Source organism: Acinetobacter sp. 24-47-39 (assembly GCF_056783825.1).
Genome location: NZ_JBWYIP010000008.1, coordinates 1 through 168,031, shown reverse-complemented (window position 1 = coordinate 168,031; position 168,031 = coordinate 1). Strand labels below are relative to the sequence as shown.

The 168,031-nt window shown below is 39.6% G+C and carries 153 protein-coding genes and 7 tRNA genes; 93 read left to right on the top strand and 67 right to left on the bottom strand.

The annotated features are described in order from the left end of the window. The 11 genes from AC1M9C_RS09195 to AC1M9C_RS09145 all read left to right on the top strand — a co-directional run. Positions 1 to 836 (top strand): elongation factor Tu (locus tag AC1M9C_RS09195; protein WP_481611912.1); only part of this gene is annotated, 836 nt, incomplete at its 5' end. A 47-nt stretch (positions 837 to 883) separates the two neighbouring features. Next, positions 884 to 959, top strand: a tRNA-Trp gene (locus tag AC1M9C_RS09190). 77 nt (positions 960 to 1,036) lie between these two features. Then, positions 1,037 to 1,477 carry a preprotein translocase subunit SecE gene (gene secE / locus AC1M9C_RS09185; protein WP_035265936.1) on the top strand — a complete coding sequence of 147 codons (441 nt, stop codon included), beginning with the start codon at positions 1,037 to 1,039 and terminating at the stop codon, positions 1,475 to 1,477. 7 nt (positions 1,478 to 1,484) lie between these two features. Then, entirely contained in the window at positions 1,485 to 2,018 is a 534-nt protein-coding gene (nusG, locus tag AC1M9C_RS09180; RefSeq protein ID WP_035265938.1) for a transcription termination/antitermination protein NusG, read from the top strand. Between the two features lie 115 nt (positions 2,019 to 2,133). Then, positions 2,134 to 2,562: a 50S ribosomal protein L11 gene (gene rplK / locus AC1M9C_RS09175; RefSeq protein WP_004813566.1), complete on the top strand. Its 429-nt coding sequence runs from the start codon at positions 2,134 to 2,136 to the stop codon at positions 2,560 to 2,562. Positions 2,563 to 2,565: 3 nt separating this feature from the next. Further along, positions 2,566 to 3,261, top strand: a complete 696-nt coding sequence (gene rplA / locus AC1M9C_RS09170) for a 50S ribosomal protein L1 (protein ID WP_035265940.1) — start codon at positions 2,566 to 2,568, stop codon at positions 3,259 to 3,261. 301 nt (positions 3,262 to 3,562) lie between these two features. After that, on the top strand, positions 3,563 to 4,069 hold the full coding sequence (gene rplJ, locus AC1M9C_RS09165; RefSeq protein WP_035265941.1) for a 50S ribosomal protein L10: 507 nt from the start codon (positions 3,563 to 3,565) through the stop codon (positions 4,067 to 4,069). A gap of 51 nt (positions 4,070 to 4,120) precedes the next feature. Continuing rightward, positions 4,121 to 4,492, top strand: a complete 372-nt coding sequence (rplL, locus tag AC1M9C_RS09160; RefSeq protein WP_035265942.1) for a 50S ribosomal protein L7/L12 — start codon at positions 4,121 to 4,123, stop codon at positions 4,490 to 4,492. 305 nt (positions 4,493 to 4,797) lie between these two features. Next, entirely contained in the window at positions 4,798 to 8,886 is a 4,089-nt protein-coding gene (rpoB, locus tag AC1M9C_RS09155) for a DNA-directed RNA polymerase subunit beta (RefSeq protein ID WP_481587409.1), read from the top strand. 145 nt (positions 8,887 to 9,031) lie between these two features. Next, the gene (rpoC, locus tag AC1M9C_RS09150; protein ID WP_035265945.1) at positions 9,032 to 13,225 is read left to right on the top strand and encodes a DNA-directed RNA polymerase subunit beta'; all 4,194 of its coding nucleotides are present in this window, start codon (positions 9,032 to 9,034) and stop codon (positions 13,223 to 13,225) included. A gap of 197 nt (positions 13,226 to 13,422) precedes the next feature. Next, on the top strand, positions 13,423 to 13,779 hold the full coding sequence (locus AC1M9C_RS09145; protein WP_035265949.1) for a hypothetical protein: 357 nt from the start codon (positions 13,423 to 13,425) through the stop codon (positions 13,777 to 13,779). 61 nt (positions 13,780 to 13,840) lie between these two features. On the opposite strand, the gene AC1M9C_RS09140 is transcribed toward AC1M9C_RS09145, so the two are convergent. Next, positions 13,841 to 14,329 carry a DUF4442 domain-containing protein gene (locus tag AC1M9C_RS09140; RefSeq protein ID WP_481953573.1) on the bottom strand — a complete coding sequence of 163 codons (489 nt, stop codon included), beginning with the start codon at positions 14,327 to 14,329 and terminating at the stop codon, positions 13,841 to 13,843. A gap of 124 nt (positions 14,330 to 14,453) precedes the next feature. Between AC1M9C_RS09140 and AC1M9C_RS09135 the strand changes: the two genes are divergently transcribed. From AC1M9C_RS09135 to AC1M9C_RS09110, 6 genes are all read left to right on the top strand, one after another. Then, positions 14,454 to 15,332 carry an alpha/beta fold hydrolase gene (locus AC1M9C_RS09135; protein WP_481953572.1) on the top strand — a complete coding sequence of 293 codons (879 nt, stop codon included), beginning with the start codon at positions 14,454 to 14,456 and terminating at the stop codon, positions 15,330 to 15,332. Positions 15,333 to 15,424: 92 nt separating this feature from the next. Continuing rightward, positions 15,425 to 16,795 (top strand): Na+/H+ antiporter family protein, encoded by a 1,371-nt coding sequence (locus AC1M9C_RS09130; RefSeq protein ID WP_481953571.1) that lies wholly within the window; start codon positions 15,425 to 15,427, stop codon positions 16,793 to 16,795. A 309-nt stretch (positions 16,796 to 17,104) separates the two neighbouring features. Then, the gene (locus AC1M9C_RS09125) at positions 17,105 to 17,689 is read left to right on the top strand and encodes an OmpW/AlkL family protein (protein ID WP_035265961.1); all 585 of its coding nucleotides are present in this window, start codon (positions 17,105 to 17,107) and stop codon (positions 17,687 to 17,689) included. Between the two features lie 131 nt (positions 17,690 to 17,820). Further along, positions 17,821 to 18,168, top strand: coding sequence for a lysozyme inhibitor LprI family protein (locus tag AC1M9C_RS09120; protein ID WP_035265964.1), 348 nt, complete (start codon positions 17,821 to 17,823; stop codon positions 18,166 to 18,168). Positions 18,169 to 18,260: 92 nt separating this feature from the next. Further along, positions 18,261 to 20,180, top strand: coding sequence for a molecular chaperone HtpG (gene htpG / locus AC1M9C_RS09115; protein WP_092766631.1), 1,920 nt, complete (start codon positions 18,261 to 18,263; stop codon positions 20,178 to 20,180). A gap of 220 nt (positions 20,181 to 20,400) precedes the next feature. After that, on the top strand, positions 20,401 to 20,682 hold the full coding sequence (locus AC1M9C_RS09110; RefSeq protein ID WP_092766632.1) for a hypothetical protein: 282 nt from the start codon (positions 20,401 to 20,403) through the stop codon (positions 20,680 to 20,682). Positions 20,683 to 20,744: 62 nt separating this feature from the next. Here AC1M9C_RS09110 and AC1M9C_RS09105 read toward each other — a convergent pair whose 3' ends face one another. Both AC1M9C_RS09105 and AC1M9C_RS09100 read right to left on the bottom strand, forming a co-directional pair. Next, positions 20,745 to 21,941 (bottom strand): hypothetical protein, encoded by a 1,197-nt coding sequence (locus AC1M9C_RS09105; RefSeq protein ID WP_481953570.1) that lies wholly within the window; start codon positions 21,939 to 21,941, stop codon positions 20,745 to 20,747. 430 nt (positions 21,942 to 22,371) lie between these two features. Continuing rightward, complete coding sequence (locus AC1M9C_RS09100; protein WP_481953569.1) at positions 22,372 to 23,085, bottom strand: DsbA family oxidoreductase; 714 nt, start codon at positions 23,083 to 23,085, stop codon at positions 22,372 to 22,374. A 298-nt stretch (positions 23,086 to 23,383) separates the two neighbouring features. Between AC1M9C_RS09100 and AC1M9C_RS09095 the strand changes: the two genes are divergently transcribed. Further along, positions 23,384 to 24,178 carry a hypothetical protein gene (locus tag AC1M9C_RS09095; RefSeq protein WP_481952165.1) on the top strand — a complete coding sequence of 265 codons (795 nt, stop codon included), beginning with the start codon at positions 23,384 to 23,386 and terminating at the stop codon, positions 24,176 to 24,178. Positions 24,179 to 24,232: 54 nt separating this feature from the next. Here AC1M9C_RS09095 and AC1M9C_RS09090 read toward each other — a convergent pair whose 3' ends face one another. Continuing rightward, positions 24,233 to 25,228, bottom strand: coding sequence for an Lnb N-terminal periplasmic domain-containing protein (locus AC1M9C_RS09090; RefSeq protein WP_481953568.1), 996 nt, complete (start codon positions 25,226 to 25,228; stop codon positions 24,233 to 24,235). A gap of 257 nt (positions 25,229 to 25,485) precedes the next feature. On the opposite strand from AC1M9C_RS09090, the gene AC1M9C_RS09085 reads away from it, so the two are divergent. Next, the gene (locus AC1M9C_RS09085) at positions 25,486 to 25,995 is read left to right on the top strand and encodes a hypothetical protein (protein WP_481953567.1); all 510 of its coding nucleotides are present in this window, start codon (positions 25,486 to 25,488) and stop codon (positions 25,993 to 25,995) included. Positions 25,996 to 26,090: 95 nt separating this feature from the next. Here AC1M9C_RS09085 and AC1M9C_RS09080 read toward each other — a convergent pair whose 3' ends face one another. The 3 genes from AC1M9C_RS09080 to fadB all read right to left on the bottom strand — a co-directional run bounded on the left by AC1M9C_RS09080 (position 26,091) and on the right by fadB (position 30,255). Then, on the bottom strand, positions 26,091 to 26,834 hold the full coding sequence (locus tag AC1M9C_RS09080; RefSeq protein ID WP_481953566.1) for a hypothetical protein: 744 nt from the start codon (positions 26,832 to 26,834) through the stop codon (positions 26,091 to 26,093). An 82-nt stretch (positions 26,835 to 26,916) separates the two neighbouring features. Beyond that, a complete protein-coding gene (fadA, locus tag AC1M9C_RS09075; RefSeq protein ID WP_035265978.1) occupies positions 26,917 to 28,089 on the bottom strand; it encodes an acetyl-CoA C-acyltransferase FadA in 1,173 nt (390 codons plus the stop codon). A gap of 12 nt (positions 28,090 to 28,101) precedes the next feature. Beyond that, a complete protein-coding gene (gene fadB, locus AC1M9C_RS09070; RefSeq protein WP_481953575.1) occupies positions 28,102 to 30,255 on the bottom strand; it encodes a fatty acid oxidation complex subunit alpha FadB in 2,154 nt (717 codons plus the stop codon). A gap of 505 nt (positions 30,256 to 30,760) precedes the next feature. Here fadB and lpxO point away from each other — a divergent pair. Together lpxO and AC1M9C_RS09060 are read left to right on the top strand one after the other, a co-directional pair. Continuing rightward, on the top strand, positions 30,761 to 31,675 hold the full coding sequence (gene lpxO / locus AC1M9C_RS09065; protein WP_035265982.1) for a lipid A hydroxylase LpxO: 915 nt from the start codon (positions 30,761 to 30,763) through the stop codon (positions 31,673 to 31,675). A 129-nt stretch (positions 31,676 to 31,804) separates the two neighbouring features. Beyond that, positions 31,805 to 32,758: a hypothetical protein gene (locus tag AC1M9C_RS09060; protein WP_035265985.1), complete on the top strand. Its 954-nt coding sequence runs from the start codon at positions 31,805 to 31,807 to the stop codon at positions 32,756 to 32,758. Positions 32,759 to 32,793: 35 nt separating this feature from the next. Here AC1M9C_RS09060 and AC1M9C_RS09055 read toward each other — a convergent pair whose 3' ends face one another. After that, complete coding sequence (locus AC1M9C_RS09055; protein WP_481953565.1) at positions 32,794 to 33,840, bottom strand: AAA family ATPase; 1,047 nt, start codon at positions 33,838 to 33,840, stop codon at positions 32,794 to 32,796. A 228-nt stretch (positions 33,841 to 34,068) separates the two neighbouring features. On the opposite strand from AC1M9C_RS09055, the gene uvrC reads away from it, so the two are divergent. The 5 genes from uvrC (at position 34,069) to AC1M9C_RS09030 (ending at position 38,525) form a co-directional block, all read left to right on the top strand. Next, positions 34,069 to 35,868, top strand: a complete 1,800-nt coding sequence (gene uvrC, locus AC1M9C_RS09050) for an excinuclease ABC subunit UvrC (RefSeq protein WP_481953564.1) — start codon at positions 34,069 to 34,071, stop codon at positions 35,866 to 35,868. A 115-nt stretch (positions 35,869 to 35,983) separates the two neighbouring features. After that, positions 35,984 to 36,778, top strand: a complete 795-nt coding sequence (locus AC1M9C_RS09045; protein WP_481587394.1) for an acyl-CoA thioesterase — start codon at positions 35,984 to 35,986, stop codon at positions 36,776 to 36,778. A gap of 103 nt (positions 36,779 to 36,881) precedes the next feature. Further along, a complete protein-coding gene (gene pgsA / locus AC1M9C_RS09040; protein WP_035265993.1) occupies positions 36,882 to 37,469 on the top strand; it encodes a CDP-diacylglycerol--glycerol-3-phosphate 3-phosphatidyltransferase in 588 nt (195 codons plus the stop codon). Between the two features lie 55 nt (positions 37,470 to 37,524). Next, entirely contained in the window at positions 37,525 to 37,893 is a 369-nt protein-coding gene (locus AC1M9C_RS09035) for a hypothetical protein (protein ID WP_481587393.1), read from the top strand. A 98-nt stretch (positions 37,894 to 37,991) separates the two neighbouring features. Beyond that, positions 37,992 to 38,525: a DUF4269 domain-containing protein gene (locus tag AC1M9C_RS09030; RefSeq protein WP_481587392.1), complete on the top strand. Its 534-nt coding sequence runs from the start codon at positions 37,992 to 37,994 to the stop codon at positions 38,523 to 38,525. Between the two features lie 3 nt (positions 38,526 to 38,528). On the opposite strand, the gene AC1M9C_RS09025 is transcribed toward AC1M9C_RS09030, so the two are convergent. Next, positions 38,529 to 40,331, bottom strand: a complete 1,803-nt coding sequence (locus AC1M9C_RS09025; protein WP_481953563.1) for an ABC transporter ATP-binding protein — start codon at positions 40,329 to 40,331, stop codon at positions 38,529 to 38,531. 135 nt (positions 40,332 to 40,466) lie between these two features. Here AC1M9C_RS09025 and AC1M9C_RS09020 point away from each other — a divergent pair, with 135 nt between their 5' ends. Then, positions 40,467 to 41,090 carry an alpha-ketoglutarate-dependent dioxygenase AlkB family protein gene (locus AC1M9C_RS09020; RefSeq protein ID WP_481587390.1) on the top strand — a complete coding sequence of 208 codons (624 nt, stop codon included), beginning with the start codon at positions 40,467 to 40,469 and terminating at the stop codon, positions 41,088 to 41,090. Between the two features lie 16 nt (positions 41,091 to 41,106). Here the strand turns inward: AC1M9C_RS09020 and ruvX are convergent, their stop codons facing one another. The 3 genes from ruvX to recN form a co-directional block, all read right to left on the bottom strand. Then, complete coding sequence (gene ruvX, locus AC1M9C_RS09015) at positions 41,107 to 41,550, bottom strand: Holliday junction resolvase RuvX (RefSeq protein ID WP_035266001.1); 444 nt, start codon at positions 41,548 to 41,550, stop codon at positions 41,107 to 41,109. After that, a complete protein-coding gene (locus AC1M9C_RS09010; RefSeq protein ID WP_035266003.1) occupies positions 41,543 to 42,097 on the bottom strand; it encodes a YqgE/AlgH family protein in 555 nt (184 codons plus the stop codon). The genes ruvX and AC1M9C_RS09010 overlap by 8 nt, the downstream gene beginning before the upstream one ends. Positions 42,098 to 42,178: 81 nt before the next feature. Then, a complete protein-coding gene (gene recN, locus AC1M9C_RS09005) occupies positions 42,179 to 43,846 on the bottom strand; it encodes a DNA repair protein RecN (protein ID WP_481587389.1) in 1,668 nt (555 codons plus the stop codon). Positions 43,847 to 44,162: 316 nt separating this feature from the next. On the opposite strand from recN, the gene ppnP reads away from it, so the two are divergent. The 3 genes from ppnP (at position 44,163) to AC1M9C_RS08990 (ending at position 46,302) form a co-directional block, all read left to right on the top strand. After that, positions 44,163 to 44,486, top strand: coding sequence for a pyrimidine/purine nucleoside phosphorylase (gene ppnP / locus AC1M9C_RS09000; RefSeq protein WP_092766653.1), 324 nt, complete (start codon positions 44,163 to 44,165; stop codon positions 44,484 to 44,486). Positions 44,487 to 44,622: 136 nt separating this feature from the next. Further along, complete coding sequence (gene rlmB, locus AC1M9C_RS08995; RefSeq protein ID WP_035266007.1) at positions 44,623 to 45,369, top strand: 23S rRNA (guanosine(2251)-2'-O)-methyltransferase RlmB; 747 nt, start codon at positions 44,623 to 44,625, stop codon at positions 45,367 to 45,369. A gap of 6 nt (positions 45,370 to 45,375) precedes the next feature. After that, complete coding sequence (locus tag AC1M9C_RS08990) at positions 45,376 to 46,302, top strand: DMT family transporter (protein ID WP_481597507.1); 927 nt, start codon at positions 45,376 to 45,378, stop codon at positions 46,300 to 46,302. A 16-nt stretch (positions 46,303 to 46,318) separates the two neighbouring features. Here the strand turns inward: AC1M9C_RS08990 and coaE are convergent, their stop codons facing one another. From coaE to pilB, 4 genes are read right to left on the bottom strand one after another with little or no spacing between them, the layout of a single operon-like run. Next, on the bottom strand, positions 46,319 to 46,921 hold the full coding sequence (gene coaE / locus AC1M9C_RS08985) for a dephospho-CoA kinase (RefSeq protein ID WP_481953562.1): 603 nt from the start codon (positions 46,919 to 46,921) through the stop codon (positions 46,319 to 46,321). 41 nt (positions 46,922 to 46,962) lie between these two features. Further along, positions 46,963 to 47,823, bottom strand: a complete 861-nt coding sequence (locus tag AC1M9C_RS08980) for a prepilin peptidase (protein ID WP_035266012.1) — start codon at positions 47,821 to 47,823, stop codon at positions 46,963 to 46,965. After that, positions 47,823 to 49,049 carry a type II secretion system F family protein gene (locus AC1M9C_RS08975; RefSeq protein ID WP_092766657.1) on the bottom strand — a complete coding sequence of 409 codons (1,227 nt, stop codon included), beginning with the start codon at positions 49,047 to 49,049 and terminating at the stop codon, positions 47,823 to 47,825. Before AC1M9C_RS08975 ends, AC1M9C_RS08980 begins: the two co-directional genes overlap by 1 nt. Before the next feature lie 20 nt (positions 49,050 to 49,069). Further along, positions 49,070 to 50,779, bottom strand: coding sequence for a type IV-A pilus assembly ATPase PilB (gene pilB / locus AC1M9C_RS08970; RefSeq protein WP_092766658.1), 1,710 nt, complete (start codon positions 50,777 to 50,779; stop codon positions 49,070 to 49,072). Positions 50,780 to 51,040: 261 nt separating this feature from the next. On the opposite strand from pilB, the gene tpiA reads away from it, so the two are divergent. From tpiA to AC1M9C_RS08890, 16 genes are all read left to right on the top strand, one after another. Further along, the gene (gene tpiA, locus AC1M9C_RS08965; protein ID WP_481953561.1) at positions 51,041 to 51,832 is read left to right on the top strand and encodes a triose-phosphate isomerase; all 792 of its coding nucleotides are present in this window, start codon (positions 51,041 to 51,043) and stop codon (positions 51,830 to 51,832) included. A 13-nt stretch (positions 51,833 to 51,845) separates the two neighbouring features. Beyond that, positions 51,846 to 52,175, top strand: a complete 330-nt coding sequence (gene secG, locus AC1M9C_RS08960) for a preprotein translocase subunit SecG (RefSeq protein WP_035266018.1) — start codon at positions 51,846 to 51,848, stop codon at positions 52,173 to 52,175. A gap of 53 nt (positions 52,176 to 52,228) precedes the next feature. After that, positions 52,229 to 52,313: transfer RNA gene (locus AC1M9C_RS08955), tRNA-Leu, on the top strand. 48 nt (positions 52,314 to 52,361) lie between these two features. Continuing rightward, a tRNA-Met gene (locus AC1M9C_RS08950) sits at positions 52,362 to 52,438 on the top strand. Between the two features lie 81 nt (positions 52,439 to 52,519). Then, a tRNA-Met gene (locus tag AC1M9C_RS08945) sits at positions 52,520 to 52,596 on the top strand. Between the two features lie 91 nt (positions 52,597 to 52,687). Continuing rightward, positions 52,688 to 52,764, top strand: a tRNA-Met gene (locus AC1M9C_RS08940). A gap of 202 nt (positions 52,765 to 52,966) precedes the next feature. Beyond that, on the top strand, positions 52,967 to 53,491 hold the full coding sequence (rimP, locus tag AC1M9C_RS08935; protein ID WP_035266019.1) for a ribosome maturation factor RimP: 525 nt from the start codon (positions 52,967 to 52,969) through the stop codon (positions 53,489 to 53,491). Positions 53,492 to 53,530: 39 nt separating this feature from the next. Continuing rightward, a complete protein-coding gene (gene nusA / locus AC1M9C_RS08930) occupies positions 53,531 to 55,015 on the top strand; it encodes a transcription termination factor NusA (RefSeq protein ID WP_035266021.1) in 1,485 nt (494 codons plus the stop codon). A gap of 14 nt (positions 55,016 to 55,029) precedes the next feature. Further along, positions 55,030 to 57,744, top strand: a complete 2,715-nt coding sequence (infB, locus tag AC1M9C_RS08925; protein ID WP_035266024.1) for a translation initiation factor IF-2 — start codon at positions 55,030 to 55,032, stop codon at positions 57,742 to 57,744. Then, on the top strand, positions 57,744 to 58,148 hold the full coding sequence (locus AC1M9C_RS08920; protein WP_035266025.1) for a ribosome-binding factor A: 405 nt from the start codon (positions 57,744 to 57,746) through the stop codon (positions 58,146 to 58,148). Before infB ends, AC1M9C_RS08920 begins: the two co-directional genes overlap by 1 nt. Before the next feature lie 151 nt (positions 58,149 to 58,299). After that, on the top strand, positions 58,300 to 58,890 hold the full coding sequence (locus AC1M9C_RS08915) for a LemA family protein (protein ID WP_035266027.1): 591 nt from the start codon (positions 58,300 to 58,302) through the stop codon (positions 58,888 to 58,890). A 30-nt stretch (positions 58,891 to 58,920) separates the two neighbouring features. Then, positions 58,921 to 59,985 carry a TPM domain-containing protein gene (locus AC1M9C_RS08910; protein ID WP_481953560.1) on the top strand — a complete coding sequence of 355 codons (1,065 nt, stop codon included), beginning with the start codon at positions 58,921 to 58,923 and terminating at the stop codon, positions 59,983 to 59,985. Next, positions 59,979 to 60,539 (top strand): TPM domain-containing protein, encoded by a 561-nt coding sequence (locus AC1M9C_RS08905; protein ID WP_481953559.1) that lies wholly within the window; start codon positions 59,979 to 59,981, stop codon positions 60,537 to 60,539. Before AC1M9C_RS08910 ends, AC1M9C_RS08905 begins: the two co-directional genes overlap by 7 nt. Before the next feature lie 183 nt (positions 60,540 to 60,722). Beyond that, positions 60,723 to 61,181, top strand: a complete 459-nt coding sequence (locus tag AC1M9C_RS08900) for a pilin (RefSeq protein WP_481953558.1) — start codon at positions 60,723 to 60,725, stop codon at positions 61,179 to 61,181. 57 nt (positions 61,182 to 61,238) lie between these two features. Continuing rightward, positions 61,239 to 62,540 carry an O-antigen ligase family protein gene (locus AC1M9C_RS08895; protein ID WP_481953557.1) on the top strand — a complete coding sequence of 434 codons (1,302 nt, stop codon included), beginning with the start codon at positions 61,239 to 61,241 and terminating at the stop codon, positions 62,538 to 62,540. Between the two features lie 69 nt (positions 62,541 to 62,609). Next, entirely contained in the window at positions 62,610 to 64,238 is a 1,629-nt protein-coding gene (locus AC1M9C_RS08890; RefSeq protein WP_481953556.1) for a PglL family O-oligosaccharyltransferase, read from the top strand. A 36-nt stretch (positions 64,239 to 64,274) separates the two neighbouring features. On the opposite strand, the gene bfr is transcribed toward AC1M9C_RS08890, so the two are convergent. From bfr to gmk, 6 genes are all read right to left on the bottom strand, one after another. Further along, entirely contained in the window at positions 64,275 to 64,739 is a 465-nt protein-coding gene (gene bfr / locus AC1M9C_RS08885; RefSeq protein ID WP_035264352.1) for a heteropolymeric bacterioferritin subunit Bfr, read from the bottom strand. Between the two features lie 229 nt (positions 64,740 to 64,968). Then, positions 64,969 to 65,163 (bottom strand): bacterioferritin-associated ferredoxin, encoded by a 195-nt coding sequence (locus AC1M9C_RS08880; protein WP_035264349.1) that lies wholly within the window; start codon positions 65,161 to 65,163, stop codon positions 64,969 to 64,971. A gap of 153 nt (positions 65,164 to 65,316) precedes the next feature. Continuing rightward, positions 65,317 to 65,700 carry a RidA family protein gene (locus AC1M9C_RS08875; RefSeq protein ID WP_035264336.1) on the bottom strand — a complete coding sequence of 128 codons (384 nt, stop codon included), beginning with the start codon at positions 65,698 to 65,700 and terminating at the stop codon, positions 65,317 to 65,319. Positions 65,701 to 65,776: 76 nt separating this feature from the next. After that, complete coding sequence (locus AC1M9C_RS08870) at positions 65,777 to 67,879, bottom strand: RelA/SpoT family protein (RefSeq protein WP_481953555.1); 2,103 nt, start codon at positions 67,877 to 67,879, stop codon at positions 65,777 to 65,779. Positions 67,880 to 68,083: 204 nt separating this feature from the next. Next, positions 68,084 to 68,365: a DNA-directed RNA polymerase subunit omega gene (gene rpoZ, locus AC1M9C_RS08865; protein WP_035264331.1), complete on the bottom strand. Its 282-nt coding sequence runs from the start codon at positions 68,363 to 68,365 to the stop codon at positions 68,084 to 68,086. A gap of 75 nt (positions 68,366 to 68,440) precedes the next feature. Continuing rightward, positions 68,441 to 69,061 carry a guanylate kinase gene (gene gmk, locus AC1M9C_RS08860; protein WP_035264330.1) on the bottom strand — a complete coding sequence of 207 codons (621 nt, stop codon included), beginning with the start codon at positions 69,059 to 69,061 and terminating at the stop codon, positions 68,441 to 68,443. Between the two features lie 134 nt (positions 69,062 to 69,195). On the opposite strand from gmk, the gene ispH reads away from it, so the two are divergent. From ispH to rplS, 12 genes are all read left to right on the top strand, one after another. Continuing rightward, complete coding sequence (gene ispH / locus AC1M9C_RS08855; RefSeq protein ID WP_481953554.1) at positions 69,196 to 70,146, top strand: 4-hydroxy-3-methylbut-2-enyl diphosphate reductase; 951 nt, start codon at positions 69,196 to 69,198, stop codon at positions 70,144 to 70,146. 153 nt (positions 70,147 to 70,299) lie between these two features. Beyond that, positions 70,300 to 70,731, top strand: coding sequence for a pilus assembly FimT family protein (locus tag AC1M9C_RS08850; RefSeq protein WP_481596168.1), 432 nt, complete (start codon positions 70,300 to 70,302; stop codon positions 70,729 to 70,731). Then, positions 70,731 to 71,249 (top strand): type IV pilus modification protein PilV, encoded by a 519-nt coding sequence (gene pilV / locus AC1M9C_RS08845; protein WP_228143086.1) that lies wholly within the window; start codon positions 70,731 to 70,733, stop codon positions 71,247 to 71,249. The genes AC1M9C_RS08850 and pilV overlap by 1 nt, the downstream gene beginning before the upstream one ends. Then, a complete protein-coding gene (locus tag AC1M9C_RS08840) occupies positions 71,249 to 72,286 on the top strand; it encodes a PilW family protein (protein ID WP_035264319.1) in 1,038 nt (345 codons plus the stop codon). The genes pilV and AC1M9C_RS08840 overlap by 1 nt, the downstream gene beginning before the upstream one ends. Beyond that, the gene (locus AC1M9C_RS08835; protein ID WP_481953553.1) at positions 72,283 to 73,026 is read left to right on the top strand and encodes a pilus assembly PilX family protein; all 744 of its coding nucleotides are present in this window, start codon (positions 72,283 to 72,285) and stop codon (positions 73,024 to 73,026) included. Before AC1M9C_RS08840 ends, AC1M9C_RS08835 begins: the two co-directional genes overlap by 4 nt. Positions 73,027 to 73,038: 12 nt before the next feature. Next, positions 73,039 to 76,710 carry a PilC/PilY family type IV pilus protein gene (locus tag AC1M9C_RS08830; protein WP_481953552.1) on the top strand — a complete coding sequence of 1,224 codons (3,672 nt, stop codon included), beginning with the start codon at positions 73,039 to 73,041 and terminating at the stop codon, positions 76,708 to 76,710. A gap of 9 nt (positions 76,711 to 76,719) precedes the next feature. Continuing rightward, complete coding sequence (locus AC1M9C_RS08825; RefSeq protein WP_481613150.1) at positions 76,720 to 77,217, top strand: type IV pilin protein; 498 nt, start codon at positions 76,720 to 76,722, stop codon at positions 77,215 to 77,217. Continuing rightward, positions 77,201 to 77,665, top strand: a complete 465-nt coding sequence (locus AC1M9C_RS08820; protein ID WP_481596170.1) for a type IV pilin protein — start codon at positions 77,201 to 77,203, stop codon at positions 77,663 to 77,665. The genes AC1M9C_RS08825 and AC1M9C_RS08820 overlap by 17 nt, the downstream gene beginning before the upstream one ends. 144 nt (positions 77,666 to 77,809) lie before the next feature. Further along, a complete protein-coding gene (rpsP, locus tag AC1M9C_RS08815) occupies positions 77,810 to 78,067 on the top strand; it encodes a 30S ribosomal protein S16 (protein WP_035264308.1) in 258 nt (85 codons plus the stop codon). 18 nt (positions 78,068 to 78,085) lie between these two features. Beyond that, entirely contained in the window at positions 78,086 to 78,634 is a 549-nt protein-coding gene (gene rimM / locus AC1M9C_RS08810; RefSeq protein WP_035264305.1) for a ribosome maturation factor RimM, read from the top strand. Between the two features lie 26 nt (positions 78,635 to 78,660). Next, complete coding sequence (gene trmD, locus AC1M9C_RS08805; protein WP_092766672.1) at positions 78,661 to 79,401, top strand: tRNA (guanosine(37)-N1)-methyltransferase TrmD; 741 nt, start codon at positions 78,661 to 78,663, stop codon at positions 79,399 to 79,401. A 179-nt stretch (positions 79,402 to 79,580) separates the two neighbouring features. Continuing rightward, complete coding sequence (gene rplS, locus AC1M9C_RS08800) at positions 79,581 to 79,952, top strand: 50S ribosomal protein L19 (RefSeq protein WP_004787066.1); 372 nt, start codon at positions 79,581 to 79,583, stop codon at positions 79,950 to 79,952. 61 nt (positions 79,953 to 80,013) lie between these two features. On the opposite strand, the gene AC1M9C_RS08795 is transcribed toward rplS, so the two are convergent. From AC1M9C_RS08795 to AC1M9C_RS08765, 7 genes are all read right to left on the bottom strand, one after another. After that, positions 80,014 to 80,994, bottom strand: coding sequence for a lipase family alpha/beta hydrolase (locus tag AC1M9C_RS08795; protein ID WP_481953551.1), 981 nt, complete (start codon positions 80,992 to 80,994; stop codon positions 80,014 to 80,016). A 142-nt stretch (positions 80,995 to 81,136) separates the two neighbouring features. Next, a complete protein-coding gene (locus AC1M9C_RS08790; protein ID WP_481953550.1) occupies positions 81,137 to 82,114 on the bottom strand; it encodes a lipase family alpha/beta hydrolase in 978 nt (325 codons plus the stop codon). Between the two features lie 227 nt (positions 82,115 to 82,341). Then, positions 82,342 to 83,316 carry an esterase/lipase family protein gene (locus tag AC1M9C_RS08785; RefSeq protein ID WP_481953549.1) on the bottom strand — a complete coding sequence of 325 codons (975 nt, stop codon included), beginning with the start codon at positions 83,314 to 83,316 and terminating at the stop codon, positions 82,342 to 82,344. 158 nt (positions 83,317 to 83,474) lie between these two features. Next, complete coding sequence (locus AC1M9C_RS08780; RefSeq protein ID WP_481587369.1) at positions 83,475 to 84,464, bottom strand: lipase family alpha/beta hydrolase; 990 nt, start codon at positions 84,462 to 84,464, stop codon at positions 83,475 to 83,477. 221 nt (positions 84,465 to 84,685) lie between these two features. Further along, positions 84,686 to 85,669 (bottom strand): esterase/lipase family protein, encoded by a 984-nt coding sequence (locus tag AC1M9C_RS08775; RefSeq protein ID WP_180028914.1) that lies wholly within the window; start codon positions 85,667 to 85,669, stop codon positions 84,686 to 84,688. Between the two features lie 283 nt (positions 85,670 to 85,952). After that, positions 85,953 to 86,939, bottom strand: a complete 987-nt coding sequence (locus AC1M9C_RS08770; protein WP_481596173.1) for a lipase family alpha/beta hydrolase — start codon at positions 86,937 to 86,939, stop codon at positions 85,953 to 85,955. A gap of 37 nt (positions 86,940 to 86,976) precedes the next feature. After that, the gene (locus tag AC1M9C_RS08765) at positions 86,977 to 88,017 is read right to left on the bottom strand and encodes a lipase secretion chaperone (protein WP_481587367.1); all 1,041 of its coding nucleotides are present in this window, start codon (positions 88,015 to 88,017) and stop codon (positions 86,977 to 86,979) included. Positions 88,018 to 88,163: 146 nt separating this feature from the next. On the opposite strand from AC1M9C_RS08765, the gene truB reads away from it, so the two are divergent. The 3 genes from truB to AC1M9C_RS08750 all read left to right on the top strand — a co-directional run bounded on the left by truB (position 88,164) and on the right by AC1M9C_RS08750 (position 90,456). Then, the gene (gene truB / locus AC1M9C_RS08760; RefSeq protein WP_481587366.1) at positions 88,164 to 89,069 is read left to right on the top strand and encodes a tRNA pseudouridine(55) synthase TruB; all 906 of its coding nucleotides are present in this window, start codon (positions 88,164 to 88,166) and stop codon (positions 89,067 to 89,069) included. Positions 89,070 to 89,081: 12 nt separating this feature from the next. Next, positions 89,082 to 89,849 carry a sulfite exporter TauE/SafE family protein gene (locus AC1M9C_RS08755; protein WP_035264281.1) on the top strand — a complete coding sequence of 256 codons (768 nt, stop codon included), beginning with the start codon at positions 89,082 to 89,084 and terminating at the stop codon, positions 89,847 to 89,849. 148 nt (positions 89,850 to 89,997) lie between these two features. Further along, positions 89,998 to 90,456 (top strand): hemerythrin domain-containing protein, encoded by a 459-nt coding sequence (locus tag AC1M9C_RS08750; protein ID WP_035264279.1) that lies wholly within the window; start codon positions 89,998 to 90,000, stop codon positions 90,454 to 90,456. A 38-nt stretch (positions 90,457 to 90,494) separates the two neighbouring features. On the opposite strand, the gene AC1M9C_RS08745 is transcribed toward AC1M9C_RS08750, so the two are convergent. From AC1M9C_RS08745 to serA, 3 genes are all read right to left on the bottom strand, one after another. After that, positions 90,495 to 91,373 (bottom strand): EamA family transporter, encoded by an 879-nt coding sequence (locus tag AC1M9C_RS08745; RefSeq protein ID WP_481587365.1) that lies wholly within the window; start codon positions 91,371 to 91,373, stop codon positions 90,495 to 90,497. A gap of 113 nt (positions 91,374 to 91,486) precedes the next feature. Then, a complete protein-coding gene (locus AC1M9C_RS08740) occupies positions 91,487 to 92,356 on the bottom strand; it encodes an EamA family transporter (protein ID WP_481953548.1) in 870 nt (289 codons plus the stop codon). 135 nt (positions 92,357 to 92,491) lie between these two features. Continuing rightward, positions 92,492 to 93,724 (bottom strand): phosphoglycerate dehydrogenase, encoded by a 1,233-nt coding sequence (gene serA / locus AC1M9C_RS08735; protein WP_035264273.1) that lies wholly within the window; start codon positions 93,722 to 93,724, stop codon positions 92,492 to 92,494. 352 nt (positions 93,725 to 94,076) lie between these two features. Here serA and AC1M9C_RS08730 point away from each other — a divergent pair, with 352 nt between their 5' ends. Beyond that, on the top strand, positions 94,077 to 95,489 hold the full coding sequence (locus AC1M9C_RS08730; protein ID WP_481587363.1) for an FAD-binding oxidoreductase: 1,413 nt from the start codon (positions 94,077 to 94,079) through the stop codon (positions 95,487 to 95,489). A gap of 179 nt (positions 95,490 to 95,668) precedes the next feature. Beyond that, positions 95,669 to 96,028, top strand: a complete 360-nt coding sequence (locus AC1M9C_RS08725; RefSeq protein ID WP_481587362.1) for a hypothetical protein — start codon at positions 95,669 to 95,671, stop codon at positions 96,026 to 96,028. A 61-nt stretch (positions 96,029 to 96,089) separates the two neighbouring features. Here AC1M9C_RS08725 and AC1M9C_RS08720 read toward each other — a convergent pair whose 3' ends face one another. Next, entirely contained in the window at positions 96,090 to 96,818 is a 729-nt protein-coding gene (locus tag AC1M9C_RS08720) for a YoaK family protein (protein ID WP_481587361.1), read from the bottom strand. A gap of 305 nt (positions 96,819 to 97,123) precedes the next feature. On the opposite strand from AC1M9C_RS08720, the gene AC1M9C_RS08715 reads away from it, so the two are divergent. Together AC1M9C_RS08715 and craA are read left to right on the top strand one after the other, a co-directional pair. Continuing rightward, the gene (locus AC1M9C_RS08715) at positions 97,124 to 98,005 is read left to right on the top strand and encodes a pirin family protein (RefSeq protein WP_481587360.1); all 882 of its coding nucleotides are present in this window, start codon (positions 97,124 to 97,126) and stop codon (positions 98,003 to 98,005) included. 171 nt (positions 98,006 to 98,176) lie between these two features. Further along, positions 98,177 to 99,400, top strand: coding sequence for a chloramphenicol efflux MFS transporter CraA (gene craA / locus AC1M9C_RS08710; protein WP_481587359.1), 1,224 nt, complete (start codon positions 98,177 to 98,179; stop codon positions 99,398 to 99,400). A gap of 30 nt (positions 99,401 to 99,430) precedes the next feature. On the opposite strand, the gene AC1M9C_RS08705 is transcribed toward craA, so the two are convergent. The 4 genes from AC1M9C_RS08705 to AC1M9C_RS08690 form a co-directional block, all read right to left on the bottom strand. Beyond that, on the bottom strand, positions 99,431 to 99,721 hold the full coding sequence (locus AC1M9C_RS08705; protein ID WP_179998758.1) for a DUF3817 domain-containing protein: 291 nt from the start codon (positions 99,719 to 99,721) through the stop codon (positions 99,431 to 99,433). A 268-nt stretch (positions 99,722 to 99,989) separates the two neighbouring features. Continuing rightward, complete coding sequence (gene sodC / locus AC1M9C_RS08700) at positions 99,990 to 100,568, bottom strand: superoxide dismutase [Cu-Zn] SodC (RefSeq protein WP_373687194.1); 579 nt, start codon at positions 100,566 to 100,568, stop codon at positions 99,990 to 99,992. Positions 100,569 to 100,688: 120 nt separating this feature from the next. Then, positions 100,689 to 101,798 carry an AI-2E family transporter gene (locus tag AC1M9C_RS08695; RefSeq protein ID WP_481587358.1) on the bottom strand — a complete coding sequence of 370 codons (1,110 nt, stop codon included), beginning with the start codon at positions 101,796 to 101,798 and terminating at the stop codon, positions 100,689 to 100,691. A gap of 126 nt (positions 101,799 to 101,924) precedes the next feature. Beyond that, complete coding sequence (locus AC1M9C_RS08690) at positions 101,925 to 102,569, bottom strand: ParA family protein (RefSeq protein WP_481953547.1); 645 nt, start codon at positions 102,567 to 102,569, stop codon at positions 101,925 to 101,927. 132 nt (positions 102,570 to 102,701) lie between these two features. Between AC1M9C_RS08690 and AC1M9C_RS08685 the strand changes: the two genes are divergently transcribed. Beyond that, positions 102,702 to 103,169: a Holliday junction resolvase-like protein gene (locus AC1M9C_RS08685; RefSeq protein ID WP_481587357.1), complete on the top strand. Its 468-nt coding sequence runs from the start codon at positions 102,702 to 102,704 to the stop codon at positions 103,167 to 103,169. Between the two features lie 30 nt (positions 103,170 to 103,199). Here the strand turns inward: AC1M9C_RS08685 and AC1M9C_RS08680 are convergent, their stop codons facing one another. Beyond that, positions 103,200 to 103,832, bottom strand: coding sequence for a class I SAM-dependent methyltransferase (locus AC1M9C_RS08680; protein WP_481953546.1), 633 nt, complete (start codon positions 103,830 to 103,832; stop codon positions 103,200 to 103,202). 244 nt (positions 103,833 to 104,076) lie between these two features. Here AC1M9C_RS08680 and AC1M9C_RS08675 point away from each other — a divergent pair, with 244 nt between their 5' ends. Together AC1M9C_RS08675 and AC1M9C_RS08670 are read left to right on the top strand one after the other, a co-directional pair. Further along, a complete protein-coding gene (locus tag AC1M9C_RS08675) occupies positions 104,077 to 104,643 on the top strand; it encodes a hypothetical protein (protein ID WP_171076732.1) in 567 nt (188 codons plus the stop codon). A gap of 79 nt (positions 104,644 to 104,722) precedes the next feature. Continuing rightward, positions 104,723 to 105,160: a protease inhibitor I42 family protein gene (locus AC1M9C_RS08670; RefSeq protein WP_179998756.1), complete on the top strand. Its 438-nt coding sequence runs from the start codon at positions 104,723 to 104,725 to the stop codon at positions 105,158 to 105,160. 49 nt (positions 105,161 to 105,209) lie between these two features. Here AC1M9C_RS08670 and AC1M9C_RS08665 read toward each other — a convergent pair whose 3' ends face one another. Together AC1M9C_RS08665 and AC1M9C_RS08660 are read right to left on the bottom strand one after the other, a co-directional pair. After that, entirely contained in the window at positions 105,210 to 105,785 is a 576-nt protein-coding gene (locus tag AC1M9C_RS08665) for a hypothetical protein (RefSeq protein ID WP_481587355.1), read from the bottom strand. Positions 105,786 to 105,838: 53 nt separating this feature from the next. Next, positions 105,839 to 106,612 (bottom strand): class I SAM-dependent methyltransferase, encoded by a 774-nt coding sequence (locus AC1M9C_RS08660; RefSeq protein WP_481953545.1) that lies wholly within the window; start codon positions 106,610 to 106,612, stop codon positions 105,839 to 105,841. 121 nt (positions 106,613 to 106,733) lie between these two features. On the opposite strand from AC1M9C_RS08660, the gene AC1M9C_RS08655 reads away from it, so the two are divergent. The 3 genes from AC1M9C_RS08655 (at position 106,734) to AC1M9C_RS08645 (ending at position 110,066) form a co-directional block, all read left to right on the top strand. Further along, entirely contained in the window at positions 106,734 to 107,996 is a 1,263-nt protein-coding gene (locus tag AC1M9C_RS08655) for a hypothetical protein (RefSeq protein ID WP_481953544.1), read from the top strand. A gap of 305 nt (positions 107,997 to 108,301) precedes the next feature. Continuing rightward, the gene (locus tag AC1M9C_RS08650) at positions 108,302 to 109,042 is read left to right on the top strand and encodes a TetR/AcrR family transcriptional regulator (RefSeq protein WP_481953543.1); all 741 of its coding nucleotides are present in this window, start codon (positions 108,302 to 108,304) and stop codon (positions 109,040 to 109,042) included. A gap of 70 nt (positions 109,043 to 109,112) precedes the next feature. Next, positions 109,113 to 110,066, top strand: coding sequence for a 2-hydroxyacid dehydrogenase (locus tag AC1M9C_RS08645; protein WP_481953542.1), 954 nt, complete (start codon positions 109,113 to 109,115; stop codon positions 110,064 to 110,066). Positions 110,067 to 110,176: 110 nt separating this feature from the next. Here AC1M9C_RS08645 and AC1M9C_RS08640 read toward each other — a convergent pair whose 3' ends face one another. The 3 genes from AC1M9C_RS08640 to AC1M9C_RS08630 all read right to left on the bottom strand — a co-directional run bounded on the left by AC1M9C_RS08640 (position 110,177) and on the right by AC1M9C_RS08630 (position 114,241). Further along, the gene (locus AC1M9C_RS08640; protein WP_481953541.1) at positions 110,177 to 110,809 is read right to left on the bottom strand and encodes a hypothetical protein; all 633 of its coding nucleotides are present in this window, start codon (positions 110,807 to 110,809) and stop codon (positions 110,177 to 110,179) included. Between the two features lie 374 nt (positions 110,810 to 111,183). After that, positions 111,184 to 113,202, bottom strand: coding sequence for a CocE/NonD family hydrolase (locus AC1M9C_RS08635; RefSeq protein ID WP_481953540.1), 2,019 nt, complete (start codon positions 113,200 to 113,202; stop codon positions 111,184 to 111,186). A gap of 499 nt (positions 113,203 to 113,701) precedes the next feature. Next, entirely contained in the window at positions 113,702 to 114,241 is a 540-nt protein-coding gene (locus tag AC1M9C_RS08630; protein WP_481953539.1) for a TetR/AcrR family transcriptional regulator, read from the bottom strand. 96 nt (positions 114,242 to 114,337) lie between these two features. Here AC1M9C_RS08630 and AC1M9C_RS08625 point away from each other — a divergent pair, with 96 nt between their 5' ends. Beyond that, the gene (locus tag AC1M9C_RS08625) at positions 114,338 to 114,871 is read left to right on the top strand and encodes an HPP family protein (RefSeq protein WP_481953538.1); all 534 of its coding nucleotides are present in this window, start codon (positions 114,338 to 114,340) and stop codon (positions 114,869 to 114,871) included. Between the two features lie 195 nt (positions 114,872 to 115,066). Here AC1M9C_RS08625 and AC1M9C_RS08620 read toward each other — a convergent pair whose 3' ends face one another. From AC1M9C_RS08620 to glyQ, 4 genes are all read right to left on the bottom strand, one after another. Further along, a complete protein-coding gene (locus AC1M9C_RS08620; RefSeq protein ID WP_481953537.1) occupies positions 115,067 to 115,456 on the bottom strand; it encodes a hypothetical protein in 390 nt (129 codons plus the stop codon). 9 nt (positions 115,457 to 115,465) lie between these two features. Beyond that, positions 115,466 to 116,677: a hypothetical protein gene (locus AC1M9C_RS08615; protein ID WP_481953536.1), complete on the bottom strand. Its 1,212-nt coding sequence runs from the start codon at positions 116,675 to 116,677 to the stop codon at positions 115,466 to 115,468. 158 nt (positions 116,678 to 116,835) lie between these two features. Then, positions 116,836 to 118,905 carry a glycine--tRNA ligase subunit beta gene (gene glyS / locus AC1M9C_RS08610; RefSeq protein WP_481953535.1) on the bottom strand — a complete coding sequence of 690 codons (2,070 nt, stop codon included), beginning with the start codon at positions 118,903 to 118,905 and terminating at the stop codon, positions 116,836 to 116,838. After that, positions 118,905 to 119,882, bottom strand: coding sequence for a glycine--tRNA ligase subunit alpha (gene glyQ, locus AC1M9C_RS08605; RefSeq protein ID WP_481953534.1), 978 nt, complete (start codon positions 119,880 to 119,882; stop codon positions 118,905 to 118,907). Before glyQ ends, glyS begins: the two co-directional genes overlap by 1 nt. Positions 119,883 to 120,230: 348 nt before the next feature. Between glyQ and AC1M9C_RS08600 the strand changes: the two genes are divergently transcribed. Further along, entirely contained in the window at positions 120,231 to 121,457 is a 1,227-nt protein-coding gene (locus tag AC1M9C_RS08600) for a hypothetical protein (RefSeq protein WP_481953533.1), read from the top strand. A gap of 73 nt (positions 121,458 to 121,530) precedes the next feature. Here AC1M9C_RS08600 and AC1M9C_RS08595 read toward each other — a convergent pair whose 3' ends face one another. The 3 genes from AC1M9C_RS08595 to AC1M9C_RS08585 all read right to left on the bottom strand — a co-directional run bounded on the left by AC1M9C_RS08595 (position 121,531) and on the right by AC1M9C_RS08585 (position 124,231). Next, complete coding sequence (locus tag AC1M9C_RS08595) at positions 121,531 to 122,940, bottom strand: SLC13 family permease (protein ID WP_481953532.1); 1,410 nt, start codon at positions 122,938 to 122,940, stop codon at positions 121,531 to 121,533. Positions 122,941 to 123,037: 97 nt separating this feature from the next. Next, positions 123,038 to 123,820 carry a sulfite exporter TauE/SafE family protein gene (locus AC1M9C_RS08590; protein WP_481587341.1) on the bottom strand — a complete coding sequence of 261 codons (783 nt, stop codon included), beginning with the start codon at positions 123,818 to 123,820 and terminating at the stop codon, positions 123,038 to 123,040. 147 nt (positions 123,821 to 123,967) lie between these two features. After that, positions 123,968 to 124,231 carry a PspC domain-containing protein gene (locus AC1M9C_RS08585; protein ID WP_179998741.1) on the bottom strand — a complete coding sequence of 88 codons (264 nt, stop codon included), beginning with the start codon at positions 124,229 to 124,231 and terminating at the stop codon, positions 123,968 to 123,970. Positions 124,232 to 124,501: 270 nt separating this feature from the next. On the opposite strand from AC1M9C_RS08585, the gene AC1M9C_RS08580 reads away from it, so the two are divergent. Then, a complete protein-coding gene (locus AC1M9C_RS08580; protein WP_051586498.1) occupies positions 124,502 to 125,113 on the top strand; it encodes a hypothetical protein in 612 nt (203 codons plus the stop codon). 91 nt (positions 125,114 to 125,204) lie between these two features. Here the strand turns inward: AC1M9C_RS08580 and AC1M9C_RS08575 are convergent. From AC1M9C_RS08575 to AC1M9C_RS08560, 4 genes are all read right to left on the bottom strand, one after another. Then, positions 125,205 to 125,280: transfer RNA gene (locus AC1M9C_RS08575), tRNA-Lys, on the bottom strand. A gap of 19 nt (positions 125,281 to 125,299) precedes the next feature. Beyond that, positions 125,300 to 125,375: transfer RNA gene (locus tag AC1M9C_RS08570), tRNA-Lys, on the bottom strand. 130 nt (positions 125,376 to 125,505) lie between these two features. Further along, positions 125,506 to 127,347, bottom strand: a complete 1,842-nt coding sequence (locus AC1M9C_RS08565; protein WP_481587340.1) for a long-chain-acyl-CoA synthetase — start codon at positions 127,345 to 127,347, stop codon at positions 125,506 to 125,508. A gap of 205 nt (positions 127,348 to 127,552) precedes the next feature. Beyond that, the gene (locus AC1M9C_RS08560) at positions 127,553 to 130,930 is read right to left on the bottom strand and encodes an Rne/Rng family ribonuclease (RefSeq protein ID WP_481587411.1); all 3,378 of its coding nucleotides are present in this window, start codon (positions 130,928 to 130,930) and stop codon (positions 127,553 to 127,555) included. A 66-nt stretch (positions 130,931 to 130,996) separates the two neighbouring features. On the opposite strand from AC1M9C_RS08560, the gene AC1M9C_RS08555 reads away from it, so the two are divergent. From AC1M9C_RS08555 to AC1M9C_RS08545, 3 genes are all read left to right on the top strand, one after another. Next, positions 130,997 to 131,134, top strand: coding sequence for a hypothetical protein (locus tag AC1M9C_RS08555; RefSeq protein ID WP_179998737.1), 138 nt, complete (start codon positions 130,997 to 130,999; stop codon positions 131,132 to 131,134). Between the two features lie 553 nt (positions 131,135 to 131,687). Continuing rightward, entirely contained in the window at positions 131,688 to 132,653 is a 966-nt protein-coding gene (locus AC1M9C_RS08550; protein WP_481953574.1) for an RluA family pseudouridine synthase, read from the top strand. A gap of 126 nt (positions 132,654 to 132,779) precedes the next feature. Continuing rightward, positions 132,780 to 133,448, top strand: a complete 669-nt coding sequence (locus tag AC1M9C_RS08545) for an HAD family hydrolase (protein WP_481953531.1) — start codon at positions 132,780 to 132,782, stop codon at positions 133,446 to 133,448. Between the two features lie 46 nt (positions 133,449 to 133,494). On the opposite strand, the gene hcaR is transcribed toward AC1M9C_RS08545, so the two are convergent. Next, positions 133,495 to 134,400 carry a DNA-binding transcriptional regulator HcaR gene (gene hcaR, locus AC1M9C_RS08540; protein WP_481953530.1) on the bottom strand — a complete coding sequence of 302 codons (906 nt, stop codon included), beginning with the start codon at positions 134,398 to 134,400 and terminating at the stop codon, positions 133,495 to 133,497. Positions 134,401 to 135,081: 681 nt separating this feature from the next. Here hcaR and AC1M9C_RS08535 point away from each other — a divergent pair. Beyond that, positions 135,082 to 136,203 carry an MBL fold metallo-hydrolase gene (locus AC1M9C_RS08535; RefSeq protein ID WP_092766704.1) on the top strand — a complete coding sequence of 374 codons (1,122 nt, stop codon included), beginning with the start codon at positions 135,082 to 135,084 and terminating at the stop codon, positions 136,201 to 136,203. A 47-nt stretch (positions 136,204 to 136,250) separates the two neighbouring features. Here the strand turns inward: AC1M9C_RS08535 and AC1M9C_RS08530 are convergent, their stop codons facing one another. Together AC1M9C_RS08530 and AC1M9C_RS08525 are read right to left on the bottom strand one after the other, a co-directional pair. Then, complete coding sequence (locus AC1M9C_RS08530; protein WP_035264193.1) at positions 136,251 to 137,771, bottom strand: catalase; 1,521 nt, start codon at positions 137,769 to 137,771, stop codon at positions 136,251 to 136,253. A 426-nt stretch (positions 137,772 to 138,197) separates the two neighbouring features. Then, a complete protein-coding gene (locus AC1M9C_RS08525) occupies positions 138,198 to 140,435 on the bottom strand; it encodes a fatty acid desaturase (RefSeq protein ID WP_481953529.1) in 2,238 nt (745 codons plus the stop codon). Positions 140,436 to 140,544: 109 nt separating this feature from the next. Here AC1M9C_RS08525 and AC1M9C_RS08520 point away from each other — a divergent pair, with 109 nt between their 5' ends. The 6 genes from AC1M9C_RS08520 to AC1M9C_RS08495 all read left to right on the top strand — a co-directional run bounded on the left by AC1M9C_RS08520 (position 140,545) and on the right by AC1M9C_RS08495 (position 148,928). After that, entirely contained in the window at positions 140,545 to 141,561 is a 1,017-nt protein-coding gene (locus AC1M9C_RS08520) for an AraC family transcriptional regulator (protein ID WP_481953528.1), read from the top strand. A 151-nt stretch (positions 141,562 to 141,712) separates the two neighbouring features. Next, complete coding sequence (locus tag AC1M9C_RS08515; protein WP_481953527.1) at positions 141,713 to 143,362, top strand: acyl-CoA dehydrogenase family protein; 1,650 nt, start codon at positions 141,713 to 141,715, stop codon at positions 143,360 to 143,362. 213 nt (positions 143,363 to 143,575) lie between these two features. Continuing rightward, positions 143,576 to 144,742: an efflux RND transporter periplasmic adaptor subunit gene (locus AC1M9C_RS08510; RefSeq protein ID WP_481594846.1), complete on the top strand. Its 1,167-nt coding sequence runs from the start codon at positions 143,576 to 143,578 to the stop codon at positions 144,740 to 144,742. After that, complete coding sequence (locus AC1M9C_RS08505; RefSeq protein ID WP_481953526.1) at positions 144,739 to 146,652, top strand: ABC transporter permease; 1,914 nt, start codon at positions 144,739 to 144,741, stop codon at positions 146,650 to 146,652. The genes AC1M9C_RS08510 and AC1M9C_RS08505 overlap by 4 nt, the downstream gene beginning before the upstream one ends. Positions 146,653 to 146,973: 321 nt before the next feature. Further along, positions 146,974 to 148,533, top strand: a complete 1,560-nt coding sequence (locus AC1M9C_RS08500) for an MBL fold metallo-hydrolase (protein WP_180028637.1) — start codon at positions 146,974 to 146,976, stop codon at positions 148,531 to 148,533. A gap of 218 nt (positions 148,534 to 148,751) precedes the next feature. Then, on the top strand, positions 148,752 to 148,928 hold the full coding sequence (locus AC1M9C_RS08495) for a DUF7230 family protein (protein ID WP_180028638.1): 177 nt from the start codon (positions 148,752 to 148,754) through the stop codon (positions 148,926 to 148,928). A gap of 11 nt (positions 148,929 to 148,939) precedes the next feature. Here AC1M9C_RS08495 and AC1M9C_RS08490 read toward each other — a convergent pair whose 3' ends face one another. The 3 genes from AC1M9C_RS08490 to AC1M9C_RS08480 form a co-directional block, all read right to left on the bottom strand. Further along, positions 148,940 to 149,134: a hypothetical protein gene (locus tag AC1M9C_RS08490; RefSeq protein ID WP_481953525.1), complete on the bottom strand. Its 195-nt coding sequence runs from the start codon at positions 149,132 to 149,134 to the stop codon at positions 148,940 to 148,942. 67 nt (positions 149,135 to 149,201) lie between these two features. Then, the gene (ptsP, locus tag AC1M9C_RS08485) at positions 149,202 to 151,496 is read right to left on the bottom strand and encodes a phosphoenolpyruvate--protein phosphotransferase (RefSeq protein ID WP_035264179.1); all 2,295 of its coding nucleotides are present in this window, start codon (positions 151,494 to 151,496) and stop codon (positions 149,202 to 149,204) included. 98 nt (positions 151,497 to 151,594) lie between these two features. Next, positions 151,595 to 152,065: an RNA pyrophosphohydrolase gene (locus AC1M9C_RS08480; protein WP_035264177.1), complete on the bottom strand. Its 471-nt coding sequence runs from the start codon at positions 152,063 to 152,065 to the stop codon at positions 151,595 to 151,597. Between the two features lie 183 nt (positions 152,066 to 152,248). Here AC1M9C_RS08480 and AC1M9C_RS08475 point away from each other — a divergent pair, with 183 nt between their 5' ends. Then, positions 152,249 to 152,899, top strand: coding sequence for an HAD family hydrolase (locus AC1M9C_RS08475; protein ID WP_481587332.1), 651 nt, complete (start codon positions 152,249 to 152,251; stop codon positions 152,897 to 152,899). 184 nt (positions 152,900 to 153,083) lie between these two features. After that, on the top strand, positions 153,084 to 153,335 hold the full coding sequence (locus AC1M9C_RS08470) for a DUF2789 family protein (protein WP_481953524.1): 252 nt from the start codon (positions 153,084 to 153,086) through the stop codon (positions 153,333 to 153,335). A 70-nt stretch (positions 153,336 to 153,405) separates the two neighbouring features. Here AC1M9C_RS08470 and AC1M9C_RS08465 read toward each other — a convergent pair whose 3' ends face one another. Together AC1M9C_RS08465 and AC1M9C_RS08460 are read right to left on the bottom strand one after the other, a co-directional pair. After that, positions 153,406 to 154,263 carry a LysR family transcriptional regulator gene (locus tag AC1M9C_RS08465; RefSeq protein WP_035264171.1) on the bottom strand — a complete coding sequence of 286 codons (858 nt, stop codon included), beginning with the start codon at positions 154,261 to 154,263 and terminating at the stop codon, positions 153,406 to 153,408. 131 nt (positions 154,264 to 154,394) lie between these two features. Next, positions 154,395 to 154,631, bottom strand: a complete 237-nt coding sequence (locus AC1M9C_RS08460) for a DUF2061 domain-containing protein (RefSeq protein ID WP_035264169.1) — start codon at positions 154,629 to 154,631, stop codon at positions 154,395 to 154,397. Between the two features lie 235 nt (positions 154,632 to 154,866). Here AC1M9C_RS08460 and leuC point away from each other — a divergent pair, with 235 nt between their 5' ends. From leuC to leuB, 4 genes are all read left to right on the top strand, one after another. Continuing rightward, positions 154,867 to 156,315: a 3-isopropylmalate dehydratase large subunit gene (leuC, locus tag AC1M9C_RS08455; RefSeq protein ID WP_092766712.1), complete on the top strand. Its 1,449-nt coding sequence runs from the start codon at positions 154,867 to 154,869 to the stop codon at positions 156,313 to 156,315. A 14-nt stretch (positions 156,316 to 156,329) separates the two neighbouring features. Further along, positions 156,330 to 156,980: a 3-isopropylmalate dehydratase small subunit gene (gene leuD, locus AC1M9C_RS08450; RefSeq protein ID WP_179998723.1), complete on the top strand. Its 651-nt coding sequence runs from the start codon at positions 156,330 to 156,332 to the stop codon at positions 156,978 to 156,980. A gap of 97 nt (positions 156,981 to 157,077) precedes the next feature. Further along, the gene (locus AC1M9C_RS08445) at positions 157,078 to 157,656 is read left to right on the top strand and encodes a hypothetical protein (protein WP_179998722.1); all 579 of its coding nucleotides are present in this window, start codon (positions 157,078 to 157,080) and stop codon (positions 157,654 to 157,656) included. A gap of 30 nt (positions 157,657 to 157,686) precedes the next feature. Continuing rightward, positions 157,687 to 158,766, top strand: a complete 1,080-nt coding sequence (leuB, locus tag AC1M9C_RS08440; protein WP_179998721.1) for a 3-isopropylmalate dehydrogenase — start codon at positions 157,687 to 157,689, stop codon at positions 158,764 to 158,766. A gap of 672 nt (positions 158,767 to 159,438) precedes the next feature. Here the strand turns inward: leuB and infA are convergent. Beyond that, positions 159,439 to 159,660, bottom strand: coding sequence for a translation initiation factor IF-1 (gene infA / locus AC1M9C_RS08435; protein ID WP_004692529.1), 222 nt, complete (start codon positions 159,658 to 159,660; stop codon positions 159,439 to 159,441). Positions 159,661 to 159,888: 228 nt separating this feature from the next. On the opposite strand from infA, the gene AC1M9C_RS08430 reads away from it, so the two are divergent. Beyond that, positions 159,889 to 160,896, top strand: coding sequence for an AraC family transcriptional regulator (locus AC1M9C_RS08430; RefSeq protein WP_035264130.1), 1,008 nt, complete (start codon positions 159,889 to 159,891; stop codon positions 160,894 to 160,896). A gap of 52 nt (positions 160,897 to 160,948) precedes the next feature. Here the strand turns inward: AC1M9C_RS08430 and truA are convergent, their stop codons facing one another. The 4 genes from truA to asd all read right to left on the bottom strand — a co-directional run bounded on the left by truA (position 160,949) and on the right by asd (position 166,099). Beyond that, positions 160,949 to 161,746 carry a tRNA pseudouridine(38-40) synthase TruA gene (truA, locus tag AC1M9C_RS08425; RefSeq protein WP_481587331.1) on the bottom strand — a complete coding sequence of 266 codons (798 nt, stop codon included), beginning with the start codon at positions 161,744 to 161,746 and terminating at the stop codon, positions 160,949 to 160,951. An 8-nt stretch (positions 161,747 to 161,754) separates the two neighbouring features. After that, positions 161,755 to 162,732: an asparaginase domain-containing protein gene (locus AC1M9C_RS08420; protein ID WP_481953523.1), complete on the bottom strand. Its 978-nt coding sequence runs from the start codon at positions 162,730 to 162,732 to the stop codon at positions 161,755 to 161,757. A gap of 37 nt (positions 162,733 to 162,769) precedes the next feature. Beyond that, complete coding sequence (locus AC1M9C_RS08415; protein ID WP_481953522.1) at positions 162,770 to 164,695, bottom strand: hypothetical protein; 1,926 nt, start codon at positions 164,693 to 164,695, stop codon at positions 162,770 to 162,772. Positions 164,696 to 164,980: 285 nt separating this feature from the next. Then, on the bottom strand, positions 164,981 to 166,099 hold the full coding sequence (gene asd, locus AC1M9C_RS08410) for an aspartate-semialdehyde dehydrogenase (RefSeq protein ID WP_035264122.1): 1,119 nt from the start codon (positions 166,097 to 166,099) through the stop codon (positions 164,981 to 164,983). A 186-nt stretch (positions 166,100 to 166,285) separates the two neighbouring features. On the opposite strand from asd, the gene AC1M9C_RS08405 reads away from it, so the two are divergent. Next, positions 166,286 to 167,410: an endonuclease/exonuclease/phosphatase family protein gene (locus tag AC1M9C_RS08405; RefSeq protein WP_035264120.1), complete on the top strand. Its 1,125-nt coding sequence runs from the start codon at positions 166,286 to 166,288 to the stop codon at positions 167,408 to 167,410. A 371-nt stretch (positions 167,411 to 167,781) separates the two neighbouring features. After that, positions 167,782 to 168,031: hypothetical protein (locus AC1M9C_RS08400; RefSeq protein ID WP_481587328.1), on the top strand; the 250-nt coding region annotated here is incomplete at its 3' end.

The window sequence follows — 168,031 nt, the reverse complement described above, 5'->3', positions numbered from 1 at the left end:
ACATCCTTCTTTCTCGCCAAGTAGGTGTTCCATACATCGTTGTATTCTTAAACAAATGTGACCTTGTAGACGACGAAGAGCTTCTTGAGCTAGTTGAAATGGAAGTTCGTGAACTTCTTTCTACTTATGACTTCCCAGGTGATGACACTCCAGTTATCCGTGGTTCTGCTCTTGCTGCACTTAACGGTGAAGCTGGTCAGTTCGGTGAAGATGCAGTTGTTGCTCTTGTTGAAGCGCTTGACACTTACATCCCAGAGCCAGAGCGTGCTATTGATAAAGCATTCTTAATGCCAATCGAAGACGTATTCTCTATTTCTGGTCGTGGTACAGTAGTAACTGGCCGTGTAGAAGCTGGTATCGTGAAAGTAGGCGAAGAAGTTGAAATCGTAGGTATCAAAGACACAGTTAAAACTACAGTTACTGGCGTTGAAATGTTCCGTAAACTTCTAGACGAAGGTCGTGCGGGCGAGAACTGTGGTATCTTATTACGTGGTACTAAGCGTGAAGACGTACAACGTGGTCAAGTACTTTCTAAACCAGGTGCGATCAAGCCACACACTAAATTCGATGCAGAAGTATACGTACTTTCTAAAGAAGAAGGTGGTCGTCACACTCCATTCCTTAACGGTTACCGTCCACAGTTCTACTTCCGTACAACTGACGTAACTGGCGCGATTCAATTGCAAGAAGGCGTTGAAATGGTTATGCCTGGTGACAACGTAGAAATGTCAGTAGAATTGATCCACCCAATCGCAATGGACCCAGGTCTACGTTTTGCGATCCGTGAAGGTGGTCGTACAGTTGGTGCTGGTGTTGTTGCTAAAGTAACTGCATAATAGAAGTATAAACGAAAACCGAGGGTTTCGATTCTCGGTTTTGTTATAGGTCAGTAGTTCAATTGGTAGAGCGTCGGTCTCCAAAACCGAATGTTGGGGGTTCGAGTCCCTCCTGGCCTGCCAAATTATTTTTGATAAAAAGCTTGATGCTGGCTAAACTGGTCATATAATAAGTCGCGAATTCAACGACGAGTACAAAAATGTCGAATGATAAATCGCGTGACGCATTAAGCGACGCGCCAATTCCTCAAAGAAACAATTCCGCTGAAGTCGTTAAATCTGGTTCACCAGTTGACGTGATTTTATGGATTATTGCATTGGCATTACTTGCTGGTGCACTTATGGTAAATCAACATCTTCCAGCATATTGGGTTCCCGCAAACAATATTTGGGTGCGTGTTGGGGTAATTTTGGCTTGTATCGTTGTGGCTTTAGGTTTATTATACGCCACCCATCAAGGCAAAGGCTTTGTTCGTTTGTTGAAAGACTCACGCATTGAACTGCGTCGAGTGATTTGGCCAACAAAGCAAGAAACAGTAACTGCATCATGGCAAGTGTTACTTGTTGTTGTAATCACCGCTATTGGTTTATGGTGTTTTGATTACATTATTAGTTGGTTGATGAAGTTTATTATCGGGTAAAAGAGCTATGAAACGTTGGTACATTATTCATGCCTATTCAGGTTATGAAAAACAAGTGATGCGTTCGCTTAATGATCGAATCCAGCGTAGCGCTGTTGCCGATAGCTTTGGTGAAGTCCTTGTTCCTACCGAAGAAGTGGTAGAGATGAAGGATGGTAAGAAACGTAAGTCAGAGCGTAAATTCTTTCCAGGCTATGTGTTAGTTGAAATGGAAATGAATGACGATACTTGGCACATTGTTAAAGAATGTCCAAAAGTACTCGGATTTATTGGTGGTACGGCAGAAAAGCCTGCTCCAATTACGCAAAAAGAAGCTGACGCGATTCTTGCACGTGTACGCAATACTGGCGAAGCACCTCGTCCTAAGACAATGTTCGAGCCAGGCGAAGAATTATTGGTTACTGATGGTCCATTCACAGACTTTAAAGGTGTGGTGGAAGAAGTTCAGTACGAAAAGTCACGCTTAACGTTGACGATTAATGTATTCAATCGACCAACTCAAGTTGAATTGGAATTTCGCCAAGTCGAAAAAACAATTTAATCTGAATTGGTTGAAAACGCCCGATTTTATTAATCGGGCATTGTTGTTGTAACGGTATCGTTACTTGTAAATATTGGGGAGCCTTAATCGGCGTTTGTACCCAGAGGTAATTGAAATGGCTAAGAAGATTGACGGCTATATCAAGCTGCAAGTTCCAGCTGGTAAAGCGAATCCATCTCCACCAATCGGTCCTGCACTAGGTCAACGTGGTGTAAACATCATGGCATTCTGTAAAGAATTCAATGCTGCTACACAAAAACTTGAAGCTGGTCTTCCGATTCCTGTAGTGATCACTGTGTACAACGACAAGTCGTTCACATTTATCATGAAAACTCCGCCTGCTGCTATTCTGCTTAAGAAAGCTGCTGGTATCCAAAAGGGTTCAGCTGTACCTAACAAAACTAAAGTTGGTAAGTTGACTCGTGCTCAATTAGAAGAGATCGCGACTACTAAAGAACCAGATTTAACTGGTGCTGACTTAGACGCGCGTGTACGTACCATTGCTGGTTCTGCACGTTCTATGGGCTTGGAAGTGGAGCTTTAAGACATGGCTAAATTAACTAAACGTCAAAAAGCTATTGCAGCTGCTGTAGAAGCGAACAAAGTTTATACTTTGGAAGAAGCTGTAGCAGTACTTTCTAGCCTTCCAGCTGCTAAATTCAAAGAATCTTTGGATGTAGCTGTAAATCTAGGTGTTGATCCTCGTAAATCTGACCAAGTTGTTCGTGGCGCGACTACACTTCCTGCAGGTACTGGTAAAACTGTACGTGTAGCTGTGTTTGCTCAAGGTGCTGCTGCTGAAGCTGCTAAAGCTGAAGGCGCGGACGTAGTTGGTTTTGATGACCTTGCTGAAAGCATTCAAGCGGGTAACCTTGACTTTGACGTAGTGATTGCTGCTCCAGATGCAATGCGCGTTGTAGGTAAGTTGGGTACAATCCTTGGTCCACGTGGCTTAATGCCAAACCCTAAAGTGGGTACTGTAACTCCTGACGTAGCGACTGCAGTTAAAAATGCAAAAGCTGGTCAAGCACGTTACCGTGTAGACAAAGCGGGTATCATCCATGCTGCGATCGGTCAAGTAGGTTTCACTGCTGAAGCTGTTCGTCAAAACGTTGAAGCTCTTGTAGCTGACCTTAAGAAAGCAAAACCTGCAACTTCTAAAGGTGTTTATATCAAAAAGATCACTTTAAGCTCAACTATGGGTCCTGGTCTTACTATTGATGTAACTAACGTTTCTAACTAAGTTTAACTTAGACAGAATTTTAAAGCCCTGAGTAAGATTTGAAGCGTTGCTTCAAATCTTACGCAAGATACCGGTTTTGGATTTCTTGCGAACTTAGGCAAACTTTGAATTGGTAAATGAGAATTTATCAGCGTCAAAGACCTCAGGCGAGGGGAGTTTTATGCTTCGCTCTTAATATTCCAGCCTGCGTAGACGCGGTGGTGTGATTTAGTTCATCCTCCGCGTGTTGACTCAGTGATGAGTTAACGAACTGGGAGTGTACTTCGCGTGAGTACATGAATCACCGTTAGGAGGTTTTACAATGGCTCTTCTTATCGAAGACAAAAAACAGATCGTAGCTGAAGTTAACGCTGTTGCTTCTACTGCTTTCACTGCTGTTGTTGCTGACTACCAAGGTTTAACTGTTGAGCAATTAACTGCTCTTCGTGTTGAAGCTCGTAAACTAGGTGTTACTACACGTATCGTGCGTAATACTTTAGCTAAACGTGCTCTTCAAGATACTCAGTTCGATATCTTGAACGACAACCTTGTTGGCCCAACAATTTTAGCTTTCTCGACTTCTGAAGACGACATGGGCGCAGCTGCTCGTTTGTTTGAAGAATTCGCTAAAACTAATAAAGCATTTGAACTTAAAGCTGCTGCATTCGATGGCAAGGTTTATCAAGGTGCTGAAGTTAGCGTAATCGCGAACCTTCCGAACCAAGAAAAAGCGCTTACTATGCTTGCAAACGTTCTTCAAGCTCCTATTTCGAAATTGGGTCGCCTTATTACTGCGCTCAAAGAGAAAAACGAGTCTGAAGCTGCTTAAGCTTAATAAATCAATTTCCACACCATTCAATATCCATTTGGAGTTATTCTCATGGCTTTAACTAACGAAGAAATCTTAAACGCAGTTGCTGAAAAAACTGTTCTTGAACTTGTTGAACTTATCTCTGCTTTTGAAGAGAAATTCAATGTATCTGCTGCTGCTGTAGCTGTTGCTGCTGCTCCAGGTGCTGGCGCTGCTGCTGCTGAAGAACAAACTGAATTCAACGTAGAGTTGACTTCTTTCGGTGCTAACAAAGTTGCTGTAATTAAAGCAGTTCGTGAAGCTACTGGTCTTGGTCTTAAAGAAGCTAAAGATTTAGTTGAAGGCGCTCCAGCTCTTCTTAAAGAAGGTGTTTCTAAAGAAGAAGCTGAAGAACTTAAGAAGAAACTTGAAGAAGCTGGTGCTCAAGTTACTGTTAAGTAATTTCGCCATGGGGCCAATATTAATTTGACCCCAAAAATTGGCTGATGGCTCTTGGGTCATCAGCCTTTTTGCGTTACAATTATCGGCTCGATTTTTGTTAACTTGATGTAAAAATCATCAATACTAACTATAATTGAATAAAATCAAACGCTTACCAATATTTTTCCATGTTTAAAAATATTGTTAAGCGTTTTAATACCACTGAACATTGCAGCATTTGAACAAAGTGGTGGTCATATCGACCTGCGTAATTCCTTCTAGACCCGTTCTGCAGGCGGGTTTAGTTTACTTTCCGAGGACTCCAGATGGCATACTCATATACCGAAAAGAAACGGATCCGTAAGAATTTTGGTAAATTGCCCCAAGTGATGGATGCTCCGTACCTGCTCGCGATTCAAGTCGACTCGTACAGAACGTTCCTTCAAGATGGCAAAACACCAAAAAACCGCGAAGATATCGGTCTCCAAGCCGCATTTCGTTCAGTTTTTCCAATTGAAAGTTATTCTGGGAATGCTGCTTTAGAATTCGTTGAGTATAGCCTTGGTAAACCAGAGTTTGACGTTCGCGAATGTATTCTTCGTGGCTCAACTTATGCGGCACCAATGCGCGTAAAAATTCGTTTGATCATTAAAGATCGCGAAACGAAATCAATTAAAGACGTACGTGAACAAGAAGTGTACATGGGTGAAATGCCACTTATGACACAGAACGGTACGTTCGTGATCAATGGTACTGAGCGTGTAATCGTATCTCAATTACATCGTTCACCTGGTGTGTTCTTTGATCATGACAAAGGTAAGACGCATTCAAGTGGTAAGGTGCTTTATTCTGCACGTATCATTCCTTACCGTGGCTCATGGTTGGACTTTGAATTTGATGCTAAAGATTTAGTATACGTACGTATTGACCGTCGTCGTAAGTTACTTGCGACTGTGATTCTTCGTGCCTTGAACTATACAAACGAACAAATTCTAGACATGTTCTATGAAAAAGTTCCTGTATATCTAGACATGGGCAGCTATCAAATTGACTTGGTTCCAGAGCGTCTGCGTGGTGAAATGGCACAATTTGATATCACAGATAATGACGGTAAGACAATCGTTGAGCAAGGTAAACGTATCAATGCGCGTCATGTTCGTCAAATGGAAGCTGCAGGCTTAACTAAACTTCCAGTACCTGATGAATATTTGTATGAGCGTATTACTGCTGAAGACATTACATTACACAATGGTGATGTGATTGCTGCAAACACAGTTCTTAGTCATGAAGTAATGGTTAAAATCGCTGAAGGCGGCGTTAAGCAATTTAACCTACTTTATACCAATGACATCGATCGCGGTTCATTCGTAGCTGATTCATTACGTGCTGATACGACTTCTGGTCGTGAAGAAGCGCTTGTAGAAATTTACAAGGTAATGCGTCCAGGTGAGCCACCAACGAAAGAAGCTGCAGAAAACTTATTTAACAACTTGTTCTTCTCTTCTGAACGTTATGACTTATCACCAGTTGGTCGTATGAAGTTCAACCGTCGTTTGGGCCGTCCTTACGAAGTGGGTACGGATCAGAAGTCACGTGAAGTTGAAGGTATTCTTTCAAACGATGACATCATTGACGTATTAAAAACACTGGTTGAAATCCGTAACGGTAAAGGTGAAGTCGATGATATCGACCACTTAGGTAACCGTCGCGTACGTTCTGTTGGTGAAATGACAGAAAACCAATTCCGTGTTGGTCTAGTTCGTGTTGAACGTGCTGTGAAAGAGCGTTTATCACAAGCAGAGACAGATAACTTGTCTCCACAAGACTTGATTAATGCAAAACCAGTAGCGGCTGCAATCAAAGAATTCTTTGGTTCAAGCCAGTTATCTCAGTTCATGGATCAAAACAACCCATTGTCTGAAATTACACACAAACGTCGTGTATCAGCATTAGGTCCAGGTGGTTTAACACGTGAACGTGCGGGCTTCGAAGTACGTGACGTACATCAGACTCACTACGGTCGTGTTTGTCCAATTGAAACGCCTGAAGGTCCAAACATTGGTTTGATCAACTCATTATCTGTATATGCGAAAGCGAATAGCTTTGGTTTCTTAGAAACTCCATATCGTAAAGTTGTTGATGGTCGTGTAACGGATGAAGTTGAATATTTATCAGCAATTGAAGAAGTAGGTACTGTGATTGCACAGGCCGATTCTCAATTGGATAAAGATGGTAACTTAACAGAAGAATTCGTATCTGTTCGTCACCAAGGTGACTTCGTACGTATGCCGCCAGAAAAAGTAACGCACATGGACGTATCTGCTCAGCAGGTTGTTTCTGTGGCTGCGTCACTGATTCCATTCCTTGAACACGATGATGCGAACCGTGCATTGATGGGTTCAAACATGCAACGTCAGGCTGTTCCTACGCTGATTGCTGACAAGCCTCTTGTTGGTACAGGTATGGAAGCGAACGTGGCGCATGACTCAGGCGTGTGTGTGATCGCGAAACGTGGCGGGCGTATTGAATACGTAGATGCATCTCGTGTCGTTATTCGTGTGAATGAAGATGAAATGGTTGCGGGTGAAGCAGGTGTAGATATTTACAACTTGATTAAATACACACGTTCAAACCAAAACACATGTATTAACCAAAAAGTGCTTGTGAACCTAGGCGACAAAGTTGGTCGTGGTGATGTACTTGCTGATGGTCCATCAACTGATGGCGGTGAATTGGCACTTGGTCAAAACATGCGTGTCGCGTTCATGACTTGGAACGGTTACAACTACGAAGACTCGATCTTATTATCTGAGCGTGTTCTTCAAGAAGATCGTTTGACGTCTATTCACATTCAAGAACTCTCTTGTGTCGCGCGTGATACTAAACTTGGTTCAGAAGAAATTACTGCTGATATCCCTAACGTAGGTGAGGCTGCTCTTTCTAAGCTTGATGAATCAGGTATTGTCTATATCGGTGCTGAAGTAACTGCTGGCGACATCTTAGTTGGTAAAGTAACACCTAAGGGCGAAACGCAGTTGACTCCTGAAGAAAAATTGCTTCGTGCAATCTTTGGTGAAAAAGCAGCTGATGTGAAAGACTCTTCACTTCGTGTTCCATCTGGTACGAAGGGTACAGTTATCGACGTTCAAGTGTTTACTCGTGATGGTATCGAGAAAGACGAACGTGCTCAAGCGATTGAGAAAGCTCAACTTGATGCATACCGTAAAGACTTGAAAGAAGAATACAAAATCTTCGAAGAAGCTGCACGTGAGCGCGTTGTACGTTTGTTGAATGGTCAAGAGTCTAATGGCGGCGGTACAACAAAACGTGGCGACAAGTTAACTGATGAAATTCTTTCAAATCTAGAACTTGTTGATCTACTTGATATCCAACCAGTAGATGAAGGCATCGCGGAGCGTTTAACTCAAATTCAAGTATTCTTGAAAGAAAAGAGTCTTGAAATCGATGAGAAATTCGCTGAGAAAAAACGTAAGCTTTCTACTGGTGATGAGTTAACAACTGGCGTATTGAAAGTTGTTAAAGTTTACCTAGCAGTAAAACGTCGTATTCAGCCTGGTGATAAGATGGCGGGTCGTCACGGTAACAAAGGTGTTGTATCAAACATCTTGCCAGTTGAAGACATGCCACATGATGCGAATGGTGTTCCAGTAGATATCGTATTGAACCCACTAGGTGTACCTTCACGTATGAACGTGGGTCAGATTCTTGAAACTCACTTGGGTATGGCTGCGAAAGGTCTTGGTGACAAGATCGATCAAATGTTGAAAGAACAACGTACTGTACTTGAACTTCGTGAATTCTTAGACAAGATTTACAACAAAGTTGGTGGCGAGCAAGAAGATCTTGATAGCTTAACTGATGATGAAATCTTGGCACTTTCAGGCAACCTCCGTAAAGGTGTTCCACTTGCAACACCAGTATTTGACGGTGCCGAAGAAGGTCAAATCAAAGAGTTATTAGAACTATCTGGTCTTTCACGTACTGGTCAGACAGTACTGTATGATGGCCGTACTGGTGAACGTTTTGACCGTCCTGTAACTGTAGGTTACATGTACATGTTGAAATTGAACCACTTGGTTGATGACAAGATGCATGCGCGTTCTACAGGTTCTTACTCGCTTGTAACGCAACAGCCGCTTGGTGGTAAAGCACAATTCGGTGGTCAGCGTTTCGGTGAGATGGAGGTCTGGGCACTCGAAGCATATGGCGCAGCTTATACGCTTCAAGAAATGCTGACTGTGAAGTCGGATGACGTTGAGGGTCGTACCCGTATCTATAAGAACATTGTAGATGGTAACCATTATATGGACCCAGGTATGCCTGAATCGTTCAACGTATTGACCAAAGAGATCCGTTCTTTAGGTATCAACATTGAACTGAAAAATGGTGACTAAATCCCCCTCAATCCCCCCTTTGATAAAGGGGAGACTTTCCCCTCTTTAAAAAAGAGGGGTTAGGGGAGATTACCAATTCAGTTAAAAAACAATATTTGTGACCCAGTTGTGAAGTGAAAATCTCCACAACACACGGAGAAAAAAATTGAAAGACTTGCTCGATATCATGCGCAAAAAGACGGATTCAGACGGTCATGCTCCTGTAGAGTTTGATCGCATCCGTATTGGTCTTGCGTCACCAGAAATGATTAAGTCATGGTCTCATGGTGAAGTTAAAAAGCCAGAGACAATTAACTATCGTACGTTCAAACCTGAACGTGATGGTTTATTCTGTGCCAAAATTTTTGGTCCAGTAAAAGATTACGAATGCTTGTGTGGTAAATACAAGCGTATGAAATACAAAGGCGTCATTTGTGAAAAATGTGGCGTTGAAGTAACAACTGCGAAAGTTCGTCGTGAACGTATGGGTCACATTGAGCTTGCTTCACCAGTTGCACACATTTGGTTCTTAAAATCACTGCCTAGCCGTATCGGTCTTCTTTTAGACATGACGCTACGTGATATCGAACGTGTATTGTATTTCGAATCTTACGTTGTAACAGATCCTGGTATGACTCCGTTCGAAAAATACCAACTTCTGAATGACGAAGAATACTTCACAGCATTAGAAGAGCACGGTGATGAATTCACTGCGAAAATGGGTGCTGAAGCAGTTCAAGATTTGTTGAAAGACATTGATCTTGAGGCTGAGATTTCTCGTTTACGTGAAGAAATTCCGAATACAACTTCTGAAACGAAGCTTAAGAAAGCATCTAAGCGTTTGAAGTTAATGGAAGCGTTCAAAGAGTCGAATAACAAACCAGAATGGATGGTGTTGACTGTACTTCCTGTACTTCCACCAGATCTTCGTCCGCTTGTACCACTTGAAGGTGGTCGTTTCGCGACATCTGATTTGAACGATCTTTATCGTCGTGTGATCAACCGTAACAACCGTTTAAAGCGTCTTCTTGATCTAGCTGCTCCAGATATCATCGTACGTAACGAAAAACGTATGTTGCAAGAATCTGTAGATGCATTGTTAGATAACGGTCGTCGTGGTCGTGCAATTACTGGTTCGAACAAACGTCCTCTTAAATCTTTGGCAGACATGATCAAAGGTAAACAAGGTCGTTTCCGTCAGAACTTACTTGGTAAGCGTGTTGACTATTCTGGTCGTTCAGTAATTACTGTAGGTCCTACTTTACGTCTTCACCAATGTGGTCTTCCTAAGAAAATGGCACTTGAGTTATTCAAGCCGTTTATTTTCGCGAAATTACAAGCGTCTGGCCAAGCAACTACCATTAAAGCTGCGAAGAAAATGGTTGAGCGTGAGACTCCAGAAGTTTGGGACGTTCTTGCATCTGTGATTCGTCAACATCCAGTGATGTTGAACCGTGCGCCAACACTTCACCGTTTAGGTCTTCAAGCATTTGAGCCTGTACTGATTGAAGGTAAAGCGATCCGTCTACACCCACTCGTATGTGCTGCGTTCAACGCCGACTTCGATGGTGACCAAATGGCGGTACACGTTCCATTAACACTTGAAGCTCAATTAGAAGCTCGTGCGTTAATGATGTCAACGAACAACATCTTGTCTCCAGCAAACGGTGAACCAATCATCGTTCCATCGCAAGACGTTGTCTTAGGCTTGTATTACATCACCCGTGATGCAATCAATGCCAAAGGTGAAGGCATGGTGTTCGCGGATACTCACGAAGTAAACCGTGCGCTTGCAACAGGTCAAGTTGATTTACATGCTCGTGTTAAAGCTCGTGTACATCAAACTGTGATTAATGAAAATGGTGAGCGTGAGCAACAAACCATTATCGTTGATACAACACCAGGCCGTTGCTTACTTTGGGAAGTTGTGCCAGAAGGTTTAAGCTTCGAGCAAATCAACGTTGAGATGACCAAAAAGAACATCTCTAAATTGATCAACTCTTGCTACCGTAAGCTTGGTTTGAAAGATACTGTTATTTTTGCTGATCAATTGATGTACCTCGGTTTCCGTCAAGCAACACGTTCAGGCGTGTCTGTTGGTATGGAAGACATGGTGATTCCACCTGCGAAGTATTCAATTATCGAGAAAGCTGAAGTTGAAGTTCGTGAAATTGAGCAACAGTTCGAACAAGGTTTCGTAACTGCCGGCGAACGTTATAACAAAGTTGTCGATATTTGGGCGCGTACAAACGACCAAGTAGCGAAAGCGATGATGGATAACTTGTCTTACACGACTGTTAAGAACAAACAGGGTGAAGACGAGAAACAAAAATCATTCAACTCGATCTACATGATGTCTGACTCGGGTGCCCGTGGTTCGGCAGCTCAGATTCGTCAGCTTGCAGGTATGCGTGGTTTGATGGCAAAACCGGATGGCTCAATTATTGAGACACCAATTAAAGCGAACTTCCGTGAAGGTTTGACGGTACTTCAGTACTTCATTTCAACACACGGTGCGCGTAAAGGTTTGGCCGATACAGCATTGAAGACAGCGAACTCGGGTTACTTGACACGTCGTCTTGTAGACGTAGCGCAAGACTTAGTGATTACTGAGCCAGATTGCGGTACTTTTGACGGTCTAGTAATGACGCCATTCATTCAAGGTGGTGATGTTATCGAGAACTTAGGTACTCGTGTACTCGGTCGTGTATTAGCTGAAGATGCGAAGCGACCAGGTTCTGATGAAGTGGTACTACCACGTAATACACTCATCGATGAGAAACTTGCAAACTACCTAGAAGAGCAAGGTGTCGATGAAGTTAAAGTGCGTTCAGTTGTAAACTGTGCATCTACTTTTGGTGTATGTGCGAAATGTTATGGTCGTGACCTTGCACGTGGTCACTTGGTGAATCCAGGTGAATCAGTGGGTGTAATGGCTGCTCAATCAATTGGTGAGCCAGGTACACAGTTAACGATGCGTACATTCCACGTGGGTGGTGCTGCGAGCCGAACTTCTGCTGCGAACAGTGTTCAAGTACGTAATGCAGGCTTTGTCCGATTCCATAATGTGAAGACAGTTCAACACGCTAAAGGTCACTTGGTGTCTGTCTCTCGTTCTGGTGAGATTGGTATCACTGATGACATCGGTCGTGAGCGTGAGCGTTATAAACTTCCTTACGGTGCCTCAATCTTGATTAAAGATGGTGGTGCGGTAGAAGCTGGCGGTATTGTAGCGACTTGGGATCCGCATACGCATCCATTGGTAACAGAAGTTGCTGGTAAAGCACGTTTCAGCCAAATCGCTGATGGTGTAACTGCAACATCTAAAACAGATGATGCAACTGGTATGACGACAGTTGAAATTTTACCTGTAACGTCTCGTCCAGCTTCTGGTAAAGACTTACGTCCAGCGATTGTATTAGATACAGTTGATGGTGGTGAACAGTTCTACTTCTTACCACAAAATACAATTGTGACTGTCCGTGATGGCGAAACAATTGGTGTGGGTGATGTAATTGGTCGTGTACCTCAAGAAACTTCACGTACTCGTGATATTACCGGTGGTCTTCCACGCGTAGCTGACTTGTTTGAAGCACGTAAGCCGAAAGAACATGCGATCCTTGCAGAAGTTTCAGGTGTTGTAAGCTTTGGTAAAGAAACTAAAGGTAAGAATCGTCTTGTGATCACACCGGATGATGGCTCAGAGATTTACGAAGAGTTAATTCCTAAGTGGCGTACGATTAACGTGTTCGAAGGTGAGCATGTGAACCGTGGTGAAACGATTTCTGATGGTCCGCAAAACCCACATGACATCTTACGTTTGAAAGGTGAAGTGGCGTTGACAAACTACATCGTGAATGAAGTTCAAGACGTATATCGTCTCCAAGGTGTAAAAATTAACGATAAGCACATTGAAGTCATCGTACGTCAAATGTTGCGTAAAGTTGAGATCATCGATGGTGGTGATACAAGCTTCATCAAAGGCGAGCAAGTGGATTACATCCGTGTTGTCCAAGAAAACCAAGCAGTACTTGCTCAGAACAAGTTCCCTGCGAAGTTTGAACGTCAATTGATGGGTATCACGAAAGCTTCACTTTCTACTGACTCGTTCATTTCTGCTGCATCGTTCCAGGAAACAACACGTGTGTTAACTGAAGCTGCTGTAACAGGTAAAGAAGATGATTTACGCGGTCTAAAAGAAAACGTGGTTGTTGGTCGCTTGATCCCAGCGGGTACAGGTTTGGCTTACCACTTAGAGCGTCGTCGACAAGAAGCAGAAGCTGCTGAACACGAATTGGTTAATGACTTCTCTGAAGTTGACCAAGCGTTCTCACAAGCATTAAATGAAGATCAGTTTTAATCTAAACTGAATTAAGAAGGCACCTACGGGTGCCTTTTTTTATTGAGTTTGATAATGTGAATTTGAGGCTAAATATCTATTTTGAAAAAAACTCTTTACAAATAGCATCATTTTCGCGTTGTCTTGTAACAGAAATTGAAAATTTTATTCTCTAGATCGCGATATGCTTATATAAATAGACAAAGAGGGACATCAAGATGAAAAAGTTAACAGCTGTCATGGCGATGGCAACCGTATCTACAATGCTACTTGCAGGTTGTGAAAGCATGACGCCGAATCAACAGCGTATTGGTGCAGCTGCTGCAGGCGGTGCACTTGGTGGTGGTGTTGGTAATAATGTTGGTGGTGGTGTTGGTGCAACGCTTGGTGGTGGTGCAGGTGCCGCTGTAGGTAGTAAAGCTCAAGGGGGCTCAGATCGTAATGCCACTTATAGTGGTGTAGGCGGTGCAATCGGGTCTGCAGTAGGTAAAAGTATTTTTGGTGGTAACTCTGGCGCTGCAATTGGTGGTGCAATTGGCGGTGGTGCAGGAGCAGCGATAGAGCAAAAGCGATAGAACAAAATAATCGTTAATTTGCTAAAGTGATAAAAAAAGCGCTCATAGAGCGCTTTTTTTATTAACGGAAACGTGTGGCTTTTGCCTTCTTGCGACGGATATACACAGTTTTGTGAACTTCTGCGATCCGTAAGCCTGATTCATCCATAATATTCACAGTATAGTTACGGTAAACAGGAGCATGATTGCTAGCGAGCTCTTTAATGAGTTGTATTTCACTGGAATCGATGCGGATATCTGCATAAACAGTGCTACGACCAGGAGTTAAAAAATCGATGCTTGCAGCCTTATCCCAAACAATATATTTATCACCTAAGTGATACATGAGTAATGTCATATAGAATGGGTCAACCATAGAATAAAGGCTACCGCCAAAATGGACACCCACAATATTTTTATTTTTTCGTGTAAGTGGCATTTTCACACGTATATGATGATTTTTTAAGTCGATTTTATCGATAGAAATGCCTGCACCTTGGAAGGGTGCAAAGCTATTAAACATATACTTGGAGATCAACGGAATTGTCGTTAGCTTTTTCAAAATACTCATTTAGGTCAATTATTTTTATTTCATTAGTTAGCATACTAAAGTACAAAAAATATTCTGGCATTGATCGAAAATCATCGTAGACCAAGAAAACGGTCAATCAATAACAAAAAAGGTTGAGCATATTATGCAATTTGAGTCACATTGGATTAACACGACAGATCAACAAAAACTCTATGCTAAAACATGGGGAGATCGGAATAAGCAGGCATTGGTGCTTGTGCATGGTTATCCTGACAATCAAGAAGTATGGGAACCAATCATTTCGAATTTAATCGAAGATTATTTTGTTGTGACTTATGATGTGCGTGGCGCTGGTCAATCGAGCATACCGAAAAAGATTCGCGCTTATGCATTAGCTCAACTGTCTTTAGATTTGGAAAGTGTGGTAAATCATCTGTTGCCAAATCGTAACTTTCACGTTGCAGCACACGATTGGGGCTCAATTCAAACATGGGAATCCGTAACAGAATCTAAATTTAAAGGCCGTATTCTTTCCTATACTACCATTTCTGGACCATGCTTGGACCATGCTGCTTTTTGGATGCGTGAACAATTCAAACATCAAAAACCAAAGTTCTTTAAGCAATTGATTAAGTCTTGGTACATCGTACTATTTCAGCTACCCGTAGTTGCACCGACGATGTGGAATTTTCTCAATCCAGATCGCTGGGGCAAAATATTTGAAATTCTTGAAGATACAAAAGGCTTACCTGTAAACCAAAATATCTCTAAGGATGGTGAGTATGGTGTGGCGCTATATCGCGCGAACTTTATTCCACGTCTAACGATGCCTCGTCAACGTCATGCGATTTGTCCCATTCAAGCGGTGGTCTTAAAACGTGATAAATATGTGAGTCCTGAGTTGATTGATGAAATTCCAAAATGGGCGACAGTTTTTGAACGTGTTGAGGTAGATGCGAATCACTGGGCAGTTTTAAGTCGTGCACAAGAGATCGCATCGTATATTAAACAATTTGCAAAAAAAAATGCGCAAGGCGAATAGAATTTGACGAGTGAAGGTTTCAACCCCTGATGAGCAGATTTATTACAAACAAATTCTGATAAAATAGTTTTTTTGTCTGATTCCTATTTCTTATGTTTGCAATTCTTGCTGCCATTGGGGTCATGTTTGGCCTCTCTTTGGCTCGTGTGCCTGTGGTATTTGCACTGATCATTGGTGCTGTAACAGGAGGCCTATTGGCTGGTCTTGGTTTACAAGGCACTATGGAAGCGTTTAATGGTGGTTTGGGCAAGGGTGCCCAGATTGCTTTAGCTTATGGTGTACTTGGTGCATTTGCCTTAACTTTGGCTCGTTCAGGTTTGCCAGATTTGTTGGCCTACAAAATGGTGACTATGCTTAAAGGAAGCAGCAATCAGAAATCACAGAATATTGTGAAATACATGATTTTTGCAACTTTGGCATTTGCTGCAATTTGTTCTCAAAATCTAGTTCCAGTTCATATCGCATTTATTCCAGTATTGATTCCACCATTACTTGGGGTATTTAATCATCTACGTTTAGATCGTCGTTTGGTGGCATGTATCCTGACATTTGGTTTGGTGGGTACATACATGTTGGTGCCGTTTGGTTTTGGTGCGATCTTCTTAAACGATATCTTGGGTCAAAACATCAATACGTTTGGTAAAGCTTTGGGTTTTGAGATTTCATATACTGATATCCCATCAGCGATGGCAATTCCTGTTTTTGGTATGTTTATTGGTTTGCTCATCGCCATGTTTTATACATATCGTAAGCCACGTGACTATGAAACGGTAAGATCAGAGATTAAATCTCAAAGAATCTCTGACACATTGGCTGAAGAATCTTTGGATGAAAGACCACAAATTGCAACATTTACCATCTTTATGGCCATTGTGTCTGTATTTGTGACCCTTGGTGTGCAATGGTACTCAGACTCCATGATTTTAGCTGGTTTAGTCGGTGTGGCGATCCTAAGCTGTGCGGGTATTTTCAAGTGGAAAGAAGCTGACGATGTCATCATTACCGGTATGCGTATGATGGCGCTCGTGGGTTTTATTATGATCGCGGCACAAGGGTTTGCAGCGGTGATCGGTGCTACTGGTCAGGTTCCAACGCTAGTTGAGGCTTCAGTCGCGTGGATTGGTGATAGCCAAGGTTGGGCGGCGTTCTGGATGTTGCTGATCGGATTATTGATTACTTTAGGTATTGGTTCTTCTTTTTCAACAATTCCTATTCTTGCAATCATTTATGTCCCATTATGTATTCAGTTTGGTTTTAGTCCAGCAGCAACAATTGCGCTCATAGGTACTGCTGCAGCTCTAGGTGATGCAGGCTCTCCAGCTTCAGACTCGACTTTAGGTCCAACATCAGGTTTGAATATGGATGGTCAACATGACCATATGAAAGACAGTGTGATTCCGACATTTATTCATTTCAATATTCCATTGATGATTTTTGGTTGGATCGCGGCAATGGTGCTATAACTATATTTAAAAATAATTGAATAAAAGGCGATTAATATAATCGCCTTTTTTTATTTTAAATCAGATTAAAATAGTAGGATTAAATAAAAAAATTCCGAGTAAAATAATATGATTAATAGGTTATTTAAAATAACTGGTGGATTTATAATTGACTAAATTGGTATGATTTAAAATAAATTATTTTTATAATCAATTGTTTATAAATGTAATGTATTTTATTTAATTTTTAAGAGTTGCATATTAATTTTTGGCATGTTTATTATATTTAAATAGTGTTTTATTTAGATCAATCTTCCAGAGGTTATAATAATGTTAAATAAAATTGCACTGATTGTTTTGCTTGGAATGTCTGCAAATGCACTGGCAGGAGAATGGCAACTTAAGTTAGGTGCATCTGCAATTTCTCCAACGCAAGATACCACTGTGGCCGCTCTAGGAGGAGCTAAAGTGGAAGCCGATGATGAATTTGCTTTTACCCCTTCGGTGGAATATTTCTTTAATGATCAAATTTCTGCTGAATTATTATTAGCCACACCAGTTCGCCATGATGTTTTGATTAATGGCGCTGATGCAGTGACGATTAAACATTTACCACCAACACTGACTGCGAAATATCATTTTAAAAATACCTCGGGATTTACACCTTATGTTGGTCTTGGTGCAACAGCATTTATTGCTTGGGATGAGCAAGGCGTTCAAAGTGTAAAAGAAGATTTTGGTTATGCAGCGCAGTTAGGTTTCAATTTCCAACCAGCTGATGCAAAAAACTGGGGTGTATTCGCTGACGTACGTTATGCAGATTTGAACCCTGAAGTGAATGTAGATGGAACAACAAAGTTCAAGCTAGATATAGATCCAGTCATCTATAGCATTGGTTACAGCTACAAATTCTAAAAATAAAGTTGCGCCTAGCCCTATTATTCAATAGGGCTTTTTTTATTTGTTGTACTATAACAGGTAGAAAATACCATATAAAAAAACAATTTTTTTCAATAATCTAGAAAGCTCATAACCGAGTAGTATGCATGAAGAACCAATTCATAAAGCTCATCATTGTGCTGGCTGCATGTGGAAGTGTTCCAGTATTTGCAGCGAGTTTTGATTGCAAAAAGGCGCAGTCCGAAACTGAGAAAGCTGTTTGTGAACATCGTATCCTGAATGATGCTGATGTTAAAATGGCTGCGACTTATCAAATTCTACGTCGTTTAGTACCGATGGGAATGCGATCAATCATTCAGAATGAACAAGTCAAATGGCTGGAATTACGTGATCAATGCCAAGCAAATTTGCAATGCTTAAATCATGTCTATCAAATGCGTCAGCAAAAACTAGAAATACATCTTGATCGAATTTACAAACAAGGTCCTTTTTAAAAAAATTTAATTTTGACCATTGAAAAAATTAGAAGCTACACCATTCATTAAGCATTCAAAAAAATTGTTTTGATGTGTTTAAGGAGTAGTTTATGAGCGAGCAGAATACACAAAAACATAGTTTCCAAGCGGAAGTTGCTCAGCTTTTACATTTAGTGACGCATTCACTTTATTCAAATCCAGAAATTTTCCTTCGTGAGCTAATTTCAAACGCTTCAGACGCATGTGATAAATTACGTTTTGAAGGGATTAATCATCCTGAATACTATGAAAATGATCCAGATTTACGTGTACGCGTACAATTGGATAAAGATAATAAAACCATCACCATTTCCGACAACGGTATTGGTTTAAGTCAACAAGAAGCAATTGATAATTTGGGTACGATTGCTAAATCTGGTACTAAAGACTTTATGTCTAAATTAACCGGTGATCAAAAGTCAGATGCACAGTTAATTGGTCAGTTTGGTGTCGGTTTTTATTCTGGCTTCATTGTTGCTGATAAAATCACAGTTGAATCACGTCGTGCAGGGGCTGAAGCTTCAGAAGGTGTACGTTGGATCAGTGGTGGTACAGGCGAGTTCGAAGTTGAGCAAATTACAAAAGAAGGTCGCGGTACAGATATTATTCTACACTTGCGTGAAGACGCATTAGATTATTTGCAAAGTTATAAAGTAAAGCAAATTATCAATAAATATTCAGACCATATTAGTTTACCAATTCAAATGGAAAAAGAGGTATGGCAACAAGAAGAAGCAGCTGAGGGCGAAGAAGCGAAACCAGGCCAGTATGTCAAAACGGGTGAATGGGAGGCGATCAATTCTGCCAGCGCATTGTGGACACGTAGTAAGAATGACATTACTGAAGAACAGTATATTGAGTTTTATAAAAACTTAAGTCACGACTTTGAAGCACCGATTACTTGGGCGCATAACCGTGTAGAAGGGAGCACTGAATATACGCAATTACTGTATATCCCAAGTAAAGCACCGCACAACATTTTCTCACGTGAAGCAAAAGCAGGTATCAAGCTCTATGTGAAACGTGTCTTCATCATGGACGATGCAGATAATCTCATCCCGAACTATTTACGTTTCGTACAAGGTGTTGTGGATAGCGCAGACTTACCGTTGAATGTGAGTCGTGAATTACTTCAAGAAAGTCGAGATGTTAAAACCATCCGTGAAGGCAACACACGTCGAATCTTAACAACTTTAGATACTTTAGCTAAATCTGAAGATGAAGCAGATCAAGAGAAATTTAAGAAGTTTTATGCTGAGTTTGGGTCTGTCTTAAAAGAAGGCTTGGGTGAAGATTTCACCAATCGTGACCGAATTTTGAAGCTTCTACGCTTTGCAACTTCAAACAATGATGAGGTCACCACTTCATTGGCTGACTACAAAGCCGCAATGAAAGAAGGTCAAAAGGCGATTTATTATGTAACGGCGGAAAGCTTAGCCGCTGCTAAAAACTCGCCACAACTTGAGTTATTCAAGAAAAAAGGCATCGATGTTCTGCTAATGACTGAACGTGTAGATGAATGGGCAATGGAATTTGTTCATGAGTTTGACGGGACACCAATGCAGAATGTCGCAAAAGGTGCTGTCGATTTAGGTGATTTACAGGATGCTGAAGAGAAAAAAGCATTAGAAGCGGCGGCTGAGCAGTTTAAACCTGTGGTTGAAAAGCTCTCTGAGTCATTAAAAGACAAAACCAAAGAAGTGCGCGTAACCACTCGTTTGGTTGATTCTCCAGCGTGTCTGGTAACTGGTGAAGGCGAATTGTCTCCACAGTTGATTCGCATGTTAAAACAAGCAGGTCAAGCAGTCCCAGAAAGCAAGCCAATTTTAGAGATTAACCCTGAGCATCCATTAGTGAAAAAATTGGAAGGTTCAGCACAATTTGACGATCTTGCAAATGTGATTTTTGATCAAGCGATGATTGCGGAAGGTGGTTTACCAGAAGATCCAGCTGCATATTTAAAACGCATTAACAGCTTATTATTGAAATAAGCGCATATTTTAAATTGTGATCGAAAGCCTATCTTCGGATAGGCTTTTTTAATGCAGCGCCGTCGTAGAATGCAAAAGGAACTATTTAAGCTTTGAGTTAAACTAGATAAATTTTTTCGATGTTGATGATAAAAAAATACGTCCAAGTTTCGATTTGTAAAACATATCAAAAAATAATAATTAATCTATAATAACGATCATTAAATATTGGGAATATTCTATGAAAACTTCAATGATGCTCGCATTTAGCATGTTTTGTTTGAGCTTAACCAATGTCACTTATGCAGAACAAGATGTGAAGAAAATTGTTCGAAATGATCGTGTAACCGTAGTGAAGCACCAAATTCCACAATTTGATATTAATCCTTTTGTGGATAGTAAACGTATCGCACGCACAGATCGCGTCGGTTATGTTTTACCTAAAACTGAAGCTGAAGCGTCTCCTAAAAAAACACGTATTACACGTAATGATCGTATCGTGATTCAAAAGCCTGTCATTTGAGAATCTAAGATCCAAAAAAAGCCCATCAGTGATGGGCTTTTTTTTATGACTATTATCGAGCGCTAAAATCTAGCTTCAAGACGAACTAATGCACGAGGATAGTGTGATCGATCTTCACGCTTGTCATTAAAATAGTTAAGATCACCTTGAACAAAGAACCATTCGCGGAATAAGGGTTGGCGCCAAGAAACAAAAGGTCCCCAACTGTTCATACGTAAATCATCTTCGTTGTAATAACCACCCACATACATACCGTAGTTAAAGCGGTTATCATGGAAAAACTGATGTTGGCGATAGGTACGATTATCCCAAGTCCAATCATCATCCTGCTCATCCGCATAAGTTAGATAAAGCTGATTTGAAATAAATGCTTCATTTGGACGTGCGTGGGTGAGTTCCAAATTGGTTCTTAGATAATTTTCACTATCTATACCATAACGATAGATTTGTTCAGCGTGAAAGGAAAAATCATTCCCGAGAGTCCAATCTTTTGTTGCCTTTAAGCGGGCATAAATGTCATCTCCAGATCGAATACCTAAATCAGCATCTAAATCGTAAGGTAACTTATCAGACAGTTGTGACCAACGTAATGCGATCGAACTGTTATCTTCACGGATTCGCTTAGTGTCGACATTTTTGTCGGGATCACCAGCGGGATTTTCATTGGTAATGGCAATGTTGTTGTCAATTTCATTATCTAGTGAATCATCACCAAAGACTAAACTTAATTTACGCTCTAAGGTTGGTAAGTCGATTTTACCGCGTATACGTGGCTTGAATTCGTAATCATCATACTTATTCCATTTATTATCAAAGATTACACGTAGCGTTGCTTTGGCAGTTTCATCTTCATAGCCTTCACCAAACCAACCATCGATTCGCTGTGCCGTTCGGTCTGCCCAGTGACGAATCGATTTTTGACGTCGGTCAATCCATGATAAATCTTCAGTCGCTTGGGTCGGGGCATATATTTTTTTATTGGATTGTTCTGGGAATAGTGTCGGCGTTGCATCAACCATGCGAGGAACGTAGTTAATCCAACCTAAGCTATTTTCATCCGATGTTGGCCAGTCTTTTTGTTGAAATTCTAAAGGATAGTCTAAAGTAGGGAATTCGCTACTGACACTAATTTCATCTGTTTGATAAGGATCAGTCAAGTGATCTATCTGATCTTGGCTATACACGAAAGTACTTAAAAAGCTACAACTTAAGACAAGACTTAAGGTTGACGGTTTGAATTGCTGCATGATTCTTTTCATATTCGCTCTAAGTCATTTTCATTGTTAAGCCACTGAATTTATTTATAAAATTAAAAAAATGGGCTTAAGCATCGTGATATTATTAAAAATCAATATTTGATCTATTCTAATGAATTGTTCAACAAAATTCACAATAAACAACAATGAATTTAAAGTGATTTAAAATTGGAACAGATAATGAGAAGACTTGAAACTGAAATAATTTTATTAAATGATTGTTTTATAGATAAAAAAAGACCTCCTTGGGGAAAGAGGTCTATAAAAATTTACCATGTATAGAGTCATGCAGTGAATCTATACATGAAGTATATTCAGTTCCAATTCACTTGAATAGGCTTGTTTATGCAACGCTGAATTCTATTTTTATAACAGTCTAAATATTGATTAAGTCATGCAATCTTAAGCCAGTATTTAGGTTCTCGAAGATGTTTTATGATTTGCTTGGTGGTACTTCACAATGTTCATCAGTACAAGTTTCTGCATCTTCAACAGTGGGTTGATCTGCTTGTTCATTGGCAGTCGTTAATACTTTGTTGATCACATCTTGGAAGACTTGAGTCGGTTGAGCACCAGCTAAAGCCACACGCTGATCGAATACAAAGAATGGTACGCCAGTCACTTTCAATTGATCACGTGCAAGTTCTTCATCAAATTGGACAAAATCGGCATATTGATCAGAATCCAAAATATCATCCACTTCAACTGGATTTAAACCAATGCGCGAAGCAACATCTTCGAGGGTTTCACGCTCGCCAATGGCTAAACCTTGGGTCATATAGCTATAGAAAAAGGCTTCTTTTGCTTCCGAACCCAATCCTAAGCTTTGTGCATGATGAATAATTCGATGGGCGTTGAATGTATTTCCTGAGTTGGCATTTTCCCAATTGAACTCGATGCCTTCTGCTTTTGCCATTTCCGCAATATTGCATTGCATTTCTTCAACTTCAGCGACAGTACGCCCATATTTCAATGCCAAACGTTCGCTATTTGAGACTTCTTGACGTGGCGGTGCATCAGGATCTAGCTGAAAACTGTGCCAATGGACTTCAAGTTCTACACCAGTTGCAGCAGCTGCTGCTTCTAAACGTTTTTTTCCGATATAGCAAAAAGGGCATACTACATCTGACCACACATCTACACGCATAAAAAATCTCTAATCATCATTTATGAATCTATAGTGTGGGCAATGACAACAAAATTAAAGGTCTAAATCTGAAACGCAGAGTTTCAACCCGATATATTTCTGTCAAAAATATGAATTTTGCGTAATAAATTATTGAAACTTGATCACAGAATCACGAATAAATCGACAAAATCACAGCAATATCCACTAAATTCATTCCTATTTCTGCTTAAAAAATATGCTATACAATACACATCATGTGCTTGTCATTGTTCGCAAGTGATTCATTACTCAAACAAAAAAAGGATAGGAGTTTGAGATGCGCGGAATTTTAGCGGTGGTTATCGTCATGGTGACCTTATTATTTGGTTATTGTGCCTACGCGCAAAATGAAAAAAATGATGAAGTGCAACGTCAACAATTTGATTTGGTGATGACGGAAAAAATTGAGCAGCTTTATGTTCAAGCGAAGGATTGGAAAACCCCTCTGAATTTTAAAGTTGAAGATGAGCGTTTGGATGGTGACTATAAGGTACTTTCTGAATTTATTTTGAAGTATTGGGTAGACAATATTGAATCAAGAAATATGTATTTACGTGAGTTAGATCAAGCCAAGTGGGATGAGTTTCTGAACGTTCGTCGCCTAGAATTAGATAAAAAGAATAAATATCAAGACACCGAAAAGATGTTTGTCCAAGTGAAAAAAATTCAATCTGAATATCAAACGCGTGACCAACAAATTTATGCGACAGCTTTACAAGCGCTTGATGCTTTGGAGATGAAAGCAGACTTGCGTGAGCCAATGAAAGAAAAGTTAAAATTTAGCCGACAGCATAATAATGATCAAGCTTTGTTTGCTTTAGAACTTAAAATCACAAAAAAAGCTGAAGAAATGTTTGAGTTTTTGAAGAATCATGACTGGCAACGCCGTAATGAAATGATCCTATTTAAAAGTGATCTTAGTGTGAATCGTTTTAACGAGTTATATCGTGAATTAAATCAATTACAACGTGAAATTGATCAGTTAAAAAATCAAAATGCCGAAGTGATTGAAGCACAAACAGTGAATCAAAGTCCAAGTTCAGAGCCTGCTGTTCAGGAAGAAACGCAATAAACATTCTTTCTTGGTTGTTTCTTTCAGCGTGGTTATAAACAATGGACGCCTGCTTTACTCACGGAGTGAGGCAGAAAAGGCTTTACTTGAAAGTAAATGTACATCATGAACATGCTCAATTTTAGGATTAATATGCGCTTTTTCTTTCCATTGATCTAAGGTGATACCATTATCGAGGACTTTTTTGTCATATAGATAGTTTGGAATTAAGCCTGGTAAGGTAACTCGATAGTCTCGTGGAATTTGTCCTACTGCATGTTCTAATAAATCAAACAAGATGGTCGTACAATTACTGATATAGGTGTTATACCAAACTGGGGTATGATTCAGCCGATTGGCTTTGTTCAGGAATTCTAAAAACAACATCTGAATTTCGGTTTGATTCATTTGAATTGGATAAATATAGACATCTTCTTCGCGAATATTTGAGCGTGTATAAATCAAATCATTTTCATCACCTACGACCAGTGCTAATTCATACTGCCGAAAAAAACCGCCAATGGTGGAGAAACCTTCATCCTTTTCCTGACGAACCTCTAAAGAAAATGCGAGATGTTCGCCATCATCAAAACCAAATGTAATAAAAACATGCGCAATAGGACCTTGCATAAAATGAGATACCACTAAATCTATACGATCTAACTTTTCTAAATCGTATTGTCGTGTTTCCCATCGCGTCACGTAGTCTTTATCACTGTGCCAAATAAAATTTCTGACATTCTGTAATTCCACTTTGCCATCTTTGAATTGGAATTGAATAATTTTGTCGGTTTCATCCTGCCAAACGCGATCATTGCGTGGTTCTAAGGAAAAAAAGCTAATCATGGCAATCAAAAAAATAATCAAATACGCCCATGTGAAATAGGGCTTAGAGCTGTGTTGCTTGAAATGGAATATCCCTGTAATGATGGTAAGTCCAACCCAAAACAAGATCAGTGCATAAGTGAAAATGGCATTAACAGGCTGATGTGTCCAAATGAATAAGATTGCCCAGAGTGATGTGAGACATAAAAATATAACGACTAGGCTGTTTTTTATTTTAGTTTTCATGGCTGATGGATATGTATGAGTTTTCTATTTTTATAATGAATTGAAGTTAAGCTTTGAAGTCCATATTTGTAAAATCAGACCGAGTCTTGAAATTCAGTTGCTTAGCAAAACTTTTAAAAAACACTTGAAACCATTTATCTGAGTACTGATGAATACGTAAATAAATTGGTGTAGTTTAATTAAAGAATGGTTCTATTTGTTTAGTTATTCTTCTTTCTTGGTGCTCGATTTGAACGATGCATGTCAGAGTCTTGCTTATGACTAATTCTAAATTATGTTTGATGTTCGGTGTGATCTCAGCTTTGCTGATGAGTTTGACTCATGCCGAAAATATTGCGAGCTTGCCTTCAATTCAATTGTTGGCGGACGATGACTTACGTGATGAAGTTGTGACGACTGTTACACCTTTTCAAGAAGATCAAAAGGTGCGTCAATCTTTGCAACATCAAGTGATCAAAAAAGAACAGGATATTCAAAATGCTGCTTTAGAGCAAAGTTCACCTGCACTGAATATTCAACCAAAAACCCCAGTGCCTGATATGAGTCATCTATCACCTTTACAGCAGCAGTATGTTTTGTCTGTTGCAGCAGGTTTACAGTCGAATGATCCGAGTTCAGGCATTTTTAGAATGTTGGAGCCTTTAGGGATTGATCGGGACAAAGCATTGACTCATATACAACAGGGTGGAGGCGCGATTCCAATGACCTTTGATGAGCAACGTTTAAATCAGTTGTTGGGTGATGGATGGCGGAGTAATCTAAAATAAAATTTGATTTCTAAAGTATAAAAATCCCGCAAACAGCGGGATTTCTTCTAGTCACGTATCTAAACTTAAACACGTTTGATAATTTGCAAATTATCTTAAAGCCTAGGTAAATTATAGTAGATTAATTCACATGAATTTAAAGTGTTAAGATCTAAATTGATATTTTGTTGAGCAGATACATGGTTGCTCAAGTGTTGATTTTGTTGAGCACTAAAGCCCAAAAAAGAATTATAACCTTCAATTTGAATTTTATATTTCTGAATATTAAGGTTCAAATTTTGAGTTAAGCAATACTGCTTTAATGAGTATTCTCTCTTATTATCAGATAGCGTAAAATTTATCTTGTGAGTAACAGTATCAATAACATAAATAGAATGTTTGTGTGAGCCAATATTAATTTTTTGTTGATGAGTTGGATTAGCTTGTACCGTACCGTTAAATAGAAATTCTTTGATAACTGGCTTGCCAATGACTTCATTTATTTTGATCAGAGCGAAGTTTGAAAGCGTGATAAATTGCGGGGAGAATAACCTCCAAACAAAAAATAACACAAACCCTGTAAGAAGTATAAATATAAAATAATTCATGAATTTATTAATTTTTTTATAACGGAATTTTTTGCGATTCTCCTCAATTTCTCGGACATAAAACTGATTGATAATAACAAGAAAAATGGGAGTTAAAAAAGTAATAGCCAATCCATAAGCAATACTAGAAACTAATAGAGGATTAAAGAAAGGCAATTCATATTGATTTTCTAACTTCCATCCAAAATAGAAAATTATAAGACTGAGAATGATATAAAATACTGGATAGAAATATGTCTTTTTTTTCTTCATATTTATAAATTTTTTAACAAGATTTTTTTAAGAGAAAAAACCCCGCATTAAGCGGGGTTTCTTTTGGTCACGTATTTAAAACTTAAACACGTTCGATCACAGTTGCGATACCTTGACCAAGACCGATACACATCGTCGCAAGACCGATTTGTGTATCTTGTTGTTCCATCACGTTTAACAACGTCGTTGTGATACGCGCACCAGAACAGCCCAATGGGTGACCAAGCGCAATCGCACCACCGTTTAAGTTCACGATGTCTTGTTTGTCATGTAAACCTAGACCTTTCAATACTGAAAGACCTTGAGCAGCAAATGCTTCGTTTAACTCAACAGTTTGAATGTCACCAATACTCAAGCCAGCACGTTTAAGCGCTTTTTGAGTTGCTGGAACTGGACCATAACCCATGATCGCAGCATCACAACCTGCAACCGCCATAGAGCGAATTACAGCACGTGGCTTAAGACCTAATGCTTGTGCACGCTCAGCAGACATCAATAACATTGCAGATGCACCGTCAGACAATGCTGATGATGTAGCAGCAGTCACTGTACCGCCTTTAGGGTCAAACACAGGACGTAACGCTTTAAATGCTTCAAGGTTCGCATCTGGACGAATCACTTCGTCTACATCACATAGGATTTTGAAGCCATTTGCATCATGACCTTCAACACCAATGATTTCGTTTTTGAAACGACCTTCTTGAGTAGCAGCCCAAGCACGACGGTGAGATTCAACACCAAAAGCGTCTTGCTCTTCACGGCTAATGCCATTCATACGACCTAACATTTCAGCAGTTAAGCCCATCATGTTAGATGCTTTCGCATAATGTTTAGATGCTTGTGGATTCAAGTCGATACCATGCATCATGCCAACGTGGCCCATGTGCTCAACACCACCGATGATGAAGATATCGCCTTGGTTAGTCGCAATTTGAGCAGCTGCGGTATGAATTGCTTGCATTGAAGAACCGCAAAGACGGTTAACAGTTTGACCTGCAACAGTTTTTGGTAAGTCTGCCAATAACACGATGTTACGACCGATGTTCATGCCTTGCTCTAGAGTTTGGTTCACACAACCCCAGATCACATCTTCAACTTCGTTCACATCAAACTGGTTACGAGCAACCAATGCACGAACTAATTCAGCAGATAAGTTATCGGCACGTACATTGCGGAACATACCATTTTTGGTTTTACCCATTGCTGAACGTACGCCATCAACGATGACAACGTCACGTGGATTTAAAGTAGCCATTCACGTTGCTCCTTAACCGTAGAATTTTTTGTTGTTAGCAGCCATGTCACGCAACATTTGTGGCGCTTCATAAGCCTTACCTAAATGCGCATACTTGTCGCAAAGCGAAACATACTCAGCTACACCAGTTTGATCGATGTAACGGCATGGACCACCACGGAATGGAGGGAAGCCTACACCCATGATCATTGCCATATCTGCTTCGTTTGGTGTTGCAACGATGTTGTCTTCTAAGCAACGAACAGTTTCGTTACAGAAAGCAATCATCATACGGTCAATGATCTCTTGAGGATCAAATTCACGTTTTTCACCAGTCACGACAGAAGCAATTACGTCATACGCTGTTGGATCAACAGTTTTTGCTTTCTTGCCTTTCTTGTCCAATTCATATTTGTAGAAACCAACATCGTTCTTTTGACCAAGACGTTGTGCTTCATACATTGTTTGGATTGAACCTTTGAAATCAGGCTTCATACGGTCAGGGAAACCTTCAGCCATCACTTCTGCACCGTGAACGCCAGTATCAATACCGACAACGTCCATTAAGTATGCAGGACCCATTGGCCAGCCAAATTTTTCCATCACTTTGTCGACTTGTTGGAAGTCAGCGCCGTCTTTAAGAAGAAGGTCAAACGCACCAAAGTAAGGGAACAATACGCGGTTTACAAGGAAGCCCGGGCAGTCATTGACAACGATAGGAGTTTTACCCATTTTTTGAGCGAGTACGACAGTCGTTGCAATCGCCTCAGGTGAAGTTTTTTCACCGCGGATCACTTCAACCAAAGGCATCATATGCACTGGGTTAAAGAAGTGCATCCCTACAAAGTTCTCAGGACGTTCAAGGTTCTCAGCCAAACGCGTGATTGAGATCGTAGAGGTATTTGATGCAATGATCGTGTTTTCACGTACTTTAGATTCAGTTTCTTTGAGTACGATGCCTTTCACTTTCGGATTTTCTGTTACCGCTTCGATCACGATATCGACTTCTTTAAACTCATCATAGCTTAATGTCGGACGGATACGTGCAAGCGTTTCACCCATTTGAGCAGGCTTGATTTTCTTACGTTCAACTTGTTTAGTCAGAAGACCGTTTGCTTCTTTCATTCCTAAAGCAAGTTGTGGGTTACCAATATCTTTCATGATAATTGGTGTGCCTTTGCTTGCCGCTTGATAAGCAATACCACCACCCATGATACCTGCACCAAGTACTGCAGCTTGATTTACAGGGTGAGCGCCTTGTTCATATTTTTTCGAAGTTTTCTTCACAACTTGGTCGTTGATGAATAGACCAATCAACGCGCCTGCTTGTGGCGTTACCGCTGCTTTTGCAAAGTGTTCAGCTTCTTGGCGAAGTGCACCAGCACGATCTAAGCTTGAACCTGCTTGCATAGAATCAAGCAATAATTTTGGCGCAGGGTATTGTGCAGGATTAGCTTTCGCAAGCACCACACCTTTAGACGAGTTGAAAGCCATCATTTGTTCTAATGGATTCAACTTAATTGGATCTAATTTTTCTTGACGCTTTGCTTTCCAGTCTAAACGACCTTCGATTGCTTGTTTAACGATAGAGATCGCAGCATCTTGTAGTTTATCAGCAGCGACTACAGCATCGACCGCACCATCTTTAAGTGCAGCAGGTGCTTTTTTCGGGTTCGCCATTGCCATCCATTCAACAGCGTTATCGATACCGATTAAACGGCTTAGACGAACGGTACCACCGAAACCAGGAATGATCCCAAGTTTAATTTCTGGAAGACCAACTTGTGCTGATTCTGACATCACGCGATAGTCACACACCAAGCACATTTCGAAACCGCCGCCCAATGCCATACCATTGATTGCAGCAACTTTAGGAATATTTAAATCTTCGAATGAGTTGAAGATTTCATGAACAGGCATTGCCCAATCTACAATGACTTGTTCGCCTTGCGCAAAGTTTTCACCAAACTCAGTGATGTCTGCACCAACAATAAATGTAGATTTACCAGATGTAACGATAAGACCTTTGATCTCAGCGTTTGATTGAACAGCAGCAATTGCAGCTTTAAAGTCGTCAATTGTTGCGCGGTTGAATTTATTAACCGACTCACCTTGTAAGTCAAAGCGGAATTCTGCAATTCCGTCCGAAAGCATTTGGACGGTAATGGCATTGCCAGCGTGGATCATGCCCTGATCTCCTTTTTTTTGGAGGACTTCTAAGTTGATGTTGTGAAGCAAGTGCGTATTTCCTGCGCACATTAAAGCTTCGCTAATCTTACGATAACTATATCGAAAAAGAACATAACAAGTTGTATCAAGCCGTGACGCAATGGTCATCTATTTATTGCACCAGCATGCGTTATAAAACAGCAGATGCGAATGTAGAGTTTGTTCTTCTTACAATAAAGCGATTGTTTCAATTGGCATTTTATTTAAAAACACTTCAACTTATATCTGGGGTAGGTAGGTAATTTCAAGTTATTTTGCACTTTAAATTTCGTCATAAAAGTCAATAAACTGAAATATAAAGCCATCAAAAGTCTATTTGTAGAACACAATGTTTCGTTGTTTGGGGTAGTCGTTATACAATTTACGTGATTATCTATACACCTAAATTGGAACAATTCACTTCCAATTTAGGTGCAGCATCTCCTCATTTAACCCGCTAACCAAAGATAAACCGAGTCAATCAATGATCAAGTGGATTATTCTCGCGATATTCATCATATCGGCACTGTATATTCAACGTCGTGGAAAAGTACGACATTCGTTCTATCGTCAATTCTTTGATCATTCGACCATTTTGGCACCTATTAATTTTTTGATGTATATGTTCTCTAAGGTGCCAAACCAGCCTTATATCGACACACAGCATTTTAAAGATTTAAAAGTGTTAGATGAAAATTGGGAAATGATTCGTGATGAAGCCAAAGCTTTATATGAGCAGGGTGGGATCAAAGCCTCTGAAAAATATGATGACCTAGGCTTTAACTCATTTTTTAAAACTGGTTGGAAGCGTTTTTATTTAAAATGGTATGACTCTGCACATCCTTCAGCAGCAGAACTGTGCCCTAAAACGACAGCATTGCTTAAAACATTGCCAACCATTAAAGCGGCGATGTTTACTGAGCTTGCTCCTGATAGTCGATTGGTTCGTCATCGTGATCCTTATGCGGGATCTTTACGCTATCATTTAGGGTTGTTGACGCCAAATGATGATCGTTGCTTTATTGATGTAGATGGTCAGCGATATTCATGGAGAGATGGTGAAAGCGTTGTGTTTGATGAAACCTACATTCATTATGCAGAAAACACGACGGATCAAAATCGTATTATTTTCTTTGCTGATGTAGAGCGCCCTTTAAAGACACGTTGGATGGAACGGTTTAATCATTGGTTTGGTAAAAATGTAATGACTGCGGCAAGTTCACCGAATGAAGCAGGGGATCAAACGGGTGGTCTGAACAAAGCATTTGGTTATATTTATCGCTTGCGTGTGAAAGCAAAAGCACTGAAAGCGAAGAACCGTCAGTTATATTACTTTTTAAAATGGTTCTTGATGTTAGGGATATTCTTCCTGATTTTTATTCGACCTTATGTGTTTTAAGACCATTTAGATCAAAATGCGCCTCAGGGCGCATTTTTTAATTTTACTTAAAATGATGTAAATTAAAATTGAGAAGTTGTTCAATAAAAGCTATTCTTTTGTGTGTAAAATATACAAAAGAAAATTCAAATGAATCTCAAAAAAACAATATTAGTACTAAGTGTTTTACCGTTTTTTTTAAGTGCCTGTGGCGGCGGTGGGTCGGGAGATTCGTATGAATCATCACCGAGTACACAATTTCGAAACGGTGATCAACTCTATTCAATTTACTATAATTCCAATGATCGATTCGGCTTAAATTATATTGAATTTCAAAATGGACAATTTACTTATACGGATAGTTTTAAACCGTTGAATAGTGTGATTGTGACGCGAAATCGTATCTATCAAACCTATGATCAAGCCCAAAATACGCTCAGTGTGAATAGTCCTAGTCATTGGACGATGAATATCATTGGTGACATCCAAACGGATATCGAAATGGAGCGTGTAAACCTATCGGGTAAAAATGTTTTTGATACAGTTTTACCAGGTTATCGCAACATTGATCGAAATGATTTGAGCCCTAATGTGAGATTGTTTATCGCCAAAGATGGTCTTAAAAATTTTTCTTCAGGTAGCTATTGTTATAGAAAGAAAGCAGAACAAAACAGAGTAGATTATTTACAACTCTATCCAAACACGAGTGAACCATTGGAAGAGAGTTTTAACCAATTTTATGAAGATAACTTGCTGTATCTTGATCTTTTAAATGACAAAAATCCAATTGTTAAATTTCAACTCGCTAAAGATCGTTGGATGGGTATGAATTTTAGCAGTATTTTTGACACCAGTATGAAGATTAGTTTAGATGATTCAACAGCCATTGAATTTGAAAGCAAACTATATCCTGCTGAATATCATCAAACTTTGAAGCGTACGACTGATGATGAATATAAACTCTATGAAAAATTGTTAATGAACGATGATGTTGCAGAAAATAGACAGCGTTATCAGTTGTTAATGGCAAATATTGAAAAAGGGTGTACGTATTATAATAAAACGGCAGCAGAATCCTTTGTCACGATTCCTGGTTTAAGATGATTTGTTTAAAAAAAGCCCATAATGGGCTTTTTTTATTAATTGATGATCGTGAGCTGACCGTCTTTGCAATCCAGCTTGAGATGAAGTTGATCTGGATGCTTTAGAAAGTAGATCGCAATAATGGGTTCTAGTTCAGTTCTTATTTTACGTGCTAAATGACGTGCCCCAAAGCGGATATCATGACCCTGATAGAAATATACTTTGGCAAGGTCTGATAAATGAACCTGACGTTTTTGATGTTGCAAACGAATGTTGAGTTTTTCCAGTTCAATATCAACCAACTTAGGGAGTGCATCATCTTGAACAGGTTGATAATGAAGGACACGATCAATTCGATTCAGAAATTCGGGATCAAAACTGCGATGCAGTATTTTTTCAATAATGGCTTTCGTGGGTAGGCGTTTTAAACATAGATTTTGAAGTTTTTGCGGTAAAACATTTAATTTATCTAAATATTGTTGTGCTGCGCGTGCTCCTGCATTACTGGTCATAAAGATCATACAATTACGAAAATCAATCGTTTTTGTTCCAGCAGTAAGGGTTAGACGACCTGTATCCAACACATTCATTAAGCCACGAATCACTTCGGGAGAGGCTTTTTCAAGTTCATCAAACAGCATAATGCCAGGACGGGTATGAGAGCCATTAATCGCAGTTTCATCGAATAAACTGTGACCTTCTTTCGAACCGACATATCCGGGCGGAGCGCCTGTTAAAGCGGCTGCATAATGTTCTTGAGCCAGTGTATTCATATCGATACGACAAAACGCATCAGGACGACCATAAATCGCTTCAGCAATCAAACGAACAGTCTCTGTTTTACCAACACCTGTTGGTCCAAGCATTAAGGTGACGGACAAGGGGCGTTCAGGACTTGAAAAGTCAGCTTTGACCACGTGAAGCATTTTTTCGATTTCATCTAAGGCTGGATTTTGCCCAATGATACGATCACGCAATAACTGCATCACTTTGGCTGGTTCAAAATGAAAGCGAGACTTTCCAATGAGTCGATCTTTTTCTGAAGGACTATGGGATGAGAGTGCAGGTTGTATGGCGTGAAAAGCACGATCGGTCGCAGTCATGTTGGCGCATCCATGAATGAATCAGTTGAAAAGCATATCAAACTTGAATTTAACAACTCAGACTTTTTAACAATCAGCTGATTATAAAATCTGCGATCATTGCCCTGAACTGTTGGATCAACAAGGTTTTAAAATCGTCTACCGAAATGCACTTGAAATAGAGCGCGTTACCATCACAATAAGCTCATGCTGTTGCATGAATGTCTGACTCTACATTAAAGGCTGCTTGTGAACGAAAACGCACGTGAACACATTGAAAAAATCTTAGCCAATCTTACGACTTTGCCTGGTGTCTATCGCATGTTAGGTAAAGATGGAGAGTTGTTGTATGTGGGAAAAGCGAAGAATTTAAAAAATCGTGTTTCTAGCTATTTTGTTAAAACCATTGAGCATCCCAAAACACAGGCTTTAGTTGCCCGCATTCATGATATTGAAACCATGGTGGTCCGCTCAGAAACGGAAGCATTACTTCTTGAACAAAACTTAATTAAGCTTCATCGACCGCCGTATAACATCATGCTGCGAGATGATAAATCTTACGTCTATATTTTTGTGTCCAGTGATAAGCCTTATCCACGTATTGCAGCAGGTCGTGGTAAGGGGAAACATCAAGCAGGTAAATTTTTTGGACCTTATCCAAGTGCTTTTAATGCACGTGATACATTGGTGGTCTTACAAAAATTATTCAATGTCCGCCAATGTGAAAATAGTTATTTTGCGCAACGTAAAAGACCGTGTTTGCAGTATCAAATTAAACGTTGCTCAGCTCCATGTGTGGGCATGATATCACCTGAAGATTATAAAGATGATGTCGATAACTCAATTCGTTTTTTACAAGGGGATACACGTGAGCTTAATCAAGAATTAATTGCCAAAATGGAAGCGGCAGCAGAAGCTCTCGAATTTGAAAAAGCCGTTTTTTATCGTGATCGGATGGCATTATTGCGTGATGTACAAACGCAACAAGCGATTTATAAAGTCAAAGGTGAAGCAGATATATTGGCGATCGCATACCAAGCGGGGGTAACGTGCGTTCAGATTATGCATGTGCGTAATGGCAAGATGTTGGGAGGAAAAAGTTATTTCCCAGATATGTTGGGCGATGATTTGGGACAAATGCTGGCAGATTTTATCGCGAACTTTTATTTCCAAGTTGCCGATGAGATTCCAACAGAATTAATCGTCAACGTGGAGCTGCCAGACAAAAAAGACATAGAAGAGGCACTACAACAAAATTTTGGCAAAAAAATTCTGATTAAATCAAAAGTTCGAGAAACCCGTGCAGAATGGCTCGAGCTTGCGACCATGAATGTACAGCATGCCATTAAAGGACAACTTGCTAACCATTATGAATTGAATGAACGTTTTCATCAGTTAGAAGAGGTGGTCGGACGTCCAATTGATCGTATCGAATGTTTTGATATATCCCATACGATGGGCGAAGCAACGATCGCTTCTTGTGTTGTCTTTGATAGTGGAGGGGCTCGTAAGCGTGATTACCGTCAGTTTGCTATCGAAGATATCACTGGCGGTGATGATTATGCTGCCATGCGTCAGGCTTTAACACGACGTTATAAGAAGGCAATGTTACCAGACTTGCTTCTCATCGATGGTGGTAAAGGGCAATTACATATGGCAATGCAGGTCATGCAAGATCTTGGATTGGATGCATTCATGGTGGGGGTTTCAAAAGGGGAAGGGCGTAAGCCTGGTTTGGAAACCTTACATTTCACTGATGGTACAAAGATTCAACTGCCTGAAGACCATAAAGCGCTACATTTAATTCAACAGGTTCGTGATGAGGCGCATCGATTTGCCATTACTAAACATCGTGCCAAGCGCGATAAACGTCGTGGGCAGTCAGTTTTAGAAGCCATTCCAGGGCTAGGACCAAAACGCCGCCGTGATTTATTAACACATTTTGGTGGGATTCAAGGGGTATTAAAAGCCTCTGAAAAGGATCTGAATTTAGTCCCTGGTTTTGGTGCAAATCTCGCTCGGACTGTGTACAAAATCTTGCATGAGTAATCATGCATATCAATTTGCCAAAATGATCATTGACCTGTGAGTCATTGATCATTTACCTCAATCTGAAAATTCAGCATGCTAGCGCGATAAGAAATTTAAAATAAAAGGGTTGCGCATGTCATTTGGACAGGTATTTCAAGAAATTGATCAACAAGAATGGGTGGAGATCCCTGAGGGTTGGTTGCAAGGTCGTACCATTTTTGGTGGTTTAACCACGGCGATGATGCTACACAAAGCAACACAAATGATTCATGACCCTCAAAAAAGATTATTGAGCACCAGTGTGGTATTTGTGGGTCCTGTTCAGGAAAAGCCAGTCAAAGTGACAGTGGAAATTTTAAGGCAAGGTAAATCTGTGACCAATATTGAGGCTCGGATTTGGCAGGATGATGCTGTACAGGGAATTCTGCTGGCAAGTTTTGGTTCAGACCGTGAATCAGTCGTGAATATGGATCAAACTCGCTCAGCACCACAGTATGATTCACCTGAAAGTTTAGTTAAGTTGCCTTATCATCCTCTTATGCCGCAATGCTATCAGAACTATGATCTGATTTGGGCTGAAGGGAAATACCCTTGTACGGCTGCTGAAAAGCCAGATTTTGGTGGATGGTTTCGATATGCAGAATCTAAATTTGAAGCAGGTCCGCTGAGCATGCCTGAATTTATAGCAATGTTAGATATTTGGCCTGCAGGAATTTTTCCTATATTAAAAAAACCAGCACCGGGAAGTTCAATTTCTTGGTATGTGACGCTGTTAGAACCTATTCAAGCTGACCGACGAGATTGGTTTAAATATAAAGTATTTACAGATCATTCTGCGCATGGTTATTCTACTGAATATGCCCATATTTGGGACCATAATGACCGTCTCGTTGCAATTTGTAGACAGACTGTCGCGATTTTTGCCTAGTCGACAGCGGGTAGTGAATCGTTTAAAGTAAGCGGATTAAAGAATCAAAGCTCAAGTTTTTATTGCAAATTTTAGCTGTAATTGGGGCAAACTGGCGGTGTCTATGTCTACAGGTCGCATCCTGAATATACCAAATATCTTGACGCTAGCACGTATTGCGTTAATACCTGTTTTTTTAATTATTGCCTATTGGCCTCCTGCGATTGGTGTGGGTGGGCATGAAGGGGGTATGACGCGTCATATCATTCTGACTGCAATTTTTGTGATTGCTGCTGTCACAGATTGGTTTGATGGTTATTTGGCAAGAACATTGAATCAGACTTCTGCATTCGGACGTTTTTTAGATCCTGTTGCGGATAAATTAATGGTCGCAGCAGCATTGATTGTTTTGGTGCAATGGCAACCTACAATTTCGATGGCTTTTGCTGCGATTGTGATTATTTCACGCGAGATTACGGTTTCTGCTTTGCGTGAGTGGATGGCTGAGCTCGGTGCACGTACCAATGTGGCTGTATCTACGGTTGGCAAATATAAAACAGCTTTTCAGATGATCGCTATTTCGGTGTTCTTACTCAATTGGAAACCACTTGAATTAGTTGCATATGGTTTGTTGTATACCGCTGTAATTTTAACACTGTGGTCCATGTTTATTTATTTAAGAGCGGCATGGCCATATCTAAAACAACCCTAATATATTTAAAGCGCCAAAAGGCGCTTTTTTATTGTGTTGAGAAAGTGATCTAAAAATGAAAATTAAATTTGCTATTGGTTTAAGTATCTTGTTGAGTTCAAACATTTATGCGGATGATTTATCAAGGGCACAAGAGTATTTGCATAATTACGGAATCGCGTATTGTCTATCTCATTCTGAGATTTATGCAAATGAAGCAAATATTGCGAGAGGTGGATATTTTCAACTCGGTGAGCATAGCCATGAGGCGGCAAAACAAGTGCAAAATTATATTGATCAAGCGCTCAAAGAAGCGTTAGGCAGCTATCAATATTCAAAAGAGAAAGCATACCTTATGCGTTGTTTGGAAATCTCTTATTCAACGCAGTATCGAAATTATATTAAAACTGTTTATGCGTTAGATGTTATCGAAAATCAAAAATAACTTTAATTGCTTAAGCTTTTCTGCTGAGGGTTAAAGTAATTCATATTGGGGGATTCAACCGCTTTAAAGTTGAATCATCTTAGAGATTAAAAATAACAATGAAAAAAATACACTTTCAAAAAGTCATTGATGACTTAAACCTTATGGAAATACTCAAGCGGTATCAAGTTACAGTGGTCGGTACGCCACCTTTAGAAATTGCAACAGCACAAAGTGATATCGACCTCATTTGTAGTTATCCGATTGAGCAAGAGAATCATTTGATTGAAACACTAAAATTATTTCAAACATATAAGGCATGGTGCATTGAGCGAAGTTATTTTGAACGTGATACTTGGATTTGCCGATTTGAATATTATGCTTGGTCAATTGAGATATTTTGTTCTACAACACCAATTCATCAGCAGGCGGGATTCCAGCACTTCTATGTTGAACGTAAAATATTAGATTTGGCAAATGACCAATTTAAACAGGAAATCATTCGCCTTAAGCGAAAAGGTATAAAAACTGAACCTGCATTTGCACAGATGTTAGCGCTCGATGGTGATCCTTACACGAAGTTAGGTCAGCTCTATGAAGCAGATGGCTGTGTGTTGATTCAACTGCTTCAATGCCAAGGTTACCTAGATTAAACTTTAACTATGGGTTTCCTCATCCCCATCGTCTTCAAAAGTTTTTGCAATTTTTTCGATATTCAAACTTTTAGCCATCGCATCAAAAATTTGTTTATATACACCGTCTTGATGGTAAAGAGCATCATGTTCTCCATGCTCGGCAATTTCGCCTTCTTTCATGACATAGGTGTAATCCGCATCAATAATTTGCGACAGGCTGTGCGAGATAATAATGACAGTACGTCCTTGTTTAATCTCATCAAGGCTTTGTTTAATTTGTTCCGAAGCAATGGCATCCAAACTCGCTGTCGGTTCATCTAAAAAGATAATCGGTGGATTTTTCAAGAACATACGAGCAATCGCAATACGCTGTTGTTGTCCTCCAGAGAGTTGCAATGCATCGGAATGATAGCCATCTGGAAGTTGTAAAATTTGCTCATGAATGGATGCTTTTTTAGCAGCAATGATCACGTCTTCTTCAGTAGCATCTGTTTTACCATAGCGAATATTTTCAAAAATAGTCCCTTGGAAAATATGATTTTTTTGTAGGACTAATCCAATATGATCTCTCAAATATTGTGTATCAATTTGATTGAGATCGATTCCATCGAGTTCGATACACCCCTGATTAGGTTCATAAAATTTATCTAAAAGACTGATTAAGGTTGATTTTCCCGCACCTGATAAGCCAACTAATGCAGTAATTTTATTGGGTCGAATCTCCATATTGATATTCTTTAGTGCGTGGTGACCGTTTGGATAAAAGAATTCAACATTTTTCAGCGTAAATTTTCCTTGAATTTGCGGTTTGAGTTGACCTGTAGGTTCAATTTGATCATCTGCTTCTAAAATTTTAAAGAAGCTTTCTGAATAGATCATGGCATCATTCACTTCATCATATATACGATGTAAGGAGCGAATTGGCGCGGATACATTATTGAACAACAGTACATGAAACATGATCATACCGATGCTCATCTGACCATCAAGCACAAAATACGCAGTTAGGATGATGATTAAAACAATACCTATTTGTTCAATAAAGGTTTTTAACCCATCAAATAAAAAGCTGACCTGACGGGTTTGCATTTGATTATCTGTGAGTTTTTTTTGTAGTTTGAGTTGTTTGGTTGATTCTATTGACTCGCGGTTGAAAGATTTGATAACCGTAATTGAATTAATAATTCCGAGGATACCTTGGCTTTTCTTTTCTCGACCATCACGTAAATTTCGACGCCAGCCTCCGAGTTTTTGTGCTTGTTTATAAGTTAACCAGAAGTAGATTGGAACGATAGTGGTCGCCACCAAGCCAACATAAAAGTTGGCGTAGTACATTAATCCTAAAGCCACGATCGCACTGGTAAATAACGGCAAAATGTCAATAAAGAATATTTGAACTAGACGAGTCAGAGAGCCAATACCACGATCGATTCTTGTTTGTAATTTTCCCGCCTGATTATCCTCTTCATTGAAAAAAGCTAATCTATAGGTCAGAAATTTTTCAATGATGCCTTGTGCTAGATCTTGTGAAATAAAAATTCTAAGTTTTTCACCATAAAACTTTTGTCCGAATTGGACAAAAGCATTAATTACTTCTTTACCCAATAATATCGCTGTAATGGTAATCAGGATATTCCAGCCTTCAGCTAAGCCAAAACCATTCTCAACCAGCGCATTAATTTCATCAACCGCATACTGCAAAGTGAGTGCATTCACTTGAGCTGTGAAAGAGCCGATGAGTGTAAGAAAGAGAGTGGCAATCACTAAAAAGCGATAAGGTCGAACGAAAGGTTTAAGTTTTAGAAAAAGTTGCCATAAATTCATAAGCGATTGTTTTTATTGTCTAGATTTATGCCAGTCTAAGCTTGATTGTCCAGTGTCACAAGCGTTCACAATGTTTCAATTTGTCAGTTAAAATACTCAGCTAATATACGGTTATATTTTCATGGCAAATTGGTTATGAACTTCGAGCTGTTTGCACCCGAACCCAATTCAAACCTCCTACCTTGTGATGGGATTGTAGAAGATTACGGCCTTATACTTACTCATGCTGAATCACAGGATTATTTCGATTATTTTTTAGAAGGTTTGGCTTGGAAACAGGATGAAGTGATTTTATACGGCCAATATTTTAAGACGGGTCGTAAAGTCGTATGGTATGGTGACCAAAACTATCAATATCACTATTCAGGAATGGATAAACAAGCACAGATTTGGGATTTGAAATTATTAGCACTCAAGCAAAAAATTGAACTTATAACAGGAGTTCAATTTAATTCTTGTTTGGCTAATTTGTATGAAGATGGAACTCAAGGTGTAGGATGGCATAGTGATGATGAGGCTGCATTAAGAGATCCTGAACATGGCGAGACTGTCATTGCCTCACTGAGTCTCGGTGCAACACGAAAATTTAGATTTAAACATCGTGATAAAACTCATACTGCGGAAATGTATCTACAATCAGGACAGTTAATTGTAATGAAAGGTCAAACACAGCGTTTTTGGAAACACACTTTAGCGAAATCAACCAAAGTATTAGAGCCTAGAATCAATTTAACCTTTCGCTATTTTTATCCTAGATGAAATGGCAAGTATTCTATTAAGGTTGAATACCTTGAGGATTACGATACCAACTTTCAATAAATAAAGCGGCTGCCAAGCTGTCTGCGGACAACTTTTTTCCACGCCCTTGCGCCTGATAATGATCGAGTTCATCACGCGCTTCGCGAGTTGTTAATCGCTCATCCACCATCCATGTTTCTATATTGGTTTGGTGTCTTAAACGACGGGCAAATTTACGTGCTCGTGTTGATAGTTCCGATTCGCTATCATCCATATTCAGTGGTAGCCCGACTAAAAACAGATTTGGAGAATGCTGTTTTACAATTTTGAGTAGATCATCCCAATTGGGAATGCCATCTTTCATCGGTAAAAGTGAAAGTGGGGTAGCACTTTCAATAATAGACGATCCTACAGCCATTCCTGTTTTTTGTGTGCCAAAGTCAAAGGCCATAATAAGTTGAGCGGTAGTTGAATCAGGCATGTCCAATCTCAGATGAAAGCCATGTACGATCGACCCCCATTTTTCTATAGGCAGCGTCCCAGCGATCGTCATAGGGTAAGTTAAAAATCAAATCCATATCAGAGTCACAAATGAGCCAGTCACCTCGAGCGATTTCTTGCTCCAACTGGTTTTTACTCCAACTTGCATAGCCTAAAGCAATTTGATAGCGACCAACACCTTCATTGTGTGCGATTGCATCAAGAATATCCTTTGAAGTTGTTAAACAGAGATTTTCACCTACAGCGATGGACGCATGCCAAGTAGGTTGACCCGTATGAAGTACAAAACCCGCTTCTGGTCGTAAAGGACCACCTTGTAAGACATCATGTGGGTGAACATGATCTGCCACGATATCAAGATCTGTTAAGAGTTCTTTAACCTGAATCCCAGCTGGACGATTGATCATAATTCCCTGCGCACCTTCATGATCATGACGAGCGATATAGACCACACTATTTGCGAAGAAATCATCTGCTAAATCAGGTGGGGCAATCAGGCAACGGTGCGTTAGAAATTGTTTACTCACCTAATGGCTTCTCCTATGTTTGAGTATCACTTTACTTCAACATACTAGACTTATGGGTTTTCAACAATCCTTTTAAAATAATCAAGATGTGCTGACCTGAAACTTTAATTGTCTTAATTGTTTTGCATGTTGAAGGGTGGTCTCGCTAATTTCGACACCACCAGTCATACGAGCAAGCTCTAATATCCGTTGATCTTCATCAAGCTCAACGATAGTGCTGCTAGCAGGGTCTGTTTGCAGTTTTTTCACTAACAAATGTTGGTCCGATTGCGCTGCAACTTGGGCTTGATGTGTAATACATAGAATTTGAACATGTTGACCTAATCCAGCCAATAAGCGACCGACAATCTCAGCTGTTCCACCGCTGATGCCCACATCAATTTCGTCAAAAACGAGTACTTCTGCTTCAGTTTTTTCTGCATTCATGACTTGCATGACCAATGCAATACGTGACAATTCACCACCAGAAGCAACCTTCGCAAGCGGTTGAGGTGGAATCCCTTTGTTTGCTGTGAACAATAATTGAATAAAACTAAACCCTTCAGATGAAGGTTGCTCCAGAGGATCAAAACGGAATTCAAAATGAGCTTCTGGTAAAGCCAGTTGCTTGACTTGTTCTGTTAAGAGTTTGGCTAAGGGTTCTGCTGCTTTACGACGGATATCATCTAGATATTGAGCTTTCTCTATAAACTGTTGATGTGAAATGTCAACTTGTTCAGCCAAAGTCTCTGGATCTTCAAGCTGATGTAATTGTTCTAGCTCTGCCTGCCAATGTTCGTATTCTGATTTTAAATCTTCGGGTTGTACTCGATATTTGCGCGCTAAACGATGGAATATTTCCAGTTGCGTGTTTAACTCTTCCATTCGTTCAGGGTCAAAACTCTGACGGTCAATGAATTGTTTTAAATTCGCACTGGCATCATCGAGTTCACTTTGCGCATTTAATAATGAGTTATAAATTTCAGAGAGTAAATCACTACGACCTGCATGAGATTCAAGCTTGCGAATAATACTTGAAATTTCCTGAGTGATATTTTGATCAGACTCATCTAAAACGTTGATTGCATAACTACAATCTTGCATGATGTGTTCATGATGACTTAAGCGATCGAACTCTTGTTCAATTTCTTTATAGTCAAGTCGAACCACTTCTTCTAATTCTTCTAATTGAAGATTAAGTGTCTCAATGCGTTGAAGGCGGGTGGTCTGTGCATCAAGCGCAGCTTGATGCTGTCGGATATTTTTTTGCCATGCGTTATAACTGTCTTTGACAGCAAGCGTATGTTGAGCAAAGTTGCTGTAACGATCTAACCAATGTTTTGGATAGGGCGGTTCTAACAATTGTTGCTGACTATGCTGGCTGTAAAGTTGGACTAAGAGTCTGCCTATTTCCTTTAATTCTGAAAGACTACTTGGACGTCCATTGATCCAAGCTTTACTACGACCTGTAGCAAAGATTACCCGTCTTAGATGAATTTCACCCGATTCATCTGCCAGCTCATGAGTGCTTAACCATTCAGCTTCAGGACTTTGATCTTGATAACTAAATACGGCTGTAACATCAGCCTTATCTGAACCATAACGAACGTAATTCGTATCAGTACGCTCGCCTAAACACGCTGATAATGCATCGAGTAATAAAGATTTACCTGCACCAGTTTCACCCGTAAGAACATTGAAACCTTGATCAATATCAATGGCTAAGTTATCGGCTAAAGCAAAGTTGATCAGATTAAGGTGTGTCAGCATAAACGCATCCGAGCTGCGAAAGTGTGGATTCTAAGATAGAGAAATTTTGTTTTAGTCTCAAGTCACGACATTTGAATATGAGAACTTTTAGTTTGCATTTTAACTGAAATTAGGTTGATTACTAGTGACTGAATATATTCTTTTACCTGTGTACAAAAGATATATAGAAGAAATCAAAAAAATCTTTAAATTTCATCAATAGGGAATAAAAGTTGCTTATAAAAACCATTGCAAAACACTGATTGATTAGTTGCTCGAGCGCAATTAAACTACGGCAATTAAAATTTATAAAATGCGCATTATTTGGAGAATACGCATGTCATCACAATTTGATCATGTATCTGTTGTAAAAAAATCAAATGTTTATTTTGGCGGGACGTGTATTAGCCACACTGTTCAATTTGAAGACGGTACGAAAAAAACACTTGGGGTTATTCTACCGACGGAACAACCGCTTACTTTTGAAACACATGTACCAGAGCGTATGGAAATTATTTCTGGTGAATGTCGTGTCACAATTGCAGACAATGAAGAACATGAGCTTTTCCGTGCAGGGCAGTCATTTTACGTGCCTGGTGAGAGCCGTTTCAAAATCGAAACAGATGACGTATTAGACTACGTTTGTCATTTCGAAGGCTAATTACCCAAAAAAAATTTGACCAACATTCAATGGTCAAATCGGTTAAACTATTCGCTATATAAAATCCTGTAAAGTTGGCTTTGCGGGATTTTTCTTTTCTATATTATTGTATTGTCTTAGTGAGTTGAGGTCGTTCATGGCTAAACCCGAATATTATTATGGCGTTCATTCTGTGGAGTCATTGTTGGAGTTAGAACCTGAACGCGTTTTGACTCTATTTGCACTAAAAGGTCGTGAAGATCAACGTTTAAAACGTATTTTTGAGTTGGCTGAACCTTTCGGAATTAGTATTCAAAAAGCGAGCCGAGACAGCCTTGAAAAACTGGCTGGACAACCTTTTCATCAAGGTGTTGTTGCAGCAGTTCGTCCTCATCCAACGCTGAATGAAAATGATCTTGAGCAATTAATCAAAAGTACAGACAATGTTTTTTTACTGGCGCTTGATCAAGTGACGGATCCGCATAATTTGGGTGCATGTATTCGAACTGCTGCAGCCATGGGTGTACATGCGGTCGTTGTTCCACGTGATCGTTCTGCGAGCTTAACACCAACGGCTCGTAAGGTTGCTGCTGGTGGTGCAGAGAAAGTTAAATTTATCCAAGTGACGAATTTGGCTCGTACTTTAGCCAAAATCAAAGATGATTTTAATGTACGAGTGATTGGCACGATGTTAGATGAGCATGCTCTACCTATTCACGAATGTGATTTGACTGGTCCTGTCGCAGTGATTATGGGTGCTGAAGATACTGGTTTAAGACCGATTACTCAGGCGCAATGCGATCACAAAGTTTATATTCCAATGAGTGGCAATTTACAAAGTTTGAATGTGAGTGTGGCGACAGGCATGGCACTTTACGAAGCATGTAGACAACGTCAAGCCTAATTAGAGATGGCACTTTCAGATCGAGCCCAAGGCTATTTTTTTCTTATTACTACCATGTGCATCTGGGGGGGATTTACCCTCACTGCACGATTAAATGCGCTATGGCATATCAATACGTGGGACATTGTGGCACTGCGTTTTTCACTGGCTTTTTTGATCTTAATGCCGATTCTACTTTATCGTAGAGAAGCCTCTTTTTTACTTAAAAAAGAACCATTTATCTTGGCAATGATTGGTGGTGTGATCTATTGTTTGTTGGCTTATAGCGCATTTCACTATGCACCGACTGCGCATGCTGCAATTTTTCTCAATGGTTGTATTCCTATTTGTACTGCCATTGTGGCTTTTATATTGATGAAGCAGGCTTTTGATCGTCATACATGGGCAAGTTTGATCATTATGATCACCGTGCTCGGTATTATGAGTCTCCTGATGTATCGTGAATCAGGCATTCCTTTTGGTGCTGGTGATGGATTATTCTTCTTGAGCGCCATTTTTTGGGCAATATTTACCGTATTACTGCGTAAATTCCAACTGAGTGCATGGCAGGCGATGTGTGGAGTTGCCATCTGGTCAGCCGTGATTTATGTACCCATTTACGTGTTATTTTTACCCAAAAATCTTAGTACTCCTGAGCCTCAGCATTTACTGTTTCAAACAATATTTCATGGCATATTCGTGGTCATTATTGCAACATTAACTTATGTGGAAGCGATTAAAAGACTCGGGGCTTTTAAAGCAGGGAGCATTACCAATTTAGCGCCTTTTTTAGCTGCAATTTTGGCAGTGCCTTTGTTAAATGAACCTTTAAGTATTGCAATGTTATTTGGGTTGTTGGGTATGGCGATAGGCGCATTACAACCATGGCGATGGCTGGGTCGCCAAGATGCACTAAGCCAAAAACTTGAGCAACAAAAAAAGCAGTCTTCTTAGACTGCTTTTTTTTAATCTAAGCTTGTTGTGCAAGACTAAGATAATATTGGTGTTTTACAGCGAGTTGTTGATAGAGATGATCAAGTTCACCATCATTTATAACAACATCGTCTGCACGTTTTAATTTTTCTTCACGAGACATTTGCGCACTCATTATCTTTTTAATTTGCTCAATGTCTTGATGATCACGTTGCGAAGCACGCAAGATTTGTAATTCTGTTGATGCATCGATCAGTAAAGTACGTTGAGTAAGTTGGTGTTGATTGGTTTCAAACAAGAGTGGGGAAACTAAAATGGCATAAGGACTGGTCGCCCGTTGTAGTTGTTCAATAATCGATAGGCGAATTGCAGGATGCGTAATATTTTCTAATATCTTTCTAGCTTCAGGATGTTTAAAAATATGGTCTCTTAACGCTCTGCGGTCGAGTGCGCCATCTTCCAATAGCACCCAATCCCCAAAATGATCTTTAATTTTTTGTAGTGCAGGTTTTCCAATTTCAACCACTTCACGTGCTACGATATCTGCATCAACAACAGTAATACCTTGTGTTTCAAACCACTGACTTGCAGCAGTTTTTCCACTTCCAATACCACCTGTTAAGCCCAAAATAAAGCGCATGTAAAAAACCTTGTAATTATCATAATGGGGCTTATTTTAGCTTAACCGCCTAAATAAACCTTCATAATTTCGTTACCCCATAAGAATGCAATCCATCCAGCAATCGCAATATAAGGTCCAAAAGCAAAGGGCTGATTTTCTTTTTTGACTTTCATCAAAATGATGCCGATGATTGCACCGACTAAGGATGAAAGTAGGACAATGAGCGGTAATAAAAATGGACCCATCCATGCACCAAGCGCGGCCAGTAATTTGAAGTCGCCATATCCCATTCCTTCTTTGCCTGTCACGATTTTAAATAGATAGTACACCACCCATAAACAGAGGAAACCAATCAAATAACCCCAAATGGCGGAGGTAGGTGAGGTGTAGAGTGCATAGCTATTTACCGCTAAACCAAGTGCAGCCAAGGGGAGAGTATATCGATCGGGTAAAAGTTGTGTATCGAAGTCGATGAATGTGAGTGCGATCAGTGTCCACGTTAAAATTAAGCCAAAAAGCATTTGTAGGCTTGGACCAAATACCGCGACGACCACTAATGAGCAAACAGCAGTCAAAACTTCTACCAGTGGATAACGAATGCCAATCGGATTTTCACATTCACCACATTTTCCACGTAAAAATAACCAACTTATCACGGGGATATTTTGATACCAACGAATAGGTGTTTTACATTTTGGGCAGGTCGATGCAGGTTTACTTAGCGTGAGTTTATCTTCATCAATTATGGCTTGGTCGGGATGTAAAAACATCTGACAGTCTTGACGCCATTCTTGCTCCATCATTTTAGGTGTGCGGTAAATGACAACATTTAAAAAACTGCCGACACATAAGCTGATGATTCCTACAGTTAAATAGAGTGCTGTAGGCGATTGAATTAAATACGCAATTATTTCGTTCATTACACCACAGAACCCATTTGAAAAATTGGAAGATACATTGCGATGACTAAGCCGCCGACCAAGACACCTAGAATGGCCATAATCAAAGGCTCCATCATGGAGGTTAAGCCATCGACAGCATTGTCGACTTCACTTTCATAATGGGTTGCAACCTTATCTAGCATAGCATCGAGTGAACCCGATTCTTCACCAATCGCTACCATTTGCACAGCCATAGATGGGAATAAATTGGTCGAGCGCATAGCGAAATGAAGTTGTTGACCAGTCGCAACGTCGTCACGAATACGCATAACTGCTTGCTCGTATACCACGTTATTTGTTGCGCCAGCTGTTGATTGGAGTGCATCGATTAAAGGGACGCCGGCAGCAAATGTGGTTGAAAGTGTACGGCTATAACGTGCGATAATTGCTTTATAAACCAAATCACCAAAAATAGGCAGCCTTAAAGCCGTGCGATCTAATGCATCCGCAAATTTTTGACTACGTTTTTTGGCTTCAATAAAGCCGATAATGGTCAGCGCGATACCAATAATTAAAATAAACCAATATTTTTGCACCCACTCAGACATTGCCACTACGAGTTGCGTGAACGCAGGTAAGTCTGCGCCAAATGAGCTAAACATCTCAGAGAAGACAGGAACCACTTTGACCATCAAAATAATGGTCACAATAATTGCAACCACAATGACAGTAATTGGATACTTCATCGCTTTTTTAATTTTTTGTTTGAGAACTTCACTTTTTTCTTTATAAATCGCAACTCGATCGAGCATGGTTTCAAGCGCACCTGATTGCTCACCTGATTCTACCAATGAGCAGAATAACTGATCAAAATGCTGAGGATATTTGCGTAGTGCACCTGCAAAAGTATTACCACCTTCGACCTCAGTTTTAATACCCAAAACCACTTCACGCATTGCAGGATTATCTAAGCCTTCTGCAACAATTTCAAAGCTTTGAACAAGTGGTACACCTGCTTTCATCATGGTGGCAAGCTGACGCGTAAAGATGGTGATGTCCAAAGTAGACACTTTCTTCTTCATTAAGCCTTCAAGAATATTCTTGCGCTTCTCGCGGATACTACGCACCGTAATGCCTTGTTTGCGGAGCATGACTTTTGCAAGTTGAATATTACGCGCAGGCATTTCACCTTTAACTTTGGTACCCTTGCGATCCACGCCGTCATATACAAACGTTGGCATCATCTGTGCTTTTTTCACCGCCATAATGATTTCCTTATTTTTAATTATTCACTGGTCACACGATTCACTTCTTGTAAAGAAGTGAGTCCGTTCATGACCTTAATTAAGCCCGAACGTCGAAGATTCTTAAACCCCAGTCTTTCAGATGCAGCTGCAATCTCTAATGCATTGCCATCATCCATAATAATCTTCGAAATTTCAGGTGTCACTTTCATGACTTCATAAATACCGACACGTCCTTTATAACCATCACGGCACTCAGGACAACCGACAGGTTGATAAATTTTAAAATCTGGATCTGCTAAATCCTGTTCTGTGAATCCCATTTCTAACAAACTTGGTTTAGGAATATCAGCAGGTACTTTGCAGTGCACACACAGTCGTCTAGCAAGTCGTTGAGCAATGACGAGATTCACCGAAGTTGCAATATTAAAAGAGGGAACCCCCATATTGCGCAAACGGGTTAAGGTTTCAGGAGCACTATTGGTATGAAGTGTAGACATCACCATGTGGCCTGTTTGTGCTGCCTTAATTGCAATTTCAGCTGTTTCGAGATCTCGAATCTCCCCGACCATAATAATATCAGGATCTTGACGCAGGAATGATTTCAATGCGACTGAGAAGCTTAAGCCCACTTTATAATTGACGTTGACCTGATTAATGCCTTCTAAGTTAATTTCTACGGGATCTTCTGCTGTAGAGATGTTGGCATTTTCAGTATTTAAAATATTCAATCCTGTATAAAGCGATACTGTTTTACCAGAACCTGTTGGGCCCGTAATCAGTAACATGCCTTGAGGCTTTTCAAGTGCCTCAAGAAATAAAGCTTTCTGATCTTCTTCATAACCTAATGCATCGATACCGAGCATTGCACTAGAAGGATCCAAAATACGTAATACGATTTTTTCACCAAATAAGGTTGGTAATGAGTTAACACGAAAATCAATCGCTTTAGTACGAGATAATTTAAGCTTAATACGGCCATCTTGCGGAATACGCTTTTCTGAAATATCCATTTGAGACATAACTTTCAAGCGTGAAGCTAATCGATTCGCGAGTTGCAATGGTGGATTTGCAATAGTTCTTAAAACACCATCAACGCGGTATCGAACTCGGTACGTTTTTTCATAAGGTTCGAAGTGTAAATCTGATGCACCCATGCGAATGGCGTCAACCAAAAGCTTGTTGATGTACTTAACAATCGGGGAATCATCACCTGAAGGACCATCATCGTTATTATTTTGCGGTGTATCGTTCTCGACCACGTTAACGTCAAGATCTTCGTCACCGAAATTGAAATTCTCATTTTCAGAAAAATGCTTTTCGATCAGTTTTTCAAGTTTATTATGTTCTACAGTAATAGGAACGACGTTTAATTTACTATTAAATCGAATTGCTTCCAATGCTTCGATATCTGTAGGATCACTCGTCGCTACAAATAAAGATATACCTCGTTGATACAAAGGTAAGATTACATGTTTTGTAACAAGATTTTCTGCAACGATATCTTTGGGTAGTAACTCAACATTATATGCATCTAAATCGAACAATGGCTCCCCAAACTCTTGAGCAACCATTTCAGCAATCGTATTTGCTCGTATTTTGAGATGTTCAACGAGGTAAGGTACTAATTTTTGATGAGATTTTTTTGAATTAATAATAGCATTTTGCATTTGCTGGGAGGTCAAAATGCCTTCATCAACCAAACGACGACTTAACCCAGAAAATTTTGGCCCACTTTGATCTAAAGTCATCCCCAATACGCCTTAAATTCATTTTATAATTCGAATAGTAAAATTATACGGTTATAAGTAGAAAATTCTATACTTAAAATCATTAATATTATCCGAAAACTATGAAAAAATTGAATTTTTTCACTTATTCTGTTGGGTATTGTGTCTTATGTTGTCTTTTTTTAAAGAATTCTAGGTGCTGAATCTGTATCCATTGAATTTTTACGTTAATTTTTTAAAATCCGTGTAGAATGTGCGCATTTTTGATAGAAGGTTAGATCTATGTCGGGTTCGACAATTACTCCGTGGGTTGTAGGCAATTGGAAAATGAACCCAATGCAGGCTAACACGCAACAGCTTTTAGCTGATTTGAAACAACAGCTTGAGCAAGCTTCAATCGCTCATGATGTTTGTAAAATTGGTGTTGCGCCAACTTTATTGGCTTTACTCCAAGTAAAAAATGAACTTGAAACAGATGCTCATGAAGTGTTTGTGGTCGCTCAAGATGTATCACGTATTGCGGGTACTGGTGCATTTACAGGTGAAGTTAGCGCAGATCTTTTAAAGGATAGCCAAGTCGATTATGTATTAATTGGACATTCTGAGCGTCGTGAAATATTTAATGACACGCCTGCGATTCTTAATGAAAAAATAAAAAATGCTTTAGCTGCTAACTTACATATCATCTATTGTGTGGGTGAAAGCCTTGAACAGCGTGAAAGTGGGCAAGCTGAGCAAGTGGTGTTACAACAAATTTGTGACATTGCAGGTGTTGTGAATCCAGAGCAATGGGTGCATATTACCGTCGCCTACGAGCCAATTTGGGCAATTGGAACTGGTAAAACAGCTTCCCCGGATGATGCACAAGCAATGCATGCTAAAATTCGTGAAGGATTGAGTCAAATTACACCTGTAGGTCAAAACATAGCAATTCTTTATGGTGGTAGTGTAAAACCTGAGAATGCTGTTGAATTGGCAGCATGCCCTGATATCAATGGTGCCCTCGTAGGCGGTGCATCACTCAATGCGGAATCATTTGTTCAAATTGCGCAAGCATTTGCCCAATCAAAATAATTAGGAGTTCATCATGCAATCTTTTGTACTGGTGCTACACATCATTTTAGCGTTATTGATGATTATTTTAATTCTAGTACAGCATGGTAAAGGTGCAGATGCAGGTGCGTCTTTTGGCGGTGGCGGTGCAGCGACTGTATTCGGCGCTTCTGGTTCTGGTAACTTCTTAACTCGTTTAACCGGGATACTTACTGCTTTATTCTTTATCACAAGTATTAGCTTGGCTTACTTTGCGAAGCAGCAAACGACAGATGCTTATGGTTTGAAAACGATTAACACAACTGAGCAAGTTGATCAAAAATCGCCTGAAACTTCATCAACTGCACCAAAACCAGCTGAATAATTGAATATTTCGCTTTCAATTTTTCATTGAAACCACTAGAATGCGTCACAGCTGCGGTGGTGGTGGAATTGGTAGACACGCTACCTTGAGGTGGTAGTGCTTTCGGGCGTGGGGGTTCAAGTCCCCCCTTCCGCACCAACTTATAATCCAGAAGTTTAAGTTGGTGTTTGCAGCAAAATCTGTTGATGCGGGATGGAGCAGTCTGGTAGCTCGTCGGGCTCATAACCCGAAGGTCGTTGGTTCAAATCCAGCTCCCGCTACCAATCAATCCTATAATTAAGATGCAAACTTAAAATAGGCAACTTAAACAAAGTTTGAGTTGAGATATACTTTTTGCACGTTGATGCGGGATGGAGCAGTCTGGTAGCTCGTCGGGCTCATAACCCGAAGGTCGTTGGTTCAAATCCAGCTCCCGCTACCACTTTTGATTAAGGTGCAACTTAATCAAGTCTAATTAGAAAGTTTTTCTGATTGAAAAATGATTCAAATTTAGATATAATTTTGCACGTTGATGCGGGATGGAGCAGTCTGGTAGCTCGTCGGGCTCATAACCCGAAGGTCGTTGGTTCAAATCCAGCTCCCGCTACCAAGTTTCTAAAGAGGCTCACAACTAGGTGGGCCTTTTTGCACAGTGGGCATTGCTTTTCTGTGCAATAATGGGGGCGAATGCGCCCTTTTTTGTTATCTATCGTGTAGTGTGGACATCAATTGGTCAAATAATCATGCTATCACTATAGTTAGTCTGTGTCGGTCTGTTGGCCGATTGAATCGCACATAAATGACGAGAGTAAATGAAGTTATCAAATAAAACCCAAGCATTGTATGAACTGATCGCACCCGCTGTTGAGGCGTGCGATGTTGAACTATGGGGTTTAGAATTTACACCTCAGGGTAAGCGTTCGCTAGTACGTATCTACATTGACAAGCCTGAAGATCCAAACAAAGAACCTGTTATTTCCGAAGACGGTGAAATTGATCTTGGTCGTGGTGTGGGTGTGCAAGATTGTGTACGTGTTACCCAACAAGTTGGTGCAATCCTCGATGTTCATGATCCAATTTCTGGTGAATATGCATTAGAAGTGTCATCTCCAGGTTGGGATCGTACTTTCTTTAAACTTGAACAGATGCAAGCATATATTGGTCAACAAGTTGCTTTACGTTTGATTTCTGCAGTGGATAACCGCCGTAAATTCCAAGCGAAACTAGTTGCTGTAGATGTAGAAAATGAAATGATCCAAGTTGAAGTTGAAAAGCAACAAGTGCTCGAGATCGATAGTCACAATATCGATAAGGCCAACTTGATCTACCAAGACTAAATTAATCTTAACTAAAAGAATTTGAATAGTAGGTGACTTATGGGCCGTGAAATTCTTACCGTTGCTGAGACGGTTAGTAATGAAAAAGGTGTTAGTCGTGAAGCGATTTTCGAAGCGCTCGAGCAAGCTCTAGTTGCTGCAACGAAGAAAAAATTCTACGAAGGCACAAATTCTGAAGAAGCACAGTTGCGCGTTGAAATCGATCGTAAGACTGGTGAATACCGTACTTTCCGTCAATGGACTGTAGTAGCAGATGAAGATCATGAAATGCCTGCATGCCAAGACGCGATTTCTGATGTGGACCCAGCGAAATGGTCAATCGGTGATGTGCGTGAGCTTGAAGTAGAATCAATTGAATTTGGTCGTATTGCAGCTCAAATCGCGAAGCAAGTTATTGTTCAGAAAATTCGTGAAGCTGAACGTGCGCTTATTGCAGATGCATATGAATCTAAAGTTGGTGAGTTAATTTACGGTGAAGTAAAGAAACAAACTAAAGATGGTTTCATTATTGACCTCGGTGAGAATGCGGAAGCATATCTTGCACGTGAAGAAATGATCGCAAAAGAAATTTTACGTCCTAAACAGCGTGTAAATGCGATTTTATTTAACGTAAACCGTGAAGGTCGTGGTGCGCAGCTACAACTTTCTCGTGCTAAGCCAGAAATGTTAATGGCATTGATGAAAAAAGAAATTCCAGAAATTTCTGAAGAAATCATCGAAATTAAAGCTGCTGCACGTCAACCGGGTGTTCGTGCTAAAATTGCAGTGAAAACGAACGATCATCGTATTGATCCAGTCGGTGCATGTATTGGTATGCGTGGAACACGTATCCAAGCTGTACAGCAAGAATTGAACGGTGAACGTATTGATGTTGTAGTTTGGTCAGATGATCCAGCTCAATATATCGCAAGTGCTTTAGAGCCAGCTGATGTATCGGGTATTGTGATTGATGAAGAAGAACGCACAGCAGATATTATTTTTGCTACAAGCGATCAATTGGCGCGTGCAATTGGTTCTCAAGGTCAAAACGTACGTTTAGCTTCTGAGTTAACTGGTTACAAGCTCAATATGATGCTTGAAGAAGAGTACCGTGCTCGTCAACAAAATGAAGCACAGCAATATCTCGATATGTTTGTAGGTCGTCTTGATATTGAAGAAGACCTTGCGATGGCATTGGTAGAAATGGGCTTTACTTCACTTGAAGAGATTGCTTACGTTCCAGCTGAAACATTTGATGAAATCGAATTAGATGCAGAAACGGTTGAGCTTTTACAAAGCCGTGCGAAAGAAGTTGCATTAGCAGATGCACTGAAAGAGCAAGAAAATATTCAAGAACCGAGCGAAGAGCTTCTAGCGATGGAAGGAATGAGTTCAGAGCTTGCTTATGCACTAGCGGCTCGCGGTGTAATCACAGTAGATGATTTAGCAGATCAGGCAACTGATGATATCTCTGATATCGAAGGTTTAGGTGCTGAGAAAGCAGGTCAATTGATCATGAAAGCACGTGAATCATGGTTTAATTAACGAGGAGGTCATACATGACGGATAAGTCAATTAAAGAGTTAGCAGTCAGCGTAGGTCTTCCAGTTGAAAAACTATTAGATCAGGTGCGAGATGCTGGGTTGCCTCAATCTAAGGCAGAAGACACAATCTCAGTAGAACAGCAAGACCGTTTAGTCGCTCATTTGAAAAAAGCGCATGGGCAAGACAGCGGCAGCGCAGGAAAAATCACGTTGAAACGTAAAACTACGAGTACTGCAAAAGTAGCAAGTACATCAGGTAAAGCTAAAACTATTAACGTAGAAGTTCGTAAGAAGCATACGTTTACTAAGCCAGATCCTGAACAAATTAAAGCTGAAGCATTGGCAAAAGCAAAAGCTGAAACTGAAGCAAAAGCACAGCAAAAAGTTGAAGTTAAACCAGCTCAAGCTGAAGAGAAGGCGCAACCTGCAGTAAGTAAAGCGAAAGCGAACTTAGATGCAATGCGTGCTGCAGCGAAACAATCGAGTGAGAAGCAAGAAGTTGCTAAAGCTGCGGTTGTGGTTAAGCGCAAGTCAACAAATAAACCGATTGTTAAACAGGCAACTAAGCCAACTGAAACTGCAGAACAGAAAAAAGCACGTGAAGCTGAAGCTGCTAAATTAAAAGCAGTTGAAGAAGCAGCACGTCGTAAAGCAGCTGAAGAAGCACAACAACGTACGCTTGAACAAATGCGTCAGATGGCTTCTAAGTACTCTAATGAAGATGCAACTGCAACGATTCGTGTGGTCGATGATTCTCCATTGGCTGCTGGTCTTGTTGGTCAAGCATACGAAGATTCATTCGCGAAAGAAGACCGTGACATTAAGCGTGGTAATAACACACCAGGTGCACGTTCTCCTAAGAAAGGTGGTCGTCGTGGTCAAGAAGAGCAATCTTTCCGTGACAACTCCCATAAACGTGGTTTGAAATCAAGCCAAGCTAATAAACATGGTTTCGAGAAGCCAGTTAAAAAGCAAGTTTATGATGTTGAAATCGGTGCAACTATTGTTGTTGCTGACCTTGCTGCAAAAATGGCGATTAAGGTTCGTGAAGTAATTAAAACACTCATGAAAATGGGTGAGCTTGTCACTCAAAACCAATCAATCGACCAAGATACAGCAGTTCTAGTGGTTGAAGAAATGGGTCATAACCCAGTTCTAGTATCAGATACTCAAGCGGAAGATAACTTGCTTGAAGCGGCTGAAGAAGCACGTGGTGCACAAACAACGCGTCCACCAGTGGTTACTATCATGGGTCACGTTGACCATGGTAAGACATCGCTTCTTGATCGTATTCGTCGTGCGAAAGTAGCGCAAGGTGAAGCCGGCGGTATTACACAGCATATCGGTGCTTATCACGTTACAACGGATAAAGGTATTATCACTTTCTTAGATACTCCGGGACACGCAGCATTTACTGCGATGCGTTCACGTGGTGCGAAAGCAACTGATATCGTTGTATTAGTGGTCGCAGCTGATGATGGTGTTATGCCACAAACAGCGGAAGCGATTGACCATGCTCGTGCAGCAGGTACGCCAATCATTGTTGCAATCAACAAGATGGATAAAGAATCTGCTGATCCAGATCGCGTATTGAATGAATTGACAACGAAAGAAATCGTGCCTGAGCAATGGGGTGGTGATGTCCCTGTCGCGATGGTTTCTGCGCACACGGGTGCAGGTATTGATGAACTTCTTGACTTGATCTTGATTCAATCTGAACTTCTAGAGCTTAAAGCTTCTGAAGAAGGTGCGGCACAAGGTGTTGTAATCGAAGCGCGTGTTGATAAAGGCCGTGGTGCGGTTACTTCGATTCTTGTTCAAAATGGTACATTAAAAGTAGGTGACCTTGTTCTAGCTGGTGCATCTTACGGTCGTGTACGTGCGATGACTGATGAAAATGGTCAACGTATTAAATCTGCAGGTCCATCGATTCCAGTTGAAATCTTAGGTCTTCCAGAAGCGCCAATGGCAGGTGACGAAGTTCTTGTTGTAAATGATGAGAAGAAAGCACGTGAAGTAGCTGATGCGCGTATGGATCGTGAACGTCAAAAACGTTTAGAGCGTCAATCTGCAATGCGTCTTGAAAACTTAATGGCTTCAATGGGCAAAAAAGATGTGCCGATTGTGAATGTAGTTCTGAAGACAGATGTTCGCGGTACATTGGAAGCGCTTCATGTTGCATTGGCTGAACTTTCAACTGATGAAGTGAAAGTGCGTGTAATTGGTTCAGGTGTTGGTGCGATCACTGAGTCTGATGTCACACTTGCAGAATCTTCAGAAGCATTCTTATTAGGCTTTAACGTTCGTGCAGATAATACAGCGCGCCAAAAAGCTGACGCAGATGGTATCGACATCCGTTACTACTCAATCATTTACCAATTGATTGATGATGTGAAAGATGCCATGAGTGGTAAGCTTGCACCAGAACATCGTGAAACAATTCTTGGTGTGGCTGAAGTACGTGAAGTATTCCACTCGAGTAAGTTTGGTGCTGCAGCGGGTTGTATGGTTCTTGAGGGCTTATTACACCGTAATAAACCAATTCGTGTCTTACGTGATGATGTGGTTGTGTTCCAAGGTGAACTTGAATCACTTCGCCGTTATAAAGAAGTGGTTGAAGAAGTTCGTGCTGGTATGGAATGTGGTCTTGCAGTCAAAGGCTATAAAGACATCAAAGTACTCGATAAAATCGAAGTCTATGATGTTCAATTAATTAAACGGAGTCTTTAATGGCGGGTAGTCAACGTCTTAAGCGTATGGCGGACACGGTTCAGCGTGAATTGTCTGAACTCATCCGTCAGGAGCTGAAAGATCCACGCTTAGGTGGTCTTGTGACCATCTCAGCAGTGAAAGTGAGCCCAGATTTAGGCTATGCTGAAGTTTATGTCACTGTCATGGGGCGTGAACTTGGTGATGAGCAAAGTGAAGCAGCAAATAAAGATACTTTAGATGTTTTAAATAAAGCATCAGGTTTTCTGCGTCATGAGCTGAGTCGTCGTATTAAGACACGTATCACACCTCGTTTACGTTTCCATTATGATAAAACTAATGCATACGGAAACTACATGTTTGGTCTAATTGCTGAAGCTGTGAAGGACTTACCTCCAGCTGACGATAAAAAAGACGAAGAGTAATTTCAAACAAAAAGCCACCTTAGGGTGGCTTTTTTTATCTTAATGTTTTTATATAAATTAAAGCCATAAAATAAATGCTACATTCAATTTTGAATTTGCGTATACAATATTTTTAATTAAACAAATACAAATAAATAATGAGGTTGATGTCATGCAAATTTTAAAAAAATCAGCTGTTGTGCTCGCATTATCAAGTACCTTGCTTTTCACAGGTTGTGGGTACAATACACTTCAAGCGAAAGATGAAGCGGTGACTGCATCATGGTCTGAGGTACAAAACCAATACCAGCGTCGAGCAGACCTTGTTCCGAATTTGGTGAATGTAGTTAAAGGATATGCAAAACATGAAGAACAAGTTTTAACTGAAGTCACAGAGGCACGTGCAAATGTTGCAGGGCTCAAAGTTGATAAAGAAGTTCTTGAAAATCCAGAATTGTTTAAACGATACCAAGAAGCGCAATCACAAATGACAAGTGCATTATCACGTTTGCTGGCAGTGACTGAAAACTATCCAGATCTTAAAGCGAATGAGCAATTCCGTGATTTGCAAGTACAATTAGAGGGTACAGAAAACCGTATAGCAGTTGCGCGTAATCGTTATATTTCTACCGTCCAAGATTACAACACCTATGTTCGTCAATTCCCACAAGTCGTAACTGCGAAAGTCATTGGCATGGATGCAAAAGAAAACTTTAGTGCTGAAGCGAGTGCACAAAAGGCACCTAATGTTTCTTTTGATTAAATCAATGATTAGAAGTTGATGAATATGAGCATGAGAACTCAGCATCTTAGACAAAATAGTATGAAATTGATTTCATGGCTATTTGTCTTTGCGATGACCTGTACATTGCAAATGGTTCATGCAGAAACTACAACAGCAGTAGATCATGAGTCTGACGCGATTGTGCTGGGAAAAGTGATTCAACCCAATTCAACAAATCCATCATCAAGTGCTCAGCAAAATAACCAGACGCCAGTACCTCCTGTTACTGTTTCAAATGATATGCAGGAAGGAGACACACAACGTCAACTCCCTACATTAAATGAACCTGTGATAGATCAGGCGAATATACTTTCTCCTCAAGAAAAGTCAGAACTCGATACAATAATTCGCGTTCTATATAATGAGGGTAAGGCTCAAATTGGGATCGTCATCGTTCCAACAACTGGTCAGGAAGGTATCTTTGATTTTGCAATGCGGACTGCACAGACTTGGGGGTTGGGTTCTGCTCAACAAGATAATGGCTTGTTAATCGCGGTGGCAATCAATGATCGAAGATTACATATCGCAACAGGCTATGGATTGGAAGGTGTGATTCCAGATATCGTTGCGAGTCGAATCATTCGCGAACAAATCACCCCTTATTTTAAAGCCAATGAATTTGGACAGGGTTTAATTGCAGGGGTTAGAGAAATTGAACGAATTGTTAACCTTGATCCTGAAATTGCCCAACAGGCTGCTGAAGAGCTGAAACTTAGACAAGAACAAGCCTTAAAAGCGCAATATGCAAAGGAAAAGACATTTAACACGGTATTATTTATTTTAATCGCTGGTGTGATTGGTTCTTTTATTATTGGTAATCGTTTAAGTGCTTCGGTCGCGGGCGTTACTGCTTTTGCTGCGAGTATGATTTATGGTTCAGGGATTTTAATCAGCTTGATTGTGGGTATTGGAATTTTCTTTTTATTATTTACATCCATCGCACAGTTGATTTTCCAAGCATTTTTATCTGGCGGAGGACGCGGCGGCAGTGGCGGTCGAGGCGGATTTGGCGGTGGTGGATTTAGTGGCGGTGGTGGTGGCTTTGGTGGGGGAGGTGCGTCAGGCTCATGGTAACAAAAACTGAAACGACAGAAATTATCACTGAACCAAAGTTGCAGCAAGCATCTCAACAGAGCTTCAAGCGCTGGATTAAGCACTTTTGTTATTTGCCTGCGTCTAAACGTTATTTTTCCAAAATGGATCAAAATGCGATTGCAGAGGCAGTGAAACAAGCGGAGCAAGGTCATGTTGGAGAGATCCAAGTGGTCCTAGAGGGATATATTCCATGTGCCTTGGCTTATTCAATGAATACTCGTCAGCGCGCAGAACAACTTTTTGCTGAATTAGGTGTATGGGATACAGAGTTTAATAGTGGGGTACTGATATATTTAAATCTATGTGAGCAGAAAGTTGAAATTGTGATTGATCGTGGAATTCAAAAGGCCACAACGCAACAGGATTGGCAAGCAATCTGTGATCACATGATTAATGAGCTAAAAAATAAAAATTATAAACATGGTGTTATTGTTGGCGTGATGGAAGTCGGCGAAATTTTGAATCGTTTTTATGATGATAAAGTGCAAGATTTGGAAAATGAGCTCAGTAATCAGCCAATTATTTTAAATTGATTTAAGAAAAGTGACAAAAAATGTCACTTTTTTACATAAATTAACATTAAAAATAAATTTGGAAATTATTTATTGGCAACCTTGAAGCGTTATCCGAAAATAGCATCAGTTAGTTAGCAACAACAAAATCTATTTTGGGGATAGGTTGTTAACTTTGAACTTAAAAAAATTAGGAGAGATGTTATGAACGCTCAAAAAGGTTTTACTTTAATCGAGTTAATGATTGTTGTTGCAATTATCGGTATTCTTGCTGCGATTGCGATTCCTGCTTACCAGAACTATATCGCTAAATCTCAAGTGAGTGAAGCTTTGTCATTGGCTAGTGGACTAAAAACAACGATTCAAACTAACCTGCAAAATAATTCGTGTTTCCAAACAGGTACTACTGCATCAGGAAGTGAAACTATTACAGGTAAGTACGGTGAAGCGAAAATTGTAGCTGGCTCTGGTGCAAATGAAACATTAACTTGTGGTATTGAGTACAAGTTCAATTCTACAGGGGTATCGAATAAAGTTGCAAATAAAACAATTGCTTTAAATGTATCTGAAAATGGTGTGCTTTCTTTGAAAGGAGATCATGCTGATATCAAAGAATTCTTACCACAATCTTTAGCAGTTGCTACAACAACTTCAGGTTCATAATTTAAGATTAATAAAAAAGAGGATTTTTTAATCCTCTTTTTTTTATGAGAAAAATAAATGTTGTACTTAGTCATTTTCTTTTTGTCCCTATTTTTGTTAGGGATAAACTTTGCTTGGCTCACTAGTGAATATGATGAATTAAGACTTCTAGAAATCTTATTAATAAGCCTTTGTGGTCTGTTTTTCATATCTAGTAAAAAACAAAGATATCTTTCTAGAGCGGATCATTTTACCGTCTTATTAATTGGTGTATTAGCAATTATTGTAAGTTACTGGCATTTTTCCATTTATCAGATTTATGATCTGCTTCAGTTATTAGGTCTATTTTTACTATTTATTTGTTTAGGTAGTGCTGATTTGACAAGCCATCGAAGTAATATGTTGATGACTTTGTTACTGGTTGTTTGTTGTGTCCCTTTTATAAATTTATTTTTTTCTATCTTTGAATTGCTGCAGAGTGGTATCTGGTATCGATGGCAGTTAAACACCGGATCTGTACGAATCATTGATAGTGTTTTAGTTGTAGTGTTTTGGTTAGGTTTTTATCTAAAAGATAAAAATACTTTTATGTGGAAATTCTTTCCCATTTTCAGCTTTTTATTGTTTGTAGGGTTGTTTTTCGATGGTGCACGTGCAGCCATACTAAGTATTATTGTTCCAATGTTTATTTTATTCATAATGAGTTCACAGCAGCGTAAATCTATATTGATGACTGCTGTAGGAATTTTGATTGCGTACGTTATTTTCTACCTGACCCACTACTATTATTTACAACTCTATCCAGGAAAAAATATCTTAAAGATTGCACGATATTCCAGTTCTGGTCGTGCAGAAATGTGGCAGTTTGCTCTCCAACAATGGTTGAGTCATCCGGTAACTGGTTTAGGTGGGGGGTATCTCGCGAGTATCCAATATCATATTGGGCAACATATGCATAATGTATATTTCCGTTTGATTTTTGAGTGGGGTGTAGTTGGGATTTTATGTTTAAGCTGGGTGTGCATTAAGTTATTCCAGCTTTTTAAATCAGAGACTCCGATTACTCTAAAAATGGGTGTATTAGCGATTATGATTGATGGCTTCTTTTCAGGTAATTTTATTTATCCAGCTGCTCAAGTCATTTGTATTCTATTTCTTGCTTTGGCTTTTCAAGTCAAGACTCAAATTGCAATTGAGAACAATCAAGTTAAACAAGGAGTGAATCAGAAATATTTATTTGTGTTGTTCTACTGCATTTTTATCATTATGGTGGTTAGATTTCTTGGCGATGATTTTTTTTGTCGAGGATGCGCTGGGATGCAAGGAACAGGATGGCCTTATTTTTGGGGGTTCGGTCATAGTACTGGCTTAGAAAAATAGGAATAATTTAATTAATCTAATAGATGTAAATGTTTTAACATAGTGTAAATTTAATTTAGCATCATAGTTATGATTTGTTATGCCCTAAGTATTGTATTGATCATGGTTGCTTGGCTGTTGCCATATCATCGTTCTCCTTGGCCAACCTTCGGTTCAGAAATATTGACGTTTATTGCGGCATCATTTCTATTGATTGGCTTAGCAAAAACTAAAGTAAAAATCGCAAAACCCCAGCTCCTCTTACTGCCTTTCTTAAGTATTCCGCTTGTTCAATTTTTATTTGGACAAAATATATATTTTAGTAATGCTTTATTTAGTTTTACGTATTTTCTGTTTTTTGTATTGATGGTCATTGCTGGATATCAACTTTGCCTCGAGCAAAAAAAGAGAGAGCAAGTATTTAAAATTACCTGTTTAACATTTATTTCCGTTGGCTTCATTTCCGCTATATTCGCGATGCTTCAATGGCTTCAGTTGAATTGGATTTTAGGCGATCTCATTTATCCACTAAAGGGAAATAGACCTTACGCCAATTTAGCTCAACCAAATAACTTAGGGACTTTACTTTTTTTAGGGCTACTGAGTTCGCTCTATCTATTTGAAAAACGATTACTTTCCAATCTTTATCTTATACCAACAGCATTTGTTATTTTATTGGGAATTGTTTTAGCACAATCCCGAACAAGCATTATCGTTTGTGCTTTTATCGTGATCTATTGGTTAATCAAACAATCCAAAAAACAGAATCGATTTTCATTGACCCATTTAGCTTTTTGGTTAGGTGTATTTGTACTCTTAACACTGAATTTAACGACGATCAACCAGTTGATTTTTTCTATTGGTGATTCAGCTTCAGTCGTGCAAAGTTCCGCAGCAAACCGTGCTGTCCAAGGTATGGGTGATATTCGCCTTGATATGTGGCAACAAATGATAGCTGCGATTCTGCATCAGCCATGGTGGGGGTATGGATGGAATCAAACAGGCTTAGCGCAATACTATATTACCGATACCTTCCAAGTTTCACTTTGGTATAAAAGTGCACACAACATGATTCTAGATCTATTGGTCTGGAATGGCTTGATTCTAGGTGGGCTTATTCTTCTGTACTTTACAGCTTGGCTACTGTGGCTCAATAAAGGGGTGAAGGATAATATCTCGATCATTGCAACATTAATGGTATGTGCGATTCTCATTCATGGCATGTTAGAGTTTCCTTTGCATTATGCTTATTTTCTACTTCCAGCAGGTTTCTTATTGGGCATCATTCAGGCGCAATATACAAATTTGCCTTCGTTAAAAATCGATGGTCGAGTGTTCGCAGTGATTGCTTTTATCACGATTGTTGGGGCTTTAGTTACGACACGGGATTATTTTTTATATAAAGAGCAAAGTGTACTCGCATCAAAGGCTGAAGCTTTAACAGCAGATCAACAACACACCATGCAAAAGCAAATTTGGTTGATTACCCAATTTAAAGAGCGCGTGTGGTGGATCGGATTAGATCCTAAAACTGAAATGACAGAACAACAACTTGCTGATCTAGAGCGAATGATTGCAAACTTGGCATCAAAATATGATTTACATAAGTATGCACAAGTGTTGGCTTTTAATGGTAAGGAGCAAGAAGCGAAGCATCAATTATGGATTTTAGAAACATTGCATAAGCAGCATATTGAGTATGATGACTTATTGAAATAAAAAAATCCCCGAAAGGGGATTTTTTTATTTCAATCATTAAATTTGGCTTTGAATATAATTCTCTACACCAACTTGATCGACAAGATCGAGTTGAGTGGTCGCCCAATCTAAATACTCTTCTTCTTTTTCTAAAATCTCTTGTACTAAATCACGTGTAACATAATCGAGTTGTTCTTCTGCTAATTTCACAGCAGTTTGAATCGTTTCAATATTTTCTTTTACTTTCCGAACATCGCATTGCAGCACTTCAATGGTGTGTTGACCAATATAGAGCTTACCCAGATGTTGCAGATTTGGAAGACCTTCTAAAAATAAAATGCGCTCAATGATTTTATCTGCATGCTTCATTTGACGGATAGATTCTTTATATTCCGCTGAACCGAGTTGTTCGATGCCCCAATCATTAAACATGCGTGAGTGTAAAAAATATTGGTTGATGGCTGTAAGATGGTGGTAAAGCACCTGATTTAACTGATGAATAACGTCACGGTTGCCTTTCATGATCTTAGCTCCAAACTCAAAATTCAGCCTATCATAGAAGGCTATCGATAGAGATTATCTTAACCCAACTTGCTAAAGCCTGACGAGTAATTTATTGAACAGCAAATGAAAATCGCAATCAAATACACTTTTGCAAAAATAACCCCGCTGAGTCAAAGCGGGGGGAGAAATTGGAAATCTGAATTATAGTTATAGAATGAGTTGTTATTATTTTTTAGCACATTCTGAACTAAGCGGCGATTGAAATTCTGGCAGCTATTTCAGCAAGTTCTTCATTAATAATGCTGCGTGCTTCAGGAACACAGCGTCCACAACAAGTGCCTAGGTCAAGCAAGTCACGAATTTCACGATAAGATTCAGCGCCATTTGCCATAGCATCTTTAATATCTTGATCTGTAATTCCACGACATAAACAAACGTACATTTCTGCTCAACCACAAGGATAAATGCGATAGTTGATATTATTGATAATTATTATCGTTTGTCAATGAAATTCATTTAAAAATGCTGTTTAATTCATCGTTTTTCCAGATAAAAAAATACCACCTTATAGGTGGTATTTTCTAAGATATTGAAATTATTTAGAAATAATCACAACACCATCCATTTCAACCAGTGCGCCTTTAGGTAAACTTGCAACGCCTAATGCTGCACGCGCTGGATACGGCTGAGCGAAATATTCACCCATAATTTGGTTTACCAATTGAAAGTGAGATAAATCAGTGAGGAAAATATTCAGTTTGGCAATATCAGCTAAAGAACCACCAGCAGCTTCACAAACTGCTTTTAGATTATCAAATACACGACGAATTTGAGCTTCAATGCCTTCAACCAATTCCATGCTATATGGATCTAATCCAATTTGTCCTGAAAGATAAAGTGTATCGCCGACAAGAATGGCTTGAGAGTAAGTACCAATTGCAGCAGGTGCATTTTCAGTATGAATGACTTGGCGGGACATCTATTTCTCCATTATTCAAATCTAGCTTCATCATAAAGGATGAACACTATAGGTGAAAGCTCTAATCTGTATTTGTTTAGCAGGCTTGTGAGACTTCTTCAACGGAAAGAGGAGCTGACATGCGTGAAATACGCGGAAAACCAAATTGCATGCGGAGTTCACGAATGATTTGCGCAATTTGTTGACGACTATGAACAACAATACTCAGATAGGTTTTTGATTCGTATTGTCGAACGGACTCGATTCCGATTTTTGATTTACGGCAGATATAAATCAGTTGTGAAATTTGCTCATCACTTAATAATAGATCGATACATAAGTAAGCATTGAAGTTGATTTCTGATTCACCTTCATCTTTCCAATGCAACGGCATAATATTTTCAGGGTGTAACTGTTGTTCGTGTAAAAGGTTCTTACAGCGAGCACGGTGAACAATAAGACCACGGCGAGATAAATGCCCCTGTATAGGATCGCCTAGCACTGCATTACAACAATGGGCATATTTTACATCTACGCCATCAGTACCTAAGATCAGGCGACTTGATGCTTGATCTTGATGATGATCTTGAGCAAAGAGATGGTTCGCCACAAGTTGTGGGAGCAAATCACCTACAGCAATTTGTTCAAAAAGTTGATTCTTGGTTGGAATATGGCGCCATTGTAATAGTTCAGTCCAATTTTGATCAGTTAGATCATGAATAGACGTATTAAATAACTTTAATGCACGATTTAAGGCTTGTTGACCGACAAGACGCTGCTCATCAATATCTTGATCTCGCAAAATATTTTGAATAGAACGTCTGGCTTTTTGAGTGTTAATAAAGCTCAGCCAATCCGGGTTGGGTGAAGCCAGTACATCTGTAATCACCTCAATGACTTGACCGCTTGAGAGTGGTGTAGAAAGCGGTTTGATTTCACCATCAATTTTACAGCCGACTGCATGGTTACCTAAGAACAAGCTTGCAGAGTAAGCGAAATCTACTGCTGTCGCCCCTTGTGGTAACTCATGTAAGTGACCTTGAGGGGTGTAGACCCATATTTTTTCTTGATGTAGATAATCCAATAGATCATTAAACGTGGTCTTCGCACAGTCGCCACCGACTAAGGTATGCAAATTTTGCATAGATGCCTGAATGGCTGATCGGCACGTTTGAGGAGCATTTTCACCTAATACTACCCCAAATCGCGCAGCCTTACGCATAAGTTCAGTTTGAATGGTGAGCGAAAGCGTGGTTTTCTCGCCTTTCAAACGCAGCATCAAGGATTGATTGCCACCTGGAAGAGGGCGGCGGATATGATCTTGGTAATTTAAAACTTGGAAGTTATCTTTTAGTAACTCAACTAAACGATCGCAATCAGCAATGGTTTGGAGCACGATTTCAAACGCATGACTATGTGTGAGTTCTTGAAGGTTAATTTCGTTTTTAACAAAGTGGCGTAATAATTCTATGTTATTGTTTTTCTTTTTAATCCGCCCTGGAATATTGGAGTTTTCCAAGAGGTCACTCAAATGCTTTTCCCAAATGGCTTGGTACTTACAGCGTTGCGGTTTGGTTTGCGCCAAAGCATCTTGTACATCATTGAACATATCTAAATCAAGATTTTGATAGCAGAGGTGTTCAAGGTTGTCAGCCATTTCATTCATGCCGACCAAACGCGCCATTGGCACGAATATATCAAAAGTTTCTTGTGCAATACGGGCACGTTTATCTGGTCTTAAAGCTTCCAAAGTCGTCATATTATGGTAACGGTCTGAAAGTTTAATGATGATCACACGAGGATCTTGTAACGTGGCTTGTAGGATTTTTCGGAATGAGGCTGCTTTATTATATTCTTTGTCACTAGAGTGGCTTAATTTCGTAACACCATCGACCAGCTCAGCCACTGTTTTGCCAAATTTTTCAGTAATGTCTTCTTTGCTAAAGTCGGTATCTTCAATAACATCGTGCAGTAGTGCTGCCATTAAGGTTTCTGGGTCTAGGCGCATATGCGCCAAAATACAACTTACGGCTATCGGATGCAGAATATAGGGTTCACCGCTTTTGCGTGTAATACCATCATGCGCCATGTCAGCATAATCGCAGGCCACAAGTACTCTGTCGACGTCCTTTTCAGATAAATACGCGTCGATGATGACTTTTAGCTGTTGCTTAGCTTGGCTGACCAATGGGCCTGGCATACTACACCTTTGAATCCGTGGAAGAGAGTAAAAAGTAAAAGACTTTACTAAAAATTCATATTGCTACAATGCTCTATTTTTAAATAGAGAATAGCTCTAATTTTTTTAACAAATTTTTTCAATTTTGTCGAATCATTCTCTAAAAAAATTCAATAAAAAAGCCTAGTCACTGGACTAGGCTCTTTTAAATGCAGGTCTTAAAGCTTATTGGAAAGAAAAACCATCTAAGTTTAAGTTATTTGCAGAAAGTGCTAAATCTAAGCTAGACGTTTGATAATCTTGCTCACGCTGTTTCAAGATATCTTTAGTGACATGACCTTCAGCGATTTCACGTAAAGCAACCACTGTTGGTTTGTCATTGTCCCATTCTACAGTTGGTTCGATACCTTGACGAGCAAGTTGACGCGCGCGTTTGCTTGCCACTAGTACAAGCTCAAAGCGGTTGTCTACATGGTCTAAACAATCTTCAACGGTTACGCGTGCCATAAGAGTTCTCGTATGTATGAAATTTTTTAACAGACTGCGCAGTATAAAATGCTTTGTCTATAGACTCAAGTTTAATCACGAATTCGGTGTGATTAATTTTTGAATTAAATCTTTATGTCGGTGAGCCTGTTGTGATAATGAAAGACGGTTCGCATTAATGACAGACTCAAGATCATGTAAAGCTTTATTAAAATCATCATTCAGGATGATGTAATCAAAGTTTACGTACTGTTGCATATCTTCTACTGCACAACTTAAGCGATGTTCAATCACTTCAACAGAATCTGTACCGCGGTTTGATAGGCGTTGGCGAAGATCAAATTGAGTAGGTGGAAGAATGAAAATTTGTTTTGATTCAGGAAAAAGTTTGCGAACCTGTTCTGCACCTTGCCAATCAATTTCAAGTAAAACATCATGACCCTTTGCAAGTTGTTCTTTTACAGTCGCTTGTGAAGTGCCGTAGTAGTTACCGAAAACTTCCGCATATTCGATGAAACCACCTTGATTCACTTGCTCAATGAAAGATTCTTTGCTGGTAAAGTGATAATGCACACCATCTAATTCACCAGGGCGTTGACCTCGAGTAGTGTGTGAAACAGAAACGTGTAAATTGCTTACGCGCTCAAGTAGGGCTTTAACTAATGATGTTTTGCCAGTTCCAGAAGCAGCTGAAACGACAAACAAGAGACCCGACATGATATTTTTCCTGATATGATAAAATATCTTCTCTATTTTAGAGCAGAGTGCTTTTAAACTAAATAGCAATTCGCATTTGTTTTAAAAAATATTCTGATTCATTGACCAAATTTTAGCGATCGTTTGAGGGTCTTATGGAAATTGTTTTAGCTAATCCACGTGGTTTCTGTGCTGGTGTAGACCGCGCTATTGCGATCGTTAATCGTGCACTTGAAAGCTTTAATCCTCCGATTTACGTTCGTCATGAAGTGGTACATAACAAATTTGTTGTGGACGATTTACGCCAACGTGGTGCAATTTTTGTAGATGAATTAGATGAAGTTCCTGATGACAATATCGTGATTTTTAGTGCACATGGTGTATCAAAAGCTGTACAACAAGAAGCTGAGCGCCGTGGATTAAAAGTATTTGATGCCACATGTCCTCTCGTGACAAAAGTGCATATCGAAGTCACAAAATATGCGCGTGAAGGGATTGAAGCCATTCTGATTGGTCATGAAGGGCATCCTGAAGTTGAAGGCACCATGGGTCAATATGATCTGAAAAATGGTGGTGCAATTTATCTGGTTGAAGATGAAGATGATGTTGCTGCTTTACAGGTGAATAATTCTAATAAGTTAGCATTTGTCACTCAAACGACACTTTCCATTGATGATACTGCAAAGGTCATTGATGCTTTACGTGCTAAATTTCCAGCCATCCAAGGGCCACGTAAAGATGATATCTGTTATGCAACTCAAAACCGTCAAGATGCGGTCCGTGATTTAGCGACTCAATGTGATGTCGTTTTAGTGGTTGGTTCTCCAAACTCCTCGAACTCTAATCGTCTTCGAGAATTGGCAGAGCGAATGGGTAAGCATGCTTATCTCGTAGATAATGCGGATGAGCTGAAAAAGGAATGGTTTGCTGAAACCACTAAAATTGGTGTTACCGCAGGTGCTTCAGCACCTGAAATTTTGATTAAACAAGTGATTCAGCGTCTACAAGATTGGGGCGCTACGTCACCACAGGAATTAAATGGGCGAGAGGAGAATATAACCTTTAGCTTGCCTAAAGAATTGAGAATTCAAGTTACTCAAGCTTAATAATGAATTATCAATGACATAGCAGGGTAAGTGAACAGATTTCAAAAGTGTGATCTTATCCTCATTTTAATACCATTTGTCATAACTGTGTTGGCTTTATAATTATAAAATATTACTTTTGTAACATTAATAAATAAATACAAAAGTTTGAATATGAAAGACTTACAACGGGGCTTTACCATTATTGAGCTGTTGATTACCACAATTGTGCTATCAATCACAGCAACCATGGCTATTCCATCTTTTAAAAATATTGTTGCGCAATATCGCCTAAATTCAGATGTGCGTGAATTATCAAGCGTGCTGATGATGGCGCGTAATCAAGCAACATTGTTAAGAAAAGATGTGACTGTAGATCTTAAGTCGAATCAATCAGATAGCAGTACAATCTTTCATTGGACACCCAAAGCGCAAAATAAATTGACTTCATCACAAGAAAAAGTCACATTCTGGATGGATGGGGGAATTTCTGACTTTACATCTGACATAAATTTTTCTATTTGTAATAAGGTGTTAGGTGTTTCTAAAACGATAGCAATTACAAGAATGGGAACACAATATTTAAAAGCAGAGGGGACATGCTAATGCGTGCTGCGCAACAGGGGGTAGGAATGATTGAAATTCTAGTTGCCTTATTGGTTTTGGCCATTGGGGTATTGGGGTTTTCATTTTTACAAATGCGCGCAATTGATGCTTCACATGAAGCAATGTCTAAATTACAAGCCATGAATTTAGCGCGTGACTTATCTGAGAAGATACGTGCGAACTCAAATGCTTATACTCAGTATCAAGCTAGAATAAATGCAGAAACACAAACAACTACAGCCAAATCATGTGTGCAAAAAGGAACGACGAATCCATGTGTTCAAGCAGCCGATTTTGCCCATTATGATGCTGCCCAGATAATAAAAAATGCCAATGGTCTTGGTATGAGTATCAAAATGCCGAATTGCCAAGTCAGTAATAATTTGCAATCTCGCCGATGCATTTACGTAGCATGGGGAAAAACAAAACCTATCGATGATGCTTCTGCAAAAGATGCATGTACCCATGGTGGAAGTTATTTACCAAAAGCGCAATGCATCGTTATGGAGCTTTATTGATGCAGCATCGTAGGTATACACAAAAAGGTTTGACGCTAGTCGAGCTTATGATCGCTTTGGTGCTTGGATTATTGATTACCGCTGCTGCGGTACATCTGTTTTTTACAGGGCAGATGGGATTCACGATGCAGAAAGGGATGTCGGAGGTTCAAGATAACGGCAACTTTGGTCTGCGCTTTCTTACTTATGAAATTCGTAAAGCAAATTATGGCCAAGTAAATATCATTAATGATCGTTTGACACATGGTGGCATTGTTATCACTTCAGCTCAGTCTCCAGTGGTGCCTACATCTGGTGATTTGGCATTTAATGCGACCAATATTCCCGTCAATATTTCACGAAATATTCCAAATACGGAGGTTGTGCCTGTATCACAATCTGGTATGCCGAGTAATATAGAGTTGGTTTCAGCTGAATCTTCACAACCTGCTCAAGCGGGAATGAGCGACCAATTGGTCATGCAGTTTTATGCTGATACACAAGGTGTGGATTGTGAAGGTAATAATTACGATGCTGGACGATATATTGTTCAACGTTTTTTTCTACGTAAAGATGCAAATGCAAATATTCAAAAAGAACCACACGATGCATTGGTCTTGGCCTGTGAAGCAGGGTGGTACACGCGTAACAGCACTCAAATTTTAAAAAATTTTAATAATAAACAGACTGTCTTTGGAACAACGAATGGTGAAATTTTGATGCATCGTGTTGATCACTTTCACTATCTGTTGGGGATTTCTAATGACGATAATACGGCACAGCAAAGATATATAAGTATTGAAGATTATAAAAAGCTCAATGTTTATCCACGTCCACGCATCAATTCAATACAGGTCGGTTTATTAGTAAGATCATCTGAAAATGTAGGTCAAAATCAAGCAATTTCTCCTCATCAAGAATTTGAAGTTCTTGATCAAAAAGTAAAATTAAAAAAAGCACAAAAAACCGTCGCGACTAAATTTATTCGACAAGTCATTACACAAACGATCGCGATTCGAAATGGTATGAGTGTGATGGATTCAGCGGAGGGCTTATGATTCAACATCAACGTGGTGCAACGCTGATTGTCGTACTGATTATGTTAGTTCTGCTCACCATTATTGGTACTTGGGCGATTCGACAAAGTATGGTGAGTTTGAATATCACCACCAATAGTCAAGCGCAACAATTGTTAATGCAATCTTCCGATACTGTTTTTTATCGATTGGGGCATGGCGGCTATGCTGCCTCCAGTGGTAACCCTCTGAGCTTAATTGGTTACTCAATTCAGAATGAAGGTGACGAAGTCGTATTCTGTTTTAGAAACCAATCCAATAGTGCGATGTTTAATGTTTCCAACAGTAGTGTATTGCGTTGGAATGAAGCAATGAGTGATGTCTCAGTCGATGGTGTTTCTGGGTTTTGTTCCTTATCAAACGATGGGGATTATGCCAGTGCTCGTAAGGCGCAATTAACTCAGGTGTCTGTAATCGTAAGCCCTCCATCAGACAGTGATCATGATATCCCACTTTCAAACGCAAACGTTGGAACTGACACTGAAAGTATAGGACAACCTTCTGATACTAAAAAAATGACAGTCTATTCAACATCGCTCTTACCCGCATTGTCTTCGACAGATTTAACGGATGAAATCCATCTTTGTTTGCGCCGACCACATACAGCACCATTGGTGGGTAATGCACAAACCATTTCATCTTGTTTAAAGGATATTGGTGTGCCGTATAACACCCAAATTCAAAGTTACATTTTTGATGCTTATCAGCGCGCTGAATCTTAATGGGGATGTGTTGTGAATAAAAAGATAAAGAATCATTTTACAAAAAAGATGATTGCGCAAAGTATTGCAGTCGTGATGGCATTGGGTGCGATCCCAATGCAAATGAACGCCAGTGATCTACAAATTTATCAAAATCCTGTAGCAAAAAATAATCCGATTATCATGTTGGCGATTGATAACTCGATGAGTATGAGTGCAGTAGATGCAACTTATAAAGGTCAAAGTGTTAGCCGTTTAAATGCCTTAAAAAATTCATTGGTAGATGCCTTAAATGCAAAGGACTTATCAGGAAATTATCGTATTCCAGATAATGTTTATATTGGGGTGTCGGTGTTTACGTCAACGGGTGAAATAGGGACAACAGAAGATTGGTTAAGCTATGGTGAAAATGCTCGTTCATCTAAAATCTTACTAGAAGCAAAACAACTTACACCTGCTCACCGTACGGATTTAATCAATAAAATTAATAGTATTGGAGCCGTAGGTAGTACGCCCACACCACTATTACTCTCAGAAACTTATGCGTATTTACTAGGAAATCGTACCTTTGGGGCTAACCTAAAAGGCATCGATTTACTTCCTTCATCTAAATATTCTAATTATAGCCGTGGTTTATCTGGAGCATCATTTGCGCCAGCGGACATTCGCAAAGCGGATGGTAGTTATAGAGCGCCACTCAACAAGTTGAATAACAGTGATGCCCAATGTAGTACGCAAGGTGTTTTTTTCTTAACAGATGGGGCGCCAGTTGGTTTGAGACCAAAGACGGTACTCCCTGTCATGCAAAATGCGTTGGCAGATGACAGCTTTACTTGTGAAGGCTCGCCCTTAAAAGATGTCTATTACAATTACGGTAATGCCAAAGGTGCCAGTGGTGCCGCGACCTTCAATGGCGAGTTTAAGGAAATGGCGACGCAGCCATATCGTTTTTATGAAGATGATATTGGTAATGCTGTGTCAGCCAATCAAACCACCTGGCAAAACCGTAGTTCATGGGCTTGTGTGGGTAAGATGGTTCAGCGTTTGGCAAATCAAACACAGATGACCAGCGATGCGAATCAGAAGCGTGTTTATACATCTACTGTAGGTTTTGGTCCCTTATTCCAAAAGCATCCACGAGAAACCTGTCGTGATTATGACAATGACGGTCTATACGATCATTGTACTTTTGATAGTAGCTATACAGGTTCTGGAAATGACATTTCCAATAGTATGAATGCTCAAGCATTAAAACAGTTGGGGAATGTGATTGGTAAAGGGGATACCTACGGGACTCGCCAAGAAATTGGGGGGTATACCCAAGCGACTTCTGGTGAAGATATTCAGAATGCATTGAATACCTTCTTGGTTGCCGTCTCTCACGGTAACTTTGAGGCTGCTAGTTTTGGTACTTATGTGGTGCCATTTGACCGTTTATCAACAAGTTCAGCATATCCTTATGTGTTCGCACCGCAGTTTCAACCACAGGTGAGCACAGCAAATTCGGTATTGGCTTCCACACATCAATTATGGTTAGGGAACTTAAAGAAATACAGTATTAACGCTCAAGCTGTGATGATTGATCGTGGGGGGAAAGAGGTACTTGATCGATCAGGTGCAATACGAACCAATACGCAGGATTTTTGGAACAATACTGGAATAGATGATGGTTTGAGTGCAATTCAAGGGGGCGTGTTCTCTCGGATTGCCACACCTTCACCACTAGCAGGTGTTACTGCTACAGACAAAATAAAAACGCGCCCTTTATTCACCAATGCAACGATTGCCACAACGGGTGATCAAGCAAAACGATTGGTAGGTTCTGAGAATGGACAACTGACGAAATTAACGACACAGAATGTGCTAGCCGCGACCTATATTGATTCAACCAAGTCGGGGTGGCGACAAAATGTATATCAACCCTATTTACTGTCGGCTTTGGGTTATCGACTTGATAAAAACTACTTAAGTAGCTTACCTGCTGGATACATTTGGAATGATCTAAATAAGGTTAAAGATCTTAAGGTGATGCAGCAAATGGGAGGCGTTGTTCACTCGGAACCATTGTTGGTGACGCTCGAAGCAAAATATAACGCGGGGTCTGGTACCATTTTAGCGAATACCCGTAATGCGACTCATCGAAAAGATTACGTGGTATTTGGGACGATGCAAGGATTATTGCATGTTGTGGATCAAGAAACTGGTGAAGAGGCATTTAGTTTCTTAGCTCATGAAATGGTTCAAGATCCAAGTCGACGAGACGCGTTACTTGAACAGTCCAATACATTATTGTCATCTGCGCATCCTATTTATGGCATGGATGGATCATGGACTTCAGATGTTCAATATAAGATTGATCAGAACAACAATAAGTTTATTGCTGCGAAAGCCAACATTTATGGTGGTATGCGCATGGGTGGGCGTAGTTATTATGCCTTGGATATGAAAAATCCGAACCAACCTGAATTACTTTTCCATGTTGATCCAAGTTCTGGAACGATAAAGAGTAAATCAACATCAGTGAGTGGCACAAATCAATCAGATGCCTTAAAAGCTATGGGATATAGTTGGTCTAAACCTACCATTGCTAAAATTCGTTTTGACGGCAAAGTTAAAACGGTCATGATTGTGGGTGGTGGCTATGATATGGCCTATGAAACGGATGGTTATCAGCCTCAATCTGCATTAACTGGTCAACGAGCTAATCAAGGGGCGGGCGTCTATATTTTTGATGCTGAAACGGGCGAATTATTGTGGAATGCACGCTATGGCAACCAATCGAATCAAACCAGTGTTGATGTTAAGCATGCTGAGATGAAATATAGTGTGGTCAGTCAAATTAAAGCATTTGACCGCAATACGGATGGTTTGATCGATCACCTATATTTTGGTGATTTAGGTGGGCAAGTGTGGCGCGTCGATCTCAATAATCGTCTTGGAACGAATACAACCGCGTTTGGACGAGTGACACGTCTTGCTGATTTTAGTGCGTATCACCAACGTTTTTATGAAATGCCTGCTTTGACCATCCATGATCTGAATGGTGAGCGATTTGGTGCGGTGAGTATTGCGTCAGGAAATCGCAGCTTTCCATTAAATACCAGCAATATTTATGACAATCGAGTCTATGTGTTACATGATTATGACTTGGCACAACCGAATTTGTTTCAAGCGAATTTTGCTAAAACACAAAACCTTACCGAAGCTCATTTAACTGCATGGTCTAATTTATCAGGTACAACAGTGCCACATCTGATGAACCGTAATAAGCGTGGTTGGTTCTATGTGTTGCAACGAACAACGGCTAAAAACGAAACAGCGAATACTGGTACAGTTAAAGCATTAAATGGTTATATTGCGATCGCAAATAGTCCAAGTCATTCAGATTTATATGTGTCTTTATACAATCCAAATGATGCATCGTCACAACAACCGAACCAATGTACTGGGGGCATTAAAGGAGCAAGTCGTACCTTAAAGCTTTGCTTGCCGTATGGTGTTTGTGGAGATGCTGGATCAACGTCTAATCTTCAAAATAAAATTGTGGCAGAAATCTCAGAGACTAAGTCTGATGGGATTAGTAAGCTAAACAGCGTACCTATTGTCCAGAATGGTAAAAAGAAAACGACTTTGCTGGGCGGTGGTTATACCAACTACATCACAACCAAAGTGCTGAAAGCTTATAACTGGTTTGAGCGTCAGTAGGTGGTTACCATGAATCAAAAAGGTTTTACGCTGATTGAGTTGATGGTTGTTGTGGTGATGATTGCCATATTGATGACAATCGCAGTGCCATCTTACCAAAGTTATTTAAAACGTAATGCTGCTGCACAGGCTCAGCAAGAAGTATCCAAAATTATTGAACAACTTGAACGCTATAAAAGTCGCAGTTTTTCCTATCGAGGTTTTGATGCGAAGTATATTTACGATCAAGATACTTCAATGACGAGTATTTCCCTGCCTGATGCGAAGAAACCAAAATATGTGATTAGTATTGCAGATATCAGTGAAAAAACACCTAAAACCTTATTAAGTTCAGATCAGGGCTTGGGACGGGCATGGGGGATTCGAGCTTTACCAACGCAGACAGGATATGATGCGTTTTTGGCGACGAGTCAGGGTATTCGTTGTAAAACAGAATATTTGGTGGAAAATGACTTAAAAGAAGTCAATGCATATACAGGATGTGGTGCAAATGCAAAACAATGGTAATTCAGGATTTACTTTAGTAGAGATTATGATTGCAGTGGTCATCATTGGAATTTTAGCCATGATTGCCTATCCGTCCTACCAAGAATATGTTCGTAAAACTAAACGTGTCGAAGTAAAAACCACATTGGCAGATATTGCAGCTCGACTTCAGCACTATCAGGTTGCGAATTACAGTTATATTAAACCGGATGGCAAAGCAGTCACGTTGGCTGAATTAGGATTTCAGACCAATGCGCAAAATCGAGTTGAAGTTCCGTATTATGATCCTGTCTATACGGTTGGTATATCAGATGTAACCAACAACAGTTGGGTGTTGAGTGCAGTGCCTGTGAGTGGAAAATTGATGCAAACAGATGGTCACTTTGTCATAAATGAAGCCAATGAAAAATGTTGGGTGAAAGCAGCTTCTTGTACGCCTTCTTCAAGTACAAACTGGGATGGAAAATAAATTTAAATTCAAAAATGTGGATAAATAATTTTTGAGCTTTCAATCGGATCAAAGTTCACGTAAAATACTGCCCTCTATGAAAGGGGTTTGAAATGTATCGATGGTCGGTGCAGGGATAATCCGTAAAAACTATAAGGTTCTATCATGGTTGTTATTCGTCTTGCACGCGGTGGTGCTAAAAAACGTCCGTTCTATCAAATCATCGTGACTGATAGCCGTAATGCACGTGACGGTCGTTTCATCGAACGTATCGGTTTCTTCAACCCTACAGCTCAAGGTAAAGCAGAAAAACTTCGTTTAGATGCTGATCGTTTCGCTCACTGGGTTGCTCAAGGTGCTCAACCTTCTGAACGTGTTGCTTCATTAGCTGCTCAAGCTAAAAAAGCTGCAGCTGCTGTTTAATACGGTAGAAGCTAGCCCATGACACCAACACAGAATGTTCCCGAAGATCGTATTCAGATTGGACAGCTACGTTCAGCTTATGGATTAAATGGGTGGCTCTGGGTCTATTCGAACACAGAACCTATGAGCAACATATTTGACTATCTGCCTTGGTACATCGAGACCAAAGCAGGTTGGCAAATTGTAGATGTGAAACGTTGGAAGCCACATGGTAAAGGCTTAGTTGTTTCGCTGAAAGGTGTGAGTGATCGTACTGCAGCAGACAATTTAGTTGGCGCAAATATCTGGATTTCTAAATCGCAACTGCCTCAACCAGGCGTGGACGAGTATTATTGGTCTGATCTAAAGGGTCTAACAGTGTTAGGTCTGGATGATGAAGAGCAAGAAGTCAATCTTGGTCAAATCCACGAATTGTTTGAAACAGGTGCTAACGATGTGATGGTAGTTCGCGCAACTGCTGACAGTGTCGATGGCGAAGAGCGAATGATTCCATGGCATAAAGATGTGGTGCAACGCGTTGATCTCGAAACTGGTCGTATCTATGTCAATTGGGGCGTAGATTACTAATATTTTCGGAAATACGGGAGTCTGCGATGTTTTTTGCAGTCATTACGCTTTTTCCTGAAATGTTTGAAGCGATTACAAGTTTTGGTATTAGCGGTCGCGCAGCGAAACGCGATTTAATGCAAATTCATTGTATTAATCCTCGTGATTTTGCAACAGGGAACTACAAACGCGTGGATGAGCGTCCATTTGGTGGTGGTCCTGGTATGGTGATGATGGCTGAGCCATTGGCAAAAGCAATCCATCGTGCCAAAGAGCTTGCAACGCAAGCAGGTGCTGTTCATGTACCTGTGGTGTATATGTCGCCACAAGGTAAAACCTTAAATGAACCTTCAGTACAAGATTTCGTGCAATATGACGGATTAATTGTATTGTGTGGTCGTTATGAAGGTGTTGATGAGCGTTTGATCCAAAAATATGTTGATCAGGAGTGGTCCATAGGGGATTACGTTTTATCTGGGGGAGAACTGCCTGCGATGGTTTTATTGGATAGTATTATTCGGAGACTTCCGGGTGCAATGTCTGATGAACAATCACACGTTCAAGACTCATTTGTGGATGGTTTACTCGACTGTCCGCAATATACAAAGCCTGATCATTTTGAAGGTTTGGATGTGCCTGAGGTACTAAAATCAGGTCATCATGCAAATATTGAAAAATGGCGTTTTTTGCAGCGCTATCAACGAACGCTTGAACGTCGACCTGAATTGGTTGAAAAAGTTGAGTTGACTAAGCAGCAAAAGAAATGGCTCAAAGATTCGCAAAAATAAATCTTTTAGATTTATTTAAGCAAATATGACCTCAAGCATTTTGCTTGAAGTATTAAATAGGCTCTTTATGCATTGAAGCGGTCAAGCATGAAGGGAAAGTCAATCGGGTCTATGCGCCTTAGCCTCTAGCCCCAGTGGATATCAGACCTCTTCTGACCCACACATATTGGAGATACCCCATGAGCGGTAAGCATCCTTTAGTACAAGCTGTAGAAAATGCTCAGCTTAAACAAGACATCCCAGCTTTTGCACCAGGTGACACAGTAGTTGTCCAAGTAAAAGTAAAAGAAGGCGACCGTGAACGTCTACAAGCGTTCGAAGGCGTTGTAATCGCTAAGAAAAACCGTGGTTTGAACTCTGCGTTCACAGTACGTAAAATTTCTAGCGGTGTTGGTGTTGAGCGTGTTTTCCAAACTCATTCACCAATCGTAGCTAAAATCGAAGTTAAACGTCGTGGTGACGTTCGTCGTGCTAAACTTTATTACCTACGTGAACTTTCTGGTAAAGCTGCACGTATTCGTGAAAAGTTACCAGCTCGTAAACAAGGTTAATTTTAGCCTTGCTTCGAAGCAAAAAAATGCGCCTTTTGGCGCATTTTTTTATGATCAAAACTTACAAACCTTGAATCTTCAAACGATTGGCATGTTGTCTAAAGATTGATACTGGATCAGGAGCAAAGAAGCCTTTAAGCCCAAGTATTTGATTGACTTCATCAAAATGATTTAAGTTGTAATTATCACGAATTACTTTGCCGTATTTAGCACTACAAATAGGCACGAGACCATCGTGATTGCGTTCATTAGGCATAATCGCTGTCCCTAAGACAACAATTGCGGTATCTAAAATATCGAGAACATTGGTCACCTTTGAAGAACCAATCCAAGAATAATGATATACGCCGTTAGCCGTTTGTAATGAACCGTTAGAATTACAGTCTTTTGGGATCGCAGCAGAAGGGAACTTTTGATTAAATTCTAAAGAACCTTTTACAGAAAGATCATACATGGATTGTTCGTAATTAACGCTAAGACTTGGATTACCTTCCATAATTGAAATTGCAGGTGCCAAAATATCACCAATAACTAATTTTGCTACACTATTAAGCACTTTACTATTTACGAAAGTATCTCCTAAGGGAGAGCCCTTAATGCTGCCTGCAACAGCAGTCAGAGAGGCAACTTTCTTAGGAGCAATGGCTTCAACGTAACGTACAGTAGGTCCTCCATGACTATGGCCGATCAAATTGACCTTATCTTTACCCGTAATAGCTAAAGCTGTTTCTACTTGTTGTAACAGTTGCTCACCACGAACCACAGTTGATTCGACAGGAGACATTTGAGCGACAAAAACACGTGCACCATTTCGTGCGAGGTCAGGGGTAATTTGATAGAACTGATCTAAACCGAAATGTTCTGTACCAATGCGGCTAAAACCTAATGCAAAGCCATGGGCCATTACAATAGGGTACTTAGTTTGCGCATAATTGGTATTTACGTATTTAGCTTCGACATCGATCAGGCCGGAAGCATATGTAAGTTGAGATAATCCTACGAGACTTAGTAGAAGTGCTGGGATCATTTTTTTTGTTTTCATTTTTTCTTCCTTAAAAAGACAATATTTATTGTCAAAAAATATTGTAAAGAAAAACTAAACAAAAATAGGATAAATCCGACTAAATGTTGATCATTATTAAATTGAAAGAAAGGGTGAGAAATTCACCCTTTGTGTTTAGGTTTTATAGCCCTTGGAGTTTAAGTCGATTTGCATGCTGACGATAAACATCTACAGCACTTGGTGCAAAAATGCTTTTTAAACCGAGTAGATGGTTAATTTCATCTAAATGATTCCATTTATAATTATCACGAATGACCTTGCCAAATCGAGCGGAGCAACGCCCTACAATTCCATCTCCATCTTTTTCAGCCAAAAGAGAAGAAGCTAACATGCCATAATCAGATGGATCTAAAGCAGTATTAAATGGAGAGTTACCCATAAATGAATAATAATGAGTATTGTTGACACGATAAGCCCCTTCGCCACATTGGGTTGTAGGTACACCATTTGGAAAATTCTGACTAAATTTGAATGATTCTTTCGTTCCTAAACTTTGTAGGGCTGCTTTAGCATCATAAGGAAAGACTTTGGGATCAAGACCAGATGCGAATGTAATCACTGGCGATACCAGATTGTCAAAAATCGCGCGAGCAGGTGCTTCTAAAATATTACCTACCAGAACACCTTCTAGTATATCAGCCATTCTTGCTCCTTGATTTCCAGAAGCAATTGTCGTAACAGATGCGACATGATCAGGTATAACACCTGCAATATATCGAACAGTCTGACCACCATGACTATGTCCGATTAAATTCACTTTTTGCTTGCCGGTAATGGCAAGTATCTCTTCAACTTGACTCAGTGCTTGTTCGCCTCGCACTTCACTTGAGTTCATCGTTGAAACACGTGTTTGCCAGATGTTTGCACCATTTCGAGCAAGATCAGGAGTGATCTGATAAAAGTAGTCAACACCGACCATACTACCAAAGCCAAATAAGCCATGGGCAAGCACAATAGGGTATTGGGTTTGTGAATAATTTGATTTAGGTGTTTTGACGGTATGGTTAACGGCTAAATCTTTAATTTGCGTTGAGGCTTGTGCAACAGGAAGAAAACATGAACCTATGCATAGGCTCATGACTATTTTTTTTAGTTTCATTTTCGATACTCATTCAGTGATTCGTTTATTTTTATGATTCAGGCGATATCCATCGCCATAATTTAAGATACTAAAATTGTGACTTAAGTCTATAAAAAAGAGATAAAGTGCAAATTTATTGATATAAATTGGATGGGTGACTCATTTATAGGATAGATATGTCATACTAATGAGGGCTATTTAAACAGTCTGGACCCATCTAGAGATGAGTGCAGACAAAAAATATATTAGAGACCTTGTTGTTTAAGGCGATTTGCATGTTGACGATACATCGAGACTGGATCTGGCGCAAAGACACTTTTTAAACCAAGCACTTGATTGACTTCATCTAGATGATTCCAATTGAGATCATCACGGATGGTTTTACCGAATTTCGCACTACAACGTGAAACTAGTCCATCATTCTCTTGACCACCATCAATTAATAGACTGGTAATTTTTAAAGCTGAGTCTAGATCAAGTGGGTTTGTGACCGTTCCGATACCCGTAAAGGAATAGTTATATATTCCTTGTTCACGATATAAACCTTCAGAGCATGAGTTTTGAGGAACGCCTATAGGATATTTTTGATTAAATATTGCTGATCCTGCTAAGCTCAAACTATTGGCTCCCGCAAGTGAGTCATGAGGGAAGGATGCTGGATCAAGTCCCTGTGCCCAAATAATAGCTTTAGACAGTAGATTGACTACAGTCACAATTGGTGTTTCAAGGATTGGTGCTGTATCACGAATTTTTAATATAAAATCAGACACTGGTGAGCCTTGATGTGGCGCCCCAATCGCTGTCATTGATGCAACTAATTCAGGTCTTACACCTGCGACATATCGAATTGTGGGCCCGCCGTGAGAGTGACCGATTAGATTGACCTTAGGCGACCCAGTGAGTGCAATGACTTCTTCAACTTGATGTAAAAGTTGCTCACCCCGAATTTCTGATGAGTTAAATGGCGATACACGGGAAGCCCATACATTTGCACCGTTACGGGCGAGATCAGGTAAAATTTGATACCAATAATCTACACCGAGTGGATCAGTGCCAATACGGATAAAACCAGACATTCCGTGACTAAATACGATTGGATACTGGGTTTTTGCATAGGTAGTTTGAAATTTTGAAGTCACTTGTTCAGGTGCTGTAGCAGCGTAACTCGTGCCAATTAAACAGGCGAAAGAGAGGCATGTCCCCAAAATAAATTTTCTCATCTCTATTCCTTAGATGGATTGAAATATTCGACAATTTCCGTTGTCACAATAAGAGTATAGCGAAGCAAAAGGAAAGAAAAGCGGATTTAAATTTTAGGGAACAATTTTTAAGATAAGCCTCCATAATTTCGTGATGAGCGTATGGAGGCTTGATAAGATTATAGTCCTTGAAGTTTCAAACGATTTGCATGTTGTCGATAAACCGATACTGGATCTGCTGCAAAAATGCTAGTCATCCCCATCATTTGATTGACCTCATCTAAATGATTCCAACGGTAATCATCCCGAATCGTTTGTCCGAAGCGAGCACTGCAAACTGGGACTAAACCATCATTTGCACCTTCCTTAGATACAATGAAAGATGCCGCTTGCATTGCATAATCCGATGGATCAAGGGCATTGGTAAACGGTGTATTACCAGTAAATGAATACATACGCATGCCATTGACTTGATATGCACCCTCACCACATTTTGTGGTTGGTACACCCGCAGGGAAACGTTGTGTAAATGCTAATGAGCCTGCTGTAGATAAACTTTTAGCCGAGGCAAGCGAATCATGTGGTAGGCTTTTCGCATTTAATCCTTGTGCCCAAACAATTGCTCCCGAGACAAAATTCATCGCTGTCGCAAGCACAGTATCAAGTCCTGTTCCTTCTGAACGCAAGATAAAGTCTGCCATAGGTGATCCTTTATTCACACCAGCGACAGTGGTCATGGATGCCACATGTTCAGGAATTGTTCCACCAATATAACGTATTGATGGTCCACCTTGACTATGCCCAATTAAGTTCACTTTTTGTGCACCAGTGATGGCTAAAATATCTTCAACTTGTTGAAGCAATTGCTCTCCACGAATTTCGTTGGAGTTGAATGGAGATACTCGTGTAGGCCAGACATTGGCACCATTACGCGCTAGATCTGGCAGGATTTGGTGCCAATAATCTAAACCAAAGCTCTCTGTACCAAGACGGATAAATCCTGTTAGTCCGTGTGCAAATACGATTGGGTATTTAGTTTTTGCGTAGGTATTGTATTTGCCAAGTGTCGAGGTTACAGGTTTCACTTCTAATGCAGAAGCATTAGATAATTGAGTCGTTAAGCAAGCTGCAGACGTAAGTAGGCACGCCATAATTTTGTTGTATTTCATCATCATCCTCAACTTTTTATTATCAAACCCTAATCCTAGAGTTAAATTGATTATAGTGATGTAAATCACATTTTAAATATCGAATAGATGAATGGTAAATTTTTAAGGTTAAAAAAGAGAGGTAGATTTGATCAATGAACTATCTTGATGAAGATTTGAATCTGCTTTCAAATCCAGCCTAATGAATTTGAAAGCAATTACTCAATTAAAGAGCTAGAGATTTAAAGTCCTTGTAATTTAAGGCGGTTGGCGTGCTGTCTATAAACTGCAACTGGGTCAGGAGCAAAAAGTCCTTTAATTCCGAACAGCAAGTTCACCTCATCTAAATGATTCCACGGAAAGTCATCACGAATAGTTTTACCAAAATGGGCACTACAAACTGGAACGATGCCATCATTTTTTCCTGCTTTATGAACCGACAAACGGTCAAGTAGAACCATGACAGGGTCACCTAGATCCAAGGCATTCGTAAAAGGCTTGTTTCCTGTCATTGAATATAAATGAATTCCTTTTTCTTGATAAGCACCTTCGCCACAGTGGGTTAATGGTAAACCGAGAGGGAATTTTTGATTAAACAAGGCAGTTCCTTCAACAGATGTACTCACACCAGCGGCCATCGCATCATGTGGGAACGTATCAGCAGGAAGACCTTGCGCCCACATAATGACTTTACCAAAAGTGCTGATGAGAACATTCAGTAGCTCAGATGTTCCTGTTTTATCTGCGATTTTTAATACATCTGACGCGATGATTGTACCTTTGTTGGCACCGGCTACAGTCATCACCGATGCAACATGTTCAGGCATTACACCTGCGGCATAACGAACAGAGTTTGCACCATGACTATGACCAATCAGATTGAGTTTGTCAGCACCAGTAATCGCCATGACTTCTTCAAGTTGTTGAACATATTGTTCACCTCGGACTTCAGAAGAATTGAAAGGAGACATCCTAGCCGCCCATGTGTTTGCACCGTTTCTCGCTAGATCAGGTAAAATTTGATACCAGTAATCCATGCCTAGACTTTCAGTGCCTAAACGTATAAATCCGACCATTCCATGAGCGAATACAATAGGATATTTCGTTTTGGCATAATCAGATTTGACACTTGAGACTTTGATCTGTTGAGCTTGAGTAGCATAAGTTGTCGTAGATGTTAGACATAGCGCTGTCACCAGCGAGCCTAGAATGTGTTTTATTTTCATTATTATTCCTAGTTTTTTAGTGAATCTATGATGTTCTTCCAGATGAACATACAGAAGACCTTAAAAGATGTTATTGAATGCAACAAGATACAAAAAATGCCAATTTAGCTTGCCGAATTAACATATAAAAAGCAAAAAAAAATCAAAAGTTGAAATAATTAAAGGGTTTAATCATTAGCAAATGTGTTCAAAAAGCATTATTTAAATTTTGTCGAGAGTCGCTGATGGTCGGAAAAGCTATTCTGATGAATAGCTTTCCATTTAACTGCGCTATTTTGTGCGTCTAGAGTCCTGTCAGTTTCAAACGATTGGCATGCTGGCGATAAAGTGAAATAGGATCTGGGGCAAATAAACCTTTGAGACCGAACATCATATTAGCTAAATCGGTATGATTTAGTTTGTAATCATCACGAATCACACGTCCAATATGCGTGCTACAGCGCCCAACCATGCCATCATTATCTTTATTGCCATACGCTAAAGGCCCTAGCTGCATTAAAATGGTATCGATATCTAAGAGGTTGGTGGTTTGTGCAACACCAGTCCAAGAATAATAAAAGATTCCGTTGTCTATTGGGCTGCCTAAACGAGTACAACTTGACGCGAGAGCTTTTGTTGGAAAACGTTCATTAAATGCAGCAGAGCCTGTTTCAGTTAATGATTTCATCGAAGCATCAAAGCTGATCGGCATATCAGGACGACCTTGTGCATAAGCAATTAATGGGGGAATGATGTAATCCCCTAAAATATTAAATATTGTTCGAGTTGCTTCATTATTTTGAATTTTATCTGCGACCATAGAACCTCTGAAAGTCCCTCCTACACCAGTAACAGACGCAACATAGTCGGGTTTTACTGCTGCAACATAACGCACAGTCGGTCCGCCGTGCGAATGACCAATCAGATTGACCTTTTTCTGCCCAGTGATCGCAATTACTTCTTCAACCTGAGAAATTAATTGTTCTCCTCGAAATTCAGTCGTATGAGCAGGTGAGAGTTGTGCTGCAAAAACGCGTGCACCATTGCGCGATAGATCAGGTAAGATTTGATACCAATAGTCAATATTGAATGTTTCATTGCCTATGCGAGACCAGCCTAACCAACCGTGTGTCATCACAATAGGATATTTGGTTTTTGCATAACTACCGATCTTTGTCTCATTTACTTCGAGTAATCCCGGACCTGCGTGGGCAGTGAATGAGCTTGATAAGCATAGCGTTGTGACGAATGCTAACGTCGTAGGTATCAATTTAAGTTTTAAGTTTTTCATCGTTCTTCCCTGTGAATGAATGTGTTCCTTGAAAAGATTAATCGGCAAAAGGAAGTTGACCGCCTTGATCATGAACTTGCTCGAATGTTTCTACCCGAAGTTGCTCTTGTGAATTATTAAAATGTTGAGAACGGAGGCGTTGTACAGCTTCCTGCTTTGCACTAGGACTCATATTACTTTTTACAATGCTGTCACGCTCAGACAAATATTGATTGACTTTGCTTTTCCAATTTGAGCGCTGTCCATCAAGATTTTCTAGACGTTGTGTTGCTTCAGGACCCACTAAGCTGAGACGCATTTGACGAATTTCTTCTGCGCTACCACCACGTGCTTTAATTTCTGCAGTTAATTGACGAAGATCTTCGAGTTGAGAAAGTTGTTTTAAATTTTCTTTCCAATCTTCAGGTAGATCATTGAACAGTTCTTTTAATTTATCGGCTTTTTGTTTTTCAGATAAATTTTTATCCTCCATAACACTCATGCGAGCCAAGGTATAATCATGATATTCATCTTCGATACCAAATAAACCTTCAATTTCATAGTCTGAAAAAAATTGTTTACGCAATGATTTCATCTGATTAAAAATAGCTTTGTAATACTGCGCACTATCTTTGTCATGGTTTGGTGGTGTTAGGTCACCCATTTTTTCACGATATTGAACATAACGTGACCATAAATCTGTCAGTTGACCTAGTAATGGTTCTTGATAGGTGCTTTGAGCAAATTTAATAAAATCAGCCTTGATTTGCGGAATCTCTTTTTCACCGTATTGGGTAATAAAAAACTCAAAACAGTTCTTAGTATTTTCATTCACAATCAAACGGTTGGCATTATCGGTTTGGATTTGACAATTGATTTGAATATCTTGCTGACTTTTACTTGCAAAGCTAGAACCATTCACGGTTGTACTTTGTTGTAGCGCCATATTTTCTGATTGAATTTCGGCATCTTGTGCTGCTCGTTGTGAGTTTTCAGCAGATTCAGCTGAGTCAGGTTTCAACCATTGAAAGAGAAGGAATAAAACGATCAGACACGCTACAATCAGCAGTGTAATTTTCAATTTAGCTTTTGAATTCATTTCACATCCTATGAAATCATTTAGTTATTATTAATGGTGTAGAATAATTTGCCACAAATGTCACATTTTATGCATAAAAATTTAATCAATATTCGATAAATGGATTTGATAAAATAGCAGTATTTTACTGATCTGAATATTATCTAATGTCTGCTAAATCTCCAAAAATTACTCGACGTCATATAAGTGGTGTATTTCTACTCAACAAACCTTTGGGGATTAGCTCAAATGCAGCATTGCAAAAAGTGCGTTGGCTCTATCGTGCTGAAAAAGGTGGTCATACTGGCGCTTTAGATCCATTAGCATCAGGCTTACTCCCGATTTGCTTAGGTGAAGCGACCAAGTTTTCACACTTTTTATTGGAATCCACTAAACGTTATCAAACGACGATTCAATTGGGAAATAGTACAACTACAGGTGATGTCGAGGGTGAAGTTTTGCTCGAGGCACAATCGATTGAACTTAACGAAGATAAAATTCAAAGCGTGATTCAGCAATTCGTTGGAGACATTCAACAAGTTCCTCCAATGTATTCTGCTTTAAAGAAAGAAGGTCGTCCTTTGTACGAGCTGGCACGTAAAGGAATTGAAATCGAACGTGAGGCTCGTCCAATTCATATTTTTGCCATTGAACTGATGTCTTTCACTCAAGATTCAATTACTTTGGATGTGACATGCTCAAAAGGAACGTATATCCGAGTATTGGGTGAGGATATTGCTCAAGCTTTAGGAAGTTATGGGCACTTAACATATTTACATCGTATTCAAACTGGGCATTTTGGTATTGTGCCAGAGTACACTATTGAATATTTAGAAAGTCTAACTGAACAACAACGTGAAGCATTATTGTTGCCTGCTTATGCGCCTGTCGATCATTTTCCAAAGGTTCAAGTACCAGAAGGTCGTGCAGAATATTTCTGTCGTGGGATGGAAAGTAATATTGATCATCCTGCCGAATCTCAAGTCCTCGTATTTGATGAAAAAAAGTGTTTAGGTTTAGCTGAAATTACTGATAAAAAACGTCTAGTTCCTAAACGTGTATTAAATTTATAAGCGAACTCAATTATGGAATTAGACATCATCCTCAGCCTGATTTTTTTTGCATTTTGCGCAGGCGCGATTGATGCAGCAGTCGGTGGTGGTGGTCTCATTCAGATTCCAGCATTGATGAGTGCTTTTCCTCATATGGCGCCAGCAACATTATTTGGCACCAATAAGCTAGCTGCGGTTGTTGGAACAGCAACATCCGCGTGGACTTTCGCTAAAAAAGTTAAGTTTGAATGGAAGTTATTACTGGTGGTGGCGATATGTGCTGCCATCAGTTCTTTTGCGGGAGCTGCCAGTGTTTCTATGATTCCGAAATCAATCTTGCAGCCCTTTGTCTTGGTGATGCTGATTGTGATGGCAATTTACACATTGTCAAAGAAGGAGTTTGGACAGGTTCAGATTGCACAAACGGTAAACACTAAAATTCTGATCTTGGCTGGAATAGGAAGTTTGGCGATTGGGTTTTATGACGGATTATTCGGTCCGGGAACGGGAAGTTTTTTTATTTTTTATTTTATTCGATATTTACAAGTCGATTTTTTGCATGCAGCAGCTTTGGCCAAGATTGGTAATGTGATGACCAATTTAGCCGCTCTTACATTCTTTATTCCTGCAGGCCACATTTTATTTGCAGTAGGTGCCATGATGGCTGTCGCTAATATGATCGGCTCGATTGTCGGGGTGAAGTTGGCGCTTAAATACGGTAGCGGTTTTATTCGTATTCTGTTTTTAATTCTACTATCTATTTTAATTGTTCGATTAAGTTATCAGATGTTCTTAATGTAAACCATTCTCAACATTAAACTTTTTTATACAAATCGCTTCTTAAACCTATCTCTAAGTTATCGCCTAAGCTCTTATAGTAAGTTGAGTGTTTTGAAGATCATTCAAGTTTTTCTTTTTTCAAATCATATTTATAAGACAGGATAACAAGATGAATATTTTTGAAGCTTTACGTGAAAGTCATGATGTTCAACGTGAACTTGCTGAGAAGCTGGTTCAAACTTCAGGGGACACGCCAGAACGCCGAACATTATTTGAGCAGCTAAAAAATGAATTGTTTGCTCATGCAGTGGCAGAAGACCGATACTTCTATATTCCACTGATGATGACCGATTCAGGTTTGAATATTACGCGTCATGCATTAGCTGAACATCATGAAATGGACGAATTACTTGAGCAACTCACCGAAACTGAATTCAGTAATCCAGGATGGTTAGCCATCGCGAAAAAATTGTCAGAAACCGTGCATCATCATCTTGAAGAAGAAGAGCATGGCTTTTTTCAGCAAGCAGGAAAAATTCTAGAGGATAAACAAAAGGAGAGTTTGGCTAAAAAATATCAAACTGAATATAAGAAATATAAGAAATTAGATAAAGACAGCTTGGTTTAACCCCATGATAAAAAAAGATGGCATGTGCCATCTTTTTTTTATGTTTCTATGCCATGTGATTTCATTCTAGCAGCGCGATAAGTAACACCAATTGATGCAATCATAATACAACCCAAAGCAACGGCTTGTAATAAGGTAATGTGTTCATTCAACAGTAACCAACCTGTCAATGCACCTAATGCTGGTGACAAACTTGATAGCGTTCCATAAGACATTTTACTTAAATTCTTTAATGCCAATAAATCCAATGCATAGGGAATGGCTGTAGCCAAAAGCGCAATGACGATGGCTTGTGGCCAATATTCAAATTGAACTAATGCGGATGGATTATGAACCATACTGATCGGTAATAATGTCAACGCTGAGAGGACGATTGCAATGCTGAGAGCATGCATGCCGATATTCTGCCGAACGACTTTCTGTCCAAAATAAATATAGAATGCCCAACAAATGCCTGCACCAATGGCCATAGCAGCACCAAGATATGAAAAGTTAGTCGCATTGGCATCTTGCCAAGGCACCATCAGCACTACACCGAAAATTGCCATGATGACCCAAATGTAATCACTTCGATGTTGGATTGACAGTAAAGCCAAGGTGAGTGGTCCTAAGAACTCAAGTCCTACTGCAATCCCTTGCGGTAGTTTTCCTAATGATGCATAAAACAAGACATTCATCAAAGCGACTGAACCACTATAAAAGAGAAGATCTTTCCATTTTAAGTAAGGAAGGCGACGAAGAATTTTCCATGAACGGAACATCAATACAACCATAATTGATGCAAAGCATAGACGTAAAGTGACCACAGTAAATGGATCTAAAACTTCAAAAAGCTGCTTTGCGAAGGATGCACTAATTTGATAGGCGATCATGGATAAGACCATGAACAGCACGGCAGTGAGTTGAGCATTTGGCATTGGGAAAACGAAGCCGAATTAAAAAGAGTGAGACTGCTCAAATTTTAACATTATTATGATGACCACAGTGCTTCAATCCATCATGGAAAACGTAGTTTAAATTAAGTATGAGATCATTTTTGTTTGGCGTGTTGAGTGGTATAGGTGCAGCCAATTGAGGCACAAATGATGGTAAACAATGCTAGCCATTGATTCCATAATAATTGCTCACCCAAAAATACAAACCCAGATAATGCGGCAACAGCTGGTTCAATACTCATCAGGGTACCGAAACTTAATGCTGTTAGATTTCGTAGTGCAATCATTTCTAAAGTAAAGGGTAAAGCACTGGCGAGTAACGCTAAAGTGATGAATAACATTAGATGATTAATTTCAAATACGCTTGCTGGCAAGCCGATACCGAGGGCGATCGGCATGAGAATGATACTTCCAACAAACATGCCTAAACATACGGTGTGATTACCTGAAACTCCCGAAGGCCGCTGACCAGCAATAATATAAAGTGCCCAACATGCGCCAGCTGCCAACGCAAAAAATACACCAAGTAAATCCAAAGGTTGTTTGGCTTGGTCAAAGGGAAATAAAAGGATCATTCCAATTATGGCCAAACCAACCCAAATAAAATCAAACTTTTGACGCGCATAATATAAAGCCACACTGAGTGGACCAATAAATTCAAATGAAACTGCTAAACCGAGTGGAAGACGATCAATAGCAAGATAGAACAACATATTCATGCCAGCTAAAGCGACACCATAACTGACAATGGCTTTCCATTTAATTTGTTTAAATTGAATTTTCCAAACTTGAAAAATAAGCGCCAAAATCAAAGCACTAAATGTCAGACGTAGAGCTGACACAGTAATGATCGGGAATTGTTCAAACAAAACTTTTGCTAATGAACCACTACTTTGTAGACTGATCATGGCGATCAATAACAAACCGAGTGCTTGTAACTGCGGGTTTATTTTTAACAAAGACATGGTTTTAAATGTATGGTGGTTAGATTAGAAAGGGATATCTTTCATCTAAGTTGGCGGAGCTAACGTCAACTCAGATGAGACACCATAAAAAAACCACAGCTCGAAAAAGCTGTGGTTTTCCAAACGTATTAGAGATTAGAACAATACGCGAGCGCGGATTGTACCTTCTACGTTATGAAGTGTATCAAGTGCTTCAGCAGAAGCTGTAGCATCAACATCCATGACTAAATAACCCACATCGCCTTTGGTCATAAGAGACTGACCAGAGATGTTAATGCCGTGTTCAGCAAACAGGTTGTTGATTTTAGACAACACGCCTGGAATATTTTTGTGAATGTGAAGTAAACGGTGTTTACCTTCAGTCAACGGAAGCGCAATTTCAGGGAAGTTAACTGCTGACAATGTCATACCTTTGTCAGAGTAAGCAACGAATTTCTCTGCAACTTCTAGACCGATGTTTGCCTGAGCTTCCATCGTAGAACCACCCACATGCGGTGTTAAAATCACGTTCGGGATATTACGTAGTGGAGAAATAAACTCTTCACCGTTCGCTTTAGGCTCTTTCGGGAATACGTCAACAGCAGCACCAGCCAAATGACCTGATTTCAGAGCATCAGCTAAATCTTCAATTACTACACATGTACCACGTGCAGCATTGATGAAGATTGAACCTTGTTTCATCTGAGCAAATTGCTCTTTGGTCATGAAATTACGTGTAGAAGGAACATCTGGCACGTGTAGTGACACAACATCAGCATTTGCAAGAAGTTCGCCCATTGAGCCAACTTGACGAGCATTACCTAAAGGTAATTTTGTTACTGTATCAAAGTAAATCACTTTCATACCCATGCTTTCAGCAAGTACAGAAAGTTGTGAACCAATTGAACCGTAACCCACGATACCTAAAGTTTTACCACGTGTTTCAAATGAACCTACTGCAGATTTGTTCCAACCACCTGCATGTGTATCTGTAGATTTTTCAGGTACACGACGAAGGAGAAGAATAGCTTCAGCTAATACAAGTTCAGCAACAGAACGAGTATTTGAATATGGTGCGTTGAACACTGGAATACCACGGCTCATTGCAGCATTTAAGTTCACTTGGTTTGTACCAATACAGAAACAACCGACCGCGATCAATTTATTCGCAGCTTCAAAAACTTCTTCAGTTAATTGTGTGCGCGAACGAATACCGATGAAGTGAGCATCTTTAATCGCTTCTTTCAGCGCTTCACCTTCAAGCGCAGTTTTACGATAGTCAATGTTGGTGTATCCAGCAGCATTCAAAGTGTCGATTGCGTTTTGGTGAACGCCTTCTAACAATAGGAAACGAATTTTATCTTTAGGCAAAGAGAGATGTTGGCTCATTACGGCTCCGCTACAAAGGCCAAATTTAGTGGCAGTATGATAGCATACGTGAGCATGCTATATACATTTCCTTTATGACTTGAGCTATGGATATTTTTGCAAAATATAGTCCTTATCAGACAAACTGCGGTTGAATTAACTGCATCATATCTAAGTAACATTCGCAAAATGTCTGATTTTATCGGGGTTTCATGGGAAAATGCTTTATAATGCACAATCGTGAAATTGACTCATCCAGTCGTGGTGATATTTTCTTCACATTCGCTTAACAAATACGCTTTTAAAATCTTGATTAAAGGTTTGTTTTTTAAGCAATCTACAACTTGTATCTTTCTTGCTAGGTCTGCAAACGATGAATGCTCCAGTTGCTTTAACCCCAGAGTTATTGACTCAATTAACGTCAATTGTTGGTGAAAACCGTATCAAAACTGATGCGGACAGCCTACAAAATTGGGGACGCGATCACACTAAACATTTTGATCCAAACCCATCAGTCATCGTTTTTCCTTCGACGACTGAACAAGTTCAGGCAATTGTGAAACTAGCAAACCAATTTAATGTTGCTGTGACACCATCAGGTGGTCGTACGGGTCTTTCTGCAGGTGCTGTCGCTGCTAACGGTGAAATCGTGGTCAGCATGGACAAGATGAACCAAATTTTGGAATTCTTCCCAGCAGACCGTATGGTGCGTGTACAAGCAGGTGTGGTCACTGAGCAACTTCAGAACTATGCTGAAGAACAAGGTATGTATTATCCAGTTGATTTCGCTTCAGCTGGTTCATCACAAATCGGCGGTAACATCGGTACTAATGCAGGCGGTATTAAAGTCATTAAATACGGTATGACACGTAACTGGGTACTCGGTTTGACAGTGGTCACTGGTAAAGGTGATGTGCTTCGTTTAAACAAAGGCATGATCAAGAATGCGACAGGTTATGCGTTGCAACACTTATTTATTGGTGGTGAAGGTACGTTAGGCTTAGTGACCGAAGCGGAAATTAAACTTGAGCGTCAACCACAAGATCTACAAGTGATGGTGCTCGGTGTACCTGACTTTGATGCAGTGATGCCAGTTCTTCACGCGTTCCAAGCGAAAATTGATTTAACTGCGTTCGAGTTCTTCGGTGAACTTGCGATGCAAAAAGTATTGGCAAATGGTCACGTGCAACGTCCATTTGAAACCGAATGCCCATTCTATGTATTGCTTGAGTTTGAAGCGCCATTTGAGCCAATTATGGACAAGGCAATGGAAATCTTTGAGCATTGTATGGAACAAGGTTGGGTACTTGATGGCGTGCTTAGTCAAAGCTTAGACCAAGTAGAAAGCTTATGGCGTCTGCGTGAAGATATTTCTGAGTCAATCGCACCATTTATCCCATACAAAAATGATATTTCAGTGCTCATCACACACGTACCTGCATTCATTAAAGAAATTGATGCAATTGTTGCTGACAATTATCCTGACTTTGAAATTTGCTGGTTTGGTCATATTGGCGATGGTAACTTGCACTTAAATATCTTAAAACCTGAAAATTTAACCAAAGATGAATTCTTTGCGAAATGTCAGGTGGTGAACAAGTATGTATTTGATACTGTGAAAAAGTATGATGGTTCAATTTCTGCGGAACATGGTGTGGGTATGACGAAGAAGCCATATCTTGAGTACACACGTTCAGCTGAAGAAATTGAATATATGAAAGCACTCAAACAAGTATTTGATCCAAATGGGATTATGAATCCAGGGAAGTTATTTGATTTGAATTAAGCAAATCCCAAACAGCACTTCGGTGCTGTTTTTTTTATGCCAGCCAAAGGATATCGAGTGATATACATTTGATCCTGAAAAAAATAGCATACATATCTGTTCTTTTTTGTCACAACAGTTCAGAACATCATATGTAAAAGATCAATGGCGAACTGAGTAATACAATGATGATGAAAATAATGACCACAGTTGGTCTAGTTAGCATGATGCTCACGGGGTGTGCTACTACGAAAAATGTTATTTCTAAAGTACATGGGAATGACACTCCTTTAGAGCAAGTCATGAAGCTACATCCTGAATTACGCAATGAACTTGCGACTGTTGAATTACGTCAGTATTTCAATCGTGTCGAAGCACCGACCGTAGCAGAAGTCAAAGTGACACAAACAGGCTTGATGGATGACTCAATTGCTGCCGAACGCTTTATCTATAGTTTTAAATTGAACGATGGTAAATGGCAGCAAGTGAATAAGAAAACTGAATACAAATGTGTGCGTGGAAAAAATACAAAATCTTTCCAAACCGCGCTTTGTCCATGACATCAGACCAGAAATTCGGTTTAAAAAGGCATAGTGAGTTATGCCTTTTTTATTGCGTGCATTATTGAGTCGAATAAGGATGAGCAGACGAGAAGCGCCACTCACGATAGCAAATATAGCCCATCGCTAAAATGGGAAAAATCATACATAAGAAGCCAAACAACATATAAGTAATCGCACCTAATATTGCACCTGAACTGAAGGATAAAATAGTCGGTAAGATTTTTAGAATATTTTGTTTGGCAATTTGTTTGCGTTCTTCTGATACATGAGGCGCCCCATAAGCAATAGTACAATCAATGGTCAGTTGAGCAAGATTGCCCGTCATTAAGGTTGAGGTAGCCATTGTAGATAGTAATGTTCGGATAATGGCATTTCGAATTCCCATTGCAGCAATGCCCAATGTTGCGGTAAGTACTGCGCCAAATTCTGCCAAAGTATAAAAGGGGCTGAAATTAAGTCCCGCCAGCATGAAGAGCGTTAACAGTATTGTCTCTGCAATAAAGAACCCAAGTAAGATGTTCGGATACTTGTCTTTCCAACGTTGTTCACACCACGCAGTAATACCAATCGTAAATACGAAAATGCCAATAAAAAGAGCCCACAGTCCTAATCCTCCCAAGATCGTTTCTTTGCCTGCAGTCACGATATAGCCAGTAACATGATTGGTATAAATGCCAAATAATGAAATAAATCCAACGGTATTTAGCCAACCACCGACGAGCGATAGAATCGAAGCTTCATGATGATGTCGCCAGCGATTTTTAATTGGTATGTAGCATTTTGACATAGTTCTAAAAGCTCAAGGTGCACTGAGAGATTACATCGACAAAACAAGTGTTTTATCGAGTCTGCAGATCCTTTGCTTTGTGGAATAAATCCACATGAACATTAAGTAATTAAAAATTTCATATTGATCATTGGTGAATGTTCAGATTAGATGATTTCTAACATTTTATATGTTTCAAATTGCATCAAATTTTGATGACAAAAATATTTCAATTGATAAAACACAACTGAAAGCATCATAAAATTAACGTAGAGGGAAATCTAAAACCGCATTAAACTAAAGTCATTCAATAAATAAGATAAAAAATGAAAACACTCGCTTTTATCCATCGTAACGACAGTCATTTTTCAGTTGGAGACTTTAATCCGGTCGTGTCTGTTTTTTCACACTATGAACTCGGAAATACAGTATCCCCATTTTTACTTCTCGATCATATTGGTCCTAGTACGTTGAAACCCTCTCAACTGCGTAAAGGTGTTGAAGAGCATCCGCACCGTGGTTTTGAGACAGTCACTTTTGTGTATGAAGGTGAGTTAGAGCATTGGGATTCGCAAGGTGGTGGAGGTGTTATTCAGAAAGGTGATGTACAGTGGATGACAGCTGCATCAGGCATTATTCATAAAGAAAAATTTAGTGAGTCATTTTCCCGAGAAGGTGGACGATTTGAAATGATTCAGCTTTGGGTGAATTTGCCAGCAACTGCAAAAAAATCGAATCCGCGTTATCAAAGCTTACTCAAATCTAACATCCCAGTTGTAGATTTAGCTCATGATGCGGGTACTGCGCGTGTCATTGCTGGTGCCTTTATGCAAGTGCAAGGACCAGCATTAGTCCACAGTCCTTTGCTGGTTTTGGATTTGGATTTAAAAGCAGGTCACACACTCACATTACCAGCAGGGCATTTGGATACCACACTGATGTATATGCGCCGTGGTAAAGTTGAATTTGGCATAGATGATGAATTGCTGACTGATCAGGGAATGGCGGTGTTTTCAAGTCATGGTGAAAACGTTGAATTCACCACATTGTCTGATAGCAAAATTTTATATCTCATGGGGCAGCCGCTGAACGAACCTTTAGTCGGGCGTGGTTTCTATGTCATGAATACGCAAGATGAGATTGTTGAAGCGATTGAGGAAATGAAGCATGGTACTTTTTTGAAAAGTCATGCAATTGATGCCAAATGATGTCAATGTTTGGGTGAGAAATTGATTTGCGATAAAGATTAAATTTTCGTTTAATTTTCAGACTTTGTTTCGCAATTCAGGGTTACAAAAACGCAAAACTTTGTCATGGCATTGTGATGCATTTCACGTAAACTACGCTTCCAAAAAAATATTCAAACATGTGAAAAAAACATGCAAAAGGTGAGTAAAGCAACCTTAAGTCGGGCAACAATTATGTTTCCTTTGGCATTGGTGCTCTTCGAATTTTCAGTCTATATCTGTAATGATCTTGTACAACCTGCGATGCTTACGATTACACGTGAGTTTGGTGTAGGCAGTGAGTGGGCGCCATCATCCATGTCTTTCTTTTTATTGGGTGGAGCATGTTTGGCGTGGTTTTTAGGACCGTTATCAGATCGCTTAGGTCGTAAAAAAGTACTCCTTGGTGGTGTTTTCTTTTTTGTGGTCTGCTGTTTGCTCATTTTATTCACCCAGTCTATAGAGCAATTTCTTGCATTTCGTTTTTTACAAGGGATTGGGCTGACCATTATTTCAGCAGTGGGTTATGCTGCCATCCAAGAAATTTTTGAAGAAAGAGATGCGATTAAAGTCATGGCTTTAATGGCGAATATTTCATTGATCGCACCATTACTTGGTCCTGTGCTAGGCGCATTTATGATAGACCATGTGTCTTGGCATTGGGGTTTCATTGGGATTGCCTTTTTAGCAGCCTTAAGTTGGTTTGGTCTTAAAGCAAAAATGCCTGAGCAGTATTTGAGTATTCCAAAGCAACCATTAAGCTATGTATGGGATGACTTCAAAGCCATTTTTAAAAATAAAAAATTCATGGGCTTGGCTTTGTCAGTACCCATGGTCTCAATTCCACTAATTTTGTGGATCGCCATGTCACCTGTAATTTTGGTCGAACAGCTCGGTCTGACCAATATGCAATATGGCTATGCACAGGTGCCTGTATTGGGTGGTTTAATTATTGGAAATATTGTCCTGATTCGCGTCATTGATCGCTATGCAGTAGGAAAGACCGTGGTAGTTGCATTGCCGTTGATGTTGGTTGGAACGCTTATCGTTTTGGCAGGTGCGATTTGGCAGGATTATTTGTTATGGTGCTTAATTATCGGTATGACCTTAATCAGTTTTGGTGAGGGCTGCAGTTTTTCTGTGCTTTATCGTTTCAGTTTAGATGCATCTGAGGTATCTAAAGGAACTGTTGCTGCCGCAGTAGGCATGATTATGATGATTGCATTCTTTGTTGTGATCGAAATTGTACGCATTATGTATGAATCTTACGGCACGATGGCATATGCATTGGCTTGTTTTATCCTTATTGCACTGTGGTTTAGTGCTCCAAGAAAAATTGTTCATCAGATCATGCAAGAAAGAGCCACTTCAGCATAAAAAAAATCCTCCTTGTGGAGGATTTTTTAATCATTGTATTTGTTCGAGATGTTTGAGTTTACGATCAAAAATAAAAGGGGCAAAGGGTAGAACGGAAGCTATCAGCCCAAGAATAAATACATTGATAGACCACTTTTGCTTCTCGCATACCACAAATAATACGACTAAAAACAACACAAATAGAACGCCATGTCCCATGCCAATATATTTCACATAAATAGGCTGATCTAACATATATTTCATTGGCATGGCAAAAAAAAGCAGTAGTAGGAATGAAATCCCTTCAAGTAAACCAATAATACGTAAGGACTTAATATTCATTCTCAAACCCCACAAAAGAAGACATCCTATTTTACCTAATCGTTGTTGTAGCAAAGTTAGAATCTATGTGGACTAGATCGCATTGTTTAAGGGAAATATAATTTATAATAATCGTTTTTTATGATAGTAGATTTAAAAATAAGCTAATATGTCAATCATGTCTATAAAGATGAATATGAAGTGATACTCACAACATTTTATAGATCATCAGCGAAATAAAAAAAGGACTAAGCTAGAGCTTAATCCTTTGATGAGTCTTGGGTGTAGCTTAGCGTATAACACCACATGCTACACGATCACCCCCACCACCTAGTGGTTTAGGTTGGTCTGAATAATTGTCACCACCTGCATGTACCATGATGGATAGACCTTGAATGTCTGCAAGTGTAAGACGTGGTGCAATCACTTGTGTTTTTGCATTACCTGACGCGTCAACATTTAATACTGGTAAGTCACCTAAATGACCATCGTTTGGCGTACCATGCCCAGGCGCTTGATTTGGATTGTAATGTCCACCAGCGGCAAGCGCAGCACCCATTTTTCCATCTTTTTCAGCAGGTTCACATGAGCCTTTTTCATGGATATGGAACCCGTGATATCCAGGTGATAATTTAGTTAAGTCCGTTGTGATCACAAGACCTTTGTCACTATCTTGGAAGCTAATCGTTCCAATTTGATCATGAACTCCTTGAGCACTCACCGCATTTACAGGAATGGTTTGGATTTTAGTGTTGGATTCTTTGGATGCAGATGTATTTTGCGTTGCTGCACATCCCACAAAGCCTAAACTCAGCAATGCACTGAGCATAGAAATTTTGAATGCTGAAACTTTCGATTGCATTTGCATGCTGTTCTATCCTTGTTCCATCTAAGTGATAACGCATTGAAACAAATTTGGCATTTAGCAACAAGAACGATTTAAGTATTTGATTGTATAGATTTCTTATCAGTAAAAATAAAACACCACTTATGAGAGTGGTGTTTCATTGTCTTGATCGTAGGCCATCGTGGCTTTAGGCACGGGTTCTGGTTCCAGTGTTTCATGTAACCATTCACGCCAAATGGCTAAAAGAATGGCGAGAATTACAGGACCAATAAAGAGTCCAACTAACCCAAAGCTCGCTAACCCCCCCAGTACACCAAACATGATCAATAAGAACGGAATTTGAGTAGCACCTGAAATGACCAAAGGACGAATGACATTGTCGGCTGTACTCACCACACAAACGCCCCAAGCCATTACGCCAATCGCCTCAACGGTTTGACCTTGTGAAAATAACCACAGTGAAACAGCACCATATGCCACTGGAGGACCAAAAGGAATCAGCGCCATGATAAAGGTCATAATGGTTAAAAGCATTGGATTTGGAACACCAGCAACGTAATAGCTGATTCCTGCCAATATCGACTGTGCAACGGCAGTCAAACCAACACCATATACCACTGCACGCGTTGTTTCAGAGATCGTGTCGATATAATGTTGGATACGTGGACCAATGACTTTCTCCATCGCTTTACTGACCTGTTGAACAATCGTTTGTCCATCACGGTAAAAGAAAAATAGAGAGAGCATGGCGAAACCAAGTTTGACTAAATTTTTGGTAATTTCGCTAATCACGAATTTACCGTAATTTAAATGTCCTTGAATCCATACACTAATATTACTAAAAAGTGCATTTGGGTCGGCATTGATGTCACGTACAATTCGAGAAACTTCTTTACCTACAATGGGTAATTCACGTATCACATCAGGAACGGTGATATGACCAGAAGCCAGTTGGCGCTGTAAATCAAAGAATAAGTTTCGACCTTCATGTTGAAGTAAGAAGATAGCAAAAGTGAACGGTAAACCGACAACGAGTGCCAATAAGCATGTCATAACAGACGCACCCAATGTAGGTCGATTACCACACCAAGCGAGAATACGTTTGTATAAAGGCCAAGTCATATAGGCGATAATACAAGCCCATAACACAGGTACGATAAAGTATTTGACAATGTCATATCCCAAATAAAGCAGAATAAAAAACAAGCCAAATAAAAGTACACGCTGTAAAGTTGGATTAAAATCTTGCACTAAAGTCTCTGATCTATATTCTTGATTTTCAAACGTATCTGCCGCACATCTGATTCATTTCGAGTATGCATTTAACATCATATATGAAAATGAAAAAAAAGTGCGACGACAATCTGGATTCTTTATTTAGAACCAATCACTTGGATCATCAATTAAAACATCTAACAAGGGTTGCCATTGTTGTTGTATTGATAAATAAGTTTTTTGATTTTTATCAAAAATGTTGAGACCCTGCATCGCCAATTGACCATAAGCTGTTCGTTCAGAAATCCAAGCAACAGGTTGTTGATCAATCTTGGTAAAGAACTGTTTGATCTCTTGAGCACTCTGACTATTTGGTTTGACACGATTTGCCACCAAATGAACTTGAACTTTACCTTTCCGAATACGTTTAATGTCATGGATGTGTTTTAAGAAGCGACGCGTGCTGTCGATATCAAAAAAAGAAGGTTGCAGAGGTGTGACCACTGCATGACATTCTGCAATTAATTGTTCTGCGTGTTCGCCTGTTAATGCACCTGGAGCATCAATAATCAGATAATCAAGATTCTTCGGTGCATCACCAATCGATTTTTCATGGCGCCAATCTAAACTTTGAATGTGTGTTGCTGATTCTGGGCGCTGCTTTAACCATTGTAATGCAGATTTTTGATTGTCCGCATCCGCCAATGCAACTTTATAACCTTTCTGTGCGAGTGCTGTCGCCAGCGTAATCGCAGAAATTGTTTTTCCACAGCCACCTTTTTGGTTGGCAATCAGTATCGTTTTCATGAGTTTAAAATTATACATGCTTCAAATAAGGTCTAATCTTAGCTTAGCATTAAAATCAGCCAAAACGCGCATACATGACAAAAGTTTAGTTCTTGTTTAAATTGTCCGCATAACAAGTCATAGAGAACGTCAATGTCCATTTGGATGGCAATGTTAATAGGCGCCGGTATTGGCGTGGTAATCACCACAATGATGTTGAGCTCAACCCGCAATGGCCGTATTAAAGCAGAATATGAACAATATATTGCAGAGCTTGAACTTGAGCATCAACACGCATTAGCTGCTGCTCAAAAACGCAGTGTAAATACCAGTCGTGCGGTACTGAAAGGTAAAATGGCTGAACAATTAGCACCGATTATGCCAGAATTTCAATATTTACCCAGTGATGCTAAATTCTTAGGTGATCCTGTCGACTATGTGGTATTTGATGGATATACAGATTTCCGTGATGGTGATGGCGCGGCAGAAGATATTGAGGTTGTATTGATTGACATTAAAAGTGGTGGAGCACGGCTCACCAAAGGTCAGATGGCAATTGCGAATGCAATTGCCGAAGGGCGTGTGCGTTTTGAGACGATCCGTATCGACTTTCAAGACTAGCTTGGATCAATAATCCACTATGTGAAGTGATCAGTTGGTTTTAGTCGCGCGAGCAAGCATCATGCGACGACCTACTTTGGGCACTTCTTCTGCTTCGAAATAATCGAGTTCAGAAATCTCAAAGCCAGCATCAAGCAGTGCTTGCTCGATATTTCTGTTCAAATGACAACCATCAGCAATCACTTTCTGTAATGGCGTCAAAAGATCTTGAAGACGCTTTAAACTCTTTTGCTGTTGTGCATTGTAAGCGACATGTTCAACCAAATGCAAAGTGCCACCGATGCGTAATACACGTTTAATTTCATGTAGAACTTGTTGAACATGACTCACACTACATAATGTCCATGTGCTGACGACATGTTGAATAGATTGATCTTCAAATGGTAAATTTTCCGCTTTAGCATGAACATGTTCCACATGGAACGGTGCATCTTGAATACGTTGTTCAGCTAATTTGTATACATCTAGGCTGGGTTCAAGCGCATAGAGACTGTCCACAGCTTGATAAAATGGCAGGTTAATTCCTGTACCAAAACCGATTTCTAATACCTCACCTTGAATCGGAAGCAGAAGACGGCGTCTGCTATCCATCATACTTGGTAACTGCATGACTTGATTCAGAATATGAGGGAATACTCGTTGCTGATAAAATTTATAGATCATTTTTGTTCTTAACATCTTCCATTATTCGATTATTTTACACGTTGAATACACTTTTAACAGTAGACAAAATTGTGACTAAATCACGATAGATTGTTACTGTTCATCAATTTCCTTTTCAGAATGAAGTTCTAAGATAGATCATATAGATGTAGGTTAAATACAATTCAGTCGGATGTTGTCCATAGTAGATGTATGTGCTGCTGTTGAGTTGTTTTTGACACTTAGAAAGAAGGATGGATGTCTGTTGAAAAAGTTAGTTCTCGCATTATGTATCGCCCTTGGTGGTGTTTCGGCTTATAGCTCTGCCAGTGTGAAATCGAGCGACTTTAATATTGCCAATGGTTTACCCCCAGCTTCGGCAGATCAAAAAATTTCGGTATTGGAACCTTTTGAAGGGGAATTTCGTATTCTTGGTTCGAAAGAATATACCGATGATCCGCAAGCCCAATTTTCACCCATCGACTATGCCGTAACCCGCGGTATTTTCACAGAACCTGAAATTGCACGACAAATTTCGATTAATCAGTATGACCGCTATTTAAATTGGAAAATGGCAAAACCACCGATTCACCCACGCTTAGCAACACAGTTGGTGAGTAACATGCACATTATCCCAGCTAATCCAGAAATTGCGAAAGAGATTAAGAAAGTTCAACGCGGTGATCTAGTGCGCTTAGAAGGGGAATTGGTGCAAATCAATGCCAAAGATTTGGTGTGGAAGTCTGCTTTGGATTGGAATGGTATCGGCGATGGTGCATGCAAATTAATTCGCGTCGAGTCGATTGAATGGTTAGAAAAGCGCAATATTTAAATATGATTTCAGATTGATGAGTTTGAAATGACTTTCAGCTCAAAGTCTTAGTCATTAGATAAATAAGAGAGTGTGGATCATGAGCGTTGGCAAGACATCCTTATGGATAAGTTTATGTATTGGCGTACTCGGGAGTAGTCTTGCCGCATGTCAAAATCCAGTCTCTGAAGTGCAAGCGGAGTCCCATCACTATACTGATCAGCAAAATTGTCCTGCACTATTGGTGATGAAAGTGGGTGAAACCTTAGAATTTAATGCAGCAGAAAATCCAAGTACGGGTTATCAATGGCAAATCATGCAACCGCTTCATCTCTTTAAAGTTGAAGAACAATATTTGGCGACTGAAAAATCAGAAGCGATGGTTGGCGTTGGAGGTAAAAAGACAGTGAAGCTGACTGCGCTAAAACCTGGTCAGGAACTCATTGAATTGGCATATGTGCGACCTTGGGAAGTTGCTCAAGACCGTACTCAAACAGACGTCCCAACATCCTGGCAATGTCGAGTACGTATTTCTTAAGCAGACAGAAGACCGTTTCTAAAATTGTGTTGTACTTTTACTATGTACGCTATTGTTCTTTCGTGACACTCGTATTTTGACTCCAATGTTGGAGTTGGGCTTTCGCAGTATAATAATCACTCATATTTCGAATTGCATCTTTAGGATTTCGAAGCTCATCTTCGGGAGACTGTTCGAGTTCTTGATAGACCTCAATCTGATTTTCCCAGTATTGATAAAATAAGCCTTGAATATATCTACCTTGTTCCGTCTTAAGATCTAAGTCTTTCAACATATTGAGGGAGGACTGAATGAGATCTCGTTTACGCTGAAACTCCATATCCGCATTTAAATTGCCATCTGCTTTTAATTGCTGAAGTTCTGCGTCTAGCTCATCACTTAATTGCTCAAAACTTTGATCATATTGATTCAGTAAAGCAACGTCATGTGCGTCATTTGGAGTAGATTCAAATGATTTGATCGGCTGAGCTTCGATCTGTGTTTTCAATTCAACGGATGGATCAACGGATTCTTTTTGTTCGGTCTGAGAGTTTTGTTCTGTTTTTTGGCATCCAATGAGCATGAAAGGCATAGTCAGGCAGAGTGCAAATATTGAAAGTCGAATAGGGTGAAGATTTGCCGTCATGAGAGTCAATCCTCTGTTGGTTTTTTTAATGAATGATCGAGATTAAGTTTAGTTTATCGCGCACGATAGTGATAGGCATAAGTGACATAAGGAAAGGAAACTTCGTCATGGGGCGTGAGTCCCGTATGTTCAAATACGATCGATTCAAATGCTGTCTTCATTTTTGCTTGGTCTGCCGCTGACATTGCCGCAATAAAACTGGTAGATAGGAGTCGTTTGCTGACGACCTGTTCAACACTGCCGACTTGATGCTGAGTGAAGGTGCTTAAACTTTGGTATTCAAATAATTCTTGCTGCTGAAATACATTTTGCCATTGGTCACTGTGAAAGCGTGGCGTATCGGACTCAAAAGGTGCGATGTAATCTGCCAATGCTTTGACCCAATCCACTGAGATATCTCGTTGGTTCCAGACTAGACCTAAATGTCCTTGAGGTTTAAGAAGGCGATGCATTTCTTGCAATGTTTGGCGTTCAGCAAACCAATGAAATGACTGTGCGCATAAAATAGCATCAACACTATGCGTTGATTGCGCAATTTGATGGCTTGATGCTTGTAGTGTCTTCACCTCAGGATGTACTATTTTCAATTGTTCGAGCATTGCTGGAATCGGTTCGACGGCGATTATGTTCGAGGTGACTTGTTTTAGATAGTGCAGGAATTTTCCTGTCCCCGAACCTAAGTCAATCGCAACTGCATCAGGATGAATATTCAACTCATCTTTCAACCACGTGACGATAGCCTGTGGATAATTTGGTCGGACTTGTTGATAAAGTTCAGCCGCAGAACTAAACCCATTTTCAGCAGCAGGATGAAGTGAATGTGTCATATTTTGCGCTTTTTAATCTGAACAGTATCTATAAAATATGACACCGACAATGTGATGTAAGCAAGTGAACGATTGATTCATTTTGCAAACCAAATGATGAGAACCCTTTTTCGGAATTGCAATGGATAAGCAAATAGTATTTGAAGACGAACACATCAGAGCAATTTATTTAAAAGGAACAACAGAAACATTGGTTCTCTCTTTTGGTGACTTGATCAGTCGTGCCAAAGGCAATGCCATTAATGCTGAAAAATCCTTAGCCAAATATGACTACAATGTCATAGGTATCATGCCAAAACAAAAGTCATGGTTCCCATCACAGAGCATGCACGCTCTAATCGAGCAAATATTGCCTTTGTTGAATCAATTTCAGCGTGTCGTGGCTTATGGTGGTTCTATGGGCGGCTACGCAGCGATTAAGTACAGTAAGCGATTAGGCGCAGCACGCGTGGTTTCTATGGTGCCGCAATATTCAATTAATCCTGCTGAAATTGAAGACCGCCGTTATACTGATTTTTACGATCCTAAGGTCAATGCTGACATGCAAATTGCCGCGACAGATATTGCGTGCGATGCAGAATATATCGTGGTTTATGATCCTTACTTTGATCTAGATCGCGAGCACTATGAAAAAATCAAGCCGCTTATTCCTCAACTCAATACACTACATTTACCTTATACAGGCCATGATGCGGTTGCTGTATTAGCAAATTCTGCGTTATTGCATGATTTTATTGAACATGAATTTGATGCCACCTACTTTTATCGCCAGATTCGAGCAGTTAAAAAGAACAGTAAATTTTACTATCGAAGCGTGATCGCACATCTGCTTGGCACCCACAATGAAGCATTAGGTAATATTTTAAAAACCATCGATCTACAACTAGACAGTAGCTTTTTTGATGCCAGTCTTAAACAGACGATTACACGTATCTTACTGACCAATAAAAGAGTTGATGAACAAGATTTACAAAAGCTTGGTATTTCGATTCATTTGCCATTTGAAAATAAAACACAACTTCATGACAGCTTTGGCAAAGTCTTGGTCTTTAACGTGATCACCCAAAAATTAGAAAGCTATGAACAACATGTGATTGATATTAATGGTAAGTACATTATTCCATTACATGTGGAAAGTACTGGATTGGCCCAGATTGAAATTAAAAAACAGCACTATCTCATTTGTATGAATGATCGCCGTGTTACCAAATTGATCAAAATGGATGATGTGCTGAGTGCGGATATGAGCCCTTTGATTGTGAAAAAGGGCGAAGGTTTCTTTAGTATCAGTTATAAGCATCTCTATATGCACTGCGATGAGTTAGGAAACTGTATTTTTGAATCAGACACTGTTGGTGAGGCAGAAAAATTTTCAGTGGAGTAAGGCTGAATTTTTCATAGTTATTGATCAAAGCGCATCAGCGCTTTTTTTATCTTTAAGTAAAAAATATAGAGTGTGTGATAGGTCTCAATCTGTCGTAAAAAGCGATATTGTTTAAAATTTACCCGTGTTTATTTTGTAACGAAAGCGACGGAATGACTCTGTTTCGTTGCTAAGATCAGGCAATATATAACGAATTTGAATGATTCAAATGATGATGTATTCATGAATATCGGAATATTCATGCATCTTTCACGTGTCTACTTGAGCACAAAAAAACCCATATAAATGGAATTTAGGTGGGACAAATGAATAAAAAGAAAATTGCAAAAACTGAAACAGGAATGAATCCTCCAAAACAATCGCGTACACATCGTCGTGTTATGCAGGTGATTCAAACCGCTGAAAAACTTTTAGTTAAAATGGGCTTAGAGTCAATTTCAATTCCTGAAATTGCCAATGCTTCAGACATTCCAAGAGCGAGTATTTATCAGTTCTTTCCGACAAAATATGATCTGTTGCATCATATGGCACAGTTGCATTTGCAGAAACTAGTAAGCTTGCTCAAGGAAGCTGGTTTAAACGTCATACGCGAACATCCGCACGAAAGTATGGCGGCTTATGGTCGAATGGTGGCTGCAGCTGTGATTGAAACCACTGCCAAGTTTTATAATGAATCTGCTGTGGCACGATTATTAATATTGTCAGGTCCACTGAACCGACAAGTGTATTTACGTCATCAAATGGAACTCAAACAGTTCAGTCAAGATTTAAGAGATGCACTTAAAGCAATTCGGGTAGATGATTATTTACCACAACAACCTGACAGTATGTTGATCATTATTGAAATGATCTTTACTTGTATGAAACATGGTTATTACACAGAAGATCGGATTTCTGAACGTATTTGTGAGGAGGCGTATCGTTTGGCAACGGCATATTTAAATGCGCTGAAAGAAGATCAATTTTCCCTAAAAGCACAGCGTGCAGCAACGACGCAATCTGAGACAAAAAACCAGTCAAATCAGCTATTGTTGACCTACAATTAAGCTTACAATCAGTTGAATTATCATGAAAATCTTGCAGTCGAAATGCAGATCAATATTGCTGAGGTTCAACGTGAAAGCTGTTTTTTTGGATCAATTCTCTCTCGATCAGAATGATTTAGATTTTTCGGGGTGGTATCAAGTCTTTGATGAGGTAACATTCTTTGAGCGCACTGATCCAGATCAAGTGCTTGAACGCATTGCGGATGTAGATGTGGTGGTGACCAATAAAGTGGTGATTACGGCAGACATGATGCAACAACGACCGCAGCTTAAATTAATTTTAATTTCAGCCACAGGCACCAATAATGTCGATTTAATCCAAGCAAAAGCTCAAAACATTGTGGTATGTAACTGTCAGGCATATGGTACTGCCGCTGTAGCTCAACATACCATGATGTTGATGCTGAACTTGGCAACGTCTTTTATTCAATATGATCGTGCAGTTCGTGCGGGTGAATGGAATAAAGCATCACAATTCTGTTTATTAGATTTCCCCATTGCTGAATTGAATGGTAAGACCTTAGGGATTTTGGGCTATGGTGAACTTGGTCAAGCCGTAGCGAAATTGGCTGAAGCCTTTGGTATGAAGGTGATTGTGGCTCATTTACCAGGACGACCTGCAGCCGCTGATCGTGTCAGTTTAGAAAGCTTGCTGCGTCAATCAGACTTTATTAGCTTACATTGTCCATTAACTGAAACAACACGCGACTTAATTGATGCAGAAGCATTCAGTCTAATGAAAGAAAGTGCATATTTAGTTAATTGTGCCCGTGGTGGCATTGTGAATGAACAAGCATTGGCGGAAGCACTAATAAATCGGAGAATCGCAGGGGCAGCGACTGATGTATTGAGTATAGAACCGCCTCAGCAAGGCAATGTGTTATTGAATTCGGATATCCCTAATCTCATTATTACACCACACAGTGCATGGGGAAGCGTTGAAGCACGTCAACGTATTGTGCAACAAGTACAGGAAAACGCAGCTGCATTTAAAGCGGGTCAACCGATTCGTCAAGTTAACTGAAGTTAAGTAATAAAAAAGGTGCTGTGAGAAGCACCTTTTTTCTTGAAGAGATATAAATAAACTCAACCTAATAAATAAACTCCACTTAGGTTTGAATAAAACGACATGGGTTAACGTGGGACACCTGCATCACTGTCATCTACAGCTGGACTAGAGGTGGTAGCTCCACTATTAGGTAAAGCAACACTTTGACGCTGAATGGTTGGTTCTGCTTCAGGTGCTTGATTTTGACTTGCTAGCGTGGTGTTGGCTGATTGCGCAGTTTCAAGGTTGACTGAATTTTCTTGAACGGGTAAAGCGACCGATGCAGTAGTTGGAGTAGGGGAGGCTGTGACAGCAGGTGCTGTCGTTGGGTTGGGTTGACTCAAACTGCCTCTTTCGATGGGAACGCCACCTGCACCGACGAGGTTCTGTTTAGCATGCTGCACAGATTTAACAGTTGTATCTACGCCTTGACGAGCACCGTCACGTAATGCAACCGCTTTTTCATTGGTGAATTCTTTGGTGTTTTGCCAAGCTGAATCGACGGATGGCTTGATTTTAGCAATACCACGCTTGGTCGCATCATCAACGGTATTGGCTGTATTTTGCAAAGTCTCTTGTGCTTTGACTGCAAGTACTTTGGCTAAATTTGGATTGTCACCGTAAGCAGGATTGTTGCCTGTTAAAGTAGAGTCTTGAGCAAATGTAGTTGCTGAGCATAGCGTAATACAACTTACCAGCATCGTTTTCATTATGTTCATGAAGGATCCTCTTCTCAGTTCTGTATGGGTGGCGCTGTGACTCAATCGCCTCATCTGTACAAAACTTTTGAATTTTTTATCAGTTTCCAAGCAAACTACATGAGCGATGGGGCTGTTTCAATGTTGAAATGTATCTGTAACGTTGTGCCTCGGCAGTTTTAATGATTAACGCTACAATTTTTATTCATCTTGCATCGCTTAAAGGCTTTTAGGATACAACACTACATTGTGTGCATTCGATCGTGGACAGTAAAATTAAAAGTAAAGTTTATCCTCCGATTCTAAGACAAGTGTTGATCAAACCAATATATTCAACATAAAAAAAGTCTGAGCATGGATTCATGCTCAGACGCTGTTTATAAGAAATCTAAAAATTAATGCTTCAGATATTGAGTCGGGACTTTTGGTAAAACCACGCTTGATGGGTATTGTGAATTCGAATAGATCGAAATCGATCCCAAAAGCGATGAAGTTAAACTTGGTAATGGGGCAACGCCTTTCCATACATCACTGGAAACCACCGAAATTTGAATACGATGTCCTTTAGGAATAAGCGCAGCAGTTGCTGGAATCTCAACATTGACCAAGACTGGCTTGTTTTTGTCTAAAGGCTGAATATCCGATGCTTTAAATGTATGCCAAGGTTGAATCATTTGTCCTTTGATATAACGAGAACGTGATTCGTCAACTTTACGCATGGACGCTGTGATAATACCCGTGCTTAATGTTTTAGCATTGCCCGTTCTTGGGTCCACATCGGATACACGTACGACTAAACCACTGTCTTTAGAGCTGGATGAAATCCACAAGTCAGCTTGTATCGGTCCATTTAAATAATAGTCTTCAGTTAAAGGTACTGAGTTAAAGACTGAAGCAGGAATATTCGCCAAGTTGCTATTTTCCAGACATGGGAACGGTAGGATAGACGTTGCACCAATGAGAACTTGTTCAACAGTACTTGAGCATAAACCGAAAGTTGGCGCTTGTAATAAGTAGTTTTCACCAGAGCTTGACGTTGGTCGATCTTTTGCAAGATTTCCACGTGTATTTAAGAATAAACGATCAGGTTCTAATGCTACATGCGGCCAATCCGTACTGACGACATAATCTTCATAACCGTGCACCCATTGTGTGACATTAGGTAGAGTTTCAGCGCCAGTGTTGATGCCTTTTAAATATTGATCAAACCATTGAAGTTGCATTTTGTCTAAACGCGGTACATTACCTTTAGGCAAACTTGGGAAAAGTTGTGCGGCTTGAATGTGTGCCCAAGGTCCAATAAAGGTTTTTACTGTGGTATGACCTTTTAATGCTTCATGCCAAAGCGGTTCACTGCGTTGGAACAAATCACGTGTTCCCCCGACAATAAAAGTCGGAACTTTAATATTATTGGCTTGTTCTAACAGCGATCTTTCTTGCCAAAAGTCATTATCAAAAGCATCAGCTTTGCCTTTTAGAGCATTGGCAAAAAGCGGTATTTGGAATTCTGTACTGTTAATAATTTTATCGAGTGCGGTCAGTTTTCCAGTAATCGGGTCTTGCACCAAGGTATCAATCGGTAAAGTACCCAACAGTGTAATCAAACTCATCCAAAGTGGAATGAAGTTCGTATTTAGCTGTCCGCCATTGAAAAGAATATCACGGTACGCATCACCCATAGGTACGATTGGGAACGCTGCCTTGATCGCTGGATGTTGTGTCGCTGCACCCAGCATCGCCGTGATTCCTAAATAAGAAACGCCATATAAGCCGACATTTCCATCAGAGAAGCTTTGTTTACTTGACCAGTCAATAATTTCATAAGCATCTTGTTGTTCAACTTTGCCAAAAGCTTCCCACTTACCTGTAGAGTTACCTGTTCCACGAACATCTGCAACGACTGTTGCATAGCCACGTTTCACCATTTCAGGGTCTGCACCACCTGCTATTGCTGAAACCTTACCTGCAACCCCTGCGCTATAGGCCGTTTGAATAACAATCACAGGGAATTTTGCATTGATAGGACGACCTGACTCATCCGCAGGGAGCGTGACATAAGTGGCGATTCGCGTTCCATCACGCATGGTAATCCACTGTGCTGGCAAGGTCACCGACTTAGGATATTCAGCAGGTCGATCATACAATTGCCATTGAGCATTGGCATTGGAAAGTGATGGGACTTGAGGTTGACTCGGAGATTGTCTAGTTCCGAGTCGGGTGTTTTTTAATGCAACGGGAGTACCTGGGAGCGTGACATCTGGGGAGGTCACTGGGTCGGGTTGAGGACTTAAATAGCTTAAGTCTGGTGTCACATTTGGTGTTGGATTAATTGTTTTATTTGCTATGCCAATGGTGGTCGCAAGTATCGTGACACCGATGCCAACAGCAGCATAGAAAGAATTTAGCAATTTCATTACATAATTCCTTTTTGTTTTTCATTTTTGTAGTCGTGCTTGAGTGAAGAATGAAATATGCATAAAGCCAAATCGTTCCATTCATTTTATTTTTATGTCTCCTAATCTGATCAAAAAAGATAATTCAGATTAGGCTTTGATGTTGTACCACTGTTTAGTTTAACTAACAAGTTGGGGTCTTGCTGTTTGTCGGATTGGCAATGATGTTTTGATTAAGTATTTTATTTTTAATATAAAAAAATATTGATTGGGTCAGTTTAAAAAATACAACTGTATATAAATTAATCATAATTTAGAAGATATTTCTTCTATCTGATTTCTAAAGAAAATTATAAATTGTGATCATTTATGCCAATCAGGAGCTTTTATTGAAACTGTAGAAACTCAGCGCTATGTGAGTCTTTTACCTTTATGAAAAATCGTGATTAATCAAATTTTTTTACTCTGATATCTGAAGCAATACTGATTTAGGCAAAATATGCGCAGCTTTAAATCAAAGTCATTCCTCTAATAGATGATTTATATTTTTCTTAATCAGAGCACCAAGTTGAGGATCAAATCCATCTACCAAGAATCGGCTAATTAATCCTTCTATTAGTGTGTAAATTAATTCCGATAAGTCTTGTCGGCCCATATTCAAGCAATGTGTTGATATTAATTCTTTTATCCATTCCTTATGATTTTGAGCAACTGAGATTATAGATTTATCGTCTTGGTTCGATTCAGCAACAGCTCTAACGAATAAGCATCCTTTAAAGGAATCTTGCTGAAACCACTGCATATGCCAATCAAAAATTTTGTTTATTGCAGCAAGATCTTCTGATTTGCCGATATATTGAAACAAACTCTCTTTAAATTTTTCATCACGAGCTTTGAGAACGGATTCAACCAACTGCATCTTATTTTTGTAGTACGTGTACATCGTGGTTTTCGAACACCCTGATTGATCTCGAATTAAGTCTACACCTACGCCAACAAAGCTATTTTGGTTAAATAGTTTTTCTGCTGTATCAAGAATTTTTAATGCTGATTTTGACATCCTTGCAATCCTGAAAATAAAAATAGTACAGATCTGTACTATTTTTATTTTATCTGTATTATGCTTTTAAAACAATATTAAAAAGGCGATATCAGTATGCTTTCAATTTTTGAAGGAAAAGAAAAACTTACTGCTTTTCCTAAACCGCACGAAATGATTCGGAGCTTTATTGGAGGAACAATTAGTATTTTTTTGCTACTTTTGTTGAGTAAATTAACGGGAAATATTTATATCATGGCGCCTTTTGGCGCAACTTGTGTAATTCTTTATGCAGTATCACAGTCGCCATTAGCTCAACCTAGAAATGTGATTTTTGGTCATTTTATTTCTGCTTTTATCGGTCTATTTTTTCTTAAATTCTTTCCTGATTCGATTTTGACTGTAGCTTTATCAGTTGGGTGTGCGATTGCCTTAATGCAATTTTTTAGATGTGTGCATCCCCCAGCTGGAGCAAATCCATTGGTCATTTTATTAACAGCAGATTCAATCAGCTATGGATGGAATTTCCTCATATTTCCTGTGCTTTTAGGATCTGTGGCTTTAGTAGTGATTGCGATGGTTGTGAATAATATTAAACCTAATCATAAATGGCCACTTTACGGTTTAGGTATAATCAAATCCAAGCCATGATTGAAATTTGCATCATTCGATTTTTTTAATCTTATGTGAAACTACCTGAGATAGCCTTTCACTCAAACCTATCTATTGTGAGACTTGGCACTGGTCGAGTCATTTTATACTCCCCACTTATAAAAAAGCACAGTTGGTTTTAGCCAATTGTGCTGTTGTAGTTTATGAATGATCAGATGAATGGTGTTTAGAGCCTTAGAAATGTTCACACTGTTGAAGATTTTGCGCGTTAAAGTGGTTTTTTAGCGCGTTAAAGTTGGATTTTTTCGTCGAATCTTGAATATCAAATACGGTTTGTTTGTTCTCGACATCTGCATCTAAATTTGAATGTGCTGAAATCAGTTTTTCCCCTTGGAAGAACCAGTATTCAGTAGCTTTGCCTGTCTCAAAGTTGCCTGTAAATTCAATGAGGCAGTTGTCTTTTTGTTTAATGAGGCGAGCAATATTGTGTTGAGTTTCAGGTTCAACAGCGATGTTTTTGTGTTGTTCTAATACGATAGGGGCGTTTGGATTCGTTGGTGTAGTTGAACAGGCTGTAAGGGTTAAGCTACTTGATAATGCAATAACAAAATTTAGAAATTTCATTTTTTACTCTCAGATGTTAAAAATATGACCTTTTAAGACGATTTCAACAATATTTAAAAGATCGGCTAATGGTTCCGATAAATAGGTCTCAAAATAAGAGTCATAGTATGAGCTATCAGATAGGTGAGGGGCTTTTCCATGAACAATAGAGCCTCTAATATTTAGTAAATGACGGATTTGGTTGTTATCAAATTTATTTGAATATTGTAGACATAAATTTTTAAATTTTTGGGAACTCTTAGTACTAGTATCTTCAATTAAGGATTCAATACAAGTACAAAGAGTTCTATATTGTCCAGCTTCATCTTCAAACCAACTTTTATAAAAATTAGTTAAAGCTAAAATACTCCTTTCGCTTTCTTTACTCATAGAGCTCATAAAATTAGAGATATCTTTCAAATGAGTTGATAGATCATTTCCAATTTTTAATTTGAAATATAAGCTTGGTAGTAAATCTGCGGTCTCTTTATAAGTATATTGATAATCGTTTGGAAAATAAGCGCACCCAGAATCTTTGGGTTCGCCATTAAAGCAATATCTCTTTTTTGAGTCTTCAAATAAGGAAATTGCACCGAGAAGTGCATATAACATTCGCTGAGAAATTTTCTCTGTTGGAGCATGTATACCAATCCATGTCGATATTCTTTTTTGATTTATTTGATTATCAATAATGCTAGGATAATAATTAAAATTAAATTGCTTGAAGTCATCATTAGAAATATTTAGATCTTTAGAGCTTAGATTAGAGCTATTTACTATAAAAAAACTTTCTAGCCTTAAGTTATTTTCTGTGGAAAAGGAATTAAATGGGTATAGAAAAATTATATGAGTTGTTTGAAAAAGCGGTGAGATCATTAATGCCCTAGCTAATTGCAATTTTGCATTAAAAGGGATTTGTAAGTTGTAGGATAAATTTGGATTACGGGAAAATTCCCCGTCTTTGATGTACCAGAAATTTTCTGTTAAAAATTGAGTTACTTGTCGTTTTAGTTCTGATATAGGAAGTTCTGATAGATATGGAACACCATTTTGTCTAATGTAAAAAATAGCTTTAGAGTATGTTTTTTCATTTCTCACATAGATTGAAGTACCAAGTGTGCTAGACCAAATAGGGCTATCTGGTTCACGAATCCCAAATTCAGATAGTAGTTGGTGTCTTTCACCTGTTGAATATATTGCATCTAATATCAAATCCACTGCTTTGATACATGTGTCTAACATTCTGGATTTCCTATTTTAAGATGTCTCACAATAGTCAAATATGATAAGAGGAACTTACTTTTTTATGGGATGATTAAAAATAGGAATAATTTACTCAAAATTTTTAATAAAAAACCCCACTATTTCTAGCAGGGTTTTAAGCTTATTTCAAATTCAACTTAGTGCTGTAACACCGAAATATCAGCCACTTTCGTAAACAAATCACGAAGCTGTGCAAGCATACGTAAACGGTTCGCTTTTAATTCAGCATCATCAGCCATCACCATCACACCATCAAAGAACGCATCAACAGGTGCACGAAGTGCAGCAAGTGCAGACAACGCAGCAGTGTAGTCTTTCGCAGCAAATAACGGCTCAACCACAGGCGTAATTTTCGCAAGTTCAGCGAACAATGCTTTCTCAGCATCTTCAACCAAGTTTGCTTCAACCACAGCGCCTTCAGGTGCAGCTTCTTTCGCAAGAATGTTTGCAACACGCTTGTTTGCAGCAGCAAGCGCAGCCGCTTCAGGTAATGCACGGAAGTGATTTACCGCATTTACACGTTTGTCAAAATCAAGTGGTGATTTTGGAGACAACGCTTGAACGGCTTGAATCACATCTACAGCAACGCCTTGGTCTTCGTATTTCGCACGGTAACGGCCTTCAAGGAATCCAACAGCATCATTTAAAGTCTTGTCATGATCTTTCAATACATCGCCATAAGCAGCAAGTGCAAGTTTGATCAAATCTTCAATGGATACATCAAGCTCGTTTTCAGTCACTAGACGTAAAATACCAATTGCAGAACGACGAAGCGCAAATGGGTCTTTAGAACCTGTAGGCGCTTGACCAATACCGAAAATACCCGTCAAAGTATCTAAACGGTCAGCAAGGGCAATCGTTGTACCTGTTTTGGTCTTCGGTAAAACGTCACCTGCGAATTTAGGTAAATACTGCTCACCTAAAGACTCAGCAACTTCATCATTTTCGCCTTCAAGACGTGCGTAGTAAGTCCCCGCAATCCCTTGAAGTTCAGGGAATTCACCCACGAGTTCAGACGTTAAGTCACATTTTGCAAGAAGCGCAGCTTTTTCAGCGTCTTGAGGATTTGCGCCTGTAATTGGCGCGAGTGCTACAGCGAGTTTTGCAATACGTTCAGATTTGTTCCAAAGCGTACCCAATTCTGCTTGGAAGACCATGTTTGCTAATTTCTCTTTACGAGAAGCAAGCGGTTGTTTTTGGTCTTGTAAGAAGAAGAATTCAGCATCAGACAAACGTGGACGAACAACTTTCTCGTTACCTTCAATAATTTGTGTCGGGTCTTTAGACTCAATATTTGACACAGTAATGAAGTATGGTTGAAGCTTATTGTCGCTATTGACTAAGCAGAAGTATTTTTGGTTGTCCTGCATTGTAGTAATCAATGCTTCTTGAGGAACAGCAAGGAAACGTTCTTCGAAGCTTGCACGAAGTGCAACAGGCCATTCAACCAATGCAGTCACTTCATCACGAAGGTCAGCAGGCACAATTGCAATCGCATTTACTTCATCCGCCAATGCTTTGACTTGACCGTCAATGATTGCTTGACGCTCTTCAAAGTTTGCCACAACGTAAGCTGCTTTTAACTTCGCTAAGTATTCATCAGCGTGCGTTAAAGTAATTGCTTCAGGTGCGTGGAAACGATGACCAAATGTTACGTTACCTGTTTTGTGATCTTGAATTGTTGCATCAACAACGTCGTTGTCTTTAAGCAATACCACCCATTTTACTGGTCGTACAAATTCGGTACGGCTTGCCGCTGAACGCATACGTTTTGCGATTGGAAGATTGTCCAAAGCATTTTGTAAAATTTGTGGAAGTAAAGCATCAAGGCTTTGACCTTTCACGTCTTTTAAATAGCAAACTTTTTCGACTTTACCCGCTTGAAAAGTCGAGATTTGATCAACCGTGATGCCTTGACCACGCATAAAGCCTTCAAGCGCTTTAGTTGGGTTACCTTCAGCATCAAACGCTGCTTGTTTAGCAGGGCCATCAAAACGTTTTTGCGTGTCCGCTTGCGCGCCATCAACGTTTACGATTTTAAGGGCAAGACGACGTGGTGCTGCATAGGCTTCGATCGAGTCGAATGCAAGACCTGCATCTTTTAAGCCTTTTACAGTTTCAGCTTGCAGTGCATCACGTAATTTTTTTAAGCTTTTTGGTGGAAGTTCTTCACAACCTAATTCGAACAAAACGGTATGTTTAGACATTATTTGCTCTCCTCAGATTTTGCTTCTGCTTCAACTTGTGCCTTTAACTGTGCCAATACTTCATCACGTAATGCTGGTTCTGCCATTGGGAAACCAAGTTTCGCACGTGCAGCCACATAGGCATTTGCAATTGAACGCGCCAATGTACGCACACGTAAGATATAACGCTGACGTTCAGTCACCGAGATTGCACCACGTGCATCTAACAAGTTAAAGCTATGCGATGCTTTGATCACTTGTTCGTATGCAGGAAGTGGAAGTTCCGCTTCGATTAAACGTGTTGCTTCAGCTTCGTAGAAGTCGAAGAGTTCAAACAGTTTATCGACAGGTGCATATTCAAAGTTATATGTTGATTGTTCAACTTCGTTTTGATGGAACACGTCACCGTAAGTCACAGTGCCGAACTGACCTTTGGTCCAAACCAAATCGTAAACTGAGTCTACACCTTGCAAGTACATTGCAAGACGCTCAAGACCGTAAGTGATTTCACCAGTAACAGGGTAGCATTCAACACCACCAACTTGTTGGAAATAAGTGAACTGAGTCACTTCCATACCGTTTAACCATACTTCCCAACCTAAGCCCCACGCGCCAAGCGTTGGAGATTCCCAATTGTCTTCTACGAAACGAATGTCATGTACCAACGGATCGATACCAATCGCTTTAAGCGAGTCAAGATACAACTGTTGGATGTTGTCTGGGTTTGGCTTAAGTACCACTTGGAATTGGTAGTAATGTTGCAAACGGTTTGGGTTTTCACCATAACGACCGTCTTTTGGACGACGTGAAGGTTGAACGTATGCAGCGTTCCAAGTTTCAGGCCCTAATGCGCGTAGGAAAGTTGCAGTGTGGAATGTACCTGCACCCATTTCCATGTCGTAAGGCTGTAACACGACGCAGCCTTGCTCCGCCCAGTAGTTTTGTAAGGCAAGAATTAAGCCTTGGAAAGTATCAATATGCGATATGGCGCGACTCATGGTCTTCCACTTAAAATTAGAGAAAAATTGCGCTCAATTATAAGGACTTTAGCAGGGAGTGGCAAAGGTTAGTCCATAAATTTGTGCGGCCAACTCAATTGCTAAAAAGTTTGCAAACTTGGAGCAGAACGACATCTGTAGTGTTCTTTCCTAGATGTCGAAGTTTTTAATCAGATGGCATGAAATAAACCTCAGTTGATTTCATTTTTACTTTAACTTTTGGCGTCTCATTGGGAATATTCCATAGGAGATAATGAATAAATCTTTGAATCTCTGTATCACTATGTTATAAATGTTATGTTATAACATTTCAAATGTAATGTATTGTCATAATAAGAGATGATCTCCATGAAAAACCAATTACCAAAGATCAGCATTTTGCTTTCAGCTATTTTACTGACAGCATGTGGTGGTAGTGATAACAACAAATCAAATCAGAATAATCCGCCTGAAAAACCAACAACTGTGGTAAATCAAGAGGGGAGACTTTTGATCATCAATGATCAAGTCGATCGACCAGAATTGAGTTTATTCGATTTAGAACAGCAAAAAGTTATCGATGTTAAACAACTGAAGACGATGCCATTTGCGTTACATAGCAGTCCAAGTGCACGTTATGGCATCTTGATGGATCGAGTTGGTGGAACTGTTAATTTTTATGACAGCGGTTTAAGTGATAAGGGAACTGCTTCACCTCAGTTATTGAACTTCCAACTCAATGGTGCTGCACCTACGCATTATCGGAATTTTAATGGTCAGGCTGCTATTTTTTATGATGGTAGCGAGACTGAAACATCAAAATTTGATGTATTTACAGATGCAGGAATCGCTTCAAAAAATGTGGCATCGCAAAAGCTGCCATTTAAACATCATGGTGTAGCTGAACCGTTGGGTGAGTATGTATTGAGTTCATATTCAGGATCAGGCGAAACATTAGCAAGTGTGGTGAGAAATTACGAACTGCATGGTGATCATTTCCATGGTCAAAATAATTTACAAAATACGTGTCCAGGTTTGCACGGTGCTTCATCGGTTAAAGGTTATAGTGCATTTGGCTGTGAAGACGGCGTATTGCTTGTCGAGCATGGTGTTGCAGGTCTTTTTAAAGACTCGAAGATTAAGTTGGATGTTCGTATTGGTACAGTCGTCGGCCAAGCCAATGCGCAAGAGCTAGTTGGATTGGCATCCACTACACCTGATTTATTCATTATCAATGGTGCAAATAAGCTAGTTCAACAAATTCCATGGACTGAGAAATATACCAATGTGAAACGTCTCCAGCAGACGTATAGCCAATCTGGCGATTATTTCGTGATACTCGATTCATTGGGGCAATTGGTGATTTTAGATACTGAGTCTTGGACAGTGAAACATCGTATTCAAGTGATTGAGCAAGGTTCAGAAGCGATAGAGAAGGCAGCGCTGATTGCGCATGGTCAGCAAGATCGTGTTTTCATCAATAATGTGGTGACGAAACAGATTCATGAGATTGATTTGAAATCCGCCAAGATTGAACGCAGTATCAAGCTAGATGCCGTACCACAAAAATTCACTTGGTTGGGTGTTGCAAAATAAATAAAAGACTGGCTTTGAATCGACAAGAAAAAAGCACGATATCGTGCTTTTTTCTTTTTGAACATTTTTTAAATTAGCTAAAGAACCAATAGATAAATAGTGACACAATGAAAATACACATTATATTCAGGACGAATCCGACTTTCATCATTTCAGACTGTTGAATATGTCCGGTACCAAACACGATGGCATTTGGTGGTGTCGCAACAGGAAGCATAAATGCACAAGAAGCACCAATGCCGATCACAATGACTAAAATTTCCTTAGGCATGCCCATTTGATCTGCAATTGCTGCAAATACTGGTACTAACAGTGCAGCTGATGCAGTGTTACTGGTGAATTCAGTCAAGAAGATAATGAACGTAGCAACGACGAAAATAATGAGGAGTGGGGAGGCATCCCCAAAGGCATTGGCAAGCGTTTGACCAAGCACCAATGAACTGCCTGAATCTTTTAAAATTGCACTGAGGGTTAAACCACCACCAAATAGAAATAAGACGCCCCAATCTGTATTTTCAGCGACTTGTTTCCATGTTGCAGTACCGATAATCACGACCAAGCATGCTGCTAACACAGCAATCCACGTATCAGGTTGAGTGATACCAAAAGTATCGGTGAGCTTTTTACTGAAGATCCAAGCGATAGCTGTGCAGACAAACAATACCATTGTTGCAATTCGAGTACCCGTCCAAGGAATATCCTCAGTCACAAATTGCACTTTATGATTGAGCTTAGGTCTAAGTACCAGATAAAGACTCAAGAGCATGGCAGGTAAAATAAGCAGCATCATCGGTAAACCGATTTTCATCCAATCTGCAAAATCATAGTCTAAAGCTTTTGCTGCAATTGCATTTGGTGGAGAGCCAACCATCGTCCCCAAGCCACCAATACTTGCAGAATAGGCAATACCTAACAGGATAAAAACAAATGTTTTTCGGTCTTTGGTTAAATCCAAGTGAGAAAGTAAACCAAGAGCAAGCGGTAACATCATTGCAGCAGTTGCCGTATTTGAAATCCACATAGATAAAAGTGCTGTTACAGCAAAAATCGCCATTACAGAGATGCCGAGATGACCACCAGACATAGAGATGATCCACATCGCAATTTTTTTATCCAGCTTTTGAATATGCAAAGCGGTCGCCAATGCGAAGCCACCAAAAAATAAAAAAATCACAGGATCTGCAAATGTAGCTAATGCCGCTTGTGTTGTGATTGGTATAAGCTCATCGCCTTTAGCCATAGGCATCGCGAGGAGAACCGCGAGTACAGGTACCAATAGGGCAGTAACGGTGATATGGATAGCCTCAGTCAGCCATAAAATGCCGATAAAGCAGAGTAATGCCAACCCTTTATTGGCGTTTTCATCATAGGGTAAGACTTGATAGAGTCCATAAGAAATAAAAGCGGCGATCAGTATCAACACCCAACCTTTGATCAGCCCTTTTGGCATCATGTTGGTTGGGGTCGCGAGTTGTTCCGTCATATTCGCTCCTTTTGAATGTCGCTATAGGTTTTATAGTTGCATGTATTAAACTTCTTAATTCTGAAGAATGAATATCCTTATCATTTTTCAAAATATACTATTTAAACAATGAAATCGATTGTTCTAATAAATTATAGCTTTGCCATAGTGCTTGAATGCCGAGCAACAGTAATAAGATCAATACTGTATTTTTAAAAAACTGTTGAGAGATGTGTTGCCTGATCCGTCCTCCGATCCATACCCCAAATATTGCAAAAACACAGATCAACATGACTAGAAGTTGTTGATGTTCATCAATATTGACCAAAATTGGGTAAAGTAGAAGGAGTTGTATCAATTTGCTGGCGATAAAGCTTAAATTACTCACGATCACAATATCGGTTTTACTTAACTGACAGCTGAGTAAATACATCATTAGAAATGGTGCCATTGCATTGGTAGCACCACCGATAATGCCTGCTAACAGACCGAATATCAGCATATTGAGCACTGACGGGCTAACGGCGAATGAATGTTGTCGTAATTGATCAATCACATACAGCACCATCACCATGCCAAGTAAAAGCTTTAAATAACCTTCATTGAGCCACAATAAAAGTTTTACCCCAAGCAGACTGCCAACTAAGCTACTTAGAATAAGGGGGGAAAATCTTATGCTGTAGTGTTGAATGCTCTGCCATATTGAATAGTGAGGGTGAGCAGTTAGCAGAATTAAATTTAAAATGAGACAGGGAAGAATGACCAAAGTGACAGCGAGGCTGAGCGGGAGTTGAGTAGAGAGTACGGCGGTACTCATCATGGGAAAGCCGAAACCGCTCAGGCCATGTAATAATGCGGCCAGTGCGCATAGCCACAATACCATCCATTCCGACTGTGCCATTGATTGTCCATATTTATTGTTTTGTTCAAGTTAGCGCTATTTTGAGAAAGATGCAAAATGAGAATAAAAAAAACACGATAATTGGGGGAAATTATCGTGTTGAAAAACTCACCCGAGGTTGTGTGGGTGATTGAGGGTAAACTCAAGTTAAAGCGGTGATCTGTCCTGATGTACAGTGCGCATTGGACGATCATAAGTATTTGAATGTTCGTGCTGAACTTTATTTTTTGGCATCACTAACCAAAGCACTAAGTACACTAAAATTCCTGGAAATGCAGCGCTCATCACTGACACTAGAACAAAAATAATTCGTAATAAATTCGCATTCCAACCAAAACGTTCAGCAATACCGCCCATCACACCAGCAATCATGTTAGAGCGGTTTGAGCGATATAAACCAACATTGGCCATTGAGTTCTCCTTTAGAACCTAAAATAGTCATGAAATAGACTTCGCAATTTCTCTTTGACGTTTGTCTATACTTTTTATATGGAGAATAATTTTTCGTTTTAAAGGATGTTATTCAAAAAATATCGTAATTTTATGTAATGAAAAAGATAAAACCTAGATGTGGTATAGGTTCTTAATAATTAGACAGATCAGGCTAATACTTGTATATCCCTATTTTATAAGGATAATATTTTTATACATCGCAATTTATGAAATGGCTCAAGATATAAAATGATGAATTTAAATTTTAAAGTTCATTCAATCTCAATGTTCAGCATTATCGCCATCATGAATATTGCACTTGCGGCATGTAGCCAGAATGAATCGCCACACATTGAACACATCAACCAAATTCAGGAGTCGCATACGCCTGAGTCATCTAACTCATTAACGAATGTTGCAGGTAAGGCACGGCCTCCAGTTCAAGAGAAAGCGGATACAACACCGCAGTCTGTTGCTAAAGAATGGCAGAAATTTGTAGGTCGTTACCAAACCACCATGCAATGTGATGATGGCTTTGCTCGTTGTGATAAGGGTGAAGCTGAGTTTATTATCAATTTATTGGCTGATGGCACAGCTCATCGTATTTTTATGCATCGTGGTAAGGTTGAATTTACAACGCAACGTCAATATCGCCAAGATCGTTGGTTGTATGATCCGCATCACCATCAAATCATTATTTTGAGAGAGAGTGGGGTTCAATTTTTTTACGATTTGGATGAGCAGGGTAATATGGTCATGGATCTTGATAAAATTGCCAATGCAACGCAAGTGAACCAAACTTTCTTTAAAGACAATCCGCTTCCGTCACGTGCATATACTTTGCAACGTCAAAAGCTTTGAAGATATAAGAATTGATACTCTATGAGGGTAGCTTGTATTATATTGCAGACAATAAAAAAGCCTTTCAAGATGAAAGGCTTTTTTAAGAATCTGGTGGGTCGTCCGCGACTCGAACGCGGGACCAACGGATTAAAAGTCCGCTGCTCTACCAACTGAGCTAACGACCCATAGGGGTTTCAAAATAAGTGGTGGGTCGTCCGCGACTCGAACGCGGGACCAACGGATTAAAAGTCCGCTGCTCTACCAACTGAGCTAACGACCCATCTCGTTTTGATGTTGCGTATTTTAGCAAGTTATTTGAGTAGCGCAAGTAAAAAATATAAAACTTTGTTACGTTTGGCTAGAAATGACACAATTTCGTGTTTTCTAGCCAAAAAACAATCGATTTTAGCTTAAAAACGATATTTATACTGTTCAATATTTTTCAAAATATCTTCATTTAAATCGCAATATGCATCTTCATTTGGTAATAAAACCAAAATACGATCTGAAGTTTTGTCTGGAAAATAAGCTTCTTCCTTCAACTTACTCTTTTGATATTTAAATGTTCCTGTGGTTTCGAGTGTTTTCTGTACACGTAAGAACACTGGAACTGCATAGCTTGGCAAAGACTTCTTAAAGAACTGAGCCATATCGGATAAATCTTGCTCATTTAGTTCAGCACCTTCTGCTAAAGTGATGGCTGCCATACCTGCACGACCGTTAGTATTTGGAATCTCAACGCCGTATACCACTGCTTCTGTGATCTTTTCATAATCACTACAAATATTTTCAACTTCAGTTGTAGAGACATTCTCACCTTTCCAGCGGAAGGTATCACCGAGACGGTCAACAAATTGAGCATGGCGGCACCCGATATCTCGCACGAGGTCACCCGTGATGAAATAAGAATCTCCTTTGCTAAAAACATCATGCATGATCGAGGATTTATTCTTTTCTGGATCGGTATAACCATCAAATGGCGAGCGATTGGTAATTTTACCAATCAATAAGCCTGTTTCACCTTTTTTGACTTTAATACAATGACCTTTTGCATCGCGAATAGGAGCTTCTTTTTCCTTGTCATATTGGATGATGGCATAAGGAATAGGAGAGAAACCTACGGTGTTGTCGAAGTTTAAAATATTGGAAAAGCCGACATTGCCTTCACTTGAAGCATAAAGTTCGAGTACTTCTTCAATACCAAAGCGATTTTTAAATTTATCCCAAATATTTGGACGCATGCCGTTACCAATCATCTTGGTGACGCGATGATTGCGATCTTGATGTGATTCAGGTGCATCTAGAAGATAGCGACATAGCTCACCAACATAACCAATTGCTGATGCATTAAATTTTTGAACATCTTTCCAAAAAGAAGAGGTTGAGAACTTACGACGAATCGCTAGTGTCGAACTACCAGCAATTACACCACACCAGCACACTACCATGCCTGTAGCATGATAAAGCGGTAAAGTGACATACATAACGTCATCTTTATTTAGATTGAGGACATGACCATATGTGCCATACGCTAACATCCAACGACTATTGGTAAAGACTACGGCTTTTGGTAAACCTGTTGTGCCAGACGTATAGATGTAGAATAAGCCGTCAGCACCAGTCACCTTATGTGTTTCAGCTAGATTATCTTTAGATTCAGATAAAATTTCTTGTGCAAGATTATGATAGCCTTCAGGTGCTTGACCAGCATTTTGGCGTGTATTTTGATCAGCAAACCAATAGAGCTTATCTTTTGCTACAGTCAGTTGTTCGCGTACTTCATCTACAGCTTCACGGCATTCTTCACCGACAATTACGCTGATTGGTTTAACCAAATTAATACTATGGGTAAGTACCTTACCTGTTTGAGACGTATTGACGAGCGCTGAAACAACCCCAATTTTTGCAAGACCAATGACGGTGGCAATAAGTTCACTACGGTTTTCAACAATGACCGCAATCACATCACCTTTTTTTGCACCTTTAGCGATGTAGTAGTGCGCAATTTGGTTTGCCCAATCATTTAGTTGTTGGTAGGTATATTTCTGATCTTCACATAACAGCGCAATACCTTGAGGATTTTTTTGCGCTGCACGCTCAAAAGCGAGGGCAAGACCTGCTGGCGTTTTAGGAGTACGTAAATAAGCCTGTTTGAGCCCGACAAGAATATTTGGCAACTTCGTGACCAAATGTGGGAGTCGTGCTGCTACGTCTTTGATTCCAATGAGATCGTTTTGATAAGTCTGGCTCATACTGGTCCTATTTTTTGTGATATTCCGTTTAGTCTTTAATTTTTCGCAAGTTTTTTACTTGGTTTTGTCACTGAATATCTTATCCATTTTGAAAAATTGATCAATTCTGAACAGGATTTTTCAGTCAAAACTTTAAAGACCATAACAAAAAAACCTAGCCACCGTAATGACTAGGTTTGTCAAAAGCTAATGTAGTTTAAGCAAATTACTCAGCTGATGGTGTTACTTTTTTTGGTGGGCGACCACGAGGGCGACGCGGACGAACAGGTTTTTCTTCTTCCTGCTGTTCTGCATCATCCTTATCTGCTTCAACTTGTGCAGATTTATCTTCAGCATTTACGGCAACTTCCGCCACTTCAACTTTCGCAGTTTCTGCTTCTGTAGGCACTACTTCATTTGATTCTGAAGATTTTTCTTCAGGTTGCTGTTCTGAAGAAGTTTGAACTTTTTCTTCAGTCTTCACTTCAGATTGAGTCACTTCAGCTGTCTGTGTTGCTGTTTCTTGATGTGCAACTTCAGATGTTGCATCAGCTGCTTGTGGAGCATCCGCAACAGGTGCTTCAACTTTCACGGCTTCTTGTGCTGCAACTTCTTCAAGGCGCGCTTGTTTTGCTTGCTCAGCTGCAAGTTTTGCAAGACGACGACGCTCACGTGGATCATTTGCAACACGCTTATCTGACACTGGTTTTGGAGGTGTTAAGTCTAACACAGGTGCAGGCTCTTTTTCAGCTGGAGCTTGTTGAACAGCGACATCACGTGTTACTGGTTTTTTCTCAGTAACAGGTTCAGCAGATTGAGTATTTAAACTCGCTGCATACTGTTCAGTGAACTTTTGCAATGCGCGATTGAAGGTTGGAATTAATCCAAACTGCTCAATCAATACAGAGCAATCCGCACCATACACATGTTGAATTAAACTTAAAACCGTATGTTGTGCTAAAGCTGGCACTTGTGAAGGGCGAAGCTTCGGCGCATCTGATTTTGCTTTCTGGTCATGTTGATGCTTGTTACGACGACGTTGACGTGGGTCGTTACTTGCACGTTGTGGTGCTTGTTGAGGTTTAACCTCAGCTTCAATGACAGGTTCATCAACCGTAATTTCCACTTGAGGTGCTGACACTTCAGCATCTGTCACAACAGGTGCTGGAGCAGTTGCTACAGGTGCTGCTACTTCAGGCGTTAAAGCAACAATCTCACTTTGTGCTTGATCAACATTAACCACTAACGCTGTTTTAAGCTCCTCATTACGAGGTACATCAATTAAATCAACTTTAACTTGAGCTTCTTGAGCAACAGGTGCTGAAGATTGCTCTTGATTTAATACACTTTGATCGCGTTGACGATTTGGACGTTGTGGACGTTGTGCATTACGGTCACGACGTGGCACAGCTTGTTCAGTTTGTGCTTCGAAAGCTGTCTCGTTTTGTTGAGGGCGCTTTTGATGACGTTTCTGATCACGCTGTTCTTGGCGTTGCTCATGACGGTTTTCATTGCGTGACTCATGACGATTATCTTGACGTTGTTCATGGCGAGGTGCCTGTACAACTTCTTCAATCACATGTTGATCTGCGTTAACTTCGCGTGTGTCACGTTGCTTATTGCGATTTTTCTTGTTATGACGTTGTGGACGCTCGTCTTTTTCAGCTTGACGTTCTTGGTCGCGTGTATCATTTTTCGCAACAGGCGTATGTGAAATATACGCATTTGTTTCAACTGGTGCAGATGCTTCAATTGCCACAGGTGTTACAGGTGCAATTTGACCGAATTGACCACGACTTACGGCACCACCGTTCACCATTTGTTCAATTGCAGCCGCTGCAGAGTTAGCCGTACGCGATTGATCAATCGTACTTGCTTGTTTTTGAACAAACAGATTTTCTAACCATGCGCATGGGCTAGTTGCTGGAGCAGCTACTGCTGGCGCAGTTTTTTGCGCTACCGCAGGTTGTGTAGCATTTTGGTTATTTTTATGACGCTTATTGCCTTTTTCCTGCGTTACAGGGGCATGCGTATGTGGAGCTACATGCTCTTCTTCTAAGTGCCATTCTGAAGACTCATAACCCAACTCTTTTTCACTTGAACGAGTCGCTTCAGTACGTTCATAGCTGGTTGGTGCAAAGCCTTCAGGATTATACGAGATTTCGTAATGTGGCGTTTCTAAATGCGGGTGAGGGAGTACAGTCACACGTACATTTGAAGTTTGCTCCAAATACACGAGGCTATGACGTTTTTCATTGAGAAGGAATGCTGCAATTTCAACAGGAACTTCTACTTGAACTTCACCTTGACGCTCACGAAGTGCAATTTCTTCAACTTTACGCATGATCGAAAGTGAAAGAGAACGCAAGTCACGAACCATACCTGTGCCATGACAACGTGGACATACATAGCCAGTCGCTTCTTCTAAAGAAGGGCGTAAACGTTGGCGACTCATTTCCATTAAGCCGAAACGAGACAATTGACCGAACTGGATACGTGCACGATCACTTTGAGTTGATTCACGCAGTTTCGCTTCAACCATACGTTGATTACGTTCTTTGGTCATATCAATGAAGTCAATCACGACCAGACCACCAATATCACGTAAGCGAAGTTGGCGAGCGATCTCTTCTGCTGCTTCTAAGTTAGTACTAAGCGCAGTTTCCTCTACATCGTGACCACGAGTAGATTTTGCAGAGTTAATATCGATCGAAACCAATGCTTCTGTTTGGTCAATGACAATTGAACCACCAGAAGGAAGTTTAACTTCACGCTCGTAAGCAGTTTGAATTTGACTTTCGATACCAAAATGAGCAAATAAAGGCTCATTCAAAGTATATGTTTTTAACTTGTCTAATTGGTTCGGCATCACGGCTTTAACAAAGTTATAGGCTTCGTTATAAGCTTGTTCAGAATCAATTAAAATTTCTGCAACATCATCACGTAAATAGTCGCGAATTGCACGAGTAACTACACCAGCTTCCTGATGAACCAACATTGGAGAAGGGCCAGAATTTGCTGTACTTTGGATGCGTGCCCAAAGATCGAGAAGGTGCTGAAGATCAAGTTGAAGCTCTTCTTGTGAGCGACCAATCCCTGCAGTACGTACAATCACGCTCATACCACGAGGTACATTTAAAGACGCCAACATTTCTTTCAATTCTTCACGAACTGAACCAGAAATTTGACGACTAATACCACCACCTTTCGGGTTGTTTGGCATTAAGACCAAGTAACGACCAGCAAGGGAAATAAAAGTTGAGAGTGCAGCGCCTTTGTTGCCACGTTCCTCTTTTTCAACTTGAACTAAAAGCTCAGTACCTTCAGTGATTAACTCACGAATGTTTGAAGTTTGACGAGGGTCAGCTTTGTAATATGAGTTTGCGATTTCACGCATTGAAAGGAAGCCTTGACGGCCTGCACCATATTCTACAAAAACAGCTTCAAGAGATGGCTCAACGCGAGTCACGTGACCTTTGTAGATATTGGCTTTCTTTTGTTCACGAGTACGATTTTCTAAATCGAAATCGTAAAGACGGTGACCAGTGATGAGTGCAACGCGAACTTCTTCGGCATGTGTTGCATTGATCAACATACGTTTCATGGGTGTAACACCTAATAGTGATACACAAGCAAAACATCGCGATTTACGTAGCGAACATCAACCCGCATGGATCAATTCCTAGATCACCATAATCAGTTTGATCTAAGTGTATTACCGGCCTTTATTGATGGGCTTCGGTATTTTGATTCACGTATTGATGATGGCAATACGGCTTTAATCCTGTCACTGATTAAAGAAGCCTGAACATTCACTGGCGGACTAACGGTGCATTGGATGTTCGTTACTTTCACTGTCACATTGCTCGAAGATCATCTCTTCAATTTTTTGATAGAGTGTCTTGATACGGAATTATCGTCGTATCTTTACAAATTGTGCAGATCCAATGCATCTAACGTTATAGCCTGAATGAGAAATCAGGTTGCGACCATTCTGATGTGTATCAGTTAACGTTTAAAAACCAACATAATTGTTGGCGACATATTTTTTTAAACAAACTGATTTATGTGCAGAAGCACAATTAAACGCAACAGTTTGTCTTTTTGCCGATATAATAAGCCTTCGGCGTTGGCATATTCTTTTGGGACCATTCCGAGTTTATGCTAAACAAAAATTTAGTTTGAATTTCAAAATTTTGAAATCTCTAAACAAATGTTCACTTACGGCGGTATCCGTGCGCTGACTATAGCAAACCTTAGATCATCTGCCTATGGGCTACACAGACATTTCTAGTCAATTGGGTAGTCTAAATGATCAGTTTTTAATCGAATTTAGTATTTTTTTAGGTCAACGTAACTGTATGAATTCTACGCAAGAATGGCAAAGCGTCACTTGGTTTGAAGTGGATGAGCACCAATTGGGGCAACGCATCGACAATTTTCTATTCGCTCGTCTTAAAGGAGTACCGAAAAGTCGAATCTATCGTTTAATTCGTGAAGGTCAGGTGCGGGTCAACAAAAAGCGTGTGAAAGCGGAAACCAAATTGAATATTGGTGATCAAATCCGTGTTGCCCCGATTCGTTATGAACAAAAAGATGAATCTCAAGCTCCAGTATCAGACAAAGTCGCGCAGGGCTTGTTAAGCCGTGTGATTTATGAAGATGAAGGTCTTTTAGTGGTGAACAAACCTTCTGGGATTGCGGTGCACGGTGGAAGTGGTGTGGCGTATGGTTTAATTGAAGGCTTACGCGCAGCGACAGGGAAAAAATATTTAGAACTGATCCACCGTATTGACCGAGATACTTCAGGCTTGGTGATGATTTCTAAAAAGCGTAGCGTGTTAAAAACACTTCAAGATATGCTTCGTGAACACAAGATTCAAAAAACTTATGCTGCTGTGGTGAAAGGCCAAGTCACATTAGACTCACAATTAATCGATGCACCATTACATCGCTATGAGTTAGCCAATGGTGAACGTCGAGTACGTGTATCTAAAGAAGGAAAACCTTCAAAAACCCAATGGAAGGTAGCAGAACGCTTTATGCATGCATCACTCGTGTATGCGTCACCGCTTTCTGGTCGTACACATCAAATTCGTGTACATGGACTCAGTATTGGTCATCCCTTGGTGGGTGATGAAAAGTACGGGCATGAGACGGAATATCGTGGACCTAAACCACGCCGTTTATGTTTACATGCAATGCGCTTAGAAATACCTGGATATCCAGTAATTGAAGCACCATTGCCTGAGGATATGCAAAGCTTGATTGCACAACTTCGCGCACAAAAAGCGGATAAACCTGTAGTGCAGTCTCAACAAGACTGAGTGCGTCTCAGTGGTTGTGTAAGGATTGAATCATTGTGTCATGACGAGGTCATGCAACGATGAGATCTTAATATGTCAATATGATATTTAAATGGCATCCACCCGATCAAAATTAGGATACAAAATATGACATCAGCGGTAAAACTCATTATTTTTGATTGGGATGGCACCTTATTTGATTCAGTGGGTCAAATTGTTGAAAGTTTAAAATTTGCCGCCAAACAATTTAATCAACCTTTAACTGATGAGGATGCTAAAAGCATTATTGGCTTAGGATTACCTGAAGTTGCGCAGGTTTTATTTCCTCAGGTTCCTGATTTACACGAGGCAATTTTACAGTCTTATTCAGCGCATTATGTTGAGCACTCGAAACATGATCGTTGGTTTGATGGTGTGGCAGAAATGTTGCATGATCTCAAAGAATCAGGAATCCATTTGGCTGTTGCGACAGGAAAAAGTCGTAAGGGGCTAGATCGAGTACTGGGGCAAACTCAGAGTGTGAGTTTGTTTTCAGCTACACGTGCAGCCAGTGAAACAAAATCAAAACCAGATCCGTTGATGTTGGCTGAAATTTTAGCCGAAACTGGTTTTAATGCAGATCAAGCGATAATGGTAGGAGACACTTCATACGATCTTGAAATGGCATTGAATATTCGTATGCCGAGTGTAGGGGTGACGTATGGCGTTCATCTACCTGAGGTATTACAGCAATATCATCCCCTTGCGGTTGTTGATTCCATTGATGAGTTACATCAATTTTTAAAACATTTCATCAAACAGTCTGTTGCGTGTTAAAACACAGTGAATAAAAAAACCCGCTCGATTCAGCGGGTTTTTTTATTCACGTTGAACTTTGATTAAAGTCTAAATAAAAGACTTTTGAAAGTAACTCCATAAATTTTTGCACAGCAATACCAGTGGCATTCTTGCGATAACTTACAAAGAGATCCAGAGAAGGTAGCTCTACATCGAGTGGACGAGTCACACTATTTTCCAAGAGAAGTGGCACAATATAGCCAGGAAGAATAGTACACCCTAAGCCAATACCAATAGAGTTAATGTTAAACAAGATATTGTCAGCTTTTTGAACAATTTTAAAAGAAACGCCATTTTGTTCAGCAAAGCCTATAATGGTGTCATGTAGGGTTTTAGATTGTTCATCTGAAGGGATCACAAAATCAATGCCATCAAGCGCTTTTACAGGAATACGGTCGTACTTTGCCAAAGGGTGATCTTTAGGCAGAATAAAAACTAAAGGTTCACGCAGTACAAAGCGACTCTCGATCTCTTCAGAATCTAAACGTTGACGAGTAAAAGTAATGTCCAATTCACCTTTCTTTATGCCTTTGAATTGCTCAATATTATTTAAGCTTTGTAATTCAATTTTTAATTCGGGATTTTGAACACGTAAGTTAGGTAATACATAAGGAAAGATTTTCATTTCTGCAACTGGCACAAAACCAATGCGTAGCATTTTTTGTTTTGCTTTAGACACTTGGCGCGCCATATTAATTGCTTTTTCTGCTTGAGCAATGGTGAGTCTCGCCTGTTCCAGAAACACAGCGCCTTCTTCGGTCAATTCAACTTTTCGTTTGGTACGATTTAGTAAACGCACACCAACATCTTCTTCTAAATCTTTGATTTGTTGGCTGAGTGAAGGCTGTGCTGTGTAGAGCTTAAGTGCAGCTTTGCTAAAATTAAGCTCTTCTGCAACTGTAATAAAATAGCGCAAATGCCGTAATTCCATATAGCCTTCCAGAGAATAATCTAAAAAATGTCTTAATGTTGCTAAAGATGAGTATAAGTGAAATTGATCAATAAGTAGATGTATTTTGGTATTTAGTTAGTGAATGAAGCATTTTTTTGTATTTTAAAATTCACATGCATTTAATTTCTTATTTAGATAGAAATTCTACATTTCAAGATCGAACTCTCATCGCGAATGAGTGACTGATTTGTATAGGTTTAGAAAAGATTGTATCTATTAAAGTTGAAACCAATTGTTTCGGCTTTAAGTCTATGAAAAATAATAATGTAGAGAAAACTATGTTGAAGCTTTGTGAGATCAGTTGTTCAGCGTTAAGTCACATCCTAAACAAAATTTAACTTCCTCTATTTAAGATTTCTGTGGGTGATTAAAAAAACATCAAAAATCAGAAAAAAACAACAAAATCATAAACAAAAAGAAAGTCTGAGTTGTATATGATGAATAATATAGGGATGATTAGTGGTCTATTTCACAATTTATTGATGAAATTATAACCACTTCATGGGAATTGAGATTGATGTTGTCTTAAATGAAACACGAACAGTGTATCTTTTAAAAACATAATTTAAAAATGCGAATAGATGATGAACATAATCTATTTATATAACTGAATAATCAACTATTTCAAAATCGCTTCGGTTTAAGGTGCTTACATTTATTATGTCTAATTTGACTGATATTCCAACGACGACTTCGAGTAATCCAGAGTCTACACTTGTTGTTGGACGGAAGCCGCAGGATTCTAATCTGCACTATCAACTAAAGACTGAAGATTGTATTCGGCATGTGTGGTTTAAACCAAAACTTAAATTGGTTTCACTGGATCACCATAATGGGCAAAGATTCGTTAATCAGGAACCACGTCCTGCACAGCTCAACCAATGGAATTTATATAAATGGTTGATGGCTCGTAAAAGCTTTACCTGGCAAGGTGATTTCGCGAAAGAGCAACAGGATTTTATTCAAACCAAACGTGCTAAGCCTGAGGCTCGTCCGCATGCAGATTTAGAAGATTGGCAAGTATGGTTTGTTGGTCATGCTACGGTTTTAATTCAAATTGGTCCATATAACTTCTTAACCGACCCTGTATGGGCGGATTATGTAAGCCCAAAGCACGGGAGTGGACCGAAACGTGTTATCCCTGCAGGGATTGCACTTGAAGATTTACCACAGATTCACGCAGTATTACTCAGTCATAATCACTATGATCATATGGATTTAGCGAGTTTGAATTGGCTACATCAAAAATTTGCTATGCCGATCTATACAGGTCTAGGAAATGCAGCCTATTTACCGAAAGCATTTCATGTGATTGAGATGGATTGGTGGCAGTCTGCCTTATTCAAAGATTTTAAAATTGTCTACACGCCTGCCCAACATGGTTCTGGTCGAGGGCTTCGTGATCAAAACCTTGCATTATGGGGTGGTTTTTCAATTTTATCTGAGCATGGTCATTGTTACTTTGCTGGTGATACAGGCTATGCACAACATTTTAAAGAGATTCACCAGCGCTTAGGTGCACCAAGGATTGCTTTACTGCCAATCGGTGCATATGAACCAAGAGTATTGATGCAATATCTACATATGAATCCTGCTGATGCATTCCAAGCACATAAAGATTTACACGCAAAACGTTCACTAGCGATTCACTATCGTACTTTTCAGTTAACAGATGAAGATCGGAATCAACCTGAGTTGGATCTGCACCAAGCGATGAAAAATGCATCTAAATTTATCAGTCCGTTTTATTGTATTCGGGAAGGTAAAAAACTAATTGTTTGAATAAAAAAAAACCGCTGATAACAGCGGTTTTTTTATGGAGATATTAATTAAAGTAAGCCAGGATTTCCTTGTGCTGGGTCAGTTGCACGTGCAGCCTGTGCATCAGCTACGGTCATGCCTAATGCTTTTGCAACACCCTCGCCATATGCTGGGTCACAAGCATAGCAGTTACGAATATGACGATACTTAATGAAATCTAATGCATCGCCCATTGCTGCGGCTGTATTGTCAAATAAAGCCTGTTTTTGCTGATCATTCATGAGATTGAATAATGCGCGTGGTTGACTGAAATAGTCATTGTCATCTTCGCGGTAATCCCAGAAATCTGCCGCACCAGAAATTTTTAATGGTGGCTCTTTATATTGTGGCTGTTCCTGCCATTGGCTGAAACTATTTGGTTCATAGTGTGGCAAAGCACCATAGTTACCATCAGTACGACCTTGACCATCGCGACGGTTTGAGTGAACAGGGCAACGTGGTGCATTCACTGGAATTTGATAATGGTTAACACCAACACGGTAGCGTGCAGCATCTGCATAGTTGAACAGACGTGCTTGAAGCATACGGTCAGGTGAGAAGCTGATGCCTGGCACTAAGTTACTTGGAGCAAAGGCAGCTTGTTCTACGTCTTGGAAGTAGTTTTCAGGGTTACGATTAAGTTCGAATTCACCGACTTCGATCAAAGGATAGTCACCTTTAGGCCATACTTTGGTTAAGTCAAATGGGTGATATGGAACTTTCTCTGCATCTAGCTCAGGCATGATTTGGACGTACATTTTCCATTTCGGGAAATCACCACGTTCAATCGCATCAAATAAGTCAGTTTGAGAGCTTTCGCGATCTTTCGCAATAATCGCTTCAGCTTCTGCATCAGTTAAATTCTTAATGCCTTGTTGCGTGCGCATATGGAATTTAACCCAGAAGCGTTCGTTGTTGGCATTAATGAAACTGAAGGTATGGCTACCAAAACCATGCATGTGACGGTAACCATCTGGGATACCTCGGTCTGACATGACAATCGTCACTTGATGTAATGCTTCTGGAAGTAAAGTCCAGAAATCCCAGTTGTTGGTTGCACTACGTTTGTTGGTTTTAGGATCGCGTTTTACTGCTTTGTTTAAGTCAGGGAACTTACGCGCATCACGTAAGAAGAAAACTGGAGTGTTATTACCTACTAAATCCCAGTTACCTTCTTCAGTGTAGAATTTCATTGCGAAACCGCGGATATCACGTTCAGCATCTGCTGCACCACGTTCGCCAGCAACTGTAGAGAAGCGCACAAAAATATCGGTTTTTTTACCGATTTCAGAGAATAATTTAGCGCGAGTATATTGCGTAATATCATGGGTAACAGTGAAGGTACCAAATGCCCCAGAACCTTTCGCGTGCATACGACGCTCAGGAATCACTTCACGAACGAAGTTACCTAGTTTTTCATTCAGCCATAAATCTTGTGCAAGTAAAGGACCACGTGCACCTGCTGTCATACTGTTTTGGTTGTCTACTACAGGAGCACCAGCATCAGTTGTTAAGTGGGTGACAGGACATTTTTTTGAGTCATCGCTCATATTCATTCTCCATTTATAATATATGTCTTTCTTGATGGTTGGCTGAGCATTCACTTTTATAAGATCTAGCGCTTCCAATACCAGAGACATGAACCGTTTTGTTCGATCATTCTAAAGCAACATTGTGACAAGAATGTGTGTTTTATTGAGTTTACAAATTCATCATAAATCATGATGCGTTCAATTGGAGTGTTTAATTTGTAAATAAAATTCCAATTACCCTCATATAAATTAAGGGTTTATTTGAATATTCACCAATAGAATATTTGGTTCAGGTTAAAAGGATTTAACGATGATTTACAGTAAGGTTTTGGTTGTGCAATTTTTGGATAAGAATCATAAGTTTGGTTGTTTAAGTGTTTGAATCGTGCTGTCATGAAGCAATGCGTGATTACTTCATGACGGTGATTAACATAATAATCTTTGTTAAACATCAAGCACAATGATTGGCGAGCGAGCTACAGTGTTGCATAGCGTAATGCGATGTTGAATAGTGGATGAATCAACTTCTAACTGAGTTTGACCTTCCAATTTAGTGCATACACAGGCTTTGCATAAACCTTGTTGACAACCGCTTGGCAGTTTCAGTCCAGCTTGACGCGCGGCTTCAAGTAAAGTGACATTCCCTTCAATGTCGATACTTGTATTACTCTTTTTGAAAATCACTCGACGTGTAACACCGTCAGACTCAAAATTGAAAGGAGTAGGTTTAAAATTTTCTGTGTGAAATGCTGCTGCTTTAACGCCTGCTTGAATAAGTTGTTGGCGAGCAGAATCGATTAATGCTTGAGGGGCGCAGGCATATACGTGTTGGCGTTTAAAATCTCGAATATAAGGTTGGAAAATTTCGAGACTAAAACGTCCTTGTCGTAAATCAGATGTCGACTCGTTCTGAACTTTGGAGCAGATGAAGTGAATATTCAAATTCGAATGCTTTGCGATTTGACGAATCTCATTTTCAAACAAAATAGAATTTTCATCATGGTTAAAGTAAAACAAATGAGCTTCAGCTTTACTTTCGATACGCTGATATTTTCTTAACATGCTTAAAATTGGCGTAATACCGACTCCTGCTGCGATAAAGATTAACTTCGGCGGGAGGGTGTCTAAAACAAAATCAGGTGTAGATTGTGGTGGACTTACAATCTTCACCTCCGTATTTACAGGAACATGATCATGAATATAGTGAGAAACGATGCCCGCAGGTGTACGTTTCACTGCTATTTCAAAATAGCCATCTGCACTTTGGCTTTCATGCAATAAGCTGTATTGACGAATATAGGTTTGCCCATTTATTTCAAAACTTAATGAAATAAATGCGCCAGCCTGCCATCTTAAATGTTCCCAACCTTGAGGCTTGCTCATTTTGAGTGTTTTGACTTGACCATTAAGCTGTATTTCGACTTGTATAACTTTTGCCGACGCATTATAGAACTGTGGCTTGTGTAAATATGTCATGGTTGAGGGGGGCTGATATTGAATTCCTCGTTTGATACGTTTTAGTAATTCTTTTGGTCGAATCAGTAATTTGAAAGGGTTATTTTTTTCTTGATTACCAAAAGGTAGAGTTCTTTTAATGAGGCTGAGCGGTATCGCTGGAATCAGCTTTTCCATGGGTGAATTGTGATAAGGCAAATGATATTTTTCACAAATACTACGTACTACAGCTTTGATTTGTCTTTGACGATTACATGCTAAATCTGGAAATAAATGATGCTCAAGATGTGTATCTAATCCGCCATAAAAGATTTCAAATGGAGGTGGATTTGGATACGGGACCTCATCATCAAGGATTTTTTTGAGAAACTGATCCAGCGGTGCATATGGGATAAAATTGGTGGTACTTTTAATCTGTCGTATGAAATATTCTTCTTGCGTCTCATCAGGTCCAGGATCTGAATAAAGCTCCAAATTTTCAGCGTGATGTTCTAAGAAGAGGATATGAAGTAAAAAACCATAGCCTATCGTTGTTGTAAGATAATTTCCGATAAAAACAGGTAATTTTTTTGACCATTTTGCAGCGACTGGTGCTTCAATAAACTGTTTTTGAGCATGAGCTTTTATGAGACGAAGTGATTGAGTAAAGGTTTCTTTGGAAAGGATCTTTCGACCTTCTGTACGTGCTGCTGATGTGGCTGTATAGAGTGTGAAATAGTAGGATGGAGTGATCATCAGCGCACTGTAAATCAGCAATTGAACACTGTGATGCCCATACCAGCTTTGACCTACCAAGCTTCTTAAAAAGGAATACCCTAAATCATGATCTTTGCCAACGATGTTGGTAAATGGATGATGATTTTGATGATGCATGACGCGCCATTCACGAGGATCAGTCACAAAGTCCCATACCCAGCGTTCTGAATGAAACTCGGTTGCTTGGGGGAGGTGATCATAACTTCCGTGCATGATGTTATGACCGAGCTCTGAAAATTCGAGTAGGGTGTGTAAACAACCCAGAATAATGCCCCGTCCCCAAGATTCTAAACATATACATTCACGAATAAGTTGCTCACTGCGTAATTTTATAGCCTTTGAATATGCAGCAACATTTTGAATATGATCAATATCTTGGTCGTTCATCTCGCCTTTGGTTTTTTGATATAACGCCGTGAGTTCATTGACCAGGCTTTGCTGTTCCTCAGCAAGATTGGCATACATGTTCATAAAAATTCCATTTTCTTTTTTTATGAATATAAGAGATTGAATTCACTTGTAGAATGATAATTAAACAGTTAAATTTGACATTAGATGACAAATAAAAACGCGAACAATGATGCTTAATTCATGGAAGTTTTTAAGGGAAGCGAATACAGCTCGGGTACTATGTCATGTTGCTGAAAGCTACGGTATTACTTTTGAGCAATGCCTAGAAAATACACAACTGACGAAACAGGATCTTTATCGAGAAAATTTTGAAATCCAAGAGCGAAATGAATTACAGATCATCAGAAATATTCTGAATCTAATCTCTGATGAACATCCCATTGCGCTCGAAGCTGGGCTTCGACATCACACCACCACATTAGGGGCTTGGGGATTTGCAATTTTAAGTAGTGCCAATGTCAGAGAAGCGTTGTTGATTGCGATACGGTATCTAAAATTAGGTGCAATTTTTTCTGATGTGGCTTTGCAAGAAGATGGTGAATTTACACATTTAAATTTATTTCATCATGACCTAAGTGCTGATATGCAATTATTTATTTTAGAAAGAGATATTGCGACCATCATCACACTTCAAAATGACATTCTTGGTGCTCAATTACCATTTCAGATAGATTTAGCTATGGCCAAGCCTTGCTATGCAAATCAGATAGAAGAATTAACTGGTTATCCTATTTTCTATGAGAAACCACAAAGTCGAATCACTATTCAATCTGAATTGTTGCTTACCCCATTGCGTCAAGCTGATGACTTCACTTTTATGCGTTACCAGAAAGAGTGTGAGCATGTATTTCGACGCCGAAAAAGCTTAGGGGACTATAGTAAAAAAATACGCGAGTTTTTATTAAAGAATGCATCACAAATGCCGACGATTGAAGATATATCCAAAGCTTTAGCTGTCAATGTTCGTACCACTCAGCGCAATTTAGCCAATGAAGGGATTACGTTTCACCAATTGGTTAAAAATTTACGTGAGGATTTGGCAGATGATTTGTTGCTGGGTACTGATCTTACAATAGATCAAATTTCTGAACGGTTGGGTTATGCTGAAGTATCTGTATTTTCTAGAGCATTCAAGCGCTGTAAGGGTATGCCACCAGCAAAATATCGAAAGATGATGCAACAATAGTAAGAGATAATACTGAGATCATATTAAGACGTTGATAAAAATTTAATGACAATTCAAGTCATCATTTGCACTAGATAATCTACTTTCAAAAGCTATACTCGATAATATAAATAATCAAGTTATAGATAAAAATTCCAAAGAGGGTGCGTTTATGTCGGCATGGATGACACATCAAATACATAATCAATTTGATGAGCTTCAAGATTACAATCTATATACAACAGATCCAATCTTACAAGAAATCTTACAGCGTTATGGCAGTAGAAACTCAGTCCATTTAAGTGAATTTGGTGCAGTCGTAGGTTGTGAAAGCTTTTATCACCATGCTGATCTTGCCAATAAACATCCTCCTATTTTACATAGTTTTGATGCTCGAGGCAGGCGGGCAGATTTTGTTGAATTTCATCCTTCATGGCACAAATGGATGGCGTTAAATCGTAAATATGCGGTTCATGCACATCCTTTTCTAAATTTCACTCAAGAATCTGGTTGGGTGGATTGGGCAGCAAAGTTCTTCCTCAGTGGTCAAGTGGAGTGTGGAAACTTATGTCCAAATTCAATGACCTTGGGCAGCATTCCATTGATTCAAAAAGAACCTGAGCTGTGGAAAAAACTAGGAGATAAACTTTTATCCACTGAATATGATGAACGCGATTTACCAATTGCTCAGAAAAAATCGATTTGGATTGGAATGGGCATGACTGAAAAGCAGGGTGGTTCTGATGTGCGTGCTAATGAAACGACAGCTGTTCCAGTTGGGCAGTCTGGAAGAGGACAAGCCTATTTACTAACTGGGCATAAATGGTTTTTTTCAGCACCTATGTGCGATGCACATTTGGTTGTTGCTAAAACTGAGCATGATGGATTGGCGTGTTTCTTTGTGCCGCGTTGGTTGGAAGATGGAACAAAAAATGCGATTCATATTCAACGGCTCAAAGAGAAGGTTGGAAATCGCAGCAACTCCAGCTCTGAGGTCGAATTTAAAGAAGCTTGGGGCATTATGATAGGGGAGGCTGGACGTGGCATTCCGACGATTATTGAAATGGCGAACTATACCCGATTAACGTGTGCGGTAGGTTCAAGTGGCATTATGCGTCAGGCCCTAGTACAAAGCATTGCCTATACTCGTCAACGTCAAGCATTTGGTAAGAGACTCATTGAGCAGCCATTAATGCGGTCTGTGCTCACAGATCTTGCTTTAGAAACTGAAGCGGCAGTGCAGTTGAGTTTCCATTTGGCTCATTGTTATGAACATGACAGCGAACTTTGTTTGGCATGGAAACGTATCATGACACCAGCAGCAAAATTTTGGGTCTGTAAAAGAGCAGTAGAGATGACTGGTGAAATGATGGAAGTCTTCGGTGGCAATGGCTACGTTGAACATGGCATCATGGCTCGTCTCTTTAAAGAAGCACCTGTGAACACCATTTGGGAAGGGTCAGGTAATGTCATGTGTCTCGATGTGCTTCGTGCTATTTCACGTGATCCTGAATCAATCGAGCATTTATTTAAAGATTTAGCATCTACTGCAAGTCACGACAAAATACTTAATGAAGAGTTGCAGGGACTGTTTAGATTATTTCATCAGGAACCTGATGATTTACAATTTATGGGGAGAAGCTTAGTCAGTCGTTTGGTTGTGCTCTCTCAAGCAGTATTGCTGAAACGTTATGCGCCAGATTTTATTGCCAATGCTTTTATTGCGACGCGTTATCAAAAATTTCATGGTCAAGTGGTGGGAATGCTTGATCCTAAACAAGTAGATGTGACCTCAATTTTAAATCGAGCATTTGCCGCTTAATTATTTTCCAAAACCCTTTTCTGATAGACAGCCAACACATAGATGCGGTTGGCTGTTATCGATACATAAAAATAAATAAGTACGACAGTGTGAAAAAATAGAATTCACTAGAATCGTGTCATTAAAAATTTTTAAATTTTGATCATATTAAAGTGAATAAAACATGTTGATCAAAAGTTATCTCCTCAATAAAGATTATTCGTCATTATGCACATGCAAAAAAAATCAAAAAAATTAAAGTATTTTTTGGTCTTAGTGGTATTGGTTGCTTTAGCTCTTTCTGTTTATTTCTATATTCAGTCACAAAAAAAGCAGCCAGAACCGCAGACCGTTGAAGTCACTCAAGGTGATCTAACGCAGATTGTTAAAGCCACAGGTGAAATTTATGCATCTGATATTGTCTCCGTGGGTGCACAAGTCTCAGGTCAAATTCAAAAGCTGTATATCAAGTTAGGACAGGATGTAAAAAAAGGCGAATTAATCGCTGAAATTGACTCGACAACACAGTTGGACAAGCTCAATACCAGTAAAGCCGAACTTGAAGCTGCGAAGGCAGACTTGGCAGCGAAACGTGTCGCTTTACAAACTTTAAAACAAAACTATCAGCGTAAATTAACCTTATACAAAGCTGAAGCAGGCTCTCGTGAAGAGCTCGAACAGGCGAATAATCAGCTTAAACAAGCGATTGCAGATGTTGAGTCAAATGAATATCGGCTGAAACAATTACAGATTAATGTGAATACAGCACAAACTGAATTGGGCTACACACAGATTCGCTCTCCATTGACGGGTACCGTGGTTTCCATGCCTGTTGAAGCTGGTCAAACCATTAACTTTGCACAAACGACACCTTTGATCGCGACGATCGCCAACTTGAATAAGATGGAAATCCGAATGCAGGTCGCAGAAGGTGACTACACTAAATTAAAAGAAAACATGCCAGTTAAATTTAGCACCTTGGCAGACCCCAATGTGAAATTAGATGGTGTGATTCAAAGTATTGATCCTGCTTTAACGACCCTGACCAAAGGAACTTACGACGATAAAAATGAAAATGCGAATGCAGCAGTGTTCTACTATGCAAGAATGTTGGTGGACAACCCTGAGCGTAAACTCAGTATCGGTATGACAACCCAAAATGACATTATTGTAAATCAAAAAAAGAATGTGCTGAAAATTCCGAAAACAACGGTGATTGGATATGGATCAGATGCCATGGTTTACCTCTATCAACCTGATACAAAACCTCAACCAAGAAAAGTCGTGACTGGAATTTCTGACTCAAATGATATTGAAATTAAGTCTGGTTTAAAGTTGGGTGAAAAAATTTTGGCAGAGGCACCTGACGATAGTGCGAATACATCAGGCGATACTCAATGAGTTTGATTGAACTAAAAAAAATAAATAAATTTGTAGGTCCAGAAAATAATCAACAACACATCCTAAAAGATGTCAGTCTCAGTATTGAACAGGGTGAGTTTATTTCGATTATTGGGCAATCAGGTTCAGGTAAGTCTACTTTAATGAATTTACTTGGATGTTTGGATCAAGCCTCTTCAGGACAGTTTCTGTTTCGTGGACAAGATATTTTCTTATTGAGTAATGATGAGCTTTCATCGTTACGTTTAAAAAGTTTTGGGTTTGTGTTCCAACGCTATAATTTATTGAATGCTTTATCTGCTTTAGAGAATGTCGCCTTGCCCGCGATTTATTCAAATTTGAATGCAGAAAACCGTGCAGATCGAGCACTGCAACTTTTAGCTCAGCTCGGTTTAGCTGATAAGAGTGACAATAAACCCAATGAAATGTCGGGTGGACAGCAGCAACGAGTCAGTATTGCCCGCGCGCTTATGAATGGTGGTGAGGTTATTTTAGCCGATGAACCCACAGGCGCTTTGGATTCTGAAAGTGGTGAAATGGTCTTGCAAATTTTGGAAGATCTACACCGTCAAGGGCATACGATTATTTTAGTTACTCATGATAAAAGTATTGCAGAACGTGCAGATCGTGTCATTGAAATTAAAGATGGACGCATTCTTTCGGATACGCAGCGTAAATCTTTAGGGCAAGTTTCTCCATCAAAAGTTTTTCATGCGGACATGAAATTCAGCTTTGTTTCCCAAGTCTATGAAGCGATGAAAATGTCTTTGCACTCAATTTTCGCCAATCGTTTAAGGTCATTTTTGACCATGCTAGGGATTATTATTGGCATTTGCTCAGTCATCATTGTCATTGCCATTGGTAATGGCGCAAAAGAAAAGTTTTTGAATGATTGGGGAGGATTGAAAACAGCAACACTTGAGATTTATCCGGGGGGAACAGCTTTAGCTGCATCTGCCAGCCGTTTAAATATGGATGATTTAAATGCTCTCAATGAGATGAAAGAAATTACCCATGTTTCTCCACATGTCAGTTTAAGCGGGAACATGATTTATCAAAATCGTAATATTGATGTGAGTGCAACAGGTGCAGATGGTTTTTATTTAAAAATTAGAAACATGAAAGTTCAACATGGTCGCTTTTTTACACAGAGCGATGTTGAACAGCGCTCCCAAATCGTAGTGATTGATAAGCAAGCTGCTGAAAAATTATTTGGACAGCAAAAATTAGCTTTAGGTAAAACAGTCTTATTTAATAAGCGTTCTTATGAAATTGTTGGAATCGCTGAACCTCAATATAGCTCAGGTTCTTCACAAATTTGGATGCCTTATAATGTATTGATGTCGCAAATTTCAAGTAGTGATAATGTCAATCTGCTGACTGCGGTACTACATCAAAATACGGACCCAGTGAAAGCCGAAAAGAAAGTGAGGCAACTATTGATTGCTCGTCATGGTGTGGAGGATTTTGATATATACAACAGCGATGAGTCTATGAAGTCCTTTGAAAAATATTTAGGAACGATGACTTTCTTTATTTCTGCAGTAGCCTTTATTTCATTGGTCGTAGGTGGCGTTGGTGTGATGAATATCATGCTCGTTTCTGTGACCGAGCGAATTAAGGAAATTGGCTTACGAATAGCAGTTGGTGCTCGCCAAAGTGATGTGCAGGCTCAGTTTTTGATTGAATCTGCAGTTTTATGTTTAATTGGTGGCGTAATTGGTGTTGCGATCGCCTTGATCGCCAGTTTTATTTTTAATGCGATTAGCTCAGATTATAAGATGGTATTTTCATGGTCAGTTGCTATTATCGCACTGCTATTTTCAACGCTGGTTGGTTTGATCTTTGGTTATATGCCCGCTAAACGTGCTGCAAACTTAAAACCAATTGAAGCCTTAGCCCATGAATAAGAAAAAATTAGAGATGGCTGTTCAGTGAGTATTGTCTGTATTAACAGGTATTCAAAGTTCAAGATACTAAAGTTAACATTTTTTATCGTGGAATTTATTGTTGCAAATCAGTCTAATATTTTAACTGCAAATTCAATTTTTTTACTTACTAAACCGTAAGTACTTCTCATCCTTCTTCTGCCTCAATAAGCTTTTAATTCGCCTTGTTGCACTGCCACATCCGCAGTATGACGAGGGGGAATATGGCACTTTTGCTTTAAAGCTTATTTAAAAAATAAAGATCAATAAGAACCATAGATAAATTTATCTCATGAGGCTGATATGACAAAACTCCTAACCACTAGTTTATTTGTGACCACCATTGCTTTAAGTGGCTGTAATGATTCTGATGATAAAAGTCCAAAAGATTCATCAAATCCATCTCCACTCACTTTGCAGACTTATACTCCTGGAGAGGATGCTGTTTTTGCCGTTGCATCAACTTTAATTTCAGGAAAAAAAGATGCTATTTTGGTCGATGCTCAATTTCAGAATCAATACGCTAAAGACGTAGTCAATCTGATTAAGAAATCAGGTAAAAATTTAAAATATATTTATATTTCCCATAGTGACCCTGACTATTATTTTGGAACCAATGAAATTTTAAAAGCATTTCCAAATGCTAAGGTTGTTTCAACCGCGCAGACAGCTTATTTGATACAAGCCTCTAAAGAAGATAAGTTATCAGTTTGGCAGCCACAATTAGCAAAAGGCGATGCCCCTGAAAAGATTATTATTCCTGAAGCCTTAAATTCAGGATATATGGAATTAGATGGGCAAAAGATTCAAGTCCAACTTGATCCAGAGGATTCCGCACATAGTTTCTTATGGATTCCAAGTTTAAAAACAGCATTGGGTGGTATTTCGGTCGCTTATGATGAGCATTTGTGGATGGCCGATACCAATGGTGTGCAAGGGATCGATCTTTGGAAGAAGCAAATTGATAAAATACTGAGTTTAAATCCTGAAAAAGTGATCCCAGGTCATTATGTAAAAAGTGACTTTTCACCTAAGCCATTGGATTGGATTAAAGGGTATTTAACGAACTTTAAAACAGCAGTTACTGAAAATCAAAGCTCGGAGGGGATTTTGGGATATATGAAAGCAAAGTATCCAGATCTTGAGTCGAGTGAAGAAGTGCTAAAAATGTCTGCACAAGTATTTGCCAAAGAAACCGATTGGAAAGTTGCATCTCCTTATCCGCCAATAGGACAAAAAATTCAAGTCGATTTTACGAGTTTGAAATTTGATCTTGATGTCAAAGACCATCAGAACCTAACTTTTACAGGTGCTGGTGGCGCAGTTGGGCCAGATCTTTCTGAAGCGGTAAAATATACACCTGTTGAGATTGCTAAAAATATTTTTATGGTTTATTGGCATGAGGATAAATCAGGAGATAATGTCGTTCATATTCAAGATTATAATCGAGATATCGTTTACACCAACATTGCTGGGAATGATGGAACAATTCATCTTAAAGGCAAAATACTAGGCGTCAAAGGTGTAATCAAGGACATCGGTTTACAACAAGCATTGAATAAACCATTCTTCGCTATTGGACAGACTTTGGCGTTAAACATCAATGGTCAAACGCAGCGTCTTGAATTCAAAGACCAAGGTCTTTTAAATATCACATCAGGACAAAATACATCTGCCAATATTGAATATGTAGCCACACAGGTTGGACCTGAGCAGTTTATGGTGTATTGGACAGATGATGCGACTAGAGAAAATGTTGTATTAGTCATCGATCAAAAGCAAAAGATCGTTTACCAAAATATCGCAATGCCAGATGGAAAATTTAATCATCATCGAGGTACATTTAGTCTTCTACCGAAATAATGATGATTTAGTCCTTTCTATGCTGTGTAAGAGCACCTTTGGGTGCTCGAGTTATTGATCAATTTAACATAGAAAAATGGCAGAGCTAATCTTAAACATTGTATACCTTCGATGTAGGTCATTGAAAAAACCATTATCAAGTTGCTTGTATAATGTACAAAAAAGCGTAATATCGCTTTCCCATCATGAAGGATGGATAAACTGAAGGTGATTAAAAAATGGCAAAGAAAAAAGCGTTGCCAGAAGTTGTGATTCACAACTTTGTGGCAAAACATATGCATGAAGTCAACAAAAGCCAAGTTTTTGTAGATCGTAAGAAAAATGCAAAACGTGGCTACAGCAAGCATAAAAAAGGGAGATATTCGAATGACTATCTCCCTTTTTTATATGCCTAAACACGTGAAGATTATTCTGCTCCACCGATACTTCCACAGCAATCTATATCAACATGTGATGATAATTCGCCCAGTTGGTATTCAAAACTCATCGTTGAGCCATGACCTAGCGTATGATTTGAAATAGATTTGTTAGGTGTTGAACTACTTTTTAATTTACTAACATATAAATGAAATAGAATTACCGAGATCGCTACGATCGACATGAAGATAAAAAAAGCCAATTGATCATGTTGTTACTCAGCTGTATCTCTGCTTAAACGGGGATTCGTATTAAGCATTTACAATACGATTCGATTTCACCATATCCGCTAAACCATGGTGACGGAAATAATATTCCATCCAACTTTTCACAATGAGTGGATTACTCATTTTCACCACTTCATCTAAAAGCGTTTGCGCATCTACCATTGGAACATGACAAATTGCTTTACGGACTCTGAGAATATTGCTCGAACTCATTGAAAGCGTATTAAAGCCCATTGCCATCAGTAAAATTGCTGAGAGTGGATCGCCAGCCATTTCACCACAAATACTGACAGGTTTGTCATATTTATGACACTCTTGAACTAAGCGTTGCAATGCTCGAAGCACTGAGGGATGGAAGTGAGAATAAACACTCGATACACGTGGGTTATTACGGTCGACTGCCAACAAATATTGGATTAAATCATTCGAACCCACAGAGAAGAAATCAACTAATTCTGCAAACTCACCAATTTGAAGTAAAACACTAGGTACTTCCACCATGATGCCAATTTTAGGACGATTAATTTTAACTTGTTCTTCTTCCTGAACCGCAGCTAAGTCACGCTCAATAATATAAAGCGCTTCTTCTACTTCACTGACGCTGGTGATCATTGGCAGCAAAATATGCAAATTATTCAAACCAACACTGGCTTTTAACATCGCACGAATTTGTGAAGAGAAAATCTCAGGATGATCCAAGGTAAAACGAATCCCTCTCCATCCTAATGCTGAGTTTTCTTCTTCTATTTCGAAATAAGGTAAATCTTTATCTGCACCAATATCCAAAGTACGCATCACGACTGGTTTATTGGCAAAGTGACTAAGTTGTTGACGGTAAATCGCCCGTTGCTCTTCTTCACCCGGGAAACGATCACGCAACATAAATGGAATTTCTGAACGATAGAGTCCGACACCTTTGGCACCGCGTTGTACACCACGCACGACATCAATCATTAAACCTGTATTCACAAATAAGCGTACTGCAACACCATCAGGAGTGATGGCATCTTTGGTTTCATACTGTTTAAGATCTTTGGCGATTTGTTCTTCTTCTTTTTGGATGTCACGATAACGTTGACGTAAACGGCGTGGTGGATTGATAAATACACGTCCTTGATAGGCATCAACAATCATTTCCACATCATCAAGGGTAGTCACCGGAAGTTCGGTGACACCAACAACTGTGGGGATACCCAAAGCACGTGCTACAATCACCATATGTGAATTGGCAGCCCCTTCAGACGTCACAATCGCTGCAATCTTATCGACAGGTAGTTCAACCAGTGCTGCCGTACTGATTTCTTCACCCACGATGATACTGTCATTACTCAGTTCTCGGTGACTTAAATCATCTTCTTGAAGCGCTGCTAAAATACGACGCCCAAGGTCTTTTAGGTCTGCAACACGTTCTCGTAAATAATCGTCTTCCATTTGTGCAAAGATTGCCACATGACGATCAATAACGTGTTTAACTGCACCTTGAGCCCAGTGACCATCACGGATTAACTCTTTGATTTCAGCAGGCAGGGCATTCTCATCCAACATTCTCAAGAATACGCTAAATAATGCACGTTCCTCAGACATCAAAGAATCTTGCATTTTATCATCAAGTGATTGAATTTCTTGGCGAACTGAATCAACCGCATGATCGAGTAATTCAAGCTCTTCACTGATATCTTCAGCTTCGCGGTCAGGTACTGAACCTAAATCTGCGGGTGGATAAAGAATAAGTGCACGACCTAATGCAATACCACCTGCACCTGATGATCCTTGAAATGTTTTATAGGTTGGAGAATTATTTGGCTTACGGAAAACATCAATATTTCCAACTGCATGCGCATGGGCGATAACGCCAGAAAGTTGCGCACAAAGTGTGACTAAAAACGATTCAGCAGCTTCGCTAAAGTCTTGTGGTTCAGTATTTTGAACCACGAGAACGCCCATGACTTTTCGACGATACATGACAGGAACGCCAAGGAAAGAGTTATAAATCTCTTCACCCGTTTCTGGGAAATACGCGAAACGCTCATGCTTAAACGCATTCTCGATATTGACGATTTCCTCGCGTTGCCCAACGAGTCCGACCAAACCCTCACCCAGCTGCAGTGAGACATTGCCAATAGATTCAGCATTTAAGCCTTTGGAAGCCATCAGAACGTAACGTTGGTTACGTTCATCAAGTAAATAAATAGAGCACACATCTACATGCATTGCTTCAGAAATTTGGTTGACCATAATTTCTAACGAATCATGCAAACTGACAGACGCATTGATTTCTTGGACAATGCGCCGTAAAGAGTCTAATTGCATGTTCGACATGTAGCGGTGCTCCTCTTAAAGGGATGTAATTATGGTGATTATTCAAATAGTCGAAATAAAAATCAAACATTTAAATTCAATGTTTAATATAAATCATGCTATGGCAGATGCATACACAATTCCAACATGGCACGACGGTAAACATCTTTTTTGAAGTTCACCACTTGGCCTAGTGGATACCAATAGCTGACCCATTGCCATTGATCAAACTCTGGCGGATCATTCAAGTTCAACTGAATATGATTCGTTGACGCGACTAATTTCAATAAAAACCATTTTTGCTTTTGTCCGATACACACAGGATCAGAATCTGATCTGATGTAGCGAAGTGGCAAACGATAATGTAACCAACCTTCGGTCTGAGCAATTATTTGGACGTGCTCCGGCAATAACCCGACTTCTTCACGGAGTTCCCTGAAAAGTGCCTGTTCTGGAGTTTCACCAAATTGGATGCCTCCTTGAGGAAATTGCCAAGCATTGTGACCAATGCGTTTTGCCCATAAAACTTGTCCAATATCATTTGCCAAAATGATCCCGACATTCGGTCGGAAACCTTCTGAGTCGATCATTTGGCACCTAAAATTTATTAAATTCGTTGACTTTGGGTTCGGGGGCATCCACTCTCTATGCCCAACTCGAAAAGTTCAAAGTAATAATGTTTTAAAATTGCTATGATCTTAACGAATTTCTATCGACTAGCGGAGATAGATTTACATTTTTTTTCTTAAATTTCAGTTTGAACGAGTAATTTCATGAAATTGGCGTTGTTTGATTTAGATCACACCTTGTTAAATACCGACTCTGACCATTCTTGGGGCGAGTTTTTAGTCAATGAAGGCTTGGTTGATCCAGTTCGACATCGTGCCATGAATGATAAATTTTATGAAGATTACAAAGCGGGACAACTTGATCCAATTGCCTACAACGAATTCGTATTTGAATTTTTAACACAACATGACAATGAGTATTTAACCGACTTACATCAGCTTTTTATGCAAAAAGTCATTCGACCTCAAATGCGTCCTGAAGGTTATAAAGCGATTCAACGTCATCAAGATGCTGGGCATCAATTAGTAGGGATTACCGCAACATCAGATTTTATTACTGCACCCATTTTTCGTGAATTTGGTATTACAGAAATTATTGCAACCAATGCAGAAGTGGTTGATGGTAAATATACGGGTAAAGTCATTAATATTCCGTGTTATCAAAAAGGTAAATTGGCACGATTAGATCAATGGCTTGAGGGACGAGACGTTACTGAATCATGGGCATATTCAGACTCTATTAATGATCGATTCTTATTGGAATATGCGGATCATGCGATTGCAGTCAATCCAGATGATCGTCTTGAAGCATTGGCTAAAGAGCAGGGTTGGGATATCCAAGACTGGTCCATTTAAGACAATTTTATTCTCAAAATTCAAAATTGCTAAAGCCATTGTATCAATGGCTTTTTTTCATTGATCAGCATTGAAATAACTTGAGATGAAATTCAGCATAAATTTACAGACGCTTTCATCGCTTGGTGATATCTTATGCGGAAACAATTAACTTAAAATTAATCAAAATCATAAGGAATACAGGATGCTAAATGCAGAGCCAAGAATGACCAACTTATTTGAGCAATTAGGATTGGATTCTAGCGAGCAAGCTATTGCAGAATTTATTGAAATACATCAGTTAGAAGCTGAAACCTTTTTGACTGAAGCAAGTTTTTGGTCTGAAGGTCAACGTCAATTTTTGAAAGAAAAATTATGTTCAGATGGTTCATGGGCATTAATTATCGATCAGCTCAATGAGTCTTTACATGAAGATTCATTGAAGAAAAAAGCTTAAGTAGCTCACTTGTCTTAATAAAGTAAAAAGTCATCTTATTAGATGACTTTTTAAATATCGAGTGCCGAAATTATTTCATTAAATCAACCAGTGCCTTGGCTGCCTTAGATTGGGTGCGTCCCGGATGCCAAACCATACCCAATTGACGCTGCATTTCTAAATTAATATCCAGTCTGACCAAGTCTTGATTGACTAAAGTACTTGGCAGGACAGACCAACCTAACCCAATAGAAGCCAACATGCGAATGGATTCAAGCGGATTATTGCTCATGGACACTTTAGGTTTTAATCCATTTTTTTCAAATTCTGCAAGGGTGATCTGCGCTGTATATGTTTGAGCTGCAGGTAATAAACTTGGGTACTGCATGAGATCTTCAAGGCTTAAATTTTTCATATTTGCCAATGGATGAAAAACTGCAGCAACGAAAACCAAAGGATCACTCCATAAAGGAACATATTTTAAACGTTCATCTAGGACAGGGGGTAAGGTTAAGAATGCCAGTTCAAGGTCACCGGCTAACACTTTTTCATGCGCTTGTTCTGAATCTACAAAATGCACATCTAATGTCACATCAGGATATTGCTGAACATAGCTTTTTAAATGTTGCGGTAAATGATGTAATCCAATGTGATGGCTGGTACCAACTTTGAGCTTTCCTTTAATCTGATTTTGGTCGTGGCTTAAGGTGTGATGAATATCACCTAGTTCATTTAACCAATTTTTAACTTTAGGAAGCAGGGAATGAGCCGCATGGGTGGCTTGTACACCTCGGCCAGCAGATTCAAATAATTTGACACCAAAATAATCTTCTAAACTATGAATACGTTTGGTGACAGCGGGCTGAGTGATAAATAGTTGATCAGCTGCCATAGAAATCGAACCCGTTTCCATGACTTTTATAAAAGCTTCAAAGGCAGCAAGATTCATAATTTAAACTCGGTTATGAAAATATTATTTAATTATAAAATAAATTTATATCTATTGCGAAGTAATTCTTCATAAACTGTTGCAAAAAAAGCCGCATAGTGCGGCTTAGATGAGGAGGATCACAGGTGAAACTATGCGACGATATTTTCTTCCTGTTGTATCGTTTTTTTCTCCCACACGCGTTCGTGAATGAAATAAGCCACGGCTTGTACAGTAGGCTCAAGTAAACTTAAAGTAATTGCCATCCAAATGCTGCCTGTGACAAGGTAGCCTACAATCATGGCTACCGTAATGTGCATAATGTAGTAGCTTAATGTTTTTTTGAACATGCGTTGATTATCTTCAACAAATTTTTGAATATGTGCCATGTGAACATCCTCAGTTGGTGGTGATCTTGGAGATGTTTAAATGATAAGCATTCTTGTTTAATCTGTAAAAGCGAATATTATTTTTAAATTAATCGTTTTTACAGATGATTTTTGATGCTTTTAGTGATTCCAAAAAGTTTTTAAACTAATAAAAATGATAAATTAGATTTATGTGAATAGGCCGTTATAATCGTAATTAATGACAGAATTACCCAGTCCAGTGGAGCAAATCGACATGGCAGGCGAAACCCAAAAAGCAGAAACTCAAACAAAAAAAACGTTGTACGATAAATTGTGGGACGATCATTTAGTTAAACAACGCGATGATGGTTCTTCTTTACTTTATATCGATCGTCACTTGTTGCATGAAGTGACTTCTCCACAAGCTTTTGAAGGCTTACAACTTGCAGGGCGTAAACCTTGGCGTTTGAGTGCAAACGTGGCAACTCCTGACCATAACGTACCAACGTCTACGAAAGAGCGTTCTGAAGGGATTGCGGGGATTGAAGATGATACTTCACGTATCCAAGTGCAAACTTTAGATGATAACTGTAAAACATTTAATGTTGCTCAGTTTGATATCAACGATGTCCGTCAAGGGATCGCACATGTTGTTGGACCTGAGCAAGGTTTAACTTTACCGGGTATGACGGTTGTTTGTGGTGACTCACATACAGCCACTCATGGTGCATTTGGTTGCTTGGCACACGGTATTGGGACATCAGAAGTTGAACATGTATTGGCAACGCAATGCTTAGTTCAAAAGAAAATGAAAAACATGTTGGTACGTGTTGACGGTAAATTAGGTCAAGGCGTAACACCAAAAGACGTGGTTTTAGCGATTATCGGTAAAATCGGTACAGCTGGTGGTACAGGTCATGCCATCGAATTTGGTGGTCAAGTGTTCCGTGATATGTCGATCGAAGGTCGTATGACGGTGTGTAACATGGCGATTGAAGGCGGTGCCCGTGTCGGTATGGTTGCTGTAGATGAGAAAACCATTGAATATGTGAAAAACCGTCCTTATGCACCGAAAGGTGAGCAGTGGGATGCAGCAGTAGAATATTGGAATACTTTACATTCTGATGAAGGTGCACACTTTGATACAGTTGTTGTATTACAAGGTGAAGAGATTGAGCCACAAGTGTCTTGGGGTACATCGCCTGAGATGGTGATTCCTGTATCTCAAGCAGTACCGACACTAGAACAAGCCAAAGATGACGTACAACGTAACGACTGGACACGTGCTTATCAATATATGGGCTTAACCGCGGGTCAAGCATTGTCTGATATTAAATTGGATCGCGTATTTATCGGTTCTTGCACCAACTCTCGTATTGAAGATATCCGTGCGGCAGCTGAAGTTGCAAAAGGCAAAAAAGTTGCAAGCACGATTAAGCAAGCGATGGTTGTTCCGGGTTCTGGCTTAGTCAAAGCACAAGCAGAAGCTGAAGGTTTGGATAAAATCTTAATAGAAGCTGGTTTTGAATGGCGTGAGCCGGGTTGCTCAATGTGTTTAGCAATGAACGCAGATAAATTACAACCGGGTGAGCACTGTGCATCAACATCAAACCGTAACTTCGAAGGTCGTCAAGGTAATGGTGGTCGTACGCATTTAGTGAGCCCAGCGATGGCAGCAGCAGCGGCAATTGCAGGTCACTTTGTTGATGTACGTTCATTCTAAGAGGAGCAAACAACATGAAAAAATATACCGTTGAACAAGGTATCGTTGCACCTTTAGACCGTGCCAATGTCGATACAGATTTAATTATTCCAAAACAGTTCTTGAAATCAATTAAGCGTACAGGTTTCGGCGCGAATTTGTTTGATGAATTACGTTATTTAGATGAAGGCTATTTGGGGCAAGACAACTCAAAACGTCCTTTGAATCCAGATTTTGAGTTGAACAAACCACGTTATCAAGGTGCTTCAATCTTGATTTCACGTTCCAACTTTGGTTGTGGTTCAAGCCGAGAACATGCGCCATGGGCTTTAGAAGAATATGGTTTTCGTACCGTAATCGCACCAAGCTATGCAGACATTTTCTACAACAACAGCTTTAAAAATGGCATGTTACCAGTGATCTTGTCTGAAGAGATTGTGGATCAATTATTCAAAGAGTGTGCAGCTCAAGAAGGTTATCAGTTAACGATTGATCTTGAAGCACAAGAAGTACGTACACCTACAGGCGAAGCATTTAAATTTGAAGTTGATCCATTCAGAAAGCACTGTTTGTTGAATGGTTTAGATGATATTGGTTTAACGTTACAAGCGGCAGAAGACATTCGTGCTTATGAGGAAAGAACTAAAGCTGTTCGCCCATGGGTATTCCAAGAAATCAAAGCGTAACTGATACTTAAAGCTATAGTGCTCTGATTCAAGTCTTGCTAATATCGGTGCAAAATTATTCTTTTAGTTTTGCGCCGTTTGGTGAGGTTGGGCACAAATGAAGGCAAAAGTTTTATTACGCTATGCGTTTTTCGGATTGTCTGTCGCCGTTTTATCCGCTTGTCAGACCGTAGACCGATTACAACTGAAAAAGATTAAAGAAACGCCTGAAACCAGAAATCATGCTTTGATTTATTGCTCAGGAACGCTGAATTGTGAGTTTGAAAGATTCGATGAGCATCCCATTGTTGATGCTCAATCTCGAAGATTAGATCAGCGTGCGATCAAGCAAGGTATCGTGCGATTAAATGCTGGCTCCTTGAAAGATCCGCAAGCCTTATATCTTTCAGTTCCTGCTGGACTGCATGAAGTGGTGGTTCGCTTTTATCCGATTTCAGAGGAAAAAGCAGAAACTATTAATGTCATCCATCGCTTCGAAGCAAAAAAAGATTACCGATTTGTAATGTTTAGAGATCGAAGCAGTGGGAAAAAAAGTTTACTTGATGCTTCTGCACCAGAGCCATTATGTGTTGACTTGTTGCAAGAGCAACAAACCATTCGTCGTTTCTGCAAACCCTATAATGTTCTCAATGGACTAGGTGAGTTTGTGGAACAAAAAAATTTAAAAACACGTTAGTTCATACTAACTTTATAAATGGAAAATCTCATGTCTAAACAAATCTTGATTTTAGCTGGTGACGGCATTGGTCCTGAAATTGTAAAAGCAGCTGAACAGGTCCTCACCCGTGTCAATGAAAAATTCAATCTAGATTTAACATGGGAACAAGGTTTATTGGGTGGCGCTGCAATTGATGCGCATGGTTCACCTTATCCAGAAGTTACCTCTGAACAAGCAAAAAAAGCAGATGCGATTTTGTTAGGTGCTGTTGGTGGTCCGAAGTGGGACACAATTGAGCGCTCAATTCGTCCTGAGCGTGGTTTATTGAAATTACGCAGCGAACTTAACCTTTTCGCTAACTTGCGCCCAGCGATCTTGTATCCTCAATTGGCAGATGCTTCAAGTTTGAAACCTGAAATTGTTTCAGGCTTAGATATTTTAATTGTCCGTGAATTAACTGGTGGTATTTACTTCGGTCAACCACGCGGTATTCGTGAATTAGAGAATGGTGAGAAGCAAGGCTTTAATACCGACGTATACGCAGAGTCAGAGATCAAACGTATTGCTAAAGTGGCGTTTGAAATGGCGAAACTACGCGGTGGTAAAGTGTGTTCAGTTGATAAGGCGAATGTTCTTGAAGTCACTGAGCTTTGGAAACAAACAGTAACTCAGTTACATGCTGAACAGTATGCTGACATTAACTTGTCACATATGTATGTCGATAATGCAGCAATGCAATTGGTTCGTGCACCTAAACAATTTGATGTGATCGTAACAGGTAACTTGTTCGGTGATATCTTGTCTGATGAGGCTGCGATGTTGACTGGTTCAATCGGTATGTTGCCATCAGCTTCTTTAGATGAAAATGGTAAAGGGATGTATGAGCCTTGTCATGGTTCAGCACCAGATATCGCAGGTCAAAATATTGCAAACCCATTGGCAACAATTTTATCTGTTGCAATGATGCTTCGATATACGTTCCGTCAAGAAGCTGCAGCAAAAGCAATTGAAGATGCAGTAGGGAATGTTTTAGACCAAGGTTTACGAACAGCTGACATTATGTCTGAAGGCATGAAGAAGGTCGGGACAATTGAAATGGGTGAAGCAGTTGTTGCAGCGCTTAACTAATTTCAGTTGATTCATTCAAAACGCAGCCTATGAGCTGCGTTTTTTATTGCCGAGCTTTTGAAAGCGTATTTTTTTTAAACTTAAAACACTTGAGCAAGTCATTAGGTTATCAGTATGACTGACTTGCTGAAGCTGTCCATACAGGAATCATAAAACTATTTTCATCTCTCATCGAATTTCCCATTGGAATCGCGGTGTTGATTATACGTTCAAAAGTGAAAATTTCCGACTCATCTCGAATCACAAGATTAGACTTCAGATTAATGTTAAAAGAATTCAAATCGGTAGTTTCACGGATATGTTGGATATCTTACCCTACAAATTGTGAAACATAAGTATTCATATTTTTTTGTTCTGAAAATTTGCTGTTTGGCATGCCGTAAACAGGAAAAGTGTAAATATGCAGATGAGCAAAACCACAATTGATTTAGTGCACGAAATAGTGGGGCAGTACGACGATTTTTTAGATTGAATGTGCAAATGGGCTTTGTTGGTATATATGATTGGATAGTGAATGAATAAATAGTGAGTTTAATTATTCTATAACATCTGAGTATTGATCTTCTCACAAAGACAGACGATTGCTTTAGTAGAATGGATCTCCTGTAGTTTATAAAATAAAAGTACAAAAACAAAAAAAGCCACTCAATGTGGCTTTTCGCTTACTAACACTTAGCGTGCACGGTAAGTAATGCGACCCTTAGATAAGTCATAAGGTGTCATTTCAACTTTAACACTGTCGCCAGTCAAAATACGAATATAGTGTTTACGCATTTTACCAGAAATGTGTGCAATTACTTCGTGACCGTTTTCTAAACGTACACGGAACATAGTATTAGGAAGCGTTTCGGTGACAACGCCTTCGAACTCGATAAGTTCCTCTTTATTGGCCATAGCCTACCTGATGATCAAATTGGAAAGGCGCAAATTATAGGCAAAATTTTAGAAAAAAACAAGGTTAAACCAAGTTCAGTCGGCGTTTCTATGGTCAAACTTGTCGAACAAACAAATAAAATTTTTAAACAAAAAAATGCTTAACTATGTTGTCAGTTTGGTCAATCGACTGTAATCTAATTCATAAGTTTTAAGTAAATATTAATAACATACAAGGAAGGGCACTGCGTGAGTCAGCTAACTGATGCTTCGGTTGTTCTACGATTAGGTTATCAAGCAATTCGTCGTGCTGGATTGCCCACAGAAGAAATTTTAACAAAAGCGGGTGTGGCCTTAAATCAAGTAGATCAAAATGCGCGTACGCCTTTAAGCGCGCAGTACGCTTTCTGGGTTGCTGCCGAAGAAGTCAGTAAAGATCCAGACATTGGTCTACATTTAGGTGAGCATTTACCACTTTATCGTGGTCAAGTGATTGAACATCTTTTTATTTCATCTGAAAATTTTGGCGAAGGCCTGAAAAGGGCTTTAGCATATCAACGTCTAATCAGTGATGCATTTCATGCCAAATTGGTTATTGAAGATGATCGTTGCTACCTAACCAATGGTGAACAACCTTTCTCTGAAAACCTAGTCAATCGTCATTTTTCTGAGTGCGCGATTTCAGGCATTTTAAGATTCTTCAAATTTATTACTGAAGGTCGTTTTCAACCTATATATATCGATTTTAACTTTAGCGAGGGTGCTTCAGACGATGAGTATTTCCGTGTATATGAGTGCCCGGTAAGTTTAGGCCAAAAAGAAACGCGACTTTATTTTGATCCTGCAATTTTAGATTATGTACTTTGGCAAGCCGAGCCAGAATTACTTCAACTGCATGAGCAGTTGGCGATTGAAAAATTACAGGAGTTGGCTCGATACGATTTAGTGGGTGAGGTGCGCCGTGCTATTGGATCAACACTTGAGAGTGGAGAAACAACGCTAGAAACTGTGGCAGCTCAGTTGAATATTACCCCACGTCGTTTGAGAACACAGCTCAGTGAAGCCAATACAAGCTTCCAGCAAATTTTATCTGACTATCGTTGTCGTTTAGCTAAAAAACTTTTGGCAAATACCAATGAAAGCGTAGAGAGAATTGTCTATCTGACGGGTTTCTCGGAACCAAGTACGTTCTATCGGGCCTTTAAACGATGGACCAATGAGACACCTGTTGAATATCGTAAGCGTAAACAGCGCTAAAAAAGTCCCTTCTTATGAAGGGATTTTTTTCTATTTAATTCAAAATAAAAATCTATTCAGGCATGTTTAACCAATGAGGGCCTAGGGGTACTTTAGGCAAGTTAAACTCTTCAGGATAGTGTGCTTGGATAAAGTAAAGGCCGTCAGGTGGTGCTGTGATCCCTGCTGCTTTACGGTCTTCTGCTGCGAATATTTCATCGATATGGTCAATGCCGTACATCCCCTGACCAATTTCCAGTAAACAGCCCATAATATTGCGAACCATGTGATGTAAAAAACCATCTGCTTGGATGTCAAGAACAAGGTAAGCACCGTGTTTGATGAGTTTGCAATGGCTCACATGGCGTACAGGTTGGTTGGATTGACACGCAGCAGCTCGAAAACTTTCAAAGTTATGAGTACCCTCAAATTTTGAGGCTGCAGCAATCATTTTATCTACATCAAGTGGGTAATAAGCATGCGTTACTTGTTTGTGGAGTAAGGCAGGGCGCATGGGGCTGTTATAAACGACATAACGATAACGGCGAGCCTGCGCTTTAAAGCGTGCATGAAAATCACTATCCATTTCTTGAATCCATTGGATGGCAATATCTTTAGGGAGTGTACTGTTAGCCCCCATAAGCCAGCCACGAATTGGACGTATTGCATTTGTGTCAAAGTGAGCCACCATATTTGTGGCATGAACACCTGCATCTGTTCGACCCGCACCATGCAAAATGATGGGTTCATCAGCAATTTTGCTCAACACTTTTTCCATGGTTTCTTGTACGCTCGGCACACCAGGTTGCTGTGTTTGCCAACCTCGATACCGAACGCCACTAAACTCAATTCCGATTGCAAAACGCGGCATTTGAACCTCTAATTTGATGAATCATACCAATGTTTTAACCATTGATCTGTGGAAGGGTATTGTAAATACATTTTTAGAATTTTGGCATAAAGATCGGCATCACTGAGTGTATCGTCTATTAAAATATCAGATGCTTGAATCCAACTGCTAATTGCATAGCGTTGATCTAATTCTCCAAACATGACCTGACTACTTAATATAATATGGCAGCCTAAGGCACGAAGCTGCTTCAAAATATCTGTGGTATCCGCATTAATTGCTAAATTACCGGTTCCATATGCTTGAAGTATGAGTACATGAGGCGGATTGTCGATAAAACGCGTTAAATGCTGATTGAATAATTTGATTTCAATGGGGCGAAGACTCAGATTCGCAATATTGAGTTGTATCGAGCGTTCAATATGTTGCTCAGTAATGTTGAAAAAAGAACTTGATATGGGCTTGATGACATTTGTAAATGCTTCACCACAAAATGCATTTAGTGCCGTGCGATGAGTCTTGACTGCAGTTCTGGCATGAAAAATTTGATGGTTAAAGCATAAGTAAACACCATCAGACACATTTTCCATATATTGGATGGCATGATTCAGATTATCTAAAGCATCGCTCGATGGATGCAAAGATGTCGCTGCATGATTGAGCAGAGGAAATTGGCTACCTGTGATAATGACTCGACACGTATCATGGAGAAATCGAGAAAGAATAGCCGCAGCATAACTCATGGTATCGGTACCATGAATGACAATAAAATTTTGAAATTGTTTAGCTTGTAATTGTTGAATTTGTTGGATTAACAGCAACCAATCACGCGCCGTACATGCACTACTGTCTTTAATCTCATGAGCCTGGACAAGCTCGATTTGATTTTGAACGGGCAAAATTTCTTTTAATTGCGGAAAAAAATCGGCAGCAGGCATAGGCGCTAAAGGTTCACCAACGCAACCAAATGTCCCACCCATATAGATTAAAGCTATTTTTGAACTCATAAAAAAAGCAGCCTGATTAGACTGCTTCATATTAAGATTAATTGGAATCAGATTCCATGCTCTCTCGGAGTTTTGCTGCACGCATTTTTTGTTCGTCATTGTAATGCGATTCATATTCCGTAATTAATTTTTCTGCTTCATCAAACGCGCCAAATTTAATGTATTGATCCGCTAAATCTAAGTTAAGTTGAATTTCATCAACGTTGAGTAATTCAGGAAAACGTTGTACAAGAGGATCATCAGGATGATTCGGATTCATTTTTATCGCAGATGTTTCATGCGAATGATTCTGTTGCACTTCTACATTTTCATCTGATGAATTGAGGTCAAAATTAAACTCGTTTGTCGGTTCAATTGAGCTTTCTATTGTAGATTTTGAATCAAGATTTTCCTCAAAGTCGAAAGTTACAAAATCTAAAATCTGATCATTCACGCTTTGCTTTGAAACTTTTGCTGAGCTAGATGTTTCAGCATCAAAGTTAAAATCATCTGAAAGATCAAAAGTGAGTTCATCCTTGGATGTTGTTGTTTGAGAATGAGACTGTTCCGATTGATCTGAAAAGTTAAATTCCAATGGATCGATTTCAATATTCAGTTCTTGTAGATTTTTTTCTGATGGAGAAGAACTCAGTGCTGAATGAGGGAGATCTGTTTTTTCACCCCATTCTTGACTCAAATCAAGTGTGAAGTCGAGATTTTGGATGGACTCATTTTCTGAAGCACGGTTCTCTCTAGCGGTCGACTGCACTGATTCTGTTTGTGATTTATTTTCAGACTGAAAACTGGTGAAGTCTAAATCAAACTCTAAGGGTGCGCGATCTTCAGTCGATTGATTGGTTGTTTCAGATTCAGTCTGTGTTTGAGCATTTTGCTCGAAAGTTAAATCTGTCGTTATAAATTCTAAAGATGTTTGCTCTTTTGATGCAGGAGCCTTCTCATCAACTTGCTCGAATGGATGTTGTGAAGTGGGTTGAGGTGTATCTTCCATAAAAAAATCGAGTTCAAAATGCTCGTTTTGCGATGGAGTCTCCTGTTCAGTTGCCTGCTGATTTTCAGCCTGATCAGAAGGGAGCTGGTCAATGATTTCTTCATTGGTTTTATTGAGCGTAAACTCTTCTGCTAAATCGAGCTGTTCTGAGCTAAATACAAAATGAGCAGTAGGTTCAGCAGAGACATGCTCAGTTTCTTCTTCAGGGGTGCTTTTCTTCTCTTTGGCTTGTAAGGGATGTGGGTATTGTTCTGTTTCAAACACAAATGTTGAGCTTTGAGAAGGAAGAGAAGATTGCTCTGTGGTCTCATTTGTTTCAGTGGGTGTGCTTTCCTGAGAGCTATGTTGTTCATCCTGAGACTTGATGAGATGATCAAAAGCTTGTTCTGATTGCACTGCAGGAATTTCAGTTATAAAACTGGTGCTATGAAACTGTGCAGCATGACGAGGCTGATTCTCAGTGTTCGATATATCCCGTGATTCTTTCGCAATTTCTTTATTCCGTTCCGCTTCTTTTGCAGCTTTAAGTTTGTCTTCAGCTTCATCCGCAATGTAATGTAATCCAGTGGAGCGTAAATAATTACTTAATTGTTTTAAAGCAAATTCATCATTCTGTAGGATGTGAATATCAATCAAATACGAGTAAAGCTCATGTTGTCTAGGATCACGATTCAATGCTTGATTGATTTTTGCTTCAGCTGACATATAGCTTTCTGATTGAATTAAGTATTCAATGCTGGCTTTAAGTTCATCAGCCACTGGTTCGGCACTTAAGTCTTGTGGTGCGCCATGACCGTGCTGTGAATAGGCTTGTTGTGGGGTGGAGCGAGTTTTAGGGCTTTTCTTAGCGCGTTTTACACTCACATTTTTTTTAGATTTTGTTGATCCTGTGTCACCATTTTTTTGTTTATCCTCACGTTTTTTGAGCACCAGTGCGATTAACAGCAAGACGACAAATGGAATGACATACAACATAATTTTTCCCCTTCATTGAATTCAATGAATTTATTGCAAATCTAATACCTGAGTGCTCGAAAATATTGGACTGTTTTTAATCCCGATTTTTTATATTCTCAGTTCATCATTATGCATCGATCAAGATGTTCGAAATAAGAAGTGATGAGATTGTAATTTAACTGTTTTTTGTATCGATGTCATAATATTTCCTTTCAAATAGCACTCCAAGCTCTAATCAATTCAAATTGCATAAAAAAAGCCGATCTAATCAGACCGGCTTTTTATTGAAGTGACTATTAAAAATTAAGCATTTTTATAGTCAATCAAGATGCGTAGCATACGGCGTAAAGGTTCAGCAGCACCCCAAAGTAATTGGTCACCAACAGTGAACGCGCCTAAATACTCTTTACCCATATTGAGTTTACGTAAACGGCCTACTGGAACTGTAAGCGTGCCAGTTACTGCAACAGGTGTAAGATCAGTCATTGATGCTTCACGTGTGTTCGGCACAACTTTAGACCAGTCATTTGCACTTGCAATGATGTCTTCAATTTCATTTAAAGGAACATCTTTACGAAGTTTTAAAGTCAATGCTTGTGAGTGACAACGCATTGCACCAATACGTACACAGTGACCATCAATAGGTACAATTTGTGAATTACCAAGAATCTTATTGGTTTCAACTTGACCTTTCCATTCCTCTTTCGATTGACCGCTTTCAAGCTGTTTGTCGATATAAGGAATTAAAGAACCTGCTAAAGGTACACCGAAGTTTGCTGAAGGGAATCCTTCACCACGTTGTAATTCAGCAATTTTAGAGTCGATATCTAAAATTGGAGAACGTGGATCGTCTAATAGATCTTTTGTATTGTTATACAAATAGCCCATACCTGTGATGAGTTCACGCATGTTTTGCGCACCCGCACCAGAAGCAGCTTGGTAAGTCATTGAAGTCGCCCATTCAACAAGATTGTTTTGGAACAGACCACCAAGACCCATTAACATCAATGAAACAGTACAGTTACCGCCTACAAATGTTTTCGTACCTTTTACCAAACCGTCTTTGATCACATTCATGTTGACTGGATCTAATACGATGATTGCTTCATCGTCCATACGCAATGTAGATGCAGCGTCAATCCAGTAACCATTCCAACCATCAGCTTTCAACTTAGGGAAAACTTCAGTGGTATAATCACCACCTTGGCAGGTAATAATGACATCCATTTGCTTCAGACTATTAATGTCTGTCGCATCCATAAGTGCTGGGGCAGTTTTACCACCAAACGCAGGGGCTTCACCACCTGCATTACTGGTAGAGAAGTAGAATGGCTCAAAATGAGCGAAATCATTCTCTTCAACCATACGTTGCATAAGGACGGAACCAACCATCCCGCGCCAACCGACCAGACCTACTTTCATGTCACTTTGCCTCGGTGCGTTAAAATAAAAAAGGGGGTTCGAGTGTATCAAAAGAGTGTATAACTGCAAGTGGTACACAATCAAAACAGCAAATATATTGTGCAATATATCTTGTTTATGTTACATGCAAAACTAATATAAATTTATGAATCATCGAAAAATTAAGAATATATAAAGAGAAGCGCTATGCTATGGATTGAGATACTGGCTGTTGTTGTGATTTGGTTAAGTTTTTGGTCTTTGATTCCGCGTGATGAGTGGTGGTTTCGAGGTGCCGATTTTCCAAGACTACAAATTTTAGCCCTAGGCTTTATCGCATTTATCCTCCTGTTGATTTGGGATGGGGAATGGGATTTAAGACGCCAAGTCATATTTGTTGGATTAATTGCTGCATTAGCATATCAATTGAAGATGGTTTTGCCTTATACCTTAATTTGGAAAAAACAGGTGAAACAGGTCCAACCAGATCAACTTGATCCATCAAAGCAAATCTCTTTAATTGTGTCGAATGTTTTAACACCAAATACAGAATATCATCGTTTGATTGAACAGATTCATCAGCATCAACCCGATATCGTATTGACGCTTGAAACAGACCAAACCTGGCAGAATGAACTTTCAGTCATCGAAGCGGATTATCCTTATCGTGTTCCAGTACCTTTAGATAATCTCTATGGAATGCATCTCTACAGTAAGTTGGAATTGAGTGATACCGAAGTCAAATTCATACTGAGTAATGAGATTCCTTCTATTCATACCACAGTGAAATTACGTTCTGGACAGCCAGTTCAATTATATTGTTTACATCCCAAACCGCCGAGTCCAACTGAAGCCAAAGACTCTACATTACGTGATGCTGAATTGTTGATTGTGGGTGATCAAATTAAAGACTTGGATGAAAGTTGCATTGTCATGGGAGATCTAAACGATGTGGCATGGTCTCGTACCACACGACTATTTCAACGTATCAGTGGTTTATTAGATCCGCGTGTTGGACGTCATTATGTCAATACCTTCCATGCGGACTATCCGCTATTACGATGGTCACTCGATCATGTATTCCACAGCACTGATTTTGCTTTGGTGAAAATGGAGCGATTACCGCATATTGGTTCGGATCACTTTCCTGTGTACGTTGTTTTACAAACTGGACGACAATTTGAGCAAGTACAGCAAGAATTAGAACAGACGGATGCTGATGAGCAAGAGGCTCAGGAGGCGATTCAAGAAGGTATTGCGAAAGCTGAGAAAGAAGAGAAACAAGTGACAGATGAAATTGCGCAAGATTATAAAGATGGCAAACAAGTGTGAATGGATGCGTGTAAGAAATTGCTTACAATGAATGTGTCTGTTGACCCATAGTCACGAAGCGAGCTTAAGCGTAATCTAAGCTTATCGGCACAGGGAGTGGGAATGGAATGATCCCAATATGGAAGACGACGCCGACGGAAAATCATCATGGAGATGATGTAGGAAAGGAAAGCCAATAAAACAATAATATGATTTTTGAAAAGCACAACCTCATCGACCCGAGTTTTACAGGATGTAGAACTCGGGTTTAGTTTATGGTGGATTTAAACGTTTATATGCATACAGGTCGAATGAATTAAATCTCGTTATTCAGCTCTAATCTTTTATTAATGCTATGATTTGCCAAAATGAAAATATTGAGCAGATGGGGTATGACTTTGTTTCTTAAAAATATGAAAGACATAACTACAAGCAAATCCTTCGCTTCAATCGTTGTGTTAAATGTACTAATGAACACCAGCGTATTTGCACAAGAAGCTGATGAAAAAATGATGGATGCGGTTGCATCTCAAGAACAGGTCGCGAACACTGAAGCTAAAGAAGCTAAAGAAGCTAAAGAAGCTAAAGAAGCTAAAGAAGCTAAAGAAGCTAAAGAAGCTAAAGAAGCTAAAGAAGCTAAAG

Excerpts from the sequence above, each read along its gene's own strand:
- secE (WP_035265936.1), top strand. The coding sequence starts at position 1,037 with ATGTCGAATGATAAATCGCGTGACGCATTAAGCGACGCGCCAATTCCT.
- nusG (WP_035265938.1), top strand. The coding sequence starts at position 1,485 with ATGAAACGTTGGTACATTATTCATGCCTATTCAGGTTATGAAAAACAA.
- rplK (WP_004813566.1), top strand. The coding sequence starts at position 2,134 with ATGGCTAAGAAGATTGACGGCTATATCAAGCTGCAAGTTCCAGCTGGT.
- rplA (WP_035265940.1), top strand. The coding sequence starts at position 2,566 with ATGGCTAAATTAACTAAACGTCAAAAAGCTATTGCAGCTGCTGTAGAA.
- rplJ (WP_035265941.1), top strand. The coding sequence starts at position 3,563 with ATGGCTCTTCTTATCGAAGACAAAAAACAGATCGTAGCTGAAGTTAAC.
- rplL (WP_035265942.1), top strand. The coding sequence starts at position 4,121 with ATGGCTTTAACTAACGAAGAAATCTTAAACGCAGTTGCTGAAAAAACT.
- rpoB (WP_481587409.1), top strand. The coding sequence starts at position 4,798 with ATGGCATACTCATATACCGAAAAGAAACGGATCCGTAAGAATTTTGGT.
- AC1M9C_RS09145 (WP_035265949.1), top strand. The coding sequence starts at position 13,423 with ATGAAAAAGTTAACAGCTGTCATGGCGATGGCAACCGTATCTACAATG.
- AC1M9C_RS09140 (WP_481953573.1), bottom strand. The coding sequence starts at position 14,329 with ATGAGTATTTTGAAAAAGCTAACGACAATTCCGTTGATCTCCAAGTAT.
- AC1M9C_RS09135 (WP_481953572.1), top strand. The coding sequence starts at position 14,454 with ATGCAATTTGAGTCACATTGGATTAACACGACAGATCAACAAAAACTC.
- AC1M9C_RS09130 (WP_481953571.1), top strand. The coding sequence starts at position 15,425 with ATGTTTGCAATTCTTGCTGCCATTGGGGTCATGTTTGGCCTCTCTTTG.
- AC1M9C_RS09125 (WP_035265961.1), top strand. The coding sequence starts at position 17,105 with ATGTTAAATAAAATTGCACTGATTGTTTTGCTTGGAATGTCTGCAAAT.
- AC1M9C_RS09120 (WP_035265964.1), top strand. The coding sequence starts at position 17,821 with ATGAAGAACCAATTCATAAAGCTCATCATTGTGCTGGCTGCATGTGGA.
- htpG (WP_092766631.1), top strand. The coding sequence starts at position 18,261 with ATGAGCGAGCAGAATACACAAAAACATAGTTTCCAAGCGGAAGTTGCT.
- AC1M9C_RS09110 (WP_092766632.1), top strand. The coding sequence starts at position 20,401 with ATGAAAACTTCAATGATGCTCGCATTTAGCATGTTTTGTTTGAGCTTA.
- AC1M9C_RS09105 (WP_481953570.1), bottom strand. The coding sequence starts at position 21,941 with ATGAAAAGAATCATGCAGCAATTCAAACCGTCAACCTTAAGTCTTGTC.
- AC1M9C_RS09100 (WP_481953569.1), bottom strand. The coding sequence starts at position 23,085 with ATGCGTGTAGATGTGTGGTCAGATGTAGTATGCCCTTTTTGCTATATC.
- AC1M9C_RS09095 (WP_481952165.1), top strand. The coding sequence starts at position 23,384 with ATGCGCGGAATTTTAGCGGTGGTTATCGTCATGGTGACCTTATTATTT.
- AC1M9C_RS09090 (WP_481953568.1), bottom strand. The coding sequence starts at position 25,228 with ATGAAAACTAAAATAAAAAACAGCCTAGTCGTTATATTTTTATGTCTC.
- AC1M9C_RS09085 (WP_481953567.1), top strand. The coding sequence starts at position 25,486 with ATGACTAATTCTAAATTATGTTTGATGTTCGGTGTGATCTCAGCTTTG.
- AC1M9C_RS09080 (WP_481953566.1), bottom strand. The coding sequence starts at position 26,834 with ATGAAGAAAAAAAAGACATATTTCTATCCAGTATTTTATATCATTCTC.
- fadA (WP_035265978.1), bottom strand. The coding sequence starts at position 28,089 with ATGGCTACTTTAAATCCACGTGACGTTGTCATCGTTGATGGCGTACGT.
- fadB (WP_481953575.1), bottom strand. The coding sequence starts at position 30,255 with ATGATCCACGCTGGCAATGCCATTACCGTCCAAATGCTTTCGGACGGA.
- lpxO (WP_035265982.1), top strand. The coding sequence starts at position 30,761 with ATGATCAAGTGGATTATTCTCGCGATATTCATCATATCGGCACTGTAT.
- AC1M9C_RS09060 (WP_035265985.1), top strand. The coding sequence starts at position 31,805 with ATGAATCTCAAAAAAACAATATTAGTACTAAGTGTTTTACCGTTTTTT.
- AC1M9C_RS09055 (WP_481953565.1), bottom strand. The coding sequence starts at position 33,840 with ATGACTGCGACCGATCGTGCTTTTCACGCCATACAACCTGCACTCTCA.
- AC1M9C_RS09045 (WP_481587394.1), top strand. The coding sequence starts at position 35,984 with ATGTCATTTGGACAGGTATTTCAAGAAATTGATCAACAAGAATGGGTG.
- pgsA (WP_035265993.1), top strand. The coding sequence starts at position 36,882 with ATGTCTACAGGTCGCATCCTGAATATACCAAATATCTTGACGCTAGCA.
- AC1M9C_RS09035 (WP_481587393.1), top strand. The coding sequence starts at position 37,525 with ATGAAAATTAAATTTGCTATTGGTTTAAGTATCTTGTTGAGTTCAAAC.
- AC1M9C_RS09030 (WP_481587392.1), top strand. The coding sequence starts at position 37,992 with ATGAAAAAAATACACTTTCAAAAAGTCATTGATGACTTAAACCTTATG.
- AC1M9C_RS09025 (WP_481953563.1), bottom strand. The coding sequence starts at position 40,331 with ATGAATTTATGGCAACTTTTTCTAAAACTTAAACCTTTCGTTCGACCT.
- AC1M9C_RS09020 (WP_481587390.1), top strand. The coding sequence starts at position 40,467 with ATGAACTTCGAGCTGTTTGCACCCGAACCCAATTCAAACCTCCTACCT.
- ruvX (WP_035266001.1), bottom strand. The coding sequence starts at position 41,550 with ATGCCTGATTCAACTACCGCTCAACTTATTATGGCCTTTGACTTTGGC.
- recN (WP_481587389.1), bottom strand. The coding sequence starts at position 43,846 with ATGCTGACACACCTTAATCTGATCAACTTTGCTTTAGCCGATAACTTA.
- ppnP (WP_092766653.1), top strand. The coding sequence starts at position 44,163 with ATGTCATCACAATTTGATCATGTATCTGTTGTAAAAAAATCAAATGTT.
- rlmB (WP_035266007.1), top strand. The coding sequence starts at position 44,623 with ATGGCTAAACCCGAATATTATTATGGCGTTCATTCTGTGGAGTCATTG.
- AC1M9C_RS08990 (WP_481597507.1), top strand. The coding sequence starts at position 45,376 with ATGGCACTTTCAGATCGAGCCCAAGGCTATTTTTTTCTTATTACTACC.
- coaE (WP_481953562.1), bottom strand. The coding sequence starts at position 46,921 with ATGCGCTTTATTTTGGGCTTAACAGGTGGTATTGGAAGTGGAAAAACT.
- AC1M9C_RS08980 (WP_035266012.1), bottom strand. The coding sequence starts at position 47,823 with ATGAACGAAATAATTGCGTATTTAATTCAATCGCCTACAGCACTCTAT.
- AC1M9C_RS08975 (WP_092766657.1), bottom strand. The coding sequence starts at position 49,049 with ATGGCGGTGAAAAAAGCACAGATGATGCCAACGTTTGTATATGACGGC.
- pilB (WP_092766658.1), bottom strand. The coding sequence starts at position 50,779 with ATGACTTTAGATCAAAGTGGGCCAAAATTTTCTGGGTTAAGTCGTCGT.
- tpiA (WP_481953561.1), top strand. The coding sequence starts at position 51,041 with ATGTCGGGTTCGACAATTACTCCGTGGGTTGTAGGCAATTGGAAAATG.
- secG (WP_035266018.1), top strand. The coding sequence starts at position 51,846 with ATGCAATCTTTTGTACTGGTGCTACACATCATTTTAGCGTTATTGATG.
- rimP (WP_035266019.1), top strand. The coding sequence starts at position 52,967 with ATGAAGTTATCAAATAAAACCCAAGCATTGTATGAACTGATCGCACCC.
- nusA (WP_035266021.1), top strand. The coding sequence starts at position 53,531 with ATGGGCCGTGAAATTCTTACCGTTGCTGAGACGGTTAGTAATGAAAAA.
- infB (WP_035266024.1), top strand. The coding sequence starts at position 55,030 with ATGACGGATAAGTCAATTAAAGAGTTAGCAGTCAGCGTAGGTCTTCCA.
- AC1M9C_RS08920 (WP_035266025.1), top strand. The coding sequence starts at position 57,744 with ATGGCGGGTAGTCAACGTCTTAAGCGTATGGCGGACACGGTTCAGCGT.
- AC1M9C_RS08915 (WP_035266027.1), top strand. The coding sequence starts at position 58,300 with ATGCAAATTTTAAAAAAATCAGCTGTTGTGCTCGCATTATCAAGTACC.
- AC1M9C_RS08910 (WP_481953560.1), top strand. The coding sequence starts at position 58,921 with ATGAGAACTCAGCATCTTAGACAAAATAGTATGAAATTGATTTCATGG.
- AC1M9C_RS08905 (WP_481953559.1), top strand. The coding sequence starts at position 59,979 with ATGGTAACAAAAACTGAAACGACAGAAATTATCACTGAACCAAAGTTG.
- AC1M9C_RS08900 (WP_481953558.1), top strand. The coding sequence starts at position 60,723 with ATGAACGCTCAAAAAGGTTTTACTTTAATCGAGTTAATGATTGTTGTT.
- AC1M9C_RS08895 (WP_481953557.1), top strand. The coding sequence starts at position 61,239 with ATGTTGTACTTAGTCATTTTCTTTTTGTCCCTATTTTTGTTAGGGATA.
- AC1M9C_RS08890 (WP_481953556.1), top strand. The coding sequence starts at position 62,610 with ATGATTTGTTATGCCCTAAGTATTGTATTGATCATGGTTGCTTGGCTG.
- bfr (WP_035264352.1), bottom strand. The coding sequence starts at position 64,739 with ATGAAAGGCAACCGTGACGTTATTCATCAGTTAAATCAGGTGCTTTAC.
- AC1M9C_RS08880 (WP_035264349.1), bottom strand. The coding sequence starts at position 65,163 with ATGTACGTTTGTTTATGTCGTGGAATTACAGATCAAGATATTAAAGAT.
- AC1M9C_RS08875 (WP_035264336.1), bottom strand. The coding sequence starts at position 65,700 with ATGTCCCGCCAAGTCATTCATACTGAAAATGCACCTGCTGCAATTGGT.
- AC1M9C_RS08870 (WP_481953555.1), bottom strand. The coding sequence starts at position 67,879 with ATGCCAGGCCCATTGGTCAGCCAAGCTAAGCAACAGCTAAAAGTCATC.
- rpoZ (WP_035264331.1), bottom strand. The coding sequence starts at position 68,365 with ATGGCACGCGTAACCGTTGAAGATTGTTTAGACCATGTAGACAACCGC.
- gmk (WP_035264330.1), bottom strand. The coding sequence starts at position 69,061 with ATGTCGGGTCTCTTGTTTGTCGTTTCAGCTGCTTCTGGAACTGGCAAA.
- ispH (WP_481953554.1), top strand. The coding sequence starts at position 69,196 with ATGGAAATTGTTTTAGCTAATCCACGTGGTTTCTGTGCTGGTGTAGAC.
- AC1M9C_RS08850 (WP_481596168.1), top strand. The coding sequence starts at position 70,300 with ATGAAAGACTTACAACGGGGCTTTACCATTATTGAGCTGTTGATTACC.
- pilV (WP_228143086.1), top strand. The coding sequence starts at position 70,731 with ATGCGTGCTGCGCAACAGGGGGTAGGAATGATTGAAATTCTAGTTGCC.
- AC1M9C_RS08840 (WP_035264319.1), top strand. The coding sequence starts at position 71,249 with ATGCAGCATCGTAGGTATACACAAAAAGGTTTGACGCTAGTCGAGCTT.
- AC1M9C_RS08835 (WP_481953553.1), top strand. The coding sequence starts at position 72,283 with ATGATTCAACATCAACGTGGTGCAACGCTGATTGTCGTACTGATTATG.
- AC1M9C_RS08825 (WP_481613150.1), top strand. The coding sequence starts at position 76,720 with ATGAATCAAAAAGGTTTTACGCTGATTGAGTTGATGGTTGTTGTGGTG.
- AC1M9C_RS08820 (WP_481596170.1), top strand. The coding sequence starts at position 77,201 with ATGCAAAACAATGGTAATTCAGGATTTACTTTAGTAGAGATTATGATT.
- rpsP (WP_035264308.1), top strand. The coding sequence starts at position 77,810 with ATGGTTGTTATTCGTCTTGCACGCGGTGGTGCTAAAAAACGTCCGTTC.
- rimM (WP_035264305.1), top strand. The coding sequence starts at position 78,086 with ATGACACCAACACAGAATGTTCCCGAAGATCGTATTCAGATTGGACAG.
- trmD (WP_092766672.1), top strand. The coding sequence starts at position 78,661 with ATGTTTTTTGCAGTCATTACGCTTTTTCCTGAAATGTTTGAAGCGATT.
- rplS (WP_004787066.1), top strand. The coding sequence starts at position 79,581 with ATGAGCGGTAAGCATCCTTTAGTACAAGCTGTAGAAAATGCTCAGCTT.
- AC1M9C_RS08795 (WP_481953551.1), bottom strand. The coding sequence starts at position 80,994 with ATGAAAACAAAAAAAATGATCCCAGCACTTCTACTAAGTCTCGTAGGA.
- AC1M9C_RS08790 (WP_481953550.1), bottom strand. The coding sequence starts at position 82,114 with ATGAAACTAAAAAAAATAGTCATGAGCCTATGCATAGGTTCATGTTTT.
- AC1M9C_RS08785 (WP_481953549.1), bottom strand. The coding sequence starts at position 83,316 with ATGAGAAAATTTATTTTGGGGACATGCCTCTCTTTCGCCTGTTTAATT.
- AC1M9C_RS08780 (WP_481587369.1), bottom strand. The coding sequence starts at position 84,464 with ATGAAATACAACAAAATTATGGCGTGCCTACTTACGTCTGCAGCTTGC.
- AC1M9C_RS08775 (WP_180028914.1), bottom strand. The coding sequence starts at position 85,669 with ATGAAAATAAAACACATTCTAGGCTCGCTGGTGACAGCGCTATGTCTA.
- AC1M9C_RS08770 (WP_481596173.1), bottom strand. The coding sequence starts at position 86,939 with ATGAAAAACTTAAAACTTAAATTGATACCTACGACGTTAGCATTCGTC.
- AC1M9C_RS08765 (WP_481587367.1), bottom strand. The coding sequence starts at position 88,017 with ATGAATTCAAAAGCTAAATTGAAAATTACACTGCTGATTGTAGCGTGT.
- truB (WP_481587366.1), top strand. The coding sequence starts at position 88,164 with ATGTCTGCTAAATCTCCAAAAATTACTCGACGTCATATAAGTGGTGTA.
- AC1M9C_RS08755 (WP_035264281.1), top strand. The coding sequence starts at position 89,082 with ATGGAATTAGACATCATCCTCAGCCTGATTTTTTTTGCATTTTGCGCA.
- AC1M9C_RS08750 (WP_035264279.1), top strand. The coding sequence starts at position 89,998 with ATGAATATTTTTGAAGCTTTACGTGAAAGTCATGATGTTCAACGTGAA.
- AC1M9C_RS08745 (WP_481587365.1), bottom strand. The coding sequence starts at position 91,373 with ATGCCAAATGCTCAACTCACTGCCGTGCTGTTCATGGTCTTATCCATG.
- AC1M9C_RS08740 (WP_481953548.1), bottom strand. The coding sequence starts at position 92,356 with ATGTCTTTGTTAAAAATAAACCCGCAGTTACAAGCACTCGGTTTGTTA.
- serA (WP_035264273.1), bottom strand. The coding sequence starts at position 93,724 with ATGAGCCAACATCTCTCTTTGCCTAAAGATAAAATTCGTTTCCTATTG.
- AC1M9C_RS08730 (WP_481587363.1), top strand. The coding sequence starts at position 94,077 with ATGAATGCTCCAGTTGCTTTAACCCCAGAGTTATTGACTCAATTAACG.
- AC1M9C_RS08725 (WP_481587362.1), top strand. The coding sequence starts at position 95,669 with ATGACCACAGTTGGTCTAGTTAGCATGATGCTCACGGGGTGTGCTACT.
- AC1M9C_RS08720 (WP_481587361.1), bottom strand. The coding sequence starts at position 96,818 with ATGTCAAAATGCTACATACCAATTAAAAATCGCTGGCGACATCATCAT.
- AC1M9C_RS08715 (WP_481587360.1), top strand. The coding sequence starts at position 97,124 with ATGAAAACACTCGCTTTTATCCATCGTAACGACAGTCATTTTTCAGTT.
- craA (WP_481587359.1), top strand. The coding sequence starts at position 98,177 with ATGCAAAAGGTGAGTAAAGCAACCTTAAGTCGGGCAACAATTATGTTT.
- AC1M9C_RS08705 (WP_179998758.1), bottom strand. The coding sequence starts at position 99,721 with ATGAATATTAAGTCCTTACGTATTATTGGTTTACTTGAAGGGATTTCA.
- sodC (WP_373687194.1), bottom strand. The coding sequence starts at position 100,568 with ATGCAAATGCAATCGAAAGTTTCAGCATTCAAAATTTCTATGCTCAGT.
- AC1M9C_RS08690 (WP_481953547.1), bottom strand. The coding sequence starts at position 102,569 with ATGAAAACGATACTGATTGCCAACCAAAAAGGTGGCTGTGGAAAAACA.
- AC1M9C_RS08685 (WP_481587357.1), top strand. The coding sequence starts at position 102,702 with ATGTCCATTTGGATGGCAATGTTAATAGGCGCCGGTATTGGCGTGGTA.
- AC1M9C_RS08680 (WP_481953546.1), bottom strand. The coding sequence starts at position 103,832 with ATGATCTATAAATTTTATCAGCAACGAGTATTCCCTCATATTCTGAAT.
- AC1M9C_RS08670 (WP_179998756.1), top strand. The coding sequence starts at position 104,723 with ATGAGCGTTGGCAAGACATCCTTATGGATAAGTTTATGTATTGGCGTA.
- AC1M9C_RS08665 (WP_481587355.1), bottom strand. The coding sequence starts at position 105,785 with ATGACGGCAAATCTTCACCCTATTCGACTTTCAATATTTGCACTCTGC.
- AC1M9C_RS08660 (WP_481953545.1), bottom strand. The coding sequence starts at position 106,612 with ATGACACATTCACTTCATCCTGCTGCTGAAAATGGGTTTAGTTCTGCG.
- AC1M9C_RS08655 (WP_481953544.1), top strand. The coding sequence starts at position 106,734 with ATGGATAAGCAAATAGTATTTGAAGACGAACACATCAGAGCAATTTAT.
- AC1M9C_RS08650 (WP_481953543.1), top strand. The coding sequence starts at position 108,302 with ATGAATAAAAAGAAAATTGCAAAAACTGAAACAGGAATGAATCCTCCA.
- AC1M9C_RS08640 (WP_481953541.1), bottom strand. The coding sequence starts at position 110,809 with ATGAACATAATGAAAACGATGCTGGTAAGTTGTATTACGCTATGCTCA.
- AC1M9C_RS08635 (WP_481953540.1), bottom strand. The coding sequence starts at position 113,202 with ATGAAATTGCTAAATTCTTTCTATGCTGCTGTTGGCATCGGTGTCACG.
- AC1M9C_RS08630 (WP_481953539.1), bottom strand. The coding sequence starts at position 114,241 with ATGTCAAAATCAGCATTAAAAATTCTTGATACAGCAGAAAAACTATTT.
- AC1M9C_RS08625 (WP_481953538.1), top strand. The coding sequence starts at position 114,338 with ATGCTTTCAATTTTTGAAGGAAAAGAAAAACTTACTGCTTTTCCTAAA.
- AC1M9C_RS08620 (WP_481953537.1), bottom strand. The coding sequence starts at position 115,456 with ATGAAATTTCTAAATTTTGTTATTGCATTATCAAGTAGCTTAACCCTT.
- AC1M9C_RS08615 (WP_481953536.1), bottom strand. The coding sequence starts at position 116,677 with ATGTTAGACACATGTATCAAAGCAGTGGATTTGATATTAGATGCAATA.
- glyS (WP_481953535.1), bottom strand. The coding sequence starts at position 118,905 with ATGTCTAAACATACCGTTTTGTTCGAATTAGGTTGTGAAGAACTTCCA.
- glyQ (WP_481953534.1), bottom strand. The coding sequence starts at position 119,882 with ATGAGTCGCGCCATATCGCATATTGATACTTTCCAAGGCTTAATTCTT.
- AC1M9C_RS08600 (WP_481953533.1), top strand. The coding sequence starts at position 120,231 with ATGAAAAACCAATTACCAAAGATCAGCATTTTGCTTTCAGCTATTTTA.
- AC1M9C_RS08595 (WP_481953532.1), bottom strand. The coding sequence starts at position 122,940 with ATGACGGAACAACTCGCGACCCCAACCAACATGATGCCAAAAGGGCTG.
- AC1M9C_RS08590 (WP_481587341.1), bottom strand. The coding sequence starts at position 123,820 with ATGGCACAGTCGGAATGGATGGTATTGTGGCTATGCGCACTGGCCGCA.
- AC1M9C_RS08585 (WP_179998741.1), bottom strand. The coding sequence starts at position 124,231 with ATGGCCAATGTTGGTTTATATCGCTCAAACCGCTCTAACATGATTGCT.
- AC1M9C_RS08580 (WP_051586498.1), top strand. The coding sequence starts at position 124,502 with ATGATGAATTTAAATTTTAAAGTTCATTCAATCTCAATGTTCAGCATT.
- AC1M9C_RS08565 (WP_481587340.1), bottom strand. The coding sequence starts at position 127,347 with ATGAGCCAGACTTATCAAAACGATCTCATTGGAATCAAAGACGTAGCA.
- AC1M9C_RS08560 (WP_481587411.1), bottom strand. The coding sequence starts at position 130,930 with ATGAAACGTATGTTGATCAATGCAACACATGCCGAAGAAGTTCGCGTT.
- AC1M9C_RS08555 (WP_179998737.1), top strand. The coding sequence starts at position 130,997 with ATGGATCAATTCCTAGATCACCATAATCAGTTTGATCTAAGTGTATTA.
- AC1M9C_RS08550 (WP_481953574.1), top strand. The coding sequence starts at position 131,688 with ATGAATTCTACGCAAGAATGGCAAAGCGTCACTTGGTTTGAAGTGGAT.
- AC1M9C_RS08545 (WP_481953531.1), top strand. The coding sequence starts at position 132,780 with ATGACATCAGCGGTAAAACTCATTATTTTTGATTGGGATGGCACCTTA.
- hcaR (WP_481953530.1), bottom strand. The coding sequence starts at position 134,400 with ATGGAATTACGGCATTTGCGCTATTTTATTACAGTTGCAGAAGAGCTT.
- AC1M9C_RS08535 (WP_092766704.1), top strand. The coding sequence starts at position 135,082 with ATGTCTAATTTGACTGATATTCCAACGACGACTTCGAGTAATCCAGAG.
- AC1M9C_RS08530 (WP_035264193.1), bottom strand. The coding sequence starts at position 137,771 with ATGAGCGATGACTCAAAAAAATGTCCTGTCACCCACTTAACAACTGAT.
- AC1M9C_RS08525 (WP_481953529.1), bottom strand. The coding sequence starts at position 140,435 with ATGAACATGTATGCCAATCTTGCTGAGGAACAGCAAAGCCTGGTCAAT.
- AC1M9C_RS08520 (WP_481953528.1), top strand. The coding sequence starts at position 140,545 with ATGCTTAATTCATGGAAGTTTTTAAGGGAAGCGAATACAGCTCGGGTA.
- AC1M9C_RS08515 (WP_481953527.1), top strand. The coding sequence starts at position 141,713 with ATGTCGGCATGGATGACACATCAAATACATAATCAATTTGATGAGCTT.
- AC1M9C_RS08510 (WP_481594846.1), top strand. The coding sequence starts at position 143,576 with ATGCAAAAAAAATCAAAAAAATTAAAGTATTTTTTGGTCTTAGTGGTA.
- AC1M9C_RS08505 (WP_481953526.1), top strand. The coding sequence starts at position 144,739 with ATGAGTTTGATTGAACTAAAAAAAATAAATAAATTTGTAGGTCCAGAA.
- AC1M9C_RS08500 (WP_180028637.1), top strand. The coding sequence starts at position 146,974 with ATGACAAAACTCCTAACCACTAGTTTATTTGTGACCACCATTGCTTTA.
- AC1M9C_RS08495 (WP_180028638.1), top strand. The coding sequence starts at position 148,752 with ATGGCAAAGAAAAAAGCGTTGCCAGAAGTTGTGATTCACAACTTTGTG.
- AC1M9C_RS08490 (WP_481953525.1), bottom strand. The coding sequence starts at position 149,134 with ATGTCGATCGTAGCGATCTCGGTAATTCTATTTCATTTATATGTTAGT.
- ptsP (WP_035264179.1), bottom strand. The coding sequence starts at position 151,496 with ATGTCGAACATGCAATTAGACTCTTTACGGCGCATTGTCCAAGAAATC.
- AC1M9C_RS08480 (WP_035264177.1), bottom strand. The coding sequence starts at position 152,065 with ATGATCGACTCAGAAGGTTTCCGACCGAATGTCGGGATCATTTTGGCA.
- AC1M9C_RS08475 (WP_481587332.1), top strand. The coding sequence starts at position 152,249 with ATGAAATTGGCGTTGTTTGATTTAGATCACACCTTGTTAAATACCGAC.
- AC1M9C_RS08470 (WP_481953524.1), top strand. The coding sequence starts at position 153,084 with ATGCTAAATGCAGAGCCAAGAATGACCAACTTATTTGAGCAATTAGGA.
- AC1M9C_RS08465 (WP_035264171.1), bottom strand. The coding sequence starts at position 154,263 with ATGAATCTTGCTGCCTTTGAAGCTTTTATAAAAGTCATGGAAACGGGT.
- AC1M9C_RS08460 (WP_035264169.1), bottom strand. The coding sequence starts at position 154,631 with ATGGCACATATTCAAAAATTTGTTGAAGATAATCAACGCATGTTCAAA.
- leuC (WP_092766712.1), top strand. The coding sequence starts at position 154,867 with ATGGCAGGCGAAACCCAAAAAGCAGAAACTCAAACAAAAAAAACGTTG.
- leuD (WP_179998723.1), top strand. The coding sequence starts at position 156,330 with ATGAAAAAATATACCGTTGAACAAGGTATCGTTGCACCTTTAGACCGT.
- AC1M9C_RS08445 (WP_179998722.1), top strand. The coding sequence starts at position 157,078 with ATGAAGGCAAAAGTTTTATTACGCTATGCGTTTTTCGGATTGTCTGTC.
- leuB (WP_179998721.1), top strand. The coding sequence starts at position 157,687 with ATGTCTAAACAAATCTTGATTTTAGCTGGTGACGGCATTGGTCCTGAA.
- infA (WP_004692529.1), bottom strand. The coding sequence starts at position 159,660 with ATGGCCAATAAAGAGGAACTTATCGAGTTCGAAGGCGTTGTCACCGAA.
- truA (WP_481587331.1), bottom strand. The coding sequence starts at position 161,746 with ATGCCGCGTTTTGCAATCGGAATTGAGTTTAGTGGCGTTCGGTATCGA.
- AC1M9C_RS08420 (WP_481953523.1), bottom strand. The coding sequence starts at position 162,732 with ATGAGTTCAAAAATAGCTTTAATCTATATGGGTGGGACATTTGGTTGC.
- AC1M9C_RS08415 (WP_481953522.1), bottom strand. The coding sequence starts at position 164,695 with ATGTTGTATGTCATTCCATTTGTCGTCTTGCTGTTAATCGCACTGGTG.
- asd (WP_035264122.1), bottom strand. The coding sequence starts at position 166,099 with ATGAAAGTAGGTCTGGTCGGTTGGCGCGGGATGGTTGGTTCCGTCCTT.
- AC1M9C_RS08405 (WP_035264120.1), top strand. The coding sequence starts at position 166,286 with ATGCTATGGATTGAGATACTGGCTGTTGTTGTGATTTGGTTAAGTTTT.